General features: G+C 40.4%; 191 protein-coding genes and 2 tRNA genes (1 of these 193 cut by a window edge). 95 read left to right on the top strand and 98 right to left on the bottom strand.

Going from position 1 to position 230,686, the window contains the following annotated elements; translation table 11 throughout:
- The 3 genes in view from tgt to R2Q78_RS18440 are tightly spaced (at most 15 nt apart) and all read left to right on the top strand, a layout consistent with a single transcriptional unit that may run on beyond the window.
- Nucleotides 1-50, top strand: partial view of a tRNA guanosine(34) transglycosylase Tgt gene (gene tgt, locus R2Q78_RS18450; protein WP_316794024.1) — the final stretch only. It extends 1,081 nt beyond the left edge of the window; 50 of the gene's 1,131 nt are visible here — the last part of the coding sequence; its start codon lies beyond the left edge, outside the window; it ends in the stop codon at nucleotides 48-50.
- Nucleotides 51-1,154 (top strand): LptF/LptG family permease, encoded by a 1,104-nt coding sequence (locus tag R2Q78_RS18445; RefSeq protein WP_316794023.1) that lies wholly within the window; start codon nucleotides 51-53, stop codon nucleotides 1,152-1,154.
- A 15-nt stretch (nucleotides 1,155-1,169) separates the two neighbouring features.
- Complete coding sequence (locus tag R2Q78_RS18440; protein ID WP_316794022.1) at nucleotides 1,170-2,057, top strand: DMT family transporter; 888 nt, start codon at nucleotides 1,170-1,172, stop codon at nucleotides 2,055-2,057.
- Between the two features lie 40 nt (nucleotides 2,058-2,097).
- Here the strand turns inward: R2Q78_RS18440 and R2Q78_RS18435 are convergent, their stop codons facing one another.
- A complete protein-coding gene (locus tag R2Q78_RS18435) occupies nucleotides 2,098-2,265 on the bottom strand; it encodes a hypothetical protein (protein ID WP_316794021.1) in 168 nt (55 codons plus the stop codon).
- A gap of 262 nt (nucleotides 2,266-2,527) precedes the next feature.
- On the opposite strand from R2Q78_RS18435, the gene R2Q78_RS18430 reads away from it, so the two are divergent.
- Nucleotides 2,528-5,338, top strand: a complete 2,811-nt coding sequence (locus R2Q78_RS18430; protein WP_316794020.1) for a hypothetical protein — start codon at nucleotides 2,528-2,530, stop codon at nucleotides 5,336-5,338.
- Between the two features lie 25 nt (nucleotides 5,339-5,363).
- Nucleotides 5,364-5,660, top strand: a complete 297-nt coding sequence (locus R2Q78_RS18425; protein ID WP_136836622.1) for a LapA family protein — start codon at nucleotides 5,364-5,366, stop codon at nucleotides 5,658-5,660.
- Here the strand turns inward: R2Q78_RS18425 and R2Q78_RS18420 are convergent.
- The 3 genes from R2Q78_RS18420 to ispE form a co-directional block, all read right to left on the bottom strand.
- On the bottom strand, nucleotides 5,657-6,820 hold the full coding sequence (locus R2Q78_RS18420; protein ID WP_316794019.1) for an O-succinylhomoserine sulfhydrylase: 1,164 nt from the start codon (nucleotides 6,818-6,820) through the stop codon (nucleotides 5,657-5,659). The two genes, R2Q78_RS18425 and R2Q78_RS18420, sit on opposite strands and share 4 nt — an antisense overlap.
- Before the next feature lie 5 nt (nucleotides 6,821-6,825).
- Nucleotides 6,826-7,242 (bottom strand): OsmC family protein, encoded by a 417-nt coding sequence (locus tag R2Q78_RS18415; RefSeq protein WP_136836624.1) that lies wholly within the window; start codon nucleotides 7,240-7,242, stop codon nucleotides 6,826-6,828.
- A 67-nt stretch (nucleotides 7,243-7,309) separates the two neighbouring features.
- Nucleotides 7,310-8,113 carry a 4-(cytidine 5'-diphospho)-2-C-methyl-D-erythritol kinase gene (gene ispE, locus R2Q78_RS18410; RefSeq protein WP_316794018.1) on the bottom strand — a complete coding sequence of 268 codons (804 nt, stop codon included), beginning with the start codon at nucleotides 8,111-8,113 and terminating at the stop codon, nucleotides 7,310-7,312.
- 282 nt (nucleotides 8,114-8,395) lie between these two features.
- Between ispE and R2Q78_RS18405 the strand changes: the two genes are divergently transcribed.
- On the top strand, nucleotides 8,396-8,707 hold the full coding sequence (locus R2Q78_RS18405; RefSeq protein WP_316794017.1) for a hypothetical protein: 312 nt from the start codon (nucleotides 8,396-8,398) through the stop codon (nucleotides 8,705-8,707).
- A 71-nt stretch (nucleotides 8,708-8,778) separates the two neighbouring features.
- Here R2Q78_RS18405 and R2Q78_RS18400 read toward each other — a convergent pair whose 3' ends face one another.
- Entirely contained in the window at nucleotides 8,779-8,943 is a 165-nt protein-coding gene (locus R2Q78_RS18400; RefSeq protein WP_316794016.1) for a hypothetical protein, read from the bottom strand.
- A gap of 474 nt (nucleotides 8,944-9,417) precedes the next feature.
- On the opposite strand from R2Q78_RS18400, the gene R2Q78_RS18395 reads away from it, so the two are divergent.
- The 6 genes from R2Q78_RS18395 (at nucleotide 9,418) to R2Q78_RS18370 (ending at nucleotide 16,901) form a co-directional block, all read left to right on the top strand.
- Nucleotides 9,418-10,254: a hypothetical protein gene (locus tag R2Q78_RS18395; RefSeq protein ID WP_316794015.1), complete on the top strand. Its 837-nt coding sequence runs from the start codon at nucleotides 9,418-9,420 to the stop codon at nucleotides 10,252-10,254.
- Nucleotides 10,255-10,287: 33 nt separating this feature from the next.
- Nucleotides 10,288-11,082 carry a thymidylate synthase gene (locus tag R2Q78_RS18390; protein WP_316794014.1) on the top strand — a complete coding sequence of 265 codons (795 nt, stop codon included), beginning with the start codon at nucleotides 10,288-10,290 and terminating at the stop codon, nucleotides 11,080-11,082.
- Entirely contained in the window at nucleotides 11,079-11,567 is a 489-nt protein-coding gene (locus R2Q78_RS18385; protein ID WP_316794013.1) for a dihydrofolate reductase, read from the top strand. The genes R2Q78_RS18390 and R2Q78_RS18385 overlap by 4 nt, the downstream gene beginning before the upstream one ends.
- Nucleotides 11,568-11,696: 129 nt before the next feature.
- Entirely contained in the window at nucleotides 11,697-14,669 is a 2,973-nt protein-coding gene (gene secDF, locus R2Q78_RS18380; RefSeq protein ID WP_316794012.1) for a protein translocase subunit SecDF, read from the top strand.
- An 83-nt stretch (nucleotides 14,670-14,752) separates the two neighbouring features.
- A complete protein-coding gene (locus tag R2Q78_RS18375) occupies nucleotides 14,753-16,054 on the top strand; it encodes an NAD(P)/FAD-dependent oxidoreductase (RefSeq protein WP_316794011.1) in 1,302 nt (433 codons plus the stop codon).
- The gene (locus R2Q78_RS18370; protein ID WP_316794010.1) at nucleotides 16,035-16,901 is read left to right on the top strand and encodes a hydroxymethylglutaryl-CoA lyase; all 867 of its coding nucleotides are present in this window, start codon (nucleotides 16,035-16,037) and stop codon (nucleotides 16,899-16,901) included. The genes R2Q78_RS18375 and R2Q78_RS18370 overlap by 20 nt, the downstream gene beginning before the upstream one ends.
- 29 nt (nucleotides 16,902-16,930) lie before the next feature.
- Here the strand turns inward: R2Q78_RS18370 and R2Q78_RS18365 are convergent, their stop codons facing one another.
- Nucleotides 16,931-17,356 (bottom strand): GNAT family N-acetyltransferase, encoded by a 426-nt coding sequence (locus tag R2Q78_RS18365; RefSeq protein WP_316794009.1) that lies wholly within the window; start codon nucleotides 17,354-17,356, stop codon nucleotides 16,931-16,933.
- A 98-nt stretch (nucleotides 17,357-17,454) separates the two neighbouring features.
- Nucleotides 17,455-18,534: a class II fructose-bisphosphate aldolase gene (gene fbaA / locus R2Q78_RS18360; protein WP_316794008.1), complete on the bottom strand. Its 1,080-nt coding sequence runs from the start codon at nucleotides 18,532-18,534 to the stop codon at nucleotides 17,455-17,457.
- 107 nt (nucleotides 18,535-18,641) lie between these two features.
- Between fbaA and accD the strand changes: the two genes are divergently transcribed.
- A complete protein-coding gene (gene accD / locus R2Q78_RS18355; RefSeq protein WP_316794007.1) occupies nucleotides 18,642-19,487 on the top strand; it encodes an acetyl-CoA carboxylase, carboxyltransferase subunit beta in 846 nt (281 codons plus the stop codon).
- A 289-nt stretch (nucleotides 19,488-19,776) separates the two neighbouring features.
- On the opposite strand, the gene R2Q78_RS18350 is transcribed toward accD, so the two are convergent.
- From R2Q78_RS18350 to glmM, 5 genes are all read right to left on the bottom strand, one after another.
- Nucleotides 19,777-22,065 carry a GH92 family glycosyl hydrolase gene (locus R2Q78_RS18350; RefSeq protein ID WP_316794006.1) on the bottom strand — a complete coding sequence of 763 codons (2,289 nt, stop codon included), beginning with the start codon at nucleotides 22,063-22,065 and terminating at the stop codon, nucleotides 19,777-19,779.
- A 20-nt stretch (nucleotides 22,066-22,085) separates the two neighbouring features.
- Entirely contained in the window at nucleotides 22,086-22,760 is a 675-nt protein-coding gene (locus tag R2Q78_RS18345) for a basic secretory protein-like protein (RefSeq protein ID WP_316794005.1), read from the bottom strand.
- Between the two features lie 124 nt (nucleotides 22,761-22,884).
- Nucleotides 22,885-23,088 carry a hypothetical protein gene (locus tag R2Q78_RS18340; RefSeq protein WP_316794004.1) on the bottom strand — a complete coding sequence of 68 codons (204 nt, stop codon included), beginning with the start codon at nucleotides 23,086-23,088 and terminating at the stop codon, nucleotides 22,885-22,887.
- A 78-nt stretch (nucleotides 23,089-23,166) separates the two neighbouring features.
- On the bottom strand, nucleotides 23,167-24,315 hold the full coding sequence (locus R2Q78_RS18335) for a cysteine desulfurase family protein (protein WP_316794003.1): 1,149 nt from the start codon (nucleotides 24,313-24,315) through the stop codon (nucleotides 23,167-23,169).
- 4 nt (nucleotides 24,316-24,319) lie between these two features.
- Nucleotides 24,320-25,708, bottom strand: a complete 1,389-nt coding sequence (gene glmM, locus R2Q78_RS18330) for a phosphoglucosamine mutase (protein ID WP_316794002.1) — start codon at nucleotides 25,706-25,708, stop codon at nucleotides 24,320-24,322.
- 172 nt (nucleotides 25,709-25,880) lie between these two features.
- On the opposite strand from glmM, the gene R2Q78_RS18325 reads away from it, so the two are divergent.
- Genes R2Q78_RS18325 through R2Q78_RS18315 form a run of 3 tightly spaced genes read left to right on the top strand, consistent with a single transcriptional unit; the run spans nucleotide 25,881 to nucleotide 27,897 of the window.
- Complete coding sequence (locus R2Q78_RS18325; protein WP_316794001.1) at nucleotides 25,881-26,612, top strand: class I SAM-dependent methyltransferase; 732 nt, start codon at nucleotides 25,881-25,883, stop codon at nucleotides 26,610-26,612.
- On the top strand, nucleotides 26,609-27,172 hold the full coding sequence (locus R2Q78_RS18320; RefSeq protein ID WP_316794000.1) for a phosphatase PAP2 family protein: 564 nt from the start codon (nucleotides 26,609-26,611) through the stop codon (nucleotides 27,170-27,172). The genes R2Q78_RS18325 and R2Q78_RS18320 overlap by 4 nt, the downstream gene beginning before the upstream one ends.
- The gene (locus R2Q78_RS18315) at nucleotides 27,172-27,897 is read left to right on the top strand and encodes a ZIP family metal transporter (protein WP_316793999.1); all 726 of its coding nucleotides are present in this window, start codon (nucleotides 27,172-27,174) and stop codon (nucleotides 27,895-27,897) included. The genes R2Q78_RS18320 and R2Q78_RS18315 overlap by 1 nt, the downstream gene beginning before the upstream one ends.
- Here the strand turns inward: R2Q78_RS18315 and R2Q78_RS18310 are convergent.
- The 9 genes from R2Q78_RS18310 to R2Q78_RS18270 all read right to left on the bottom strand — a co-directional run bounded on the left by R2Q78_RS18310 (nucleotide 27,894) and on the right by R2Q78_RS18270 (nucleotide 34,049).
- Nucleotides 27,894-28,343 carry a MarR family winged helix-turn-helix transcriptional regulator gene (locus R2Q78_RS18310; protein ID WP_316793998.1) on the bottom strand — a complete coding sequence of 150 codons (450 nt, stop codon included), beginning with the start codon at nucleotides 28,341-28,343 and terminating at the stop codon, nucleotides 27,894-27,896. The two genes, R2Q78_RS18315 and R2Q78_RS18310, sit on opposite strands and share 4 nt — an antisense overlap.
- Before the next feature lies 1 nt (nucleotide 28,344).
- The gene (locus R2Q78_RS18305; protein WP_316793997.1) at nucleotides 28,345-28,512 is read right to left on the bottom strand and encodes a DUF5522 domain-containing protein; all 168 of its coding nucleotides are present in this window, start codon (nucleotides 28,510-28,512) and stop codon (nucleotides 28,345-28,347) included.
- Nucleotides 28,512-29,453: an MBL fold metallo-hydrolase gene (locus R2Q78_RS18300; protein ID WP_316793996.1), complete on the bottom strand. Its 942-nt coding sequence runs from the start codon at nucleotides 29,451-29,453 to the stop codon at nucleotides 28,512-28,514. The genes R2Q78_RS18305 and R2Q78_RS18300 overlap by 1 nt, the downstream gene beginning before the upstream one ends.
- Complete coding sequence (coaE, locus tag R2Q78_RS18295; protein ID WP_316793995.1) at nucleotides 29,454-30,047, bottom strand: dephospho-CoA kinase; 594 nt, start codon at nucleotides 30,045-30,047, stop codon at nucleotides 29,454-29,456.
- Between the two features lie 84 nt (nucleotides 30,048-30,131).
- Nucleotides 30,132-31,079 (bottom strand): YbbR-like domain-containing protein, encoded by a 948-nt coding sequence (locus R2Q78_RS18290; protein ID WP_316793994.1) that lies wholly within the window; start codon nucleotides 31,077-31,079, stop codon nucleotides 30,132-30,134.
- 80 nt (nucleotides 31,080-31,159) lie between these two features.
- Entirely contained in the window at nucleotides 31,160-31,501 is a 342-nt protein-coding gene (yajC, locus tag R2Q78_RS18285) for a preprotein translocase subunit YajC (protein WP_316793993.1), read from the bottom strand.
- 13 nt (nucleotides 31,502-31,514) lie between these two features.
- Nucleotides 31,515-31,970: a DUF1573 domain-containing protein gene (locus R2Q78_RS18280; protein ID WP_316793992.1), complete on the bottom strand. Its 456-nt coding sequence runs from the start codon at nucleotides 31,968-31,970 to the stop codon at nucleotides 31,515-31,517.
- 5 nt (nucleotides 31,971-31,975) lie between these two features.
- A complete protein-coding gene (gene nusB, locus R2Q78_RS18275) occupies nucleotides 31,976-32,926 on the bottom strand; it encodes a transcription antitermination factor NusB (RefSeq protein WP_410478496.1) in 951 nt (316 codons plus the stop codon).
- Between the two features lie 34 nt (nucleotides 32,927-32,960).
- Nucleotides 32,961-34,049: a Glu/Leu/Phe/Val family dehydrogenase gene (locus tag R2Q78_RS18270; RefSeq protein WP_136837605.1), complete on the bottom strand. Its 1,089-nt coding sequence runs from the start codon at nucleotides 34,047-34,049 to the stop codon at nucleotides 32,961-32,963.
- 112 nt (nucleotides 34,050-34,161) lie between these two features.
- On the opposite strand from R2Q78_RS18270, the gene R2Q78_RS18265 reads away from it, so the two are divergent.
- Together R2Q78_RS18265 and R2Q78_RS18260 are read left to right on the top strand one after the other, a co-directional pair.
- Complete coding sequence (locus tag R2Q78_RS18265) at nucleotides 34,162-35,952, top strand: ABC transporter ATP-binding protein (RefSeq protein ID WP_316793990.1); 1,791 nt, start codon at nucleotides 34,162-34,164, stop codon at nucleotides 35,950-35,952.
- 69 nt (nucleotides 35,953-36,021) lie between these two features.
- Complete coding sequence (locus R2Q78_RS18260) at nucleotides 36,022-36,351, top strand: DUF3276 family protein (protein WP_316793989.1); 330 nt, start codon at nucleotides 36,022-36,024, stop codon at nucleotides 36,349-36,351.
- Between the two features lie 66 nt (nucleotides 36,352-36,417).
- On the opposite strand, the gene R2Q78_RS18255 is transcribed toward R2Q78_RS18260, so the two are convergent.
- The 5 genes from R2Q78_RS18255 to R2Q78_RS18235 all read right to left on the bottom strand — a co-directional run bounded on the left by R2Q78_RS18255 (nucleotide 36,418) and on the right by R2Q78_RS18235 (nucleotide 43,413).
- Complete coding sequence (locus R2Q78_RS18255; protein ID WP_316793988.1) at nucleotides 36,418-39,285, bottom strand: outer membrane beta-barrel protein; 2,868 nt, start codon at nucleotides 39,283-39,285, stop codon at nucleotides 36,418-36,420.
- A gap of 63 nt (nucleotides 39,286-39,348) precedes the next feature.
- On the bottom strand, nucleotides 39,349-40,254 hold the full coding sequence (locus R2Q78_RS18250) for a hypothetical protein (protein WP_316793987.1): 906 nt from the start codon (nucleotides 40,252-40,254) through the stop codon (nucleotides 39,349-39,351).
- Between the two features lie 315 nt (nucleotides 40,255-40,569).
- Nucleotides 40,570-40,983 (bottom strand): hypothetical protein, encoded by a 414-nt coding sequence (locus tag R2Q78_RS18245; protein ID WP_316793986.1) that lies wholly within the window; start codon nucleotides 40,981-40,983, stop codon nucleotides 40,570-40,572.
- Nucleotides 40,984-41,086: 103 nt separating this feature from the next.
- Entirely contained in the window at nucleotides 41,087-42,088 is a 1,002-nt protein-coding gene (locus R2Q78_RS18240) for a cytochrome d ubiquinol oxidase subunit II (protein ID WP_316793985.1), read from the bottom strand.
- The gene (locus tag R2Q78_RS18235; RefSeq protein ID WP_316793984.1) at nucleotides 42,085-43,413 is read right to left on the bottom strand and encodes a cytochrome ubiquinol oxidase subunit I; all 1,329 of its coding nucleotides are present in this window, start codon (nucleotides 43,411-43,413) and stop codon (nucleotides 42,085-42,087) included. Before R2Q78_RS18235 ends, R2Q78_RS18240 begins: the two co-directional genes overlap by 4 nt.
- Nucleotides 43,414-43,726: 313 nt before the next feature.
- Between R2Q78_RS18235 and R2Q78_RS18230 the strand changes: the two genes are divergently transcribed.
- Nucleotides 43,727-44,500 (top strand): hypothetical protein, encoded by a 774-nt coding sequence (locus tag R2Q78_RS18230; RefSeq protein ID WP_316793983.1) that lies wholly within the window; start codon nucleotides 43,727-43,729, stop codon nucleotides 44,498-44,500.
- 3 nt (nucleotides 44,501-44,503) lie between these two features.
- Here the strand turns inward: R2Q78_RS18230 and R2Q78_RS18225 are convergent, their stop codons facing one another.
- The gene (locus R2Q78_RS18225; protein ID WP_316793982.1) at nucleotides 44,504-47,074 is read right to left on the bottom strand and encodes a M1 family aminopeptidase; all 2,571 of its coding nucleotides are present in this window, start codon (nucleotides 47,072-47,074) and stop codon (nucleotides 44,504-44,506) included.
- A gap of 124 nt (nucleotides 47,075-47,198) precedes the next feature.
- On the opposite strand from R2Q78_RS18225, the gene R2Q78_RS18220 reads away from it, so the two are divergent.
- Nucleotides 47,199-48,047, top strand: coding sequence for a DUF2911 domain-containing protein (locus tag R2Q78_RS18220; RefSeq protein WP_316793981.1), 849 nt, complete (start codon nucleotides 47,199-47,201; stop codon nucleotides 48,045-48,047).
- A 17-nt stretch (nucleotides 48,048-48,064) separates the two neighbouring features.
- Here R2Q78_RS18220 and R2Q78_RS18215 read toward each other — a convergent pair whose 3' ends face one another.
- The 11 genes from R2Q78_RS18215 to R2Q78_RS18165 all read right to left on the bottom strand — a co-directional run bounded on the left by R2Q78_RS18215 (nucleotide 48,065) and on the right by R2Q78_RS18165 (nucleotide 63,073).
- Nucleotides 48,065-49,777: a sodium:solute symporter gene (locus R2Q78_RS18215; RefSeq protein WP_316793980.1), complete on the bottom strand. Its 1,713-nt coding sequence runs from the start codon at nucleotides 49,775-49,777 to the stop codon at nucleotides 48,065-48,067.
- A gap of 157 nt (nucleotides 49,778-49,934) precedes the next feature.
- Nucleotides 49,935-52,370, bottom strand: a complete 2,436-nt coding sequence (locus tag R2Q78_RS18210; protein WP_316793979.1) for a PIG-L family deacetylase — start codon at nucleotides 52,368-52,370, stop codon at nucleotides 49,935-49,937.
- 97 nt (nucleotides 52,371-52,467) lie between these two features.
- Nucleotides 52,468-53,067 (bottom strand): hypothetical protein, encoded by a 600-nt coding sequence (locus R2Q78_RS18205; protein WP_316793978.1) that lies wholly within the window; start codon nucleotides 53,065-53,067, stop codon nucleotides 52,468-52,470.
- A gap of 60 nt (nucleotides 53,068-53,127) precedes the next feature.
- Entirely contained in the window at nucleotides 53,128-53,556 is a 429-nt protein-coding gene (locus R2Q78_RS18200) for a DoxX family protein (RefSeq protein ID WP_316793977.1), read from the bottom strand.
- 68 nt (nucleotides 53,557-53,624) lie between these two features.
- Nucleotides 53,625-54,230 carry a TetR/AcrR family transcriptional regulator gene (locus tag R2Q78_RS18195; protein WP_316793976.1) on the bottom strand — a complete coding sequence of 202 codons (606 nt, stop codon included), beginning with the start codon at nucleotides 54,228-54,230 and terminating at the stop codon, nucleotides 53,625-53,627.
- Between the two features lie 101 nt (nucleotides 54,231-54,331).
- Entirely contained in the window at nucleotides 54,332-56,845 is a 2,514-nt protein-coding gene (gene ligD, locus R2Q78_RS18190) for a DNA ligase D (protein ID WP_316793975.1), read from the bottom strand.
- Between the two features lie 52 nt (nucleotides 56,846-56,897).
- Nucleotides 56,898-58,970, bottom strand: a complete 2,073-nt coding sequence (locus R2Q78_RS18185) for a hypothetical protein (RefSeq protein WP_316793974.1) — start codon at nucleotides 58,968-58,970, stop codon at nucleotides 56,898-56,900.
- Between the two features lie 41 nt (nucleotides 58,971-59,011).
- Nucleotides 59,012-59,854 (bottom strand): SMP-30/gluconolactonase/LRE family protein, encoded by an 843-nt coding sequence (locus R2Q78_RS18180; RefSeq protein WP_316793973.1) that lies wholly within the window; start codon nucleotides 59,852-59,854, stop codon nucleotides 59,012-59,014.
- Between the two features lie 59 nt (nucleotides 59,855-59,913).
- Entirely contained in the window at nucleotides 59,914-61,716 is a 1,803-nt protein-coding gene (locus tag R2Q78_RS18175) for a serine hydrolase (protein WP_316793972.1), read from the bottom strand.
- Nucleotides 61,717-61,918: 202 nt separating this feature from the next.
- Nucleotides 61,919-62,365 carry a KTSC domain-containing protein gene (locus R2Q78_RS18170; RefSeq protein WP_316793971.1) on the bottom strand — a complete coding sequence of 149 codons (447 nt, stop codon included), beginning with the start codon at nucleotides 62,363-62,365 and terminating at the stop codon, nucleotides 61,919-61,921.
- Nucleotides 62,366-62,476: 111 nt separating this feature from the next.
- Nucleotides 62,477-63,073: a GIN domain-containing protein gene (locus tag R2Q78_RS18165; RefSeq protein WP_316793970.1), complete on the bottom strand. Its 597-nt coding sequence runs from the start codon at nucleotides 63,071-63,073 to the stop codon at nucleotides 62,477-62,479.
- Between the two features lie 236 nt (nucleotides 63,074-63,309).
- On the opposite strand from R2Q78_RS18165, the gene R2Q78_RS18160 reads away from it, so the two are divergent.
- Complete coding sequence (locus tag R2Q78_RS18160; protein ID WP_316793969.1) at nucleotides 63,310-63,828, top strand: DinB family protein; 519 nt, start codon at nucleotides 63,310-63,312, stop codon at nucleotides 63,826-63,828.
- 154 nt (nucleotides 63,829-63,982) lie between these two features.
- Here the strand turns inward: R2Q78_RS18160 and R2Q78_RS18155 are convergent, their stop codons facing one another.
- A complete protein-coding gene (locus R2Q78_RS18155; protein ID WP_316793968.1) occupies nucleotides 63,983-65,410 on the bottom strand; it encodes an alpha-L-fucosidase in 1,428 nt (475 codons plus the stop codon).
- A 159-nt stretch (nucleotides 65,411-65,569) separates the two neighbouring features.
- On the opposite strand from R2Q78_RS18155, the gene R2Q78_RS18150 reads away from it, so the two are divergent.
- Nucleotides 65,570-66,292 carry an SRPBCC family protein gene (locus R2Q78_RS18150; RefSeq protein WP_316793967.1) on the top strand — a complete coding sequence of 241 codons (723 nt, stop codon included), beginning with the start codon at nucleotides 65,570-65,572 and terminating at the stop codon, nucleotides 66,290-66,292.
- Here R2Q78_RS18150 and R2Q78_RS18145 read toward each other — a convergent pair.
- Nucleotides 66,289-66,762 (bottom strand): DUF5362 family protein, encoded by a 474-nt coding sequence (locus tag R2Q78_RS18145; RefSeq protein WP_316793966.1) that lies wholly within the window; start codon nucleotides 66,760-66,762, stop codon nucleotides 66,289-66,291. The genes R2Q78_RS18150 and R2Q78_RS18145 overlap by 4 nt on opposite strands.
- A 101-nt stretch (nucleotides 66,763-66,863) precedes the next feature.
- Between R2Q78_RS18145 and ychF the strand changes: the two genes are divergently transcribed.
- Complete coding sequence (gene ychF, locus R2Q78_RS18140; protein ID WP_316793965.1) at nucleotides 66,864-67,958, top strand: redox-regulated ATPase YchF; 1,095 nt, start codon at nucleotides 66,864-66,866, stop codon at nucleotides 67,956-67,958.
- A 67-nt stretch (nucleotides 67,959-68,025) separates the two neighbouring features.
- Here ychF and R2Q78_RS18135 read toward each other — a convergent pair whose 3' ends face one another.
- The 3 genes from R2Q78_RS18135 to R2Q78_RS18125 are packed head-to-tail and all read right to left on the bottom strand — an operon-like array spanning nucleotide 68,026 to nucleotide 73,999.
- On the bottom strand, nucleotides 68,026-68,955 hold the full coding sequence (locus R2Q78_RS18135) for a metallophosphoesterase family protein (protein ID WP_316793964.1): 930 nt from the start codon (nucleotides 68,953-68,955) through the stop codon (nucleotides 68,026-68,028).
- 18 nt (nucleotides 68,956-68,973) lie between these two features.
- Nucleotides 68,974-70,764: a RagB/SusD family nutrient uptake outer membrane protein gene (locus R2Q78_RS18130; protein ID WP_316793963.1), complete on the bottom strand. Its 1,791-nt coding sequence runs from the start codon at nucleotides 70,762-70,764 to the stop codon at nucleotides 68,974-68,976.
- 31 nt (nucleotides 70,765-70,795) lie between these two features.
- Nucleotides 70,796-73,999, bottom strand: a complete 3,204-nt coding sequence (locus R2Q78_RS18125; RefSeq protein ID WP_316793962.1) for a TonB-dependent receptor — start codon at nucleotides 73,997-73,999, stop codon at nucleotides 70,796-70,798.
- 191 nt (nucleotides 74,000-74,190) lie between these two features.
- Between R2Q78_RS18125 and R2Q78_RS18120 the strand changes: the two genes are divergently transcribed.
- Nucleotides 74,191-74,817 carry a TetR family transcriptional regulator gene (locus tag R2Q78_RS18120; RefSeq protein ID WP_316793961.1) on the top strand — a complete coding sequence of 209 codons (627 nt, stop codon included), beginning with the start codon at nucleotides 74,191-74,193 and terminating at the stop codon, nucleotides 74,815-74,817.
- Here the strand turns inward: R2Q78_RS18120 and R2Q78_RS18115 are convergent.
- Together R2Q78_RS18115 and mgtE are read right to left on the bottom strand one after the other, a co-directional pair.
- Nucleotides 74,785-75,048 carry a CBU_0592 family membrane protein gene (locus tag R2Q78_RS18115; protein ID WP_316793960.1) on the bottom strand — a complete coding sequence of 88 codons (264 nt, stop codon included), beginning with the start codon at nucleotides 75,046-75,048 and terminating at the stop codon, nucleotides 74,785-74,787. The genes R2Q78_RS18120 and R2Q78_RS18115 overlap by 33 nt on opposite strands.
- Nucleotides 75,049-75,100: 52 nt before the next feature.
- Nucleotides 75,101-76,471 (bottom strand): magnesium transporter, encoded by a 1,371-nt coding sequence (gene mgtE, locus R2Q78_RS18110; protein WP_316793959.1) that lies wholly within the window; start codon nucleotides 76,469-76,471, stop codon nucleotides 75,101-75,103.
- Nucleotides 76,472-76,655: 184 nt separating this feature from the next.
- On the opposite strand from mgtE, the gene R2Q78_RS18105 reads away from it, so the two are divergent.
- The 3 genes from R2Q78_RS18105 (at nucleotide 76,656) to R2Q78_RS18095 (ending at nucleotide 80,126) form a co-directional block, all read left to right on the top strand.
- Nucleotides 76,656-76,727: transfer RNA gene (locus R2Q78_RS18105), tRNA-Arg, on the top strand.
- A 248-nt stretch (nucleotides 76,728-76,975) separates the two neighbouring features.
- A complete protein-coding gene (locus R2Q78_RS18100) occupies nucleotides 76,976-79,099 on the top strand; it encodes a hypothetical protein (protein WP_316793958.1) in 2,124 nt (707 codons plus the stop codon).
- 85 nt (nucleotides 79,100-79,184) lie between these two features.
- On the top strand, nucleotides 79,185-80,126 hold the full coding sequence (locus tag R2Q78_RS18095; RefSeq protein ID WP_316793957.1) for an EamA family transporter: 942 nt from the start codon (nucleotides 79,185-79,187) through the stop codon (nucleotides 80,124-80,126).
- A gap of 11 nt (nucleotides 80,127-80,137) precedes the next feature.
- Here R2Q78_RS18095 and R2Q78_RS18090 read toward each other — a convergent pair whose 3' ends face one another.
- From R2Q78_RS18090 to R2Q78_RS18045, 10 genes are all read right to left on the bottom strand, one after another.
- Nucleotides 80,138-80,587: a hypothetical protein gene (locus tag R2Q78_RS18090; protein WP_316793956.1), complete on the bottom strand. Its 450-nt coding sequence runs from the start codon at nucleotides 80,585-80,587 to the stop codon at nucleotides 80,138-80,140.
- 18 nt (nucleotides 80,588-80,605) lie between these two features.
- The gene (locus R2Q78_RS18085; RefSeq protein ID WP_316793955.1) at nucleotides 80,606-81,046 is read right to left on the bottom strand and encodes a hypothetical protein; all 441 of its coding nucleotides are present in this window, start codon (nucleotides 81,044-81,046) and stop codon (nucleotides 80,606-80,608) included.
- A 349-nt stretch (nucleotides 81,047-81,395) separates the two neighbouring features.
- Entirely contained in the window at nucleotides 81,396-82,742 is a 1,347-nt protein-coding gene (locus tag R2Q78_RS18080; RefSeq protein WP_316793954.1) for an FGGY-family carbohydrate kinase, read from the bottom strand.
- 3 nt (nucleotides 82,743-82,745) lie between these two features.
- Nucleotides 82,746-84,020: a TIM barrel protein gene (locus tag R2Q78_RS18075; RefSeq protein WP_316793953.1), complete on the bottom strand. Its 1,275-nt coding sequence runs from the start codon at nucleotides 84,018-84,020 to the stop codon at nucleotides 82,746-82,748.
- Between the two features lie 13 nt (nucleotides 84,021-84,033).
- Nucleotides 84,034-86,154 carry a bifunctional aldolase/short-chain dehydrogenase gene (locus tag R2Q78_RS18070; protein ID WP_316793952.1) on the bottom strand — a complete coding sequence of 707 codons (2,121 nt, stop codon included), beginning with the start codon at nucleotides 86,152-86,154 and terminating at the stop codon, nucleotides 84,034-84,036.
- A 23-nt stretch (nucleotides 86,155-86,177) separates the two neighbouring features.
- Nucleotides 86,178-87,257: an L-rhamnose/proton symporter RhaT gene (gene rhaT, locus R2Q78_RS18065; protein ID WP_316793951.1), complete on the bottom strand. Its 1,080-nt coding sequence runs from the start codon at nucleotides 87,255-87,257 to the stop codon at nucleotides 86,178-86,180.
- A 116-nt stretch (nucleotides 87,258-87,373) separates the two neighbouring features.
- Nucleotides 87,374-88,405, bottom strand: a complete 1,032-nt coding sequence (locus R2Q78_RS18060) for a GntR family transcriptional regulator (protein ID WP_316793950.1) — start codon at nucleotides 88,403-88,405, stop codon at nucleotides 87,374-87,376.
- 15 nt (nucleotides 88,406-88,420) lie between these two features.
- The gene (locus tag R2Q78_RS18055; RefSeq protein ID WP_316793949.1) at nucleotides 88,421-91,105 is read right to left on the bottom strand and encodes a glycoside hydrolase family 78 protein; all 2,685 of its coding nucleotides are present in this window, start codon (nucleotides 91,103-91,105) and stop codon (nucleotides 88,421-88,423) included.
- A gap of 23 nt (nucleotides 91,106-91,128) precedes the next feature.
- Complete coding sequence (locus R2Q78_RS18050) at nucleotides 91,129-93,783, bottom strand: glycoside hydrolase family 78 protein (RefSeq protein WP_316793948.1); 2,655 nt, start codon at nucleotides 93,781-93,783, stop codon at nucleotides 91,129-91,131.
- Between the two features lie 147 nt (nucleotides 93,784-93,930).
- On the bottom strand, nucleotides 93,931-94,350 hold the full coding sequence (locus R2Q78_RS18045; protein ID WP_316793947.1) for a hypothetical protein: 420 nt from the start codon (nucleotides 94,348-94,350) through the stop codon (nucleotides 93,931-93,933).
- 173 nt (nucleotides 94,351-94,523) lie between these two features.
- Here R2Q78_RS18045 and R2Q78_RS18040 point away from each other — a divergent pair, with 173 nt between their 5' ends.
- Nucleotides 94,524-94,757 carry a hypothetical protein gene (locus R2Q78_RS18040; RefSeq protein ID WP_316793946.1) on the top strand — a complete coding sequence of 78 codons (234 nt, stop codon included), beginning with the start codon at nucleotides 94,524-94,526 and terminating at the stop codon, nucleotides 94,755-94,757.
- 15 nt (nucleotides 94,758-94,772) lie between these two features.
- On the opposite strand, the gene R2Q78_RS18035 is transcribed toward R2Q78_RS18040, so the two are convergent.
- The 9 genes from R2Q78_RS18035 to R2Q78_RS17995 all read right to left on the bottom strand — a co-directional run bounded on the left by R2Q78_RS18035 (nucleotide 94,773) and on the right by R2Q78_RS17995 (nucleotide 107,278).
- Complete coding sequence (locus R2Q78_RS18035) at nucleotides 94,773-95,447, bottom strand: competence protein (RefSeq protein WP_316793945.1); 675 nt, start codon at nucleotides 95,445-95,447, stop codon at nucleotides 94,773-94,775.
- Nucleotides 95,448-95,603: 156 nt separating this feature from the next.
- Nucleotides 95,604-96,566, bottom strand: a complete 963-nt coding sequence (locus tag R2Q78_RS18030; RefSeq protein ID WP_316793944.1) for a DUF4302 domain-containing protein — start codon at nucleotides 96,564-96,566, stop codon at nucleotides 95,604-95,606.
- A gap of 26 nt (nucleotides 96,567-96,592) precedes the next feature.
- Nucleotides 96,593-97,465, bottom strand: a complete 873-nt coding sequence (locus tag R2Q78_RS18025) for a substrate import-associated zinc metallohydrolase lipoprotein (RefSeq protein WP_316793943.1) — start codon at nucleotides 97,463-97,465, stop codon at nucleotides 96,593-96,595.
- A gap of 33 nt (nucleotides 97,466-97,498) precedes the next feature.
- The gene (locus R2Q78_RS18020) at nucleotides 97,499-98,953 is read right to left on the bottom strand and encodes a RagB/SusD family nutrient uptake outer membrane protein (protein ID WP_316793942.1); all 1,455 of its coding nucleotides are present in this window, start codon (nucleotides 98,951-98,953) and stop codon (nucleotides 97,499-97,501) included.
- Nucleotides 98,954-98,964: 11 nt separating this feature from the next.
- Nucleotides 98,965-102,609, bottom strand: a complete 3,645-nt coding sequence (locus tag R2Q78_RS18015; RefSeq protein ID WP_316793941.1) for a SusC/RagA family TonB-linked outer membrane protein — start codon at nucleotides 102,607-102,609, stop codon at nucleotides 98,965-98,967.
- Between the two features lie 177 nt (nucleotides 102,610-102,786).
- The gene (locus R2Q78_RS18010) at nucleotides 102,787-103,998 is read right to left on the bottom strand and encodes a FecR family protein (RefSeq protein WP_316793940.1); all 1,212 of its coding nucleotides are present in this window, start codon (nucleotides 103,996-103,998) and stop codon (nucleotides 102,787-102,789) included.
- A gap of 44 nt (nucleotides 103,999-104,042) precedes the next feature.
- A complete protein-coding gene (locus R2Q78_RS18005) occupies nucleotides 104,043-104,636 on the bottom strand; it encodes an RNA polymerase sigma-70 factor (RefSeq protein WP_316793939.1) in 594 nt (197 codons plus the stop codon).
- Nucleotides 104,637-104,862: 226 nt separating this feature from the next.
- Complete coding sequence (locus R2Q78_RS18000) at nucleotides 104,863-105,558, bottom strand: FadR/GntR family transcriptional regulator (protein ID WP_316793938.1); 696 nt, start codon at nucleotides 105,556-105,558, stop codon at nucleotides 104,863-104,865.
- 106 nt (nucleotides 105,559-105,664) lie between these two features.
- The gene (locus R2Q78_RS17995; protein ID WP_316793937.1) at nucleotides 105,665-107,278 is read right to left on the bottom strand and encodes a Na+/H+ antiporter; all 1,614 of its coding nucleotides are present in this window, start codon (nucleotides 107,276-107,278) and stop codon (nucleotides 105,665-105,667) included.
- A 148-nt stretch (nucleotides 107,279-107,426) separates the two neighbouring features.
- On the opposite strand from R2Q78_RS17995, the gene R2Q78_RS17990 reads away from it, so the two are divergent.
- Both R2Q78_RS17990 and R2Q78_RS17985 read left to right on the top strand, forming a co-directional pair.
- Entirely contained in the window at nucleotides 107,427-110,408 is a 2,982-nt protein-coding gene (locus R2Q78_RS17990; RefSeq protein WP_316793936.1) for a glycoside hydrolase domain-containing protein, read from the top strand.
- Between the two features lies 1 nt (nucleotide 110,409).
- Nucleotides 110,410-110,886 (top strand): TspO/MBR family protein, encoded by a 477-nt coding sequence (locus R2Q78_RS17985; protein WP_316793935.1) that lies wholly within the window; start codon nucleotides 110,410-110,412, stop codon nucleotides 110,884-110,886.
- Between the two features lie 27 nt (nucleotides 110,887-110,913).
- Here the strand turns inward: R2Q78_RS17985 and R2Q78_RS17980 are convergent, their stop codons facing one another.
- From R2Q78_RS17980 to R2Q78_RS17970, 3 genes are read right to left on the bottom strand one after another with little or no spacing between them, the layout of a single operon-like run.
- Nucleotides 110,914-111,384, bottom strand: a complete 471-nt coding sequence (locus R2Q78_RS17980) for an SRPBCC domain-containing protein (RefSeq protein WP_316793934.1) — start codon at nucleotides 111,382-111,384, stop codon at nucleotides 110,914-110,916.
- A 23-nt stretch (nucleotides 111,385-111,407) separates the two neighbouring features.
- Nucleotides 111,408-111,743 (bottom strand): metalloregulator ArsR/SmtB family transcription factor, encoded by a 336-nt coding sequence (locus R2Q78_RS17975; RefSeq protein ID WP_316793933.1) that lies wholly within the window; start codon nucleotides 111,741-111,743, stop codon nucleotides 111,408-111,410.
- Nucleotides 111,724-112,176, bottom strand: a complete 453-nt coding sequence (locus R2Q78_RS17970; RefSeq protein ID WP_316793932.1) for an SRPBCC domain-containing protein — start codon at nucleotides 112,174-112,176, stop codon at nucleotides 111,724-111,726. Before R2Q78_RS17970 ends, R2Q78_RS17975 begins: the two co-directional genes overlap by 20 nt.
- 142 nt (nucleotides 112,177-112,318) lie before the next feature.
- Between R2Q78_RS17970 and R2Q78_RS17965 the strand changes: the two genes are divergently transcribed.
- Both R2Q78_RS17965 and R2Q78_RS17960 read left to right on the top strand, forming a co-directional pair.
- Nucleotides 112,319-114,634: a patatin-like phospholipase family protein gene (locus R2Q78_RS17965; protein ID WP_316793931.1), complete on the top strand. Its 2,316-nt coding sequence runs from the start codon at nucleotides 112,319-112,321 to the stop codon at nucleotides 114,632-114,634.
- The gene (locus R2Q78_RS17960) at nucleotides 114,631-115,167 is read left to right on the top strand and encodes a hypothetical protein (protein WP_316793930.1); all 537 of its coding nucleotides are present in this window, start codon (nucleotides 114,631-114,633) and stop codon (nucleotides 115,165-115,167) included. Before R2Q78_RS17965 ends, R2Q78_RS17960 begins: the two co-directional genes overlap by 4 nt.
- Here R2Q78_RS17960 and R2Q78_RS17955 read toward each other — a convergent pair.
- Nucleotides 115,164-117,554, bottom strand: coding sequence for a BamA/TamA family outer membrane protein (locus R2Q78_RS17955; protein WP_316793929.1), 2,391 nt, complete (start codon nucleotides 117,552-117,554; stop codon nucleotides 115,164-115,166). The genes R2Q78_RS17960 and R2Q78_RS17955 overlap by 4 nt on opposite strands.
- Between R2Q78_RS17955 and R2Q78_RS17950 the strand changes: the two genes are divergently transcribed.
- The 3 genes from R2Q78_RS17950 (at nucleotide 117,545) to R2Q78_RS17940 (ending at nucleotide 118,620) form a co-directional block, all read left to right on the top strand.
- Complete coding sequence (locus R2Q78_RS17950) at nucleotides 117,545-118,294, top strand: RNA methyltransferase (RefSeq protein WP_316793928.1); 750 nt, start codon at nucleotides 117,545-117,547, stop codon at nucleotides 118,292-118,294. The two genes, R2Q78_RS17955 and R2Q78_RS17950, sit on opposite strands and share 10 nt — an antisense overlap.
- Before the next feature lie 49 nt (nucleotides 118,295-118,343).
- Nucleotides 118,344-118,417 (top strand) — tRNA-Cys (locus R2Q78_RS17945).
- Nucleotides 118,418-118,443: 26 nt separating this feature from the next.
- Complete coding sequence (locus tag R2Q78_RS17940) at nucleotides 118,444-118,620, top strand: spore protein (RefSeq protein WP_136837555.1); 177 nt, start codon at nucleotides 118,444-118,446, stop codon at nucleotides 118,618-118,620.
- 293 nt (nucleotides 118,621-118,913) lie between these two features.
- On the opposite strand, the gene R2Q78_RS17935 is transcribed toward R2Q78_RS17940, so the two are convergent.
- Nucleotides 118,914-119,951, bottom strand: coding sequence for a quinone-dependent dihydroorotate dehydrogenase (locus tag R2Q78_RS17935; protein ID WP_316793927.1), 1,038 nt, complete (start codon nucleotides 119,949-119,951; stop codon nucleotides 118,914-118,916).
- 89 nt (nucleotides 119,952-120,040) lie between these two features.
- Between R2Q78_RS17935 and R2Q78_RS17930 the strand changes: the two genes are divergently transcribed.
- The 4 genes from R2Q78_RS17930 (at nucleotide 120,041) to R2Q78_RS17915 (ending at nucleotide 125,208) form a co-directional block, all read left to right on the top strand.
- On the top strand, nucleotides 120,041-121,960 hold the full coding sequence (locus R2Q78_RS17930; RefSeq protein ID WP_316793926.1) for an ABC-F family ATP-binding cassette domain-containing protein: 1,920 nt from the start codon (nucleotides 120,041-120,043) through the stop codon (nucleotides 121,958-121,960).
- Nucleotides 121,957-123,231, top strand: coding sequence for a type IX secretion system plug protein domain-containing protein (locus tag R2Q78_RS17925; RefSeq protein ID WP_316793925.1), 1,275 nt, complete (start codon nucleotides 121,957-121,959; stop codon nucleotides 123,229-123,231). The genes R2Q78_RS17930 and R2Q78_RS17925 overlap by 4 nt, the downstream gene beginning before the upstream one ends.
- Nucleotides 123,232-123,309: 78 nt before the next feature.
- Nucleotides 123,310-124,644, top strand: a complete 1,335-nt coding sequence (locus R2Q78_RS17920; protein ID WP_316793924.1) for a phosphatase PAP2 family protein — start codon at nucleotides 123,310-123,312, stop codon at nucleotides 124,642-124,644.
- Between the two features lie 42 nt (nucleotides 124,645-124,686).
- On the top strand, nucleotides 124,687-125,208 hold the full coding sequence (locus tag R2Q78_RS17915) for an acyl-CoA thioesterase (protein ID WP_316793923.1): 522 nt from the start codon (nucleotides 124,687-124,689) through the stop codon (nucleotides 125,206-125,208).
- Here R2Q78_RS17915 and R2Q78_RS17910 read toward each other — a convergent pair.
- Together R2Q78_RS17910 and R2Q78_RS17905 are read right to left on the bottom strand one after the other, a co-directional pair.
- Nucleotides 125,205-125,708 carry a hypothetical protein gene (locus R2Q78_RS17910; protein WP_316793922.1) on the bottom strand — a complete coding sequence of 168 codons (504 nt, stop codon included), beginning with the start codon at nucleotides 125,706-125,708 and terminating at the stop codon, nucleotides 125,205-125,207. The genes R2Q78_RS17915 and R2Q78_RS17910 overlap by 4 nt on opposite strands.
- A complete protein-coding gene (locus R2Q78_RS17905) occupies nucleotides 125,709-126,113 on the bottom strand; it encodes an EVE domain-containing protein (protein WP_316793921.1) in 405 nt (134 codons plus the stop codon). It abuts the gene before it with no gap.
- A gap of 159 nt (nucleotides 126,114-126,272) precedes the next feature.
- Between R2Q78_RS17905 and R2Q78_RS17900 the strand changes: the two genes are divergently transcribed.
- From R2Q78_RS17900 to R2Q78_RS17875, 6 genes are all read left to right on the top strand, one after another.
- Nucleotides 126,273-126,860, top strand: coding sequence for an RNA polymerase sigma-70 factor (locus R2Q78_RS17900; RefSeq protein ID WP_316793920.1), 588 nt, complete (start codon nucleotides 126,273-126,275; stop codon nucleotides 126,858-126,860).
- Between the two features lie 61 nt (nucleotides 126,861-126,921).
- The gene (locus tag R2Q78_RS17895) at nucleotides 126,922-128,118 is read left to right on the top strand and encodes a FecR family protein (RefSeq protein ID WP_316793919.1); all 1,197 of its coding nucleotides are present in this window, start codon (nucleotides 126,922-126,924) and stop codon (nucleotides 128,116-128,118) included.
- 174 nt (nucleotides 128,119-128,292) lie between these two features.
- Complete coding sequence (locus R2Q78_RS17890; protein ID WP_316793918.1) at nucleotides 128,293-131,715, top strand: TonB-dependent receptor; 3,423 nt, start codon at nucleotides 128,293-128,295, stop codon at nucleotides 131,713-131,715.
- Nucleotides 131,716-131,737: 22 nt separating this feature from the next.
- A complete protein-coding gene (locus tag R2Q78_RS17885; protein ID WP_316793917.1) occupies nucleotides 131,738-133,606 on the top strand; it encodes a RagB/SusD family nutrient uptake outer membrane protein in 1,869 nt (622 codons plus the stop codon).
- Nucleotides 133,607-133,640: 34 nt separating this feature from the next.
- Entirely contained in the window at nucleotides 133,641-134,942 is a 1,302-nt protein-coding gene (locus R2Q78_RS17880; protein WP_316793916.1) for an IPT/TIG domain-containing protein, read from the top strand.
- A 78-nt stretch (nucleotides 134,943-135,020) separates the two neighbouring features.
- The gene (locus R2Q78_RS17875; RefSeq protein ID WP_316793915.1) at nucleotides 135,021-136,589 is read left to right on the top strand and encodes a right-handed parallel beta-helix repeat-containing protein; all 1,569 of its coding nucleotides are present in this window, start codon (nucleotides 135,021-135,023) and stop codon (nucleotides 136,587-136,589) included.
- Nucleotides 136,590-136,601: 12 nt separating this feature from the next.
- Here R2Q78_RS17875 and R2Q78_RS17870 read toward each other — a convergent pair whose 3' ends face one another.
- The 3 genes from R2Q78_RS17870 to holA all read right to left on the bottom strand — a co-directional run bounded on the left by R2Q78_RS17870 (nucleotide 136,602) and on the right by holA (nucleotide 142,752).
- On the bottom strand, nucleotides 136,602-139,013 hold the full coding sequence (locus tag R2Q78_RS17870) for an outer membrane beta-barrel family protein (protein WP_316793914.1): 2,412 nt from the start codon (nucleotides 139,011-139,013) through the stop codon (nucleotides 136,602-136,604).
- A gap of 86 nt (nucleotides 139,014-139,099) precedes the next feature.
- On the bottom strand, nucleotides 139,100-141,646 hold the full coding sequence (locus R2Q78_RS17865) for a zinc-dependent metalloprotease (RefSeq protein WP_316793913.1): 2,547 nt from the start codon (nucleotides 141,644-141,646) through the stop codon (nucleotides 139,100-139,102).
- An 80-nt stretch (nucleotides 141,647-141,726) separates the two neighbouring features.
- A complete protein-coding gene (holA, locus tag R2Q78_RS17860) occupies nucleotides 141,727-142,752 on the bottom strand; it encodes a DNA polymerase III subunit delta (protein ID WP_316793912.1) in 1,026 nt (341 codons plus the stop codon).
- A gap of 78 nt (nucleotides 142,753-142,830) precedes the next feature.
- On the opposite strand from holA, the gene R2Q78_RS17855 reads away from it, so the two are divergent.
- Together R2Q78_RS17855 and R2Q78_RS17850 are read left to right on the top strand one after the other, a co-directional pair.
- A complete protein-coding gene (locus tag R2Q78_RS17855) occupies nucleotides 142,831-143,292 on the top strand; it encodes a type I restriction enzyme HsdR N-terminal domain-containing protein (protein WP_316793911.1) in 462 nt (153 codons plus the stop codon).
- Between the two features lie 46 nt (nucleotides 143,293-143,338).
- On the top strand, nucleotides 143,339-143,800 hold the full coding sequence (locus R2Q78_RS17850) for a DUF4268 domain-containing protein (protein WP_316793910.1): 462 nt from the start codon (nucleotides 143,339-143,341) through the stop codon (nucleotides 143,798-143,800).
- Nucleotides 143,801-143,968: 168 nt separating this feature from the next.
- Here R2Q78_RS17850 and R2Q78_RS17845 read toward each other — a convergent pair whose 3' ends face one another.
- Entirely contained in the window at nucleotides 143,969-146,665 is a 2,697-nt protein-coding gene (locus R2Q78_RS17845) for a valine--tRNA ligase (RefSeq protein WP_316793909.1), read from the bottom strand.
- 470 nt (nucleotides 146,666-147,135) lie between these two features.
- A complete protein-coding gene (locus tag R2Q78_RS17840) occupies nucleotides 147,136-149,301 on the bottom strand; it encodes a S9 family peptidase (RefSeq protein WP_316793908.1) in 2,166 nt (721 codons plus the stop codon).
- Between the two features lie 156 nt (nucleotides 149,302-149,457).
- On the opposite strand from R2Q78_RS17840, the gene R2Q78_RS17835 reads away from it, so the two are divergent.
- The gene (locus tag R2Q78_RS17835; protein WP_316793907.1) at nucleotides 149,458-150,339 is read left to right on the top strand and encodes a DMT family transporter; all 882 of its coding nucleotides are present in this window, start codon (nucleotides 149,458-149,460) and stop codon (nucleotides 150,337-150,339) included.
- Between the two features lie 452 nt (nucleotides 150,340-150,791).
- Here R2Q78_RS17835 and R2Q78_RS17830 read toward each other — a convergent pair whose 3' ends face one another.
- Nucleotides 150,792-151,490 (bottom strand): TetR/AcrR family transcriptional regulator, encoded by a 699-nt coding sequence (locus R2Q78_RS17830; protein ID WP_316793906.1) that lies wholly within the window; start codon nucleotides 151,488-151,490, stop codon nucleotides 150,792-150,794.
- Between the two features lie 101 nt (nucleotides 151,491-151,591).
- On the opposite strand from R2Q78_RS17830, the gene R2Q78_RS17825 reads away from it, so the two are divergent.
- The 7 genes from R2Q78_RS17825 to mazG all read left to right on the top strand — a co-directional run bounded on the left by R2Q78_RS17825 (nucleotide 151,592) and on the right by mazG (nucleotide 157,922).
- Nucleotides 151,592-151,798 (top strand): hypothetical protein, encoded by a 207-nt coding sequence (locus R2Q78_RS17825; RefSeq protein WP_316793905.1) that lies wholly within the window; start codon nucleotides 151,592-151,594, stop codon nucleotides 151,796-151,798.
- A gap of 89 nt (nucleotides 151,799-151,887) precedes the next feature.
- Nucleotides 151,888-153,915 (top strand): M13 family metallopeptidase, encoded by a 2,028-nt coding sequence (locus R2Q78_RS17820; RefSeq protein ID WP_316794075.1) that lies wholly within the window; start codon nucleotides 151,888-151,890, stop codon nucleotides 153,913-153,915.
- Nucleotides 153,916-153,954: 39 nt separating this feature from the next.
- Complete coding sequence (gene mnmD / locus R2Q78_RS17815) at nucleotides 153,955-154,629, top strand: tRNA (5-methylaminomethyl-2-thiouridine)(34)-methyltransferase MnmD (protein ID WP_316793904.1); 675 nt, start codon at nucleotides 153,955-153,957, stop codon at nucleotides 154,627-154,629.
- 34 nt (nucleotides 154,630-154,663) lie between these two features.
- Entirely contained in the window at nucleotides 154,664-155,617 is a 954-nt protein-coding gene (locus R2Q78_RS17810; RefSeq protein WP_316793903.1) for an aldo/keto reductase, read from the top strand.
- A gap of 75 nt (nucleotides 155,618-155,692) precedes the next feature.
- Complete coding sequence (locus R2Q78_RS17805; protein ID WP_316793902.1) at nucleotides 155,693-156,805, top strand: AI-2E family transporter; 1,113 nt, start codon at nucleotides 155,693-155,695, stop codon at nucleotides 156,803-156,805.
- A 7-nt stretch (nucleotides 156,806-156,812) separates the two neighbouring features.
- Nucleotides 156,813-157,112, top strand: a complete 300-nt coding sequence (locus R2Q78_RS17800; RefSeq protein WP_316793901.1) for a hypothetical protein — start codon at nucleotides 156,813-156,815, stop codon at nucleotides 157,110-157,112.
- A gap of 3 nt (nucleotides 157,113-157,115) precedes the next feature.
- Nucleotides 157,116-157,922, top strand: a complete 807-nt coding sequence (gene mazG, locus R2Q78_RS17795) for a nucleoside triphosphate pyrophosphohydrolase (protein WP_316793900.1) — start codon at nucleotides 157,116-157,118, stop codon at nucleotides 157,920-157,922.
- A gap of 10 nt (nucleotides 157,923-157,932) precedes the next feature.
- Here the strand turns inward: mazG and R2Q78_RS17790 are convergent, their stop codons facing one another.
- The 3 genes from R2Q78_RS17790 to R2Q78_RS17780 all read right to left on the bottom strand — a co-directional run bounded on the left by R2Q78_RS17790 (nucleotide 157,933) and on the right by R2Q78_RS17780 (nucleotide 160,734).
- Nucleotides 157,933-159,225 (bottom strand): DEAD/DEAH box helicase, encoded by a 1,293-nt coding sequence (locus tag R2Q78_RS17790; RefSeq protein ID WP_316793899.1) that lies wholly within the window; start codon nucleotides 159,223-159,225, stop codon nucleotides 157,933-157,935.
- Nucleotides 159,226-159,307: 82 nt separating this feature from the next.
- Complete coding sequence (locus tag R2Q78_RS17785; RefSeq protein ID WP_316793898.1) at nucleotides 159,308-159,997, bottom strand: DUF4377 domain-containing protein; 690 nt, start codon at nucleotides 159,995-159,997, stop codon at nucleotides 159,308-159,310.
- A 71-nt stretch (nucleotides 159,998-160,068) separates the two neighbouring features.
- Complete coding sequence (locus R2Q78_RS17780) at nucleotides 160,069-160,734, bottom strand: DUF6266 family protein (protein ID WP_316793897.1); 666 nt, start codon at nucleotides 160,732-160,734, stop codon at nucleotides 160,069-160,071.
- A 337-nt stretch (nucleotides 160,735-161,071) separates the two neighbouring features.
- Between R2Q78_RS17780 and R2Q78_RS17775 the strand changes: the two genes are divergently transcribed.
- The 4 genes from R2Q78_RS17775 to R2Q78_RS17760 all read left to right on the top strand — a co-directional run bounded on the left by R2Q78_RS17775 (nucleotide 161,072) and on the right by R2Q78_RS17760 (nucleotide 167,285).
- Nucleotides 161,072-162,022, top strand: a complete 951-nt coding sequence (locus R2Q78_RS17775; RefSeq protein WP_316793896.1) for a hypothetical protein — start codon at nucleotides 161,072-161,074, stop codon at nucleotides 162,020-162,022.
- Between the two features lie 96 nt (nucleotides 162,023-162,118).
- A complete protein-coding gene (locus R2Q78_RS17770; protein WP_316793895.1) occupies nucleotides 162,119-164,281 on the top strand; it encodes a GH92 family glycosyl hydrolase in 2,163 nt (720 codons plus the stop codon).
- 48 nt (nucleotides 164,282-164,329) lie between these two features.
- Complete coding sequence (locus R2Q78_RS17765) at nucleotides 164,330-164,791, top strand: GyrI-like domain-containing protein (protein WP_316793894.1); 462 nt, start codon at nucleotides 164,330-164,332, stop codon at nucleotides 164,789-164,791.
- Nucleotides 164,792-164,876: 85 nt separating this feature from the next.
- Complete coding sequence (locus tag R2Q78_RS17760) at nucleotides 164,877-167,285, top strand: alpha/beta hydrolase family protein (RefSeq protein ID WP_316793893.1); 2,409 nt, start codon at nucleotides 164,877-164,879, stop codon at nucleotides 167,283-167,285.
- On the opposite strand, the gene R2Q78_RS17755 is transcribed toward R2Q78_RS17760, so the two are convergent.
- A complete protein-coding gene (locus R2Q78_RS17755) occupies nucleotides 167,286-168,506 on the bottom strand; it encodes an ABC transporter permease (protein WP_316793892.1) in 1,221 nt (406 codons plus the stop codon).
- 80 nt (nucleotides 168,507-168,586) lie between these two features.
- On the opposite strand from R2Q78_RS17755, the gene R2Q78_RS17750 reads away from it, so the two are divergent.
- Together R2Q78_RS17750 and R2Q78_RS17745 are read left to right on the top strand one after the other, a co-directional pair.
- Nucleotides 168,587-169,861 (top strand): DUF1343 domain-containing protein, encoded by a 1,275-nt coding sequence (locus R2Q78_RS17750; RefSeq protein ID WP_316793891.1) that lies wholly within the window; start codon nucleotides 168,587-168,589, stop codon nucleotides 169,859-169,861.
- A 17-nt stretch (nucleotides 169,862-169,878) separates the two neighbouring features.
- Nucleotides 169,879-170,091: a hypothetical protein gene (locus R2Q78_RS17745; protein ID WP_316793890.1), complete on the top strand. Its 213-nt coding sequence runs from the start codon at nucleotides 169,879-169,881 to the stop codon at nucleotides 170,089-170,091.
- On the opposite strand, the gene R2Q78_RS17740 is transcribed toward R2Q78_RS17745, so the two are convergent.
- Nucleotides 170,081-171,184, bottom strand: a complete 1,104-nt coding sequence (locus R2Q78_RS17740; RefSeq protein ID WP_316793889.1) for a DNA topoisomerase IB — start codon at nucleotides 171,182-171,184, stop codon at nucleotides 170,081-170,083. The genes R2Q78_RS17745 and R2Q78_RS17740 overlap by 11 nt on opposite strands.
- Before the next feature lie 78 nt (nucleotides 171,185-171,262).
- On the opposite strand from R2Q78_RS17740, the gene fmt reads away from it, so the two are divergent.
- Nucleotides 171,263-172,171 carry a methionyl-tRNA formyltransferase gene (gene fmt / locus R2Q78_RS17735; RefSeq protein ID WP_316793888.1) on the top strand — a complete coding sequence of 303 codons (909 nt, stop codon included), beginning with the start codon at nucleotides 171,263-171,265 and terminating at the stop codon, nucleotides 172,169-172,171.
- 27 nt (nucleotides 172,172-172,198) lie between these two features.
- Here fmt and R2Q78_RS17730 read toward each other — a convergent pair whose 3' ends face one another.
- From R2Q78_RS17730 to R2Q78_RS17720, 3 genes are read right to left on the bottom strand one after another with little or no spacing between them, the layout of a single operon-like run.
- Nucleotides 172,199-173,182 (bottom strand): 2-hydroxyacid dehydrogenase, encoded by a 984-nt coding sequence (locus R2Q78_RS17730; RefSeq protein ID WP_316793887.1) that lies wholly within the window; start codon nucleotides 173,180-173,182, stop codon nucleotides 172,199-172,201.
- Nucleotides 173,183-173,223: 41 nt separating this feature from the next.
- Complete coding sequence (locus R2Q78_RS17725; protein WP_316793886.1) at nucleotides 173,224-174,063, bottom strand: aminotransferase class IV; 840 nt, start codon at nucleotides 174,061-174,063, stop codon at nucleotides 173,224-173,226.
- Nucleotides 174,064-175,095 (bottom strand): RluA family pseudouridine synthase, encoded by a 1,032-nt coding sequence (locus tag R2Q78_RS17720; RefSeq protein ID WP_316793885.1) that lies wholly within the window; start codon nucleotides 175,093-175,095, stop codon nucleotides 174,064-174,066.
- 320 nt (nucleotides 175,096-175,415) lie between these two features.
- On the opposite strand from R2Q78_RS17720, the gene R2Q78_RS17715 reads away from it, so the two are divergent.
- Genes R2Q78_RS17715 through R2Q78_RS17705 form a run of 3 tightly spaced genes read left to right on the top strand, consistent with a single transcriptional unit; the run spans nucleotide 175,416 to nucleotide 178,052 of the window.
- Nucleotides 175,416-176,285: a 1-aminocyclopropane-1-carboxylate deaminase/D-cysteine desulfhydrase gene (locus tag R2Q78_RS17715; RefSeq protein ID WP_316793884.1), complete on the top strand. Its 870-nt coding sequence runs from the start codon at nucleotides 175,416-175,418 to the stop codon at nucleotides 176,283-176,285.
- A gap of 31 nt (nucleotides 176,286-176,316) precedes the next feature.
- A complete protein-coding gene (gene lat / locus R2Q78_RS17710; RefSeq protein WP_316793883.1) occupies nucleotides 176,317-177,648 on the top strand; it encodes an L-lysine 6-transaminase in 1,332 nt (443 codons plus the stop codon).
- On the top strand, nucleotides 177,648-178,052 hold the full coding sequence (locus R2Q78_RS17705) for a hypothetical protein (RefSeq protein WP_316793882.1): 405 nt from the start codon (nucleotides 177,648-177,650) through the stop codon (nucleotides 178,050-178,052). Before lat ends, R2Q78_RS17705 begins: the two co-directional genes overlap by 1 nt.
- Before the next feature lie 7 nt (nucleotides 178,053-178,059).
- On the opposite strand, the gene R2Q78_RS17700 is transcribed toward R2Q78_RS17705, so the two are convergent.
- The 4 genes from R2Q78_RS17700 to R2Q78_RS17685 form a co-directional block, all read right to left on the bottom strand.
- Nucleotides 178,060-179,421: an acyl-CoA dehydrogenase family protein gene (locus tag R2Q78_RS17700; protein ID WP_316793881.1), complete on the bottom strand. Its 1,362-nt coding sequence runs from the start codon at nucleotides 179,419-179,421 to the stop codon at nucleotides 178,060-178,062.
- Between the two features lie 67 nt (nucleotides 179,422-179,488).
- On the bottom strand, nucleotides 179,489-180,205 hold the full coding sequence (gene bshB1 / locus R2Q78_RS17695; RefSeq protein ID WP_316793880.1) for a bacillithiol biosynthesis deacetylase BshB1: 717 nt from the start codon (nucleotides 180,203-180,205) through the stop codon (nucleotides 179,489-179,491).
- A 30-nt stretch (nucleotides 180,206-180,235) separates the two neighbouring features.
- Entirely contained in the window at nucleotides 180,236-180,709 is a 474-nt protein-coding gene (locus R2Q78_RS17690; RefSeq protein WP_316793879.1) for a glutathione peroxidase, read from the bottom strand.
- A gap of 4 nt (nucleotides 180,710-180,713) precedes the next feature.
- Nucleotides 180,714-181,346: a DUF4294 domain-containing protein gene (locus tag R2Q78_RS17685; protein ID WP_316793878.1), complete on the bottom strand. Its 633-nt coding sequence runs from the start codon at nucleotides 181,344-181,346 to the stop codon at nucleotides 180,714-180,716.
- Nucleotides 181,347-181,574: 228 nt separating this feature from the next.
- On the opposite strand from R2Q78_RS17685, the gene R2Q78_RS17680 reads away from it, so the two are divergent.
- From R2Q78_RS17680 to R2Q78_RS17665, 4 genes are all read left to right on the top strand, one after another.
- Nucleotides 181,575-183,782, top strand: coding sequence for a bifunctional (p)ppGpp synthetase/guanosine-3',5'-bis(diphosphate) 3'-pyrophosphohydrolase (locus R2Q78_RS17680; protein WP_316793877.1), 2,208 nt, complete (start codon nucleotides 181,575-181,577; stop codon nucleotides 183,780-183,782).
- 64 nt (nucleotides 183,783-183,846) lie between these two features.
- The gene (locus tag R2Q78_RS17675; protein WP_316793876.1) at nucleotides 183,847-184,338 is read left to right on the top strand and encodes a transcriptional repressor; all 492 of its coding nucleotides are present in this window, start codon (nucleotides 183,847-183,849) and stop codon (nucleotides 184,336-184,338) included.
- A gap of 40 nt (nucleotides 184,339-184,378) precedes the next feature.
- Nucleotides 184,379-185,656, top strand: a complete 1,278-nt coding sequence (locus R2Q78_RS17670; RefSeq protein ID WP_316793875.1) for an adenylosuccinate synthase — start codon at nucleotides 184,379-184,381, stop codon at nucleotides 185,654-185,656.
- A gap of 99 nt (nucleotides 185,657-185,755) precedes the next feature.
- Nucleotides 185,756-187,012 (top strand): anthranilate synthase component I family protein, encoded by a 1,257-nt coding sequence (locus R2Q78_RS17665; protein ID WP_316793874.1) that lies wholly within the window; start codon nucleotides 185,756-185,758, stop codon nucleotides 187,010-187,012.
- A 47-nt stretch (nucleotides 187,013-187,059) separates the two neighbouring features.
- Here the strand turns inward: R2Q78_RS17665 and R2Q78_RS17660 are convergent, their stop codons facing one another.
- The 4 genes from R2Q78_RS17660 to R2Q78_RS17645 are packed head-to-tail and all read right to left on the bottom strand — an operon-like array spanning nucleotide 187,060 to nucleotide 189,826.
- Complete coding sequence (locus R2Q78_RS17660; protein ID WP_316793873.1) at nucleotides 187,060-187,866, bottom strand: M48 family metallopeptidase; 807 nt, start codon at nucleotides 187,864-187,866, stop codon at nucleotides 187,060-187,062.
- Nucleotides 187,867-187,903: 37 nt separating this feature from the next.
- A complete protein-coding gene (gene plsY / locus R2Q78_RS17655; protein WP_136837505.1) occupies nucleotides 187,904-188,548 on the bottom strand; it encodes a glycerol-3-phosphate 1-O-acyltransferase PlsY in 645 nt (214 codons plus the stop codon).
- Between the two features lie 4 nt (nucleotides 188,549-188,552).
- A complete protein-coding gene (nadC, locus tag R2Q78_RS17650) occupies nucleotides 188,553-189,395 on the bottom strand; it encodes a carboxylating nicotinate-nucleotide diphosphorylase (protein ID WP_316793872.1) in 843 nt (280 codons plus the stop codon).
- 35 nt (nucleotides 189,396-189,430) lie between these two features.
- Nucleotides 189,431-189,826: a DUF4783 domain-containing protein gene (locus R2Q78_RS17645; RefSeq protein WP_316793871.1), complete on the bottom strand. Its 396-nt coding sequence runs from the start codon at nucleotides 189,824-189,826 to the stop codon at nucleotides 189,431-189,433.
- 143 nt (nucleotides 189,827-189,969) lie between these two features.
- Between R2Q78_RS17645 and gpmI the strand changes: the two genes are divergently transcribed.
- Nucleotides 189,970-191,490 carry a 2,3-bisphosphoglycerate-independent phosphoglycerate mutase gene (gpmI, locus tag R2Q78_RS17640; protein ID WP_316793870.1) on the top strand — a complete coding sequence of 507 codons (1,521 nt, stop codon included), beginning with the start codon at nucleotides 189,970-189,972 and terminating at the stop codon, nucleotides 191,488-191,490.
- On the top strand, nucleotides 191,491-192,024 hold the full coding sequence (locus R2Q78_RS17635) for a hypothetical protein (protein ID WP_316793869.1): 534 nt from the start codon (nucleotides 191,491-191,493) through the stop codon (nucleotides 192,022-192,024).
- Here the strand turns inward: R2Q78_RS17635 and R2Q78_RS17630 are convergent, their stop codons facing one another.
- A complete protein-coding gene (locus R2Q78_RS17630) occupies nucleotides 192,025-192,645 on the bottom strand; it encodes a tetratricopeptide repeat protein (RefSeq protein ID WP_316793868.1) in 621 nt (206 codons plus the stop codon).
- 313 nt (nucleotides 192,646-192,958) lie between these two features.
- On the opposite strand from R2Q78_RS17630, the gene lon reads away from it, so the two are divergent.
- Genes lon through R2Q78_RS17615 form a run of 3 tightly spaced genes read left to right on the top strand, consistent with a single transcriptional unit; the run spans nucleotide 192,959 to nucleotide 196,986 of the window.
- Nucleotides 192,959-195,430, top strand: a complete 2,472-nt coding sequence (gene lon, locus R2Q78_RS17625; protein ID WP_316793867.1) for an endopeptidase La — start codon at nucleotides 192,959-192,961, stop codon at nucleotides 195,428-195,430.
- A gap of 46 nt (nucleotides 195,431-195,476) precedes the next feature.
- Nucleotides 195,477-195,983, top strand: coding sequence for a hypothetical protein (locus tag R2Q78_RS17620; RefSeq protein ID WP_316793866.1), 507 nt, complete (start codon nucleotides 195,477-195,479; stop codon nucleotides 195,981-195,983).
- A 49-nt stretch (nucleotides 195,984-196,032) separates the two neighbouring features.
- Complete coding sequence (locus R2Q78_RS17615) at nucleotides 196,033-196,986, top strand: lipid A deacylase LpxR family protein (protein WP_316793865.1); 954 nt, start codon at nucleotides 196,033-196,035, stop codon at nucleotides 196,984-196,986.
- Here R2Q78_RS17615 and arfB read toward each other — a convergent pair.
- On the bottom strand, nucleotides 196,983-197,393 hold the full coding sequence (arfB, locus tag R2Q78_RS17610) for an alternative ribosome rescue aminoacyl-tRNA hydrolase ArfB (protein WP_316793864.1): 411 nt from the start codon (nucleotides 197,391-197,393) through the stop codon (nucleotides 196,983-196,985). The genes R2Q78_RS17615 and arfB overlap by 4 nt on opposite strands.
- A gap of 81 nt (nucleotides 197,394-197,474) precedes the next feature.
- Here arfB and cmk point away from each other — a divergent pair, with 81 nt between their 5' ends.
- The 8 genes from cmk to R2Q78_RS17570 all read left to right on the top strand — a co-directional run bounded on the left by cmk (nucleotide 197,475) and on the right by R2Q78_RS17570 (nucleotide 207,023).
- A complete protein-coding gene (gene cmk, locus R2Q78_RS17605) occupies nucleotides 197,475-198,155 on the top strand; it encodes a (d)CMP kinase (RefSeq protein WP_316793863.1) in 681 nt (226 codons plus the stop codon).
- Nucleotides 198,156-198,307: 152 nt separating this feature from the next.
- Complete coding sequence (locus R2Q78_RS17600) at nucleotides 198,308-198,895, top strand: TetR/AcrR family transcriptional regulator (protein ID WP_316793862.1); 588 nt, start codon at nucleotides 198,308-198,310, stop codon at nucleotides 198,893-198,895.
- 23 nt (nucleotides 198,896-198,918) lie between these two features.
- Nucleotides 198,919-200,091 carry an efflux RND transporter periplasmic adaptor subunit gene (locus tag R2Q78_RS17595; RefSeq protein WP_316793861.1) on the top strand — a complete coding sequence of 391 codons (1,173 nt, stop codon included), beginning with the start codon at nucleotides 198,919-198,921 and terminating at the stop codon, nucleotides 200,089-200,091.
- A 45-nt stretch (nucleotides 200,092-200,136) separates the two neighbouring features.
- Nucleotides 200,137-203,313, top strand: coding sequence for an efflux RND transporter permease subunit (locus R2Q78_RS17590; RefSeq protein ID WP_316793860.1), 3,177 nt, complete (start codon nucleotides 200,137-200,139; stop codon nucleotides 203,311-203,313).
- A 12-nt stretch (nucleotides 203,314-203,325) separates the two neighbouring features.
- Entirely contained in the window at nucleotides 203,326-204,735 is a 1,410-nt protein-coding gene (locus R2Q78_RS17585; protein ID WP_316793859.1) for an efflux transporter outer membrane subunit, read from the top strand.
- A 5-nt stretch (nucleotides 204,736-204,740) separates the two neighbouring features.
- Nucleotides 204,741-205,418 carry a response regulator transcription factor gene (locus R2Q78_RS17580; RefSeq protein ID WP_316793858.1) on the top strand — a complete coding sequence of 226 codons (678 nt, stop codon included), beginning with the start codon at nucleotides 204,741-204,743 and terminating at the stop codon, nucleotides 205,416-205,418.
- Between the two features lie 25 nt (nucleotides 205,419-205,443).
- On the top strand, nucleotides 205,444-206,763 hold the full coding sequence (locus tag R2Q78_RS17575; protein WP_316793857.1) for a HAMP domain-containing sensor histidine kinase: 1,320 nt from the start codon (nucleotides 205,444-205,446) through the stop codon (nucleotides 206,761-206,763).
- Between the two features lie 80 nt (nucleotides 206,764-206,843).
- Nucleotides 206,844-207,023, top strand: a complete 180-nt coding sequence (locus R2Q78_RS17570; RefSeq protein WP_316793855.1) for a hypothetical protein — start codon at nucleotides 206,844-206,846, stop codon at nucleotides 207,021-207,023.
- A 72-nt stretch (nucleotides 207,024-207,095) separates the two neighbouring features.
- On the opposite strand, the gene R2Q78_RS17565 is transcribed toward R2Q78_RS17570, so the two are convergent.
- Nucleotides 207,096-207,947 carry an RNA polymerase sigma factor RpoD/SigA gene (locus tag R2Q78_RS17565; RefSeq protein WP_316793854.1) on the bottom strand — a complete coding sequence of 284 codons (852 nt, stop codon included), beginning with the start codon at nucleotides 207,945-207,947 and terminating at the stop codon, nucleotides 207,096-207,098.
- Between the two features lie 189 nt (nucleotides 207,948-208,136).
- The gene (locus R2Q78_RS17560; RefSeq protein ID WP_316793853.1) at nucleotides 208,137-209,168 is read right to left on the bottom strand and encodes a LacI family DNA-binding transcriptional regulator; all 1,032 of its coding nucleotides are present in this window, start codon (nucleotides 209,166-209,168) and stop codon (nucleotides 208,137-208,139) included.
- Between the two features lie 316 nt (nucleotides 209,169-209,484).
- Between R2Q78_RS17560 and rpsA the strand changes: the two genes are divergently transcribed.
- The 13 genes from rpsA (at nucleotide 209,485) to R2Q78_RS17495 (ending at nucleotide 229,471) form a co-directional block, all read left to right on the top strand.
- Nucleotides 209,485-211,416, top strand: a complete 1,932-nt coding sequence (gene rpsA, locus R2Q78_RS17555) for a 30S ribosomal protein S1 (RefSeq protein WP_316793852.1) — start codon at nucleotides 209,485-209,487, stop codon at nucleotides 211,414-211,416.
- Nucleotides 211,417-211,487: 71 nt separating this feature from the next.
- Nucleotides 211,488-213,107, top strand: coding sequence for a beta-N-acetylhexosaminidase (locus tag R2Q78_RS17550; protein ID WP_316793851.1), 1,620 nt, complete (start codon nucleotides 211,488-211,490; stop codon nucleotides 213,105-213,107).
- A 120-nt stretch (nucleotides 213,108-213,227) separates the two neighbouring features.
- Nucleotides 213,228-213,776 carry a bifunctional pyr operon transcriptional regulator/uracil phosphoribosyltransferase PyrR gene (gene pyrR, locus R2Q78_RS17545; RefSeq protein WP_316793850.1) on the top strand — a complete coding sequence of 183 codons (549 nt, stop codon included), beginning with the start codon at nucleotides 213,228-213,230 and terminating at the stop codon, nucleotides 213,774-213,776.
- Between the two features lies 1 nt (nucleotide 213,777).
- Complete coding sequence (locus tag R2Q78_RS17540) at nucleotides 213,778-214,710, top strand: aspartate carbamoyltransferase catalytic subunit (protein WP_316793849.1); 933 nt, start codon at nucleotides 213,778-213,780, stop codon at nucleotides 214,708-214,710.
- Between the two features lie 130 nt (nucleotides 214,711-214,840).
- The gene (locus R2Q78_RS17535) at nucleotides 214,841-217,858 is read left to right on the top strand and encodes a tetratricopeptide repeat protein (protein WP_316793848.1); all 3,018 of its coding nucleotides are present in this window, start codon (nucleotides 214,841-214,843) and stop codon (nucleotides 217,856-217,858) included.
- 11 nt (nucleotides 217,859-217,869) lie between these two features.
- Nucleotides 217,870-219,573: a TonB-dependent receptor gene (locus tag R2Q78_RS17530; protein ID WP_316793847.1), complete on the top strand. Its 1,704-nt coding sequence runs from the start codon at nucleotides 217,870-217,872 to the stop codon at nucleotides 219,571-219,573.
- 54 nt (nucleotides 219,574-219,627) lie between these two features.
- Nucleotides 219,628-220,923: an SPOR domain-containing protein gene (locus R2Q78_RS17525; RefSeq protein WP_316793846.1), complete on the top strand. Its 1,296-nt coding sequence runs from the start codon at nucleotides 219,628-219,630 to the stop codon at nucleotides 220,921-220,923.
- A 5-nt stretch (nucleotides 220,924-220,928) separates the two neighbouring features.
- On the top strand, nucleotides 220,929-221,639 hold the full coding sequence (locus tag R2Q78_RS17520; protein ID WP_136837481.1) for a MotA/TolQ/ExbB proton channel family protein: 711 nt from the start codon (nucleotides 220,929-220,931) through the stop codon (nucleotides 221,637-221,639).
- Nucleotides 221,639-222,040 carry a biopolymer transporter ExbD gene (locus tag R2Q78_RS17515; protein ID WP_316793845.1) on the top strand — a complete coding sequence of 134 codons (402 nt, stop codon included), beginning with the start codon at nucleotides 221,639-221,641 and terminating at the stop codon, nucleotides 222,038-222,040. The genes R2Q78_RS17520 and R2Q78_RS17515 overlap by 1 nt, the downstream gene beginning before the upstream one ends.
- Nucleotides 222,040-222,855, top strand: a complete 816-nt coding sequence (locus tag R2Q78_RS17510) for an energy transducer TonB (protein ID WP_316793844.1) — start codon at nucleotides 222,040-222,042, stop codon at nucleotides 222,853-222,855. Before R2Q78_RS17515 ends, R2Q78_RS17510 begins: the two co-directional genes overlap by 1 nt.
- A gap of 40 nt (nucleotides 222,856-222,895) precedes the next feature.
- Nucleotides 222,896-224,182 carry a folylpolyglutamate synthase/dihydrofolate synthase family protein gene (locus R2Q78_RS17505; RefSeq protein WP_316793843.1) on the top strand — a complete coding sequence of 429 codons (1,287 nt, stop codon included), beginning with the start codon at nucleotides 222,896-222,898 and terminating at the stop codon, nucleotides 224,180-224,182.
- A gap of 73 nt (nucleotides 224,183-224,255) precedes the next feature.
- Entirely contained in the window at nucleotides 224,256-225,926 is a 1,671-nt protein-coding gene (pafA, locus tag R2Q78_RS17500) for an alkaline phosphatase PafA (protein ID WP_316793842.1), read from the top strand.
- 155 nt (nucleotides 225,927-226,081) lie between these two features.
- A complete protein-coding gene (locus R2Q78_RS17495) occupies nucleotides 226,082-229,471 on the top strand; it encodes a methylmalonyl-CoA mutase family protein (RefSeq protein WP_316793841.1) in 3,390 nt (1,129 codons plus the stop codon).
- Between the two features lie 78 nt (nucleotides 229,472-229,549).
- On the opposite strand, the gene R2Q78_RS17490 is transcribed toward R2Q78_RS17495, so the two are convergent.
- The gene (locus tag R2Q78_RS17490) at nucleotides 229,550-230,530 is read right to left on the bottom strand and encodes an acyl-ACP desaturase (RefSeq protein ID WP_316793840.1); all 981 of its coding nucleotides are present in this window, start codon (nucleotides 230,528-230,530) and stop codon (nucleotides 229,550-229,552) included.
- Nucleotides 230,531-230,686: the final 156 nt, after the last annotated feature.

The raw sequence follows: 230,686 nt of genomic DNA, 5'->3' as shown, positions 1-230,686 counted from the left end.
TTTATGCATGGAAAAACAAAATGGTCACTATCTTAGGGAATAAATTATAAATGAGCTTCTTCAAAGACAGGATCAAAATCATTGATTGGTACATCATCAGCAAATACCTGGGTACGTTTTTGTATACCCTAACGCTGTTTGTAATCATCATCGTGATCTTTGACTTGTCGGAAAAGCTGGATGATTTCCTGAGTGCAAACCTCACTTTCTGGCAGGTAATCACCTTATATTACGCGGGATCTATCCCGTTCTACGTGAACATGCTCTCGCCCCTGATCAACTTTATAGCGGTGATATTTTTTACCGCAAAGATGGCTGATCAGACTGAAATTGTCCCTATTTTAAGCGGTGGAGTGAGCTTCAACCGCTTTCTGATGCCCTATTTTGTATCGGCATTCATCATATTTGCGGTCAATCTTGCCTCAAATCTCTATATTTTACCTTACACCAATCGCATCAAGAACAGCTTTGAAAACAGCTATGTAAAGAGAAATGCCCCGACGAGCAAGAACAACATCCACATGAAGCTGGACGACAAGACCTACATTTACATCGATAATTTCGACAACAGAAGCAAAACCGGAACACGCTTCTCCCTGGACAATTTCAAAGGTGATGTATTGACAAAAAAGCTCGTTGCCGATGAGATCAAATGGGACTCTGTAAAGAGATCCTGGAAACTGACCAACTACTCTATAAGGCTCATAGATGGCTTTAAGGAGACGATGATCACCGGAACAAGCATGAGCAAAGACACTGTTCTGGATATGCGTCCTGATGATTTCTCAGCCTTCGACAATATCTATAGTAACCTTTCTAATAAAGAGCTGGCATACAAGATCAAAAAAGAAAAAATAAGGGGCACAGGCATATGGAATAACTTGCTTTTCGAGCAGTACAGGCGCTTTTTAGATCCTTTGTCGGCTTTTGTCCTTACGCTTATTGGGGTTGCACTGTCATCACGCAAAGTCCGCGGTGGTGTGGGCTTGCCTCTTGGAATTGGGATATTGCTCAGTTTTGGCTATATAGTTATGCAACGTTTCGCCGAAATGTTCTCTTTAAAAGGAGGCTTCCCGCCTCTGTTTGCCGTATTGGCTCCTACACTATTTTTTGGATTGCTTGGTTACTATTTGCTTAGAAAAGCACCAAAATAAACCTTCAATTTCACAATGAACAACCTTTCTTCCATAACGAAAAGCTTACTGGTACTGCATTTTACTGTCTTCATATGGGGCTTCACAGGCATTCTTGGCGCCCTTATATCTATTGATGCAGTGCAAATGGTGTGGTATAGGGTGCTTATTGCCAGCATTACCTTATTTGTTTATTTTAAACTGAGCAAAACCAGCATAAAAGTGACCAGAAAACAGTTTCTGCAGTTCTTTTTCACTGGAAGTATAGTAGCCATACACTGGATCTTATTCTTTCATGCCATTAAGGTATCTACTGTATCAGTGGTACTTGTATGCATGTCGTCCATCACCCTTTTTACGGCAGTATTAGAGCCTTTAGTAAAGAAACAGCCGATATTCAAGCCCGATATCTTCGTTGGACTCATCATTATTCTGGGCATATACCTCATATTTAAGTTTGAATCACAGTACACATTAGGGATAGTTTTGGGCCTTTTAGCCACCGTCGCATCGAGTATTTTTGCCATCATCAACTCCAATCTGGTTCAGAAAAGCGATGCAAAAATCATAGGATTCTACGAAATATCCGGCGCCTTTTTCTGGATTACATTATACCGTTTGTTCACCGGAGAACTCCAAAATGAGTCCTTCAACCTGGGAGTTCATGACTGGATTTACCTGATCATATTGGGCACTATATGCACCGCTCTGGCATACGTTGCAGGAGTCTCAGTGATGCGAAATCTATCTGCATTCCGGGTCGCCCTAATCACGAATTTAGAGCCCGTATACGGCATCATTTTAGCCTTCCTTTTCTTCGGTTCAAAGGAGTCTATGTCGGTCGGATTTTACCTCGGAGCCACGCTGATTTTAGGTTCAGTTTTCCTGTATCCGGTCTACAAAAAACGCAAGAATTTACAGTAGTTTTTCTTCCTTGAAAACGCAGAGTAGGGGAGTGTTTTCCTTACGTGTCCAGGCATGATACCCTTACCCTTAAACTATCCCAAAACAGACCTAAACAGCGCTCTAAAAAGCAGTTGTAAATGCTTGATTTTCCTTCAAAATCCATCCAATAATCAGCGCATTTTACTTTAGTTATTTTGCCCAATCTGTATACATTCTTAATTTTCATCAAAAAAAATTTGTTGGATTTACAGCCTAAATAGTGTACCTTAACAGCAGATTCAGACAATTACAAAGCTATGTCTAAATTTATAAAACCATCACAGAAAAAAGCTTAAAAATCACAAAAAAAACCAACAATACCTATTTTATATAGGTTATTTTATTTCATTGAATATCAATAAAATAAATACTTATAATTAAATAAAAAAATAAGACAAAATACGCTTTCAGGAAATACAAAAACTAATAATTTTAGCATACACCATATAATGATTAATAAATACAGCATAAAACAATTGATAATCAATACAATAAATGTATTTATATTAACTGTTATTTCACATACTGCTTTTGCTCAAATTTTCGGAGGTGAGCAAAACCCACTTAGTGTAAAATGGAGGCAAATAAACACCTCGGGCTTCAAACTCATTTATCCCGACGAACTCGAAAAAGAGGCACAAAGAATGGCCGGCACAATCAGCTTCATCTACCCTTATGTAGGGAGCTCCCTGAACAGGCAAAAAACGAGCATCCCGATCGTCCTTCAAAACCGTGGAGTAATCGCAAATGGCTTCGTCCAACTAGCCCCAAAAAAGTCAGAATTTTACACTACCCCACCGCAGCAATTCGACAGTCAGGATTGGCTGAACAACCTGGCTGTACATGAGCTTCGTCACGTCGCCCAGTTCGACAAACTGACCAACGGAAAAGCTTCCCCTTTTCCCGAAGATATTTACTTCGCATGGTTCGGTGTAAGCATCCCGCTTTGGTTCTTTGAAGGCGACGCCGTAACCATCGAAACTGCACTTACAAATTCCGGCAGAGGACGACAACCATCATGGGTGATGCCTTACCGGACAGCACTGCTCGAAGGCAGAAGATTTTCCTACAGCAAAGCCAATTTTGGATCCAACAAAGACATCACCCCCGGCTACTATCAGCTCGGCTATCTGATGGCCTCAAACATCAGAAAAGATTTTGGCAGAAATATTTTCGACAGCGTACTTACGGACATCCGTAAAAGACCCGCACGACTTTACCCTTTCTCGAACAGCCTGAAAAAATTCACAGGAAAAGGAACAAGACAATCTTACCTCCGGACTTCAGCCCTGCTCAAGAAAGAATGGGAGACTCAGGATAAAAACCTGAAGACACAAACTTATCCTACACTGAACAAAGCAGCTGGTTATGCTACCAACTATTTCATGCCGGTAAAACTGAAGAACGAAAAAATACTCGCACTAAAGGACAGCAAAAGTGAAGCCGCTCATTTTGTGCTGATCGACAGCAACAAAAAAGAACACAGGCTCTTTGGCATTGGCCCTCAGGAGCAACCCTGGTTCAGTTACGCCGCCAACATGATCGTGTGGGATGAGATCCGGTATGACCCCAGATATCGTCAAAGGAGCTACAGTGTGATCTGCAGCTACAACATGAGCACAAAAAAATTCAAAAAGCTCAGTTCGCGCAGCAGGCTCTTCTCTCCTGCTGTCTCGGCTGACGGGAAAAAGATCGTGGCGGTGAGATTTGACCTGAGCAACAAATGCAATCTCGTGGAGCTTGATGCAGAAAGCGGAAAGATCATCAACACCTTCGCCAATCCGGAAAACCTGATCCTTCAAACCCCCAGCTATGACAGCAGCGGAAACCTGGTCGCCTACATCAGCGTGAGCGAAAAAGGGAAAGCCCTGAGAATTGCCGGAACACAAGACAAAAACGAGGTTTTAATCAAAGAATCACAACAGCAGCTGAGCAGACCGGTCTATATTAATCAGGGAATAGCTTTTAACGCCCACTACAATGGAATTGATAACATTTACTACATAGACACCATCAGCAGAAAGATAAGCGCTCTGAGCGCCTCTAAATACGGCGCTTTTAATCCGTCCAAAATAGAGGGAACTGAAAAGATCATATTCAACAACTACGATGTGTCAGGATATGAGGTCTCAGAAACGGACATCAACCCAACACCCTCGGGCAGGAATAGCTTTGTTTATTTCGGCGCTCCAACCCAACACCAGGAAAACACCGGAAACGTATTTTTAAACGTTCCTGACAGCAGTTTCACCTCCCAACCATACAAAACCCTCAGTCACCTGTTCAACGTCCACAGCGTCATCCCTGTGATCGAAGACGAATATCAGTTTGGATTGCAGCTGAACTCGAATAACCTCCTCAATACTTTCGATTTTTTTGCAGGGGCAGACTACCACCGCGACCTCAACAGATTTGAGTACAGCACGGGCTTTAGCCTGAAAACATTCTACCCGATCATCCGGGCCACCTACAGAAACCGTCCGAGGAGAGGTTTTTACAATACCAAAGCAGGAGTACTTCAGGGTGACTGGAGAGAGAACTATGTTCAGCTTCAGGCCTCGCTCCCGCTAAGCATCAATGCCCGCAACCACAATTACAACTTTTCTGTAAACACCTCGACCAGCTACACGAGCAGATACATGCCGGAAAACCTTCCTTCAAACTTCATTACAGAGCTGGCTTTTCCAATGCAGTACAATTTCACTTTCACACATACGGTCAGACAAGCAGAGAGAGACATTGCGCCAAAATGGGCGCAAACCTTAAGATTTACCTACATACACCAGCCGTTTGACGGCCAGTTGGCCGGACGCCTGTTTGCTGCTGAAGGATTTCTGTATTTCCCAGGACTGGCAAAAAACCACAGCTTCCTTGCCAACTTCAACTACCAGACCGCAACAGGAATACGCAGGTACGATCAGGAGATCGCAACCGTTTACGGCTACAACAACATCAAGGCGACAAGCACATTAAACAACACGCTGTTATTCAACTACCGCTTTCCTATTGCATTCCCTGATGCTGAGATCGGTCCGCTGGCCTACATCAGGAACCTAAGAGGCACGCTGTTTTGTCACTATGAGAACATCGGTACAGAAACCAATATGACGGAACCTAAAACCTATGGCTTTGAACTGCGCAGCAGTCTGAATGTACTCAGATACCAGCCGATCGTAGATTTAGGCGCGAGATTTGTGTTTGTAAACAAAAAGTACAATCAAAACCCTATATTAGAATTGATTTTCAACTACAGCTTTTAACGAAAGAAAACAAAACCCTATCCTGATGAAAACCAAAACCATTTTTATTATCGCCTTTACTGCACTAATCACTATATTTTTGATGATCAATACCGATGCAGTTGAATTCAACTTTATTTTTGTCAAAAGGGACATTTCTAAGCTTCTGGTAGTAGGCATATGTACTTTTGTAGGATTTATCCTCGGCTACTGGGCAGCCAAACCAAAAACAACTGTGAGCAGCTACGACATGAACGATCCCCAGGTGTCACCTGAGGATCGGAGAAATGATTTGAAAAGAAAAAACGACCTCAGTGATGAGGATCGTGATTATATCAGTTAGGCTAAAGCCTGTTTAATATCAGCCAGGATATCATCAATATGTTCCAAACCTATTGACAGGCGAATTGTTCCCTGCTCAATACCTACCTGCAAACGCTCTTCTTCTGTAAGTTTAGAGTGCGTACTTGTAGCCGGATGCGTAGCGATAGACCTCGTATCACCAAGATTCGCAGAAATAGAGAACATTTTCAGTCCATCCATAAACTTACCAGCCGCAGCTACTCCGCCATCGATCACGAAGGTCACGATACCACCACCCTGTCTCATTTGTTTCTTCGCGATGTCATACTGCGGGTGCGAAGGCAAAAAAGGATACATCACTTTTTTAATCACCGCATTGCCCTCCAAAAACTGAGCAACCTTTAAGGCACTTTCACAATGCCTGTCCATACGCACAGCTAAGGTTTCTAAGCTTTTCGAAAGCAACCAGGCATTAAACGGCGACATAGCCGGTCCGCTGTGCCTTGCAAAACCTTCAATTTCCTTGATCAGTTTAGCGGAACCTAAGATGATTCCACCAAGCGTACGGCCTTGTCCGTCGATGAATTTAGTTGCCGAGTGAATAGAAATATCCGCACCCAATTTGATTGGCTGCTGCAGGTAAGGCGTAGCAAAACAATTGTCGACCACCAGCATAATTCCATTTTTCTTAGCCAGTTGTGCCAGCCACTCCAGGTCGATGATGTCAATACCAGGATTTGAAGGCGTCTCTACAAAGATCATTTTGGTGTTAGGCTTGATGCCATTTTCCCATTGATCCAGTTTATCCAGGTCAGCATAAGTATAACTTACGCCCCATTTAGGAAAAATATTATTGAGCAACTGATGTGTAGAACCAAAAACCGAACGGCTGGACAACACATGATCGCCAGACTGCAGGAACGACGCAAAAGTTGTAAAAATCGCAGCCATTCCGCTAGCTGTAGCCCATCCTGCCTCTGCACCTTCCAGAACCGCCATTTTATTGATCAGTTCGTCTGTATTAGGATTGGCATAACGGCTGTATACGTTACCTTCCTTTTCGTTTGCAAAAAGTGCACGCATTTCCTCAGCATCATCAAATTTATAACTTGAAGTGAGGTACAAAGGCACTGAGTGCTCTTTAAACTGTGTTCTTTCCGCTTGTAAACGAATGGCTAAGGTTTCGAAATTGTCTTGCATTTTTATTATTGATGAATGGTGTATGTAAAATTAATTTGTGCAGAGCGTCCCAGAATATTGGATACCGAGCAATACTTGTCAAAAGTCATATCCAGCGCACGCTCTACTTTTTGTACGCTTAATGTACCGTAAAGATCAAAATGAATATTGATGACATCAAATATCGGTGGCATCTCCTGATCCTTTCTTGTAGCCTTGATACTGATTTTTACATCATTCAGCGGCTCCTTTTGCTTGGTCAGCACATTGACCATATCTATGCCGCTGCAGCCACCAAGGCCAATCAGCAACATTTCCATTGGTCTGAAACCTTTACCCTCTCCTCCGATTTCCTGTTTTGCATCCAGCTCAACCTTAAAGCCGCTTGAATTTTCAGCTTCAAAATTAAACTTGCCACTTTTACGTACTAAGTTGATCTCCATATATTCCTTTTGTTGTCAATTATGCCGATTTTCCCAATGATGATTAAGAGATCTTTCATTAGGATTTTCAGACATCGTAAAATACTTTATTGTCCTTTTCCAGACCGGACAATTTTGTCTCTTCCTCAAAAATACCAAATACACACGAACCGCTACCACTCATGGCTGCATAAATTGCACCAGCGTGATACAACTCCGTTTTTACCCGCTCTATTTCAGGATATTTTGAGAACACAGTGGCCTCAAAATCATTCTTCAGATTCAATTTCCAATCTTTGAGGGGCAAAGGTATTAAATCTTTTACCGAACTACTAGGAATTATAGGCTTTATTCCGCTGTAAGCATCAGCTGTAGATACGTGAACCTGAGGCTTCATCAGCACCATAAAATAGTTGGAGAGATCGAGATCAACCGGACTGAACTGGTCGCCGATCCCCTCAGCAAATACTGGTTCATTGCGAATAAAGAAAGGGCAATCTGCACCAAGCTGTCCGGCATAGGTCTCCATTTGCCTGTCGGTTAGGCCCAATTCAAACTTCTGGTTTAGCAGCTTAATCAGAAACGCAGCATCAGAAGAACCACCCCCTAGTCCGGCACCCACAGGAATGTTCTTCAGCAAAGTAATTTGCTGTGGAGGCAGGTTGAAATCTTTTTTCAGCAGTTGATACGCTTTGAGACAGATGTTGTCTGTGGCGTCGCCAGGCACATCAATACCCTTGATCACACAGCTCGTCTCTGCTGCATCTGTGATCTCTATGACATCATAAAGCTTAACAGGGTAAAACACCGTTTCCAGATTATGGTATCCGTCGGGTCTTTTCTCTATGATGTTGAGGCCAAGGTTGATCTTGGCATTTGCAAATGCGAGCATCGGTCGTCCGGTTAATATTGTGCCGGCAAACTTACAAATAATCGATTCAGAATTACAACTGGCATTTAGGCATGCTTTTATTTCTTGCCGTCATCTAACCCTGCGTTTTCGCTTATAAACTCAACAAAGTGTGGAGAAACTCTACAACTAATCTTTACACCAAAAAACATAAACTACTAATAATCAATCAAGTGCCAAAAACCACAATGTTTGGTATCATTATGAAGCATACACTAAACACAATTAACATGAATTTTTAACTGAAACATTAAAATAAGTATTATGAAAAAGATCATCTTATCAGCAGCATTTTTAGCAGTAGCAGGATTAACAACAGTAAAAGCGAGCGACATCAAAAACCCAATTATAGTTGCTGTACAACAAGATAGTACTACAAAAGCTCCGGTTGAGTTGAAAGACCTTCCAGAGGCAGTTACTAAGACCCTACAATCTGACCCTGTTAAAGCCTGGACACCAACTGCAGCATTTTTAGTGACTAATGCAGACAAAACTTCTTACTATCTGATCAACGTGAAGAAAGAACAAGAAACCGGTTCTTTGAAAATCGACAAAGACGGTAAAATCATTGAATAATTAAAATTCAATATACTAATAGCTAATACTACAAAAGCCGGAGGATTCCGGCTTTTGTAGTATTTAGAAAATTACTTACTGATAAATGGTTTATGGGATATGGAAGCCTGTTTCATGGTCTGTTGTATTTTATACAAACGGGTTGCCATTTCAAAACGCTCCTTATAGCTTCTTTTTAGCCCTTCTTTTAAACGCTCCGATTCAGCCTGATCAAATGATTGCTTCTGTTTTCCCATTAAATACTGGTTTAAAAACTATACCAAATTTAAACAAATGTCTCTATTTAACAAGTCTTATCTTAGTAGAGATAGAAGCTAAAATATAAAAAAACCAAAGTAATAACCCTCTATCGGGAATCCACTAATTGAAAAAAAATCGATGCCTAATCTCCATAACTCCAAAAATTAATGACAATTAACCCTGAACAAAGCATCATTAGTTAAATCAACAAATATCAAAAATTTGACACTGAAACAGCCTAAACAAAGCGCTAAATCTTGAAAAAATTCGTATCTTGCAGTTAATTAAAATAACTAAATACTAACCAAAACTACACGAGGGTTAAAGACAAGTAGAAGTATGGCAGGTAGCTAGCCCACCTCTAAGCCACATCTACCCCACCTCTACCCCACGTTTTATTGGAAAAAAGGTGGGGTAAACCTTTGTTAAGTATTGGTTAATCATGGCTTAGACTAATTTTATGTATTACGATGGCAATATTTAATGGCAAACACTTCAAGGGAATAATCGGCAAAATAGTCCTAAAGGTGCAAAAAAACGGCAAACTAACAGCACAATCAATTCCTGCACAGGTCCCTCAAACAGAGGCCTCTCAAAAAACCGCAGGCATTATGGGAAATGCCAGTACTTTATCTAAAAGTATAAGAACCTCTATGAGCTCACTTTATGGAGACAATTATCCCGGTACAATGATCAATAATCTGTCAACTGCAAACCGTTCTATTTTGGATCATTGCTGTGATAAGGAAACTATGACTTACGCCTTCCAGGAAGATAGTTTTGAAAACCTTGCCGGCTTCCAGTTCAATGACAAATCTCCATTATCTAATTTTCTTTGGGTGAAACCTTACTTAACAATCAATGATAGTAAGAATCAAATCACCCTCACCATACCTGCCTTTGAAGTTGTGGAGCAACTAAAAATGCCAAACCATGCAAACTCTTGTGAATTCTACATCAAAATGGGGCAATTTGCGCTTTTCGGCAGTACCGAAAAAAGTACTCAATTACAAACGCTCGAAATCCTGCCAGAGCAAACTCATATCCCTGAAACTCAATTTCAGTTCGATATTATGCCGGGGTGTTTGGGTGTAGTTGGCTTAGGCATCAAATATTACAAATTGCAAAATCAGGTAAAGACGCCGCTAAATAACAAGGAATTGAATCCGGCAGCAATTGTTGGCGCCATATTTACACCGGGAGAGTTTATCATACCAAAGCCTGTAACTGTAAACGGAAAGAGTAAAGCGACAGGATGGTCAAACATGAGCAAATTAAAACTTAATTTTGCTGAACCTGAAGGGTAAATCCCTTACTTTTGTATACTGTCTTAGAAAATTATGAAGCAATATTTAGATTTGATGCAGCATGTGCTCGATAATGGCACGCAAAAACACGACCGTACCGGCACGGGAACCATTAGCGTATTCGGCTACCAAATGCGGTTCGACCTGCAAAAGGGTTTCCCTATGGTAACGACTAAAAAACTGCACTTAAAATCTATTATCCATGAACTGATCTGGTTTTTGAGCGGCGACACCAATATAAAATATCTAAAAGATAATGGTGTGAGGATCTGGGACGAATGGGCAGATGAAAATGGCGACCTTGGCCCTGTTTACGGTTCGCAATGGCGTTCATGGCCTAAACCTGATGGCGGTCATATTGATCAGATCTCAAAAATCATAGATACCATCAAAAATAACCCAGATTCCCGCAGGATCATCGTATCAGCGTGGAACGTGGCTGAGGTAGACAATATGGCTTTACCACCATGCCATGCCTTTTTTCAGTTTTATGTGGCCGACGGAAAATTGAGTTGCCAGCTTTATCAGCGCAGCGCAGATATCTTTTTAGGTGTGCCTTTTAATATTGCGTCTTATGCTTTGCTGACCATGATGGTGGCACAAGTATGCGGCTTGCAGTATGGCGATTTTATCCATACGTTGGGCGATGCACATTTATACAACAACCATATTGAACAGGCCAGACTGCAGTTGAGCCGCGACACGAAAGATTTGCCGGTAATGGAGATCAATCCTGATGTGAAAGATATATTCAGCTTCAAATACGAAGATTTTACACTGAAGGGTTATGAACCCCATCCACACATTAAAGGAGTGGTAGCAGTATGATTTTATCTATCGTAGTAGCTATAGCAGAGAACAATGCTATCGGCAAGGATAATCAGTTGTTGTGGCACCTTCCGGCCGACTTAAAACATTTCAAACAGATCACCAGCGGCCATACGATCATCATGGGCCGTAAGACGTATGATTCTATCGGCAGGCCCTTGCCAAACAGACGTAACATCGTCATCACACGCAATACAGGTTTGGAGATTGAAGGAGTAGAGGTTATAAATGATATTGCTGCAGCCCTTGAGCTTTGCCAGGATGAGGAAGAAGTATTTGTGATAGGCGGCGCAGAGATTTACAAACATGCGCTAAACGATACCGACCGCATATACCTAACCAGGGTTCATCAGCGTTATGATGCAGATACCTTTTTTCCTGAAATCAATAGTCAGGATTGGAAAGAGCGTGATCTGGAACACCATGAGCCTGATGAGAAAAATAAGGAAGCTTATACATTTTCGACCTTATCGCGCCTGGCATGACGACCGGCTTAGTGAACTCATAATAAAAAATTCAGAAGGTAGCCTAATAATTAAAAAAATAATTAGATTTGCCGACTTGTTAAAAAAATATATTGCATATAGACTAATTATTACAAACACAAACAAATAATGCAGGGTAAAGGTTTTATTAAATTTATGGCAATACTTTTAGGTATTGTCTGTGTGTATTCTCTCTCATTCAACTTTGTTACTTCAAAGGTTGAAAAAGACGCAAAAGCTTATGCTAAAGGAGATCCGGAAAAAGAAAAAGCTTATCTGGATTCAATGGCTACAGTCCCGGTTTATCCTGTATTTGGATTTAACTACCAGTTCTGTAAAGGAAAAGAAATTAACCTTGGGCTAGACCTTAAAGGTGGTATGAACGTAACGATGGAAATATCGTTGGCTGAATTGGTTAAATCTTTAGCTGACAATACTTCTGATGCCAACTTTAACCAGGCATTGTCTACTGCACAGCAACAATTAAATGCCGGTGGTAAAGATTACATCGATTTGTTTGTAACTGAGTTTGAAAAATTATCTCCAAATGTAAAATTGGTAGACTTCTTCTCTAACCAGGATAACGCTAAGGAATTGAAACCTGATGCAAGCAATTCTGAGGTTAAGAAATTTCTTTCTAAAGAAGCTACAAGTGCTATCGACCGTTCATTCATCATCATCAGAAGCCGTATCGATGGTTTTGGTGTGGTGAGTCCAAACATGCAGAAACAAGAAGGTACTAACCGTATCCTGATTGAGATGCCAGGTGTTCAGGATAAAGAAAGGGTACATAAATTATTACAAGGTTCTGCTGAACTTCAGTTCTGGCATGTATACCAAAATAAGGAAGTATACCCTGTCTTGGAAAACATCAACAAAACATTGGCTTCTTCTTTAAAAGAAACTAAAGCTATTGACACTACTAAAGCTGCAGGTACTGATACTACTGTTAAATCTGAAAGTAAACTTGCTGGCTTAGCTAAAAAAACTACCGCTACTGATTCTGCAAGTGTAAAAACTCAGGAAGCAGCAAAATCAAATCCTTTGTTTGCAGTGTTGACTATCCCTTCTTACATGGGAGAAAATGGTCAGCAACAATTGCGCCCGGGTGCTGCTGTGGGTTGGGTTGCTCAAAAAGATACTGCAAAAGTTAACGCATTCCTTAAGAGACCAGAAATTGCTTCTATCATTCCTCAGAGCTACAAATTCATGTGGAGTGTAAAACCTGCTGATCTTGGATCTCCTGTAGGTGGTGCTAAAATATTCGAATTGTACGCCATTAAAGTGACTTCATTGGATGGCCGACCTGATTTAGGTGGTGAAGCAATCAGTGATGCACGTGCGGATTACGATCAGAATGGTAAACCGGAAGTGTCTATGACAATGACTGGTGACGGTTCTGCAATCTGGAAAAAAATGACTGGTGAGGCTGCTGCTGATCCTAACGACAAAAGATCTATTGCAATTGTACTGGATAATCAGGTGTACTCTGCTCCTACTGTAAATGATGAGATTTCAGGTGGAAGATCTTCAATCACAGGTAACTTTACTGTAAATGATACACAGGATTTGGCTAACATCTTAAAAGCTGGTAAATTACCTGCTCCTGCAAGAATCGTTGGTGAGTTCGTAGTAGGTCCTACTTTGGGTGAGACTGCAATCCACAATGGTTTATTGTCATTCGTACTTGCATTTATCGTGATCCTGATCTTCATGGCCATGTATTACAATAAAGCAGGTTGGGTAGCTAACCTTGCATTGGTGATCAACTTGTTCTTCATCATGGGAATATTGGTATCGCTTGGTGCTGTATTGACATTGCCTGGTATCGCTGGTATCGTGTTGGTAATCGGTTTATCTGTGGATGCGAATATCCTGATCTTTGAGCGTGTAAGGGAAGAGCTTACTTTAGGAAAGCCTACTCCTGTAGCGATCAAAGAAGGTTTCAAACATGCAATGTCTTCGATCATTGACTCAAACGTAACAGTATTTGTATTGGGTGCTATCCTTTATGTATTTGGAACAGGACCTGTTCAGGGTTTTGCGACTACATTATGTATCGGTATCCTTTCATCTCTGTTCTGTGCTGTATTGATCTCTCGCCTGGTATTTGAGTGGTTATTAGAGAAAAAATCAAACATTACTTTCGGTAACAAATACACGATCCACGCATTTAAAAACATTGCCTTCAACTTCGTTGGACACAGAAAATTATATTATACTATTTCTTCTGTAATCATTGTTCTTGGTTTCATCTTCTACTTTAAAAACGGAGGTTTAAACCTTGGTATCGACTTTAAGGGTGGTAGAACTTACATCGTTCACTTCGATAAAGGAATGGACACTGAGGATGTTAAAGCTAAACTGAACAATGTTTTCACTGAGTCTGAAACTATTGTAAAAACTGCCGGTGCAGACAATGAATTAAAAATTACTACTACTTACCACATCACTGACACTGATACTCAGGCTGATAAAATAGTAGAAACTGCCTTGAATAAAGGTTTAACTGAAACTGGTGTTAAATACACTATTGAAAGTAATGAGAAAGTAGGCCCAATCATCGCAAGTGACATCGTTTACGGTGCTTACGGTGCAATCCTGTTCTCTTGCTTAGTGATGTTTATCTACATCGTAGTCAGGTTCAAAAAACTAAACTATGGTTTAGGTGCGGTAATCGCATTGTTCCATGATGTGTTACTTGTACTTTCATTCTACACGATACTTGATGGTGTACTTCCTTTCTCTCTGGAGATTGGTCAGGATTTTATCGCTGCGATATTGACGGTAATGGGTTATACCATGACTGAAACAGTTGTTGTGTTTGACCGTATCCGTGAGAAACTTGCTGAGTCTGGTAAACAAGACCTATATGGTGAAGAAAGAAACAAACTGATCAACTTTGCACTAAACAGTACATTGAGTCGTACCATCTTAACTTCGTTAACGGTATTCTTCGTATTGGTTGTGATCTTTATTTTCGGTGGAGCCAGTATCCGCGGATTTATCTTCGCATTGCTGATTGGTCGTATCATCGGTACTTACTCATCACTATGTATCTCTACCCCTATCGTAATTGATCTGGGCGACAAGAAAAAATAAGAAATTACTTCTTTGTGATAATTAAAGGCATCCTTTTTGGATGCCTTTTTGTTTGTTACGTATATTTACCAAAATTGATATTTATGGATCAGCATTTTCCTAAAGGCAGTAAAACAAGGATTGTAATTGTAGGAGGTGGATTTGGCGGGATTGAATTGGCTAAGAAGCTTAAAAACAAGGACGTTGATGTGATGATGCTCGACAAACATAATTATCATACTTTTCAGCCATTGCTTTACCAGGTAGCGACAGGAGGCCTGGAGGCTGATTCCATTGCTTTTCCATTAAGAAAAATATTTAAAGGCCAGAAAAACCTGACCTTCCGGGTTACAGAGGCAAAAAAGGTTTTACCTGCTCAAAATATATTGGAGACCAGCATTGGCTCCATCGAATACGATCATTTGGTGATTGCAACAGGCTCTACCAGTAACTTCTTCGGGCAGGCTGAAATAGAAAGCAATGCCATGCCTATGAAATCAATTCCGGAAGCGCTGAACTTAAGGAGTCTGATCCTTCAGAACCTGGAGGCGGCGCAGATTGCAGAGGATCCGGTTTTAAAGGCAGAGCTATTGAATTTTGTAGTGGTTGGTGGCGGACCAACGGGTGTGGAAACTGCGGGGGCAATTGCTGAGCTGAAGAAACATGTACTTAAGAATGATTACCCAGAACTTGATCTGGGGCAGGTAAACATTTACCTGATTGAGGGTTCTCCCGAGCTATTGGGTGCTATGTCTGTACAGGCACAGAAAAAATCAGAAGACTTTTTGAAGGAACTTGGCGTGACTGTCATGACCAATTCGAGGGTACAGGCTTACAACGGAAAAGTTTTAAGCCTTGTCGACGGTAGAAATATCCCTACTTCTACTGTAATCTGGTCGGCCGGTGTAAAGGGCGTGGTCTTAGATGGCTTAAATACGGAAAGCATTGTAAGGGGCAACCGTTTAAAGGTAAATGAGATCAACAGAATCGACGGGCATGAGAATATTTATGCGATTGGCGATGTATCTGCCATGATTACTCCTGAATTTCCTAACGGGCATCCCGGAGTAGCACCTACTGCCATACAACAGGGAAAACTTCTTGCAAAGAACCTGTTAAATATCATTAATAAAAGACCTACAGAACCTTTTAAATATTTCGACAAGGGCGCTATGGCTACGGTCGGGCGAAACCGTGCGGTGGTAGATCTTCATAAAATCAGGTTCCAGGGTGTATTTGCCTGGTTTACCTGGATGTTTGTCCACCTCATGACCCTGGTAGGGTTTAGAAATAAACTCGTAGTATTTGTGAACTGGGTATGGAGCTATTTTAGTTACGACAGAGGCACAAGATTAATTATACGTCCATTTTTCAAAAAAACTAGTGATGAGTCAAAGCTCAATTAAGCTGATAGAGTGTCCGCGTGATGCAATGCAGGGTATCCATGATTTCATTGATACTGATTTAAAAGCCGAATACATTAACCTCTTACTGCAGGTTGGATTTGATACCATAGATTTTGGAAGTTTTGTTTCGCCAAAAGCGATTCCGCAATTGAGAGATACTGCGGAAGTATTGAGCAAACTTAATCTGAGTGACACACATTCGAAGCTGCTTGCTATTGTAGCCAATTTAAGAGGTGTACAGGAAGCTATCCTACATCCGGAGATTAGTTACCTTGGTTTTCCTTTTTCGATCTCTGAGACCTTCCAGCAACGCAATACCAATTCTAGCATTGCTGAATCAATGGAAACGGTAAAGCAGATGCTGGAACTGTGCGACAAGAACAATAAAACAGCGGTTATTTATTTGTCTATGGGTTTTGGAAATCCCTATGGGGATGAATGGAACGAGGAGATTGTAGAAAACTGGGCATCACAATTGGTGAGTAACGGTGCCAAGATCTTGTCTTTATCAGACACTACGGGTGTTTCCTCTCCTGAAAAGATCAGGCGAATATTGCCTGCGTTAGTACAGCGTTTTGAAGGTATTGAAATCGGATTACATTTGCACAGCACACCTGCAACACGCTTAGAAAAGATTGAAGCAGCCTATGAAAGTGGCTGTAAACGCTTTGACAGTGCGCTGATGGGATTTGGGGGTTGTCCGATGGCAACTGATGACCTAACGGGTAACCTAGCTACTGAAGACCTTATCAGTTACCTGCACAGCAAAGGAGAAAATCTGGGATTAAATATGAGCAAATGGCAGGAAGCCCTGCAGTTTTCATCCAGGGTATTTACGTCATCCTGACCTCGAAGAAGCTGCGAAGCAAATTAATTTCAGGCCTTTTTTACCATTTTCATGTGTTGGATACCAGCTTCTTCAAACTGTTCTCCTTCTGCAATAAAGCCAAACCTGGCATAAGTACGCATGGCCTGCAACTGGGCATTGAGGTATATGTATCCGGCATCGCTCGGCAAGTCTGACAAAGCAGCGGCTACCAATGCCTGCCCTATCCTTTTGCCCCGATGTTCTTTTAATACCGCAAAACGCTCGAGTTTATATCCATTGTCTGTTTTGCGCCATCGGCATGCACCACAAGGTTCGTTGTTTAACAGGGCAAGAAAGTGCGTAGATTCATCCTCATGTTCCCACTCTAGTTCAGGCGGACAGTTTTGTTCGTCAACGAATACAGTTTTTCTAACTGCAAATACTTTTTCTAAGTCCTCTTTGCTATTTACCTTATTTACCTGTAGCGCTTCCATGATTTTGAATAATTTATATTAAATAACCGGTGATTTTGAAACAAAAAAAGCGCCACAAAATGTTGTTTGTGACGCTTTCGTATAATTTGAATCCAGGATTACAATTTATCGCTGGCGTCTTTGCAATTTAAGTCTTCGAAAGCTTGTTTTAAACGTTCAACAAACTTTTCTTCACCCTTGCGCAACCAAACGCGTGGATCATAGTATTTTTTGTTTGGTTTGTCTTCTCCATCCGGATTACCGATCTGGCCCTGAAGATAAGCTTCATTAGCTTTATAATAATCTAAAATACCTTCCCAGAATGCCCATTGCATATCTGTATCGATATTCATTTTGATTGCACCATAAGAAATTGCTTCCCTGATCTCTTCCTGAGTAGAACCAGAACCACCGTGGAATACAAAGTTGATAGGCTTCTCAGCAGTCAATGAAAACTTCTCTTTGATATAATCCTGAGAGTTTTTAAGGATAACAGGCTGTAATTTTACGTTTCCTGGCTTGTATACACCGTGTACGTTACCAAAAGCAGCTGCTACTGTAAATTTATCACTTACTTTACTCAGTTCTTCATAAGCATATGCTACTTCAGAAGGCTGTGTATATAATTTAGAACTGTCTACATCACTATTGTCTACACCATCTTCTTCCCCACCGGTTACACCAAGTTCGATTTCAATGGTCATACCTAATTTAGCCATACGCTCCAGGTATTTTGCAGAGATCTCCATGTTCTCTTCGATCGACTCTTCTGAAAGGTCAAGCATGTGCGATGAGAACAATGGTTTTCCATGTTCAGCAAAGAATTTCTCGCCGTGGTCCAATAATCCGTCAATCCATGGCAATAACTTTTTAGCAGCATGATCCGTGTGTAAAACCACTGCCACACCATAGTGTTCAGCTAATAAATGAACATGCTTAGCTGCAGACACTGCACCTAGTACGCAAGCGTTTAAGTTGTCATTGTTTAATGTTTTACCTGCATAAAACTGGGCACCACCATTTGACAATTGAATAATCACGGGTGAATTAACCGCTTTAGCAGTTTCCATTACTGCATTAATCGTATTTGTACCGGTAACATTTACTGCTGGTAATGCAAATTGATGTTTTTTTGCCTGTTCAAATAATTCCTGAACGGCATCTCCGTAAATTACGCCTTTGTAGCCTTTTAAACTCATTCTTTATAATTTTATATATGCCGAAGTTATGAAAAATATCACTTTGGGCAAATGAATAAGGGATTTATTTCGTTTCTTTGTGGTCGCAATTTTTCAAGATATAACACATGGCTTGGTTTAAGAGAGAAAAAAAAGGTATCAGTACGCTGACAGAAGAAAAGAAAGAAGCACCGGATGGTTTGTGGAACAAATGTCCGAATTGCAAAAAAGCCCTTCACAGTGCTGATCTTATTGAAAATAAATATGTTTGCCAATATTGTGATTACCATTTAAGGGTAGGATCTAAAGAATATTTCCAGGTATTATTTGACGATAATAATTTTAAAGAACTTTTTGCAGACCTGACTTCAGGAGATCCGCTTAAGTTTACCGATAGCAAACCATATACAGAAAGACTGGTGGAAAGCATGGCTAAAACAGGTCTCAAAGACGCCATCAGAGCAGGTGTTGGTAAGATAGAAGGCCAAGATCTAGTAATTGCCTGTATGGACTTCAATTTTATTGGCGGTTCAATGGGTTCTGTAGTGGGTGAAAAGATTGCAAGATCTATCGATTATTCTATCAAACATAAAATTCCATTCCTGATGATTTCAAAATCAGGTGGTGCGAGGATGATGGAAGCTGCGTTTTCATTGATGCAAATGGCAAAAACATCTGCCAAATTAGCCCTTCTAAGCGAAGCAAAAATTCCGTACATCTCTTTACTAACAGACCCTACTACAGGGGGTGTAACGGCTTCTTATGCGATGCTGGGGGATATTAATATTGCCGAACCAGGTTCATTGATTGGCTTCGCTGGCCCGAGGGTAATTAAAGAGACCATCAAAAAGGATTTGCCTAAAGGTTTTCAGACAGCAGAGTTCGTGCTAGAGCATGGCTTCCTTGACTTTATTGTAGACAGAAGAGCAATGAAAGCGAAACTAGCTTCATTCCTGAAGATGATGAAGAACTAAGTATTTAAAATACTGATCATAATAAAGGCCCGTTCAAATTGAACGGGCCTTTATTGTGATATGATTATGCTTATTGCTTTATTTAGAATTCAAGAGATCTCTCCTATCGTCGAGATGACGGTTAAAGCTCTTTACTAACCTCCCTGCTTTCCATAGCTCTAGATGATTAAGGCTCTTTACTAACCTCCCTGATTTCCATAAAATTCAGTGTCTTTGAACCGGCATAGCGTTATTTTTGCGAAGCTTAAATCATGCAGCCGGAGAAAAGATCATTGAATTTTACCCTTTACTACTTATTATCTGTCGATAAAGAATAAGGGAAATCCGCTTCCTTAGCTCCCCTTGTCTTATTTGGAGTTGCAGTCATCTCGAAATCCAACACCGCGCCTTTTAACAAATCAGAATGGCTCAACCAGTTTTTCGGATACGCTCCGCCATTATATTTCAAACTCTGAACATACCTGTTCTCGTCGCTGTTTTTAGGCGCATTGATGACTATGGTTTTTCCGTTATCCAATTTTAGTGTTACTTTCTTAAACAATGGTGCTCCAAGTACATACTGATCAACAGCAGGCGTAACCGGATAAAATCCCAATGCGGAGAACACATACCAGGTTGAAGTCTGACCATTATCTTCATCTCCGCAATATCCATCAGGAGTAGGTTTATACATCCTGTTCATGGTTTCCCTCACCCAGTATTGAGTTTTCCATGGCGCACCCGCATAATTGTATAGGTAGATCATGTGTTGAATAGGCTGATTTCCATGTGCATATTGTCCCATATTGGCAATCTGCATTTCGCGAATTTCGTGGATCACTCCACCGTAATAACTATCGTCAAAAATTGGAGGTAAAGTGAATACAGAGTCAAGTTTGGTTACGAATTTTTCTTTTCCGCCCATTAGTTTGGCCAATCCATCAATATCCTGAAATACAGACCATGAGTAGTGCCAGCTGTTTCCTTCCGTAAAAGCGTCACCCCATTTAAAAGGATTAAAAGGAGATTGGAATTTACCATCTTTATTCTTTCCGCGCATTAAGCCGCTGGCAGGATCAAACAGGTTCTTGTAGTTCATACTGCGCTTTTTATAAATGTCAATTTCTGAGGCAGGTTTTCCTAGAGCTTTACCCAATTGATAAATTGCAAAATCGTCGTATGCATATTCTAAGGTTCTGGCCGCATTTTCATTGATCTTTACATCGTAAGGTACGTATCCAAGATCATTGTAATAATTCACACCACGACGTCCGGTAGCTCTTGGACCTTCATTATTAGCACCATGTTTTACGGCATCCCATAGTGTATTGATGTCATAACCACGCAAGCCTTTGATGTAAGCATCCGCAACAACAGAAGCAGAATTGTTTCCGATCATACAATCTGAATAACCCGGACTAGACCATTCAGGTAGCCATCCCCCTTCTTTATAATCATTTGCCAGACCTTCCTGCATCTCTTTATTAATGGATGGATACATCAGGTTTAAGAATGGATACAGTGCCCTGAATGTATCCCAGAACCCTGTACCTGCAAATTTATACCCCGGAGAAGTTTTTCCTGTAAATGGACTCCAATGAACAATCTTATTGTCTTTATCCACTTCATACATCTTGTGAGGGAAGAAAAGTGCACGATAAAGGCTTGAATAAAATGTTCGTGTCTGATCTATGGTACCGCCTTCTACAGAAATCTTATCCAGGATTTTGTTCCACACAGCCTTAGCTTTTGATTTCGTAGTTTCAAAATTATCGTTGGCAAGCTCTCTCTTCAAGTTGACATCAGCCTGTTCGATGCTGATAAAAGAAGAAGCGATTCTCATATGTACCTGTTCGCCTTTTGCTGTTTTGAAACCAACAATAGCTCCAGAGTGATCGGCTTTTACTTCAAGCTCACCCTTCAGCAATTCTTTTCCTTTCCATCCGTTTGCAGATGCGAAAGGCTTATCAAAATAAGCGACAAAATAGTTTTTAAAACTATCATCTACCTGGTGAGAGTGCCGGGTACTATAGCCTATGATCTTCCTTTCCGCAGGGATGATCTTGATGTAAGACCCCTTATCAAAAGCATCTACAACTATGTAAGATTCATCAGATTTAGGGAAAGTAAAACGAAACTGGGCCGCTCGTTCTGTAGGTGTAATTTCAGTAGTCACATCAGCATCAGCCAGGTATACGCTATAATAATAGGGTTTTACGGTTTCTGCTTTATGCGAGAACCAGCTCGCACGTTCATCTTCAGCAAACTTTAGCTTTCCCGTCACCGGCATCACAGAAAATTGCCCGTAGTCATTCATCCACGGAGAAGGCTGGTGAGTTTGTTTAAATCCACGGATTTTGTCGGCATCATAGGTATATGCCCAACCATTTCCCATATTGCCGGTTTGGGGCGTCCAGAAGTTCATTCCCCAAGGTAATGCGATGGTAGGATATGTATTTCCATTGGACAATGAGGGCTTACTTGCCGTTCCCATAAGCGGATTGATCCACTCCACGGGGTCAGTGACTTTTCCTACAGTTTGGGCAAAAGTACCAAGGGATGCCAAAACAAGGGAGGCTGTGAAAAATTGCTTGATCATTATATTTAGTTTTGTGTGATTTAAATAGTTGGGTTTTCTGAATAGCTTTTCCAAAGCTCATCTAGTGTTTTACCAGTTTCCTTTTGCCAGATGTCTTTTGAATAAGTATGAGAACGCATGCTGTTGTCTAGCTTTTTTACAATTCCATTATTGCCATTGCTCTCGAGCCAGGCAAGAAATCTAGCTGTAATTCGGTAACTATTGGTATAGCTTTGATTGGTATTATACTCAGGAAGCGACCATCCGGCACCTTTGTTATCAACACCAAATTTGTACCTTACATAATCTGCAATGCCTTCGGTAAGCCACCCTGGACCGGAACGCCCTTTATATGCTTGCACGACGTGCATGGCTTCATGAGTTACCACATCAACATCACCGGGATTCTGCTTGAAGTAAGCGGGGCTGTAAACTATCCTGCCCCCTCCAGTTGCAGCTACACCTTTATAAGCGGTGTCAATTAAAAAATTCACTTCTTTATCAGCTTCTTTATTGTATTCTTTTACCAGTTTAGGATAAATAACGAAAAAGGTTTCTATCATCCTGGTTTTTAATGCGGGATCAAAATCTTTATCTAGGCTGGTGAAATTTAGAGTAAAGCCGTGTTTTTTAAATGTTTCTTTTTCCTGGGCTTTTAATTGTGCTATTGCCAATAATGGAATGATAAAAGATAATAGCGTAATTGTTCTATTCATATGTGGTTCAAATTTTAAAACGTTTTAGCAAAAACAAATAAACATAATAAAAAACAAATTACAAAGCAAAAAAAAGCAGTATGGTATACATACTGCTTTTCAATTATTCCTTTTTAATCTAAGATTACTCTGTTCCCGGTATCACTCCTGGCTCGTGACTGGAACCTAAAGGTTTATGATTACGCGCCGGTTTTTTAGTGAATGCCGACCTGTCGAGGTTGGCTACTGAGGATGTCTCTCCACTCGTCTCGTTTTCTTTGTTGAATTCAGTTTCTTTATAAACTGTTTTGTTATGCTTGTCCTGATTTGCTTTCTCTGAAATGCTCATAATCTATAGGGTTAAGTTAAAAAATGATGAGTTATCATATTATTAACACGCTATAAATCAATATTGTTTAAAAAAGCTTTAGGCAGTTACATTCTGATTAACAATCTGTTTTACTTTATCTACTACAAAGTCAAGCTCTTCTTTTGTATTGTACTTGCTGAATGAAAACCTTACCGACGGTCGATTAGGATCAGCAGAAATACCACTTAATACATGCGAACCAATATTGGAGCCCGAAGAGCAGGCACTACCGCCAGATGCAGCCACACCATTGATATCCAGATTAAACAATAGCATATCAGCCATATCCATTGCCGGAAAAGAAACATTGAGCACTGTATATAAACTTTTTTCTGGAGCGGTTTCTCCATTAAAATAAAGATCAGGGATTTCAGCGGTCAGTTTTTCTTTCAAATAAGATTTTAATTCTTGAATATGGTCCTGATGCTGCTGCATTTCAGCATAAGCAATCTCAAGTGCTTTTGCCATGCCGACAATTCCATATACATTTTCAGTACCTCCGCGCATATTACGCTCCTGTGCACCTCCAAAGATCATCGGGCTGATCTTTATAGAATGGTTCACAAATAAGAACCCTACGCCTTTAGGCCCGTGTAATTTGTGCGCAGCACAAACAATAAAATGTGCTTTAAGTTTTCTAACATCATGTGCATAATGCCCCATGGTCTGCACGGTATCACAGTGATATATAGCATCATATTGTTCACAAATATCTCCAACCCTTTCTATATCGGTTAATGTACCCAATTCATTATTGGCGTGCATTAAGGATACGAATGAACGTTCATTGGTCTTTAATAATTCTTCCAGATGATCATAATCGATATTGCCCTTGTTATCTACATTGACAAAACTCAACTTATCAATTACACCTTGCTTCAGTAGCATGTTTAGCGTATGCTCAACAGCATGATGTTCTATTTTAGAGGTAATTGCATGTTTAATATTATAGGCAGCGATACCACAGCGAATGGCCGTATTATCGGCTTCCGTTCCTCCTGAGGTAAAAAAAATTTCGGCAGGAGTAGCATTTAAAAGTCCGGCAACTGTTTTTCTTGCTTTCTCTATAAGGGTCCGCACCTCTCTGCCCTGCGCATGAATAGAAGATGGATTCCCATAATGTGTATTCATTACATTGACCATTTCTGTTATTACAACCGGATCAAGAGGAGTAGTTGCAGCGTTATCTAAATAAATCCTGTTCATTTTATTAACTCAGTTTTAATATTTCTTTAATATCTGATATAATTTTTGAGGCCAGATTTTCAGCTACTGTTTCTGTACTAGCCTCGCTATATATACGAATAATAGGTTCTGTGTTTGACCTGCGTAAATGTACCCATTGTTTATCAAATTCTATCTTCAAACCATCAATTGTGGTATTCGGCTGATCTTTGTAGCGCTCCTGAACTTTAACCATAAGGGCGTCGATATCCATTTCCGGTGTTAAAGTGATCTTATTTTTAGAAATATGATATTCAGGATAGCTTTTACGCAATACAGAAATAGGCTTTCCAAATTTAGCCAGATGTGTTAAAAACAATGCAATACCTACTAATGCGTCGCGACCGTAATGTAATTCAGGATAAATAATACCTCCATTACCTTCACCTCCAATGATGGCATTAGTTGCTTTCATCTTATTTACCACATTCACCTCTCCTACCGCAGATGCATGGTATTCACCTCCCGATTTTTCGGTAACATCTCTCAATGCTCTTGTAGAAGAAAGGTTTGAAACAGAGTTTCCAGGAGTATTTTTCAAAATATAGTCCGCAACAGCAACCAGGGTATATTCTTCTCCAAACATACTTCCGTCTTCATTTACAAAACACAGACGGTCTACGTCCGGATCAACTACAATACCGAGGTCTGCATTTTTACTTTGTACAACTTTGGCTATTTCTGTTAAGTTTTCAGGAAGCGGTTCAGGATTATGAGGGAAATGCCCGTTTGGCTCACAATACAATTCATAAACTGTTTCAACGCCAAGCGCTTTCAATAAAGCGGGAACAAATATCCCTCCGGTAGAGTTTACACAATCAATTGCGATTTTAAAGTTGGCTGCTTTAATAGCGGCAACATCGACTAAAGGAAGATCCAATATGATGTCAATGTGCTTCTGCAGATAGGTATCATTACTGATCACTTTACCTAAGGCATCTACATCAGCAAATTCAAATTCAGATTTTTCAGCAATATCTAATACCTCTTTTCCATCAGCATCACTAATGAACTCACCTTTTTCATTCAAAAGTTTTAAAGCATTCCATTGCTTTGGATTGTGACTGGCAGTTAAAATGATACCACCTCCTGCTTTTTCCATTGGAACAGCAATTTCTACTGTCGGTGTAGTAGACAACCCTAAATCGATTACTTCAATTCCGAGTCCCTGCAATGTACCAATAACCAGGTTATTGACCATTTCACCTGAAATTCTTGCATCACGGCCTAAAACAATCTTTTTATTATTTGTTTTATTAACCACCCATGAGCCATAGGCTGCTGTAAATTTAACAATATCAATAGGAGTTAAACCATTACCAGCTATACCGCCGATAGTTCCCCTTATACCAGAGATAGATTTTATTAGTGTCAAAGTTTTAAGATTTTTTTCAAACTTAGATAAAAGTGCGCATGAGTTACGAACATTTTTTTAAAAAAATCAATATTGAATGGAATTAAACAAATGCAACAAAGTAAATAATACTTAAGGATGCAGTTCAAAATACTATCTTTGTCTTTTTCTAAAACATCAAAATACTGGCTCTATGCAGCGTAAATGGTTTCAATATTGGTTTAATTCTCCGTTTTATCATATTCTATATAGTCAAAGAAATGATGCAGAAGCAGAATTTTTAATTGATAATTTATCTGCCTATCTGAAACCGGCCGCAGCGTCAAGAATACTTGATATCGCCTGTGGCAGAGGCAGACACGCCATATACCTTAATAAAAAAGGCTATGATGTAACCGGCATCGACCTATCAGAACAAAGCATCAAATATGCTCAGCAATTTGAGCAGAAAAACCTGCATTTCTTTGTCCACGATATGCGTAAGTTGTCTTTCATCAATTATTTTGACATTGCTTTAAATCTTTTTACCAGTTTTGGCTATTTCGAAACCGAGAAAGATCATGTAAATGCACTTAAAGCTTTCAGAAAAGGGTTAAAAGAAAATGGCACTTTAGTAATCGATTATTTCAACACTGAAAAAATCGTTAAAAATCTGACGCATCAGGAAACTAAAACACTGGAAGGAATAGAGTTTCATCTGCATAAGTTTGTCTCAGAAGGCAAAATCATTAAACATATCAATTTTGAACACAGAGGTAAAACATACGCTTTCGAAGAGCGTGTACAAGCTTTCAAATTGAGTGATTTTGAACGTATGTTTGAGAAAAGTGGATTAGCGATTACTGCTACTTTCGGCAGTTACGCACTTGACCCGTATGACGAAATCAAATCTGACCGTTTAATCTTAGTTTGTAAAAAAGCATGATAGAGAGTTTACAGCAATTTGATGCCGAACTCTTTCTGAAGATTCACCGGGGACTTTCCAATCCTTTTTTTGATTGGCTATTGCCCCTGATGAGGAATCGTTTTTTTTGGGCACCACTTTACCTGTTTATTCTTGTCTTCTGTTTTATTGAATATAAAAAAAAGGGATGGTATATCATAGGTATGCTGCTTTTTACGTTTGCAATGGGCGACATGCTTGCTTCCAGGTTAATTAAGCCTTTTATAGCACGTCTAAGACCATGCAATGAGCTTACTCTTGCAAATGACATCATTCACAGGGTACCTTGTGGGAGTGGCTATAGCTTCCCTTCTGCACATGCCACCAATCATTTTGCTATTGCTGTATTTCTGATATTTGTTTTCTATGATAAATGGAAACCGATTTTACCTATTGGACTTGCCTGGGCTTTTATTATTGCCTTCTCTCAAATTTATGTTGGGGTACACTACCCGATAGATGTCATGGTTGGATCAGTACTAGGTATCATCATTGGTTTATGTACAGCAAAACTTTATAAAACACTACAACCGCAACTATAATGGAAATCTGGAAGATACTTATTTTATTCTTAAGTGCATTTTTAGGAGGCATGGGCATATTTCTGGTTAAAAGTGATAAGTCACAGCTGCTAAAACTGATCTTATCTTTTAGCGGGGCCTACCTGTTTGCAATCACTGTGTTGCACCTGATACCTGACGCTTATCATGGGGCTGACCATGAAGACATAGGTATTTTTATACTGATAGGTTTCTTGTTGCAGGTCTTTTTAGAGCAATTCTCCGAAGGTGTAGAACATGGCCATATCCACAAGCATAATGACGCTAAAATATTTCCCTATGGAATAATGATCAGTTTATGTCTGCATGCTTTTCTTGAAGGTATGCCTTTGGCAAAAGACCAGCATAATGCTTTAATATTTGGAATTTCACTTCACCACATTCCAGCTGCTTTTGCACTTGGAAGTATTTTGATGCAAAACCATTTTAAAAGAGGGAATATAGTCGTATATATTGCAATATTTGCAATAATGGCACCTTTGGGCTTTTACGTGAGCTATGGCATCAGCAATGGAAGCATTGGTGGTATTGAAAATTACTTTAGCCGAATTATGGGTATAGTAATAGGTATATTCCTGCATATATCAACCACCATTTTATTTGAATCCAGTGTTGACCATAAAGTAACTAAAAGAAAAATGATTGCAGTGCTTTGTGGAATAGGTATAGCTTTAATTGGATACTTTACTTCTGGTCACTCCCATTAGCCTCTCATTTTATCCAACAAATAATTAAGCTGTCCAGCCTCTTCATCGGTTAAATTTGATGAAATAGGAGCGGAAAGATCTACTTCCTGATCCATTTGCTTCAAAAGTTCCAGTCCTTTTTCACTAATGAGTATATCTACTGCCCGTTTATCGACCGGATTGGATTTTTTCACTACGAGTTCTTTCTGAACAAGCCTGTCCACGATCCTCGAGGCATCGCACATCTTATCCAGAATTCTCGCTTTTAAAAGATTAATTGTACTGGGCTTAGGGTATTGCCCCCGCAAGATCCTCAACACGTTAAATTGCTGAGTAGTGACGTTATAAGGCATCATAGCCTGTTTAAATTTATCATTGCACCAGTTACATGTAAATATCACATTTACAACTGCCTGCTGATGTGCACTTTCAAATCGCGACGCCTGAATTTCTTTCTGCAACTGCATATTATATCTTCTTATCTTTTTGAGATGCACTTTTTACTTTTGGCTTTCCATAACCCCAGGGACAATGTTTACATTTATTCTTACAGCAATGTCCTCTTTTTAAATGATAGGCTTCGGTAAAAACCATCAAGCCTTGTTCATTAAAGTAATAGTCTACATCCTTTTCCATCAGTTAAGCAATTTAACTACCAAACTTTTTTCATAATGCATTTTTAAGTGATTGCCGTTGCCATGATTGGTCCAAACTTGTGATGGTTTAACTTTCTCAATGGTTAAAATGATGTCATTCCAGTCGGCATGATCTGAAATATAAAGTTGTATTTCATGGCCGCTCTGCAGGTGCTTCCAGCCCGTTGCAAATACGCGGACGACATTTATTGCCTTAAAATAACTCTTAAAAACCATTGGCGGGACGATGTAAACCATATGTTCAGGATTATTTTTCATGACCTTCCTGTCATATATTTCATACTTGCCCATATTGATACCCATCTGCTCATATATCTTTACAAAAGGCATCATACTATGATGTACCAATATCCTTTTTTCCGTACAATGATCATTCATTAAACTAATCAGTCTCTGGCATTTACCAAGTGCATAAGCCCCTAGCATAATGTTGTTTTTCGTTGAATTTAACTTTAGAATCTCCTCTTCAGCAGAAGGATGCTGCGTCTTGGGGTCTGCAAAGGTTGTTTCTGTAATCAACACATCTGCTTCCACAAAAGATATTGGTTCACAGGTTTTATCAGGCTGTAATTTATAATCTCCCGTATATAGGTATCTAACTCCTTCATACTCCATTAAAACCATCGCAGAGCCTAAAATATGTCCGGCAGGGATAAAGGTGACCTTCACTCCGTTTACGTCAAAAACAGCATTAAAATTGTGGATATGAAATTCCCCTCCTGCAAACTTCCTGTACCTGTGTTTCATAAATAGGGATGTGGCTTCAGTACAATACACATTGAGGTTTCCTCCTACGGCATGGTCGCCGTGGGCATGCGAAATCACAGCCTGTTTTACGGGTTCTTTTGGATCCAGGTAAAAATCGCCATAACGGCAAAACAGACCGATTTTATCGATCATTATAAAATCGTCAAGTATCATTTAGTGTTTTATATTTAAGAATAAGTGATGTAATTCCAATACCTGTTGTATTAAAGAATTACTTTCATCATTGTGAATGAGGTAGTCAGCCAGTTTGATTTTTTGCTCATCAGTCAACTGTTTATCCATTCTGGCTTTAACCTGTTCTGCGGTTACCTGATCGCGTTTTATGACACGATCCAATTTCAACTCCAAAGGAGCCGTTACCAATATATTTTTGTCACACATTTTATAGGAGCCACTTTCAAATAACAAAGCAGCCTCTTTCAGAACATAAGGCACTTCAGTTTTCAGGTTTGCAACCCATGTATCAAAAGCTCTAAAAACAGCTGGATGTACCAATTGATTAAGTTTTAATAATTCTGCTTCGTTATTAAAGACAATATTCGCGATGTGCTTATTATTTAATCCTCCATCAGGGAGATAACTTTCCTGACCAAAAGTATCTTTTACTCCTTTAATCAGGATCTCATCATCCACCATAATTTGCTTTGCCACCGTGTCAGCATAAAAGACAGGAATCCCGAGTGTTTCAAATATCCTGCAAATTGTGGTCTTTCCACTCCCGATACCACCTGTAATCCCTATTTTCATTAGTCTATAATTTTTTGAATGATGATAAAGCCATTATCCGCTTTATCATCTTAGTTGCAAATGTAGATCATAACGACTTAAACATCATCTTTCAATAATAAAATCAATTTTTGCCGGTGCTATCTTTACTAACTTACAATAATCCGGGAAACGGGTTATTTTTACCCTTAGCTGATTGTGGTTAAGATTCCTCCATTCACTTAAATCGACAACTGCATCAATAAAGTTTTCATCGATCTGCTGATATCTTGACAACGCTACCTGAAACGTAACTTTTATCTTTTTTGGATAAAGCTTAACATTATAATACTCCTTGTTATTGATTATGGTAAGAGGAAGCTCAACTGTCTTTTCAGTAAACTCATCTACAGGAACTTTCACCTCTGCACTGGTAGGAAAAATACTGACGTTCTTTAATTTATTTTGAGCCATAGCAACCCTTGCACCTGTTGAAGCCTGAATGTTTTTTAGCGCCAGCGTATCCGTAGGCCACTCCTTAATTTTTTCAAGTTCCTGTTCGGGCCCTGACAAAGTAACATATTCCGGAATAATTTCTATATCATTAGAAATTCCAAACTGGTTTACAAAATTGAAGTTGGAAACCAGTTTAACAGGTACTCTTTTCACTGTACGTTCAGAAAAATCGAAGTAAAGTGTGTCAGGCTTGACAGAAATGATCTTTTGTGATGTTTCGAGTTGCCTGTTTACGTTATATAATTGTTCTGAGAAAAGTATAAAATTTCTATTATTCAGTTTATCAAGGCTTATACTTATGGATTGAGGTTTTACCCTAAGCCTGGCAAAAAGCAATTGCCATCCTGTTCCTTCGACCTGCAGGTCAACAGTATCCGACTGTAGTGCATGAAAAGCTCTCTTTTGAGGAAAATTCTTGTAAACAAGTACTGTCTTTGCCGTATAAACATACTTATTATTTAGTGCAAGAAATAGCCATGCTCCAATTGCCATCAGTAAACAGGTAATTAAAACAATGATACGCTTGCGTTCTATTTTTGTGAGTTTTATAAACGGCATAAGTATAAGGTAGACAAACTTACTAAAACAAAAAAGCCGCTCCAAATACTGAAGCGGCTTTTAAAAGTTAATTGTGAGGCTTAGGCCTTTGCAGTATCAATTTTTGGAGTTTCTGCCTTAGGTGCCGCGGCTTTAGTAGCATCTAAAGAAACCGCAGTTTTATCAAAACGGATTTTTGCACCGCTCTCTACTTCAATCAAAAAGGTTGTTTCATTCATATCCACAATTCTGCCGTGAATACCTGCAGTTGTCACTATTTTATCTCCTTTTTTTAGTTCTGAGACTAGTTTTTTATGATCTTTTGCTTTTTTAACCTGAGGTCTGATCATGAAAAAATAAAACACGACCATGATTAGCACCATAGGAACCAGGGTACCCAACATATCTGGTGATCCTGCTCTTAAAATTATTGTTGATATCATATTATTGTTAAAATTATTGACGTTCTTTTATTTCCCCTGTTAAGTGTAATGCAGTCACAGCAGGAACAGCATTAGAAGTAACCGTGATTACCTTATCCTGAAGACCAATTTTACCATCGCTGTTAAAAACAACTTTGATCTCACCATCCTCACCTGGCTTAATGGGCTCCTTTGGAACCTCAGGAACAGTACATCCGCAACTTGCTTCTGCATTGGTGATGATGAGCGGTCCTTTTCCAGTGTTTTTAAACTTATAACTGTAAGACACTTTTTCACCTTGGGTGATCTTCCCAAAATTATAATTAGCCGTTTCAAAAGCAATTACTGCATCTCCGGCACCTGCAACAGCAGCTACATTCGATGATGAGTCTGAAACTACTGTTGTCGCAGCCTCAGTTTCAGATGATTTGTTTTGTTGGCAGGATGCGAATGTTAAAGCAGCCAATGCCAGTAACAAGGTTTTTTTCATAATTATTATTCTTCTATAAGTCCGCGACCAATTTTAGTAATGCTATTGGTTCTCTTAAGGTCGCCCATAATCTTGTCCAAGATACCGTTAATAAACGAATTACTTTTCGGAGTACTGTAATCTTTTGACAGATCCAAGTATTCATTAATGGTTACTTTAACAGGTATTGAAGGGAAATTTAAAAGTTCACAAATAGCCATCTTCATCAGTATTGTATCCATCAAAGCGATACGCTCTGATTCCCAGTTTTTGGTACGCTCACCGATCATCACCTGATAATCTTTATCGTTTTTAAGTGTGTAAGCAAACAAATCTTCCACAAACTTGCTGTCTTCTTCCCAATCCTGACTAATTGGCGTCAGTTTATTAGCGAAAGGATCCTCAGATGTGAAATTTTTCAATGTCTTAGCAACCATACCCTGCATTACCTCTTTATCTACAGACCAGTTGATGAACTTGTCTTCAAATGCCTGAATGATGTTATGGCTTTTAAGTATAATTTTCCTAAAAATGTACTTAATGATGGTCTTCGACTCTTCCAGACTATTGTCTTCGTCAGCCAGATAAGCTGCGTACTCAGGAGTCACTTTCAGCGTATTAAAAATACCCTTAACAAATTCCGGATCTGCCATCCAGTTGATTTTGTACTTATGTACGGCAGCATTGAAATCCGGGTTTGCTTTTAATGTAACTGTGAACTTGTTGTTCAGCAATTTCATATTAGGACTAAGGTCTTCTGCAGTAGGCAAATGTTTATTTGCTCTTTCAATAGCGTCAATCCCGGTGTATTCTGTAACCTCAACTAAAAGAGACAGCATCCATATGTACATTTCATATACATTGTCAATACTTTGCATTAGCGCCTTCTTCGAGGAAGCTAAATCTCTTTTGTCTGTCATGTGCCAAGCAAATATGTTTTGCAAAGCTTTAATTCTTAAGTGCCTTCTGTTTAACATGAATGTAAGAACGAGTGGTAAATTACCTGTTTATTTAAAATGATGATTTTATTTTTTTGATATCGATGATTCTTTGTTCCGCAATGCGATTTGCTGCCCATACTGTCGGAATATTATCCTTCTTAGACATTTTAATCACATCACGTGTTGCATTGTATATATTTTCCGTCAGCTGCATCGTACGTTTTTTTCCAAAGCCGGTCAATTCTGAATAGCAACTAATCAGTCCGCCTGCGTTGATCAGGTAGTCTGGTGCAAACAGGATACCTTTATCCAGCAGCATTTTTCCATGAATCTGCTCATCCGCTAATTGGTTGTTAGCCGAACCAGCTATGATGGCAAACTTCATTTTCTCAATTGTTTTAGAGTTTACTGTGGCTCCTAATGCACATGGTGCATAGATGTCAGCATTCACTCCAAAAATCTTATCTGCCGCAATCGGCTTAGCTTTGTATGTTCTGGCTACATGCTGTAAACGTTCTTCATTGATGTCACTGATATAGACTTCAACATTTTCAGCCCTCAGCAACTCTACAAGATGCTCTCCTACATTGCCTATCCCCTGTACTACGACAGACCTGCCCGCCAGCATATCTGTGCCAAATACTTCTTTTACACAAGCTTTAATACCTAAAAAAACACCCTTTGCAGTGGTTGGTGATGGATCTCCCGCTCCACCCAGTGATTCAGGAACACCAGTAACATGTTGAGTTTCCATGCGGATATACTCCATGTCTTTAGTGTTGGTACCCACATCTTCGGCTGTAATAAATTCTCCGTTTAAGTTTTTGATAAAGCGGCCATAACTCCTCATCATAGCTTCCGATTTACCTTTTCTTGAATCTCCGATAATTACTGCATTTCCACCGCCAAGGTTAAGGCCTGTTATCGCAGCTTTGTAAGTCATCGCCCTGGATAATCTCAGTACGTCTTCCAGCGCCTCGGCTTCTCCAGAATAACTCCACATCCTTGTTCCTCCTATTGCAGGTCCGAGAGTTGTGTCATGAATGGCTATAATTGCTTTTAAACCGGTATCGGGGTCGTTACAAAAAACAACCTTTTTATGCCCGGAGGCACCAATTTGATCTAAGACGGAATTCACGGGAGAACTATTACCAGACATATAACTTTTGTTTATCAGATAAGCCGCAAAACTAGTTAAAAAAACATTATTTTACCTAGTAATAACCAATTCTTTGAAAAAATTATCGGCATTTGGCTAACTTTACCACTTCATGAAACATCTCCGCTACCTAAACAAATACTTCTATAAATATAAATGGCGGATTATTCCAGGAATTTTCTTTGTAATCATATCGAATATATTCGGTGTGATTCCCGCACAGGTCATCGGTCACGCCTTTAATTTAATTACCGAGAATATCCAGGTATACAGCCTTTTTTCAGGTTTTGAACGCAAAGAAATTGTATATGACATCTTTAGTTACAGTCTCCTATACTTTGGAATCTTAGTATTGATATTATATCTGCTAAGAGGCCTGTTTTTGTTTTTCATGAGGCAAACGATCATTTTGATGTCCAGGCACATTGAATTTGACATCAAAAATGAAATCTATGCCCATTATCAAAAACTCAGTCTTGGCTTCTACAGGAGAAACAATACCGGAGACTTGATGAACAGAGCTACTGAGGACGTAAACAGGGTAAGGATGTACGTTGGTCCGGCAATTATGTATGCTATAAATACCGGCGTCTTGTTTCTACTGGTTATTTACGCTATGTTTTCTGTAAATACCACATTAGCGATTTTTTGTTTACTCCCGTTACCCGCCCTTGTTGTGATTATTTACTTTGTAAATACTAAAATCAATAAAAAAAGCGAGTTGATACAAGAGCAGCTTTCAAAGCTATCCAGTTTTGTTCAGGAAAGATTTTCAGGAATACGTGTGATTAAGTCTTATGTTCGTGAAGGGCATACTGAAAAGGTATTTGCAGCAGAAAGTCAGGGCTATAAAAACAATGCTATGGGCCTGGTCAAGGTTCAGGCTTTGTTCTACCCAACGATGCTGCTCCTTGTCGGACTTAGTACGATATTGACTATTTATGTAGGTGGCAAGCAAGTAATTAATGGCTCTATCACGCCTGGAAACATTGCAGAGTTTATTGTTTATGTGAATCAACTTACCTTCCCTGTTTCAATGCTGGGATGGGTAACAACATTAATTCAAAGAGCTTCGGCCTCCCAAAAACGCATAAATGAATTTCTGGAGCTTCAACCTGACATCACCTCAGAAACCAATGATAAAATTGAGATTTCCGGCAATATTAAGTTTCAAAACGTGAGCTTTATTTATCCTGACACGGGAATAGAAGCCATTAAAAATGTAAGTTTTGAAATTAAAGAAGGTCAATTTGTCGCCATTATCGGCAGAACTGGCTCAGGAAAGTCTACCCTTGCCAATTTGATCATGCGAATGTATGATGTGGATAAAGGAGAAATTAAAATTGATGGCACACCGCTGAAATCTCTGAATCTTCAGGATTACAGAAACCAGGTTGGCTTTGTTCCTCAGGAAGTTTTCCTGTTTTCAGATACCATTAAAAATAATATCAGCTTTGGGCTTGATACAGCTACTACAGACCAGGTTGAAGCCGCAGCAAAAAATGCTGCTGTGTACCACAATATCGTAGGATTTGAACATCAGTTTGAAACCATGCTGGGAGAACGCGGCATCACACTTTCTGGTGGTCAAAAACAACGTGTATCTATCGCAAGGGCTTTAATTAAGGAACCGAAGATCCTGATTTTCGACGATTGCCTTTCTGCCGTAGACACCAGAACAGAAGAGGAGATTTTAAACAATCTTGGCCGGCTAATGAATGGAAAAACCAGTATTCTGATTGCACATAGAATATCAACAATAAAAAATGCAGATAAGATACTGGTTCTCGACAATGGAAAGATCACTGAACAAGGCACCCATGAAGAATTACTGCTACTTTCAGGTGCATATGCAGAAATGTATCAAAATCAATTGCTGGAAGAGGAAAGTAAATCTATATGATTTCTATTTTGAAGTTTAATAATTATTCCTTTATATTTACCCGAACCAAAACCAAGAGCTATAGCAACCATGGGAGAATTTGACAACAAAGAGAGAGAAGAGGTTTTTTCAAAGAAAGTAAGAGCTGGCAAAAGAACTTATTTTTTCGACGTTAAAGCAACAAGATCAGGAGATTATTATCTAACCCTAACTGAAAGTAAAAAACGACTTGAAGACGGAGTATTTGTAAAACACAAAATCTTTTTATACAAAGAGGATTTTGAAAAATTTGCAGAAGGATTGAATGAAACTGTTGATTACATTAAAAATCATCAGGAAGTAGTGGAAAAACGCTACGAATATTCTGAAAACCACGATGGTGTACCTAGCAGAATACAAAACGACGATTTTTCATTCTAAAGAAATAAATCAAAAAAGCCCTGTTCATTATATGAACAGGGCTTTTTTATTGAGGTTAAACTGGTCTTACATAAAGCTGCCATCTCCGCGGCGTCGGATTCCTCTTCCATCACGGCCGCCTCTGGCACCACTCCATTTTTGCAAGCGCATGCTCAATCCTACCATGAAGTAACGACTTACTGCGTTTGATTTGGTATCTGTATAACCACCGGTATCGTTAAAATCACGGTTTATAAAATTGTTTTGATTCAAAACATCAAATGCCTGAAATGTGACTCTACCCCTCCTATTGAATAATTCCTTTTCAACGGTTGCATTAATTACGAATGGATTATTATTGACATTTGCATTGATCCCGCTTATATAATTTTTACTTGCATTATACTTAAAGATCCAGCTTTCCAGGAAATAAATCGTTCCATCGACATTAAACGCCAGTGTATTTGTTTCAGATTGATTTTTTAAAACCGTATTGTCAGAGGTCTGGTGGTTATATGAAACATACGGATTGATCTCAAACCAGTCTGTAGGATTTATTCTCGGACCAAAACTTTCTCTAAAACTCTTCACAATATTGATGTTTTTTTCACCATTTGTCATGGTAATCCTGTGATTATAATTCGCTGATCCGCTTAGTGCCAAATTGTACTTTCTATTGCTCAACTGTTTGCTGATATTGTAGTTTCCGCCAACCCTATAAACACCGTTCATATTAATATACCTTGTTTCTCTAATTCTCACAGGAGTCTGTCCAGGCAAAACTGGAACATTTGGATCAATGATATCAATAGAACTTGATATTACATCGTTCTGATTAAATGAGGCATTCACACCAATTGAATAATTCAATTTCGAATTAGCGATGTAGTTATTGTAATCGGATCTTATCGTATGAACAAATCTTGCTTTAAGATTTGGATTACCTATAACTGGATTATTAGGGTTGGTTACGTCACGTACTGGTTGAATCTGGTCGAAGGTCGGCTCTGAAGCATTCCCTGAGTAGTTCAATGCAACTTTATGCTGCCTTGACCACAAATATTCCATCCGGGCTATAGGGATCAAATTAAAACTTGCTCTTCGGGTTGTTGTACCCAAACTCACCTTAGTACCGGATAACAATGCTGGCACCGCAGTAAGTCCGGCAGAAAACCTGATCCGCGATGTATTACTCATCCCATACCTGAAGTTCAAAGCAAATCTGGCTTGCGTAAATGAATAATTAAAAATATTACTCAATGAGTCAATGACCTGGGAAACCCCGCCATTCACCCTATTTCTTGTAGTGGCATTGTTGTCGTAGCCATTGTAGTTTATTTGCGCATTTGCTTCAATTTGTGTATTCGTACCTAACGGTTCCACGTAGGTCATGCTACCTCTGTAACTTGTGTTCAGATTCTTGTTTAATCTTAGTCTATAGACCAGGGAATCTCTTGACTCTGACTCTTCATCATTTAAGAAATACCTGATAAACATGTCCTGATCTGAATCGCTATTTCGATTATTTGTTCTTACCTCTCCCTCAACAAAGAAATTCCTTCTTAACTTATCAAAACGATGTTGATATCCAACCACTAATCCCAATTGCGGACTTTTACTACCGGAAGAGTTCGCATTAACCTGATATTGATGTCTGTAACCTGTTTGATAAGAAGTATCCGCAGACATGGAAGACGATGATGAATAATTGATGGAAGGTCTTATACTCATATAATCATTGCTATCCAGATTGATTTCTATTTCTGCTCTAAAATTATGACTTCTGGAATCGTTAGTCCTTTCGCTACCTCTGGTGGTAAAGGTATTTACGAGCGAATCCGTTTGAAGTTTAAGTATATTTCTCAGGTTTGTCACTGATTTAGAGAAACTGCTGCTTAAATTAAGTACATCATCTCCGTCATACTTATAGTTAACATTGAAATTAACATTTTTGCCAATTTTGTCACGAATACTGAATGAAGCTTCTCCTGCTTTGGTTGTACCACCAGTCCCACCTCCTCCGACACCATTTACTGTATTTCTATACTTTGAATCTATAGCAATCGTTTGATTTTGATTAATCCTCGTTCCGTTAATATCAGCATTATAACGATCATTACTTCCTGCGGCTGCACTCAGTCTGACTATATTTCCAACCGATTTATCGGTTCTCGTTGTGATATTTAATATCTTTTGAGGATCTCCATCTTTTACACCGGTTCTCGCGGCCTGATCACCATAGTCATCTACAATCTGTATTTTGTCTACAATTTCGGCAGGAAGATTCTTAATTGCATTGGCAACATCGCCACCAAGAAATTCTTTTCCGTTTAGTTTCGCTTTTAGAACAGCTTCTCCATTATGCACAAGCGAGCCGTCGCTGCCAACTTCCATCCCCTCCATCTTCTTCAATAGCTCATCGATCATAGAGTTTGCCCTAACCACATAGTCACTTGCCTTGTATTCAACAGTATCAGTTTTATACGTGATAGACGGGGTACCATTAATCACTACAGTATTTAAGGTGTTTTTTTCCTCCTTCATGATGATGGGATCCATAACAATCCGCGGAGTCAAGTCGTTTTGTTTAAAACGCATGGGTGAAGTTTTAAGATACCCTAAACTTTGTACCACAATGGTATAAGTAGCTGATTTTACATCTTTAAACACGAAGATACCATCATTGTTAGTTGAAGTTTTTAGAGTATCCTTATCCGATGTTAAACTTACTGTAGCGCCCGGAAGACCGAGATCAAGTGTATCTTTTACGATTCCGCTGATCTCTCGCGAAGGTAGAGGAGGTGGTGTCTCCCGTTTTGCCGGCTGTTGTGCTGATACTCTTACTGTGCTGGTGATCAACAAAAAGAGCACAACGGCCAATTTAAAAAGCCTGGCGTAATTCACGCCCATAGAATGGCCGGGCCCTCGAGCCGTGACCTGATTAAAATGATTCATTTGTGTGTTGTATGGTTTGGTTGTGTGTGTGTTGTGCTGTATGTGGGTACTAAAGATCAGTACCTATTTTTTGGATAGTGTATATTTTCCCCAAAAATCCGTAGGACTCATTAGGGCTTGAAAATCTATTCCCCCGCCTCGTTGACCGCCGAATCCACCGCCACCGCCAAATCCGCCACCGCCACCAAATCCTCCGCGACCGCCACCGCCACCACCACCGCCGAATCCTCCACGACCGCCGCCGCCGCCACCATCAAACCCTGGCATTTGCAAACCGTTCAACTTGATGTTATACGCGAATTCCTTTGAAGCATCAGCAGAAATTCCCAATTCCTCAAGAGGGATAGCTGCTTCATAAAAATATACGTTGGCTGTATCAATAGAAGCAAAAGCCTTAATTCCCGACTGATTATAAATCGAAATTAAGGTATCTGTGGTCTTTTTAAATCCTCTTATCTTTATTTCTTTAGCAGCAGCCAGTTGCGTCCGTTGCATTGCTGCCATTGCAGAATCTCTTTGTTTTGTAGATTGAGCTCCTCCTGCTCCCGGCATCGACATTCCCATCACTCTTCCCTGCGTCCTTCCGCCTCCTTGGCCTCCACCTCTCTGTCCGCGAACTATATTTGGATAAGTCATTGTTATACTTTCCTTTTCCTTCTTTTTACCATCAGGATTGATTGAGAATGTGATTCCACCGGCCAGTATCTTAGCATTGCTAGTATTATCTGTTGATCTAACTACCAGATACAGGTTTTTATCATCATTACTGATCATGTATGAAATGTTGGTGCGCTTATTAGCTGAAAAATCAGTAGCAGCCCACTCAAAATTCTTACCGTCAATTTTTAGACTGTGCGGAGCTACTATACTCACTTCCTGTAATTCATTAACTTTCTGTGCTGAAGCTGTTAATCCAAAACCAACCAGTAGTAATGTATTTAACATATTTTTTGAGAATCCTGATTTCATAACTAGTGAAAAGTTGATATTTAATTTGTGTTTTGAGATTATGACTAAACAAATTGCTTTAGGTTTAATTAAAACGTTAAGTTTAATTCAATAATAATCCGCGAATTACGCACAAAATTTAAATCTTTGAAGGTTACTCACCTATTTGTTACAGGAAGAAAAGGCAAGTGATAAATGTCTTTAAAGGGGCCTACGCAGGAATAACGAATTCGGCCCATTACAATTTCAAACCCAAATCCAAACAAACCAGGTAAAGATTATAGCTTAGTTTAAAAGCGCAAGAAAGTTAAGTCATACTAAATTGTTACAAAGCAACTACGACGTAGTTTCACAATCTTTAATATTTATCGATGTTAAAGGTATCCAGTTTTCCGACGGGCTAACGTTAAGACCTATTCTCATTGCGATTTTCTTAATAATTTCATCTTCAATAGCACCCAGAGTCTCGTTCGTTATGGCTTTATTATTAATCCTTACTGGCTCGTCAAGACCGCTTGTTTTGAGTTCGATGTCATAAATACCAGCGTTCATGGTTTTACAAATTATAAGTTCAAAAGAATGCTGCGCCGCGATTTTCTTCAATGTTGAGAAAGCATGGATCACCTGATCCGTATTTACAATCTTAAACCCAAGCACCAATGTGGCATTTGGATCCAAAGCGTCATTGTTTTTCAACAAAGAAATTTCATTTACATCTTCAAATGTTGCCTCTATGATTAACCGATCCATATTCTTTCTTAATTAAGTGTCTGCTTAAAAAAGGATTTATACGTCAGTATTGTTTCAATTATTTTAAATCTTTATATCCAAAGCCTGATAAAACAACACAAACCTACCTTTTCTGCTGAAAAATATAGATCAGATAACCGAGTGCAGGTAAAATGAAAATACTCCCAATGAGGAGCGCATACCCTAATGACGCTATCGTTTTCGCCTGTCCCTGATGGGTAAGCAACGAAAGGTTAGCACCATCCTTAAGCAAAACAATATCTGGGAAATGGGTATAAGTAGCAGCAAACAGAATCATTGTCACCTGAAAACCGGCTAATAAACGCAATAATAAAGGTTGGTCTTTATTCAATGCATACCACATAAAAATCAAAGAAATACTGGCCGCAATGATGGCTATCAGACCAGGGGTATCACCAAATATCCAATCTACAATAGGTATCTGTTCTGCATGTGCAGCAATAAAAACCAAGATCCCACAAAACATAACAATAAAAATTGTTCGTTTTGCTTTACCTACGAAATGCTGTCTGTCACCATCATTATCTGTCTGACCAATAATAAAAATAGTTGCCAGGAAACCACATATACTAACTGTAAAAATCCCTACAGCAATAGAAAACCAGTTGAGCCAGCTAAACACGTAAGCAGACAAAAAATCATTTGCTTGAGGGTCAATCTGTCCTGAAACTGAGCTGGCGGCTATAATCCCCAGAAAAAAAGGCGTAATCAGACTTGAATAAACAAATATAGGTGTGTACACCTTCTGCATATCATCCTTTACAGCATCATAATTTCTAAACACAAAAGCAGTTCCCCGTGCTATAATCCCCAACAACATACATACAAGAGGTATATGAAGGTAGACGGATATTGTCGTATAAATTTTTGGAAAACCAACGAACAAGATTACAATTGCTATGATCAGCCACATATGATTGGCTTCCCATATCGGACCAATTGCTTTATACATCGTTTTACGCGTCTTAGGTTTATTGGTCTTGGAAGTAAGCAATTCGATTATTCCCGCACCAAAATCAGCGCCGCCCAACAATATATACAAAAGAATAGATGTCCAGAGGAAAACAATAACTACATATATCATAATTCAGAATCTTTAGCAGTTGAATCATATAATTTGCCCACCATTGTAATTTGTCTGTACAACAATAAACTCACAATGATGGATAGTGAGATATAAACTGCAGTAAACAAGTAAAAAGAATAGGCGATACCCGGCATCGGGGTAACTGCATCTGCAGTACGCATGATACCTCTAATGATCCAGGGCTGGCGACCTACTTCAGTCACAGTCCACCCCGCTTCCAATGCAATGAACCCCATGGGTATAGCAATGACAAACAACTTCATCAACCATCTACTTTCCATCCAGGATTTCTTTTTCCATAAAGCAATAAAATACAGTACCGAAATCAACACCATTGCCATGCCTAAGCCTACCATTATCTGAAACGCATAATGTGTAATCGCAACCGGAGGCCTGTCTTCCTTCGGCACCTGATCCAGTCCCTTTACTTCCCCATTAAAATCGCCTGTTGCCATAAAACTCAACAATCCAGGTATCTTAATCGCATAATCCACACGGCTATTAGCGGTATCTGGAATCCCTCCGATGATCAACGGCGCATTTCTTTCTGTATGAAAATGTGCTTCCATTGCTGCGAGTTTCTCAGGCTGTCGTTTAGCAATATCTTTTGCAGAAATATCTCCGCTTAAGGGCTGCAGACAAGCAGCTACCGTTCCAAATATTGCTGCAATCTTAAAAGCTTTATGATGAAACTGCACATTTCTACCCCTCAAAATCATCAAAGTATGTACACCGGCCACTGCAAAACCGGTCGACACAAAAGCCGCAACACACATATGTAATGCCTGTGAAAACCAGGCGTCGTTAAACATAGCCTTAATAGGATCTATATTTAGGTATTCCCCGTTGATATAATCAAAACCGGATGGACTGTTCATCCATGAGTTTGCCGCGACGACAAGTATCCCCGACAACAGTCCGCTAATCCCAACAACAACTCCCGTAGCCCAATGAAACCAGGCATTGATTTTATCCCATCCGTACAAATAAAATCCCAATGCGATCGCCTCTATAAAAAATGCCGTCCCCTCTAAAGAAAACGGCATTCCAAATATAGGTCCGGCATGCTCCATAAATTTGGGCCAGAGCAGACCAAGTTCAAATGACAGTACAGTCCCGGAAACAGCACCAGTTGCGAAAAAGATAGCCACACCCCTACTCCAGGCCTTGGTAACATCCCTGTAGACTACATTTTTGGTCTTAAGCCAATAAAAGTGTGCTACTGACATAAAAAAAGGCATTACCATACCAATACAAGCAAAAATAATGTGAAAGCCAAGTGAAAAGGCCATCTGGAGGCGGGCAGCTAAAAAATCGTCCATATTTTAATAAACGTTACGTGCTAAAGAATTTACTGTAAAAGTAAGGGTTTATTTGCACAGAATCGTCATTCTGAATCAAATTACAGGCTCTTTTCAGTAAAAAAAATGTCAGCAAAACCAAGTAGTAGTAATTGAAATATATTCCAAAAAATTGTATTCAATATTAACAATCCTGGATAACTATTCAATATTCATATATTACAATAAAGAAATTTAAATTTAATATCAAGAAACTATAGTTAATTAAAAATGAAATAAAAGTACACATAAAGATAAATACATATATATATTTGTTTTAATAAAACTCATAATCATGAAAGCTAAAGAAACAGTTATCATTTACCTTTTGTCACTACTGATCATTTCCTGTAAAAAAAGTAAATCGTTCAAAACAGACCCCATCCAGCCTCCTGCGGACCAGCCTGCGCAAAAAATATTTCTGCCCGTTAAACTTGAATCTGATAAACTGGCCATTTATTTAAAATATCAAGACAATAACCTCACTGAAATTGAAAACTCTGATGGCTATAAATCTCAAATCACCTATAAAAATGAACTGCCAATAAAACTGAGACGATTTAAATATGATAAGCCCATTAGCTTTAGTGAGTATAGTTTTTCAGACGCAATGAAAACTAAGATCAGCTCCTTTGACGAAGATGGCAATCTCCTAACACCCACAGGTCATCGATTGCTAACAAAAAATTCAGCAAATCAAATCGCGACGATCAGCTATTTTGGTGCAGATAAGAAATTGTTTAAAGAGCAAATACTTACGTATGCCGCATCTAACTTGTCGGACGTATCGACAAACGACGTCACATCCAGCCTCACGACTAATTTTAGTTACTCCTATGACAGCAAAAACGGGATTTTCAAAAGTATTAAACATGCTCAGCTGTTATTCTTAGAAACCGGCTACGATTTTTTCACTCACGCTATCAATAACCCACTCAGCTATAATTCCAATACCGAAAAAACAACTTATACCTATAAATATAATTCTGAAAACTATCCCTCTGAGCTTACCATTACTAAAAACAATAAAAGTCAGACCTACAAAATAACCTATAAGGAAATCAAGTGATCGTTATTTTTTTAAAAGCGATTCGGCCCTAAAAAGGTTATCTGCAGCCTGTAAGATCTTAGCCTTCAACTTTGGATTGTACTGGGGGTTTTGTTGTAGAAAGTCCCTGACAACTTTGCCTGCAAATGGACTTTGATAATAGCCAAAGATAGACTGCAGCCAGTTTTGTGGGAAAAAGATATCCCCTGTTGTCTGGATTTCCTGAAGCATATCCAAGCTTTTCTTTAAATACTTTTCAGATGTAGCCTGCCTAAGGGGATGGTGCAAATAAAACAAAGCAGTTCCTACATTCGACTCCTTTTCACGGTTAGATTTCAATTCCAGGCCTTTAAAAAATCTATCTCTATCTGCTGGATTCGAAGAAACTGCAGGAATAATAAATTCAAATCTTTTAATCCTGTCAGCATTTGTAATCCTCGACAATTGCTTTTTTAAAATTTCTGAATTTTGGTCATCTCTCAAAGCAAGGTTAAACGCGAGCGAAGTATAATCATCTTCGTTAAGTTTCAGACCTCCCGGAGCCTGTTTCTGTTGATCCCAAATGGCATACAACTCGTCCTTCGCACCTTTTGATAAAAACACATCCTGATAAGTCTTAAAAAGCAATCTCTTATTATTGATCAACGGCTGCTGTTCAAGCGCGTTCCATAAAGATTTCTCTATAGATGATGAAAGCTCAATCCTGTCTTCTGCAGTGATAAACTCCCAATAAATCGCGTTTAGGTAGTTACTTATTAATCTTAAATTGAGCTCTTCTTTCTCTCTTGTCAATCCATCCCTAAAAACTTCAAGTAATTCCTTCGGCTTTATAGTTCTGCCATTGAGCATATTTTCATAAAGCGAAATATAAGCTGATGCCCGGTTAAGTGGCAATTCCATATCATATATACGATTTAACATATTTTGATCAATAGGCCACACACCATAGCCCTGGCCAGTTGAGTTAAATAGTACGTATAGAGGCGTATCAAAACCTTCTACACTTTTCACCTCCACCTGAGCCGCATTTAAATCTACTGTAACTTCCTTACTATAGTTGGCATAAACAAACTTCAGTTCAAATAATTGAGGCCAGTACCGTTTAGCTCCGTACTCGGGCGACTGTACTACACTAAATTTCTTGATTTTGCCATTTTCTTGCTGAATATTGTAGTTGATAACAGGTCTCCCTGGCTCATCAACCCAAACTTTATTCCATTTCTGTAAATCAGCACTTGCATATTTATCAAGAATCGTAATCAAATCCGGCCAGGATGCATTCCCATTTGCAAATTTATTAAGGTAGTCCTTCACTCCCATTTGAAATTTCTCTTTTCCCATTAGTCGCTCCAGTTGCCTCATCATAATCGGGGCCTTGTGATAAATGATATTTCCATAGAGTGTACCGGCATCCTTTAGATTATCAAGGGGTTGTCTAATTGGATTCGCACCTGTTGTCCGGTCTATTCCGTAAGCTGCCGGAAAATGATCTATTAAAAACTTAAGATCAAACACATCGGTGCCTTCACTACCTTCTGTACTTTTATCAGCCATAAAATTGGCAAAAACTTCCTTCATCCATACATCAGTAAACCAATTCATGGTCACAAGATCTCCAAACCACATGTGCGCAGTTTCATGCGCTATGAGGTGAGTCCTCGAATTCAATTGATCCTTAGTCGCCGCTCCATCCAAAAAGAACGTAGATGCTTTATAATGTATCGTTCCAGGATGCTCCATACCACCGAATTGAAAATCCGGGATGGCAGAAAATCCAAACTTTTGAAATGGATAAGGAATGCCTGTCCATTTCTCAAAATAATCTAGGGATTCGGAATGAATTTCGAAGATTTCAGGCACACTCTGTCTGATTTTTACACTGTCTGTTTCCCTGTAAAGAAATTCCGACGTCATCCGGCCTATTTTCCCATATGCTGTTTTAAATTTACCTGCCACAAATGAAAACAAGTAGGTGCTTAACGTATCTGAAGTATTGAAAATATAGGTTCTTCTCTCCTGTGTTAGCAATGAATCTTTGAGCCTGGCATTTGCCAGTGCAATCCAGTCTTTTGGCACACTCAATGTCAGGTCATAAGTGGCTTTTAAATCCGGCTGATCAAAGCATGGAAATACAGTCCGTGCCCTATCCGGAACAAACAAAGCATATAAATAATCGGCATTGCGATTCAATGCCCCATTTCCGGCGATAAATTCGAGGTCAACAATATTCTTTCCTGACTTAAGGTATTTTGGCTCAATCACAATATGCTCATTACTGTGAACGATAGGTACAGCCTTTCCATTGACTACCGCAGTCTTAATGTTTTCAGACTTTTCCTTAAAATCCAGCTGAAGCGGATATCTGTTGGTTTTCAACTGAAAACTTAGCGTTGCCTTAGCAGGGATAGACGAGGCTTTATCAGCCGGAATATCCAAACTAAGTTTGTAATTCAATTGACTCAAAACCGACTTTCGGTAAGTTGCAAGTGCCTTGGAAACACCTGTCTCCAGCTTTGGATTTGGAAGGTCATCTATCCACGAGAAAGACAATAAACAAACGGAGAGCAGGACGAGTGTGTAACGAAAGTGAACCATCTGGCTAATTTAGTTAATGATTTTCTAATTCATAAGTCAAGTTTTGAATACAAAGAAAATTTTTCCGTTAACTAAGTCCAGGAAACGTAATTTAGCATAATCAAAACTTAATCAATTCATTGATATGAAAACGACACTAAAAACTCTATTTACACTGGCGCTGGCTGTTTCCATTAACTCCCAACTTCAGGCACAAGGACTCAGCATGCCACAAGCGAGTACTTCACAAACAATTACCCAAAGCTTCGGATTGGGAAAAATGACGTTAAATTATTCTCGCCCGAATGTGAAAGGCCGTCAGGTTTTTGGCGCATTGGCTCCTTATGGCGAAGTATGGCGTACGGGCGCCAACTCTGCAACCATAATCACTTTTAGTGAGGATGTAAAAATAGAAGGCCAAAACTTACCTGCAGGTGAGTATGGCTTATTTACAATTCCCGGCAAAACAGAGTGGATCATTATCTTCAACAAAGGTTCTAAGCAATGGGGATCTTACACTTATAAAGAGTCGGATGACGCGCTTAGGGTAAAAATAAAACCAACAGTTTTAAAAGATAAAGTAGAAACCTTCACTATTCAGCTTGCAAATGTGTACCCTACTTCAGCTCAATTACAATTATTGTGGGATAAAACGGGCATCAACATTAACCTTGGTACTGAAGTAGACAGCAAAGTAATGGCTAGCATAGATCAGGCAATGCAAGGCGAAAAAAAACCATATTTTCAGGCTGCTCAATATTACTATGAAAATGGCAAAGACATCAATAAAGCAATGGAATGGATGAATAAAGCTGATGAAGGAAACACTACAGCACCTTGGGTAAAACTTTGGAAAGGTCGCGTACAACTGAAAATGGGCGATAAAAAAGGTGCTGCTGCAACTGCTGAGCAGGGCTTAAAAATTGCTACAGAAATCAACAATGCGGAATATATCCGCCTGAATACAGCTTTGATTGCTGAAGCGAAGAAATAATCTAGCTGATAAAATTACTAACCGCTGGTCTTCAGGTCAGCGGTTTTTTTATTGCTCAGCAATCGTTGAAACATCAGGGAGAGTATAACCACCAGCATACACCCGATTACATTGAGCCATAAATAGGCAACAAGTTCTAACTGACCAATGACCAGAACCAATAGCTCTGCACCCAACGCTGCGAAAAACACTGCTCTTCCACCTACATGCCTCACATAAAAGGCGACCAGAAAAACCCCGAGAATTGTGCCGTATACATAAGAACCGAGTATGTTTACTGCCTCCAACAAATTGCCTATTTTACTCGCATATAAAGCCATCACAATACAAATCATGCCCCAAAATACCGTCGCCAGCCTTGAAGCCTGCAGGTATTCATGATCGGATCCATCTTTTCTAATCAGCCGTTTGTAAATATCGATCACTGTTGTTGAGGCCAGAGAATTCAATGCACTTGCTGTAGACCCCATGGAGGCAAGAAAAATAATAGCAATCAATAAACCAATCAACCCCTTTGGCAAATACTCAGTAACAAAACTCAGAAAAATGTAATTGTTATCTTTAGTATTGGCATGCTCATCATTCTTAACCATCAAGTCTGTGACCTTTGTTCTGATGGCCTTTTCATTTGCATCTGCAGCTTGCAATGCTTTACGTTGAACATCAATTACAGGCTTATTATCCTGATCGATGGCAACGTTCATCTTATTTATTTCTATCTGCTTTAATTCAAACGCCTGTTCATATTCTGCCTTAATTTGATTCAATTGAGGAGCATACTTACTATTTTCCAATTTATTCAACTCAAAACTATTGAAGAAAATTGGCGGACGATTATACTGATAGAACGTAAATACCAAAACTCCAATAAGCAGAATCAAAAACTGCATAGGTATTTTAACCAGCCCATTCATCAGCAGACCAAGGCGACTTTGACTCACCGAAGCTCCGGACAAATACCGGCCAACCTGACTCTGATCTGTTCCGAAATAAGACAATTGCAAGAAAAATCCGCCAATGAGCCCTGTCCAGACCGTATACTGATTATTGAGATCAAATTTGAAGTCGATAGCATTTGTTCTTCCCATTTTACCCGCTATATTGATCGCTTTACCAAAACCGATATCATTGGGAAGAAGTTGTACTACCATTATACCGGCAGCAAACAACCCGCAAAAAATAATGCTCATCTGCAGCATTTGTGTATAAGAAACCGCCTTTGTACCTCCATAAACAGTATAAAATATCACAAGACTGCCTATAAATAGGGTTGTATATGTGGTGTTAATATCCAATATCGTAGATAAAATAATAGAAGGGGCATAAATCGTAATCCCCGTAGAAAGCCCTCTTTGTATCAGGAATAAAAATGCAGTTAGGGCCCTTGTTTTCAAATCAAAGCGCTGCTCAAGATATTCATATGCTGTGTAGACCTTCAATCTGTGGAATATAGGCACAAACGTAATGCATAGCACAATCATAGCCAGGGGCAGTCCAAGGTAAAACTGTACAAAACTCATTCCTGAAGAATATGCCAAGCCTGGAGCAGATAAAAAAGTAATGGCGCTAGCCTGCGTTGCCATTACAGAAAGACAAACATGGTACCAGGGGAGTGACTGATTGCCCAGTAAATACCCCTGAATATTCTGGGCACCACGACTCTTGTAAATACCGTAAACAACGATCACGACAAGTGTAACAACCAATACTGACCAATCTATAATACTCATTCGAAATATTTAGTAAAAGCGTAAAAAATTAAGATCAGTAACACAAGCCAGCCAATAAGTAACCGGTAAAACTGTTTCCAGGTCTTTACAAAAGGAGGTAGATCCTGTTCTTCTGTCTCTTGTAATGGTTTACCGTGTTCCATATTTCGAATATTAACTATTTTTTTCCTGAAATTAGATTCACAAACAACCTGTATGCACCGGGTACACCTGCAGGTAACTGTCTGAAAAATGAAATACCCGTATATACAAATCTTCCTTTTCCATAATCAGCCACGATCAGCGATCCGTCTTTAGCAGACTCTCCCTGGTCATTCATACTCAATAATGAAGTATATTTTTGATCTGCATCAGTTACGAAGTACAATCCTCTTTCCTGTATCCAATCATCAAAATCTTTCTCTGTAATCTTATTTGGGTAAACCAGTGCCCTATCTGAAGGAGCAAGTATCTTAACTTTCGCATCCTCTTCTGTCACCCTGTCTCTCGATAATTTAAATGGATAAGGTCCTATATTGTCCAATCTAAGCGGACTATTTACGTTATACTGCACCATTAACACGCCCCCATTTTCCACATACTTCATCAGTTTGGGTTGCATACTTTTTACCTGTTCGTTTACATTGTAAAGCCTGACTCCCGTAACAATAGCGTCAAATCCCGATAGGTCTCCGTTAATCACCTGACTTTCTGTTAAATCCACCACATCATATCCGATTTGCTTTAAAGATTCAGGGACTAAATCCCCTGCTCCGGCCAGATAACCTATTCTTTTGCCTGCCAGCTTTAAATCAATTTTTTCCACTTTAGCTTCTGCAAAAGGAAATAAAGTCTGCACAGGAATATGCTCATAATCTATTACCCGCAATGATTTGTTATAAGTTTGTCCATCTACAGCAACATTTAACGCAATTTTTCCGCCCGTAACGTTACCTCCCGGTGTAACAGTAAATGAAACCACTTGTTCATCTCCCTTTTTATTCAATTTGAATTCCAGCTTTTCCGGCGAAACCTTCCAACCTGATGGAATCGCAGCATGGACTACACCTGACGCATTATCTTTAAAGCTTTTCATTCGCACGGAAATTAGCTTTGACTCATTTCCATTAAATACAAATGCCTTTTCACTCATTGTTGCAGTAACAGGCGGAGCGATCACCACAGGCTGATACAATTCACCTCTCACCTGATCGGTATATTTATAAATCAATGGAAGCCGTTTTACGATAACATCATCTCCAATTTTCACATTAAAGATTCCACTTAAATCGATTGGATTTTCTGCCAGTCCAATTTTCGAAAGGGAATCTACCACAAAGCTTCCCTGAGCATGTTCTTTCTCCAACCAATAAGGCTGTGTTAAATTCTTTCCTCCCTGAATTGAGCCTTCTTTCGAAACAAACTGGTTTGGGGGGAGGTTAAAAGTTACATTTGTATTTTTCTCTTCAATAGCAATTGTATATGGAAATCCCGATTTTATCCTTGCTATCCCCTGAACTTTTACATTGATCGGTGTACTTAATGCATATGTTGAATTTGTAGCCTGCATTTCAAGCCAGATACCAGCACTTGCCAGAATTAAATCATCCAGCAAGTCATGTTTAAATGGCTTTCCCTTTACCAGAGTCCGCAGTTTCAATAGCTTAGCTACGGATTTAGAAGGATCAGCCGCATCATATTCAGTACTGATTTCTGTTATTAATTGCTGGATAGTGGCACTTGCCGGAATTCTGTTTAAAGAAAAATCTATGCCATCAAATATATCTTTAGCAGCCTTTTCGCCCGCTACCGGAATAAAATATTCAACACTTCCTCCTCTTTGTCTGGCAGAACCAAAGCCCTGACTTCGATGATTGGATCTGCTTTCCGCAGCTATTTCACCATAGCTTTTCCCCAATAATGGATTATACGCTCCTATGTCTATTTTTAGCTGATCCTCCGAAGTAGTATTATTCCCTCCAAAGTTAAATGTGTTCCATAAGATTCGCTTGGCCTTCCAGGTCTTCACAAATGCAAGTTGCTCTGGAAATTGTTTAGGATCTGCTGCAGCAACAAAAGCTTCTCTCGCAAGTATTGCAGAGCCTGAATGATGACCATGCCCAGCCCTGGAATCTTCAGGAAAACGGGTGATGATTACGTCGGGCTGAAATTTACGGATCACCCAAACTACATCAGCAAGTATTTTTGACTTATCCCAGATCTTAAAGCTCTCCTCCGGATTCTTGGAAAAGCCAAAATCATTTGCTCTGGTAAAAAACTGTTCGGCACCATCCGTACGTCTTGCAGCCAGCAATTCCTGTGTACGTATCAACCCAAGAAGCTCGGCTTGTTCATTCCCGATCAGGTTCTGCCCTCCATCTCCCCTGGTCAGGGAAAGATAACCGGTTCTTACTTTTTTCTCTTTGGCAAGATAAGCCAGCAAGCGGGTATTTTCATCATCAGGATGAGCCGCAATGTACAACACACTACCTGTAACATTTAAAGCCTGTAGCCCCTGTTTGATTTCTGCGGCATTTAGCTGCTGCATCATTTGAGCTTTAGAAAAAAAAGGAAGGACTACTGATATTACCAGCAGATATAAACGAAATTTCATATACGGATCTTAATTTTCGAAATTAACCAAAAATCATTAATCTGTACTTTTAATACAAATTAAACTCCGTAACAATCCTGCAAAAGTACTACACGTTTTATAGGAGAATCTTACTGGAAACCTCTTTGTCTATAGTGATAAAACCAGGATACTTAACCAGGGAATTGCCTACTTTAATACTAGGTCTGATCTTTAAGGTTAAAATTCCTTTTTTCTCTGCTCCGCTTTTACCACTTTTGATAAAATCGCTGATTTCACCCATCACCTTACTGTTGGAAACAAAAGGATAGATATTTACTTCCATATCTACAGGCACAACGGTAGATTGTCCGGCAGCTACATTAACTTCCTGATTTACAAAACCATTAGCCAGTTCCTGCCTGTTGATCAAAATTTTATATTCAAACTGATTAATCGCCGCATCATCTCCCGTAGGGTTTTTAACTTCCAGATTTAGTCTCGCTTTAAGGGGTACATCTCTTCTCAATAAACCCAATGCCAGTCCTGGAAGGCTGGCGATATTGATATCCTGATCATTGATCATTTTCTTTACATCAGCTCCTGCAATAGTAATCTGATCCGCAGAAGTAATCCTGTATTTACATTTTTCAAGCGCTTTAATTTGCTGGGCCTGCCTGTTTATTCCGCAACTTGATATCGCTATAGCCGTAAGGCAAATCAATAAAATCTTTTTCATAGTACTTATAACGGGATAAACACATTAAATGATATAAACACGCCTCTCAATCGCAACAAATTAGCGTCTCCGGCTCAAATTGCTGCTGATGATATGATCTATGCTGTATTTTCCAGCTCCTGCAACAAGTATAAACAGGTACACGACCAGATAATGCAAACCCATTTCTTTTTTATCAAAACCATCAGGGGCATGTACGATAAACACTGCCACAAGCATTGTAATAATCAAAGGGATCACCGCTATTCTGGTGGCAAGTCCCAATAACAATAAAATGGAACAGAAAAACTCAGCGAATACGGCCAGATAAAGTGAGGCTACCGGACCAACTCCAATTGGGTCACCAAACTGTATCTCTCCGCCAGCAGTGATCCAGCCCAGCTTCTGATACCCATGAACGATCATAAATGCTGCAAATGCCACCCGTAAAACAAGTAACATAAAGTGTACACCCTCATTGCTAAAATTGGTATTAAATAGCTTCTTCATTCTTAAATTCTGTTTTTGATTGATGATTAAATAGTGAATAGATTAACGTAAATATAGATAATTAATACCTAACCGGCGGTCAGCGCAGTAATAAATCCCGAAATCGCATCCTGAAGGATCAGCTTTTTGTTATCATCCGGCCTTCCTTCTTTTTGTATCATTTGAATAGATACCAAACCATGAAGAATAGAAAGATAGGTATGGTATTTTAAGAAATAGTCTACATCCTTGTTACTACTCAAAGCGATGGTATCCTGTATTGTAGAAATCATGATTGTCGCCATATGTTTCATTTCACCAATCTGATTTACCCGATCACATGCAGGTATCCCCAGTCCAAACATCAGCTGGTAGTATTCTTTATGATCAAACGCAAAATCCCAGTAAGCATGAGCTATAGCTTCCAATTGAGCAGCAGGATCATCATATTTGTTTTTCACCTCCTGTAGCGCATCCGCAAGTTTCTGAAAACCTTCTTTAGTGAACTCCAAAAGTATGGCTTCCTTATTTTCAAAATGATTATAGATCACGGGAATACTGTATTCAATCGCATCAGCGATTTTGCGGATCGACAAAGACTGCCAGCCATCAGAAAGTACCTGCAACCAGGCTGCCTCCAATATACTAGCCCTGAACTCTTCTTTTTGTCTTATTTTACGTTCTGCAATTCCCATACGCATTCAATTTAGCTAACAGTGTTAACAAAAGTAATGGGTATGAGGACATATTGAAAGAATATCTTACTTTCTGACTTAATTACAACAAAATTAACGAATCAGTCTTTAAGCCTTTTCAAGCCAGATAAGAGGTCATTTTTTACTGTTAAAGCTCCTTTCCATAGCTCACCCTTTTTTTTCACCCTTTTTTCCATGTTGAAAATCGTAAAGTCTTTCAGGTCTAGTTGTTCATTCACTTCGGTCCATTCAAGGGGTGCAGAAACAGTAGCTCCAGGTTTTGGTCTGGCCGAATAGGGCGCGGCAATGGTTTGCCCGCGTCTGTTCTGAAGAAAATCAAGATAGATCTTGTTTTTACGCTTCGATGGACTTCGCTCCAAACTGGTTGTATCAGGATGCAAATCAAACAGCATTTGCCCGAGGTACTTGATGAAATCTTTGGAAACATCGTAGTCATATTTCTCACCTATCGGAATAAAAATATGCAACCCCTTAGAACCCGATGTCTTTATGAAAGACTTCAGCTTCATTTTATCCAGCAATTCTTTAGCAGACAATGCAACCTTCACCGCTTCTTTAAAATCTATATCATGAGGATCTAAATCGAGTACCGCAAACAAAGGATGATCCGGAGTTTTATATTTACTCAACCAGGGATTGATTTCTATACAACCCAAATTCACCATCCACAATAACGTAGCTTCATCATTGCAAACTAAATAATCTATATGTTTATCGTTGCTTTCAGAATATAATGGTGCCGATTTGATCCATTTGGGGATCTTGTCGGTATCCAGATCCTTTTGGAAGAATCCTGGCTCATCTATTCCATTGGGATGCCTGTTTAATGACAACGCTTTATCTTTTAAATGGGGCAAAATATAAGCCGACATCTTTTCATAATAAGACAACAACTCGCCTTTTGTAATGCCCTCCTTTGGCCAATACAGCTTATCCAGATTGGTCAACTTCACTTTTTTACGGCCAAACAGCAGTTCCTTATCACCCACCTCTTCTTTTGGTGATTCCTTGATAACATTATCCTTTTCCTTATCCATACGAAGTCCTTTAAAAACAGGGTGTCTCAAATGCTGGTCTTCAGTCCACTCACTATAAGTAACTTCCGCAACCAGCTCTGGCTTAACCCAGGTGAAATTATATTCTTTATGTACTTTTTCCTTTACAGGCTTATTTTTAATGACCAATGCCCTCATTTTATGGTGAAGATCTTTTAAGGTTTCTTCATTAAATCCAGTTCCGCAATTACCAATATATGTCAGTGCTGTACCTTCATACATGGCCAGCGCAATTGAGCCAAAATATTGCCTGCTTCCCTCTGGCTTGGAAAATCCTATGATAATTACTTCCTGACTATTCTGCAGTTTAAATTTTAGCCATTGATCTGACCGCTTATCACTCGAATAAACACTAGTTGCATTCTTTCCAATAATGCCTTCCCATCCATGTTTTTCTGCTGCTTTAAATAATTCTTTGCCATTTTCATGCACATGATCGTTATATATAACCGCAGGTTCATCCAAACCGTCAATCAGCTTCTTCAACAACTCTTTACGCTTTACCAGCTCCATACCCCTCATGTCGTGCCCATTTAAAGCCAACAAATCAAATACGTAAAACTTAAGGGTCATGTCTTCTGTCTCAGCATCATAATTCTGCAGCTTTTGAAAATAGCTTTTCCCTTTTTTATCTTCCACCACCAGTTCACCATCTATTACAGCATCCAAGCCCAAATCTTTGAGTGCCTCGGAAACAGCTTTGTACTTTTCTTTGAAGTCGATCCCATTTCGTGACATGATCTTTACGCCTCCTTTTGCTTCGGTGAAGGCAAGGGCTCTGTAACCATCCAGTTTCTTTTCATAAATCCAATCCGGATCATCAAAGACATGATCTGCAAGTTTTGCCAGCATTGGTTTGTAGGAAATCTCCCTGGTCTCTATCGGCGGCTCTTCTTCTGCATCTGTTTCAAGCTCAGCAACAGCCTGCTGTTTACCTGCATTTTTTTTGAAGGCAATGCCTTTCTTCTTTATAGTCGATGGCACCAGGTCTTCACTATCAAATGATCCCTTGACGGCATATTCATCGTTATGTTTAATCAGTAACCAGGTATTATCTTCCGCGCTTTTTATTTTCACCAAAGCAAACTCGCCTTTCAGGATCTTACCATTGAGCTTAAATTTTAGGTTACCGGCATGCAGACCTTTTAATAAGTCTTCCTCACTGCCCTTTTCCAAAGCCTGGTAGGTGCCCTTATCGAATATGTGTACGGTTCCGCCACCATAATTTCCGGCAGGAATTTCTCCTTCAAAAGTCCGGTACTCATAAGGATGATCTTCTACCATCATTGCCAAACGCTTGTCCTTAGGGTTCAATGAAGGTCCCTTAGGAACAGCCCAGCTTTTTAGGACGCCCTGCATTTCCAGACGAAAATCATAATGAAGGTGTGAGGCATGGTGACGTTGCACCACAAAACTTAGCTTTTTACCTGCAGTGGCTTTAGGTTTTTTTTTAGCTTTTGTTTCAAGCTCGGCTTTCTTTAAACCAGGTTCTTTAGTCTTGCTGAAATCCCGCTTTTTAACATATTTCTCCAAACTCATAACCTCATTTTTAAAGAAATAACAGTTAGGAGAGTTTATAGTTTCACAGTACTTATTTGTCTATGTAGAAAGTCTGACTAAATGCACCATTTACTGCGGTATCCCAGGCTTCTACGCGCAACCATTTACGGCCTTTTAGTTTCTTTTTGAAGTCAAAAACCTGATCTCCAAAAGCCCTGGTATTGGTCAGGTCCACTCTATCCCGGTACACCTTACTACCATCTCCGGAGATCACTTCAATAAAATTCATTGGAAATGTCCATTTCAACTGCATTTTTATATTTACGTTGCCCGCAGCATCCAGCTTTATCGTTTCACCGGATGTTTTTCCGTTGGCAGTCAGCATCGGTATCAATACTTCACCAGTCGAGGTAAAAAACTTCCCCTTCTGCATCGCCTCAACTATTGGATTCCAGCCTTCCTCATACTTCGGCAGCTTGTCCAGCATCATGTAATTCACATTCAGGTGAGCATACATTTCGTTTTCAGGAGTAATGGTAAATAAATCTGCTTCTGCAATGATGGTTTTCTTCTCACCCCAGTTGTTCATATCGTCCAGCAGATCAAGCACCCTTTTGCCCAATCTAGGCTCCGAAAGATCGGCCGGCATGGCCTTCCATGCAGCGCCCATAAACCGGTCTGATTTAAAAAATGTCTCATCCTTGTATACATCAGGGGCATTTACCGAGCCTTTGGTACGGGCATGAGCAGTCCAGGCCAAACCACCCTCCATCTCCAGCAGTTTTAGCATATCGTCTTTGTCACCGATGTGATATATCCTTCCATACACAGGGTGTTCCTCATACAATGGCTGTCCTTTTTTACGCTGCATGATCCAGTAAACCTGCTTAGGGAAAAACTGCAGCCAATGCCCGCCAAAAAATTCATTTGGCTCTTCACCAGGCAGTAATAGAAACCCGTCATCCGAGTATTGCTTACACATATCAAAAAGTGTCTTCAGTTCCAGTAACCTTAGTTCATCTGGTCCTTTAGGATGAGCGGTGTAGTGAAATTCAGCTAAATGTACAATATCAATGCCCGTACTCTTGAATACCTTCATGAAATCCGGAACTTCAGGCAATTCCCTGTTGGCCATCAAAACCTTCATCACTATTTCATTGTGGAAGTGGCTCGACATGGTTTTGAATCCCGGCAACTTTGCATAGGAGTCATTATTGGTAAATTTCTTTACCTCAGTAAAAGCAGCTTCACCCAGCTGATCACTCAACAGGCAAAAGAAATTCATCCTTTGCTTCGTTTGTGGCGGCGCATTGAACCAGGGCACAAACCGGTTATCCCCCTTCAAATCCTGTCTGATACCAATTCCATACCCATCAAGCATTTTTCTATATTGAGTACCATGCCATGTAAATTTCAGGTTGAAGGCCTCATCCAGCGGGTAGAAATACTGGTGCGGAGCAGGGAAAATCGCCAGCGTACCAGAGCCATTGCTGGCTGCAATTGTGCGGTATTTCACAGCAAGGTTCACCGCAGTGTCCGTTTTATTTACAGGAGCATCAATTAATTTTCCTTCTGTGGTTATGGACGAAATCGTTTTCCAGGCATTCTTAGTATCCATCAAACCCGCATCGTAAACAATTGCAGTTGCATCTTCCTTCGTGCTCATCACAGCAGCCACATTGAACAGCGGACTACCGTTATAAAAAGTAATTTCCAAATCACCGGCGAAACGATCTGCGCTCAGGGATGATACCGTTAATACCGTTCTGCTCCCGATACTGGTTACCGAGAAATTATTCTTTTGCAACTCAATGGGGTAAGTTTTGTAAGGCTTCAAGGGAACCTTATCAAAAAAGATCATCCATCCATTTTGCGACATTAAATCTCTTTTTCCAATACTCAATAAAAATGCTGGATCTAAATCTGTTGCAACGACCTTTGAGTTCAGTTGAATGCGCTTAAATAAGGGCTCACCTTTTCGCATATTGAACTCGATTTTACCCTTACTATTCGCACCTGTAGGCCAGGTGATTTCCAGAATATCCTTGTCAACTTTTACAGAAGCTTCATTCTTTTTGCTGAATTTTTCAGTATTTACTTTAGTCTGCGCAGCTACTAAACCAGCTTGTAGAAAAAAAATAAAAAGTATCAGTTTAGGATTCATACATATTTGGTTTGATCCCCTAACATACAATTTTTTTCTTGTCATTCAACCCCACGAACCTGCATTGGGACTATATAAATCGTTTTACCTGAGGTTATGAAAAGTTGTTTCCGGTCTTTACCAACAAAACAAACATTGCCTGTCCAGCCCTTCAGCGGAACATGAGCGAGCTGCAACCCCTCTTTATTGAACACCGTCACGCCATTCCCTGTAATATAAATGTTACCGTCTTCATCTAGCGTCATCCCATCCGATCCTTTTTCAAACATCAGCTTTTTATCACCCAGTTTACCGTCTCCGATGATCTCGTACCGGTATGTTTTCTGGGCGCCCAAATCCGATACATATAAATACTTTCCATCAGGGGTACCCACAATGCCATTAGGCTGTTTCAGATCATCCAGTGCAAGCGTCAACTGCTGCTTTTTACCTGCTGGCAGATAGTATACGTTCTGCTTTTCTAGTTCAGGCTGGTTTCTGGTCCAGTAATCACGTTGATAATAGGGATCAGTAAAATAAATGCCTCCCTTTTTATCTACCCACAGGTCATTTGGCCCATTCAGCTTCTTGCCATCAAGATCTGTTATTAATACCTTGATTTTACCATTTTTGCCAATGGACCACAACTGGTTTTGCTCATCAGCACACACCAGCAGATTACCCGAACGGTCAAAATGCAAGCCATTGGCTCTGCCTGATTTTTCCATAAAGACCGACAGTTTACCATCAATTCCGTATTTCCATATCTTATCGTTGGGCTGATCAGTAAAAAATACCTCGCCTTTTTTATTCACAGCGGGTCCCTCGGTAAAAGCAAACTGATCTGAGATTAACCTGATACTATCGGGATTAAATAATTGCGCATTACTAATGGTACTACTCATATTTAATAACAGCGGGATTATAAAAAAACATCTGAACATCATATCATTAAATATATGATTTATTTCTTTCTACTCGCCTTAAATGTTCCATTAGGCTGGATGAACACAACAGTCTCTGCTTTTCCACTATTTTTTAGTTCAAATTTCACCTGATATCCATCTAATATTTTTATTTTAAAATCATGTTCATCAGATGCTATTAATTCATATTCTGGTTGCCCAGGCATATAAACATACAATGCCTTTTCCTTAACGTAAACTTTCACCTCTATGGTTCCAAGCATATATTCCCCGGTATATCTTGATAAGGTGTTCACATCAACTTCTCTTGGCTTGCGGGTAAAAACGGTATGTTTCATTCCATATTCAAAAGGCACTGCAATGTTGGCTATTTTACCGTCCATACCTGTAGAAAAATTAAAGCGAAGCGTACTTGAAGACGTGTCAGGCTTTCCGTTTATGTTGACGTTTCTCCACTCAAAAATATCATAATGATAGTGCTTCAGCCATACTTTACTCTTACCTACTTTTGCAAACAGTGAATCATTTCTAAGCGTGATGTCTATGACTCCATATGCAGGATTATCAAATAAGCCGGTATAATCCTTAAATGGATGAGATGGACTTGTATTTAAAACACGATGACCATCAGCTTCCTTCTTTACACTTTTATCTTTTTCCTTCGCTTCTCTACCCTCCCGCAGCGCTTTGCCATTCCAGTCAATAGGATTTAACTTGAGCAGTTTATCCGCAATGCTATTGAGTACAATTCCCGGAACCTGCGAAACATTTTGATTGGTCAATATGACAACTCCAAGTCTGTCTACAGGAAAGAATGAAACACTTGCTGAAAACCCATCAATATTTCCCCCATGCTGTACTTTATAATGTCCCCGGTAGGAGCTGATCATCCAGCCCAAACCGTAATTCATCATATAAATATCTTTTTCATCACTAGGTAGCCCTCCTGCCATCACCATTTGCGAACTAGCAGCTTCGCCAATATATTCAGATGCCAAAACTTGCTTTCCTTTATAATATCCCCCCGATATCCATAGTTTTAACCAATTTGCCATATCATTAGCACTGCTATTTATACTTCCAGCCGGACCCATACCGTCAATATTATAATAGTCCATCTTCTTTATAACCTCCCCGTCTAGCCCATATGGCAGCGAGGCATCAATATCCTTTTTAAACACTTCCATTTCAGTATTGGAACGCATCATGTCCAAAGGAACAAAAAACCGTTCTTTTATATTCTGCTCCCAGGTTTTGCCAGTTAGCTTCTCTGCAATCATACCCTGAGCCAAAAACATATAATTATTATACTGCCACTTCTCCCGGACACCGGCAGTCGGCTCCATATACCTCACTCTGCTGATCAGACTGTCGCGGTTACTGGTATTAAACCTATACCAGGAAAAATCATAGCGTGACAATCCTGTACGATGGGTCATCATGTCGCGCACAGTGATCTGATTATTCATATTGTCGTTAAAAAAGCGCAATTGGGGAAGATAGGATATCGCATTTCCATCAAAGGATAATTTTCCTTCTTTTTGCAACAATCCTAGCAAAGCGGAAGTAAAAGCTTTCGTACTGGATCCTATCGCAAAAAGTGTATTTGGGGTCACCGGCTTTTTATTATCCAGATCTCTATAACCAAACCCTTTACTGTAGATGACCTGATCACCTTCTACTATTGCTACAGAAAAACCTGCGATGTGCTGATCTTTTAAGACTTTATTGAGTAGAGTATCCAGACCTTCTAAACGCGGATCAATTGGCTTGACATTTTCTTGTGCGACAGAAAGGAAACTAATAGCTGAAAATAAAATAGAAGTGATGAAGTTTTTCATTTGTGTAAAAAAATGAGTTAAAGTGTCATGTTGATATATCTATTGACGTCAGAACACGAACAATAGTTACACCGATATTGGACTATTTTCTTGTACGCTATTTTTTATGATTGTTAAAAGAAAGCTTTCGACATACAACATAACGAAAAGCCCCTTTCAACTTTGTTGAACGGGGCCTCGTATATATATTCTTATTCTGTTCTTAGGCTGTTGCCAGCTTGGCTATATTTCTATATGGGAATTCGCTGAAGATGTGACGACGTGCAAATCTTCCTGGCGAATCAGCATTTACCAATTTTACGTAAACTGCTTTTGGTACACCGAAGTATTCATAAGCACTTCCGTCAAGGAAATGGACAGTTAACACCAATCCGGCCCAGTTGTAATCTGCAATACCACAAGTTGCTGTGGTTTGATCATACTCTTCTTTGGAAATCGCAAGTGTTTCAGGGGCAATGCTTACCAAAAAGTGGTAGGCTTCTATGATCTCTTTACTTTTAGTCTCTGCTTCCAACTTTGCTTCTTCGCTATCCTGAAACTTATCAGGGTGCCAGTCTTTCATTAAATTCCTGTAAATGGTCTTCAATTCTTTTAATTCGGCATCCTTCTGTACACCCAATAACTTTCTGTAATCTACTATCTTCTTCATAAAATTTGCGCAAAGGTACGGCAAATCTTTATGTAATCATATTATTTTCAATTAATTATAAAAGCGGCAGGTTTTCACCCGCCGCTTTATCCCTAACCCATCCAATCTATCTTATTTTGCTATACCAGCCAGTTGATCTGCCGGTAAAGACGGAGAATCTTGACGATTTGTTTTTAGACTTACGAAATCTCCGAACTTAACATTCTTCATATTACTGGCCAGCAGTGTATGTTCATTTGCCGAACCGCTCATTTTCAACTTCGCATCATCATTCACCACCGTATATAAGCTACCTGTAATTGCACTTACTTTTGCCTTTGCGCTCTGGCTCAGAAAAACCTGAAGGTATTTTACATCAAAGTTATTGCTGGTTACTACTACTGAGCTTCCCGCAGCTTCTATCCTTTGCAGGTCTTTTACCGAAACCTTAATGGTTACTTGTCCGTCAGCCATAGAGTTGACATATAAAGTTTGCCCTTTACTGGTCACAAATGTTTTATCTGAGTTAAAATTCTCATCTACAAACACGCCCTCATTTTCACTCTGCGTCAGGATGATCTTTACATTTCCGCCAACCCAGATTTTGTTAAAGCCATTTTTTACTGTTTCAATTTTTATGGTGTTGGCAGCTAAAGATGTCATTGCTGAAGAAGTTAAAAGTACTGCTGCGAATACTGTGTAGAATAATGTTTTTGTTAAAGTTTTCATGATATAATATTTTAAAGTTTTTCTTATTGTTTGTTATTAAGACGACCTCGGGCGACAAACGTTTCAGCGATTTTCGTCGTATTATACCAGCTTTGGAGACTTCACGACCAACGCCTGAAATTATTCGACCAACTCCCTGTAATTTTTTTTCATTTGTAAAAACAGACTGCCATAGGGTTGTCAGTGGCGGTAGTTTTCTTTGTATAAGAAATCATAGTTAACCTTAAAAACATATCATGGAAACTCAAAACAACCACACAGCAACACTTTCAGCGCCTTTATTCATTTCTCCTTCTGATCTCTTAAGTTCATGGCTGGGACATCGCCGACTAACAAAACGTGTTATAGAAGCTTTTCCAGAAGACAAATTCTTTGATTACAGCATCGGAGGAATGCGAACTTTTGCCGACATGATGAAGGAAATCCTGGATATCTCGGGACCTGGTGTAAAAGGAATCGCTACAGACGAGTGGCCGGCGGGCAGTAATTGGGACCACAACGCAAAAGCTGTAGCATCCACCAAGGCAGAATTCCTCGCATTATGGGATGATGCAACTGAACAGATCAGCGCTTATTGGCCACAGATCAGCGAAGAACGCTTTCAGGAAAATGTACTGGCGTTTGGCATGTACGATGGTCAGGCTTTTTCTACGATCCTTTATTTTATAGACAATGAAATCCACCACCGTGCCCAAGGGACTGTGTATTTGAGAAGTTTAGGTATAGAGCCACCTGCATTCTGGAACAGGGATTAGGTGTTTGTTTATCGTTTTCGTCATCCTGAATTATTCAGTAGTACTTATTGATTTTGGTCTTTATGAGCACTACGTGGTTTATTTCAGAATCCCGCGCATGCTATTTACACCTGCTCAAACGGGATCCTGAAATAAATTCAGGATGACGTAGTGCTTATTCTGGCGCGTTATAAAGCTGAATGGCAGAAAGCACCGGACAAGCATTTGCCTCCAGTATCTTCACACGGATTTTACTTGTTTTAATAGTCGGGAATGATAATATGCGTTTATGACCAATGGTAGTCTGTTTATCAATCTGCTCGAAATCTTTTCCATTCCAGTATTCCACCGAAAAAGATTTAACACGTTGTCCTAACGCAATATATTCTTGTAAAACAATGCGATTTAGATCTGTTTGCTTACCGAGATCAATAACCAATGACGCACTTTTAACACCATCTTTAGCCGCCCAATAAGTATTGGCATTACCGTCAGTAAGATTTTGAGCTGAAAACTGTTTGGAAGCACCTCTTAAATCAGAAGCAGTAACTTTTTTACCTTTAGCCAAATCTGTTTTAAAAGCCGCATCGATTACTCTTTTGAATTCCATTAAACGGGTCGAGTCATTTGGATGAATCAATCCGTCACGGTTTACCGGCACATTTAAAAGCAGGTTGCCATTACGTCCTATTGAAGTGTTATAGATAGATACCAATTGCTCTACAGATTTAACTTTATCATCAGTAGCTGCACTATAAAACCAGCCCGGTCTGATCGAAACGTCTACTTCCGCAGGAATCCAGTGTTCGCCATTTTCATTACCTGTATTCAATACGTCCGTGGACGGAGCCTCAGCACCTACACCAAAACCAGTTGTATTTAAAGTAGACCAATTCGTTTCTCCTGCAACACCTCTTTCATTGCCCATCCACCTTGCACCCGGACCGATGTCACTAAATATGACAGCCTGAGGCTGATTTTTATACACTGCTGCATAGAATTTCTTCCAGTCATAAGGCTGCTTCTTATCACCGCCATTTGCTCCGTCAAACCATTGTTCGAAAACCGGACCATAGCTGCTCAAAACTTCATTCAGGGTACTGGCAAATACGTCATTGTATTTTGGAGTACCATAATCAGGATGGTTACGATCCCAAGGCGAAAGGTATACGCCAAACTTCAAACCATACTCCTTGCAGGCAGCAGAAAGCTCTTTTAAAACATCTCCTTTACCATCCTTCCATGCGCTTTCTCTTACGGTATGCGTGCTGAATTTACTTGGCCATAAGCAAAATCCGTCATGGTGTTTCGCTGTGATAATAATAGCTTTCATCCCGGCAGCTTTTGCTGTACGTGCCCACTGTCTGGCATCCAGTTTCTTAGGATTAAAAATCTTAGGATCTTCATCGCCATGCCCCCATTCTTTATCGGTAAATGTATTTGGGCCAAAATGGATAAACATATAATATTCCATGTCTTGCCATGCCAGCTGATGCTTAGTTGGCAATGCGCCATAAGGAGCAGGCGCCTGCTGTGCAAAGGTCGCAGTTGTGCCCAGCAAAGAGAGCATGATTGTAGTCGTAATTTTTTGTATTGGCTTCATAACGTTTGGTTGATCATACTAATAACTAAAAATGCAACATAACGGGTATTAATAATTGTATGAATTTGCCATTAAATTAAATGATTTTGGCATGATTTCAAACAAAAGCCGGAATAGCTAAAACTTATCAATCCACAAAGTGTTTTTAAACATAAAAATATGGCAACAGTCATGGATCACTATAAACAAACCGACACGATGGAATTACATGAAACTAATCTGAAATTGAGATCTGGTAAATTTTCAATAGAAAAACATCACTATGAAAATATAGGACTAACAGAACGAATGGTATCCATGTTTCTAAGTGGTATTTTGATCAGCAGGGGTATTAAAAGGCCTTTCAAAGGACAGTTTCTATACGGTACTTACCTCGCCTATAGAGCTTTTACAGGTCGGTGCCTGTTATACGAAAGGCTTGGAATTGATGCCAGTAAACCAAGAGCTATCAATGTACGCGGGGAATTTGAAATAGACAAACCCGCAGCAGAGGTATATGCCTACTGGCGAAACCTGAATAATCTACCGGGAAGTATTAAACATCTTTTGAACGTTAAAATCAAAGACAACCAGCTTTCACACTGGAAAGCAAATGTAATTGGAAACTTATTTTCTATTGATTGGGACGCTGAGATTGTAAAGGACGAACCAGGGCGCCTAATTGGATGGAAATCTATTCAAGGCTCATTAATTCATCATGTGGGCAGGGTACAATTTGAAGAAACAACCGACGGAAGAGGTACCAATCTTAAAATTGTGCTGTCTTATCACCCACCTATCGGAGGTATTGGTATTGGACTGGCCCAGTTGTTAAACCCCTTCTTTGAAAGTCTGCTAAAAAAAGAAATCAAAAGCTTCAAACATAGTATCGAGGCGACTTAAGCCATCCCCATTTTAGCAAAAATTACCAGGATAAATGCCAGCGCATAAAAGGCAATAATTGCAATGGTTAAAATACCCCAGAATTTGAAAAAGGACTTCATTTTGCTCATGGCAATCGCCAGGCTCTCCTGCTCTGCATAAAGCACGGCATTTTTTGCGGCGGTTGAATATTTAAAAAGCATCAAACTCGGATAAAAATAAAGCAGGGCACTAAGCAAGCAAAATACCGTTAATACTGTACTGCCCAAAGCCGCAAACTGTGCGCCTCCTGGCGTCTGGTTTAAGGCGGTTTCAAACGCAGATGCACTAAATGCAAGCATAATTAACCATCCGGCCACAACAAAACCTACGACCGATAGAAACTTTGCCCACTTTGCAGTTTCGTAAATGTAACTGCGAATATCTTCTGTAACGATTAGTTCATCAACTTCCTTGTTCTTGTCCGATACTGTTTCATTAAAATCATTCATATTTCTGTTGTATTACATTTAGGGGCTTTTCGCTCTGCTAAACATAAAGAATATTTTTAAAAAATTGATACCTTTGCGCCAAATCAAGAAAAAAATCATACATGGCATTACAATGTGGTATAGTAGGTTTACCAAATGTTGGAAAATCTACCTTATTTAACTGTTTATCAAACGCAAAAGCTCAGGCAGCTAACTTTCCTTTCTGTACAATAGAACCAAATATTGGTGTAATAACCGTTCCGGACGACAGACTGACTAAACTGGAAGAGCTAGTTAAACCAAACCGTGTAGTGCCTAATACTATTGAGATTGTAGACATTGCAGGTCTGGTTAAAGGCGCATCTAAAGGCGAGGGTCTGGGGAATCAATTCCTTGGAAACATCAGGGCTACCAACGCAATTATCCATGTTTTACGTTGTTTCGATGACGGAAATGTTATTCACGTGGATGGTTCTGTTGACCCGATCCGTGACAAAGAAATCATCGATACAGAACTGCAGCTTAAAGATTTGGATACTGTTACAAAACGTATTCAGAAAGTTGAAAAAATGGCTAAAACCGATAAGGATGCCAAAAGAACTTTTGATGTCTTGAGTGTGATCAAAACTCATATAGAATCAGGCAAATCAGTACGTTCAGCAGCAGTTGAAGCCGATGACTTTGAATTCATTCAGGATTTAGGCTTACTTACCCAGAAACCGGTAATGTACGTATGTAACGTAGATGAAGGTTCTGTAATCGATGGAAATGCGTATGTAGAACGTGTTAAGGAAGCTGTTAAAGACGAGAATGCTGAAGTATTGGTGATCTCTGCTAAAATAGAATCAGAAATTGCTGAGATGGATAGCTATGAAGACCGCCAGGAATTCCTTGCTGATCTGGGATTGACTGAATCTGGTGTAAATAAACTGATTCGTGCAGCTTACAGGTTACTAGACCTATATACCTATTTCACTGCAGGTGTGCAGGAAGTAAGGGCATGGACGATTACCAAAGGATTTACTGCTCCTCAGGCTGCCGGCGTAATTCATACGGACTTTGAAAAAGGTTTTATCCGTGCAGAGGTAATTAAATATACTGACTTTGTAACGCTTGGATCTGAGGCCGCATGTAAAGATGCCGGTAAACTTGGTGTAGAAGGAAAAACTTATGTCGTGGAAGATGGTGACATCATGCACTTCCGTTTTAATGTTTAACTACTGATAAGAATATATAAAAAAAGCTCCCGGTTGTTTGACCGGGAGCTTTTTATTTAAGAACATATTAGTAAGTATGGGCAATATACTCGTTATCTACTGTTCCGTCTTCATATAAAGTGAGCATTGCATATCCAGGGGGCGTTTCTAAATAATAACCCCGTCCGGCAGATTCTGCATCCCCCTTACCCCACCAGAAACCACTCATTGCGCCATTACAACAATATAAAACATCATTATAATGGGTGTTATCAGATAAGTGGTTATGACCGCTCAGACAAACCCTCACCTTGTCTTTATGTTTATAAAACAGATCTTTTAGTTTCTTACAATCAGAGTGGCCGCCACCGACAAGAGCCTGAGTAGTTCCTAAAATTGGATAATGCGACATCAATAAGGTTGGTGTAGAAGCCGGTAGTTTATCCAGTTCTTTCTCCAGCCATTCGTATTGCTCTTTATCTAGCGAGATGTTGCCATTATTCCCGTCTAGTACAATAAAATGCCAGTTCTTCTTTGTAAAACTGTAGTATCTGTTAGGAATTTTCAAACGTTTAACCACATAGCTTTTTCCATACATTTCGTGGTCTTTTGAGGGAGCTTTCCACCAGGAATCATGGTTACCAATACAACTATGTACTTCGTATTTGTCCAGTACTTTTAAGCAATCGTCCCAAATACTCCATTGTTTGATTACCTGATCATACACAACATTGTCATACGATGCATCACCAATAGAGTCACCACCATTCAAAAAGAAATCAGGTTTATGTTTATCAATGATATGCTTTAAGCATTTTTTAAACCGTTCAGGGGCATGCTCACCTTCTCCAATGTGGACATCGGTGATATGCGCCACTGTAAGCGCCACTTTTTTCTTTTTAGCAACCTGATTTTCCGGTACTGCGGCCACAGAAGGCCGGGCACCGCACACCATTGCACCTGCAGCCAATCCCACCGCTTTAAGTAAAGATCTTCTTTTGATGTTTTTCTGTTCCATATAAATAAGTGCTTTAACCTACCAGCCAAATATTTGTTTAAGTGCTGGATTCAATACCGTTTGTTGCTGAGGAATTGGACGATAATAATACTTAGGCTCCTCAAACTTACGGGTAACAGACTCTGTTACTATTGCTCCTCCGGCAGTTCCGTTTTTCAAGAATACTGTCGCATCCGATCCTATTGTACCCGTACGGTAATAAACAAGAGTTACTCCCAATGAATTTTTCTCTTTTTGTGCTTCCGATGGAATCGTTAGCGATCTGTCTATCAGGATAATGTCCTCAATCCCATCACCGGTTATATCATATTTACCAAGGCCTGCGAAATACATCCCTTCCGGACTCTTAGTCAGTAATTTCCCGGCTTTCCAGCGCATTAGATCGTCATATCTTGAATTTTCAAATGCAAACTCAACCCTGCGCTCTCTCCTGATCTCGATGATCACGCCTTTATTTGATTCGATATTGTCAAACTGCTGTTGCAACACAGGATCAGGATTTGCATTTGCCAGAGCCAGATTAAGGTCTGGTAGGCCCGCCCTCTTTCTCAGCAGATTAACAGACGCATCTAATTGTGTCTGGTTTAAGGTCCCAAGTTCAGCGAGGGCTTCTGCATAGCTCAACAACACCTCAGCATAGCGATATACCGGGAAATCTACACTGTTCAGAATGATATTATCAGTACTATTCACATATCCCTTTAATTGGTGATAACCGGTAAAGTTTTTATTGAGCCTTTGCAAATAAGGCTTTGCATCAGGAACCCTGATCCATCCCGGATAAACCAAAGTTTGTGACAAACGGGGGTCTCGGTTTTCAAATTCCTTTACGAAGTCAAATTTATCATAACCCGGAAGATCTGTAAAGCGGGTACCATCTTTCATCAGATAAGTTTGAACCAAGTCTCTGGCCGGTGCCTGCTCATAATCACCAAATACAACGCCATTTACATTCTGCGATCTGTTCTTAGCCTGATCAAAGATATTGTTTAAGATGACTTCATTATTACCACTTAAATCCTGACTCGAGAACAACGTCGCATAATCCTGTAGTGGCTTACCTGTGTTGTAAATAGAGAATTTTTTTGCCGTAATTACTTCTCCGCTTACCCTGGCAGCAGTCTCCAGAAATGCATTTGCTGTAGCCTTTGAGTTAAGTTCATTATGGTATCTACGAAAAGTCCCTTCATAAAGCGCTGCGCGGATGTATAAAACAGCTGCAGACCATTTGCCTGGAGTTCCGACAGGTACACTTTCCCTCACATTCTTATAGGCAAAATCCAGATCAGCCATGATGCTATCCATCACCAATGCACGCGAATCACGTGGTTTAAACAACTCCTTATCATCCGGGTTTAATGTCCCGGAATACCATGGAACGTCAGAAAAGCGCTTCACTTTATCCAAATAAAACTCTGCACGGTAATACCTCGCTAAGCCCACGTAATGCCTTTTTACATCAGAACTGATGTTTGCCTTATTGTAATTTTCCAGAAAGTAATTGATGTTACGAAGCCTTGTCCAGCTCCATCCCGACGTGATGTTCTGCGCGCTGGTATTGCCCCCCATTACATTTTTTACCTCAACTGATGCAGTAGTGGCGACGTTATCACTACTTTGATCGTTCAGGTAGCTATTTCTGTCGGGCAGCGACAACAGGCCATTTACGTACAACGCAAGATCTTCTTCCGTTTTAAAGAAAAGGTCTGGGGAAATAGAAGTTTGCGGGAAACGACTCAATTCACCTTTTTTACAGGCCCCGATTGCGATTGCAGCTATCGTGAGCAGTATATATATATTCTTCTTCATGACTATTTTTTAAATTGTAAAACTCAGATGATTAAAAGTCCAGATTTAAACCCACTGCATATTTTCTTTGGAAAGGATACGCCCAGGCACTGGAACCCTGATTTACTGCTTCGGGATCTATGTATTTCTTGATGGTCGAAAATTCATAAAGATTTTCTCCTGACACGAATACGCGCAAACGGCTGATATTAATACGTTTCGTCAATTTAGCCGGAAGAGTATAACCCAAGGCGATGTTCTTAACTCTTAGATAAGCACCGTTTAGCAGGTATTGCGTTTGTGGAATATCCAACCCTGCACCATAATTTGCATCTGCCAGCCATGATTGTAACACAGGATAATAAGAATCAGGATTTGCATCAGCTAAGCCCGCAGCAATATAGGAAGCAGAGTGTTTTGCCCTTTGCTCGGGAGAGTCAGCAGCGGCTCTGTAGTAGTCCAGATTCCATGGATACACATTGGCATAAGGCTGCTGATACGGCCCCCAGAATAAATAATGGTGAGGATAAAAATCTCTTTTTAACACACCCTGAAGGAATACCGAAAGGTCAAAACCATTCCAGTCCATGTTCAGATTAGCACCAATGCTATATCGGTCAGTACTGTTACCAATAACCTTAAGGTCCTTCGGATCATCTGAACTTAGTCCCCGCTCGATCTTTTTATTTCCATCAAGATCTTTGTATTTAGGCCAACCGTTAATGATATCCAGCGCGCCCCACGGTATGAGACTGGTTTCATCTAAGGCATCTATTTCTGCCTTACTTTGGAACAACCCATCATTTTCAAGTCCCCAGATTTCTCCAATCGTTTGGCCTATGCGGTAAGACGAAAACAGGTTTTGATCATTTTTAAATTTGGTGATCTTTGAGCGGGAATCAGATAGGAATATTTTAGTCTGAAAATTAAATGGTTTAGAGCCAATATCAAATCTGTCTTTATACGTTACCGACAATTCCCATCCCCTGGTTCTAAGGTCTGCAGCATTTTGAGCAGGAACAGAGGTACCCAACACTCCCGGTAATTCTTGTCCGGCAACCAGCATACCTTTGGTATCACGAATAAAATAATCGAAAGCGATCTGGAATTTATCATTTAACAAACCAATATCAGTCCCCATATTGAGGGTTGACACTTTTTCCCAGGTATAGGTTTCCGGATTGATGAACAATTGTGGCGCACCGGTAATAATCTGACGCTGAGCTCCATCTATTAAATAACTTGAAGGACCAGCTGGTAATGTTTGAATATAGGCGAAATTCCCTACGTTCTGATTACCCAGATCACCATAAGAAGCTCTTAACTTGAAGGTTGAAAGCACGGGTGCAAGTGGTTTAAAGAACTCCTCTGAACTTGCTATCCAGGCCAATGACGCCGACGGGAAAAAGCCCCATCTGCTTTGCGTTGGAAAACGGGATGAGCCATCATAACGTCCTGTACCTTCTAAAATATAACGATTTTTATAGGTGTAGTTTAACCTGCTGAATACACTATTAGTGGCGTATGATTGATAAGATGTACCTATTGTTGCTGCGCCTGTAGTTAGCCCCAGATATGGCAATGAAGATGAGATCAATACATCCCTTTGCGCATTTACAGTTGAATAATTATAGTTTTCACTATTAAATCCGACCATCGCGCTTAAAGAATGATCTCCCAACGTCTTTTTATAAGTGGTGTACAAGTTGAAAGCATTGTTATATAGATAACCATTGCTTTCACTCACATAACCATTGCCTCCCTCTTCTCTGATGTCTCCAGGGCCATAGCCGATTTTATATTTCTTAGAGTCGTTATGGTATTTCCATAGTTCTCTTTTAAAAGAAGCATCACCATTTACCTGCAGGTCTCCATTCAGAAAAGTAGCTACCGCACCTGTAATATTTTGAAAACCGAACATATTCTGAAGATTGCCACCTCCATCTACCAATCTGGCTGCAAGCCTGCCTGCATCCGTGTTTGCCCAGGATCCATCCGGATTCTTAGCAACGTCAGTTGGTCTCAGGTAGTAAAGATCTGTGATACTGGTGTTGGGCAATGCCCTTTTTGTTTCATAAATATTTAGGTTGTTGTCTACCTTAAGCCAGCTCAAAGGAGAAAAACCCACTCTTGATCTCAATCCATACCGATCCCAGAAATCAGGGGCAAGCTTATTCAGTCCATTTTCCTTTGCGTAATCAGCGGAAAGATAATAGGTAAGCGGCGTATTATTTAACAAAGCACCCCCTGATAAAGACAATGTATGGTTTTGAGACACACTTGCATCATTAAAAAAGTAGCCATACCAGTCGTTACTGCCCATGTAAGCCCATCTTTTTGGGTCTGCAGGATCAAGCCGGGTATCCGCAATGGATGGATTGTCTGATCTTTCCTTAGCCCATTTATAGTACTCATCGGAATAATTCACATAATCCCATGGGGTGTTATCGGTAGAAGTTTCCAAAACCCTGGAGAATATATAAGGATCTGTAACAGGCTTTGGCAATACCGTAGGTTTACCCCAGGAGGTAAAAGCATTGTAACTAATGGTCTGTCTGCCGGAGGCTCCTTGTTTGGTGGTGATCAGGATTACCCCGAAAGCAGCTCTTGCTCCATAAATAGCAGCAGAGGCAGCATCACGCAAGACCGTAAAAGATGAAATATCGGAAGGATTTAACCTCAGCATGTCATCATTACTGGTCGCCGGGATCCCATCGATAACCACCAGTGGCGCTCCACCATTAATAGAAGTAAAGCCGCGTATATTGATTACGGGTACTGAGCCCGGAGATCCGCCACCATACCTGATATTTAATCCCGGACTGATCCCCTGCAATCCCTGCATCACATTGGCAACCGGCCTGGATTCCAGTTCCTTTCCGGAAATCTGATCTATTGCTCCTGCAATATTAATTTTCTTTTTCGTTCCGAAACCCACTACAACAACTTCGTTAAGATCACCAAAGTCAGGGGTTAAGGTTACGTTTAATTGTGTTTTACCATCCAGGTTAATTTCCTGTGGTTTATAACCGATGTAGGAAAAAACAAGAATAGCCTTTGGGCTAACATTTGCCAGGGTGTAAATACCATTTGAATTTGTTGCCGTGTGTAGGGTCGTACCCTTAACACTCACATTGACTGACGGAATTGGCCCCTTGGTATCAGCATCCGAAACTTCACCCTTTACGGTGATGTTCTGAGCAAAACCCTTTGCCGCAAAAAGCATGAGACAAATCATTAGTAGCTTTTTTTTCATAATTGAATTAAGATTAGGTTTTATTTGGTTTAGTATACAATACTGTTTAGACGGTGCTAAGGTCTGGGTACAATATTAATATTAGGTTAGAACTAAATTAATAAATTAATTGAACATACATTCAATCTATAAAAATAAATTTGTATAATAACATTACTTTTGAGTAGTTTGGATGATTCAGAAATTTTAACATGGGTAGAAAAAGCCTTAAGGGGGCAAGACAGCTAGAAATTATAAAGATATTTTATAAGGTTGCTAAAAAAGAGGGCTATGAGAACACCTCAATAGCCAAAATAGCCAAAGTAATGGACATCAATCCGAGTCTGATTATACATTACTTTGAAACAAAAGAAGACCTAACCTATGGCTTAATCGATTACATCCTCGAACGGTATTTATTAATCTATACTATTAAAGACAAAGAGGGTGTTACGCTTTCAGATTTACAGAAAACCATTGAAATGCTTTTCTCTAAAAAATGGAATCTTCTTTTTGACGATGGTTTATTTTACACCTTTTATGCTTTAGCATTCAGGGAAAAAAAGATCAAAGAAAAATACAAGTCGATATTAGACTCTCTCCGCTTTGCACTCGCTTCAATGATAGAACGTTGTAACGAGAAAGAGTTTACGAAAGTAGAAGACCCTAAAACCGCAGCCGATCTGATCTTCGTATTAGTAGATGGTGCGTATTTTTATCTTTCGCTGGAAAGCGATAAAAAAGCCTATGCAGAAAGGTTGCACTATTATAAGAATAAGGCTTACCAGATTTTAGGAATAGACCCGCTATTGCTTGCTGACCTTATCCCTGCTCCTTAGGTGACGGGCAAGTGAATAAACACCAATAAACATCCAAAGCAGGTTCGCTGCAGCGTTGGGGAGATCACGTGTCTCCAGTGCTGTGGCTACCAGGCACAATCCGCCAACAATATTCAACAGCTGAAAACTAAGTGATTCTGCCTGGATCACTTTCATGCTCAACAATAAATAACCTAGAGTACACAAAATTACTCCCAGCCATCCTATGGTGTTAATTAAAATACTAAACATATGGTCGACTTAATAAGCGTAAAACTACGACTTTAAATATCAGGAAATATGACTAAAGCAATACGCCTTTTAAAAACAGCATTGCCATAGAAAAATAGATGATCAAGCCGGTTACATCTACGAGGGTAGCTACAAACGGCGTTGATGATACAGCAGGGTCAGCCCCCAGTTTCTTCAGCAGCAAGGGCAGCATCGATCCCATCAGTGTACCCCAAAGTACCACACCCACCAGTGAGCAGCCTACTACAAGGCCTATCCGCGTTGGCTCTTCCAGCGACCCGGAAATGAGTTGCCAGCAAATGATCACAGAAAAGCTCAGCAGGCACAATGTCGTTCCAAGAAAAATACCGGAAAAAATCTCCCTCCGCATTACCCGCCACCAGTCTTTAATCGTGATTTCACCGAGTGCCATGGCCTGAATGATCAGGGTCGCGGCCTGAGAACCACTATTTCCCCCACTCGAAATGATCAATGGGATAAACGTCGCCAGGATTACCACTTTTTCTATCTGGCTTTCAAAATTGGACATGGCAAAAATCGTCAGTAGCTCTCCAAAGAAAAGCACGATCAGCCATACCACACGTTTTTTATACAGTTCAAAAACCGGCACATCCAGATAGGGCTCATCCAGTGCCTGGGTACCCCCTATCTTATGAATATCTTCTGTATATTCTTCATTCGCAATCCACAGGATGTCATCTACCGTAACTATGCCTAACAATACATTGTTGTCATCCACGACGGGCAGGGCCACTCTATTGTTCATCCTGAACACATTGATGGCCTCTTCCTGCGGGTCGGTTACCTTAAGTGAGATCAGACGGTGATCGGTCAGCTCTCCAATCTTCGCATCGGGGTCTGCCAGGAGGATTTCCCTGATCCTGATGTCATCCAGCAATACTCCTTCTTTATCAATCACATAGATCACATCAATGGTCTCAGAGTTTTTCCCATACCTTCTGATGTGAGAAAGTACTCGTGTTACCGTCCAGTCTTTTTTTACGGCGACGTAATCAGGTGTCATCAACCTGCCCACACTGTCTTCCTGATAACCCAATAACGACAATGCTTCTACCCTGTCTTTGGCCGGCAAAAGAATGATCAGCTTTTTAACGGCATCTCCCTTCAGTTCACTGAACAATGAAGTACGGTCGTCGGGAGGAAGCAGGTTGATCAGTTCGGCAAGTTTATTTCCTGAAAGTTTCTTGATAATTCGCTCCTGGGTAGGGAAATCCAAAATCCTGAATACGTTAACGGCACGCTTAACTGAAAGTGTATCTATAAATTTAACGGCATGTTGGGGAAGTTCGTCTATCAGATGCTCTACGTCTGAGATATTCAGATCGTCGAGATAAGCTTTTAATTGCGCATCATCTTCAAGCTCTAATAGCTTTTCGATTTCTTCAACAACCATTTCTTCCATACACCAGGGATTTTCTTTACATGACCTTATTGCCTTATTGCTGCAAAAATGCCTTTTTATTTTTAAAAAACTGGGCAATTAAACAGAATATTATCGTTTTTTTTAACTGTTCTACTTTATAAATTCCATACGGTTTTATTATCCAGATTTGTTTTCTATTTTTGCATGCGCTCGAAAAGCAATTGTCTCCGTAGTTCAATGGATAGAATTTTGGTTTCCGGTACCAACGATATGAGTTCGAATCTCGTCGGGGACACATAAAACAGTCAGGTCTTTATTAGATCTGACTGTTTTTTTGCTCCTGCTATCTGATTTATCCAGTGATAGTATAGTATTACTGAATGATCACCGATTGATAGCCGCATACAACCGCTTGTTTCCTACACTAAAAGACAAATCAGTTTAAACTCAGGTTACTGAAAACCTCAGGTCAGTACAGGATGCTAATTCAGATCGTTATGCCTATTTTTAAAATTCGAATTAACCAGATACGACATCCCAGCTATGAACAAATTCCAGATATTGGCAGCAACCCTGATTTTGGCCTTTTCAATTTTCAGTATACAAAGTGTCCGGGCCACCCAGCCGGCGCCTTCAAAAATCGACCGCAAAGCGGTAGTAACCAGACACAACATCACCATCACCAACAGATACCTGAAAGGGCCGGGTCAGGTAGGGAACGGTGAGTTTGCTTATGGCTTTGACATTACGGGTATGCAAACCTTTACCGAATCGGGCAATACGATGTCCAACTGGGGCTGGCACAAATTCCCTTTACCCACTTCGGAAACTCCTGCTGACTTTAAAGGGCAAGAATGGAATGCACAGGGTCGTATGATCAGGTACGATATCGAAAACAAGGAACAGGAAAAGTTATCCGATTGGATGAGAGGGAATCCGCAACGCATTAACCTTGGAAGACTTGGCCTCATTCTGAAAAGAAAAGATGGTAGCATGGCTGTATTAAAAGATCTGCAAAATCCCGTTCAGAAAACAGACCTCTGGACAGGAATTGTTAGCAGTACATTTGAACTGGAAGGCCGAAAGATAAAGGTGACTACCGTAGGACATCCTACACAAGACGCCATCTCCATCAAAATTGAAGCAGACAATCTAAACGACGGGCTGATCGGGGCATTCCTTGAATTTCCTTACGCTTCCATGGCTGAATTTGGAAATGGTGCAGACTGGAACAATCCAAATAAGCATATAACGAAGTCCGTATTTTCCAACGGCCACACCAATTTTCATAGAAAGCTTGATGATACTGAATATGATGTCAGGCTACAATGGAAAAACGGAGGTGCTATAAAAGAAACAAAAAAACACCGATATGAACTTCAGTTCGCAGGTAAAAACGAAGCTGAAATCAGTCTTTCTTTTTCTAAAAACCCCATAAAATCTGAGCTGTCAGGTTTCGCACAGACCAGTACAGAAAGCATCAGGAAGTGGGAGAAATTCTGGAAAAGTGGCGGGGCTATAGACCTCTCTGAAAGCAAGGATGCAAGATGGAAAGAGCTAGAAAGGCGTATCGTGCTCTCTCAGTACGTCATGGCCATCAACGAAGCCGGCTCCCTTCCTCCTCAAGAGAGTGGACTGGTCAACAATGGCTGGTACGGAAAATACCATTACGAAATGATCTGGTGGCATGGCACACATTACGCCCTTTGGGACAGGTGGCCGCTGCTAAACCCAAGCATGAAGGCTTATGGAGATCATCTGGGATCATCTATAGCAAGGGCAAAAAAGCAAGGCTATGAAGGCGCAAGATGGCCAAAAACCATTGGCGATCATGAACGCTGGGAATGGCCGTTAGACATTACGGCCTTATTGATCTGGCAGCAGCCGCATCCTATATTCTTTGCCGAACTGGACTACCGGGCGCATCCCAATGCCCAAACCCTCAGCAAATGGAAAGATGTGGTGTTGCAATCTGCCGATTTTATGGCTTCATATGCGCATTATAATAAGAATGAAGACCGCTACATTCTGGGCTATCCTCTACAGGTAGTTTCTGAAAATGCAGATCCCCGTACGACCATCAATCCAGTATTTGAACTCAGCTATTGGCGCACAGGTCTGAAAATTGCACAGGAATGGCGCAGGAGATTAAAAATGCCGGCGAATCCAAAATACACTGATGTACTGAATAAACTCTCTCCGCTTCCGGTAAAGGACGGACTGTATGTTTCCTGGGAAAACATCAATGACATGTGGAAGAATTATACTTTTGAGCATCCCGCGCTGATCGGTGCTTACGGTATGCTGCCTGGAGATGGTGTAGATGTACCGACAATGGAAAGGACACTCAAAAAAGTGGGTGAAACCTGGAAATTCAGTCATACCTGGGGATGGGATTTTCCGATGCTGGCAATGTGTGCTGCCAAACTTGGACAAGGCGATAAAGCAGTAGATTATTTACTCAACTACCCGGGATTTCGTTTGGAAGACCACGGCCTTGTAGATGGTGGCGGCCCCTTCCCTTATTTCCCCGGCAACGGGGGCTTACTCTATGCCGTAGCTATGATGAGCGCAGGATGGGATGGAGCACCAACTGGCAATGCCCCTGGTTTTCCTAAAGACGGTTCATGGGTTGTAAAATGGGAAGGATTAAAAAAAGCATTATAGCACCTGGAATAATAATTTAATTGTTAGATTATTCGTTAATTATCCCGATTCTCTTTTATAAATGTTCTATTTGTAAAAAAACGTCATGCCCTCAATTCAGAAAAAAACACCTTCGATCCTATTGGTCATTCTGGCCTTCTTTATCGTCTATACGGTCTGGGGTTCCACTTACTTTTTCATTGCAAAAGCACTGGAAGGATTTCCACCATTCTTCCTGGGAACTTTCAGGTTCATCATTGCGGGGTTGCTGTTGCTTGCCTGGTGTAAACTCAGCGGACTTGCCATATTTGACAGGAAAAGTATTTTCAACTCCGGTATAAGTGGTTTGCTAATGCTTGGTGTAGGTAATGGGATTGTGATCTGGGTTGAACAGTTTATGACCAGTGGACTAGTAGCCATAATGGTATCGTCAGCAGCAATCTGGTTTGTTATACTGGATAAAAAACTCTGGAAACAGAATTTCAGCAATAAATTTACTGCAGCCGGATTGATCATTGGTTTTCTGGGTGTAATCCTGCTTTTTTGGGAGCAGCTTTCAGGTTTTGAAGTGGGACAAGACAAAAGAACTGTGCTTGGAATGGTACTGCTAATCATTGGTCCTATTGGATGGGCTGGCGGCTCACTATATTCTAAATACCATCCTGGAAACAATACCAACCCTGCGGTTTCCACTGCCTGGCAAATGCTTATTGCAGGAGTATTTTTTCTACCAGCCAGTATTGTATCAGGAGAAATTGAGCAATTCCATTTCCAGGATGTTCCTGCATCAGCATGGTGGTCTATAGGCTACCTAATTATTTTTGGGTCAATATTAGCCTTCAGCGCTTATGTATGGTTATTACAGGTCCGCTCAGCTACACAGGTGAGCACTTACGCCTATGTGAATCCGGTTGTCGCAGTATTGTTGGCCGTATTTTTTGCTGATGAAATGATCAGTGGTATTCAAGTGATCGGGCTGATCGTAATCCTGGGAAGTGTTTTACTCATCAATCTCTCCAAGTACAAGAAATCTGTTGCGACGCAATAACATCAACAGCTTTACTCTTCTTTATCCCTGACCACCATAAAATATCTCCTGTTCCTCTTTTCCATTTTTACAACATACTCAGGAAACTCTTTACCTAAACTTCTTTGCATCAGCACGTAAAAATTGTCCTGATGCTGATAAGGAACTACCAATTTATAACAATATTTCATTTTTAGTTTCTCAGGTTCGTGCACATCAATGATGATTCGCTTCTGATTTTCCAATCTTAAAGCAAGAGCGAAAAGCTGAGCGACCGTATAATTACGAACGGTAATGATTCTTCCCCTCAAAAGTTCATTCTTATTGAAGTGATGCCCCGTCTTGTAACCTGAATTATAACCCTTAAAAGAATAAACGTAAGTTCGGGTAGCCGGGGGCTGGGGACAACCTTTCGTAGCGTAGCTGAAGCAAAAATTCAGGCAAAGCATAACCATCACGACCAATTGTATCGTTTTAATCATATTCAAAATAGTTTGTTGTCAATCATTAACAAGCCTGTTCAGGTTGAATTCCTCCGTCCGGAATTCCTCTCCTGTGTACTTACCATAGGCCTTGTAATGTGCTATTCCATTCCTGGTAATGAATAGCTGGTGTACATCCAGTTTGTTGATCGGTTTAGCCAGTGTTATCTCTTCTCCGGGTTCCAGCGTGATGAAAATATAATCCTCATGACGCCGAAGGATTTTATCGAGCAGATTGGTTGGCATAGTACCTGTATAATAGCCCAACGGTGCATCCCAATAAACATGACAATAAAAATCCCGGTTTGTTTTAAATTGACTGATCGCTTCCAAGCGCTGGTTCATTAGTGCCTTCCAATGATCTGAGGTACAGATGATGGCAAATGTAACTTCATCCCATTTACTTGTTGTACTGGCTTTTATTAGAATATATGGTGTTGGCACCTTAGATCTTTTCATACAGACTCAATTTGACTTGATAGCAAACCAATACGATACAAACATCTAAAATAAGAACGCGGTTAATTCCACACGAGCACTTATTCACCCATTTTCCCATTCATACTAAAATTCCCAGGTTCAACAGCGGGATTCTTAAGCGCTAAATACTAGATTTTGCAATGTATACTATTGGTTTATCACATACTTTTAATTTTATCAAATATACTTATAAGATAAAACACAAACCAAACATTTCCTATAAATTAATATTTTGTATGTTAATAATATATTTTGGTGAAAATGTCAATATTTTTAGGATTTTGACATTCCATGTCCGGGGGGACTTTCAGGTATCTATATCTTAAACTCAGCGGCTGACAGCATAGTATTTAAGATCGATAATATCGTTAGGCATGGGCTTTGTATTCCATGATTTGTGAATAGCAAGGGCCGCACCTACAGCAGTAGCTTGCGCCATATGTGCAGCAAACACCTCGAGTTCGGGAAATGCCCGCGCCAGAAGATTCATAAATATGGTATTTTTACTAAATCCCCCATCTACAAATATGCGTTTCACATCGGTGTCCTTCAATACCATTGTGGTAGAAATGTATTGCTGGCTTACCAGATCAAGCATTAACCGGTGGTATGCAATTAAATCTGAAGGATAACTTTGAAGGTCTCTTTCGGCGAAATCCATCATCGCCTCTCCATCCAACCCAGCCACAATTGCAGGATCATAAGCAAATGTCCGATAGCTGATCACATCACGGCCAAAATGCGAAGCAATACGTTTTACCTGCTGCTCGTGAACATACCCGGCAAATAAACGTGATGCCTTCACTGGTTTACCTTCATACTGGAGGTAGCACAGGCAATCATTTTTTAACTCTTCAGCTGTAAGTGCCGCTGAATTAAAAGGATTCAGACTGATACACCAGGTTCCTGTAGAAAGCAGGATAAAGGGCTCATTAAAACTTACAAGGTAAGGCACCAGGGCTGAGGAACTGTCGTGAAGACCAGCTCCTACGCCATAGTTGTTCCCAGGGAAATTAGCTGGCATTACGGTATCTGAAGGCACAATAGGGGCCAGTTTTTCGGTTATCCCCTCTTTAAAAACCCAATCATGGTATTCGTTTTTTGTAAAATCCCATAAATTGGTATGACAGCCAATGCTGGTGATGTCAGAATAAGCTTTTCCTGAAATGAGGTAACTCAGGTATTGTGGCAGATGGAGTGCATACCTGATCCGCCTGAACAATTCGGGCTTTTCATATTTGATTCGGTACAACTGCATTCCTGAATTCAAGCTTCCTAAAACAGGGGAAGCAGTAAGATTAGAAAAAGCTTCTTCCCCACCGTAGGTGTCGTAAAATCGCCTTTTTAGTACTTCAGGATATTCTTTTAAGTAATTATATAGAGGCGCCAAGGCTTTCCCTTCTTCATCTATGTAGACAAAACTAGCGCCATAGGTAGCAAAGTTAATGGCCCTGACTTCAAACTCCTGATTTCTGAATACTTCGCGCAGGGAATCAAAGATTGAAAGCCTCAAACTTTCCAGGTTTTCACATGGATCTCCGTCTTCATCGACCGTTTCGGTAAACCTTGCTGTCCTTTCAAAAACGATCTTATAGCGTTCATCAAACAGAAACAGCTTTTTATTGGTCTTACCCACATCAAATACCGCTACTACAGGAGTTTTTTTGTTTTCCATCCTTTATAATCCGGTAGCTACTGTTTTGTCACCGCGATTTTTGATCAGTTCTGATCTGATCTGATATTTTCTGAATGCCTCTATTGGAGCCAAAGCAGCACCAGCACGCAAACGTGCTTCCGCTACCAATGCTCTAAGGTCAGTTCTGAAAGCTTGTTGCAAAATTTCCTGACACCGCACCACATCGTTTACAGCCTGAGCCTCCTGTAGGGTTTTACGGTCTACAGAGAGTGCCTGTGCATAGGCAATCGTAATGGCTTCAACAGATTGAAGCAGGTCTTCCAGGGGATCTTTCACATTGTGTGATGCATCAATCATCCAACCCAGATCATCCTTATGATTCATTCCACGGGCATCCATCCCCTCCACCAGTTCATTAAAAATGAGGAACAACTGATAAGGCTTCATGCTTCCTGCCGTCAGGTCATCATCTCCATATTTTGAGTCATTGAAATGGAAACCTCCCAGTTTTCCTTCCATAAGCAACAGCGCCACGATCTGTTCAATATTTGCATTGGGCAGGTGGTGACCGAGGTCGACCAGCGTAAAGGCTTTAGGGCCAAGCTTGGAGGCGTATAGCAGCGACTGCCCCCAATCACCAACTGTAGTGGAATAGAAATTAGGTTCAAAGGCCTTATACTCCACAAAAACTTTCCAGTCGGCAGGCAATGCTGCATAAATTTCAGTCAGGCTGTCCAGCGTATTTTGAAAGGCTTTCCTGAAATTGAGCTGACCAGGAAAACAAGAACCATCAGCCAGCCACACCGTAAGTGCTTTGGAGCCTAGCTCTATACCCTGCCTGATGACTTCAATATTATGATCAATCGCCTGTTGCCTCACTGCTTTATCTACATGCTGCAGCGAGCCAAATTTATAGCTTAGTGCCTGTCCCTGCTGATCCTGAAAGGTATTGGAGTTCATGGCGTCAAATTTTAAGCCGTTTTGTGCAGCCAATGCTTTGATACCAGCTGTATTTTCAACGGTATCCCAGGGAATGTGTAATGATATTGCTCCGCTGGAGCCATTCAGCTTGTGGAGCAAACCTATATCTTCTATCTTTTCTTCAATATTTCTGGGTTCACCCCCTGATGAGAAGCGTCCGAATCTGGTTCCTCCGGTACCCAAAGCCCAGCTTGGAATCGCAATCTGAAAATCTACCAGCTTTTGTATGATGGATTCAGCATTGCCTACTTCTGATTTCACAAAGGAAAGCCTTTGCTCATGTTTAGCGAGTAGCTCACTGTTATGCGATTCTATGTGATAATTCTCAAGTTTCATATCTATTTATTTTCTAACGAACAAAAGCATTGGCAACACCCCCGTCCACATTCAATACATTACCGGTTGATTTATTCAACAGACCTCCTGTAAAAGCAAAACAAGCATTTGCAATGTCTTCCGGCAGGATCATTTCATTTAGCAAGGTACGCTTTGCATAGAAAGCGGGCAACTCTTCTACAGTAATTCCATATGCCTTGGCCCTTCCTTCTGCCCATGCCCCTTCCCATATCTTGCTATCAGAGATCACTGCATCTGGATTTACGGTGTTCACACGGATGTGATCCGCCCCCAGTTCTGCTGCATTTAACCTGCTCAAATGAAGCTGTGCCGCCTTGGCTGATCCATAACCAGCATTGTTCGGGCCGGATACCAGGGCGTTTTTACTGACAATATTCAATACGTCTCCACCTATATCTTGCTTGCGCATCACTTCAACCCCGGCCTGTGTCACCAAAAACTGCCCTTTCACTAAAATGTCATACAGTAAATCCCAATCTTTCTCTGTATGTTCTTCGATCGGTTTCGAAATAGAAATTCCGGCACAGTTTACCACGATGTCTACTCCTCCAAAGGTAAGACTAGCGGCATCAAAGGCACTATGAATTTTTTCAGCGCTGGTCACATCCAGCAGCACCGAGGTATGGGCGTCTCTCCCAAATTCTGTTCTAAAATCCACATCTGCTTTCTCTAATCTGCCGGCATCATTGTCATTGATTACCGCACAGGCTCCTTCCTGGATAAACTTCCTTGCTATCGCTTTACCAATTCCACCTGCGCTACCGGTTACCAAAGCAATTTTACCCGTCAATGGTTTCGGTTTGGGCATTCTTTGCAGCTTTGCCTCTTCCAGCAGCCAGTATTCTATATTAAACGCCTCCTGCCTGGGTAAAGAAGTATACTCAGATATGGCTTCTGCCCCTTTCATGACATTGATGGCATTGGTATAAAATTCGGCAGCTACACGGGCAGTCTGCTTGTCCTTGGAGAAAGAAAACATACCTATGCCAGGATACAAAATGATCACCGGATTGGCATCTCTTATTGCCGGACTATCGGCATGTTTACAGGTATTATAGTATGCAGTGTACATTTTCCGATAGGCCTCAAATTCGGGAGCTAATCTTTCCTTCAGGGATTTGACATCACTCAGATCTTCATCGGGTTTGAGATCCAGCACCAGCGGACTGATCTTAGTCCTTAAAAAATGGTCGGGACAGCTTGTCCCCAAAGGCGCCAATCTGGCCAGATCATAAGAATTGATAAATTCAAGCACCCTGCCATCATCAGTAAAGTGTCCTACCATATGCTTTTCACTCGAACAGAACCCCCTCAATACCGGAGCAATGGCTGCTGCCTGCTGCTGTCTCAAATCCTGTGAAACGTCACCTATACGTTGCCCACCAAATACCGGGCCTTTCTTAGCATAATTTTCCTCCAGGTACTCTGCACAGCATTCTATAACTTCAAGGGTATTTATATAGCTCTCATATGCGGTATCACCCCATGTAAACAAGCCGTGAGAACCCAGCATAATCCCACGTATTCCGGGATTTTCATCCAGGCACCTGCGCAGCATTAACCCCAGTTCAAACCCTGGTTTTTGCCATGGTACCCAGCCAATGCTTCCACCAAACAATTCCCGCGTAATCCTTTCACCATCTTTAGCCGCAGCAATAGCAATGGCCGCATCAGGATGGAGGTGATCTATGTGTTTAAAAGGCAACAAACCATGTAATGGTGTGTCTATTGATGGAGCCTTAGATTGAAGGTCATAAATACAATGGTTAAAAAGCGCCACCATTTCATCTTCATGTGCCAATCCGCGGTACACATTTTTAAGGTCCCTTAGTCTGTCCACATACAAGGCAGCAAGTCCGTCTTTGGTCAGCGTACCAATATCTCCTCCCGAGCCTTTTACCCACATCACCTCTGTATCTTCACCCGTCAGGGGATGTTTCGCCATCGCCTTGCAGGAAGTATTTCCTCCGCCATAATTGGTCAGGCGCAAATCTGCACCAAGTAAATTCGAACGGTAGATCAGCAATGCAACCTCATCGCCAGCCAATGCCGCAGCCCGTTCATCATCCCACAAATAGCTTACATGTTTAAAATCGGTTGTTCTAGCAGTCATAAAATATTATTAATTGATGTGTTTTATTTAATCGAATTTCCATACCCTACTATAAGTACCGACAGGATAATAATCCCGATACCTGCAAGTATAGTAACCAGTGTTTTTCTTTTTACCCCACTCCATTCCTTTAACACCAATCCCCAGGCATTAGCGATCAGTATGATAAATGCCATGTGCAGTATCCAGGAGCTGGCCCCATTGCCCAGTTTACTCTCTCCCATTCCATAAAAGAAAAATTGTAAAAACCAGGTAATTCCTGCCATCGCAGAGAAGATATAATTGGCCAGCAAAGGCGTCTTTTTATTGGTATAATCCCCGAATGTCTTGTTGCGGAAATTGAGCAGCATGCACCAGATCAGGTTTGTGGTCAGACCTCCCCACAAGATCACCACATAGGTCACATTATTCTGGAACAGGAACTCACCCGCTCCGGGATGGCTGCTTTTCCATATGTCATTGGCCTGATGTGCCATATCTTTACCTGCATCTATACCGAAAGCAAAGCAGGCACTCAGGATACCGGATATGATCGATACAATTAGTCCCAGCCCCAGTTTATATTCTTTATTGGATGGATCGCCTTTTCCCTCAGCAATCAGGTCTTTTTCCTTCATTCCTCCTGCTTTGCCACATATAACGATCCCAATTATGCAAACCAGCAATCCTATGAGCACCATTTGTCCCCATGAACTGCCGACCATATCTGAAAAACTATCCTTGCCTGGCCTAGGATTAAAATTGTAATAAATTGAAGGGATCAGGGCCCCGAATACCGAGCACAGCCCAAGGATGATGGAACTCCCCAGTGAAACCCCGAGATAGCGCACTCCCAGTCCATAAGTTAGTCCACCTATGCCCCATAAAACGCCAAAGAAATAAGTAAGCAGAATGATCTTGCCATTGGTAGCGGCAATGATATCCCCAAAACCAGGAATGGTCAGATACGCCGCAAGCGGTGGTACAATCAGCCAGGAAAAAACTCCGCCCACAATCCAGTAACTCTCCCAGGACCAACCCTTTACTTTTTTATAAGGAATATAGAAACTACCGGAAGCGAAGCCGCCAATGAAATGAAAAATGACACCCAGAATTACCTGCATTTGATTAAGCTTTTATATTTGGTTAGAATAATGATTCCTAATTTATGCAAGTTGGAGCGATCAACTGTCATGTACTATCATGATGCAGCAATGTTATTCTGCTTAAACAGTGTGGATCAGACTGAAGCTCTTTTCGTATAATAAAAAGGCACTTCAATATGCCTCCTAGAATTGTCCAGGATCAGCTGTGCAGCAACCGTTCCCATAAATTTAAAGTCTGTCGATATGGTGGTGATGCCATTCAGGATGATCTTTTTTAAAGGGGTTTCGTTGTAGGAGATCACACCTACATCTTTACCAATCTTTAGCTTCATACCCACAATCCGCTCGACAAGGGTCACGAGGTCATCTTCCATCAGATTGATGAATACTTCTCCCTCCTGGATCGGCTCTGCAGCGATGTCATTCACTACTTTATGGGAAAATGCGTATTGCTGACAAAAGCGATGAAAGCCTTCCAATATTTCCTTAGGGAAGTAGCTCCGTTTTGGAAAAATGATCTTTAATGTATGGTATTTGCCGAGGTGGGTACGCGCCTGCTCCAAAGCATCATAAATGTTCTTCTCAAAGTTTTCGTAAGCAGCGGCATATTCTCCCTCAATACCCGGTATCTTTTTATCAAGGAGAATTAACTTGTCCTTGGGAATAGTATTGATGATGTCCTTCGCATATTCCTCACCTTCTATAAAATGAGGGATGATCACATAGTGAGAATAATCTTCTTTTCTGTTTGTCAAAAAACGCTTAAACAGGGTAAAGTCATTGTTATAGATGTAAAAATCTACTGCAACATCATCTCCCAGTGCAGCAATAAATGCATCATAAACAATCTTCTTGTGTGCACTCAGCTTGTTAAATAACAGAAATACCTTCAGCTTCCGCTTGATTTCATTTTTTGAGATGTAATAACCTTTACCGGGCACAGAATTGATGACCCCGATTTTTTTCAGGTACTTATAGCCCTTCTCGGCTGTATCTCGTGAAATCTCAAGTTTAAAGCTCAGTTCATTAATTGACGGCAACAGACTTTCCTTTTTCAGCTGGCCCTGTTCTACGGCTTTGATAATTGCATTGGAAAGCTGCAAATATTTGGGCGTAGCGGAGTATTCATCCACATGAATAAAATCAAAGAAATCTGGCAGCTTCATGATTAAAAGTACAGATTATTTAATTTCAAACTCGTATTTACCGGCCTTCAATTCCATTTTTCCTGAAATCATCTTTCCATGCTGGTAAACTTTCTTTCCATTTTCTAATGGGAGCATTAGGGTCGCCGTCGAGTTTGCAGGGATAGTTACTGTGTAAATCACTGCATTTCCTTCTCTTTTCCAGGAAGATAAAATCTCTCCGTAAGGGCCGTCATGACTAGCTTCAAAATGGTTTAGACCGGACACAAAGTTTGGCTGCAGCAAAACATTTTTAAATCCCGGTTGTGATTCATCAACTCTAATTCCGCCTAAGCCTTTAAAAAACCAACCGCCGATTTCCCCAAACATGATATGGTTTAAAGAAATGTCACTTTTGGCATCAATTCTCCAGTTTTCATAAAGCGTGGTAGCGCCGTTTACAATCCACCATCCCCATGATGGGTAGGTTTCCTGAACCGCAACCTGATAGGCCAGGTCCGCATAACCATTTTCGCTGAGTGCGTTCAGAATGGCTTTCGTCCCCAACAAACCAACATCTATGTGATGGTTACTGTCGGCTACTTTTTTTGCCAGATTGGCCGCTACTTTGGATTTAAGCGCATCGGGTACCAGCCCCCAGTACAACGGCATGCTCAGTTCTGTTTGCAGCCCTGTACCATATATTCCCGTACCTGCATTTAAATATTTTTTATTGAAAGCACCCCTTATCTTCTCAGCGAGTGCCAGGTACTTCTTCGCATCTTCCGGTTTATTCAGCACCACAGCGATCTTTGCCAGTATCGTAGCGTCCACAAAATAGTAGACCGATGAGGTGAATTCAACCGGAGGTTTGGTGCTGACCGGTACCCAGTCGCCAAGCCCCCATTCTGTTAATCCGGAAGGAGCTATATCCTGTATATGATCCACATAGCGTTTGATGTTTTGGTAATTGCTGGCCAATATGCCGGCGTCACCATAATATTGATAAATATTCCATGGAATGATAGCAATTGTGCTCGTCCAGTCCGGCCCGTTACCCCATTCGTAGCCCCAACCACCGGTAGGAATAATAGATGGCAATACTCCATTTGGTTGTTGCTCATCCCTATGGTCGGCAAGCCATTTTTCATAAATGGTGATACCATCAAAATTGTACAATCCGGTTTCTACAGCAATATGCGCATCCCCAGTCCATCCGTTCTTTTCCCTTTGCGGGCAATCTGTCGGGTATCCGAAGAGATTGGACAGGTATGAATTATTGGCCGCGTACCAAATCTTATCCAGCGTAGGATTAGAAGATTTGATATTCCCCGCTACAGGCACATCGCTGTGCATAAAATATCCGGTTATGGATGATTGATCTAACTTTATAGGTTTATCAGCGGTTACTTCCACGTACTGAAATCCTTTGTAATTGAAATGAGGCATAAAAGATTCCTCGCCGGTGCCATTCAGAATAAAAATATCGGTCTGAAAAGGATCTTGATCTCCAATTGGCCTATAATGCTGATCGATGTTAGACATATCAGCACGCCCATTTGGATACAGGCGTTCTGTATGTTTCAACCTGATTACAGTACCCGCCTCACCCCTAACTTTAATCTGGCTCACACCAGATATATTTCTTCCAAGGTCGAAAACATAGGCCGTATCATTGATCCTGTTTACCGTCTTTGCCGGAATTGTCTCTACATTTCTTATCGGATGCAATACCTGCGCAACGATCTGATCAGATGGCGCACTTCTTGGAACGGATGTTCTCCACTTAGTATCATCAAAGTTAACGGCATTCCAGCCGCTCTGCTCCAATCTTGCGTCATAGTGCTCCGCAGTATAAATACTGTTAAAAATGATTGGGCTCAGCGCTGTTTTCCATTCTCTTCCTGAGGTTACAGTTTCCACAGAACCATCGGCATAGGTAATCCTCAAATCAAGACAAAATGCAGGGCGGTTCCTCCATGGCGCTTTGTGAAAATCCCAGACTGCTGTCGATTGGTGGTTATACCAGCCATTACCCAGCAGCACACCTATTGCATTCTTACCATTCTGCAGCTGACCGGTTATATCATAGCTCACATATAAAGTACGTCTGTCAAAACGGGTATACATCGGATCCATTCTATGGTTGCCTACTTTCCTGCCATTAAGATACAATTCGTATAATCCTCCACAGGCAATGTACGCCCTGGCGGATTTGATTTTTTTCTCTGCGCTGAACATTTTTCTGAAGTAGGGTGCAGGCTTGGTATTGACATCCTGACTGTCACTGATCCAGCTGCCCTTCCAATTGCTCATTTCCATCATTCCAGTCTCAAAGCTGGAAACTTCCGCATTTAATGCCGGCTTACCGTCCTTGTCCCACACCTCCACCAGCCAGTAGTATTTGGTAAAAGGAGCTAAAGGCTTGCCATTATAAGTAACCAGACTATTTGAAGAAAGCAACTTACCTGAGTCCCAGGCAGTGCCTTTGTTTTTAGCTACCGTTGCCGAATCTGTTCCGATGATTAACCTGTAAGCTGTTTGTCTTGCTCCCTGCCGGTCATCCATTAGTTTCCAGGACAGCCGCGGTTGTCTGACATCTATACCTATCGGTGTAGATAAATGTTCACACTGGAGGTCAACAGGTTTCGCTCCAGCTAAAGAATAAGCCTTTTCAGGTAAGGGAAAGGCAACCAGCATCAGCACGGAAAATCGAAATAGTTTCGGTAAATTAAATTTCATCAGTATCTTTTTTGTAAGGTAAGTTAGCGTTTTGTTTCCAGGTGATAAGTACCGGAACCAAGCTCCTGTGCCTGCTTTCCTGGCAAAATCACCGAAGCAGTAGTATTTGGCGGAATCACCACATCCAGTTTAAACAAGTCGCCCTCAATTTTCCATGCAGATTTCACCAATCCATAGCTGGTCATCAATTCGGCACTGACACTTTCAATTTTACCGCCTGGTTGTGGTTTTATGGTAATCTTTTTATAACCCGGTGCTGCTTCTTCAGAATTGATACCGGCCATAGTCCGGTACATCCAGTCGCCAATAGCGCCATATGCATAATGGTTATAAGAGTTCATGCCTGCGTTCTGGAAACTACCATCGGGTTTAATCCCATCCCATCTTTCCCATATGGTTGTGGCACCCATTTTTACCGGGTATAACCAGGAAGGATAACTCTCCTGCATCAGCAAATCATAGGCGACATCGGTATAACCAAACCTGCTCAGCACATGACATAAGTAAGGTGTCCCCAAAAATCCCGTTGTCAGGTGATTACCGTAATCTTTTACATTTTTCGCCAGTCGTTCTGCTGCCTGTGCCCTTAATGCTTCCGGCAGCATATCGAATTGCAATGCCAATACATAAGCCGTCTGAGTACCTGAAACCATTCTGCCGTTTGGCGTAAGGTATTCACTTACAAAAGCGGCCTTTACATCTGCCAGCAATTTGGTGTATTTCGCTATATCGTCCTGTTTACCTAATACCGTTGCTGCATTGAGCAATAGCTGTGTAGAGTGTGCATAAAAAGTTTGTGCAATCAAGTGTTTATCTGTCACCGCCGACCTGCCATCTACATCGTCATCTGGTGTGTAAAACAGCCAGTCGCCAAAATGCCACGTAGTATTCCATAAATTATTTTTTGATTTTCCCTGGATGAAATTCACCCAGCTTTTCATGCTTTCGTACTGTTCTTCAAGAATGCGTTTATCGCCATAAGCCACATACATATCCCATGGAATGATGGTAGAAACATCTGCCCAGCCTGCAGATCCCCCATCTCCTGCACCAAGCACGTTAGGAATGACATGCGGCACGCTTCCATTGGGTTGCTGGTCTGCTTTGAGGTCTTTCAGCCATTTCGTAAAAAAGCCTGCTACATCCATATTGTAAGCAGCAGTACGGTAAAAAGCCTGTGCATCGCCTGTCCAGCCGAGGCGTTCATCCCGCTGCGGACAATCCGTAGGTACATCAACAAAATTGCCTTTTTGCCCCCATTGGATATTGTGCTGCAATTGGTTTAGCAGTTTATTGGAGGTAACAAAAGAGCCGGTTTGCTGCATATTTGAATATACTGCCACAGCTGTTAAACCCGCTGTATCTATCTGGCCCGGGTAACCTTCAATCTTTACATACCTAAAGCCCTGAAAGCTAAAATGCGGCTCGAACGTCTGTTCGCTTCCATTCAGGATATAGGTATTTTGCTGTTTTGCCCTCCTTAAATTCTCTGTATAAAAATTCCCGGCCTTATCCAGTACCTCTGCATGACTAAGCGTAATGTTTGTACCTTCAGCACCTTTAATTTTGAGCTTCACCCAACCTACGAGGTTCTGTCCAAAGTCAACCACTGTTTCACCCTTCGGCGTCCTGATCAGTTTTAGGACTTTAAATTCTTCATGTTTTTTCACCGTTGGACCCACCATCCCTACTAATTCATTCTTTCCATCATTCAGCACTTTTACCGGCTTCCATGAAGTATCTTCAACATATCCTGTACTATTCCAGCCATTCTTTTCTAACCTGGAATCATAATATTCACCATTGTAAATATCAGAAGATAAAATAGGCCCGTAACTGGTTTTCCAACTGTCGTCAGTTTGGATGGTTTGTTTTGTACCATCTGTATAAGTCAGTTCAATCTGCAAAAGCAAAGCTCTGGTACTTCCGTAAAAATTCCGTTGATTGCCAAAGCCAATGTACCCACGGTACCACCCATCGCCTAAGGCGACACCTATAGCGTTATCGCCCTTTTTGAATAACCCTGTTACGTCATACGTCTGATATTGCAAGCGTTTGGCATAGCTGGTCCAGCCTGGCGTAAAATAGCTGTCACCAACCTTTTTACCATTGATCTGTGCTTCATACAAGCCCTTTGCTGTAATGTAAGCTACGGCATGTTTCAGGGTTTTGCCCAGATTGAACTGCTTTCTGAATAAGGGGCTTTTTCTCGATGTATCCTGATCAGCAGAGATCCATTTTGCAGTCCATTCTGCACTATTCAAACCCATCTGCCAGAACTTAGGTTCGCTCCAGGCAGAAGTATTCCCATGGTTGTCTTTTACCCGTACCTGCCAATAGTAGCGTGTTCTGGGCTGCAATGCAGCTCCTTCATAAAGCACATGCACCGACTGATCGCTTGTCTTTGCAGTTTTCCAGCTGGAACCTATATTTTTCAAGTCAGTACCTACCCTGATCTCATAAAAAGCCTGCATCGTACTTTTGATTTCGGTTCGAAGTTTCCAGCTAAATCGGGGCTGAGGTGTTTCTATATTAAGTGGATTGTCCTGATATTCGACCTTCAGGTCGTACAATGCCAGTTTTTGGGCAAAGACAGGAAGATGAGCTGCAAATAACAATACTAATACTGTGGATTGCACTAACCTTTTAAGGGGTGTTTGAGTAGCCAGTTTCATCATGATTTAAATATATTCGGATTCTACTAGTATCCGCAATATTTTTCAAACAGGTGTCATGTACTGTCCTGTGCTGCTGCCATAATATAGGCAGACTGAACGTTTTGATTCAGTCTGCATTAGGAATAAATATGTAATTAAAGGGGTATACTAATCGAAGGCAATCTGATCAGGCCCGGAAATCTTGCTGATGTGGCATGCGCATTTACCTCCGCTTATTTTAAGCACCGCGGATTTGGTCTGTTTGGTCTCTACGGAAGTACCGGTAACTTTCAAATTATCTCCTGCTTCGGACAGGCTATATAGGTTTCCATCGTCAACCACTAAAAAGCTTCCTTTTATCATGTTGATCGCCGCTGCGGAACTGGCATATATTTTTTCTCCGGTCCTCTGATTAACTACACTAAAGTCTGTGACTTCAGCAGGCGCGCCGTTCTTGTCGACGAATCTTATGCTCACTGAACGATATTCATAGGTACACATCTTGTCTTCACAACCAGATCTTCCTCTGTCTTTTTGACAAGAGAGCATGGCTGTACCCATCAATAATAAAAGCGCTATTTTTTTCATATGTTTAAATTTTGGTTTTAAACCATAACGCCAAAATTAGCTAAAACGCTACAGTCTGACTTCTCTTTTATCACTTATATTTAATTGTGAATGTTAAGCATACATTCGCATCTGGCGACATGTTAACATAATGATAATTCATTGTTATCTCAATGTTATTTTAGTTTTGCACAATGGAAATAGCAACCTATGTGATTTACGAACTGCTAATCAGACTTCAGGAATTGAACCCGGGAGTTGGTGAATATGTGTTCTCCAAAAGGAACGATTCCGGAGTATTATTGAGAACCTCAACCGGGAGTATTGATATATCTGAAGAACTCCTGAACAAACAGTTCCATCATCCTTCGTCAATTGATCAGGATGATATTTCAACACTACTCAAAAACTTTAAATTTACCTTATAAAGCTAATAACCGCAATCAAACACTAATATATCTACCTATGAAGTCTTTTCTGGGTATCATATGCAGATAGGCATAGTCTCCGGACAACTGGCTCCGTTGCTTGAGCTGATAAAGAAAATGGCCACCAAGATCAACAATGATAGGACATTTAGCCTGATACCACACCCTGTGGGGATGTTTCCAACAAAAAGAATAATAATGGGAAGTAAGGGGAATATCCCTCAATTCGGGATGGTGAAAATTCAATACCTTAGCCCTGCCAGCTCCATTTAGCAGATCTGTTCTCCGGATCACAGACAAGTGATCGGTATGACAGAATTCATATCCCGCAAGCTTAGGATCATCTACATCCGGCAGATGCTTCAGAATCCTAAAGCCTTTAAATTTCTTTCCGTTCAGTACCCACACGAGTTTTGGATAAAATGCTTCCCTGCTTTCCAGCTCTTCTATACAAATAGGCGAATTCTGAAATTCTATAGTTGTACCACATGGTGTGTATATATCTGCTCTATGTAAATCTCCCAAGCCTTTATCCACAAAACTTACTTCCTGAAAAGTACGTGGAAAAACTTTTTTCCAGTTGCGGTGCCATGGTGTTTCTCCAAAAGATCGCAAAGCCTGCTTTTCTCTTTGTTCGGAAACAACCTGCAATGCATCAGTAGAAGAAAATAAGGAAGAATTGAAATCCATAACAGCATGCTGATAATTTTAGCACTCAGACAAAATTATACTAATCTGTTTAGCAGTCCAAAATATTTTATAAAATCTCAGATTTTTGATATTAAAAAACCTCCTGCTATTCTACTAAAAGAATTGCAGGAGGCTAAACTGGAGCGTATTTCCTAATTAAAGACTGATTTTTCCGGTAATAATTTCTTTACCGTCTTTGTCCAATGCAAACACATCAATAGATGAAGCATTGATTTTTCTGATCAGGAAATAGTTGGTTTTAAACAGCTTCATAAGCGCTTGAGGGCCTGTGCTAAATAATGAAGCAGGTGTAAATGCCAATGTAGACTCATAAAAGATAGAGTTGTAACCCATCATAGCCAGAGGAGTCTGGGCAGCACCCACAGGTGGTGCATATCCGAATGTTACTGCATCTACTGTCTTATTATTAGAGATGGTCGGATAGTTAGCCTTTAAGAAAGTAACGTTTCCTGCCGACTGGTTTAAAAAGTAAACTCTGGCGGGCGCAAATACATCTCCGGCGGCATAGGTCATTTCTGCGTTTAGATAAAACCCAAAGAAACGAGTCTGCGCAAATAGTTTAGCAGTCTCCTGCTCCCAGTCTTTTACCCATGGTAAATTCTCGTTTTTAACCATTTTAAAAATCGCACCGCCTTCACTTGCAGAAGCAGTCCCTTTTCTGTAAGACTGTAATTCAATGACATCTTTAGACACGCTCAACACCTTAAAGAAATAGTCTGTTACGTTTGTACCGCCTATTTCATAGATATCTGAAATAATAGATCCGGTAGCAAAGCTAAACAACGGCATTCCCGTAGCCGCTGATATGTTGAAGTAAGTTGTCCTGTCCTCATTCCCATAAATAGATTTAACACTTACCTTATTTAAGGCGGTATCAAATTTCAAAATCAGGGGCACAGCTGTTCTGATGTCAGGATTGGTAGTGGTTATAAATAATACCCACCCGTCTTTTGAATTGTGCAATTGCGTTTTAAATTCTTTTTCTAAAGCATTTGCGCGACTTTTTGCCTGGCTCCCATCCAATAACTCATCCTTTTTACAGGAGGCAAGCACAGCCATAATGGCGATAAAAAAAGTGATTTTATATATTGTTTTCATCTTTAGTTCTTTTAAAGTTTAACTCATTACAATGGCAAAGTGCTCGCTACCTGATCCAGAATATCGTGCATCTGATGCAGGTCTATTCCTTTATCCAGGTAAAACTTATACACCATCTGATACTTGGTCGCCAGTTTTGGGTTCTTAGCAACTATGGTTTGTATCTGCGCTTTTGAATAACGGATCATAGACTCCACTGAAGTAGCAAAATCTTCTTCCGGTGCAAAACCTCCGTAAGGGGTGAAAAATCCATCCAGCTGTGCATCATTATCTGTTCTGGCTGTATTATCTGGTTTCCTAAGGTAATTCAACTGATAATAAGTACCCTGAGAAACCCTGTCATACAGGTAGCCCCGGCCAAATTTCTGATCCAGCTGGTGCGCGTGTTCATGAAAAAGTGTATTCATGTGATCTCTAAGTCCTGCTTTTGTATACGCGATCTTATCAGCTCCACCCATACCCAGACGATAAAACTGACCATTTAAGCCCGCTCCGGCTGCTGTACCTGAACTAATGGAGTTAAAGTGCACATAGGTACCGAGGATTAAAAATTCAATTGGTTTCTGATTGTTGAAGAACATAGGAAAGTTCTTTTTCAACGGTTCCAACCATAGTTTCTCAACTACATATTTGGTATAAAGTTTAGCCTTATCATACTGAGGTGGCACATAAAAAGTAGTCGGGTCTATTACACGCGGGTTAAATTCATAATACACCCTTACGCCGTAGGTTTTGAAAATCGTATCAGTAAGACTATCTAATCCGTTCCAGGGTCCCTTTTTTACTGCGGTATAATCTATTGGCTCTTCGATGACAATATCATCTTCTTTTTTACAGCCGGTAATAAAGGTACTGGCAATAAACATCACCGCAAGCACCATTAAATATATATTTTTCATTTTCATGTTTTTAAATGTCAACACTAAATTGGTCTATCTTGGGTTCAACTGGATGCCCGGATTTCCTTGTTGTTCTTTCAAAGGAATCTGTAATGCTGTTCGTAAATCATTCGGCATCAGTGTAGCAGCAGGTGCTTCGCCGCGGCCAAGCAGGTGTTCCACTTTTATCCCCATACGTTTAACATCAAACCAGCGCAGTCCTTCTCCGATAAACTCTTTTCTTCGCTCCAGCAATACTGTAGTCAAAAGTGTTTCATTAGTGAAGGAAGCAGGATTAAGTGCTGCATATGGGTTGTACCTCGCTTTACGCAATACTTCCAGATCTTTTAGGGCTTCATCGATAGTCCCGTTACTTCTCAACACGGCCTCAGCTCTGTTAAGAAGCACTTCTTCCATAGAGAAATAAGATGCCCTGAATGTACTGTTCGGATTGTTGGGCTGTGTTTCATACTTTGCCACCATTACCCTCTTATCGATAACAGTCCCAACCGGGTAGGTCAGTTTATTTCGTAAATCTGTAGCTGGTAATAATGTAGTCAGGAAATCTGACACATAAAATCCGGAACGGGTAAATCCTGTCGGGGCAAGAAAACTCAGGTTAGTAGTTGAATAATAATTCATCAGGATACTTGGATGCGTAGTAGGATCCATGTATTTTACGGTAAAGGCCTGAATACCATTGGCAGTGATTACCGTCAAATCTGTCGCCAGATCTCTTACAATACGTCCTTTCTGAGCGATTACAGCATCACTATATTTAATAGCTTCCGTCCATTCTCCTTTATACAATTTTAAACGGCTCATGAATGCACTGGCACTGATTAATGAAAAATGATATGGATTCTTAGGTGCAAAAGCAGCACCTTTCTCCAATAATGCAATTCCTTCCGTAGCATCCTTTTCTATCTGGGCATATACTTCTTTTACTGTAGATCTTGGGTATTTCTTAACATTTTCCTCGTTTACCTCAGTAATAATGGGCACGCCAAGATCAGTCGCGGCCGTAGATGCGTTATAATGCTTAGAGAATAGATTGACCAGCATAAAATGACAATAAGCCCTTAGCACCAGTGCTTCTCCCATTACCGCTGCTTTAAACTCATCAGATCCGCGGGTAGATGAGCCTACACCATGGATCGCTATATTAGTGCGGTATATTTTTGCGTAAAACTCACGGTACGCCACGTCGGGATTGGTAAAACCATTATCCGGATACTCATCTTTATAAAGATAGATCGGCAGAAAATAGCTTGTCATAGATGCCTGTGCAAGATTAGCATGATACTCGAAATCATCAGTCAGGATATCTGTAAACATTTCCTGTCTGGCCGGATAAGCATCAGCTAATATTTGCTGATAATGTTCAGTAAATCGCAGATCTATTCTATTGTCGTAAGGTTTTTCTGTGAATTTTTTGCAGCCTGATGAACACAATGCAAGCACGGTTAGCAATGAGGCTATAATATTTTTTGTATTCAATAGTTTCATCTTAATATATTTTAAAACTGTGCCATTAATCTTAATGTATAACTTCTTGGATTTGGTAAGCTCACCCCGGTAATTAAGCTCTGAGGGTCTACACCACGCAGTTTTCCGCTTGCCCAGAAATGGACATTATTTGCTGAAAACATCAATCTTGCACTTTTCACCCAAGGTGTTTTCTGCAAAATTTTATTCCCTAAATTGTAAGAAAGCATCACCTCACTTAAGCGCAATACATTGGCACTCGTTACCATCGCATCACTGCGGTTATAGGCAAATTCATTCTGTATAAATGCAGAAGTAAAATATGCGTTCTGAATGTTTGATACTAAACCCGGGATATTGGTCAGCTTTTCATCACCGGCAGTACGCCAGCGGGCATCAATATCCTGAGATGCTGCAAGGTTATCATTATAAACACGGTTGACCATTGGCGACCTGAACACCTTGTTTCCTAAACTATAAGTAAGAAACACCCTTAATTCCAATGATTTACAGCTAAACGTATTCGTCAATGACCCTGTTGTGGTAGGCTGTCTTGACCCCATATAGATAATCAATGAATCGTTGGTGCTGGAAAGCTGTATGTTATCGGTCGTTTTACCGGTATTGCCATCATAGAACAAAGGTTGTCCATTGGCATCTAGTCCGGCCAGGCGATAAGCATACAGACCGTATAATGGTTTGCCTATAGTTCCATAACCTTCTGGCTTGGTTTTCTCAGTGAGCAACGGAGAGAAAACATCCCCCTCTGTCATTGTATTTTTTACATATCCGTAAATCACATTGGCATTCCATTTAAAATCTTTGGTCGCTACAATGTCTCTTATACCCAAAGTAACATCAACCCCTCTGTTGCGCATAGACGCCCAGTTGATGGTCTTGGTCGGAAATCCATCCTCATAACCAACTGTACTTTCCTTGATCAGCTGATTGTTGTTTCTCGAATAGTATTCCGCAGCGATGGTCAGTTTATTAAACAACCCTGCTTCTAAACCGATATTGGCGATATAATCCTTCTCCCAGCTTAAGCTATATAGTTCAGGTGCAAATATCCTGATCCCGATCTCACTGTTGATCGCATCCGGACGGTTTAAATTCACAAAATTGGAATTGATATTTGGCGACGACTGGTATGCATTACCACGTAAAGCATAACTGGCACGCAGTTTCAAAAAGTCTACTTTTCCAGAGGTATTTATACTGCGGAAGAAGTTTTCGCGGTCAATATTCCAGGATACACCTGCACTGTAGTTAGGCAGGAAGCGCGTCTGAGTTCTTCTTCCAAACATGTTATTACCATCTACCCTGCCTGCAAGTTCTACGTTATACTTGTTGTCAAAGCTATATTGAGTAGATAAAAACAAAGCAGTTCTGTTTTCCTGAGTAAAGCCTTCTGTATAAAGTCTCTCATCACGTTCTATAGCTCTCTTAAGTGCCAGAACACTTGGTGAAACAATCTTACCGCCATAATACAGGTAACCGTACCCACGGGTAAAATTACTATTGGTCCTGTCTGAACTAATTTCAAAACCTCCGAAAACGTTGAGATTGTGTTTATCATTCCAGCTTTCTTTCAGACTTAATGTATTTCTCATGTAAAGAAAGTTCCCGTCGTTATTACGCGCATCAAGTATACCACCGCGTGGTAGAATGGTTTCCGGAATTGAATTCGGATCTGAAGGATCTTTGTATAATAATGTATTGGCCTCTCTCAATTTATCATTGGTTGCCACACGATAGGCATTTGCCACGTTTGAATACTCCGTAATTACGTGATCGTATTTTGCCATCGTTTTTCTGGCAGACAAAAGTGTTTCAAATGTCAGTGTGTTACTGATCTTGTAAGTTGGTTTTAAGGAGAACCTGATGTCCTGTGATTTTAGCGTATTGAAATTTTCCTTCAGCTCTTCGAGAATATTAAAAGGAGCATAGCTGCGCAGGTAATACTGTGGATTGCCATTTTCATCATATGGCGACATAGCCCTGCTGGTGGTAGATGCATATGTTGCAGGGTTTAGTTCAAAAGAACGGGTAGTCTCAAAGTTGGTCTGTGTGCTATTGAATGTTCCTGGTGACAATTGGTTACGCAATGAGGCATTCACATTAAAATCAATATCAAAATTCCTGGTAATGTTCAGATTTAACCGAAAGTCTGTTGTATACCTTTTCATGTTATAACCTATAGCCGATCCGTTATCCCCGGCATAACTACCCGATAAATAATAAGTGGCCTTATCACCTCCACCTGAGAATGACAAACTGTGTTCCTGCAGCAGGTTGTTTTTAAACAACACATCAAACCAGTCTGTATTCACAGAACGGGCCCTGTTTAGCGTTGCATTGTACTGGTCTTTGGTGATCAGGTTCGACGCGTATTTCATATAAGCATCAGTAAAAGCCCCTGTTGTAGATGGATAGTTCAATACTGAAAGATATCCGTAGTTATATAAATCATAGGAAAGATCCATAGATTGCTCCGAATTCATTACGTTATACTCATTGATATTTGGTTTAACCCCAATGGTATATGCCGTACTGAAATTGATCATACTGGAATTCTTTTTTCCTTTCCTGGTGGTAATGGAAATTACGCCGTTAGCCGCTCTTGTACCATACAATGCTGTTGCAGATCCATCTTTCAAAATAGAAATGTCTTCAATGTCGGCAGCACTAAGTCCGGCAATGGCAGAACCAAGTAATGATGCAGGATCTCCAGAATACAGCTGGCTTACGTTGATGTTTGCCGGTGATGCAATAGGAACCCCGTTGATTACATATAATGGTTCCTGATTGGCACTGATAGATGCATTACCTCTGATCCTGATTTTTGGAGTAGCTCCAAAAGTACCGGATACATTCTCCACGCTTACACCTGCCGCAGCACCTTGCAGCATTCTGGAAACATCGGTATAACCTGAGCGGTTGACAATTTCTTTGTCAACCTGACTTATAGATCCTGTAAATGTCTTTTTATCTACTTTCTGATAACCGGTAACAACTACCTCTCCGAGGTTTAAATCACCACCATCTAAAACGATATTCATAAAAGTAGTGGTAGCGGGAATCTCGCGTTTGTTAAAGCCAATATAGCTGACTACCAACGTAGCGCCTGCCTTATCTATTTTCAAAGAAAACTGACCCTCCGCATTAGTTTTGGTCACGTTTGTTGTATTTTTCTCACTAATCGTAGCACCTGCCAGAGGATTTTTACCGTCAGTGACCTTACCCGTGATCACTACCTGTTGCACAGTCTTCACGGAGGTACTTACTTTAGGGATCAGGGGATTGATTAAAATGGTTTCTCCTTCGATCTCAAATAAAAACGGCTGGTTTGTCATCGCTTTATCGAGCGTCTCATTTAAAGATGCTTCCTGCACAGACATGCTTACTGGTCGGGCCTGACTCAGTAAATCGGTATTGTAAACAAGTTTATAGCCACTTTGCTTTCTGATTTCCTGCAATACTTCTTTCAGTGGACTATTCTTTACCGAAATAGTAATCTTCTGAGAGAATGACTTAGCCGAGATCTGCAAACTTGCTATAACTATTAAAAGAGCAGTTAATTTCATGGCTAGTGAAAATTTGGTGGTGAAGTCTTTAACAAGTAAAAAATGCTTCCATAGGCGGAGCAATAGCTTGCGCTGAACAATTAAATTCATATGTTTGTTTAGTTGTAAGGTAATTGGTTAACTCTTCGTTGATTGATGATCGGTTGCCTTCATCATAACCGGTTGCGTTGCCGCGCAATCGGTTTAGTTTTTTAAGGGAAGTACATTTCGTATTACATAAGCATTTGGTTTAGTTGGTTAGGTTAGTTAATTGATTTAAAATTATATTTAGCTGGAAGTTTTTATCACATTGTTGACCAATTGAAATTTAATATTTCCCGTTTTTCTCAGCATATTTAATACACTTTGCAGGGTCTCTTTTCTCGAGATCATCATATTGTAACGGGTTTGAGGAACCTGTGTATAATCTACGTCTACATCATACCATCTTGACAATTGCTTCAGGATGTCTTTTAAATACATGTCCTCATATACAAAATTGCCATTCTTCCAGGCCCTGGCATTTTCAGCATTGGTTTTCACTACCTGAAGGTTGTTGTTCCGTGAAAGAATAGATTGTTCACCCGGACTAAGAATTTTATTACTTTTCCCCGCACGTTCCTGCACATTAACTTTCCCGGAGATCAGGGTTGTCCGTACCAATTCATCATCTTCATATGCGCTGATGTTAAATTCTGTACCTAAAACCTGTACAATCTGAGTTGGGGTTTCTACAAAAAAAGGAATATGATTTCCATTCCTTGTTACTTTCTCTACCTCAAAATATCCTTCTCCCGTAAGCTGAACTCTTCGTTCCGTACCATTAAAAGCTAGTGGATATCGCAGTGATGAAGAAGCATTAAGCCATGCTCTTGTCCCATCGGGTAATATGATTTCATATTGCGCGCCTTTAGGTGTAGTCAATTGGTTATATTTAAGTTCACCGGCATTTACAGCGGTGCCTGCTTCATACACAAGTGTACCGTCTTTTGTACGCTTTATTTTTATACCAGCATCATTCAGTACTGTGCTATCATTTGCGCCGAGTGCTACGGAAGTTCCATCTGCTAGAGTCAGAACAGCCTTATTGGTTCCCGGCTGCACATCATTTACACTGCTCAGCTGATTTACGATGTTTTTAGGCTTGTTATATTGAGTATAAAAATAAACAGAAAAGAAAACTATTCCTGCAAGGCAGGCTGCGGCCGCATACTTTACAAATAGCGGGAGAACACGTGATGGTTTTTCTGCAAAAAGCTGATCTTTCAGATAAGCATCAGTCTGGTTAAAAACGGCTATTACTTCTGGCCGTTGCTCAAAATCTTCAGGCACTCCTGCTTTTAACTCTTCAAGAATCAGCAGTTTCAATTCCTCATTATCTTGATGCCCCCCAAAGTGTGCAATTAGCGCACTTACTTCCTCAGGAGTACATTCATTGTTAAGATAGCGATTAAATAATTGAGTGCTTTGTTCCATTTTGTCCTTCTCTCTTTTAAGCATATACGCTTGTTAGAGAAAAAGCAACTACTCCAATATCATTTTTTTTATTTGGACATGGTCAGTAAAAACAAAATAACCATTAAATCTATACTGGAAAGGTTTTTCTTTAAGATCCTTGTGGCTTTTACGATGTGGTTATTAACTGTGGCAGTAGAGATATTCAACAATTCTGCTACTTCATTATAACTTTTGCCCTCTACTTTGCACAGTTTAAAGACTTCACGGCATTTTGGGGGTAATAATTCGATCTCCTTTTCCAAAAGACTTAAATTCTCTTTTAAATGCAGCCCCTCTTCTATTGGATTATATTCATCTCCTGCAGATAACGCAATAAGTTTTTCTTCCAGCTTTTTATCCCTTGATGCTTTCCTGAAAAAATCATATACCTTATTTTGTGCAATGCGAAGAATATAATTATCAAATGATTGCTCAGGATCTATGGAGCTCTTATTGTTCCATAGGCTCACAAATACCTCCTGCAAAACATCAGAAGCAAGCTCAGGAGATTTAATCATTTTGAGGATGTTTGAATAAATCCGGCCTCTGTATTGCTTATAAAAAAAATCAAAGGCAGTATTGTCTCCGGCCTTTAGTTTCATAAGCATTTCAAAATCTGCAGCCGGAATATTTTTATCCATATAAGAGTTATTTCTTAAGCTTCTCTATCAAATTCACTATTATCAGGAACATCAATTCCACAAGATCAGTACAGACTAATGAAACAGAGCTAACTATATGACGAGGTGATAGATGTAAATCTATTTCACACTGTCAAATATAACTTATTTTTCAAGATGAGAAAATTCAAAACTCATACCACAGCCAGGACAGGATAAACCATCCCCGGCTTACCGGAAAACGAGGTTAAAGGATTCGTTGAAAATGATTTTCAAGATGGTTACGCATGGCGTTCCTGAAAAGCTCAGGAGAACCATTCTCTAAAATATCTACCAAACCTTTATGGGATACAAATTTATTGAGGGTTACGTTTTTCTTCAGCAGTCCGCTGTTGTTTACAAAATCAAAAACAGGCAGCAACATCCGCTGAAATTTCTTTAATGTCTGATTACCTGTGATCTCGTAAAGTTTGCCATGGAAAGCGATTTCGTGGTCAATATCAAAAATATAGTCTTTAGAAGTCTCAGGCTCATTCTCCACAATTTCCTTTAGTTCCTTAATGTCTTCGGGAGTAATGTGGCTAAACAGGAAATCGGCCATACCTATTTCAAGTACCAATCTGATCTCAAAAATCTCTTTTAAGGTTTCCTGATCCAGGATATGCGGATTCATGCTTTTGCCTAGAATTGCAAATAAATCAGGACTGGTAATTACCGTTCCTTTTTTCTTTTTAGTCTCTATCAGCCCCATCATCCTCAGACGCAATAATGCTTCCCTAACCACTGTACGGCTCACACCAAGTGAAGTACTGAGCTCTAATTCTGTCGGTATGCTATCCCCCACCTTCAGCTTCCTAACCTGCAGCAACTCTACAAGATTTGCCTCAACACGATCCACCAAAGAACTTGTGTCAACCTGCCTGATAGATTCTAGTAACTCCATTTTGTATAAAAATTTAATCGCCAACGAGCTGACGCACATTTCAAATATAACGCAATGCAAATATCGAACAAAATCCCGACTCTATTATGTATCACATAAAAAAATATCAATGAGAAGCACCTGTAATCTTTGCCTCATCAAAATCAAGCTGATATTCCTGCCTGCGAATTTCCTCATCACTGAATGTCCGCTCACGGCGAATGGCAAAAAGCTCTTTCTTCTGTACTTCATAAAGATCCAGTAATACATGGTTATAAAGTTCAATCTCCTCTTTCTCCGTATCCACACACTCCAGTGATTCCAGTCTTTCATTGATGAGTATAGCGTCACTTTCCAGTTGCCTCTTTAGAAAACCGACCAGCTCATTCTCCTTCATCTCAACCGAATACTTTTCATGTAGTCGTTCCAGCGCAACTTTCATTAAACGAACTTTAATCGCAGCTTCCTGTTCTTCAGAGGGAGGGAAATCCTCGATGTCCTTTATTTTGATCCATTTAATGATCAACGGTAATGTCAGCCCCTGAAACACGAGGGTAACTAAAATCACAATAAATGTGATGAATAAGATCAGGTTACGATGTGGGAATGCTTCTCCATTTTTAAGCAAAAGAGGAACGGACAATGCCGATGCAAGGGAAACAACCCCTCGCATGCCAGCCCAGCCCACAATCAAAGGCCCTTTCCAAAGCGGATTCGCCGGATCCATGCGCTTCGTATTTCCCAACCATTTCGGGACATAAGCTATGGGCAACACATAAACCAGCCTTACCACTATGGTAATCAAACTGATGATCAACCCGTATTTGATCGCTTCTGCCATAGAATAGTCACCCAGGTTTTTCATGACTACCGGCAGTTCCAATCCAATAAGAATAAATACAAGACCATTCAATACAAAACCTACAGTTGCCCATACACTTACTGCCTGGATCCTGGAATTGCTATGCGAAAATATTTCATGTGACCGGTAGGACAAAAACAACCCTCCAGCTACTACTGCCATAACTCCCGAGTAATGAAAATGTTCTGCGGCTATGTACATAAAATACGGCGACATTAGCGTCAATGAGGTATCTATGCTTGGTGTAGTTGGCAAAAACCGATGCACTACATACATGACATGGGCTATAGCCAGACCTATAATCACGCCCATAATTGCAGCGATAAAAAACTGTCCTACGGCTTCGCCCATTGAAAACTGTCCGGAGATGACTGCCACTACCGCAAATCTGAAAACAATTAAACTGGAAGCATCATTGATCAGGCTTTCTCCTTCCAGTACAGTGGTAAGCCGTCCGGGTATTTTCACATTTTTCAATACCGAAGTAGCTGCTACCGCATCGGGTGGCGAAATGATCCCACCTAATAAAAAGCCCAATGCGAGGGTAAAGCCAGGTATCATAGAAGATGAAACATAAGCAACAATAACCGAAGTAAAAAATACCAGTCCAAATGCCAGCATGGCTATCGGCCTCCTCCATTTCCAAAAATCATTCCATGAGGTATACCATGCAGCTTCATACAGCAAGGGAGGCAGAAAGATCACAAAGATCAACTCAGGTTCAATTTCAATCACCGGCACGCCCGGAATGAAGCTGATGGCCAAACCTGCAAGCACTAAAAATATCGGATAGGATATTTTGAGCTTTTGCGCAAGCATGATCAGCATAAAAGTTGCAAAAAGCAGCACGAGTATAAAAAGTATATTCTCCTGAAACATAGTGGGTAGATGCGTTGTAACGTTTTTAATATAGCTTACAATTAAAGCGATTGTAATTTAGAAAAGATTATTGATTTATTACATTTGTTACGCATCATTTAACCATGAGGCAACAACCCATTTCAACCCCTTTTCTAAACCCACACAAATGAAACGATTTATTGCATTAACCTTTACCTTATTCCTGATGAAGGGCGCTTTCTCTCAACAAATAAAATACACCAATGGAAATGATTCCTGGAATCCGGATTCACTCGGAAACCATCGCGCCGTACTCCAGGTAACTAATGCCGGGAAAGTAGCGAAAGCCACCATAAACTGGAGAAGAAGGGATGCGAAACCTGAACTCAAAGCCATATGGGTGGTAGACGCCAGGACCAACAAAATCATTAAAAACACCAATGCCACAGATGTTAACCGTGAACATGGAACTGTTTATTTCGAGCCTACCTCTGGCCCAGGCACCTACTATGTCTACTACATGCCTTACCAGGTAGAAGGCCGGTCCAATTATCCAAATGCGCAATACGTAAAGAACCAACCGAATACGCAATGGTCGGGTGCGACCCAAAATGCTGTTCCTGCACTGGTAAAAGAAATACAGTCGGTAAATGCAATGAATAGCTTTTACCCAATGGAGGTGATTGCAACAGCAAAAGAAACACAGGCCATAATCTCACAGCATCCTCAAAGTGATTATCTTGTATTTACGGAAAACAGGACCAACCCCATCAAAATGACAGATGATCTCCCTCAAAGGTGGATCACAAAAGGATTAACAAACTCTTTCAGTGGAACCGCATCCAAAGGAGAGAATTATGCATTTCAACTGGGCATATACCCTGTCAAAAAAGATCTGAATGATGTTAAAGTGAGTTTCAGCAACTTAAAAAACAAAGCCGGAAACACCATTCCTGCCGGCGTTTTATCTTGCCTGAACACTGAGGGAACAAACTGGGACGGATCAAAACTGCACAAAGTGGTTGATGTGCCCAAATTAAAAGTACAGGCGCTATGGATACTGGCAAATCTGCCTGCTACTACAGCGGCCGGAACCTATACCGGTACAGCTACTGTTACAGCTAAAGGTACTGCCAGTACTATAATTAAAATTAACATCACAGTTGGCAATACACCAATTAAAGACGGCGGCATCAATGAACCGTGGAAGCAAACCAGACTTACCTGGCTCAACTCTACACTGGCCCAGAAAAATGAAGTTATAGCTCCTTACATACCATTAGCAGTAACCGATAAGACCATTGCATTATTAGGAAGAAAACTAACGATAAATAAAGATGGACTACCTGCTCAGATCCAGACCTTCTTTACGCCTGAAATGACTGAGATTTCCAGTACACCTAAAAACATCTTAACTGAACCTATTCATTTTCATGTTGTAAAATCAAACAACAAAGACATAGTATGGAAAAATGACGGGGTAAACTTTACAGAAACCAAGCCCGGAATAGTAAAATGGACTACAAAGAATACTTCTGATAGTCTGGACATGGATATCAATGCATCTTTAGAGTCAGATGGCTTTATGTCTTATACGGTCAGGTTTCTGGCTAAAAATGAGATTAAATTAAACGACATCAGACTGCACATACCTATCCAGCCTGCGGCAGCAAAATACTTAATGGGGCTTGGACAAAAAGGGGGCACCAGACCTGATACACTAAACTGGAAATGGGATGTTGCCAATAAAAATCAGGATGGTGCGTGGATCGGAGATGTAAATGCTGGTATCCAATACTCACTGAGGGATCAGCACTATATACGTCCGCTAAACACAAACTTCTACCTTCAAAAACCATTGTTGCTGCCTACTTCATGGGGCAATGCAGGTAAGGGTGGTATCCAGATCTTTAAAAAAGGCGCGGCAGTTCTTGCCGATAACTACAGCGGTGAACACTTCATGAAAAAGGGAGATACCCTTTATTATAACTTCACCTTATTGATCACTCCTTTCCATCCAATCAATACTGATTTCCAGTGGAGCAACCGCTTTTACCACAAATACAATAACCTGGACACCATAAAAGCAACTGGCGCAACATTAATCAATATACACCATGCCACCCCTATCAATCCATTTATCAACTACCCTTTCATCGCACATAAGGAAATGAAAAGCTATATTGATGAAGCGCATAGTAAAGGGTTGAAAGTTAAAATTTACAATACAGTTCGTGAACTTTCCAACAGTGCCTACGAAACCTTCCCATTGCGTAGCTTAGGCCATGAGATCTACTCTACCGGAAAAGGTGGCGGTTATTCCTGGCTACAGGAACATGTGGGCAATGACTACATCGCCGCATGGTACGTACCTGAAATTAAAGATGCAGCGATTGTAAACAGCGGAATGAGCCGCTGGCACAATTACTACGTTGAAGGAATGAACTGGCTGGTTAAAAATGTAGGTATAGATGGCATTTATCTTGATGATGTGGCCTTTGACCGTACCACGATGAAGCGCATCAAAACTGTACTTACCCAAAACGGGCATCCTGGAATCATAGACCTGCATTCTGCAAATCAATACAACAAAAGCGACGGCTTTAACAACAGTGCGAATCTTTACATGGAACATTTCCCATACCTTAATCGTTTATGGTTTGGCGAGTACTTTGACTATGAGAAAAGCGGACCGGATTTCTTCATGACTGAAGTATCTGGTATTCCATTCGGACTAATGGGCGAAATGCTGCAGGATGGTGGAAATGCATGGAGAGGGATGGTTTATGGAATGACGAACCGTATGCCATGGAGTGATGGTGCAGATCCTCGTCCGATATGGAAAGAGTGGGACAAATTTGGAATGCAGGGAAGCAGGATGATTGGTTACTGGGTAGAAAACAACCCGGTTAAAACCAGCAACCCTGAAGTACTGGCCACCATTTATAAAAAAGAAAAGAGTACATTGATTGCACTGGCAAGCTGGGCAAAGGAAGATGTAAAGATAAAGCTAAACATCGACTGGAAATCACTGGGCATAGATCCGGCAAAAGCGACCATCAGTGCTCCAGATATTAAAAACTTTCAGCCGGCAAAAGTGTTTAATGCCAATGATGAAATTACAGTTGTGCCGCGCAAAGGCTGGATGATTGTGATCAAAGAAAATTAAGATGATGAAATTTAAACCACTTGCCTTTATAATCAACATAGCCATTCCACTTGGAATTGGCTATGTTGGTTCTATATTTACCGCAGAATCAGTAAAAACCTGGTATAAAACACTGAACAAACCTTCTTTTAATCCTCCAGATAGTTTATTTGCACCCGTCTGGACCACACTTTTTGTCCTGATCGGAATCTCTGCCTATCTGGTATGGCAAAAGCGTGCTCAGATTAAGAATTTTCCACGTACAGTAGCCATTTACCTGATCCAGCTGATACTAAACCTGATGTGGTCCTTTATATTTTTCTACGCAAAGCAGATTGATCTTGCACTGTTCGAAATCATTATATTCCTCATCATGATCATCATCAATGCAAGGATTTTCTATAAGATAGATAAGGTGGCCGGCCTTCTTTTTATACCCTATATCCTCTGGGTGAGTTTTGCCACCTTACTTACCTATAACATCTTTATATTGAACTAGCAGGTTTATATTGAACTAGCAGGATGATTAAATATCGGTCTTAACTTCCGCATCCGTCAGGCGGTGCGGTTGTCCTTCACCTGTGGTGATCAGGTTAAACAAACTATGCTGCAGGAAATAGTTCCAGCCTTTAAAACAATCCTGGTAACATTCGCTTTCCGGAACTAAACCTATGTGGGTGAAGTTCAATAGAGTCTGGCCTTCTGTTTGAGAAATTTCGAAGCAAATCTGCGTACCTGTCCACTCCTCTTTATCTTCGAGAAAGCTTAAATGGCTCTCTGTAACCAGCCACAATATTTTTTGATTAGGAATAACTACAGTTAATTTTTGTTTGGAATAATGCATATCGGCAAAGCGGACCTCGAATTCATCGTCCAGTTTTTCGGATTGGCCTTTGAAATCTTCCGACCACCAGGCGCGGATATCATTGATGGCCCCAAACACTTGTTCCGGGCTTTGGTCTACCAATAAAGTAGTGTTAAAATCTGTTGTTTTCATATTTATAGTTTTTGGTTGATTAATTAGCATTTATGCTCAGATTGCTGGTTTTTATTCAACAAGGTGTCCAATTTTTTCAGTTTAGAGGTCCAGAACTCATCAAAATAGTTTAACCAGTTTTGCAGTTCCTCGAATCCGTCCTTTTTCAGTGTACAGTAACGTTCCCTACCCATGTCCTGGATGGAAATAAACCCGGAGGCTTCCAATATTTTCACATGCTTGGAAACGGCGGGCCGGCTCATATCGAAATGATCAGCCAGGCCATTGATGGTCAGGCTGTCTTCAGAAAGTAGCATGATCATCTTTCGTCTGCTGGGATCTCCGATCACCTGGAAGGCATCAAGCGTTGGTACGGCCATGGTCTGCAGCTTTTAAAAGTTTATCAATATTCTGGAATTTTTCCAACCAGCCGTGTAACAGTGCATGGTACATTTCAAGATTCTCTTCCTGATTAAAACCACGATGTTCTAAAAAAACCTCCGTGCCATTTTCTCTTACCTCCAGTTGCCAGGTCACCACCGACTCCAGGTTGATCTCTCCTCCACCCGGACCACAATTCCAGGAGTAAACTAATTTTTTTAACGGTTCAATGTCCAATACTTTGCAATGAAAGATGCCGTCAAAATTCAGATTTGCTTTTGCACCGGTCCGGAACTGAAACTCATGACCTATTATAGGTTGAAAATCATTTTTCATGAGCCATTGTGCCATCAGTTCAGAATTGGTCAGGTATTCCCAAACCGTCTCAACGGGATGGGCGAAGAAATACTGGTGTTTAATAAGTTTTGCCATAATACGTAACCCTTAAGTTACTCAAATATATAAGTAACTTGTGAGTTACGCAAATTTATTTGAAAAAAGTGTTTGGGATTGCAATCAGAGTCTCTGCTCCGCAGGATAGCGCGGCTATGAAAAAAAACCTTAATTTTAAGGTATGAAACTCCTTAAAATACTGATCCTATTTCTCTTTGCCAGCCCTGCCGCCGAGGGATATGCGCAAAAAGTAGGTTTGGTACTGAGTGGTGGTGGAGCTAAAGGCCTGGCTCATATAGGAATTCTAAAGGCCCTGGAAGAAAATAACATTCCGATAGATTATATAACGGGAACTTCCATGGGGGGAATAGTGGGCGCCATGTATGCCGCCGGATATTCACCGGCCCAAATTGAAAAGGTTGCGCTAAGCATAGATTTTCAGGATTGGGTAAGTGGCAGATATAAGAGCGACTATAGTTTCTTCTTCCAGAAAAAAAGCATCAACTCATCAATCCTGACCGCCAAACTGTCTGTAGATACAAATTTAAGGCTCAATTTCCGTTCAAATCTTGTCAATGATATCCCTTTGAACTTTGCGCTGCTGGAGCTCTTTTCTCAGGCCTCAGCCATTTCTAAAGATAATTTTGACAATCTTTTTGTCCCCTATCGCTGTATGGTTTCAGACGTCTTATCTCAAACTAGCATTACCGTAAGTAAAGGCAGTCTCGCAGAAGCCGTTAGGGCAACCATGACCGTTCCCCTGGTTTACCGACCCATCAAACTGGATGAAAAATATGTCTTCGACGGCGGGCTCTACAATAATTTCCCGGCTGACGTAATGAAGAAAAATTTTAATCCTGATATCATCATCGGATCAAACGTCTCTTCCAAGAACTATAACGAATATCCAAAAAACGATGAACGGTTAATGAATCGCCTGATGGTCTTCATGTTCCTCTCAAAATCAGATTCCACACTTATCGGCGAAAATGGAATTTATATACAGCCTGATCTCCGTGGTTATTCTTCTACTAATTTTAATCCTGTAGCGGCACTCATCAAGCAAGGATATGATGCGACCATTGCTGAAATGTCTCAAATCAAACAAAAAATCCATAAGCGGGTCAGCATCTCTGAAGTAATGCTGCGAAGGAATAGCTTCAACAACAAAAAACCGGATCTTGTATTTAGCAGTGTAACGGTAACCGGAGTAAACGCACAGCAAAAAAGATACATTGAACGTCTTTTTAAAAGCGATCAGGCCACCTTTAATCTCAATGACATCAAACAAGGTTACTATAAGCTTGTGGCAGATGAAACGTTTGAAACCGTCTATCCTAAAATCTCTTATAATCCTTTAAGTGACAGCTATAATTTTGAAATTGTAGCAAAGCCTCAGAAAAGCTTTAAAATAGATTTTGGTGGAAATATTGCAACAAGGCCGATCAGCAATGTATTTCTGGGCGTCCAATACAATTACCTAAACCGAAAATCCTACACCTTTGGCACTAACTTATACTCCGGACGTTTTTATGAGTCACTGCAGCTTAGCGGCCGTATAGACTACCCTTCGCGCCTGCCTTTATTCCTTGCGGCCGAAATGACTTATAACCACTTCGATTATTACAAAACCAGCTCCATATTTATAGAAAATCCACATCCAACTTATATTGAGCAGGCCGATAGAAAAATAGATTTAAAAATAGGATTTCCCCTCAATCGAAATACCCGGGTAACACTCAACACTTCATTTATCAACAACAATGACCGATATAGTCCGAATAACCAGTTTACCATAGGTGATATATTGGACAAAACAGTTTTTAACGGTTCCAGATCTACCTTTGCCTTTGAGCAATATACTTTTAACCGCAAGCAATATGCCAGCAGAGGCCGAAACTTTCTCTTGAGCTTCAATTACTTTTCAGGCCGGGAAAACTATACTGCAGGCAATATTATGGGAAACCAACTCTTATTGAATAAAGTTCAAACTACAAAAACATACCGGCAATGGATCAATCTCAAAGTTAGCGACGAAAACTATTTCTTTACAACTCCAAAATATTCATTAGGGTACCTGGCAGAAGGCGTATATTCCAACCAGCCTTTGTTTTCAAATTATTACTCAACTTTACTGGTTGCTCCTGCATTTTATCCTTTGCAGGACAGCAGATCTGTATTCCTTGAAAATTTCAGGGCAATCAGTTACCTGGCCGGCGGTATTAAGAATGTATACACCATTAAAAGAAATCTGGATCTGAGAGCTGAAGGGTACATATTTTTACCTTATCAGAAATATGAAAGAGAAGGTTTTCAGGGAATAGGTACCATGAAACCACTTACCAAATGGCAGTATGCCGCGACAGCAGGCTTAGTGTACCACAGCCCGGTTGGCCCTGTAAGCCTCAGCTATAATATATACGATGACCCGATAAAAAGAAACGGCGTTTTACTACATTTGGGGTATCTGATTTACAATAAACGATCTATAGAATGAAACAAATATATCTGCTGACTTTCCTTTCCATTTGGTGTATTTCTTCACATGCGCAAAATTCCAAGACCAACATCAATAATTTTCTTGTCAAAGAAAGTCTGCTTAAGAACAGTAAATTAGCAATCATAGCGGCAGATTCAGCAGAAAACCCGATTGAACAGATCAATGGTATCTACACCTTTACGGTAAGTGGATTTTCTCAAACACTCACATTTAATGACGGGGTAGCCGTGCTTCCAATGAAACTCGATAAATCGGCATTTGTATACATTAAACATGAAAATGACCAGGGGACACACAGTAAGCTGCTCTATGTATATAAAAAAGATGGCACTTTAAGTCCTTATGCCATCAGCAGCATGTGGCTGGTACTATTTCCTGCAGCAATCATACTGCTGGCATTTACCTTCCGGAAATTTATTATAGCGGCTGTAGTGATTATGCTGGTGTTCATTTATTTCAATCATAGCAACGGATTAAACCTGTCTACCTTTTTTGAAACTATATTCGACGGTCTAAAAAATCTGTTTTAGAAAGGCATTCCTATACCAAAATTGTACTGTACAAAGCGATACCTGTCAGGACTGTTTTTAAGGTAATATTCATCCTTAAATGCTCTTCCCCCGCCCAGGAATTTACTGATCACCCATTGGTCTGAGCCTTGAAACTGAGGGTCTTTAAGTTTCAACCCAATGTCGAACCTAAACACAAAATACTGAACATCGTACCTGAACCCCATTCCAGTTCCTAAAGCGATCTGACTACCGAGCTTATCCAGCTTAAAATAGGTTTCCTCAAATCCATCACTGCTGGCTATATTCCAGACGTTACCGGCATCCAAAAAAAACGCACCTTTTAATTTCGCTCCAAAGAACTTATTGAGAAGTTTATAACGGTATTCCAAATTACTTTCGATATGTATATCAGCCAATTGATCTAGGCCATATAATGCTTTACGTACCGCCTCATCAGGAAGCCTCTCTCCTCTACTGTAATTTCCTGGTCCTAGTGTTCTTGCCTGCCATGCCCTTACCCCGCTTGATCCGCCTGCGGCAAACAGTTTCTCAAATTGGATATACCTAGAATTCCCATATGCATAACCGACACCAGCATTTATCCTCGCTACGAATTGCTTTTCACCACCTAAATTCTTATACCATCTGAGATCAACTTCCGGCCTGACGTATTGATTAAATGGCAATCCAAGTACCTTCGCGTCTTTACCATTTTCATCGCCTTTACTCCCTCCCAGTTTTGAAACAAGCTGTAAAAGATTTCCCGCCATATCCAGACTTCCTCTGAAATAAATGAAATCGCTATTCCCCACTAGCTTGTCAGCATTAAGGGAATAAGAATATTTAATACCAAGAGTCAGGTCTTTTCTAATTAACTGAGACAAGGTATATACATCAAGCAGTCCACTCGGTACGTTGGTTGAATTACTATCAATCAGTAATCCGCCAAAACGATATTCAAAATTCAAAGGCGTAACGGTATGGAATTTCGATTTAGACTCTACAAACTCATAAGTAAGGGAGGTCTGAAACAGACGTCGTTCAAAAATATCTTTTTGCAGGGCAAAGGTATAACTACTAGAGAAAATCGTGTGTGGCATGCCCCCTTTTCTGCTCGGTCTTGCGGTGATCAATGGCAACATCAGCCTCGGAACTGTGAGGTTGGCACTAACAGAAAAGTCACGCTGGTAAATGTCGTTAAAAAGACCCCGGCCCTGACCGATCCTCGATTGTAAGCCTCCTTTCACCTGAAATTCAAATCGCTCCGCACCTCTGAAAAGATTGTTATTCGTATAGGTATTGCTCAAGGTAAATCCAACGGTTCCCGCATTAAACGGCACCTCTCCCTCCACCCTGTTGCTCATGATCTTCTGAGGAATCAACTGGATCACGGGCAATACCTTATTGGAGCTATCCTGTGCCTTATTGTAATCTATCTTAACGTTTTTAAATACATTGAGTTCATACATCCGATCGTAAGTAAGGTTTTCATTCCAGATATTATACATTTCAGATTCACGAAGAAAGTTATACCTCACGATTGGATTACGCCTAAACTTTTTTGAAAGATCCGTATACCTCAAACCCCGAAATACTTTATCATTCATATTCAGTGTATCCGGAAAACCATCTGCATCGGGTGCAATGATCAGATTAGTCTCTCCAAGTGTAAACTGCTGATGGGCCGACTTATTCAACGGATTATCAATAAATAAAGTAACATTCGCTTTGCTGGCGTTTAGGTTAGAATCGACATCATATTTCACATACGGACGTGCGAACTCAAAATAACCATTTTCTTTCATCACCTGGTAGATTTGATCCCTTTCATAGCCCAGCGAATCATCATCATACCTCATCCCTTCTTTTAAATGCGTGAAAGCTTCCTTTTTAGACAAATACAGATCCTTTACTTTAGGATCAGCTATTTCATATTTGATTTTATTGACAGAGAACACCGGCCCCGGATCTACTTTAAAGTGAAGATCAGCCCTTTGGTTCTTTACCTTGATATCTGATTTTACTTTTGCCTTAAAATATCCTTTACTGTTTAAGAATTTTTCAATCTGAGTTCTTGAAATCTCTACGAGCGCACTATCCAGAATTGGAGGAGGTGTACCCAAAGGTTTAATATCACTGGTTTTATATTTGCCGTTCTTAGTATTAAACACATTATATATCAACACATTAATACCTATTGTAGACGTAGGCCTGATGTCTTTCTGGATGTAGTTGTATGCTTCCTCTTCAAAAGCTTTATCTATGCTGTCTATATCGACATGTTTAACGATCGACTGATAATCTTCAATATATTTTGTTGACGAACATCCTGTGACAAAAACAATAATAAATAGTAATATTGCACCGAACTGGACACTGCTTTTATAATTATAGTATGCTTTCAAAATCTCAGATAAGTTTTATAAAATCGTTACATCAAAAAAAGTACCGTAAAGAAAATGGGATATTTATCATTGAAGGTATAAAATCTATTGTAGAATTTATTCAGTCATCCTATCAAATCCACAGCATTTATTACCTGGCCCAATACCAGTCTTTACTACCAAGTCTACCTGCAAATATAAAGTTATTTGAAGTAAACAACGCTGAACTGGATAAGATTAGTACATTGCAAACGCCGCAGGGAATTATTGCGCTGGTACATATCCCGAAAAGCCCTGTATTGGATTTAAAAACACTGAAAGGTTCTTTTTCATTGGTTCTGGATGGCATCCAGGACCCCGGAAATCTGGGTACCATCATCCGCACGGCCGACTGGTTTGGATTTAAAAATGTAATTTGCTCAAATAATACCGTTGAGGTTTATAACCCAAAAACAGTACAGGCTACTATGGGTTCACTAAGCAGGGTAAATACTTTTTACCTGGATCTGCCGGAATTTTTAAGTCAGGCAAAGATGCCCGTATTTGGCGCTGTACTTGATGGTAACAGCATGTATAAAACCAATTGGGGCAATGAAGGATTGGTGATTCTGGGCAACGAAGGTCAGGGAATCAGCAATGAAGTAACGAATTTAATTACCAATCCTGTAACCATTCCACGAGTTGGAGGCGCTGAGTCATTGAACGTTGCCATATCAGCAGCGATATTATGTGCAGATATTAATAGAAATTTGCAGAAATAAATTGGATCATAATATATAATTGTTATTTTTGCAGCCTGAATTTTAACAGGGTCGAGTGGCCGAGTGGCTAGGCAGAGGTCTGCAAAACCTCCTACAGCGGTTCGAATCCGCTCTCGACCTCCAGATTTTTATAAATTAAAGAAATAGACATGGCAGTTACCAGATTAAAAAGAAAAGACAGAAGAAATAAAACTTTCGCAAAGTTAGATGTGAAAAACTTGAAACTTGCTACTAACATTGAACTAGGTAGCCGTTCAAGACAGTCTACTAAAGATCAATTGGCTAAAAACAATGCAATTTTAGCTCAACTTACTGCAAAAGCATAAGTTAAAATCTTTTAAAAAAATTAAACACCTCTGATCACAGAGGTGTTTTTTTATGCCTTAAATTTGCCTGTATCGAACCGTCCCAGATTCACTCCTGGCTCTAAATCATTTCGGAGCTTCTTTATACTGAGTGCACCATGACTGCACTATGAGTGCACGATGAGTGCACGTTTCACCTGGAAAAAGGTGCACTCATGGCACATTCATGCTACAAGCAATGTGCTGTCAACACAAATGCGTTCAGAAGCAGACCACACCTGATGGCGAGCTCTTTAATAATCAGAAAATTAAAACTAAGCTGTTTTTACCAGCTCTTTGCAGATCCTCTTAATAATGCCAGGCCCCTCGTAGATGAAGCCCGTATACAACTGAACCAGTGAAGCACCGGCTTCCATTTTATCGATTGCATCCTGAGGAGAATGAATACCCCCAACTCCTATAATAGGGAACGCTTTGCCTGATTTCTCTGAGAGGTAACGGATCACTTCGGTAGAACGTACAGTCAGTGGCTTACCACTTAGACCACCTGCCTCGTTTTTTACAACTTCCGTAGCAGAAAGGCTGCTCCTATCAATAGTGGTATTTGTAGCGATAACACCTGCAATACCCGTTTCAAGTACAATTTCAACAATATCATCCAATTGTTCATCGGTTAGATCGGGTGCAATTTTTAAAAGAATCGGCCTTGAAATGCTGTTTTTAGAATTGCGCTGCTGCAAAGTATTTAAAAGTTCCATCAGAGGTTCTTTTTCCTGCAACGCCCTTAAACCCGGTGTATTCGGAGAACTTACATTGACCACAAAATAATCTACTACATCAAAAAGTCTGTCAAAACATTTGATGTAGTCACTCACCGCATCTTCATTTGGAGTATTCTTGTTCTTACCTATATTTCCACCGATTACAATATCTGAGTTTTTAGATTTTAGCAAACGTAATCTTTCCGCAAGCGTGTCCACACCTTTATTGTTAAAACCCATCCTGTTGATGATGGCACTATCTTCTTCCAGGCGGAACATTCTGGGTTTATCATTTCCCGGCTGGGGTAATGGTGTAACCGTCCCAACCTCTATGAAGCCAAACCCAAGATCACTCAAGGCCTCTATGTACTCTCCATTCTTATCAAATCCGGCAGCCAGACCTACAGGATTCTTAAATTTAACCCCAAATACCTCCCGTTCTAATCCCTTGATATTTATATCAAAACTTCCGCGAAGGAGAGTTTGTCCCAATGGAAAGTGATCATGAAACCATTTCAACCTTTTCACTACGAAATAGTGCACTTTTTCCGGGTCGAATTTGAAGAATATAGGCTTAATTAGACGGTACATGATGCAAATATATATATAACAAAATAATTTCAAGATGCTCAAATGGTTAATAATAAAAATAGCCCTTAAAGTTGTATTTTTGCAGCCAAATGATTTCAATAAACGACTTAACTTTCTTAATAGGTGCCAGAGCGCTGTATGATGAAGCAAACTGGCATATAAAACCAGGTGACAGGGTTGGACTGATTGGTGCCAACGGAACCGGAAAATCCACTTTATTAAAAATAATTGTTGGGGAATACGCCCCTTCGTCAGGAACTATTTCTATGTCTAAGGACTTAAAAATTGGTTACCTGAACCAGGATTTATTATCTTATGATTCTCACCATAGTATTTTACATGTGGCAATGGAGGCTTTTGAGCGCCAAAACCAGTTACATGATGAGATTGAGGACTTATTAAAGAAAATTGAAACTGATTATTCTGAAGAGGTTTTAAATAAGCTGAGCGACAAGCAACAGGAATTTGAAGCTTTAGATGGCTATAATATTGAATATAGAGCTAACGAGATTCTTGCAGGTCTTGGGTTCAGCACAGAAGACCAGTTAAGACCACTGAACACTTTTTCAGGGGGATGGCGTATGCGTGTAATGCTGGCCAAGATCCTACTGCAAACACCTGATATCCTTTTACTGGATGAGCCTACCAACCACATGGATTTACCTTCCATCAAATGGCTGGAATCTTATCTTGTAGGCTTTGAAGGTGCTATTGTGATCGTTTCCCATGATAGGTATTTCCTGGATAAAGTAGTAAATAAAACTGTAGAATCGCGCAAAGGAAAGCTGACTTCTTATGCAGGTAATTATTCTTTTTACCTGGAAGAGAAAGCGCTGCGCGGAGAAATACAGAAAGGCGAATTTAAAAATCAGCAGGCCAAGATCAAGCAGGAAGAACGTCTTATCGAACGTTTTAAAGCCAAAGCATCAAAAGCCAAAATGGCTCAGTCCAGAATGAAAGCGCTGGATAAAATGGAGCGTGTGGAAGATGTGGATGATGACAACCCTACTGTAAATTTCCAGTTTAAATTTTCTAAGCCATCCGGTCGTCATGTAATAAGAATTGAAGGGGCTTCAAAAAGCTATCCGAATATAGACATACTTCACAATGCTGAAGGTGTAATTGAAAAAGGTGATAAAATCGCCCTGATCGGTGCCAATGGTAAGGGTAAATCTACTTTGTTAAGAATCATTGCCGGCACTGAGGGTTTCCAGGGCAAATGTGAGACCGGACATAATGTAACTACGACATTCTTTGCTCAGCACCAGCTGGAATCTCTGCACCTGGACAATACCATCCTGGAAGAATTACAGGCTTTTGCACCTAAACATACAGACACAGAAATACGTGGTATATTGGGCTGCTTCCTCTTTACGGGAGATGATGTATTTAAAAAGATCCGCGTACTCTCAGGGGGTGAAAAATCGCGGGTTGCACTGGCAAAATCCCTGACTACAGACTCAAACTTCCTGATTCTCGATGAGCCTACGAATCACCTGGACATCCAGTCGGTGAACATTCTGATCCAGGCGTTGCAGCAATATGAGGGAACTTTCATTTCCGTGTCTCACGACAGGTATTTCCTGGATAATGTAGCCAATAAGATCTGGTTCATTGAAGACCAAAACATCAAGGAATATCCCGGAACCTATGCTGAATACGAAGAGTGGAACAGCAAAAGACCGCCTGCAAAGCCATCCAGCATTCCTGTAAGGCCAGACAAAGAAGTAAAACCAAAGGTTGAAGAAAAAGAGAAAGCTGCACCTAATACCCAGCAGCAACTCAAAAAGTTAAATGATCAGCTAAAGAAGATTGAAGCTGATATTACTGCATTGGAAACAAATGTTAAAACCATAGAAGCAGAAATTGCGGATGAATCCGTATATTCAGATGCCGGTAAATTGGCAGATGCCAATAAAAAGTACCTGACAGCCAAACACGAACTTGATGCTGCTCAGAATACTTGGGAGGATCTGGCATCAGATATTATGGAATTAGAAGGTAAATGACAAAAATAAAAGGGCTATTCTTTTTATTGTTTTTAAGCACACAAATTGCTGCTGCCCAAACACAGCAGCAATTTGTGTATGACAACGTGGTGTATCAGCCTCAGATAAAAACAGTCCAATGCTACAATTCACAAAAAGAACAGTCCATTCCTGTCATCACATTAAAATCAGCTGAACAGCTTATATTTTCTTTTGATGACCTCAATGCGGGAAGCAAAGTTTACTGGTATACGATCGAACATTGTACTTCCGATTGGAAATCTTCCCGTCTATCTCAGCTGGATTATCTCGAAAGCATGCCGGAAGACAGGATCACAGATTACAAGTATTCATTCGGAACCATTCAGAAATACACCCATTACGGACTTACAATACCAAATAATCAGATCAGGCCGAAGATCTCGGGCAATTACCTGCTAAAGGTTTATGAGGATGGCAATCAGCAAAAGCCGGTGATCTCACAGCGTTTTTATGTTGTAGAAAACATGGTCAATATCGGTATTGAAGTGGTCGCAAGTAACCAGGTAACATCCAGGTTCAGCAATCAGAAGATCAACTTTACGGTCAATCATAAAATTAACATTCAGAATCCTTACAATGACCTGAAAGCGGTAGTGATGCAAAACGGCAACCCACAGACTGCAATAACGAATACAAAGCCTACCTTCATCCGCCCAACTTCATTGGTTTACAATGAGCTGAACAGTAATGATTTTCCCGCCGGAAATGAATTCAGGAAGTTCGATATCCGCAGCTTACGCTATAAGGGAGAGAATATACAGGATATCTTGAAACAGGATACCGCTACAAACGTGATCCTTTTCCAGGATGTGAATACGAGTAAAGCAAAATACAGCAACCTGGTAGATGAGAATGGTAGTTTTTATATCCGAAATCAGGAAGGGCGTGACGACCGTACAGAAAGTGACTATGCAAATATCGCGTTTACGCTTAATGCCGTTCCCCCTACCGCCAGCGGTGATGTTTATATAACGGGCCGATTTAACAACTATACTTTAAACCCATCGAGCAAACTCACTTTTGATTCTTCCAGAAAGCGCTTCTATGGCAATATAAAACTGAAACAGGGTCTATACGACTATAAATATGTATGGCTGAATAAGGAAACGGGAAAAATTGATCAAACAATTTTCGAAGGGTCTTTCTTTGAAACGGCCAATACTTATCAGGTTTTTGCTTATTACAAAAAACCTGGTTCCAGATGGGAGGAACTGATCGGATATGGTCAGATGAATACATTAAAGCGATAATCTTTTAAAGTTCTCATATTGATGCGCTCAACCGGAAATACAAAAAAAATAGTTCATCACTTTTTAATCTTACTTCTGGTGCTAATCAGCCCCGGCCTGTATGCTCAGATCGCAGATTCCATTCAGCCACTACCTGTAAAGAGTTTCTGGAAAAGCGATCTTGTCAAAAAGTCTACCGTCCCTGCTATTCTTTTTGGCTCGACGGCACTTGTATGGTCAAAACGGGAGGACATTAGAGAAGTAAGGAACCGGTATATACCAACCTTCCGTTACCATTATGACGATTACCTGCAGTACGCACCCGCAGCTACTGTAATTGCCTTGAATTCATTTGGCATAAAAGGCAGGCACAGCCCTGCCCGTACATTTGTTTCTTATGCTTTTTCGCTGGGCATTATGGGAGCTATGGTAAATGGAATAAAATATACTTCCAAAGTACAGCGGCCTGATGCATCATCAAAAAACTCTTTCCCTTCTGGACATACTGCCTCTGCGTTCATGAATGCGACAGTACTGCATAAGGAGTATGGTCAGTACAGACATGAGCTTTATAGTGTAGCCGGTTACGGTATGGCTACAGCAACTGCACTTGGGCGTGGATTAAACAACAGGCACTGGGTAACAGACGTACTTGCCGGCGCCGGGGTCGGCATCATCTCAACCGAACTGGGATACTTGCTGGCGGAGCAGATTTTCAGAGGTCATGAAATCAATGCTCCTTTAAGAAACAATCCGATTCCAATAGGAAATAACCCAAGTTTCATGGAAATCCACCTGGGATATGCCATGACCACCAGTAAACATCCGGCTTCAGAAGCAAAAGGATTGTTTACCACCAGGGGTTTTAACCTCGGACTTGAGGGAGCCTGGTTTATGAATAAGAATTTTGGCATCGGCGGCGAATTTGCATTTAGTGGCTTCCCTGTAAATTCAGACAATATTGTGCTTGATCCTGAACTTTCGGAGATCAGTACAGGAAATTACACACAGGCTTTCGGAGTAAGATACCTGCACGGGGGGCCTTATTTTAGTTTACCCTTGTCCCATAATTGGTTCGTGACCGGAAAAATAACCGGAGGTGTCTCTACAGGGAGTACCGGAAATGTGGTTTTACTTTTAGATGAACAACATGAAGCCGAGTTTCGCGTATCGGAATTGCCCTATATCAAGTACAAGCCACAGCCGACTCCAAGTTTTTCTGTCGGTGGTGGAATCCAAAAAAGGATTGGCAGGAATACAGCTATTAAAGCCTACTCTACGTATTTTCTATCTTCTCATAACTTTAAGATCAGTAAACTTCAGGATATTGACAACGATGGTCATTTCACCTACGAAGCCATGCCTGATAATTATTTTAAACTTAAACTCAACCACATTACGTTTGGCTTAGGCTTAACCGCGTTCATCTGGTAGGCCTGTGCTTTTCTGTTCGATTTTACTTACTTTTGCAGCAAGATGAGTATAAAAGTAAAAAGCCCTAAAGAGTCCTTTACCATTATGAATGAATTGGTATTACCAAACGATACCAACACTTTGAACAACTTAATGGGAGGCAGGCTGCTGCACTGGATGGATATTGCTGCGGCAATATCAGCGCAGAAACACTGCAACAGGATCGTCGTTACAGCTTCTGTAGACAACGTATCTTTTAAGCAGCCTATAAAACTCGGGGATGTAATTACCATTGAAGCTAAAGTAACGCGTGCCTTCAACACTTCTGTTGAAGTAAGACTGGACGTGTGGGCAGAAAATATTCCTTCAGGTAGCAGGGTAAAATCCAATGAGGCTTATTATACTTTCGTAGCGGTTGACCAAAGCGGCAGGACAATTCCTGTTCCGGAATTGAAAGCGGAGACTGCTGACGAAGTTGAGTTGTATGAAGGTGCATTACGCAGAAGGCAGTTGCGTTTGATATTAGGTGGAAAAATGGAGCCTAATGATGCGATTGAGCTCAAGGCTTTATTTTTCAAGGATTAAAAGTGCTCCACTTTTATTGTCTTGATGTACTTTTCAAGAAGCAAATATTTCTTTTCAAATTTTTCCGGATCCTGATTGATATAGAAATTGTGTTTTGTATTGACAACCTCAGATATAAAACCAATTAAAGCACCACTTGCTGTAGTGCATGCGGTTATGATTGCAGCAATTTTAAAAGTTTCAGTCGAGGCCTCGTCTTCGGGTTCAAGAGATACGAGTGCGGCGCCTATCACTACTCCTGTCAATGCCCCCGTACCAGCACCTTTTAATGTTGTCAGGCCTCTCTTTTTCACTTTTACCCTAACAATATCGTTCGCTTTAAAGATCAGGTAATTCCCTTTGTAATCCTGAATTGCCAATCCATCTTTACTTACTTTCTGAAGGATACCCTTTACAGTTTGCATGTGAGCAGATACTACTTTTACTTCGTAATCCTTGTCCTGAGCTTTTACCGCAACACCGGTAAAAACAATGATGAGCGCTAATACTATCCTTTTCATTTAGCTCCCCATTTCCAGAATTTTATCGAATTCTTCAGCTTTTAAAGGCATCACAGATAAACGCCCTTGTCTGACAAGAGAAATATCCTTTAAGCTCTCTTCTGCCTTGATTTGCTCCAGACTGACCGGATTTTTCAGAGATTCTACAGGAGCAATATCTACGACAACCCAGTTCGCATCATCTGTAGTTGGGTCCTGATAAAACTCTTTTACAACTTTAGCGATCCCTACTACGTTCTTTCCTTCATTGCTATGGTAAAAAAGAACCAGGTCACCTTCTTTCATTTCTTTCAGGTTATTACGTGCCTGATAATTGCGTACCCCATCCCAGAATGTTCTGCCATCTTTATTGAATTTTTCCCAGCTGTATTTAAAAGGTTCTGATTTTACTAACCAATGGTTCATGTTCTTTCTATATTAATTTTTAAGGTCGGGTTTAAGTTCAATCTTCGCAGCCCTTTCTTTATAACTGCATCAAATCTAAGAAATCAGGGAGAATTAGAAAGTATATAATTGTATATTGGTGCTGCCAAATAGATCCAAAGGAACGGTCAACCAAACAAGATGAACATTTACAATAACTACAGTGAAAAACAATTGCTGGGTCTTCTTATTGAGGGTGATGCAAATGCGTTGAGTGATCTGTATTATTTACATGTTAAACAGTTGAAATATTTTGTACAAAGAACAGCCAAATCTGCTGCACTTACCGAGGATGTTGTACATGATACCTTTATTAAGGTTTGGGAAAGCAGACACAAGATAGATTGCGAACAACCCTTTAAACCTTATTTATACACGATTGCCAGGAGACATCTCCTTAATCTTCTAAAAAGGGCACAACACGAAGTCAGCATACTTGAAGAGATTAAACAAAATGTGGTACATGAGGAAAACTCAACTGAACTCCTCATCGACTATACAGAAAGCAGCGCCATATTTATCGAGGCCATTAACCGGCTCCCTGAACAAAGGAAAGAAGTATTTATCCGTTGCCGGATACAGGGATTGACCTACAAACAAGCCGCAGCAGAACTCGGCATTTCGGAAAGCACTGTCAACAACCAGATGGTTAAAGCATTTAAAAGTATCAGGAGCTTTATTGCCTTTCGAACGGCCGTTCTGATACTATTAGCCACAGTAGTAAAATAATTTTATTTCAGGATAGATGTATTGTCGCTCCCATTTGTATTAGTTACAAAAGGAGGGAAAATTGGACAACGAAATCATAAAACTGATTATAAAATATTTAAATAATCAATGCAGTAAAGATGAACTTGAGAAAGTACTCGGAATCATTGAAACCGGGATTCATCAGGACGAATGGGAATTCGTACTCACTGAAGAAGCCTCCACCCTGGCAAATAGTAACCGGGGATCAGAAATGCCTGTCCATGAAACTACGGCATGGTATAAAAAGATACAAGATACTATTGCAGAAAGAAGCAGCAAAACGGTTTCATTACCGAGAAGAAATTCTTACTGGAAAAAAATCGCTGCTGCAGCAATTATACTGATCACTTTAAGTGTAGGATCATTTTATTACTTTTCCAGACCATCTATATCTCCGACTTTAGCGAATGATATTGCACCTGGAGGAAACCGCGCCATACTTACCCTGGCTAATGGAAAGAAAGTGATCCTTACCGATGCTAAAAATGGCGAACTGGCAACCCAATCAGATGTGGTCATCACCAAGCTGGCCGATGGAAAAATTGTCTATTCAGTAAAATCAGGCAAACCAACTGATTCAAAACCCAATACTGTGGAAACACCAAAAGGTGGGCAGTATGAGGTGATTTTACCAGACGGCACAAGCGTATTGCTGAATGCTGCTTCCGAGCTGACCTTCCCAACCTCTTTTGCTCATGCTAAAGAGAGAAGGGTAAAGCTGAAAGGAGAAGCCTATTTTATGGTTTCGAAAGTAACGGTCAAGGGAAAAACAGCGAAAACGAGGATGCCCTTTATTGTTGTAACCGACAGGGCTGAAATCGAAGTTCTGGGAACGCATTTTAACATCAACAGCTATGCAGACGAGCCTGTCAGCAAAACCACGCTTGTAGAAGGATCTGTCGCTGTTAGAGGATCTGGATTTACCAAAATCCTAACTCCCGGGAATCAGGCAACAATTGGAACTGGAGGCCTGACAGTTACGGAAGCAAATATTGATGAAGTACTGGCCTGGAAAAACGGGTATTTTATTTTCGACAGTGAAGATATAGAATCAGTAATGCGGAGGATTTCGAGGTGGTACGATGTAGATGTTATTTATGAAGGCAAAATCCCGAACGACCGGTTCGGAGGTACTGTGAGCCGTTTCAGCAATGTCTCGAAGGTCTTGAGCAAATTAGAATTAACCAATAAGGTGCACTTTAGAATTGAAGAAAGGAGGATTATAGTTACGAGATAAGTACTTATTTATCTGATGTAATCCTGAAAAACAAAAAGCCAGAAGTGCTTGCAACACAACTGGCCAATGCCATGATTACTCAGTCAACAAAACTTGCGATTCAATCAACTTTAACTCGCGGGCGACCACTGATCCTTGAGGACCAGGATTACCTGCAAATAACCAGACTAACAAATGTATAAAAATTATGCTAATGAACTTGGCGTGCCCAAAAGGTATGTCGATAAACTACTGCTGATTATGCGATTAACCACCGTAATATTAATAGCAACCATAATGCAGGTCAGTGCAGCGGGTTTCGCACAAAGGATTACCCTTTCCAAAAAGAAGGCGACCCTGAAAAGTATTTTTAAAGAAATACGAAAACAAAGTAATTACGATTTTATCTATACTGATGAGCTGTTACAAAATGCAAAAACGGTAGATATCAATGTAAACCAGGCGCTACTGGATGATGTACTGAACAAGATATTTATAGGGCAGCCTCTGTCTTATACCATCGAAGACCGTACTGTTGTGCTGAGGGAGAAATCGGATGTTCCGCTGAAGGTAAGAGTAGCAGAGCGTGCAGCAGACATACGCGGTCGCGTAGTTGATGCTCAGGGAAAGGGAATACCTGGTGTAACCATAAGAATAAAAGGAGAAACTGGAGGTGCTACAACAAATAGTAATGGCGACTTCAGCATCGCAGCTACCTCTACAAATGCCGTTTTGGTCTTTTCTTATACCGGTTTTATCACACAGGAGATCCCGGTAAACGGACAAACTACTTTGAATGTCACACTTCAGGAGGCTGTAGATGAACTATCCGAAGTGCTCGTAGTCGGCTATGGAACCCAAAAGAAAATCACGGTAACAGGATCTATCAGCTCTGTAAATATGGCAGATATGAGAACGCCTGTAGCCAGTCTTTCCAACGCACTGGCAGGAAAAGTGGCGGGTATCATTTCTATGCAATCGAGCGGCGAACCGGGATACGATAACTCTCAGTTCACCATTCGCGGATTGGGAACTTTTACCGGAAATACTTCTCCCCTGATCATTGTCGACGGTGTACAGCGCGATGATGTAAATAGTGCATTCGGCGGATCTTTCAACAATATAGACCCTGAGGATGTTTCCAGCATTTCCCTACTTAAAGATGCTTCATCAACTGCAATGTATGGTGCAAAAGGCGCTAATGGGGTACTCATCATTACCACAAAAAGAGGAACGGCAGGAAAACCTAAAGTCTCTCTAAAGGCAGAAACCGGATTAACAGGTTTTACAGAAAAGCCTGAAATGCTGAACGGCATTCAATATATGCAATTGTTAAATGAGGCCAGAACCAATATGGGACTGCTGCCTAATTTTTCTGATGAACAGATACAAAAAACAGCCAGCGGTCTGGATCCTTACATGTATCCGAATGTAAACTGGATCGACGAGATTTATAAAGACCAGTCGACCATAACCAATGCGAACTTAAATATCAACGGCGGTACAGAAACCGTACGTTATTATATTTCAAGCTCTTTTTACAACCAAACGGGACCTTACAAAGTGGAGAAGTTAAATGGTTACAATCCCAATCTTAACTTTAAACGCTATGATTTTAGAAGTAATATTGATGTCAATGTAACCAGAAGTACACTTTTACAACTGAACATTGGTGCCATGCTCGTAAATGCACGTTATCCCGGCATCGGAGCAGGTAGTCTATGGTACCAGGCCTATGCAACAACACCTGTTGCTTTTCCAACAAAATATCCGGATGGTAAATGGGCAGGACCAATCCCCAGCGGAGGAAGCAACCCTTTAAATGCGGTACAAAACAATGGCTATTCTGATGAATTCAGACCTGCCGTACAATCTGTTTTTACGGTGACCCAAAGGCTGGATGCATTGACACCCGGACTATCTTCTTATGCGAGGTTCTCTTTTGACAGTTATGGCGATTTCAACAACAGAAGAACTGGCCTTAACGATAACTGGCAAGCAATAGGCCGTGATGGTAATGGACAATTGCTGTTTACACAAACCAGGATTGGCCAGCAGTTTTTAGGTTATCAGCAGGGCTCAGATGGTGAAAGGATCATGTATCTGGAAGGAAATGTCAATTATGACCGTACTTTCAGCAACCATCGTGTAGGTGGTATGTTTTTATACAACATGCGAAACAGGCTAAAAAGCACTGCTGGTGACGTGATCAATGCCATACCATTCCGTAATCAGAGTCTGGCAGGAAGGATTACCTACGGTTATATGGACAAATACCTCCTGGAAGTGAATGCCGGTTATACGGGTTCTGAGAATTTTCAAAAAGGAAGTAAATTTGGATTTTTCCCTTCTATTTCAGCGGGTTGGGTAATTTCCAATGAACAATTCTTTAAGCCACTGACAAATACATTCAGTTTATTAAAACTGAGAGGCTCTTACGGCGTTGTCGGTAACGATAATATTGGTCAAAATTATAGATTCCCTTATCTGACACAGATAGGAAATGGTTCAAGTACCGGATTTGGTTTAAATGGAACCTGGTACCCCGGCTTAACCGAAAACTTGCTGGGCATAGAAAACCTGACCTGGGAAAAATCATTCAAAGGCGGCATAGGTCTGGAAATAGGCCTGTTCAACAAATTGAACCTTATTTTTGATGCATTTGATGAAAGACGTAAGAACATTCTGATCTTGCGTGAGTCTATTTCTTCCATCGTCGGACTGGGCTCAACTTTAGTGTTTGCCAATCTTGGTGAGATGAATAACCGGGGTATGGATGCCAGCATTGAATACAATGATCAGATTGGTAAAGTAGGCCTGAGGGTATTTGGAAATGTGACCTACAGCAAAAATAAAATCATTTTTGCAGATGAGCCGGTAAGAAAGTACGCCTATCAAAATCAGGCTGGCTTTGCCTCTAATGAGTTTTTTGGCTATATAGCCGACGGTTATTATACAGATCAGAATGACATCGATTCTCGTCCGGAGCAAAAATTTGGCGTAGTCAGGCCTGGCGACATCCGCTATCTGGATCAGAATGGCGACAACGTAATTGACGCCTATGATGCGAGAAGGTTGGGAAAATCCCCTTTTCCTTCGTGGTTATATGGTGCAGGATTTTCCGTAGCCTTTAAAAAATTCGACTTATCACTTTTCTTTCAGGGAGTTGCTGATGTCGGTATTATGGCAAATGGCTCACTCATTCGCGGGAATGGTGCGGGTGTAGACGGAGTTGGTGTAGTACCGTTCTCTGGCCTTGGACAATACCAGAACAATACCATGGCACAGGTACTGGACAGGTGGACAATAGAAAATCCTCGTCAGGATGCCTATTATCCCCGCCTATCAGTGGCAGGCCTGGCAGATAACAATTACCTGAACAGTACACACTGGCTTAAAGACGGTTCGTATGTGCGCTTAAAACAGGCTTCTCTTGGTTATACACTTAGCTCGGACAAGTTGAAAAAAGCACGCATTCCTGTACTGTATTTCTATGCATCAGGACAAAACCTGCTGACCTTCAGCAAATTCAAATTATGGGATCCTGAACTGGGATCCAATGGTGCAAAATATCCCATAACCAGGATGATGACTTTTGGAATGAGGGCTCAGTTTTAATTACCATTTAATAATGACTAAGATGAATAACATATTTAAAAATATTCTTGCAGGCGGCATGGCATTGTGCTTACTAATGTCTGTACCAGGTTGTAAATATTTGGATGTAGCACCTGATAACCTGTTGACCTCCGACATGCTTTGGGACACCAGGGCAAATGCAGAGGGCTACCTGAATCAGGTATATGCACGCGTGAGTATCCCTGCTGATGACTATACGATGCTGGGCGGAAGCGATGAAACTTCATGTAGTATTCAGGGGGTGGCCGTGAGACAAATGGCCTCAGGCAACTGGAATGCACAAAGCGACCATTGGTATTATTGGGCACAAAACTATGCGGGCATTAGACAAAGTATAGTATTTGAGCAAAACATAGACAAGATGTCTGATGCTATAATCGGTCCGGATCTTAAAAAACAATATAAGGCCGAAGCCCTCTTTTTAAGGGGCTGGTTTTACTGGAAGCTGCTCCGACAATACGGTCCATTTGTTAAGGTTATATCGCAGCTAAGCCTCAATGAAGATTACAACAAATACCCTCGTGCATCTTTTGACGAATGTGTGGATCACATCAATGAGCTACTGGATGCGGCGGCAACTGATTTACCGCCAAGCTGGGCTTCATCATCTAATTACGGCAGAGCAAACAAGGCTTCCTGCCTGGCCGTAAAATCCCAGTTGGCTTTATGGGCCGCCAGTCCCTTATGGAATGGAAATCCAAAATTTGCAGGCTTTAAAAATAATGATGGAAAAGCGCTGGCTCCGTTACAATATGATGTAAATAAGTGGAGGGCTGCTGCCAATGCAGCCAAAGCTGTGATAGATTTGCCAGGATATAGACTATTTACGAATCTGGATGAGGGTGACAGCCAGTTTGACCCTTACCTGTCGTTCCGTAATTTATTCCTGACCAACTGGAACACTGAAATCCTGTTTTCTACCAACATGGCGGGTTCATGGCAATGGGGACATGAGGTTCGTTGTGCTCCAAAACCAGCAGGATATGACATGCAGAATGCGACACAAAATGTAGTGGATGCATTTTACATGCGCAATGGCAGAACCATAGATGACCCACAGGCACAATATGTCGAATCCGGATTTGTACAAACCGATGATCCGGCAAACTGGGGTAAATCGAAAGATGGTGTAAACAGGGGCTATGTTAAAGGAAATGCCAATATGTACGCCAATCGTGAAGCCCGCTTTTACGTAAGTATCCAGTACAATGGCAAGCCTGTTTTACCGGCGCCAACACAGGACGATCGGAATTACTTTTCTTCTGATGCGAATAAAGACGGAACAGGAAGAGCTGAGTTCTACTATTCAGGAAAATCCGGAGTTGGTGTAAACAACAATAGTGACATTACGGGTTATGATGTACTTAAGAATGTAAGTCCGAATTCAAATATCAGAACAAGTGCCGTGGTTTACCGCCCTTTCATTCATCTTCGTCTGGCTGAAATGTACTTAAATTATGCTGAAGCCTTAAATGAAATTGAACCCAACCATCCGGATATTCTTAAGTATGTAAACCTCGTTAGACAACGCGCAGGAGTTCCGGATTTACAAACTGTTTATCCTTCTGCCATAGGAGATCAGGCTGAAATGAGAAAACGCATTCTTCACGAAAGACAGGTAGAGCTGGCATTTGAAGGCGATCGTTATTTTACATTGATCCGTAGGCTGATGATGAATGATCCTAAAATACAGACCATTTACCGCATGAACACCATCACCAATGATGGCAGCCAGGGATTTGCTTTTGCCGATTTTAACAAGCGTACACTGCTGCAAAATAGAGTCTGGGCTGATAAAATGTACCTGTTTCCCATCGCACAAAGTGATAGAGATAAGAATACCTCATTGGTACAAAATCCTGGCTGGTAAATAAAATCCACTATTTATTAATACGTATAAGATTATGAAAAGATATATACATGCCTGCATGTTCATCGTCCTGGTGTTTGTTGCAGGTTGCAAAAAGAATGAAGAAGGATTTAAACATGATGCTTCCTCTCCCATTACCATTGACCAGTTCATTCCTGAAAAAGGTAGTGGTGGTACTGAAATCCTGATCAACGGAAGTAATTTCACTACAGATACTTCCCAGATTAAGGTTACCCTTAATGGAAAGCCTCTAAAAATAATTGGTGTAAAAGGCAATCAACTGATGGCTGTAGTACCTAAGAGGGCCGGATCTGGCACCATTACCATAACGATTGGCGACAAAAGCGTAACCAGTAAGACTACCTTTTTCTACGAGTTCATGAGGACTGTAACGACGCTGGCTGGCTCTGGCGTGGCAGGGTTTGCAAATGGACAGGGTACCGACGCCAGTTTTAATTTTAGTGGGGAGTCCTGGTACCGTTGCAGTGGGATTGCCGTTGACGATAACCTGAATGTATACGTTACTGATGTCGGCAACCATTGCATCCGGAAAATTGACAAGGATGGAAATGTAACTACTTTTGCCGGCAACCCAAGTAGCGGAGGTTATGCCGATGGCAAGGGAACGGCAGCTAAATTCAGTATACCTTATGGCCTTACGATAGATCATCTCGGTAACTTGTATACTGCTGATCCTGGCAACTGGGACATCAGGAAAATAACACCGGATGGAACGGCTTCGATATATGCCTGGGCCAATGCAGAGCCATGGAATCTCGCATTCGACAGAAAGACAGGCAACATATTCTATTTCGCCTGCACCTCTCCTGCTACTGTTTACCAGGTTACACCTGAAGGGATAACCACCCAGTCTGTTACCGGGCTCAACTATCCTTCCGCAATAGCCTTCGACAACGCCGGCAATATGTTTGTAACCGTACATGGCGACCAGGTAGTTAAAAAGTTTCTTGCAGGCAGCTGGACAGGTGGTACTATTGCAGGTTCGGGTGCTCAGGGCTATCTGGACGGTCCGGCATCTACCGCTAAATTCTCATTGCCCTGGGGCATGTCTATCGATGCCTCCAATAATTTATATATAGCTGGAAATGGAGCAGCCGGTGGTGGTTATGGAAATGCTGATCAAAGTGTCCGCTATATAGATGGTACGAGTTACGAAGTGAGCACTTTTGCAGGGTCTGCTAATTCCGGCAATGTAAATGGTATTGGAAAAGCGGCTGCATTTAACGCTCCGGCAGGGGTTGCTGTCGACAAAAACGGAACTGTTTACGTGCTCGACAGGAACAATAACAGCATCCGAAAAATAGTATCCGAATAGTTATTTAGTTCATACACACAAATACAGCAGCAGATTGGGTGAATGTCTCCCTGGTCTGCTGCTTTAATACTGCCAAATATGAGTATATCAAAATTAGGCTACTTTAAACGTATCTTCCTATCCGGAATTTTCTTGTTCTCTTTTAGTATTCTGCATGCCTGCAGCAAAAAGAACAATTTGGCAGATGTGGATAGCGGACAGTCAGCTGCAGCTAAAGATATTTACGTCGCAATTGATGGATCCGATGCTAACAGCGGAATGATTGGATCTCCGGTAAATACAATTCAAAAAGCACTGGAAATGGTTATTCCAGGATTTACAGTGTATGTCAGGGCTGGCACTTACAAAGAGAAAGTAACGTTTCCTAAATCAGGAAGAAAGGATAAACTGATTACTTTAAAGCCCTACCAGGGAGAAAAAGCTATCATCAGTGGAGAAGGACTTTCTGTATCCGGAAGTGAGGCCCTCGTTACGCTGAACGGAGTAAGCTTTGTAGTGGTTGAAGGTCTTGATGTCTGCAATTTTAAAACAACTGCCGGACAGGTAAATGTAGATGGAATCGTAGTCAAAGGAGGTTCTACCAATATCACATTGCGAAAAAACCGTGTATATAACATTGAAAACAATGCCTCTGCTGAACAAGGCAGAAGCGGACATGGCATCCATGTTATTGGGAATACAGCAGTCGTGATGACCAAAATTCTGGTAGAAGAAAATGAGATATTTGACTGCAATACCGGCTACAGTGAGAACTTAACAATTAACGGTTACGTAGATGGTTTTGAGGTGAGGAAAAACAAGGTTTACAATGGTGAAAATATTGGCATTGTCGCTGCCGGTGGCTATGCAGCTAATGCAGATCCTGCTTTAAATTTTGTACGCAATGGTGTCATTGCCGATAATGAAGTGTTTAACCTGGACGGGAGAACCGGACCGATACCAGCTTTTAAAGATCACAATGGGGCAATAGGCATTTATGTCGACGGTGCCAGAAATATCATCGTAGAAAGAAATCTGGTAAAGGACTGTGGTCGTGGTATTGGAATCGTCAGCGAGACCAATAACTTCCCTACACAGGAATGCACCGTAAGGAATAACCTGGTATATAACTCCTCACTTGCCGGAATATACCTTGGTGGTTACATTGGCTATACCGGAGGTGGCACCAACAATTGCTATGTTGTGAACAATACCATTTTCCGCAACAATAAGGATCTTGGCTATTCAAACGAAGTAGAAGGAGAAATCAGGCTAACAGAAAACTGCAATAATAATGTGATCAATAACAACATCATTTATCCCAGAGCAGAAAGAGGTGTTTTCGTCAATAAACAAGTCACCGGAGGAACAAATAATACCATTGCGAATAACCTATACTATTCTGAAGGGTTAAACATCTGGCGTTGGGACAATGTCGCTTACACCGATTTTAATTTATGGAAAACGGCTTGTGGTGGAGATGCTGGCTCCACAGCAGGAACAGACCCGATGTTTGTAAATCCCGGCCTTTATGACCTGCATTTAAAACCCACATCCGTTGCAAAGCAGACAGGTAAAGTGATTTCCACAATAGTAAATGGTACAACGGATAAGGATGGCCAAACACGTATCGTAAATAATCTGATTAGCAAGGGCGCATATCAATAACAAAAGAGGCAGTTAATTTCTGCCTCTTTCATCTTCGTTTCCGGTTTGATGTCCTTTTGCCGTTTCTTTTTTAGAACCAAATCTATAATTAAGGCTCAGCTGTGCAAACCTGTTGATCTGAAAGTTTGTAAATTTCTGCCTCACTCCGTTTACGATGGTTGTTTTTGCCATGGCGCTGCTCCTAAATACATCATTGACATTAAATGTAATGCTAAGCTCCTTTTTAAAAGCACTAGCCGTTATACCCAGATCTAATTTATAATACGCATCTGTCCTGCTGATGTGGTCAATTTCCGGAAACTGATACCAGAAGTTGGCAGCAACACCGAATGTTTTATTTGTATTGAAGTACAGGGTATTACTGGAAGACATATATAAACCATAACCTTTTATACCCTTGAAACTGTTATTTTCTGTCTGTGCATTCGTGTAATAAAAGGTAACCTGATTGTTGTTGTCCAACAATTTAAATGTCTTTAACGAATAGCTCTCAGAGATTCCGTACCTGAAAGTTTTTAAAAAATTTATCGGTGTCGTATACACAAGATTTGTATCGGCGGAAGCAATCGTCACATAATTAAAGCCATTGCTGGTAATATTCAAAAACAGGGATGAGTTCAGGTTGCCTTTAAAAATATGTGAAAACTCCAGGTTATTATTGTATTCGGGCTGCAGATAAGGATTGCCCTGTCCGTAACTGTATTCAGTATATATAGATTTATAAGGATTCAGATTCCAAAATGACGGTCTGTTTATACGTTTTCCATAAGTAATGGAAAAACTATTGTCATCACCAGGCTGATAAGTAACCACTAGTGACGGGAAAAGCTTTAAATAATTAACATCTGTATTTTGACGGTTACTGAACGAATACCCACTTGTTTGTGTGAACTCTGCTCTAAGTCCGGCCTGGTATTTCCATTTGCCATAAGACCGGCTCAATGATCCATACAACGACTGTGTATTTTCTTTATAATCAAACTCATTGCTCAGGTTTGTATTATAGGCAAGACCACCGTCATTAGCTTTATCATAATAAAATGCGTTACTGTAATTGTCAATAAAGCTGAGTTTACCACCAAAAGCAAGAGAACCTATCGCCGTAGGTATTTCCATATCTGCTTTAAATGTATAAATATTGATATTCTGCTTATTCGTATCATAATAACGTTTTCTGCTCGACGGGTTTATTACGCCATCTGACCTATACACATTACTCTCAAAATCAGAAACGTCCGTCCTGTAGTAGTTATAATAATCGGCATTGAGCAGCAGTTTTTTTCCGGTTGTATCAAAACTGATAACGGAATGCATGTTAATTGAGTTACTTAAAGCTACCGGGTAGTAGGTTGCATAGGCTTTTAACGTAGAATCCAAACCGCCGTTATAATTGTAAACTGGGTTGTTTACGTGATCCGATCCGTCGTAGACATTTCTTCCTCCCAGATAGGTGATTCCGATGGTGGCTTTAGGACTAATGAGGTAATCTGCTCCGGCAATAAGATTAATATTATGATACTTATAATCACCTGTATCGCTTTGTTTCCAGATTTGACCAGGATAATAAATGTCTGTACGAAACCCTTCAAGGTGATGGTCTTCATCGAAATTAAGATTACCATAAACCGACAGCTTTTCTGAACTGTAATTGAGACTGGTATTGCCATTTAAGGCAAAGAAATTACTTGTACCATAAATGGTAGCTTTATCATGAATCCATCTCTTCGCATTAAACTGAACCGTTCCGGAATATCCCCTGGTCTTATTTTGTTTGGTAATGATATTTATAATCCCGGCATTTCCATCAGCTTCAAAACTTGCAGATGGATTCTTTATCAGCTCAATTTTTGAAATCTGGCTGGCTGACATGGATTTCAAATATCTGGTCAGGTCGATACCTGTAAGCTGTAAGAGTCTGCCATTCACCATGACCTTCAACTGCCCCCTGCCCGCACTGGTAATTTCATTATCTGACACCTTTATCCCCGGCACCTGTCCAACAGCCTGTAGCCCATCAGCACCCGTCGCCGTAATACTATTTGAAACATTGTACACTAATTTCTCGCCATTATTTACTACAGTAGTCGGATCAGCGCTGATGATCACTTCATTTAATTGGGTACTGCTTGTTTTCAGCGTAATTAGCAACGTAGTATCTTTTGAAAGGATGAGATCAGTCGTTTCACTTTGATAGCCGGCATAAGAAACCGTAAGGCTATATTTCCCTTTTTTAAGCTGGGAAACGGTAAAAGCACCATTTTGATCTGCTGCTACCGACACATTGCGCCCATCACCGCGCAATAGTAGTCCGGCTCCTGCAAGAGGAACCTGATTTTCTTTGTGTACTGTTCCGGTAAGTATGAGTTGGGCAAATAAACCTATGGGAATAAAGAAGGATAGAATAAGGAACGATAAGAATTTCAAAATGAATGTTTTTAAGGAATGGCTATTGTAAAAAGAGCACCATAAAAATTATTTATGGTGCTCCGCTTTAAAAGAATTAAATGTAATTAATCTTTAGATTTCAAGGCATTGTCAATGCGCTCAGATAAATCTTCAAGATGGTATTTGCTCAAACCAGATGCCGAAGGCGTTGCTGATTTTACAGATGCTAAAATTTCGCGTAATTGTCCTTTCACAACTGATACTACATCACTTTGTGATGATCCGCCACCAGATTGGCCCATCGAAAACCCTCCGCCTGTTGCTGCAGGTGCTGCTGCAGGTTTAACGATATTGATCAGTTTATCTACATAGTTTTTCTGCAGGTTACGACGGTATACATCGATCTGGACATTTGATTTCAATTCCGTAAAAATAGAATTATTCAGATCAGCAAAAAGATCCGTGATTTTATAGGCTGTTGCACCGTCAGCTGCCTCAGCTGAAATCAGTTTGTTCAATGTGGACATACTGGTCATTCGGGCAATTGTTGGCCCTTGAACTCTGCCAATCACGGTTACCGGATCCTCACCTATCACATCCATTAATGGCTGATCTAACAACCATGTAGGCGTGGTAAATAGGTTTTTACTTAAAAAGTCCATCGCTTCTTTCTGTGTTGCAGCCGCAGTACGTACATAAACAGGTCCTTTTTCTTCAATAGTTTTTGGTGAAGTGTAGATACCGCCTACATTTTTGCCGACATGCCCCATATAACGGCCAAATTGTCCAACAACTTCATTATATAAAGTTTTTGCATTTGAATAATCCTCATTGTCCTCTTTAGTATATACTAGAACGTTAGGAATCAATCGTTTTAAGTTTTTGATGCCGTATTCTGAAGCAAGCATCGCATTATCACCCAAATCTTCATTCTGGTTACGTGGATCATTCGGATCTGATTCTGTACCAAAAGTCAATCTTTTGTTCTCACCTATCCTTTTGATAATTGTTTTATTAGAATATGCTTCTTCCTCTGCTGCTGTTTTATACTGAGGAAGCCATTTATATGCCCATTCAATAGCCCACAAATCATAATCTCCTATTCTTGGGAATATGCCTTTTTCGGTAACTTTATCTTCTGGTTGTGCGACATAATTGAAACGTGCATAATCCATGATAGATGGTGTATGGCCATTTTTCTCTACCCATTGTTTGTCTCTCAGTTTTTCAACCGGAACTGTTGCAGACGACCCGAAATTGTGACGCAGACCTAAAGTATGACCTACTTCGTGTGAAGACACGAATCTGATCAATTCTCCCATTAGCTTGTCATCAAATTTCAGTTTCCTTGCTTTAGGATCAATTGCAGCAGCCTGAACCATATACCAGTTTCTAACCAGCTGCATGATATTGTGATACCAGTTTACGTGTGTCTCCAAAATCTCACCAGTTCTCGGATCGTGTACGTGTGGTCCACTTGCATTAGGAATATCCGAAGGTTTATATACAATCACATTGTGTCTCGCATCATCAATGCTCCAATCCGGATCATTCGGCGCCAGCTTGGCAACTATCGCATTTTTAAAACCGGCTTTTTCAAAAGCCACCTGCCAGTCATTCACACCTGCAATCAGATATGGTATCCATTTCTTAGGTGTCGCAGGATCGATATAATAAACAATTTGTTTTTGAGGCTCTACCAATTCACCTCTTTTGTATTTTTCTACATCTTCAGGTTTAGGCTCTAATCTCCATTTGGTGATCACAGCCTGGTTTTTTATACCTTGTGGATTTGCATCAAAGTCAACATAACCTGTTGCAAAGTATCCCACTCTCGGATCATAAAACCTTGGCTTCATAGGTTTGGCAGGAAGCAAAATCATCGAACTGTTCAACTCATAGGTAACAGGTGTAGAAGCCGGAGGAGCACCGCCGCCTCCCATTGCACCAGCACCCTGGCTTGGAGCCTTCATATAAGTTTTCAAAGTTCTGATTTCTATATTCAAAGGATAAGCTTTGATCTCTTTGACATACGAGCGATCACTCATTATACTTCCAATAGAAAGCGCTCTTTTAGCGCCCGCTTCAAAAAAGAAAATATCGTTATCACCATTCATATAATCTGTTACATCGATAACAGAACATTTTACCTTTGATGCTGAATCCTGGTAAGCTTTAACTTCAAATGAAGCTACCAGTGGCTGAATATTTGAATTTTTCAGTGATTTATACATTCCCTGATCGGTACTGTCTACAGAACGCTCACTGAAAGAAATTGCTTTAAGGAAAATTTTGTTTGCAGGCCCTTTCTCGAAACTGATTACGTTATCTCCGATATGGTCTCCACCGTATCCCATCATGGATGCACGGTTACCTGCAGCAGCTTTACTGATCCTGTTTACAGTTAAGATCTCCCTACCCAAAAGAGAATCAGGAATTTCAAAGAAATAGCGGTCTTCTACATTGTGAACTTTAAACAAACCATTGTCTGTCTTTGCTTTATTTGTGATCACCTGCTTATACGGCTTTGGTCCCGTTGCAGGTGCACCCGGACGGTTCATCGCATTGGGATTTGCAGGAGCGTTACCTGCAGGATTAGTAGGTCTGACCTGGGCGTCTGCATAAGATGCGGCAGCTACTCCAAGCATAGCTAAAAGTATAGTTTTCTTCATTATTGAATAATAGTTTAGGCACCAAAGATAAGTTACTATGATTCAAATAAAAACGGAGGAATTATAACTTTACAGTTACACTAATGGAGCATTTTAAACAGCAATTCTTTGAGCAGTTCTCCATCTGTTATGTTCCCCGTACTGTCCACCCCCTTACTTTTGAGGTCATATTCACGAAGTAAACTAATGATATCGAATGTTTTATTTAAGCCGTAACTCCTTGCAGCGGTTTCATAATCCTTAACAAAATAAGGATTTACGCCTAATTCTTTTGCAGCATCTCCTTTATTTGGCAAATAATGATACTTTAAAATCTTTGAAAAATAAGCATTCAGGTTGGCCATCACCATTACCATCGGATTTGCCTTTGGATTATCTGCAAAGTAATTCACGATCTGGTTACACTTCAGCACATTCTTTACTGCAAGTGCCTTTTGCAGCTCAAAAACATTGTATTCTTTACTGATGCCTATATTTTTCTGTACAAGATCTGTATCAATGGTAATGTCTTTTGTGATGTTGAGCATCAGCTTTTCAACCTCATTGGCAATCTTTGAAAGATCTGTCCCCAGGTATTCAGCCATCAATGCCGAAGCCTGCGGTGCGATCTTATACCCTTTCTCCTTAACCAGCTCATCTATCCATGCCGCAAGCTTATAATCCCTGACAAGGTCCGACTGAAAAACCACTCCGCCTTTATCTATCGCCTTGTAGATCTTTTTACGCTTATCAAAATTTGCATACTTATAGGCAAGCACAAGTATTGTCGTAGGCATCGGCTTCTCAAAATAATTGAGCACAAATTCTGCCTGTTTGTTACTGCCTTCTGTCTCCTTAGCCCATTTGAGGTCCTGCGCTTCCTTCACCACGATGAGTTGATAATCAGACATCATCGGATAACGTTTAGCCGCATTCATGATCGTCGACATGTCGGTATCCTTGCCATATAAGACGGTCTGATTGAACCCTTTTTCCATATCATTCAAGATATGCTCTTCCATATAATGAACAATCTGATCAATATAATAGGGTTCTTCGCCATGTAATAAATAAACAGGCTTAAACTTTCTGGCTTTTATGTCTTTGATGATATCGGAGGCACTCATATGAATGTTCAAACTTAGATAAAAACAATAGATACTAAGAGAAAACTTAGATAAAAATTTTTGTCTATTTTTACAGAAATGTCATTTACACCAACACCATTAAACCTTCCGCAATATCCTTTTAAGATCACATTAAAGGATAAGCAACATTACATTTTTGATGAAGTTAGAAAAAAACACCTGGTGCTGACACCTGAAGAATGGGTAAGACAACATTTCATCCAATACCTGATTCTGGAAAAGAAATTCCCACGCGCACTGATACAGATAGAGGGAGGACTGAGCCTGAACAAACTCCAGAAAAGGACTGACATCGTCATTTTTAATACAGCCGGCGAGCGGATCATGGTCATAGAATGTAAAGCACCTTCAGTCAAAATTACTCAGGCTACTTTTGATCAGGCTGCACGTTACAACTCTGTACACAAAACGAGGTGGCTGGTGGTCACAAATGGCTTAAAACATTGCTATGCACAAATAGACCACCTCGCAGAAAAGTTTTTATTTATTGAAACTTTACCGGAATATCAATTGCTTTAAATCTGATTCCAATTCATATTATTTCACACCTTCAATATCCATCACATTGTATTCAAAAGATCAGGCTTCGCAACTCAAACAGACCTTCTGGACGACATTCGGACAATATATAGCTCCGCAGCTTTCCGCAGAGGGTTTAAAGATCAACTGGATTAACTATAAAACCGGCTTAAAACATGTGTTCTTCAAAATGCAGGCTGACAATAAATCTGCATTTATCGCCATAGAAATTACCCATAGCGATCCGGGTATCCAGGAGTTGATATTTGAACAGTTCCGGGAGTTTAAAAGATTACTTGAAGATCAATTGGGAGAAGAATGGGACTGGGACCTCCACATACAAGATGAATACGGCAAGATAGTTACCAGGATCAGTAAAACATTGTCAGACGTCAGCATCTTCAAAAAAGAAGACTGGCCATCGCTCATCTCCTTTTTCAAACCCAGGATTATCGCTCTCGATGAATTCTGGAGCGATGCGCAATATAGCTTTGAAGTATTCAAATAAAAAAGAGGCTGTATCATTAATCTAAATCATGCCATTTTTCTGCACATCGTCATCCTTAATTTATTTCAGGATCCCGTTTGAGCAGGTTTTGAATAGCATGTCCGGGATCCTGAAATAAATTCAGGATGACGACCGTATTAATGATACAACCTCTTTTTTATGCATTTATTAGGAACCCAATGCCGCTAAGCTTTCCTCAATGATCTTAATCTTTGATTCTGCATCAGCCTTCTTATTGCGCTCATTTTGAATAATCTCAGGCTTTGCATTTTGTACAAATCTCTCATTACTCAATTTTGCATCTACGGATTTTAAGAAGCCCTGCAGATAAATAAGATCCGCATTCAGACGCTCACGTTCGGCATCTACATCAATGGTCTCATTTAATTGTATGAAGAACTCATCGTTACCCACCATGAAGCTTGCTGCACCTGCTAGTTTATCATTCACAAACTCCACCTCATTGATATTCGCCAGTTTGAAAACAATATTTAACCACTTCTCATAGTCTAAAGCAGAGTTTACTTTAATGGCAAGTGGCAGTCCTTCTTTTGGCGAAATCTGCTTCGTATTTCTCACGTTTCTGATTTCCGCAACCAGTCCTTTGATTACCTCCACCTCTTTAAGCAAAGCTGCATCAGCTGAACCTACTACAGGATAAGCGGCCACTATACAACAATCCAGTTCTCCTTTTTCTCCAAACAACTCATCGTGCCACAATTCCTCTGTCAGGAATGGCATAAACGGATGTAGTAAAGTCAGTATCTTCTCAAAGAAACCGATAGTTACTTTTAATGTATCCGCGTCGATAGGATGCTGATATGCCGGCTTAACCATCTCCAGGTACCAGGCACAGAAATCATCCCATACCAGCTTGTAACAAGCCATTAATGCTTCTGATAAACGGTATTGTTTAAAGTTATCTTCGATTTCTGAAAGTGCTTCATTGAACCTGTTTTCAAACCACAAGATGGCTTGCTGATTAGGGTTCTCCAGGCTTTCATCTACTTCCCAGCCCTTAACCAACCTGAATGCATTCCAGATTTTATTGGCAAAATTCCTTCCCTGCTCACAGTAACTTTCATCAAACATCAGGTCATTACCTGCCGGAGAACATAACAACATACCTACCCTTACGCCATCAGCACCATATTTTTCAATCAGGCCTATCGGGTCTGGAGAGTTGCCAAGTGATTTGGACATTTTACGGCCCAGCTTATCCCTTACAATACCTGTTAAATAAACATTAGTGAATGGTTTCTGACCTCTGAATTCATGTCCCGCCATAATCATACGCGCTACCCAGAAGAATAGAATTTCCGGAGCTGTTACCAGATCATTTGTCGGATAATAGTAATTGATGTCTTTATTGTCAGGGTTTTTGAAACCATCGAAAACAGATATAGGCCACAACCATGAGGAGAACCAGGTATCCATTACATCCGGATCCTGCGAAACAAATGGCGCAAGCTGGTGCTTAAATCCATTGGCTTCATCTGCGGTAAATACCCCGTCTATATCTTTAAGCTTTAAAAATTCATTCAAAGCCTCTTCTTTTGTTTTAGCTACTACCCAGTTTCCTTTGTCGTCATACCAGGCAGGAATTTGTTGGCCCCACCAAAGCTGGCGGCTGATATTCCAGTCGCGCACATTTTCCATCCAGTGACGGTAAGTGTTCACAAACTTTTCAGGGATCAGTTTAATGTCTCCGTTAAGTACATCTTCCAAAGCTGGTTTCGCCATTTCATCCATTTTGCAAAACCATTGCATGGACAATTTAGGTTCTATCGCTGCATTGGTACGTTCAGAAAAACCTACCTGCGATTTATAATCCTCAACTTTTTCAAGATGTCCGGCTTCTTCCAAAAGAACAGCAATCTTCTTTCTTGCTGTAAAACGGTCTTCACCTACCAATACTACTGCCAGTTCATTCAGTGTACCGTCATCATTTAAGATGTCTATAATAGGCAGTTTATGTTTTATTCCCAGCTCATAATCGTTCAGGTCATGCGCAGGTGTTACCTTCAAACAGCCTGTTCCAAAATCCATGGTTACATACTCATCTTCAATAACAGGAATCTCACGATTGATTAGCGGTACAAAAACTTTCTTACCTTTCAGATGGGTATATCTTTCATCATTAGGGTTTATACAGATCGCAGCATCTGCCATGATGGTCTCAGGACGGGTAGTTGCAATGGTAAGGGAATTACTGCCATCCAGTTCTGCACCATCTACCAAAGCTTTCTCACAGATAGAATATTTAATGTAATAAAGCTTCTGATTTACCTCCTTACGAATTACCTCTTCATCAGACACAGCAGTTTTACCTGCCGGATCCCAGTTTACCATCCTTACCCCACGGTAAATACGTCCTTTTTTATACAAGTGAATAAAACTGTCGATTACTGCTTCTGACAGATCATCCTCCATTGTAAAACGGGTACGCTCCCAGTCACAGCTGGCGCCAAGCTTTTTCAGTTGTTCTAAAATGATACCGCCATATTTCTCTTTCCATTCCCAGGCATACTTCAAAAACTCTTCCCTGCTCAGGTCCTTTTTATCGATACCCATATCTTTAAGCATGGCGACCACCTTAGCTTCTGTAGCAATAGATGCATGATCAGTACCAGGTACCCAGCAGGCATTTTTGCCTTGCATACGTGCCCTGCGGATCAATACATCCTGAATGGTATTATTTAGCATGTGCCCCATGTGCAGCACCCCGGTCACATTAGGTGGCGGAATTACAATGGTATATGGCTCACGCTCATCAGGCTCAGAATGAAAAAAGTTTTTCGACATCCAGTAGCTGTACCATTTATCTTCGGTTGCTGCCGGATCGTATTTTGTAGAAATGCTCATTATTTTGAAAAGTATCAGATTTTGAGGCGTAAAAATAAGGAAAAAAAAACAGATGCTGCTCGCCTCGCCAAATCTTTTGCTGAAGGGCAAAACATTTGCATGTCGGCTCCCAACACTGATTTTTTTTGGGAAAAGAAAAAAAGAAAGGGCAGTACTCCAGTACCACCCTTTACTTCATATTCCGAAAGATCACCTTCTTAAGACGGTACTTCCAGCCTAACACCTTTGTCTTCCCAAAAAATCACCTTCTTTGAAACGGTACTGCCAGCCTAGCGCCTTACTTCCAGTCTAATACCCCTCAGCCTAACACCCTCGCTTTTCCCAGAAAAATCACCTTCTCTGAAACGGCAATTCCAGCCTATTACCCCTCAGCCTAACACTCTCGCTTTTCCAGAAAAATCACTTTCTCTGAAACGGCATAGCGTCTTTGCGCTTCTTCAGCGCAATTATGCAGCCGTAGAAGAGAACGGTTATTTTTCCTTTTTCAAATACAACTCAAAGTAATCCGTTACTTTCTGATACAAATGTGCCCTATCCTTTCCAATAACATTATGTTCATGGCCAGGATAAATCATATAATCTACCTGCACACCCTTATCTACAGCCTTTTTCACGAAATCCACAGAATGCTGTTGCACAACTACAGGATCCTGCTGACCGTGGATCAATAACAATTTACCCTTCAGCTGATCTACTTTCGAAGAAAGGTAAGTCGCTGCATATCCTTCAGGATTTTCCTGAGGGGTATCCATATAACGCTCAGTATACATAATTTCATAAAAAGCCCAGTTGATCACCGGACCACCAGCTACCGCAGCTTTAAATACACCGGGGTGGGTTAGCATGAAGTCTGTTGTGGCAAAACCGCCGAAACTCCAGCCAAATAGTCCCATATTGGCCGCATCAACATAAGGCAGGCCTTTCAGGTAATCCACCGCGCTCATCATATCCTCCATCTGTACCTCTCCCGCTTTGCGGAACATAGATTGTTCAAAAGCACGGCCTCTGTTGTCACTTCCCCTTACATCCACAGTTAGCACCACATAACCACGTTCAGCCATATATCTAAACCAATAATCGCCAGCTCCTGCGTTCCAGCTGTTGGTGATCAGTTGGGCATGAGGACCTCCATACCAATACACAACAACAGGATATTTTTTTGAGGCGTCATAGCCAACAGGTTTATATAAACTTGCAAAAAGATCATCTCCGGATTTTCCTTTGATGGTAAACACGGTAGAGCTTTCTGTGGCATAGGCCGACAAAGGATTTGCAGCTGTTAATAGCACTTTAGGTTTTGCAGGAGCTGCTGTTTCAAATACCTGAATCACCCTTGGTACCTGCGGGCTGCTATAATTATCCACTACCGTATTTCCTGATGTACTGATCTGCACATTATGAACCGCATAGTCCTGGGTAATTCTCCTGGACTTGCCTGTCTTAATACCCAAAGCGTAAAGATTTCTGGTAACCGGAGATTCTTCAGTAGAAATATAGAACAATTGATCGCCCTTAGCGTCAAAACCTTTCACTTCCAGTACTTCCCAGGGACCCCTAGTCAGTTGCTTAACCAATTTTCCATTGATATTATATAAATAAAGATGATTCCAGCCATCACGGTTACTTTGCCAGATGAATTTCGAAGGATCATTTTTAAGAAATAACATAGGCACCAATGGCTCTACATATTTATCGTCTTTTTCTTCAAATAGCGTTTTAATGAACGCTCCTGTAACTGCATCGAACTGGTTTAGGCGCATATGATTTTGTTCCCTGTTGAGCACTGCGATGTACACATACTTATCATCAGGACTCCAGGCAATATTGGTCAGGTACTGCTCTACAGGAGTACCAGTTTTAAGATATATTGTTTTTTTGGTTTCAGGATTATAAAGCCCAACAGTTACCTGGTGACTTTTATCACCCGCCATAGGGTATTTGATATTCACGTTTTTTGCAGGTCTGCTGGTCCAGTCAATGATCGGGTAATCCGTAACCATACTTTGGTCCATCCTGTAAAAAGCAAGCAATTTACCTGCATTGCTCCAGAATATCCCTTTTGAAATCCCAAATTCATCTCTGTGTACAGATGATGCATATACAATATCTTTACTGCCATCATTGGTTACCTGCTGCTTATCTGTTCCCTTTGCTACAAAAAGGTTAAAATTATCCAGATAGGCCACATAACCTGCATTGCCTGCCTCAGCATTTTCTTTAGTCGCCAGCGACTGATCCATCAAAACTTCATAGGTATTCTTTACTGGATTTAAGGCGATCTTACTTCCATTTAAATATACAATCCATTCCGATTGCTGATTAAACTGGATCATCGGCATGGCTTTCAGTGTATCCAGCTGTGCAGATTTTAATTTTTGGTTCAATTGAGTTAAAGAAAGAAAATTCTTCTCCTCCTTATCCTTAAAATTCCCGCTCATCCAAACCGGACTGCCATTTACACGCTTAGCGTACACATAATTTTCAGTACCATAAATAAACTGGATCTGCGAAAGATTTTCAGGGGCTAAGGTCGTGCGGGCATTTAACATCGCATCCTGCATGGTCAATTGTTTGTTCTGAGCATTGCCCAAAAAAGCAAGAGCTACCAATTGAACTAATAAAATAAGTCTTTTCATTATTTTCTATTTGCCAGTCAAAGCTGGCCCAAAATTTATATGAATAATTCAGTTATGCGGCAAACTTAGATAAAATGTAGCAAATAACATCCTACCTTTGTTGGGTGAGGCTGTCCGAAAAGGTACGCTCGTCACAAATGAAACAATAAAATCCCGATGAAAAACATCTTTATAGGTTTACTTTTTGCGATGTTATGGGCTTCGGCATCAGTGGCTACCAAATTCGGAATATTATCAGCACCTCCATTGATATTGGGCAACATGCGTTTTTTTATCGCCGGCTTTGTGCTGCTCGTCTTTGGATATGTATTCAATAAAGACAAGTCTTACCGCTGGCCCAACACAGAGGAATGGAAACACCTCGCAATTTTCGGATTCTTAAATACAACCGTTTACCTCGGCATGTATGTATATGCAATGAAATACACTGCAGCCGGCATCGGTAGCCTTGCCACATCCACCAATCCGCTACTCATTGTCTTACTTTCTTCCTGGATGATAGGCAGAAAACCATCGAAAGAAGAAGTATTAAGCATCATTATTGGGATGATCGGAATTGGAATTGCCACCTACCCCCTTTTACAAAACGCCAGTACCACCTTATCCGGACTCACGATTTTAATGTTGAGCATGGTATCTGTTTCATTTGCCAGCGTTTATTACGCAAGGGTAAAATGGCAGCTTCCAAACATTTTGATCAACGGCTGGCAGGTGACCCTGGGCGGATTATTGTTAATTCCTTTTACACTTTCCATGAGCGATTTTTCAACGATAACATTAGACAACAGATTGGTGTCTTCAGTATTGTGGCTCAGTCTCGCCGTCTCTGTCATAGGATTGATCTGCTGGTTCTATCTTTTAAAAATTGACACCGTTAAAGCCTCGCTATGGCTCTTTTTATGTCCCCTATTTGGATTTTTCTATGCCTGGTGGTTATTGGATGAGCCCATCACCCTCTATACCATTGCAGGGACACTTCTTGTCGTATTCGGCTTGTATCTTGGTCAACGAAACAACTTCAAAAAGAAAGTTCAGTAAACATAATTTATTGCATCAACACAATAAATTATGTTAAAATATGTTAAATACATATAAAAAGACTGACTTATGAGAACTATAAGAATATTTTTCATTACGGGTAGCATCTTAAGAAAATTCAGCCTGAGCAGAATTTACTATTGGTTCAATAAGTAACTTCTTTGTTTCAATTCTCCTTGAATTTCCTTCACCCGCTACAATTAATTTATAAACAGGTGTAGATTAAGGCATTTCCCTAAATCGGATTTCTCAATTATACGTAATAGATTTTGTTAAAAAACAATATGTCACCACTTGGTAAAATACTATGTTTTACCTTTATACAATCGTAGTGTTAATTTACTCCTAACACGGTGATGACCAGCTGTCTTAGAGCAGTTGTAGTTTTTATTTGATTAATACGCTCAAACATAAGAAAGAGGGTGCTATAAACCTATTCAGCGCCCTCAATCTTAATACTCCGCCTTATCGAAATCTGCCTTTTCCTTAATTTTTAAATTGTTTTCTGCATCCTTATATATCAGATCAGTAATTTTATCTAAAGCTTTTAATACCCTTTCCATGCCATTCGGCTCATTGATATCTACCCCGCAAAAAGTATTTCCATTTGCTTTTGCCTGAAGTACCATATAATAGACACCAGCTACCTGCAGGGCCAGCAAAGACCGGATATCCGTATCCGCATTTTCGAAATAAGGTCCAATGAGCTTAAATATTTCCTCACCAAATTCTTCTCTTTTGAAAGAAACATCTTTGATCATCTTATTTTTTTCACTGATTTCCCAAATGATGATCTTCTGCATCTCCTCTGCAGAGTAAAAAAAAGTAAGCTGCCTGTTCAAAATAGACTTCAAAAGCTCTTTTCCATGATCTACATCGGCCTGCATTAATATATCCTCCATATTTTCAGACAGACCAATCCAATAATCTTTTGCTTTTACATAGGTTTCAATCAGATTATTTACATTATTGTCAAAATAACGGTAGATCAGTTTTTTATTTACTTCTGCTTTTTTGGCGATCTTATTAACTCCCAATGCTGTGTATCCCTCTGTCTTAATGATCTCTCCAACAGCATTTATCAATTTGAGCATGGTCTTTTCTTTGTCCCTTATTTCACCGGAAACTCGTTTTCTTGGTTTAGCGTTCATTTGTTGAAATTAGTAAATTTATTACATATGTCACCACTTTTTAAACTTTACCGAATTATCTTTAGCAAATGTTTTTGTAAAAAACCATCTTCCTAATTTTTATGACGCCATCAATTGAACCTTCAGAGCAGCTTACGACCCTACCCATTTCAGAACTAAGAGTTGGTGATCGACTTATAAATTTAGGTCCCGTTATCGAAATCACTGAGCTTGCAGATTCCTTTTCTCTTGTCATTGAAAGAATGCAGGAAAGGCAGGTATGGCGCTTCAATAAGGATGAGGAATTACTGATCAGTTCTGATCGGTAATAATTTCATGATATCATTGCTTTACGGAGTACATTTGATAATTTTATACCGATGATGTTCCTTTACATCGGCTAAACTATTTTTTTATGATGAATACAATATGCAAAGCCTGTTTTGCCGTTTTGGGCATAATGGCAGTAAGCTATTCAGCAAGCGCACAGCAAAAATTTATTGACCCTGCAAACATGGATCTTTCGGTCAGGCCGGGCGATGATTTTTATAAGTATGCCAGTGGAAAATGGGTAAAAAACAATCCCGTTCCTGCAAAAGAAACCCGATGGGGAAGCTTCAACGAGTTGAGAGACTTCAACATCAATGCGGTAAAGGGTCTGGTTGAAAATGCTGCCGCAGGCAAATCTGCACCGGCAGGATCTGTAAAAAGGCGGGTTGGTGATTTTTACAGAGCCGCGATGGACAGTATAGCCATCGAAAAACTAGGCTATACACCTATTAAAGCCGAACTCGAAAAGATTAAGCAACTTAAAAGCACAGCCGATGTCCTGAACCATACTGCTTACCTGAGAACCAATGGACTTGCCTCCCCGATGTTTAGCTTCGGTGTGTCGCAGGATAAGAAAAACGTCAACAAATACCTACCTCAGCTTGGTCAAGGGGGAACTACACTCCCCGATCGTGATTATTACCTGAAAGATGATAGCCGCAGTGTAAAAATACGCGAAGCTTATACGACATACATGACCACCCTGTTCAAGTTAACAGGCAGCACAGAAATCCAGGCAGTAAAAAAGGCTGGTATTGTAATGGCCATAGAAAAACAACTCGCTGACGCACAAATGACCCGCCTGGAAATGCGCGATCCCTATAAAACCTATAACAAATTCACCCTATCGGATTTTAATAAAAGTACCCCTGCTATGAGCTGGCCATCGCTGTTCAGCCAGTTATTGGTACGCCAGCAGGATACAGTTCTTGTTTCCTCTCCTAAATTCTTTGTCAGTCTAAATGGTTTGCTGGAAAGTGTTTCACTGGCCGACTGGAAAACCTACCTGGAATGGAACATCTTAAAGAGTGCAGCACCAAACCTGAGCAGTCCATTCGTAAACGCAACTTTCGCTTTCAATCAGGCGCAGACGGGACAGAAAGTTCAGACTCCACGCTGGCAAAGGATGTCACAATTGACTGACGGTACCATAGGTGACCTGCTTGGCCAGCTTTACGTGGCCAAATATTTTAAGCCTGACGCAAAAGTACGTATGGATGAATTGATTGAAAACCTAAGGAAAGCCTTCGCAATCAGGATCAAAAACCTGGACTGGATGAGTGACGTAACTAAGCAACAGGCACTCGACAAACTGAATGCCTTTGTGCCCAAAATAGGCTATCCTTCAAAATGGCGTAACTACGACGGCCTGACCATCCGTCCTGATACTTATCTGCAAAACCTGCGCAATGCAGGCACCTGGGCTTACCAGGAAATGGTGGCTCAATTGGGAAAACCGGTAGACCGTACCCGATTTGGCATGACACCCCCTACGGTTAATGCCTATTACAGCGCAACCATGAATGAAATCGTATTCCCTGCCGGGATATTACAATTCCCTTTCTTTGATCCTAATGCCGATGATGCCGTAAATTACGGAGGTATTGGTGCCGTGATCGGTCATGAAATGTCGCACGGATTCGACGACTCCGGAAGTCAGTATGATAAAGACGGTAACTTGCGTAACTGGTGGACTGCAGAAGACCGCGAGAAATTTGACGCAAAAACAAAATTACTTGGTGAGCAGTTTGACGGTTATAAAGTACTGGATACCATCTCTGTAAACGGCAAGTTCACGATGGGAGAAAACATAGGTGATCTCGGCGGACTAAATGCTGCTTATGAAGCCTTCAAAATGACCAAACAAGGTCAATCCGATGAAAAAATTGATGGATTTACTCCGGATCAGCGCTTCTTCCTTTCCTGGGCACAGGTCTGGAGAGGCAATGTACTGCCTGAAAGTGCAGCGCAACTGGTGAAAACAGATCCGCATTCACCGGGCCAGTTCAGAACTATCGGTGCTCCTGTAAATATGGATGCATGGTATAAAGCCTTTGACGTGAAACCGGGAGATAAACTATACAAGAAACCGGAAGACCGGATCAGGCTTTGGTAAAGAGATTAAAGTTAATGAGTTTTAGCTAATTTTACGGCAATGAATAAAATCACATTAACTGCCGACGGTTCGAATACACTGTATAACGAAAGTATCGGCGAGCATTACCATTCTAAACATGGGGCTTTGCAGGAGAGTAAGCATGTATTTGTAGATGCGGGATTAAAACATGTCATTGCTCTTTTTCCAGATCAGGATATAAGTGTGCTGGAAGTCGGTTTTGGTACAGGTCTGAATTTTTTACTCAGTGCCGCTTACTGTTCAGTCCACAATATCCCGCTTAAATACACCTCGCTGGAGGCCTTTCCATTAAGGAGTGAAGAACTTGAGTCAACGGGCTATGACCAATATGTGCCACATGAAATCTGGGAGGGGCTAGTCAACAATTATGGCAAAGCCATGCAGCAGGCAGTCGATATTATCCCTGAACAACAATTGAGGATACAGCATACCTACCTTCATCGTTATGAAAGTGCCTCGCAATTCGACCTGGTTTATTATGATGCTTTTTCAGTACAGCACCAGCCTGAGATGTGGACAGATGAAATCATTGCACACACTTGCAAATTTCTAAAACCAGGCGGCATATTCGTAACCTATGCCATCACGGGAAAATTAAAACGTGCATTAAAAAGTGTAGGTTTTACCATAGAAAAGCTTCCGGGTGCACCGGGTAAAAGAGAGATGCTGAGGGCCAGAAAAGATCATGCATAGGCAAACTCCGATAGCTTAAATTTGTTAAACAATAATGAAAAAGAGAAAATTAGGCAATACAGACTTACTCGTATACCCCATCACATTTGGGGGCAACGTGTTTGGATGGACTATAGACGAACAAACTTCATTCGAAATATTAGACGGATTTACCGATGCGGGATTTAATTTCATAGATACCGCAGATTCTTACTCTCATTGGGCGCCCGGAAATAAAGGCGGTGAATCTGAAACGATCATCGGCAACTGGATGCAGGAAAGAAAAAACAGGGATCAGGTCATTATTGCAACCAAAGTAGGCTCCATCCCGGGGTCTGATAAAAAATCTTTAGCGCCCAAATACATCAGACAATGTGTAGAGAACTCTCTTAAGCGACTAAAAACAGATTATATAGACCTGTACCAGTCGCACTACGACGACCTTGAAACCCCAATAGAAGACACCCTGGCAGTTTATGACCAGCTCATTAAAGAAGGAAAAGTGCGGTGGATAGGTGCTTCTAATTTCTCTGCAACAAGACTAAAAGAGGCACTGGAAATCGCAGAAACGGCTAATCTTCCCAGATACCAGACCTTTCAACCCGAATATAACCTTTATAAAAGGGAAAAATACGAAACAGAATTCGAACAGCTGGTACTCGACAATAACCTTGGCGTCATCAACTACTATGCACTTGCCAGTGGTTTTTTAACTGGAAAATACCGTTCAGAGGCAGATTTCACCAAAAGCAAGCGCGGCGCGGGAATTAAGAATTATCTAAATGAGCGGGGTTTCAAAATATTGAAAGCGCTTGACGATGTTTCAGAGCAATACAATGCCAATCCCGCAAGTGTATCTCTTGCCTGGCTGATCGCAAAACCTTCCATTACCGCACCCATTGCCAGCGTAACGAGTTTAGCACAATTAGACGACCTGATTAAGGCTGCTGCTTTAAAACTCGACAATGAAGAGATCGCCATACTTGATGATGCAAGTGCCTGGAAATAATTATTTCACCTAAGTTTGGCAGGGCATTTGTTTTTAAGGTAACTTACCATATAAATTAACTTACAGGCCTACCTGATGAAAAACATTTCTCTTCCCTTTTACACCAAACTTGCGATGGTGCTGTTTGCGATCATCTGCCTCGGATATCTTGCCATTTTAGGACAAACCATCTTAGCGCCTTTACTTACTTCTTTTTTACTGGCCCTGCTGCTGCTACCCCTGGCCAATTTCCTGGAGCGTAAATGGCGGTTCAAAAGAAGTATGGCATCGATTGTTTCAGTCGTATTAATGATTGCATTCATATGCGGTATCATGTACTTCCTGGCCAACCAGCTCAGTGACCTGTGGCAAGACTGGCCCTTACTAAAAAAACAGGCAGAAACTTCTTTCCACGATGTACAAAACTGGATTTCAGGCACTTTCCATGTAAACGCGCATAAACAGATAGATTATTTAAAGGATAGCGCTACCAGTGCGCTGGCCACAAGCGCCACGGTACTAGGCGCTACTTTGCTTACATTATCTTCTACCCTTTTATTCCTTTCATTCCTATTGCTGTTTACTTTCTTCATCTTAAACTACCGACGGGTATTGTTCACTTTTCTAACCTCTGTTTTCGAAGAAAAACATACCCAAAAGGTTAGTGAAATCGTACAGCATATTCAGTACATCATAAAAAAATACATTACAGGCCTGTTTATACAGATGCTGATCGTCACGCTTTTGATGGTCTTTGTGCTATGGGCATTGAATGTCAAATACGCTATGCTGCTGGGCCTCATCGCAGGAATGTTTAACATTATTCCCTATATCGGTATCTTTACAGCATTGCTGATCAGCGTACTGATCACCTTCGCTACAGCAGGCGCAGCCAAGATGCTATTGGTAATTGTTGCTTTTGTCGCCGTGCACGCCGTCGATGGAAATGTTTTAATGCCTCTGGTAGTCGGTTCCAAAGTGAAGATCAATGCACTATTTGCATTTATAGGTATTGTCGTAGGCGAAATGATCTGGGGCATCTCAGGCATGTTTTTATGCATTCCCTACCTGGCGATGCTAAAAATCATTTTTGATCGCATAGACCAGTTAAAACCATGGGGAATTTTGCTTGGAGGAGAGGAAAAACCAAATAAGAAGCGCAGGGTATACCGCATCACAAAAAACATTAAACTGGAGGAACAGGAATAATCAAAAAATGGCAGATAACAAGTCCCCGCACATCCTGAACACCTCCGCCAACCTATTGGGGTTATGCTTTATCGTACTCACTTCCATTAAGGTATCAAAGATGGAAGACAGCACGCTGATCGATGAAACTACGGCATTGGCGATCATTCTTTTTATGGCCAGCTGCATCATATCGTTCATCTCGATGCGAAAAACATCCGGTCCGAATGAAAAGCTTGAAAAAGTAGCCGACTTTGTTTTCCTTTCAGGACTCATTGTTCTTTTTTTAACGACAATGATGATTACCTTTAACTTCGTAAAACAATAAACAATGCCCAACAATATACCTCCCGTTACCGCAGCAGATCCATCTTCGGCCTTTCTAAGATTACTTACTGTTTTAGATACTTTACGTACCGAATGTCCTTGGGATAAAAAACAGACCATGGAGACCCTACGTCACCTGACCATAGAAGAAACCTATGAATTGTCTGACGCAATTCTGGAAGGAGATCTCGATGAGGTTAAAAAGGAACTGGGGGATGTCATGATGCACCTTGTCTTTTATGCACGGATTGCATCCGAAACAAATGATTTCACCATAATAGATGTACTAAACAGCGTATGTGATAAGCTCATCAGCAGACACCCGCACATTTACGGCGATGTAGAAGTACAGGATGAAAATGATGTAAAGCGCAACTGGGAAAAGCTGAAGCTGAAAGAAGGAAACAAATCTGTGCTTGCCGGAGTTCCCGCCGGTTTACCCTCCCTGGTAAAAGCCAGCCGCATACAGGAAAAGGCTCGTGGAGTTGGGTTCGACTGGGAGGATAAAACCCAGGTATGGGAAAAAGTAGAAGAAGAACTTCAGGAATTCAAGGATGAGTTCAACGTAACAGACGCCGCCAATATAGATATTGAAAAAGCTGAAGGTGAATTTGGCGACCTGCTCTTCTCTCTGATCAACTATGCCCGTTTCATCAATATCAATCCCGAGAATGCTTTAGAAAAGACCAATAAGAAATTCATTAAGCGCTTTCAGTATCTGGAAGAGAAGGCCAAAGAGAATGGCAAAGCCCTTCAGGACATGACGCTGGCTGAGATGGATGTGTATTGGAACGAAGCTAAAAAATTATAAAGCACTTCAGTTAACCGTGCTTCTTCTTCATGGTCATTTTGGCTTTCTGCCCAATACCATAGTTATGGGTTTTAGAGTTACTTTCTTTCTTATCGTGGAATGCACCACCACCTTTCGGAGCACCAGCATCTTCCTTAACGGTCTTAATTTTCGGGGCCTTAACAGGCTTATCAACCACTACATCTTCAGGCAAATCCATAACAGGAATTTTGAATCCTAACGACTGCTCAATTTTACGGAGATCAACCAGCTCCATATCTGTGGCAAAAGTAATTGCTATGACCTCTTCTTCTCCCGATTTTACTACGCGGCTCAGGAATACTTCTTTCTTTTCAGGTATTTCGAAGTGAAAGATAAATGGCACACCTGAAAGATCCAATGGTGCAGTCAATCCTTCATTGGCTACAATCAGCACTCGTGCTTCAGGGGTATCTTTAAAATCTTCAATATGGTCAAATCCCTCTTCATCAAAAAACAAGGGGTTCAATACGGACACTTCACCAGGTTTATAGGAAACGAGGCTTTTTCCAAGTTTTTGTGCAGTCAGACGGCTGTTTACAAATACCACAACCTTTTCGAACACTTCATCATCACGCAACAAAGAATTCAGCAGGCTGATCTTACTTTTGAAATTAGGAACCTGGTACAAGAGCAATTCATGCGTTATCGCCTGACTTTCGCTCAGCTCTTCCACCTCAATGGTGACTGGAAAGTTCATAAACTGATCGATCATATGGCTCAGCTTATCGTGTACTACCGTAGTAAAAATCAAGTGTTGTACTTTACCGGCACTTCTTGCCAGTTCACATACCGGCAATTGCATTCCTTGTTTTACAATCACTTCTGCGTCATCAACAATCAGGATCTGTAACCTGTTCAGGTTCAAGCCTAGCTTAAGATATACAGCACGCGCCCTTGTTGGCGTAGCCACTACGATATCTATCCCGTCCAGCAAGTCCTGAATCACTTCATCCATCCCCCCTGTCCCGTAAAGACCTATGATCCGAAGGCTTCTGTTGCCGCTCAGCATCTTAAACTGGGCGATAATAGCCTCTACGCGTTCAGCATCAGGCACCAGAATGAGCACCTTAGGAGCTTCATCTGTGCTATATTTTAATTTCATCAAAACCCCCAGCACATAGGTTGTGGTCTTTCCGCTACCTTCCGGACCTACCGCAATGATATCCTGACCACCAATGATCCTTGACATGGTTTTAGCCTGAATTTCTTTTGCTGAAATATATCCGGCATCATTCATAGCGGATACCAATGGCTTGCTGAGTTTTAATTTATCTAACGACACTTTTCTTCTGTTAAAATATAATTTGCAAACTTAATTAAAACTCAGCTAGCATTCATGAACTGCCTTAAAATAATCTGGCAGCTTATTTATCCAGCGGAGCCATTCCAAACATCAGGACAAGTTTATCACCCTCATACAGGTTCAATACCTGATCTGCCACATCATACCTGAATGTTTTATTACCAATAAGTGTTAAAAACTGATGTTCCAGCTTATTTAATTCCTCACTGCAGGCCATCATTGTACCAGCCATTTGTGCGAATTTAAGTTGGCCTGCCTTGTTTTCGTATCCGCCAAAGAATGAGTTGCAGCCAGACTTACCACCCACACGTTTTTTAGTCCCATCGAAAGTCATGTATACAGGAGATTGCTCCTGCGTTATCCCATTCATCTGAATCAGTTTCCACTTGTGCCTCAGTACAAAGCCCCATTCTGTATTGGCAGCAGGCATTTTAGTCTTCTTAACGATTCTTTTCAATTTGTAAGTATAAGCCGAAGCATCTGCCGGAACATTGGCTCTTTTAGTACGGCTTACCAGCAATTCATAACGATAACCCGGCTGATATTTGAAGCCTGAGATCTCGCTGTAGAATAATTCCCAATCTGTGCTATTCGTATACTTTACCTGGAAGCAGGTCTGCGGTGCTACCCCGGTACAACTTGCCAGTTCTTCTTTTACAATAAGTCTGAATACACTGGCTTTTCCAGCAGTAGAAATTCCGAAAATTAATGAGAGTGTTAAAGTCAGGCTGGTAATTAAATTTTTAATCATTTTGTTTTTTCATTTGATATATAGATAACAAACAGATGCCTGCAATGTTCTTTTTCCATAATCGGAATGGCCTAAAATTCTATACGGCCCATATATACTGTGTTAGAAATTGCCTCCCCGTCATTAGAAATAAACGCAAGGTAAGTCTCCGCACAGGTCTCCCTGACCCTAGCGTAGGGCTTCGTACCATCAGCAGGTACAAACGAAAGAAAATCTTCTCCTGCAAGCTTCCTGGCTCCCATAATGCAGCAGTATTCTGTCTTTGTATCCGGCAAATAAGCTACCATCATCACATGCAGACGATAGTTATTATACGTATCATCTGCATCTTTGTCCCAGGTAAAGGTCAGTTTCCCATCCGCATAGGTCACAGTGGTATCTGTTGGAGGATTTAGTTTTCCATCTGCCAGCCTCACTTTAGAATAATCAATACTTAGATCAGGATATACGCCTTGCAGGGCATTATTCAGCTGATAAGATACCGCTTTGTTCTGAGCTGTTTTGTTGGTACCCCTTGCAGCTAGTCTAAATCCTACATTGGTAAACATGTTTAGCGGACTGATCAGTTCCATCACAACCCGCATCCTGTCGGAAGCTGCAATCTGAGCCGTTGATCTCGGTTTATTTGATTTTGCAGGAGCCATCTTGATAATCGGCTGTCCTAGTCGTATGTAAGCAATTTTATTGCCCAGTTTTCCTATTATGGGACCGAAGGGTCCGTTCTTCATTCTTGCCATATCATATTTGGTTAAAAAGCTATGTAACAGCTTAGATACAAAGATAGCGATCCGGTCGGACTCCGTCAATATTTAAGGCCAATTCTGAGCAGATTTCAAGCGGTTGCTAAACGGGTTTGGAGCGGGTTTTAGCCGTACCAAACCCGCTCCAAACCCGTAGCAAATCCGCTGCAAACCCGTAACAAACTAAAGCAAGGTATAAACGGACCCTCAACGCTGCTTTATTACGCTCTTTCCTGAAAAAATCTAGGTACGAAGCGCAGTAATTTTAATTAGACTTTAAAAAATAAATGTGTTAAAAACTATTAAATTTGAAGACACCATCTAATGACAAACTATGAAAAAAACGATCTTCCCCGCACTATTGCTTTTGTTAGCCATGGCCACTGCATCCTATGCACAATTTGGCAAATTGAAAGATGCCCTTAACAATGGCGCCTCATCATTATTGAACAACAAACAGTTAAAATTGCTGCAAAATCAGCCGATTACGACCAACTTTGACGACTGCAACAAAACAGAGCTCATGCCTCCGGGCTTTGGTGCAGATTCTGTAAAAAAGAAATTATGTGACCTTAAGTCTGGCTATTCAGCAACAGAAGGTTTCAGTTTAAAACCTGGTTTCTATACCGGAACCTTTAAAAGTTTTTGCTTGCAGGCGGGTACACACGGACCCGATAAAGGAAACGGATATTTGTTTGCTCCGCTTGCCGGACCAAAAGAAAAAATAGCCAGGACCCTTATTGCAAATTGGGAGCAGCATCCTGAAATTGAGCAGCGCAAAGTCCAGCTGCTGCTGTGGGCCATTGTTGCGAAAACTAACTTCAGCAAGTTGTCGGCCGATCTGCAACTCACGGCAGGTGTGCTTTTAAACAAGAATGACATTTCTGCATTAGGAAGCACCATTGTAGATTACCTTTCGGCCGAAGCGATGACCAAACTCACCAGCAACCTGCCTGAACCGGCAAAAACCATAATCGAAATAGAAAATAAAATCAGGGGACTGATGTACCAGGCCAATGCGTCTTACGATCAGATAGAAAGTCTGGCGATGCTTGGTGGCATAGCACCTGCCGATCCTGATTTTCCAAGCGGAGTCTGGGGATTGCATCCCGATGGTTATTACATCAAATACCTGCCCCACTCTTATTCCAAAACTGAAGTTGTCATTTATGTACCCAAATCTGCCGGCACAATTAAGTTCCTCCCGGTTGGGGATGTAGCTGTCCCTGCCAGCAGAGGCTGTCAGCGATTGGGACAATCCAACTTGCTGGTTTGCTCGGAATAACCGACGGAAAAAAGCAACAAATTTGTGTATCCAAAAGAGACTGGTGCTTACTTGGCCGAATTTTATATATTTGGGTACACACAACTTAATTGACCAATGACAAACCTATTTAAGACGATTTTAAGCTCGGCCTTTCTTCTTGCCCTTACTATGGTAAGCCAGCAGGGTCAGGCGCAGCAAGTAAAAGGCAATGCCGGCTATGTCAACACTTTTGTCGGCACCTCAGGGCTTACCGACCCTAAGATCCTCGGCTATGAACTACCAAAAGGCTGGCGTGCCTGGTCGGGCCTAACCTTTCCCGGAAGCTCACTGCCCAATGCCATGGTGCAGCTGAGTCCAATGACTAAATACCAGCCTGCTGGCGCCGGATATGAATATGAAGACGACAGGATTGTGAGTTTCACCCATACGAATAAAGGCCACTGGAACCTGGGCAATGTCCCCATTCTTCCGATGTCCAGCCCAGGCGCTACATTCGGATCACATTTTTCCCATAAAAACGAAAGCTCAGCTCCCGGATTTTACCAGGTATATCTTGATGACTACCAGATTAACGTGAGCCTGACCTCCACCTTAAGAGCGGGATATCACAGGTATGAATATAAAAACAACAAGGACAGACAGATTCTGTTCGACCTGTCCAAAGCCTTGAGCGGGGTATCAAGATGGAACATTGAGCAGATCGACAAAAACACACTGAAAGGGTTTCAGGGAGGTGAGAACATACATTTCTATGTGATCCTGAACACGGATATCGACAGTATTGAACAAAAAAATCCAGGACAAAAAGACGGCTATGCCATCCTGCATCTTGCCAATGGAAGCACCGGACCGGTAGAACTGAAAATCGGGTTGTCTTTTGTAAGTGCTGATAATGCCCGGGAAAATCTTATTAAGGAAATTGGTGCTAAATCGTTTAAAGAGATTAAAAACGCTGCAAATCAGGCCTGGGAGAACATCCTTTCAACCATACAGCTAAAAGGTGGAAATGAAAAACAAAAAACCATGCTTTACTCTTCCCTTTACCGTTCGCTGCTTTGGCCCGCACTGCGAAGTGATGTAAATGGGGAATACAGGGATGCAAAGAGAAATACTTCAAAAGCTGATTTCAATTACTATACAGAACCATCGCTATGGGACACCTACCGCAATAAGGATGTACTGCTGGGGCTGATGAGTCCTAAGGTTGCGCTTGACGTCATCAAATCCATGAAAGATGTGGGTGATAAAACAGGAGCTATCCCGACGTTCTTCCACGGAGACCATGGGGCATCTTCTATCACAGGAGCATACCTTAGGGGGATTGATGATTTCGATGTTCAGGCTACCTACCAGCTGCTACTGAAAAACGCCAATGTACCGGGACGGGCACGCCCTTTCCTTGAAGAGTACCTGGCAAAGGGCTATATTTCGGATCCTGATGTGGACAAACCTCATGTGGAAACCAAGGCCAGAGCAGGTGTTTCCAAGACCCTGGAATATGCTTATGACGATTATTCTGTAGCTCAGCTAGCTAAAAACCTGGGTGATACAGCCAATTACCGGATGCTGATGGCGAGATCTAAAAATTATAAAAACATGTTTGATCCTTCGACAAGATTCATGCGGGGGAGATTGGAAGATGGCAGCTGGGTGAAAAATTTTAATCCGCAGTACCCTTATTATGAGTACATGTACAGGGAAGCCAATGCATGGCAGGTATCTTTCTTTGCGCCGCATGACATGCCCGGTCTAATTGAACTTTACGGAGGAGCGGATAAATTTGAAGCTAAACTAGACTCCCTTTTTACTGTTCCCTGGAACCCTAAATACATTGCACGGAATGTGGAAACGTTTATCGGTCAGTATTGTCATGGCAACCAACCGGATCATGAGGCCCCTTTTGCCTATACCCTGATTGGAAAACCGGAAAAGACACAAAAGATATTGGATCATATATTGAATAACCTTTACGGTATGGACAATGGGATCACGCTTGCCGGAATGGACGATGCCGGCGAGATGTCGGCCTGGTACGTATTGAGTGCCCTTGGTCTTTATACTTTTTCCGCTACAGATCCGGAATACCTCGTTACTGCACCTTTATTTGATGAGATAAAATGGACCACAAATACCGGTAAGCTGCTTACGATTAAAAAACCCGGCAAAGGCAGAAAAATTACAGGCATCAAAATGAACGGCAAGGCAGTAAAAGGTTACTTCGTTCCTCACGATCTTTTTAAAAATGGAGGTCTGCTGGAAATTACCACACTGCCATAGGGTTGTCAGTGACATCCTTATTTTTGCAGGCGTATTAAAAAAAACTGTATGAACACAATAACCATTAAACCGATTAACATTATCGGAATTGCTGTGCGGACAACCAATGAAAATGGACAATCTGCCGCGGATATCCCTTTGCTATGGAACCGGTTTTTTACTGAAAACATTGCTGCCCGCATTCCCGGGAAAATTAGTGAGGAGGTTTATTCCATCTATACGGACTATGAGCTGGATTATACCAAGCCTTACACAACCATTATTGGCTGCAGAGTAGAACAGCTGACCGATATTCCTGAGGGCCTTATCGGCAAGGTTATTGGCGGTGGCAGCTACACAACATTTGTGGCAAAGGGCAAACTGAGCGATCAGATTGTTTTTACCGAATGGCAGAAAATCTGGAATACAGATTTACCGAGGGCTTATACTTCTGATTTTGAAATCTACGGAGCAGGTGCTCAAAATCCTGATCAGGCAGAAGTTGAGATCTTTGTGGGTGTAAAAGAGTAATCCATTGTATCAATATTTTGATACAATGGTACGATGTTATGGTATAAACTATCCTTAATATTGTATCATCAAAATATTGACTGATATGAAAAAACTGATACTTAATCTATTCCTGCTTACGGGATCTATAGGAGTTTATGCTCAGGATGCTGTGGACTACCAGACACCGCCGCAGGCGATGGCGGATCTGCTGCTGGCCAAACCTACACCTGGTGTGAGCATCGACGGAAAAGCAGAATGGATGCTACTCAGCAACCGCAATTCTTATGCTTCTGTAGAAGAGCTGGCGATGCCGGAATACCGCATAGCAGGACTGCGCATTAATCCCAATAATTACTCTCCGAGCAGACAGGTATTCATCAACAGTTTTAGCATAAAGAACATCAAATCGGGAAAAACGACTGTGGTAACCGGCGTACCTTCTCCCCTATATGCGGGCAACATCAGCTGGAGTCCCGATGAGAAAAAGATTGCATTTACCAATACCACGCAAAAAGGTGTAGACCTGTATACCATTGATGTAGCTACACAGAAGGCAGTAAAAATCAATAAAGGTGCTTTAAATGTGGTGTTGGGCGGAGGCATCAGCTGGCTAAATAACACCACATTGTTGTATAGGATCGCAACAAAACCGGCAAGCTCGGCTCCCGCAAAGCCCTTGATGCCAAAAGGCCCTACGGTTCAGCAAAACCTGGGTAAGGCAGCGCCAAGCGTAACTTACCAGGATCTGATCAAATCGCCATATGACGAGCAGCTGTTTGAGTTTTACGCGACTTCGCAACTGGTAAAAAACACCGATGGCATAGAAACGCCGGTAGGAAAACCAGCCATCTATGCCGGAGTCAGCATTTCTCCGGATAAGAATTATTTAATGGTGAGGACCATCAGAAAACCATTCTCTTATCTGGTAGCAGCGGGAGGTTTTCCTTCTACCATTTCCATTACCGACCTGAATGGCAAACTGGTTAAAGAAATCGTTAAATTGCCGTCTTCAGAAGGCACTCCTTCGGGCTATGACAATACGCAGAATGTAGCGCGCGGATATGACTGGCGTGATGACGAACCTGCAACCATTACCTGGGCAGAGCCACTTGACAGCGGACTGATCAAAAAACAGGTAGATTATCATGATGCCGTTTATGCGCTAAGCGCACCTTTTACTGGTAAGCATAAGGAATTGTTTAAAACACAAACACGTTTCAGGGGCATTTCCTGGGGTGATGCTACGCTTGCACTGGTACAGGAAGGTCTGCGCAGCAAACAAACGGTAAGAATTAACCGCTATAACCCATCGACCGGTGCTTTGGAGACATTGATCGAGCGGAACCAAACGGATGCTTACAATGACCCGGGGTCACCTGTGACGACCAAAAACAAATACGGAAGACAAGTGATCCAGGTATTGGAGAATGGCACTAAACTACTGATGAACAATACGACAGGTTCTTCTGCAAAAGGAGATTTACCTTTCCTCGCGAAATTTGACCTGAATACCAAAAAGAATGAGATCATCTGGCGCAGTGCAGAGGGCACTTATGAAGTAGTTTCTGATGTATTGGATGCCAATAAACTGGTATTACTGACCAGGAAAGAATCCCAGAAAGATGTACCGAATTATTACATCAAAAACCTGATGCTGAGGATTGCAGATCAGCCGATCACCAGCTTCACCAACCCTTATCCTTCCCTGGCAGGTGTATCCAAAGAAAAAATCTCTTACAAACGTGCAGATGGTGTAGACCTGACCGGTGACCTTTACCTGCCAAAAGGATACGATAAAGCTAAAGACGGTCCGCTGCCTGTTTTACTGTGGGCATATCCCCGTGAGTTTAACTCTGCCGCAGATGCAGCACAAATCAGGGGTTCTAAGGATCGTTTTACGACCATCAGCTGGGCCTCACCGATCTATTGGGTAACACAGGGTTATGCTGTGCTGGACAATGCGGAAATGCCAATTGTAGCCAAAGATGGTAAAAAACCAAACGATACTTTTGTAGAACAACTGAAGCTCAATGCAGAAGCTGCCATCAATAAACTTTCTGAAATGGGTGTAGGCGATAAGAACCGTATGGCTGTAGGCGGACACAGTTATGGTGCATTCATGACTGCCAATCTACTGGCGCATACCGGATTGTTTAAGGCCGGAATTGCACGCAGCGGTGCATACAACAGAACACTTACTCCTTTTGGCTTCCAGAACGAAGAACGCACTTATTGGGAAGCTCCCCAATTGTATTATGAAATGAGTCCATTCAGCTATGCTGATAAGATAAAAACCCCGCTGCTGTTGATACACGGTGATTCCGACAATAACCCGGGTACGTTTCCTATCAACAGTGAAAGGCTGTTTGCTGCGATAAAAGGCTTTGGAGGAACTACACGCTTTGTATTCCTGCCTTATGAGTCACACAGTTATGCCGGGAAAGAAAACTTATTACACATGCTATGGGAAATGAATGCATGGCTGGATAAGTACGTGAAAAACGCGAAATAGTTATTTGAACCGGATTGCTTTTAACGGGCTGATCTTGCTGACCAACAGAGAAGGCAGGATCAGCACGATTAAGCAGATGACCACAGTTGCTACGTTAAGCAGCAATACGTCTGCAAAATGAACTTCCAACGGTACGTAAGACAAATAATAGGAAGTCTGATCAAGCTTAAAGATTTGCGTACTCTGCTGCAAGAAGGCTAAGCCTAATCCGAGGATATTGCCAAGTATGAGTCCGATACCCACGAGGTAAAGCGCATTGTAAAGAAAGATCTTCATGACACTATAATCAGTCATACCGAATGCTTTCAGCATACCGATCATATTGGTGCGTTCCAGTATCATGATCAGCAAGGCCGTAATCATGTTGATGACACCTACGACCATCATCAGGATCAGCAATACTTTGGTGTTGACATCAAGCAAAGAAAGCCAGGTGAAAATCGCAGGAAAATACTCCTGCACAGATTCTGATTTGAGCTTCATTTCCAGTCCTTCATAGATTTTTCGCGACACCTGCTGTAGTTTTGTAAAGTCTTTGACCCTGATTTCCAGTCCGCCAATTTCATTGGGTTTCCAGTTGTTGAGCCTTCGGATGACGTTAATATCACCGATGACAAATCCTTTATCTATCTCCTCTACTCCGATGCTGTAAATGCCTGCTATGGTGAATTTACGCGGACGTGGAGGATCTTGCACGAAATGCATGATGAAACTATCGCCTGTTTTCAGTTTGAGGCGGTCGGCGGTGAACTGCGAGATCATGATCTGCTTCATTGCCGCTGCGCTATCCGTAAAGTTGATCACATTGCCGCTGACCAGGTGCTTGCGGATATAGTCCCAGTTGAAAGTCTTGTCAATTCCCTTATAAACTATCCCCTCTACCTCATCATTGACTGATATGATAGCAGGCTTGGTCGCATAAGGCTGAAAGTATTCGACATCCGGATTGTTTTTAAGGTCTTTGATGGTTTCGGCAGCGGGGGTAAAGGGAGAAAGCTCAAAAGAGTTGTTGAGGTCGAATTTAAAGACCCTTACATCTCCGATGTAACCCCTTACTTTTTCCTGGATTTCGCTTTTAAAGCCTTTAATAATTGCTACAGAAAGCATCATCACAGCAAGACTGAGCATTACGCCGGCGATGGCTATGCGAACGATCAGTTTTGAAAATGTACGCTCAGATTTAACGGCTATCCGTCCTGCTATGAAATATTCTGTATTCAACCTCTTGCAATAAATTGTAACTTAGCAAAAATGCTTAATTGATTTTGATTTAAACGTATTTTAATAAAAAAAGGTTCTTAATGGCTTCATCTCTTATACATATTCTAAATGCAGCACTGCTCTCCATTTCACTACAAGCCTGCGGTTCGCCCGGTAAAATAGTTTTTAATCCCGGAGTACCAAAACCAGATCAGGTAAAAGCAGAGAACTTCGACAAACCTGTCAGAGAAAAATTGCGTACCGGTGCAGAGCAAACAGAATTATACGTGCCTTATCTGAAGGGGAAACGTGTGGGAATGGTGGTAAATCCGACTTCAATTATTGGGAAAGAAACTACAGTAGACAGTCTGTTAAGTTTAGGTGTGAAGATTGTAAAGATTTTTGGCCCTGAGCATGGTTTCAGGGGTAATGCCAGTAATGGCGTGCATGTAAACGATGAGATTGACACTAAAACAGGAATTAAGGTGGTTTCATTATACGGAAAACATTCCAAGCCTACTGCAGAAGACCTTTCCGATATAGATGTTGTCGTTTTTGACATCCAGGATGTTGGTGTACGCTTTTATACCTATATCAATACCTTGCAACATGTGATGGAAGCCTGTGCTGAGCGTAAAAAGGAAGTCCTGATACTGGACAGGCCCAACCCAAATGGATTCTATATTGACGGTCCGATATTGGACCCACAGTTTAAATCAGGTATAGGTCTGAAGCCGATTCCTGCAGTGCACGGCCTTACCGTCGCTGAGTATGCGCAAATGCTGAATGGTGAGAATTGGCTGGACAACAAGCTGCAGTGTAAGATCAAGATCATCAAAGTAGCCAACTACACCCATGATACACCTTATGAACTTCCGGTGAACCCATCGCCAAACCTGAATACTCCACAGTCGATTTTATTGTATCCAAGTATGTGCCTTTTTGAAGGGACTTATTTGAACTATGGCAGAGGCACACAATTTCCCTTTACGATAGTAGGTGCTCCGGCACTAAAAGGTAAATACAGTTTTTCTTTTACCCCGGTAAGCATAAAGGGTATGTCTGAAACCCCTATTTTCATGAATCAGGTATGTTATGGACTGGACCTGAGGAATTATGACACTTCGGAATTCCGGAATACAAAGCAGCTTAACTTGAGCTGGATGATTGAGCTTTATAAAAACTCACCGAATAAGGCAGACTTTTTCAACTCGAAACTCAGTAACCAGATGGGTGTGATAGAAAGACTAATTGGTGTAGCTGATTTCAGAAAACAGATCATAGCAGGCAAGTCTGAGAAAGAAATCAGGGCCAGCTGGGAACCGGGGCTGAGTAAGTATAAAACAATGCGCAAGAAGTATTTGTTGTATCCTTAAATAGGAACCGACATACGATGAACAGCGAACCAAAAAAGAAAAACGAAAAGCCGAGCAGCAACTATAGGGAAGAAATTCCGAAAGACAAAGTTCCTGCCGGAGATAAGGCTGTAAAAAAGGCTGAGGATAAAGACTATAAAGGAGAAGAAGCACACTTCAAAAACCCTGCAAAACAAAGGGAGCAAAGTGAACAGCCAGTACATCCAATAAAAAAAGCGCCTAAAGATTAGGCGCTTTTTTTGTTTTAGGTTTATCAATAACTGTTGCGGGTTTTACAACTGCCTTCTGTGCGGCTCTTAAAAATTGCATTAACACTTTCTCATCATTTTCAACCGCTTTGATGCTATCGCTATGGTCTTTATTGACCTTTTTAAGGTATTTTGCCAACTGATCATTTTCAAAAGCTTCCAGCAACAACGGGTATACATATGAGCTTTTACAAACAGCACGTGTATTGCCCAACTTCCCAGCCACACAGTCCAGCACTTCTACAATGACCTTCTTCTTCGGTTTATCCTGATCATCAGTAGCGCAACAGATGGCCAATTGTCTTAAAGCCTCAAGCGTACCTCCCCAGGTACGAAAATCCTTTGCAGTAAAATCGCTACCGGTAATCTCCCTGATGTAATTGTTGATCCGCCCTGAATCTATCGGTCGGTGTTCGTTACCTTCAGTATAATATTGGAAGAGATCCTGACCAGGTATTTCTTTACATTGTCTGATGAGCTTAGCCAGTGTCTTGTCATTCAGCTGCACGTTCTGCTGCACCCCTTTTTTACCTTTGAAGGTCAATTGCAACTGATTACCTTGGATCTTGACATGTTTATTTCTCAAGGTGGTCAGTCCATAGCTGCCATATAATTCTTTATAGGCGTCATTGCCTACTCGGATCAGGGTTTTGAGCATAACCTGCATACAAATGGCCAGGACCTTCTGCTCGTCGAAATCTTTTCTCCTCAGGTCTTTTGCGATACGCCTTCTGGCTTGCGGGAGTACCTTTCCAAATTCCTGCAACCTGAAATATTTGCTATCCGATCTTCTGGAAGTCCAGTCCGGATGATAACGGTATTGCTTTCTTCCTGCCGCATCAATTCCCGTAGCCTGCAGATAGGCATTTTTCTTTGGTGCGATCCATACCTTTTGCCAGGCTGGCGGTAGCACAAGCGACTTGATGCGGCTGAGCTGGGCCTCATCATCGATGCGCTTTCCATCTTTGTCCGTGTAATAAAACTTTCCGGGCGTCCCGTTCCTGTATATCCCTGGCTGGCTATCGGTTACATAAGATAAGCCACTGGATTTGATCTCTTCTAAGGTTTGTACCATAAGGATATGCTGAAAAATGCGTTTAATTTTTAGTTATTTTGCAGTAGCGTCATAACCGTTAATCACAAACAAAAACATATGAAAATAGTTTTCATGGGCACCCCGGACTTTGCAGTTGCTTCCCTAAATGCATTGGTAGCAGCAGGATTTGATATTGTGGCTGTAGTTACTGCAGCAGACAAACCTGCCGGCCGCGGACAAAAACTTCAGGAAAGTGCAGTAAAGCAGTATGCGGTATCAAAGGGCATCAAAGTATTGCAGCCCCTGAAACTGAAAGACCCTTTGTTTATTGATGAGCTACGGTCATTGCAGGCAGATCTGCAAGTTGTGGTAGCCTTTAGAATGCTCCCTGAAGTGGTATGGGATATGCCTCGCATGGGCACCATCAATCTTCATGGTTCGCTCCTGCCTCAGTACAGGGGTGCTGCGCCTATTAACCATGCGATCATCAACGGAGAAAAAGAAAGTGGGGTAACGACGTTTTTCCTAAAGCATGAGATCGATACAGGAGATATTATTTTCTCCGAAAGTGTGGTTATTGCTGAAGATGAGACTGCAGGTGAGTTGCACGACAAGCTGATGAATGTAGGTGCCGGTTTACTGACGCGTACGGTTCAGGCTATCGCTGCGGGGGAATACACTGAGCAGCCACAACCTCAGAGTGATGACCTTAAACATGCACCCAAAATCTTTAAGGAGTATTGTCAGATCGACTGGAACCAACCCGCAGCAAAAATATACAACCTGATCCGCGGGCTAAGTCCGTATCCAACGGCTTTTACAAAGCTGAATGAGAAGACACTTAAAGTTTTTAGAGCAGAACTGGAAGATAAGGAACCGGGCATATCACCCGGAGCTTTTTTATCTGACGGTAAAACTTATCTGAAATTTGCAGCCAAAGATGGCTTTATCAAGCTTACAGACTTACAATATGAAGGCAAGAAAAGAATGTCGGTTGAAGAGTTTTTAAGAGGCATGCGTTTATAGCGCAGGTTCCAGCTGGTGTTTATAAAATTACTTTACACGGTTGACCAGCTCTTCTCCTTTGACAAAAGCATCCAGGTTTCCAAAGGTAGTTTTGGCAATTTCCTCCATGGCTTCTTTGGTAAAAAAGCCCTGGTGTGAAGTGATCAGTACATTTGGAAAAGAAATGAGTCTTGTAATCAAATCATCCTGTATTACATCTTCCGAACGGTCGTGGAAAAAGAGCTTTCCTTCCTGCTCATAGACGTCAAGTCCAAGTGATCCCAGTTGCCCTGTTTTCAAGGCTTCAATGACTGCTTTAGTTTCAATGAGACCACCCCTGCTGGTGTTGATCAGCATCGCCCCATGTTTAAACAACTTTAAACTTTCCGCATTGATCAGATGATTCGTCTGTTCCGTTAAAGGACAGTGCAGGGCCACGACATCAGCATCGGCCAGTGTATCTTCCAGCGTACCATAATGGATACCGATTTTTTTAAGTGCTTCAGAGGGATAAGGATCATAGGCGCTGATCCGGCAGCCAAATCCGGTTAAAATTCTGCAAAAGGCGGCACCGATATTTCCGGTACCCAGCACCGCTACTTTACGTCCGTGAAGGTTAAACCCCATTAGTCGTTCTAAAGAAAAATTACCTTCCCTTACGCGGTTATAAGCCTTATGGGTTTTCCTGTTTAGTGTCAGTATTAATGCCATCGCATGCTCAGCTACTGCCTCCGGTGAATAAGCGGGCACCCTGAGCACTGGAATATCCAATTGAGTTGCAGTGGTAATATCCACATTATTGAACCCTGCACAGCGCAAGACAATTAATTTTAAGCCATTTTTATGCAGCTGATTTAAAACCACCGCATTGATGCTGTCATTTACAAAAACGCAGATCGCATCAAATCCATCAGCCAGTTTAACGGTATCTTCGCTTAAGGCAACGGTAAAGAAAGACAATTGATGCCCGGTATTGAAACGGCTTAAAAACTCTTCATCATACTGACAGGTACTAAATACTGCGATCTTCATAAGTCTAAATATAATACAAATAGTACGAAGACGAATACAAATTACAATACATTCAGTTTAGCACTGAGCAGCTTGGTCACCTCATTGAAGTAACGCTTTCTACCGTATCCCATCACCCATCGGATTCCTCCTATGGCATTGGTGATGAATACTTCTTCTGCTTCTTTTAAGACCTCGGGATTGATCTGTGCTTCTACAATTTGAATGTTGTTGGTTTTGGCGATATTCATGACTACTCCGCGCATCACACCCGAAATACATCCTTCAGATAAAGCTGGAGTATAGATTTGTTTGTTGTACACTACAAATACATTTGAACTGATGCTTTCGCATAAAAAACCATTGTGGTTCAGTATAAATACTTCATCCAGGCTGTGTTGCTTTTTATAGAGTCCCGCCATGACATAGACCAGGGAATTGCAGGTCTTATAATTGGCCAGCTTATCCACAGATTTTGTAAGTTCATCATAGACATCTACGATCAGTCCCTTTTTATTGAGTTCGTAAGTACTTTCCGTCAGCGGACTTGCCTCCAGCACATAACCGGATTTATTGGTCGCGGGTGTATAGAGGCCTTCCCCCTCCCGATACACGGACAAACGGAACCGTACATTGTCTTTAAGTTTATTCTTCTTGCACAGCTCTGCGGTCTTCTGTTTCAGGAAATATTCGTCCAGCAAATTTGCCCCTTCCATTTTCAATGCCTTCATTCCGGCTTTTAACCTGTCGGCATGCTGCTCGGCAAATTTAAGCTTTCCATTGACCATGCGCATCGACTCAAACAGGCCATCGCCATACCTGAATCCCCGGTTGTGGGCAGTAAGGATGGGTTGATTTACAGGTATAAACTCGTCGTTATGTATTATGTATTCCTGGTGCATTTATTGGGGCTGTACGATGTAATTTCTCCATTTATTCAGAGCGGAGTCGAAATCTGAAGGCAAAGGTGCTTCAAATTCCATATATTTTTTAGTGGTAGGATGAATAAATCCTAAAGTTTGTGCGTGAAGTGCCTGACGCGGCAAAAGCTCAAAAGTATTTTGAACAAATTGCTTGTATTTATTGAAGGTAGTACCTTTTAAAATTTTATCGCCTCCGTAGTTGGCATCATTGAATAAAGGATGTCCGATATGCTGCATATGTGCCCTGATCTGATGTGTACGGCCGGTTTCTAACTGACAACTGATTAAAGTTACATATCCTAAACGCTCAAGAACGGCATAATGTGTTACGGACCACTTCCCTTTTTCTTCATCATCATATACATCCATCACGATACGGTTCTTTAAGCTACGGCCTATATAACCCGTAACAGTACCATTGTTCTCGATATCTCCCCACGCAAGTGCTACATATTTGCGGGTGATGGTGTGATCAAAGAACTGTTTGGCCAGCTTGGTCATCGTGATCTCGTTTTTGCTGATGAGCAATAAACCCGATGTATCTTTATCAATCCGGTGCACCAATCCAGGTCTGCCCTCATTACCAGGTAACTGAGGGAGTTGTTCGAAATGAAAGGCAAGCGCATTTACCAGTGTGCCCGTATAATTGTTGTAACCCGGGTGTACCACCATACCAGCAGGTTTATTTACCACGAGCAAATCATCATCTTCATATACGATGTCCAGTGGTATGTCTTCAGGATAAACCTCGGTGTCTCTGGGCGGATGCGGGAAGACAACGGAGATTTCATCGGCAGGCTTTACTTTATAGCTTGGTTTGACCGTCTTTTTATTGACCAGGACATTCCCAGCATCTATGGCATTCTGTATCCTGTTGCGCGAAGCATTTTCTACCCGGTGCATCAAAAACTTGTCAATTCGTAATAAAGACTGTCCTTTATCTACGACGATGTTCAGATGTTCGTACAGATCCTGATCTTCTAACTCCTGCCCGCTGGTGATATTTTCCATTAAAACTATATTTTTTTTATGTTAAAAAAACATACCGAGTTCCGCCTAGTTATACGTTTTGATAACATTAGGGTTCATTATGTATTTCAACTGCAAAACTAATCTTTTAACGGGAACATCCAGAAAAAGAAATTGGCCTATTGTTTGAGGAGTGCTTGTTCTACATATAAAAACTGCTTATGAAAAACTTTACTCAAAATGTTAAAATCATCCTTAACTTTTTCCCTTACCTGATCAGGAAAATCTATTTCAAGCCTTAACAGGGTTGCCTTATAATTAATAATAAGGTTTATCCGGCAAAGGCATTTATATTTGTATGAATGTTTACAGATATTTATAGCCCATTACAACAATTAAAGCATCCGTCAAGATACCAGGTCCAGGTTAAAAGAGATGATTTAATTGACCCATACATCTCGGGGAATAAATGGCGTAAACTCAAATACATACTTCAGAAAGTTCAGGAAGAATCTAAAAGTCACATTGTGACCTTTGGAGGTGCGTACTCCAGTCATTTGGTAGCTACCGCAGCAGCATGTTGCAGGGCCGGCTTGAAAAGTACCGCCTTTGTACGTGGTGAACAGGTGGACAATGAAATGCTTGCGCTATGTAAGCTATTCGGAATGAAGCTGATCTTTACCGACAGAACAAGCTATAAAGATAAAAACTCATTATTCAGCATTCACTATGGTGACGATCCCGATGCATTTTTTGTATACGAGGGTGGCGCCTGTACTGAAGCAGTGGAAGGCTGTGCTGAAATCATCAGGGAACTGCCCAATGACATAGACCATATATTTTGTGCTGCAGGTACCGGCACCACGGCCGCGGGCTTATTGAAAGGCATTCATCAGCGGGGCTTAAAAACGCAGCTCCATGTGATCCCTGTTTTAAAAGGCGGCGATTTTATAGCCGATGAAATTGCAGGCTATACCGGAAAATCTGATCAGCTAACCCTGCATACAGATTATCACTTTGGAGGTTATGCGAAAACACAACCAGAACTGATTCATTTTATGAAAAGTTTTATTGCCCAAGAAGGAATCCTCATAGATCCGGTTTATACCTCGAAGATGTTTTTTGCTATCGACGATCTGTTGGGAAAGGGTTACTTCAAAGCAAATGAAAAGATTCTGGCTATCCATACAGGAGGACTGCTGGGGATAATGGGTATGAAGGATAAATTTTAGTTACCTTTGATACATACCAAAAATAGAAGTTATGTATCAGCTAACTGTTACTCCGGACAAAGTAAACGAGACGTTAAGTAAGCACATTTTAGCCGATGGGTTTGACCTCACTTATGACATGGAAAAGAGCCGGGGAGTTTATATTTACGACTCTAAATACAGTCGCTCTCTATTGGATTTCTTTACCTGCTTTGCTTCTGTTCCGCTAGGTTATAATCATCCTAAAATGATCAATGATGAGGCCTTCAAAAACAGTCTGCTCCAGGCAGCATTGGCCAACCCTTCAAATTCTGATGTATATACACAACAGTATGCACAATTTGTTGATACCTTTTCGAGACACGGTATCCCACCCTATCTGCCCCATGCATTTTTTATCGCGGGCGGCGGACTCGCGGTTGAAAATGCCATTAAGGTAGCTATGGACTGGAAAGTTCAGAAGAATTTTGCAAAAGGCTACAAAGAAGAAAAAGGATTTAAGGTATTACACTTTGAAAAGGCATTTCACGGACGTACAGGATATACATTAAGCCTGACCAATACCCTTCCCGATAAGACCAAGTGGTTTGCAAAATTTGACTGGCCGAGAGTGGCTGTTCCTGTTGTAAAATTTCCTTTAGAGGATGAAAACTTAAGAGTAGCTATCGAAACCGAGCAAACTTCTATTACTCAGATTAAACAGGCTTTTGCCGATCATAAAGATGACATCTGTGCAATCATTGTAGAGCCTATCCAATCAGAAGGTGGTGACAATCATTTAAGAGAAGAGTTTCTGATCCAGCTGAAAACACTTGCCGATGAGAATGATGCGTTTTTGATTTATGATGAAGTGCAGACCGGTGTAGGACTGACCGGTAAATTCTGGTGCCACCAGCATTATAGCGAGAAAGCCAGGCCTGATATCATTGCCTTTGGCAAAAAGATGCAGGTATGCGGCATTTTAGTTGGCAATAAGGTAGATCAGGTAGAAAAAAATGTTTTTAAAGTTCCTTCACGCATCAACTCCACATGGGGAGGTAACCTGGTGGATATGGTAAGGTCTACGCAGATCCTGCAGATAGTAGCTGAAGACAATTTATGCGACAATGCTGCTGTGGTTGGGCAATATCTGAAAGAAAACCTTGAAAAGCTTGCCGGAAAATTTGATAAGATGAGTAATGTAAGAGGTAAAGGATTGCTTTGTGCATTTGATTTTCCTGAAAAAGCCATGCGTGATGCATTCATCAGTAAAGGAATGGAAAACAATGTGATGTTTCTAGGATGTGGTAATCAGACCATACGTTTCAGACCAGCACTTTGCATGGAAAAGAAACACATTGATGAGGGCATCTCTGTGATGGAACGTATTTTACCTGCGTTGTAATGGGAAATAAGAAAACCAACCTGATTTTAAGTGCCGGCATCATACTATTAGTAGGCTGGATGATTAAAGGGACTTTTAGTCAGCCCGGGATAGACGACCTGAAAGGAAGTTATACAGAGATTGCACACTATAGAAACGACAATAATACCGGACCGATTCAGCATATATATGCAGTTACGGTAAAGGATACGATTTGGACGGAGCTGGAAACTTATGGCAATTTTAAACCTCACCACAAAGGAGGCACAACCAAGGTATATTATTTTATGGAGGGAACCGCAGTTCCCGACAAGCTCTATGCGGGAAAGGTAAATTTTGATCCTTCATTTAATCATACCTGTATTGCCCTTTACGAAAAGACAGCAATGGGCAATACAAGTGTCACGAAAAATCCGTTTAACTAGTTCACCTTTATACGAAGGCCGAAAAACCGGTAATGGCGCGTCCTACGATCAGGGTGTTGATTTCTTTGGTGCCCTCATAAGAATAAATGGCTTCAGCATCAGCAACAAAACGGGCTACATCATATTCTAACAATATACCGTTACCTCCCATTACTTCCCTCGCCCGGCTAACCACGTCCCGGGTGCGCATAGAGCAAAATACCTTGGCCAGAGAAGCATGTTCATCTGTAAGCAGGTTTTGATCCTGTAGTTGCGATAAACGGAAGCAGAGTGTCTGCATAGCGGTCAAATTAGAAAGCATTTCTACCAGATGGTTTTGGATCAGCTGATAAGCCGCAATGGGTTTGCCAAATTGTTTACGTGTGCGGGTATAGTTGAGTGCGCTTTCATAAGCCCCTCTGGCACAACCTACAGCCTGCCATGCTACACCTGCCCTGGTCATTTTGAGTACTTTTGCAGTATCCTTAAATGAATTGGCATTTTGAAGCCTGTCTTCCTCATCCACTTCACAGTTGGTTAATGTAATCAAACCATTTTGCACAATCCGGAGCGCCATCTTATCCTGCATTTTCTCTACATTGAATCCTTTATTGCCTTTCCTGACCAGGAATCCTTTGACTTCGTTATCATCCAGATCACGTGCCCAGATGATGGTTATGTCTGAAAAAGTTGAGTTGCCGATCCACTTCTTCTGGCCATTAAGGATCCACTTATTGCCATTTCTTTTGGCCGTAGTGGTGAGTCCGCCAGCCGCTCCCGAGCCTACTTCCGGCTCGGTAAGACCGAATGCACCAATCGTCTTGAATTGCTGCATAGACGGCAGCCATTCCTGTTTTTGCTGCTCTGAACCCAGCAGATAGATAGAACCCATCGCCAGTCCGCTCTGTACACCGAAAAAAGTAGAAATAGAAGTATCAACCCTGGCCATCTCCATTGCGAGCATTCCTTCCATCAGATTTGATTTATTGGGACATCCATAGCCATTATAGGTAAGTCCGCATATATTGAGTTCTGCTATTTTGGGAATTAGCTCATGGGGGAATTCGGCTTTAAGCCAGTATTGATTTACAATTGGTTTTACTTCCTTTTCCAGGAAAGCCCTGACCTTTAGCTGAAGTGCCCTATCTTCATCTTTCAGTGCTTCATCACCAAGATGATAAAAGTCGCCTTCGATAGGCGGCAATTCCCTCTTTTTGGATGGAGTTTCCATCATTTTCATGAGTCCCTTTATTTGGGTTTCATCCAGATTAGAAACGGTATCGACGATTTTAGTAAGGTCAACCTTTTTTGAAAGTGCTTCGAGCTTTGCAAAATCAACACTTTTGAAGAGTGTATATGCATTTTTGAGGGAGGAAAAGATATTGGCCATATTCTGTTGTTTGTATAACAAAACAAAATATGGCCATTTTTGTTGGATTTACGAAATTTGATCCGTGCTACCTGAGGTTAAAAAGGTCATCTACTCCCAAAAGTTTACGCGAGGTAAATCCTTCTGCATAAGTAGCTCCTATTGATTTACCGAATTCGCGTGCCCTTCCGATTACGCTTTCGAAAAAGTCGGGAGAAGAAATGTAAGTGTCTGGCCCATCCAGTTCGGGATTAAAGAACTGCGTCTTGAAAGCTTTAATAGATGCTATTTTAGCATCCATATGATCAGTAATATCAACAATGATATCGGGCTTGATGTACCTGTCCTGAATATACTGAAGTACCATTAAGGGTCTCCACGGCTTTTGTTCGCTACCGTCCAGCTCTGTACTAATTTTGGCGAGGCCAGATAAAAAACAGGCGTCGTTAGCGAGATCTCCGGCTCTGCCATGATCAGGATGCCTGTCGTGCAAAGCATTGGTTAAGACAATTTCAGGCTGATACTTACGGATCATTCGGATGATTTCCAGCTGATGGTGTTCATCATTCTGGAAGAATCCATCCCTGAACCTTAAGTTTTCACGGGCATGTAGTCCCAGTATCTTAGCAGATTCAGCAGCTTCTAAATCGCGGGTTTCTGCCGTACCCCGGGTGCCCAGTTCGCCTCTGGTAAAATCTATGATTCCAACTTTTCTACCCTGTGTGATGTGCTTCACTATTGTTCCGGAACAGCCCAGCTCTGCATCGTCAGGATGAACGGCCAGTACAAGTATGTCTAACTTCATAATATTCAATTTGTGTATCTGTGGAGCGTTTTAAAACAGCTTTTGTATTTTCTTTTTTATTTTGGAGGACAAGGGCTTTGTAAAGGGGAAGAAATAATCGACAACTTCACCTTCCTTATTCACGAGATATTTGTGGAAATTCCATCTCGGGGTGGAGGTTTGAGTAAGTGTTTTAAATAATGGGTGAGCATGTTCACCACGAACGAATATCTTCTCAAAAACAGGAAACTGAACGCCATGTGTTACTTCGCAGTATTGATTAATGGCCTCACCTTCAAGAGGCTCCTGCCGGCCGAAATCATTTGAGGGGAATCCGAGCACTTCAAATCCCTGTCCGGCAAATTCTTCCCTTAATTGCTGCAGTTCCTTAAGCTGGGGTGCAAAACCGCAGCCAGATGCAATATTTACTATGAGTAATACTTTGTTCTTATAATCGGATAAACTTTTATCAGCACCATTCAATTTTAACTTGAACTGGTGTATGCTTTTTGTGTTTTCAGACATGATGTTATTGGTAATATCCTGAGGAAACAATGATGGATTCGATATCTCTATCTTCCTGGGGATTATATGTGCTCTTTAGGTTATGCCCCACAACCCTGGCTACGGACTGGTATACAAAGGCAGTGATTCCGCCTTTGGTCTCTTTTATGATGTCATAGGTTGTTCTTCCTACCTCACGATCGATTAGCTTCGTTAGAATCTGGCCCTGAGTTATGGTGAGTTCCTTTATTTCGCGGTTGAACATGTCTTTTATCTCTTTATCACATTGCTTGACCAGTTTCTTCTGTTCCTTTTTTACTGTAGTCTGCGCCAGATCCCTTTCCAGCTGTTCGTATCTTCGTTTTGCGAATAAAGCATAAGGCATTACTTTTAATACATTATACCTCAATCTGTCAAATGCGACACGGTCTGCCTGAGTTTTAAATATCCTGATTCCATAGATCGCAACTTCACGCAATGGGATCCACGCGATCATTTCTCCATTTTCATTAGTAGCAGCAACACGTATGGTATCATTTTTACCCAGCTGAGGCATTTTTACATCCATCTGTTTACTTGGTATTGCAGCAATTTGCCCTTTAACTGACGCACAGTTAATAATGACACTTAGCAGAAGAAATAACCTGTAAAATTTCATAAATTTATGCCCCTGTAAAGGTAAAGCTAATTTAAATTGCTGATTCCTATTTTAAACTCTAATATAATATTTTAACCTTTAAAGGCCATATTTTTTACGTAAATAATACAATACGTTAAATCCTAATGACAAACTTAATTTTGGATGAATTATTGTTTATAATTGGCATCATCTTTATAAAAAAAGATTAGATTTAAGGATACTACCACCACAAACATGCACATACCGATGAAGAACGCGCTAGTAATTGATTTAGAAGCAGAAAAGCAGGAGATATTAAAACGATACCGTGCACTTTTACGTGCCTGTAAACCAACACTTCAGAGAGGAGATAAAAAGGAGATCAGAAAAGCATTTGATATGGCACTGGAAAGCCATAAAAATATGCGCCGAAAATCAGGAGAACCATATATTTATCATCCGATTGCAGTAGCGCAGATTGCTGCTGAAGAAATTGGCTTAGGTACCACATCAATTGTATGTGCCCTACTTCATGATGTAGTGGAGGATACAGATATCACACTTGAAGACATTGAGCGTGAATTTGGGAAAAAGACAGCCAAGATCATTGACGGGCTAACCAAAATATCAGGGGTATTTGATTACAATAGCTCTTTACAGGCAGAAAATTTCAGGAAGATGCTGCTTACCCTGGCTGATGACGTTAGGGTGATCTTAATTAAACTGGCTGACAGGCTGCATAACATGCGGACTATGGATTTTATGCCCAGGCAGAAACAATTGAAAATAGCTTCGGAAACCATTTACCTTTATGCTCCGCTGGCGCACAGGCTTGGCTTATATGCCATTAAATCCGAGCTTGAAGATCTATCGATGAAATACCTTGAGCCCGACACTTACAAATACATTGCGACCCAGCTCAATGAAAAAAAAGCAGAAAGAACTTTATTCATCAAACGGTTTGTGGAGCCTATAAATGAAATTCTTGCTGAACAAGGTTTACATGCAAACATTTATGGCCGGCCAAAATCGATCCACTCCATCTGGAACAAAATGAAAAGCAAAAACATTCCTTTTGAGGAAGTTTATGACCTTTTTGCCATCAGAATTATATTGGACAGTCTGCCTGAGCATGAGAAAGCAGATTGCTGGAAAGCCTATTCGATAGTGACAGATCTATACAGACCAAATCCCGACAGACTAAGAGACTGGGTTTCATCGCCAAAAGGAAATGGCTACGAGTCGCTGCATACTACGGTAATGGGGCCAAAAGGCCAGTGGGTGGAGGTTCAAATCCGGACACAGCGGATGAATGAAATTGCAGAGAAGGGTTTTGCCGCACACTGGAAATATAAAGAGTCCAGCAATGACAATGGTCTGGATCAATGGATCATGAAGGTAAGGGAAATGCTGAATAATCCGGAAGCCAATGCACTGGACTTCCTGGACGATTTCAAGATGAACCTCTTCTCTGATGAGATTTTCATTTTTACACCTAAAGGAGCCCTGATACAACTGCCACTGGGTGCTACGGCGCTGGACTTTGCTTTTGAGATCCATACAGATGTAGGTGCCAAATGTATCGGTGCTAAGGTAAACCATAAGCTGGTTCCTTTGTCTTATAAGCTTCAGAATGGAGACCAGGTAGAGATCATTACCTCAGGCAAGCAGGCCCCAAAAGAAGACTGGCTGAACATAGTGGTTACGGCCAAGGCGAAGTCTAAGATCAAATCCTCACTAAAAGAAGAGAAGAGAAAAATTGCTGAGACCGGCAAGGAAACCCTTGAGCGTAAAATGAAGTCGCTAAAGATTACTTATAATACCGACAATCTGAATAAATTGAGTTATTTCTTTAAGCTACCCTCTACCCAGGAGCTGTTCGTTGCGGTGGCTAATGGCAAGATAGAACTCAAGGATCTGAAGGATTATCTGGCCAGTGAAAAAGAAATAGAAAACCGCGGAATGGAGCGGAGTGACCATCATCAGATTGAAACTTTACTAAACAAAGTAAAAGGGCCTGAATCCGATACCCTCTTGATTGGCGAAGATCTTCAGAAGATTGATTATACATTGGCAGCATGCTGCAACCCAATTCCAGGCGACGACGTATTTGGATTTGTAACAGTAAATGAAGGAATTAAGATTCATCGCACAAGTTGTCCGAATGCAGCACAATTGATGGCCAACTACGGATACCGGGTGGTAAAAGCGAAATGGAACAAACAACAGGAGCTGACTTTCCTAACAGGACTGCACATTATCGGAATTGACGATGTGGGATTAATCAACAATATCACGAAGGTAATATCCAATGATTTTAAAGTAAATATGCGTTCTATAACGGTAGATACTGATAATGGAATTTTTGACGGGTCAATCATGATCTTTGTAAATGACAAAGATCACCTGGACAACCTGATTAAAAATCTGTTGCAGGTAAAAGGCGTAACAGGAGTTACGAGGTTTGATGCCTAAAAATACTTCTAAATGATTAGCGTTTTATATAAAAATTGGTAACTTTGAAAGGAGTTTAAAAACTATGTCTACAAACCACAACAGCGAGCTGGTAAGAAAAATATTCGAAGCCTACCTCGAAAATAAAAGTCTGAGAAAAACGCCTGAGCGTTTTGCCATCTTAGAAGAGATTTATTCAAGAGATGATCATTTTGATGTAGAGACGCTTTACATCCATATGAAAAACCAAAAATACCGTGTGAGCAGGGCAACTGTATACAACACACTGGAATTACTGGTTTCATGTGACCTGGTTACAAAACATCAGTTTGGTAAAAACATGGCACAATTTGAGAAGTCTTATGGCTATCATCAGCATGACCATGTAATCTGCATAGACTGTGGAAAAGTGGTAGAATTCTGCGATCCCCGCATTCACCAGATTCAGAGTATGATTGGTGACCTGCTTAAATTCGAGATTAAACACCATTCACTTAACCTATACGGCAGTTGCTTTGATTGCACGGCAAAAGCAGCAATGAATACCCAAAGTGCTAACATTAAAAACGCTAGTTAATATATCCAATTATAAATATTTCTATTTTTAAATTTAAAGAATGACGCAAGTAGACGTGCTTCTGGGCCTGCAATGGGGCGATGAAGGCAAAGGTAAAATTGTTGATGTACTAAGTCCACAATATGATTTGATAGCTCGTTTTCAAGGCGGTCCGAATGCCGGACATACTTTAGAGTTTGATGGCAAAAAATTCGTTCTAAATACCATACCATCAGGTATTTTTAATGAAAAAACAATGAACTTAATCGGAAATGGTGTGGTAATTGATCCCATCATTTTAAAAAGAGAATTAGACAACCTGAAAACTGCAGGCCACGATCCTGTTGCTAAAGGAAAACTTGTTATCGCACGTAAAGCACACTTGATCTTACCTACACATCAGTTACTTGATGCTGCGAATGAGCAGAAAATGGGCAAGGATAAAATTGGCTCTACTTTAAAAGGTATAGGTCCGACTTATATGGATAAAACCGGCCGTAATGGGCTAAGAGTAGGTGACACCACCTTACCTGATTTCAAAGAACGTTATAACAGGCTTGTTGAGAAACACAAAGAAATCCTTTCTCACTATGAGTTTGAATACGATCTGACGGAGAAAGAAGCTGCTTTCTTTGAAGCGATAGAATTCATCAAAAACATTCCACATGTTGATAGTGAGCATTATGTAAACGGCTTTTTGAAAGAAGGAAAAACTGTACTGGCAGAAGGTGCTCAAGGCACTTTACTGGATGTAGATTTTGGTTCTTATCCGTTTGTTACTTCTTCCAATACAACAACTGCCGGTGCGTGTACCGGATTGGGCATTGCGCCTAATAAAGTTGGTCATGTATATGGCATCTTCAAAGCATATTGCACACGTGTTGGAGGCGGACCCTTCCCTACAGAACTTGACGATGAAGTTGGAGAAACACTTCGTAAAGTTGGTCATGAATTTGGTGCTACCACTGGACGTGCGCGTCGTTGTGGCTGGATCGATCTTCCTGCTTTAAAATATGCGATTATGCTGAATGGTGTAACAGAACTGATCATGATGAAAGCTGATGTTCTGGATGGTTTTGATACCATCTATGCTTGTACACATTATGAGCATAATGGCGAAACTATTGATTACATGCCGTATGATATCATTACTGTAAAACCTACTCCTGTGCTTAAAGAAATTCAGGGTTGGAAGACAGATGTAACTAAAATCACTAAAAACGATGAAATTCCAGCTAAACTGGCTGAATATATCGCTTTTCTGGAGCAAGAGCTTGACGTGCCTGTAAAATACCTTTCTGTAGGCCCGGACAGGACTCAAACACTGATCTTAGATTAAAATCTTAATCAAATATATTGTAAGGCGGCCAATGGCCGCCTTTTTCATTGGCTTTCATTTGCGAAATCCGCTGCTTATTATCTACATTTGCGCAACTAAATGAAGGTTGAGGATTTACATCTTTTTAAGCAAAAGGCATTGCAATGGGCCGGTAGTTTTGATAGCTGCTGCTGCCTCGATTCCAATGACTACCAGGATCCTTATGGGGCATTTGATTTTCTGATTGCAGCAGGGATCGACAAAAGCATTACGCATACCTCGGGCAATGCATTTGGATCGCTTAAGTCCTTTTACGATGAGCATCGGAACTGGATGTTTGGACTATTGGGTTATGATCTGAAAAATGAGACTGAGACCTTAAACTCTGCAAATACCGATGAATTAGGTTTTCCTGATTTGTTCTTTTTTATACCTCAATATCTTTTTGTCATAGCACATGGTGAGATTAAAGTACTGATTGGAAATGAAGAAGATATCTTAGATCAGATCAATAATTCAGCTCCTGAGGATAAGACCGCAGGGATGAGGCCAGAGATAATGAATAGAATAGCTAAAGATGCCTATATCAAAACGGTTAAACAACTACAGCAACACATTCTTAAGGGAGACCTTTATGAGGTCAATTTTTGTCAGGAATTCTTCGCACGTCATGCCAGTATTGATCCGCTTGGAATTTACAGGGAATTGAACAAGATCTCCCCTACTCCTTTCTCTGGTTTCTTTAAAATAAAGGATCGCTATATTCTATCTGCCAGTCCCGAGCGATTTATCTGCAAAAGACAAAACCGATTGATCTCCCAGCCGATAAAAGGCACGGCTAAACGAAGTGCAGACCCTGTTGAGGATGAATCTATCAAAGTTAGCTTGCAGCAAGACGAGAAGGAGCGCGCTGAAAATGTGATGATTGTAGACCTGGTGAGAAATGACCTTACAAAAAGTGCGGTGAAAGGCAGTGTAAAAGTTGAAGAGTTATTTGGGATCTATGGCTTCAGACAAGTTTATCAAATGATATCTACAGTGAGTGCGGAATTGGCTCCGGAAGTTCATATCGTCGACGTATTAAAAAATGCCTTTCCGATGGGTTCGATGACCGGAGCACCAAAGGTAAAAGCGATGGAATTGATAGAACAATATGAATCCAGCAAACGCGGGGCTTATTCAGGTTCATTTGGATACATCACACCTGATGGTGATTTTGACTTCAATGTAGTGATCAGAAGTATTCTTTATGACGCCGGATCAAAATATTTATCATTTCAGGTAGGCGGGGCCATTACTTATGCCGCAGATGCAGAACAGGAATATAAAGAGTGTCTGTTAAAAGCAGAAGCCATTATGCAAACTTTGGGGCATTAAAAAAGGCCGCCAATATTGGCAGCCTTTTATTAAAATCGCTTCTATACCTATGGCTTATAATATTTCTGAGCCTCAGGTAATGCATTTTGTATCCTTGCAATACGGGTGTTATCACTTGGGTGTGTACTCAAAAATTCAGGTGGTTTTTGACTACCGGAAGATGCCGATGCCATCCTTTGCCAAAATGCCGTTGCATTTTGAGGATTGTAGCCCGCCATAGCCATGAAAATAAGCCCTAGCCTATCTGCCTCAAGTTCCTGATTACGACCGTAGCTCAACATCATCAATGGAGTCCCTACACCATAAAGGGTATTAAAAATAGATTGTTGTTTCGCGTTATTAGAGGTTGCCACATTACCCAATACTCCGGCACCCTGAGCCACCATTTGCTGTGACATACGTTCGGCAGAATGACCTGCAATCGCATGAGCGATCTCATGTCCCATTACAGTTGCAAGCCCGGCATCATCTTTAGTAACCGGCAATATCCCGGTGTATACTACGATCTTACCACCCGGCATACACCATGCATTTAATTCTTTACTTTGCACAACATTTACTTCCCAGTTGTAGTTTTTAATTAGGTCTGCATGTCCATTGGCATTCATATAGCTTCTAACGGCTGCAATTAATTTATTGCCTACCATCTTGACTTTCGCTGCCTGGGCGTTGGACGCCGATAAAACAGCGCTTTTATTCTCTGTAAGGAACTCACTATAGGCCTGAAATGCCATTGGCAAAACCTGGTCATCACTAACGAGATTTAACCGGCTTCTTCCCGTTAGGGGAACAGTAGAGCAGGACGAGAAGGCTAACGCGACTACGGTTATGCCTGCAAATAATATACGTTTCATAAGTTTAATTTGTTTAATAGATTTTAGCTATTAGAAGCTAATTCCTTTTCTTAAACAGATATACTTTAGATTCTTTTCCTTTGAGTAGTCTTTCAAGATTTTTTTGATGGGTAACCAATATAAGTATACATACACACATCCCATATAACACCTCTGATTTCACTGAAGAATGTAATATAAATACTATACTCAGGGGAAACGTAAAGCCTGCACAAATGGAACTTAATGATACGTATTTGGTCGCCAATAGTACTACAACAAAGACAAGAACACAAAGCATCGCTGCCTGAAAGTTAACTGCCAAAATCATTCCAAAAAGAGTGGCAACTCCCTTACCTCCGCGAAAACCTGCGAATATCGGGAACAAATGGCCCATTACGGCAGTGACACCCAATGCAAGCTGGTAATTGATAAATTGCGACGAGTTGTGGGGACCGGTAACAGATAGACCTATATAATAGGCAAGTTGTGTAGCTGTAAATCCCTTGGCAATATCTATTGTCATTACTGCAATTCCAGCTTTCTTACCCAATACCCTGAAAGTATTCGTGGCACCTGCGTTACCACTTCCGTATTCACGTACGTCTACCCCATAAAAAGCTTGTCCCAACCAAACTGCGGTAGGTATAGATCCAAAAAGATAGGCTAAAATAACTGCAGATATAGAATAGATTGATATCATTATTCTAGAATGCTTTTAAACTTATATCTAAACTCTTTACTGAATGTGTCAATGCACCCATAGATATAAAATCCACTCCGCATTCAGCATATGCTGTGACATTCTCTTCTACAATACCGCCTGAAGCTTCTGTAATGTATTTGCCGTCGATTATTTTAACAGCCGCTTTAAGATCTTCAAAACTAAAATTATCGAGCATAATACGATCAATACCCTTAGTTTCTAAAACCTGATCCAATTCCTGAAGATTTCGCACCTCAATTTCTATCTGCAATGTTTTATTTTTATCTTTCAAATATTGATTAGCGGCGTTAATGGCATTTGCAATTCCACCTGCATAATCGACATGATTATCTTTAATCAAAATCATATCATACAAACCTATGCGATGATTCACTCCTCCCCCGATACGAACAGCCCATTTTTCGATATATCTCAATCCCGGCGTTGTCTTACGGGTATCCAATAATTTAGTATGGTAGGGTGCTAATAATTTAACGATATGATTGGTTTTAGTGGCTATTCCGCTCATACGCTGCATACAATTTAACACGAGCCTTTCAGCTAAAAGAATTGAATGCGTACTTCCAGTTACAGTTAATGCAATATCACCATATTTTACTGCTGTTCCGTCGTTTATAAAAACTTCTACTTGTAATTGGGAATCTATGTGATTGAAAATTTGCAAAGATAACTCTACACCGGCAAGTATTCCAGCCTCCTTAATTAGCAATTTAGCCTTACCCTGCGCCTTAGAAGGGATTGTGGAGAGTGATGTATGATCGCCGTCACCCTGATCTTCAGCAATTGCGTTCTTTATAAAACTATCTATGATTTGCTTATCCAAAACTTAAATTTAAACCCAAAAATAGCATTTTACTACTATTTATCAGCCTCAATTCTTAATTCAGTTATAAAAAAAGCAGTCCCTGTCTTTTTCATGGTAATAGAAACCCTGAAATTTCCACTTTTTGTAGCGAGTGAAAGCGCTCCATATCTATAGTTAGGGTTGTTGTTTAGCCTGTGAATTACAGTTGATTTTACCGGCACATATTTTGAAAAAAAACTTCTCAATATTTGTTCAGCCTGTGCTTTAGAGTACACATCTTCTTCGTCTATTATTATTAAATCTACAGACGAAGAGAAATTTACAGCAATTTCCTTTGAATTTCCATTCTTAAAATGAGTTGACAAAGTATCTATAATATCGCCTTGAAGCACAGATAAGGAAGGGAATTGAACAAAAAGTATAAGTAAAGAAAGTAAAGGCTTAATCATCTCTATAATAGCTAATGCTTTGTTCGCACATAAATTATGCCATTAATAGATCATAAAAAACAAATTGGTTCAAAAAAAAGAGCTAATAGGCTTATATTTGCTATGTGCGGTTGTCACATAAAACAATAAGATTTATACCACGAATGAATAGTAAGAAATTAGTACTGCTTATCCTTGACGGATGGGGATATGGAAAACAAGACAGCTCTGATGCTGCATATATGGCCAACACGCCTTTTTTTGATTCGATGCTGAAAAGGTATCCAAATTCGAAGCTTGAAGCGTCAGGTGAAGCTGTTGGTTTACCCGTTGGTCAAATGGGAAATTCAGAAGTTGGGCATATGAATCTTGGTGCAGGACGGGTAGTTTATCAGGAACTTGGAAGAATTAACAAGGCAATAAGTGATGGTACATTTCATAAAAATGAGGTATTACTAAAGGCTTTCGACTATGCAAAGGCCAATAATAAACGAGTGCACTTTATAGGTTTGGTTTCAGATGGAGGTGTTCACGCACACATCAACCACCTGAAAGCATTATGTGACGCGGCAGGTCAGCAAGGTCTGACTGACGTATTTATACACGCTTTTCTGGATGGAAGAGATACCGATCCGAATTCCGGTTTAAATTTCATTAAAGACCTGAATCACCATCTTGAAAGTTCAACAGGAAAAATAGCCAGCTTAATCGGAAGATATTATGCAATGGACAGGGACAGAAGATGGGAGCGTGTAAAATTAGCTTATGACTTGTTAACGAAAGGAATCGGACAACATGTAAGTGATCCGGTTATGGCTATAGAGCAATCTTATCGTGACGGGATTACAGATGAGTTTATAAAACCCATTGTAGTTACACAAACAGATGGCCAACCGGTTGCGACTATAGGCCCTGACGATGTGGTAATTTGTTTTAACTACAGAACAGACCGTGGCCGGGAAATCACGTCAGTATTGTGCCAGGAAGATTGTCCTGAGTTTGAGATGCATAAACTGCCTTTGTATTATGTAACGATGACTACTTACGACGAAAGTTTTAGCGGGGTAAATGTTGTATTTACTAAAGACGACCTTTCTCAAACCTTAGGTGAGGTACTTGAAAAAAATCATAAAAACCAGATTAGAATCGCAGAAACGGAAAAGTATCCGCATGTGACATTTTTCTTTTCAGGTGGCAGAGAGCAGGAGTTTGAGAATGAAAAGAGAATCCTCATTCCATCGCCTAAAGTAGCGACTTATGACCTCCAGCCTGAAATGAGTGCAGCAGGAATCACAGAAGCCATTTGCAAAGAATTGGAATCAGGCTGGCCTGATTTTGTTTGCCTGAATTTTGCAAATCCGGATATGGTGGGTCACACTGGAGTTTTCGACGCGGTAATTAAAGCCGTTGAAACAGCTGATAGCTGCGCAGAACTTGTTGTGAATAAAGGTATAGAAAACGGTTATTCTTTCATTATTCTTGCAGATCATGGAAATTCAGAATATATGGTAAATGCGGATGGTTCCGTAAATACCGCTCATACGACCAATCTGGTTCCATGCATACTAATTGATAATGATTTTAAAAATATTGCGAACGGAAAGCTGGGAGATGTTGCACCAACTATTTTAAAAATCATGGGTATCACCAAGCCAGATATCATGACTGGGAACGAGTTGGTATAGATGAAAAAAACAATACAATTATATCCGGTTCTTTTGCTTTTGTTCAGCTGTAGTTATACAGCTGAACAAAAGCAAAAAACTAATTTGAGCTATTTTGATGTAAAAGGCTATTTTGAGAAAGAAGTAGACAGATTAAAAAAGTCAAATTCTCTTGTTTATAAAACCGTTGAGGTGAATGGCTCTTCCGAAACAAAAAAAATAAAGATCGCAGACTGGAAAAAAGAACTGGCCGTATTTTCAGAAGCAGACATCAATAAAGATTCCTGGAGGGGATTATTCAAACTAAGCAGACAACAAGACAAGGAAACTTATATTTCAGACAATGAAAAAGTACCTGTCAAAGAAATAGAAATAAGCTACACGCTAAATAAGGTGAGTAAATTATTAGTCGTTATAAAAAACAACAATTCACTTTATACTTCTTCGGATAGTCTTTTCTATTATCCTGATACTCTTTATAAGATCGTTAAATCCCAGCAGATAAAATTATTATCTGATAAAAACTACAAGGTGACTGGAAGATTTCAACAATGATTATTTCAAGCTTACTACCTGGGCTTTTACATAATCAATCAGACCAATAATATCTTTACGTTGAGGTTGTACCAACAATATTTTTTTAAAATCTGCTGTTGAATTATTAAAGAGTGCTACACATGCGGCTTTTTCTGCAGATTTTTTTACTTTATAAGACTTATAGATTGCATAGTCTTTATAAGCAAGTCCCCTATTTTGTAACAATTGAGGATCTTCTTCCCCATTGATCTCTATTGCCTTGGTAAAGTCTTTGATGGCAGAAAGATAAAAACCTTCCCTCATTTGGTTCAACGATTCCTTGGGATCATTAGCCACATTTAGTCTTGCTTTGCCTCTGTAATAATATGCTGAATAGTCAGAAGGCTTTAAAGTAATGAACCTGCTGTATGTAGAAATAGCATTTTCAAAATCACCGCACTGAAAGTAAGAATATCCAAGCATTTTTAAGACAGATGCATTATTTGGATCTTTATTATCAGCCTTTTCCAGTTGCGCCACAGCTCCCTTATAATCTCCTTTCATCCAGGCTTGCATACCCAACTTATCGTAGTTTTGTGCGATACCCTTGTTAGCAGATATAACAAGTAATATTAAAATCGTTTGCTTGAAATAGTTCATCAATTATTATTTAATAAAAAAATGTATTTAGTTTTATCTAATCCCTAAACAAATGTATAATTATTTTTCAGGTATCAAATAAACCATAAAGCAGGCAACTACCGTACCATTAATAAATATCTTATAGATAAACGTCTATAAATTAAAAATATGATATTACTTACAATTATTGTTACATGTCTGACTTTTTAACATATAATACGCCTTATTGTGCTTTTGGCACAGGAGTTGAAAATACGATTATAGAATATAATTAATTATTTCGCAGGCGACATGCTGTCAGATTGTCGTTTTAATTTTTAAGAAAAATTTAATGAGTAAACAAGATCAGTTTGATTTTAGCAATGCACTACCTATCATAAATGAAGATACAGAGTTCTTTCCATTGATGTCTCAACAGGACGAAGATGAAATGAACAATGAAGAGACGCCCGAGATTTTACCAATATTACCTTTAAGAAATACCGTATTATTTCCCGGCGTTGTAATACCTATTACCGTAGGTAGAGATAAATCTATAAAACTAATAAAGGAAGCTTATAAGGGCAACCGGATCATCGGTGTCGTTTCTCAACGCGATGTTTCAATTGAAGACCCTACTTTTGAACAACTGAACGACGTTGGTACTGTAGCCCAAATTATTAAAATGCTTCAGATGCCTGACGGCAATACCACCGTGATTATACAAGGAAAGCAGCGTTTCCGTTTGATTGAGGAAGTGCAGTCTGAGCCTTACATTAAGGTGACCATTAGTAAATTTACAGAAGACAAACATAAAACAGACAAGGAATTTAAAGCTTTGGTAGCTTCAATAAAGGAAATGTCTTCTCAGATTATACAACTCTCTCCCAACATACCCAGTGAGGCCGGAATTGCTTTAAAAAATATTGAAAGCACTTCATTTTTGATCAATTTCATTTCCTCCAACATGAATGCTGATGTATCGGACAAGCAGAAAATGCTGGAGATGACCAATCTTCGTGAAAGGGCTACCATGGTTATGGAATTATTAACACTGGAACTGCAGATGCTGGAACTAAAAAACCAGATCCAATCTAAGGTGCGTACTGATCTTGACAAACAGCAGAGAGATTATTTCCTGAATCAGCAGTTGAAAACCATCCAGGAAGAACTGGGAGGCAACTCATCTGACATGGAATATGAAGCGCTGCAAGCCCGCGCTAAAAAGAAAAAGTGGAGCAAGCAAGTTCAGGATCATTTCAATAAGGAACTGGAGAAATTAGGGAGGATGAACCCTGCTGCTCCGGATTATTCTGTACAAATCAACTACCTGGAGCTTCTGCTTGACCTTCCATGGAATGATTTTACGAAAGACAATTTTGACCTGAAACGTGCACAGCGTATACTGGACAAAGATCATTTTGGTCTTGAAAAAGTTAAACGACGCATCATTGAATATCTGGCCGTTTTAAAGTTAAAGCGAGATATGAAAGCCCCTATTATTTGCCTGGTAGGCCCTCCGGGTGTTGGTAAAACTTCCTTGGGTAAGTCCATTGCAAAGGCATTAAACAGGAAATATGTTCGTATGGCGCTGGGTGGAATCAGGGATGAAGCGGAAATTCGCGGACATAGAAAGACCTATATTGGTGCAATGCCGGGCCGTATCATACAATCAATTAAAAAAGCAGGTGCAGCAAATCCGGTATTTGTATTAGATGAGATTGACAAAGTAGGAACAGATTTCAGAGGAGATCCTTCATCTGCACTTTTGGAAGTCCTGGACCCTGAGCAAAACAGTGCATTTAACGACCACTACGTAGAAGCAGATTACGATTTGTCTAACGTTCTTTTTATTGCTACGGCGAATTCATTGAGTTCTATACAGCCTGCTCTATTAGACCGAATGGAAATCATTGAGGTAAATGGGTATACTATTGAAGAAAAAATAGAAATCGCTAAAAAATACCTTTTGCCAAAACAGAAAGAGCAACACGGTATCAATTCAAAGGATATCACTTTAAAAACATCGTTAATAGAAAAGGTAATTGAGGACTATACCAGAGAATCCGGAGTTCGCGGACTGGAAAAGAAAATTGGTTCCCTGGTTCGTGGCGTGGCTACAAAAATAGCTATGGAAGAGACTTATGAGCCCAATTTAAGCGTTGATGATGTAGAAAAAATTCTTGGCCCTCCGATCTTCGACAAAGACCTGTATGAAGGCAATGAGGTAGCTGGAGTTGTAACGGGTCTGGCATGGACATCAGTAGGCGGTGACATTCTTTTTATTGAAGCCAGCTTAAGTCCAGGCAAAGGCAAACTTACCTTGACGGGTAATCTTGGTGAGGTTATGAAAGAATCTGCGATTATCGCTTTGGCTTACTTGAGGGCTCATGCTGATTTATTTGGAATTGACAACGTTCTTTTTGACCATTGGGATGTACATGTGCATGTACCTGCCGGTGCTACACCAAAAGACGGTCCATCTGCGGGGATTACCATGCTTACCGCGCTGACTTCTGCATTTACACAACGTAAAGTAAAATCGAACCTGGCGATGACAGGCGAAATAACTTTACGAGGCAAAGTTTTACCAGTTGGAGGAATTAAGGAGAAGATCCTTGCTGCAAAAAGAGCAAATATAAAGGACATCATCTTGTGCAAATCTAACCGCAAGGACATATTGGAAATTAAAGAAAGCTATATCAAGGACCTTAATTTTCATTATGTAACAGAAATGAAGGAGGTAATTGAGCTGGCACTCACTAAGGATAAGGTAAAAAACCCTCAAGACCTGAGTATGAAGCCTAAAACAATTGCAAACTAATTAGTTTTTAGCTATCATTGAACTCACAAATTAACAACTTATATAGATGAACAAACTAACATTAATACTTGGGATCCTATTCACCACACTCGGATTTCAGCAGGCACAGGCACAGGTAAAGGAAAGCATTGTGGAGACGAAGCGTGCTCAGAATATCTTCATTGAACTGGGCGGACAAGGTTTAACTTTTACTGCTAACTACGACTCACGTTTTACCAATAAAAGAGATGGACTGGGCGGACGCGCCGGTATCGGATATTTTTCCGTTGACGGTGACAAAGTGACTACAGTACCGCTTTCACTTAACTACCTACTTGGAAAAGGGAACAAATTCTTCGAAATAGGATTGGGCGCAACTTACATTAGTACAAGTGGCAACAGTGAAGTGCTTTTCAACGAAAACGAAAGCAATGTGATCGGAACTATGAGTTTCTTTTATAGAGTTCAGCCAGTTGATAGTGGCTTTTCTTTCAGAGCTGGATTAAGTCCTGTATTTAGTAAAGATTTCTTTATACCATATTATGGTGGACTTAGCTTAGGCTATACCTTCTAATTTAAAAAACTAAACTCCGGTAAGATACCGGAGTTTTTTTATATAGTTTATGAGCTGCAAACATACTTTAATATTCATTGGTTTTCTGTTGTCTTCATCAGTTGCTTTTTCACAGAGCTACAAGAATGAATTTGGTTTTAAGAGTGATAACGACTCTTATCTTGCTCAAGGATCTGACCGCTATTACACAAATGGCTTATTCATTTATTTCAGAAGGGCGGTAGATCAGGAAAAACTAAACACAGGTTTAGAAAAAAAAATCTATGAGTTATCTGCAGGGCAGAAAATGTATAATCCATATTCAGGCTATGCCCCTGATCCGGATAAGCAAGACCGTCCGTTCGCCGGATACCTTTATGCCGGAGGCAGTTTAAGTTGGTTCAAAAAAAATGAAAGCATTTTAAAGTTAAGTGGAGAACTTGGGACTACCGGCCCCAACTCACTTGCAGAAGATGGCCAGGAACTACTCCATAATACAGTTGGATTTTATGAACTGGATGGCTGGCAATATCAGATAAAAAATGAAGTAGCCATTAATTTATCAGCCCAGTATACGAAATTACTTCACCGCTCATCTAACAACGCCACGGACTTTTCTTTTGAAGGATATGCAAATGTGGGAACGACATTTAACGCTGCGGGTGCAGGGATCCTTTTTCGGGCCGGGGGACTTAACCAACTATTTAATTCAGCATATACCAATTCAGTAATAGGGAATAAAGCAAACACGAAAACTCTGGTAAAAAGAGAGGTCTTCTTTTATGCAAAGCCACAGTTGAATTTTATTGCTTATGATGCTACGGTTCAGGGCAGCCTTTTCAATGACAATAGCCCTGTGACTTTTGGTGTCAAACCGATTGTATTTGCGCAGCAAATAGGGTTTAACTATAGTTCGCAAAGGTTTACTTTTGACTTTGGAATGCTTTTTAAAACAAAAGAAATTAAAAGTGCAGCAAAAGCTCATCAGTACGGAACAATAAGCATGTTTTACAGGTTCAATTAATCCAGCTGGGGACGCTTTCGATTTTCTTTTTTAGCCGAAACAGACTGTTTATCGGCAAGCCTTTTGCGAATCACAGATTTAGGTGTCTTGGTTGGTTTGCGTTTTTTTTGAACATGAAGGCCTGATTTGAGTAAGGCAATAAGTTTAATTATTGTTCTTTCTTTGTTCATGAGCTGACTTCTATCTTCCTGAGACACAATATGCAGGTTACCCTCCTGATCTAATCGATTGGCTAATTTTTCATTCAGGAGTAAACGTTCTTCCGGTGTAAAAAAAGGTGCATTGGCGACATCAAATATGAGTTCTACCTTACTTGACACTTTATTTACGTTCTGTCCGCCCTTTCCTCCACTCCTTGACGTTTTGAAAACAGCAACCTTTAATATATCTTCCTTATTGGGTAACATCCGGCAAATGTAACATATGAATGTTTATGTTAATAAAAATTTCATTTAAAACGATCCCTTAAAATACTAACTTTGTTCTATATGAGAAAAAACCTGGTTGTTGCTATCGATGGTTATTCGTCTTGTGGAAAAAGTACGCTGGCCAAAGCTTTGGCTAAAAAATTAGGCTTTATCTATATAGACAGCGGGGCAATGTATAGAGCAGTAACGCTATATTTCATTAGAAATCATACTGAAATCAACAATGCCGATGCCGTAAGGGATGCTCTCGAACATATCGAGCTGAATTTCCATTCAAGAGATTATCAATCACATATTACATTGAATGGAGAAGAGGTATCGGAAGAAATCAGGCAAATGCCGGTTTCGGAGAATGTGAGTGAGGTGTCCGCAAATAAGCTTGTGCGAAAAGAAATGGTAAAACAGCAACAGCGCATGGGTAAGTCCAAAAACATCGTAATGGATGGCCGGGATATCGGAACCACGGTGTTCCCTGATGCCCAAGTTAAGTTTTTCATGACTGCAGATCCAAAAATAAGAGCAGAACGCCGTTTTAAAGAACTGCAAAGTAAGGGAGATACGTCTACGTCTCTCGAAGATGTTTTTGAAAACCTGGCTCATAGAGATTATGCAGATACTACGCGTGTAGAAAGCCCACTGACCAGGGCTGAAGATGCAATTATTCTGGACAATACTGAACTTAGCGAAGCAGAGCAACTTGATTTTGCACTTTCACAGGTGCATCAGCATATGCCTATTTAAGGTTCTTTTCTAAAAAACCAGGCTCTTCTATCCCCTTTTCTGCAAATCTTTAGTTACAAATCCATTTGTCGGATAAACATTACAATTCGATGTTTTAACTAAAATCTCCGTTTCATACTTTTGTTTAACATTTTTGTCAAACTCAAGAGATCATGACGGCGAGAGATACCGGAACAGAACAATTAATTAAAAATACGGCTAAGAATTTATTCTTTGCAGAAGGCAAACTTCATGCAACTACGCAAGAAATTGCAGATGCAGCTGGAGTTAACCGCACCCTTGTAAATTACTATTTCCGCTCAAGAGATGCGTTGTTTGACCAGGTATTTCATGATGCTCAAAAAGAATTACTAGATCTTTTAGATGATGTGATAGATTCAGACATGCCATTTAAAGAAAAAATGAAGAACCTGATAGATGTATTTATGAATCAGGCGATGCAATTTCCTTACCGTGAGCTTTTCATCATTACGGAAATGAACAGACATGATGTAATTGAATCAAAAATAGCCCGTGTGGAAAAAGTAAATGGCATGCTGCAAGAGATAGAGGCTGAGATGGAAAAAGGAACCATCAGAAAAATGAACCCAAGGCATTTCCTGATTAATCTTTTTTCTATGATGGCTTATCCGCTGGTTACTGCTCCCTTAAATAAAATAATATTTAACATGAACGACCAGGATTATACGGCGCTCATGGAAGAACGAAAAAAATTAATCTTTGAAACTATATTTCCCTAATAACGCACAATACCCCTTAGAATATGAAAACTAAAATTCAATCGCTCTACCTATTGTTACCTGCATTACTGATGATCAGTGCATGTGGAAATAATGATCAGAAAAAGGCTCCTGCCGGCGGACCTCCTCAAGTTCAGGCCTACCCAGTAGTTGCTGTCACCAATCAATCTACAAGTCTTGAAACTGATTACCCTGCTACCCTTGAGGGCATACAGAATGTTGATATCCGTCCGAAAGTAGATGGATTCATTGAGAAAATATATGTTGACGAAGGTGCGGCTGTTAAAAAAGGACAGTTACTTTTTACCATCAATGCTCCTCAATATGAACAATTGGTGAGAACTGCCAGCGCTGCGATTAGCAGCGCAGAAGCCAATGTAAACGCCGCTCAGCTTCAGGTAAATAAAACCAAGCCGCTTGTTGAGAAAGACATCATCAGTAAGTATGATCTTGATGCAGCCCAATTGACCTTGCAAAGCAGGCAAGCTGCGTTGGCTCAGGCCAAAGCCGAATTGGTGAATGCCCGTGTAAATCTAGGCTACACCAAAATAACCAGCCCCGTTGATGGTGTAATAGGAAGCATTCCTTTTAAAACCGGAAGTCTTGTGAGCGGATCAAGTGCACAACCGTTGACTACAGTCTCAAATATTTCGAAGATTTATGCCTATTTCTCTATGAACGAGAAACAGTTACTTGATTTTTCAAGAAATTATAAAGGGAACACGCTTAGTGCGAAAATGAAAAATATTCCTGCTGTTTCCTTGGTACTTTCAGACGGAACGAAATATGCGGAGAACGGTAAAATCGAATCTATTAATGGATTGATCAATACAAATACAGGTTCAGCAAGCTTGAGGGCTACGTTTAGTAATCCGCTAATGTTATTGAGAAGTGGTGCCAGCGCCTCTGTACGTATCCCGCAGCATCTTGACAATGCGTTATTAATCCCTCAAAAATCAACCATTGATCTGCAAGGCAAAAAATTTGTTTATGTAGTAGATGGCAAAGGCATAATTAAAAATACTGAAGTGGAAATTATGGAGCTTACAAAAGGAAACTTTTATGTAGTTACAAAAGGTCTTAAAGCTGGTGATAAGATAGTTCTTGAGGGATTTCAGTCTTTAAAAGATGGAGCTGAGATTAAACCTGAAGAGCAATCGGCAGATTCAGTATATGGGGAGCTTCAAAGTAAATAAACTGTTTATCACATTTAGGTTTTCAAGCCTGTTGAAATAGAATATATGTTTAAGAAATTTATAGAGAGACCGGTATTATCAACGGTTATATCGATTATAATAGTTATACTGGGTGTATTGGGACTGATCACTTTACCAGTATCGCAGTACCCGGAGATAGCCCCTCCTACAGTTCAGGTTTCTGCCTCTTATCAGGGAGCTAATGCGGATGTAGTTATGAGTAGTGTTGTAATTCCATTGGAAGAACAAATCAACGGTGTGGAGGACATGACTTACATGACTTCTTCTGCGAGCAATGACGGTACTGCGACCATCACCATCAATTTTAAACTGGGAACTAATGCAGATCTGGCAGCAGTTAACGTACAAAATCGTGTAGCGAGGGCGTCCAGCCTATTACCTGCTGAGGTAACCAGATCAGGAGTGATTACTGCAAAAAGACAAGCCAGTAATGTATTGATCTTTGGTATCTATAGCGACAGCGCTTCTTATGATCAGAGCTTTTTACAAAACTATGCAAATATCAATTTGATTCCCCAGATTAAAAGGATTAATGGTGTGGGTGATGCAAGTGCATTTGGTTTGATGGACTACACGATGCGTATCTGGTTAAAACCTGATGTTATGGCAACTTACGGTCTGGTTCCAAATGATGTGAGTGTTGCGCTTGCAGAACAAAATATTGAAGCTGCGCCAGGCCAGTTTGGAGAGCGTGGAGAACAATCATTTCAATATACACTAAAGTATTCTGGCAGGTTAAAAAATGAAACGGAGTTTAGCAACATCATTATCAGGACTGCTGCCAACGGTCAGGTTTTGAGATTAAAAGACATCGCCAGAATTGAACTTGGTGCACAAAGCTATGCAAGCTCCGTACGATTTAATGGTAAACCAGCTTTAGGTATCGCAATTAATCAAACAGCCGGATCAAATGCAAAAGACGTAATTGAAGGATCATTGAAGGTACTGGAAGATGCGTCTGTGAACTTCCCGAAAGGGGTTCATTACACTGCTCTGGTGAACGTAAATGATTTCCTGGATGCCTCTATTGAGAAAGTAATACATACGTTAATTGAAGCATTTATACTGGTGTTTATTGTGGTATTTGTTTTCCTTCAGGATTTCAGGTCTACTTTAATTCCGGCAATTAGTGTCCCTGTTGCTATTATAGGTACATTCTTTTTTCTTAGTTTATTTGGCTTTACCATCAACCTGCTCACATTATTTGCATTAGTACTTGCTATTGGTATTGTGGTGGATGATGCGATTGTGGTCGTCGAGGCCGTACACGCTAAACTAGACCATGGCTATAAATCTGCAAAAAAGGCAACAATAGATGCGATGGAAGATATTACAGGTGCAATCATTTCGATTACACTGGTCATGGCAGCGGTATTTATTCCCGTTAGTTTTATTCAAGGCTCATCTGGAGTATTCTACAAACAGTTTGGCCTGACCTTGGCAATTGCTATTATCCTTTCTGCGATAAACGCTTTAACATTGAGCCCGGCATTATGCGCTATGCTTTTAAAGCCTCATGAGGATGATCATGGACATAAGAAAAATTTCCTGGAAAGATTTTATACTGCGTTCAATACTTCCTTCGACTTAATGACCAATCGCTATAAAAGATCTGTCAGCTTTTTGGCAAGAAAACAATGGCTGGCCGGATTAGGCATTGCAGTTTTTGCGGTAGCGCTGGTATGGGCAATGAATACAACACCGAAAGGATTTGTACCAAATGAAGATTTGGGCACGATAATGTCGGACATCTCATTACCTCCTTCAACTTCATTAGAACGCACCAATGAGGTTATCAAGCAAATAGATAGTATCGTACACACGATTGACGAAGTAAAGTATTCGTTGACTGTTGTGGGCCGAAGTATGATCAGCGGCTCGGGAAGTTCATACGGAATGGTGATTTCCAAGTTAAAACCATGGGACGAACGTCAACGTGATGTAAAAGCTATTATCGGGGAGTTGTTTGCCAAAACGGCGAATGTTAAGGGTGCAAAGATCATCTTCTTCGCACCTCCTACTATCCAGGGTTTCGGTACCAGCGGTGGTTTTGAATTCCAGCTGCAGGACAAAACTGGTGGTGACATTAACAAGTTCAACACTGTAGGCAATGAATTTCTGGCTGCATTGAGCAAGAGACCAGAGATACAATATGCTTCGACCTCATTTAACCCTAATTTCCCACAATTTCAGATTGATGTGAATGTCGCCCGTGTAAAACAGGCCGGATTAAGTGTAAGTGATGTGCTTGGAGTACTACAAGGGTACTATGGAGGAGTATATGCTTCAAACTTCAATAAGTTTGGAAAACAATATCGTGTAATGTATCAGGCCGATGCGCAATACCGTGCCAATCAGCAAAGCCTGAATAGCATTTATGTTCGTAATTCCAGTGGTACTATGGCACCGATAAGTGAGTTCATCACCCTGAAAAAAGTATATGGACCACAAGCAATTTCACGCTTCAATCTATACACTTCTATAGCCGTAACTGGTAGCCCTAATCCGGGTTTTAGTTCTGGAGATGCGTTAAAAGCAGTTCAGGAAGAAGCCGCAATACATTTGCCTGTAGGTTATGGATATGAGTTTTCAGGATTGTCACGCGAGGAAATGTCCAGTGGAAGTCAGACTATATTTATATTCCTTCTCTGCGTAATTTTCGTGTACTTCCTACTGTGTGCGCAATATGAGAGTTATATTTTGCCTTTGGCTGTATTGATCTCTTTGCCGATTGGTTTAGCTGGGGTATTCATTTTCGATAAGATTTTTGGGGTAGACAATAACATTTATACTCAGATTACATTAATTATGCTTGTGGGTCTACTCGCAAAAAATGCCATTTTGATTGTAGAATATGCCGTTGACAGGAGAAGAAAAGGGATGAGTATCGTCAGTGCGGCAATAAGTGGAGCTACCGCACGTCTACGTCCTATCTTAATGACTTCTTTTGCATTTATTCTTGGTCTGTTGCCATTAATGCTTTCAACAGGTGTTGGTGCCGCAGGTAATAAATCAATTGGAACAGGTGCTGTCGGAGGCATGCTCATCGGTACAGTATTTGGAATATTTGTTATTCCGGCATTATTTATTGTCTTCCAGAGTTTACAAGAAAAAGTAAGCACTAAATCACCATTTGATGAAAGTGTTGATATCTCACAGAAAGCTATTGAATTCCCTGAGGTTGACACACGTGAACATTAATTTAAAAAGAACATGAACTCTAAATATTATAAATCATATTTAATCATAAGCATTACTGCTTTAAGTCTCGCTTCCTGCGTCACTAAGAAATACGAACGCCCGGCAGTAAACAGCAGTGATCTTTACCGGGAAAATACAAGCACTGATACTGCTACAATAGCAGATTTACCGTGGAAAACCTTATTTGCTGACACAAAGCTCCAAGCATTGATCCAGCAGGGATTGGTCGAAAATCTGGACCTTAAGCAAGCAGTAGAACGCATCAAAATTGCGGAGGCCACCTTACAGCAAAACCGTGCAGCACTCCTACCGAGTTTATCAGCAGATTTGTCCGTAACAGATTCAAAGCAATCCCGGGCAGCCTTAAATTTTCCTGCCGGAATTAACATCAATACAGAAACTCAAACCTATAAAGCCCAACTGAGCACCAGTTGGGAAGCAGATATATGGGGAAAACTCAGTAGTGCAAAAAGATCGGCATATGCTTCATTGTTACAAACCGATGCAGCTAAAAGAGCGGTACAGACTCAGCTTATTGCAAACATCGCTAACAATTACTATAGCTTACTTGCTCTGGATAAACAACTTGCCATTACGGAGCAAACTGTAAAGATCCGACAAACTGATGTGGAAACCATGAAATCTTTAAAAGAAGGCGCGGTTGTAAATGGAGCAGCTGTAGTTCAAAGTGAGGCTAATTTATATGCTGCACAGGTGACGATACCTGATTTGAAAAGAACAATCAGGGAAACAGAGAATGCGCTGAGTGTTTTGCTGGGGAAAGGCCCTGGCAGTATTGAACGTTCTTCTTTGGATCAGCAGATGGCTTACAATAATCTGCAAACCGGCGTATCTGCTCAACTGTTGCAAAATCGTCCTGATGTTCAGGCTGCTGAATTCACGTTCAGATCTGCGTTTGAGAATAAAAATGTAGCAAAAGCCTCCTTTTATCCTGCACTTACATTAACCGCAAACGGAGGTTTATCCAGCTTAACATTAAAGAACTTTTTTGACAATTCTATTTTCTATAATTTAATTGGGGGACTCACCCAGCCTATTTTTAACAGGGGACAAAATAAAGCCCGGTTAAAAACAGCTGAAGCCCAGCAACAACAAGCATTTTATAGCTTTCAGCAAAGTCTTTTAGTTGGCGGGCAAGAAGTTTCCAATGCCCTGTTTGCGTATCAAACTGCGGCTGAGAAAGAGACTACCAGAGCCAAACAAATCTCATCTCTGACAAAAGCTGTTGACTTCACTAAAGAATTGCTACGTTATAGTTCTGCAACAAATTATACGGATGTATTGACTTCTGAACAAAGTCTTCTTAATGCACAATTAAGCAGTACTAACGATCAGTTGCAAAAATTACAGGCTATAGTAAATCTCTATAAAGCCCTTGGTGGAGGCTGGAAAGCTAATTAAACCTTATGAATATCCTGATTGTTGAAGATGAAAAAACATTAGCACTTGAGATGGCCGCCTTTCTTGGGAAAGAAGGTTATACCATTGAACACGCATGGAAAAAATCTTCAGCCTCAGAGAAAATATTTGTAAGCTCCTACGATTTCATCTTACTAGACCTCGGTTTACCAGGTGGAGATGGATTTGAATTACTGCACCAGCTTAAAGAACTGCCTGGTCGCGATGATGCTGTGATTATACTAACAGCTCGTGGAGACCTTGATGACAGGATTAAAGGCCTTGAAGCTGGTGCAGATGATTACCTTGCAAAACCATTCTCTTTAACGGAACTCCTGGCTCGTATGCATGCCATTATCAGGCGAAAGCATAAGCTGCAAATGAATGAAGTTAATGTCCATAATTTTACGCTGGATATTAAAAATCGTAAGTTATGTTTTAACGGAGAACGGATAAACCTTACCAATAAGGAATACGAGATTTTCAATTACCTTGTACTGAATAAAAACAGAGTAATCTCCAGGATAAATTTGACAGAACATGTTTGGGGTGATATTCTCGAAATCAATTCTGATTCTAATTTTGTAGATGTACATGTTAAAAATCTGCGTAAAAAATTATCTGCCTATACCAAAATAGATTGGTTCGAAACAGTTAGAAGTATAGGATATAGAATCAATTTCTGATAAAAACCAGTGTAGCGCATGAATTATGAAACTTCAACTTAAGCTTGCCTTATACAATACGCTCACCAAAATTGCAATCATCACTATGCTCGGCATCCTGATATTGACAACCATCAATCACATATCAGTAAAGCATCTGCAGGATCGTCTCCTTCAAAAAAAATCCAAGCTTATTGCCAATCTATCTGTTTCAGAAATCAACGACCTGCTAACGAAACAAAGAACTTTCACAGATTACAATCTTTTAAAGGAAGAATATATAATTCTTAAAGAAGTAAACGCAGGTAACGAGATAGAAACAAAAGATCATTTCAGTCAGGAAATAAGAAGTATTGAAAATGATGATGAAGAATACCAGATCTTAACCTCAGAATTTATTTATGAAGGTAAAAAATACCGTTTAGAGGTTGGGGAAACGATGTCTGCAGTTTCACAGCTCGAGCATACCATTTCGGTATTCACCTTCTTTATATTACTTGTAGCTGTAGTATTGACTTTAATTTCAGATATGGCTTTTACTCAATTCCTACTTGCCCCATTTTATCAGATTATAGACCGCAAGTTGAACAAGGTCAATGATCCAATAAACTTTAATTATAATCCTGTAAAGACAAGTACAAAAGACTTTAAGATCCTTGACCAAAGTATCAGTATTTTAATGAAGAAGATAGCGAGCCTATTTCTTACGGAAAAGGAATTCATTGCTAATGTTTCACATGAACTCCTTACTCCTATTTCAGTACTGAATACTCGTCTGGAAAATCTTTTAAATGATGAAGCGCTAAGCGTTGAAGGAGAAAATAAAATTTTTGCATGCTTAAAGACGCTGAACAGACTAAAATCAATTATTAACAGTCTTCTTTTGATTTCAAAGATTGAAAACGACCAGTATGTTAAAGCTGACACCATTTCTCTAAAAGAAACAGTTCAGGAGGTTTGTGAGGACCTTGAACATCGCTTATTAATGATGGATTTAAGACTTGAAATTGAATTGGGTAACGATTATCATTTTAAAGGAAACCGTTCTTTGTTTCATATACTGATTACAAATCTTGTAAGTAATGCCATTAAATACAATGTAAGGTCAGGTTTTGTCAAAATATATGGTAACGATCTAGTTGATGGATTTCAGCTTATCATAGAAGATAGTGGCCGGGGCATGACTCCTGAAGAGGTTAATACAGCTTTCGTTCGGTTTGAAAAATTTCAATCCGATAAACAAGACAGCTATGGGCTTGGGCTTGCAATAGCATCCAGCATAGCAGATTTCCATCAAATTCAAATTGTACTTGATTCTGAAAAGGGAAAAGGAACGGTAGTTAAGTTATTTTTCAAATCGAGATAGCCTGCCTATTAATCTTCATGAAATCTTCATGTTCAGTATGCAACTTTGATCTAACAAAAAACACTAAACGATTTTACAACATGAAAAAAACAATCTTAGCGTTAGCATTAGTTGCAACAACTTTTGGCGCATTTGCTCAAACTCCAACAACAGCTCAAAAACCAGTTGCTCATAAAACAAAACACAAAAAAGCTGAAGTAAAAAAAGCTGAAGCAACAGCTACCCCAAAAACTGTTGCTCCAAAAAAATCTGGCAAATAATAGGTTCATTAGGTTTGTCTAAGCCGTCTGTATGCTAGCAGGCGGCTTTTTTATTTAAGGACCATACACTTTTTACGCTTGTTGCTTAACATTATAATATTTGCGTAATTTTCCAATTCCTTCATCCTTAATTTGACGGGTCCTTTCTTTACTCAAACTTACCTTATTTGCTATTTCTAATAAAATAGTTTGCTGATATCCGTTGATACCAAAATAAAGGTTTATGATTTTTTGTGTTCTTTTGGGCAAAATTTTCAGACTCATGATTACTTCAGAAGCAAAAGTGTTGTCGCATACCAAATGATCAGTCTTATCGCATTTCTCGTCAGCCAAAATATCCAATAAGGTAATGGTATCTTCTTTACCGGTCGTCATATCCAGAGCGTAAATATAACTTGAGTTATGAATATATTCGTTTACTTTCTCTACTGTCAAATGAAGCGTATCAGCGATCTCATTGCTTGTAGGTAACCGTTCAAATAGACTTTCGAAAACATCCCGAACTTTGTTGATCTGAGTCATCCAATGTATCTGATTATTCGGCAGCCTGATTACTCTTCCATTTTGCTGGATTAAGCGTATGATAAATTGTCTTATCCACCAAACAGAATAAGATACGAATCTAAATCCTCTCGTTTCATCAAAACGCATTGCAGCTTCAATTAATCCCAAATTCCCTTCATTAATCAGGTCATTCAATGTCATTACATACCCTTGATATTTTTTTGCTATGGAAATCACAAAACGAAGATTGGATATGATAAGCTTTTGCAGGGCTGCCTGATCACCCTTCTTTATTTTCCGGGTAAGAATTACCTCTTCTTCTATGTCGATTAACGGGATTTTGCTGACTTCTGCTAAATATATACTTAGAGAATTAGAGTCCCTGTTCATTATTGTCTGGTTGATTTTAATCTGCCTCATGAGTTTTATGGTTTATAAATTAAAAAATTAAGTAGTTCGGCATCAAGATGAGCTTCAGACTTAAATTTTGATATTAATTAGTTGACCACAAAATTCACTAAGAAAAGAACTACAACCACATTTAAATGAAAATCGACAAAAATTATTGTTTTGAATGAAGATGACTCTGTAATAAGATAAAATTTCCTGTTAAAGGTGTAAATTCATGTTAGGCAGGGATGAATTTCTAACATTTAATGTGGTTGGCAGAACAACCTGTTTATGCCCCTGTTCTGATCGGGGGCTGCTTAGTCTGCTAAGTAAGATTTGCATAATATTTTCAGCTATTTCCTCCAAAGGCTGTGCTATAGCAGTTATAGTCGGTGAAGAAAACTCTAACAATTCAAAATCATCAAAGGACACAACCGCCAAGTCTTCTGTAATTTTCAACCCCAAGCGTTGAATAGCTCTTAATCCATCCATACACAAATAGTTAGTGGCAAATATAACGGCATCGAGTTTTTTTTCCTCTTGCAGATAAGCAGCAATCTGTTCTATACCATTTGCCGATTTTGAATAGGATATTTTAATGATATTGGCATTTAGTCCTTTGGATGCAATTGCCTCTTCGTATCCCTTCAACCTATCAAGCATTTGTTGTTCTATTGTATCAATAGTTACAAAACCTATATTTTTATATCCATTGCCCACAAGATGTGCCGTCGCATTGAACGTACTTTCCTGGTTATTAATAATCACGTAATCTGTTTTTAATCCTGGAAAATACCGATCAAATAATACTACTGGTTTGCTGCTTTTCGTTAAAGTCTGAACCTCATCCTCAAGCCCTTCCGGAAGTGCTATAATATAACCATCAACATGCCTGTCCTGAAAAATCTGCAACAACTCAATGGCCTTTTTCTTATTATTTCTCGTACTGCTATATATTATTTTGTAGCCTTTTTGAGAAGCTTTTTCATCAATAAACCTGGCTATACCTGAAAAAAAGGGTTCGGAGATGTCGTCAACCAAGAAACCGATGATATTGGTTTTGCCGGTACGAAAACTTTTAGCTAATGCATCAGGCTTATAGTCAAGCTCTTCAACAAGTTGCAGTACCTTTTTGGTAAGTTCCTCACTAATTCTCTTCTCTTTAGCCTTTCCATTTACTACAAAAGAAACCGTACTGATAGAAATACCAAGACGTTTAGCTATATCTTTGATTGAAACCTTTTTTTCCATTAAAATTTTTCCCTTTTAGCAGTGCAATATAGCAAATCGAACTAAAATCATTACTATTTGGGCAAATACATAAAGAGGCTACTGATTTATCTGATAATAATTGAATCAACAGATAATCAATTGGGTATTATTATTTAGGAAATCTGGAATAAATTATGGTTTGCACTTTGACCAGAATTAAGGCATTTCATTTAAAAACATTCGATAACTTTACAACCGCTTCAAAATCAACAACATTTATAAAAAAAATCTTTTCTTTAAAAATATTAATTTCTATCTTTGCCGTCCCTAACGGGAAAAAGGAGATTTAATTTTAATGGCTAAAAAACAAGTAGCAGAAAAAGAACTAGAGGCTAAAACAGCCGAATTGCAAGGCGCAGACGCTCGCCTGGCAGAAAAAGAGACGATTGAGTCAGAAGCTGATTCAGTGTCTATCGAACAGATCAAGTCATCATTGGCTACACCAGATCAAGATTTTGACTGGGATGCAGATGACAAAGCTTTCGGTAATTACAGTGATGCAGACCGTAAAAAGTTTGAAGACATGTATACCGATACTTTCAATCAAATCACTCAGGGTGAGATCATCAGTGGAACTGTTGTTTCAATCAACAACAAAGACGTAGTATTAAACGTAGGATTTAAATCTGACGGTTTGGTATCTACTTCTGAATTCCGTGATACACCTGATTTGAAAGTTGGCGATAAAGTTGACGTTTTCGTGGAAGCTCCGGAAGACGCAAACGGCCAATTAATCTTATCTCGTAAAAGAGCTAAAACTCAAAGATCATGGGAAACCATCAATGAGGCCCTTGACAATGACAGAATCATCAACGGATTTGTTAAAAGCCGTACTAAAGGTGGTCTTATCGTTGACATCATGGGTGTTGAGGCTTTCTTACCTGGTTCTCAAATTGACATCAAACCTATCCGCGATTACGATGTATACGTGGGTAAAACAATGGAATTCAAAGTTGTTAAGATTAACCACGAATTTAAAAACGTAGTTGTATCTCATAAAATCTTGATCGAAGACGACTTGGAAAGCCAAAAAGTTGAAATCGTATCTAAACTTGAAAAAGGTCAGGTATTGGAAGGAACTGTTAAAAACATTACTGACTTCGGTGTATTCATCGATTTGGGTGGCGTTGACGGATTACTTCACATCACTGATATTTCTTGGGGCCGCATAGAGCATCCAAAAGAAGTATTGAGCTTAGATGAGAAAATCAATGTGGTTGTTCTTGACTTCGATGACGAGAAAAAACGTATTGCTTTAGGCTTAAAACAATTGACTCCACATCCTTGGGAATCTTTGGATACTAACTTAGCTGTTGGTTCTAAAGTAAAAGGTAAAATTGTTACTGTAGCTGATTATGGTGCTTTCTTAGAAATCATTCCTGGTGTTGAAGGGTTGATCCACGTTTCAGAAATGAGCTGGTCACAAAACCTGCGCAGCCCTCAAGAATTCTTGAAAGTTGGCGACGAGATCGAAGCTGAAGTTTTAACTTTAGACAGAGACGAGCGCAAAATGAGCTTAGGTATTAAACAATTGACTCAAGATCCTTGGCAAAATGTTGCTGAAAGATATCCAATCGGAAGCAAACATACTGCTGTAGTTAAAAACATGACTAACTTCGGTGTATTTGTTGAAATTGAAGAAGGTATCGACGGATTGATTCACATTTCTGATCTTTCATGGTCTAAAAAAGTTAACCACCCTAACGAATTCACTAAAGTTGGTGATACATTAGATGTAGTTGTTCTTGAATTAGATGTTGAAAGCCGCAAATTGAGCTTAGGTCACAAACAACTAGAAGAAAATCCTTGGGATACTTTTGAAACTATCTTTACTGTAGATTCAATCCACCAGGGAACAGTTGTTAAAGTAACTGATAAAGGTGCTGTTATTGCTTTACCTTATGGTGTAGAAGGTTTCGTACCTACTAAACACATGGCTAAAGAAGATGGCGGAACCATCAAAGCTGAAGAAACTAATGATTTCAAAATCATCGAGTTTAACAAAGATGCTAAACGTATCGTTGTTTCTCACGCCCGTATCTGGGAAGAGGCTAAAGCTGAAGCTGTTGCTGAAGAAAGAGCTACTAAGAAAAAAGAAGCTAAAGCATCTAGCAATGCAGTGAAAAAAGTTAAAGATTCAGTTGAAAAATCTACATTAGGTGATTTAGGTGTGCTTGCACAGTTGAAACAACAAATGGAAGGTGAAGAAAACAAGGCTAAAAAATAGTCTTTAATCTTTAAAACTTATATATTAAAGGCATCCCCTATCCGGGATGCCTTTTTTTTTAACTCATTATAATGAAATACTACGCGATACTTTTAACTATCCTACTTTCGTTCGGATTTTCTGCTAGAGCACAATTGCCAAATATCATTCCCCAACCAGTACAATTAAGAGCAGGGCTATATCCCAACCAAACCTTTAAACTGAGCAGCAATACAGTTATTTTCATTTCGGATGCCCAATTGATGCCTTCAGCAAAATTCCTGTCAGATCATATTTCGAAGCATTACGGGATCGAGCTCAGGATAAGTGAAAACTTTAATCAAGATAAAAGCAAGAATACAATTAATCTGATATTAAACAAAAAGCTTTACCCCAATCCTAACCAGTATTTTGTTTCAGTTCTTTCGACTGTACTGAATGCGGGCTCTCCTACGCAAGAAGGAATATTCTATGCTGTACAAACTATACTTCAGCTTTTACCAACCAGCAGAAGTCAATCAGGAACGATAACTCTGCCATCTGTTGATGTAACAGATTATCCCCGGTTTGCTTATCGCGGTATGCACCTCGATGTAAGCCGGCATTTTTTTGATGTAAGTTTCATCAAGAAATACATCGATTATCTCGCAATGCATAAGCTCAATTATTTCCATTGGCACTTAACTGATGACCATGGATGGAGAATTGAGATCAAAAAATATCCACGCCTAACAAGTATTGGAGCCTGGAGAAATGGCACAATAATCGGACTTTATCCTGGCACCGGAAATGATGGTTTACGGTACGGTGGATATTATACTCAGGAAGAAGTTAAAGAGCTCATTAAATACGCTGCAGAGCGATACATTACCATAATACCGGAAATTGAAATGCCGGGCCATAGCATGGCTGCTCTAGCGGCCTACCCGGAATTTGGTACCACTCCAACCAAATCTTATCAAGTCGCACAAACCTGGGGGATATTCAATAAATTTAACAATGTAGTTCAGCCGACAGAGAAAACTTTTAAGTTTCTAGAAGATGTCCTAACAGAGGTGATGACATTATTCCCTTCTCCATATATCCATATTGGTGGGGATGAATGTGCTAAAATCTGGTGGAAACAATCGGCTTTATCACAGCAATTAATTAAGGAAAAGAAGCTTAAAGATGAAAATGGATTACAAAGCTATCTCGTACACCGAATCGAAAAATTTGTAAACAGCAAAAACAAAACTATTATTGGCTGGGATGAAATCCTTGATGGCGGTCTGGCGCCAAACGCCATTGTAATGAGCTGGAGAGGTGAAAAAGGTGGTGTTGCTGCAGCTAAACAAAAACATAAAGTGATCATGACTCCCGAAAACTTCATGTACTTTAACCATTCGCAATTCCTAAAAGACGATTCATTAACGGCAGCAAGATATCTCCCATTAAAAGACGTTTATGATTATGAACCAATTCCCGCTATTCTTACTCCTGACGAGCATAAATATATCTGGGGTGCACAGGGTAATTTATGGTCTGAGTATATAACCAACCCTAAGAAAGTAGAATACATGCTTTTCCCAAGGCTTGATGCACTGAGCGAAGTACTTTGGAGCCCGAAGAGCAAACACGATTTTAAAGACTTCAACCGAAGATTGGAAACACAGTTTAAAAGATATGACATAATGGGTATCAACTATAGCAAACGCTACCTCAATAATTAATATTATTTAATCAATAACAAAAACCTGTAAACAAAGCAGATATCAACTAAACTGAGAAAATCCCGTTCACCGAGTTTGGGGTTACAACTTTTTGGCTATATTTGTGCAATTATTAAGTCAATGCAAAAGAGAACCCTGCTAGACGGTCAAAAATTCCAGATCACAATTAAGAGACTTTGTCATCAATTAATTGAGAACCACATCGATTTTTCGAATACTGTTTTAATCGGCATCCAACCAAGAGGAAGCTATTTCGCTGACAGAGTACAGCAAGAACTTTCACTGATCCTTAAAAAAACCAATATCAAAAAGGGAAATCTGGATATTACTTTTTTCAGAGATGATTTTAGGAGGAAAGATGGAATTGTTTCAGCAAACAGCAATACTATAGACTTCATTATAGAAGGGAAAAATGTAATCCTTATAGACGATGTTTTGTGGACAGGCCGTACGATCAGAGCGGCTATGGATGCTTTGCTAGCTTATGGAAGACCGGCAAAAGTAGAACTCATGGTTTTGATTGACAGGCGTTTTTCAAGGCAACTACCTATAGAGCCTGACTATATCGGTCAGCAGGTGGACAGCTTAAACTCTCAACAAGTTAAAGTGAGCTGGAAAGAGACAGAAGGAGAAGACAAAGTTATCTTATTATCAGAAAGCAATAAATAATATGGCAGTAGAAAAATTATCAACCAGACATCTTTTAGGTATCAAAGATATTAACCGAAATGATATTGAATTGATTTTTGAAACTGCCGATAATTTTAAAGATGTAATTAACCGCCCTATAAAAAAGGTTCCATCTTTAAGAGACATCACCATTGCAAATATTTTCTTTGAAAACTCTACCCGCACAAAATTATCTTTTGAACTGGCAGAAAAAAGGCTTTCTGCTGATGTTGTTAACTTCGCGGCATCATCATCATCTGTAAGTAAAGGCGAAACCTTAATAGATACCGTTAACAATATACTTGCTATGAAAGTAGATATGGTGGTAATGAGACATCCATACGCAGGAGCAGGTCAGTTTTTGAGCAGACATATTAAAGCACAAATTGTAAATGCAGGTGACGGTGCACATGAACATCCTACCCAGGCCTTGTTAGATGCTTTTTCTATTCGTCAAAAACTAGGAGATGTAGCCGGTAAAAAGGTAGTCATTGTTGGTGATATCCTACACTCAAGGGTGGCAATATCAAATATCCTTTGCTTACAAAAACTTGGCGCAGAAGTAATGGTATGCGGCCCTACTACCTTGATTCCTAAATACATTGAAGGCTTAGGAGTAAAGATAGAACACAACCTGATCAAAGCATTAAACTGGTGTGATGTTGCCAATATGCTTCGGATACAGCTGGAAAGACAAGACATCAAGTACTTTCCCTCTTTGAGAGAATACGCCATGATGTATGGCTTAAATAAGCAAATTCTTGACAGCCTGAACAAAGAGATTATCGTGATGCATCCAGGCCCCATTAATCGTGGCGTGGAGATCACGAGCGACGTAGCGGATAGCAAACAATCGATCATTTTGGAACAGGTGGAAAACGGCGTTGCGATAAGAATGGCTGTATTATATCTGCTTGCTTCGCAAAGAGATTAACTTCTTCTCCGAACTACATACCAATTCCTTTTTCTTTTCGTTAAACCAGTGTTATCAACACATGTTAATTTCTTGTGTTAATAAGACGTAATACTATTTTTATATTAGTAGCAACCATATTTGAAATCAGATGCAAAAAAAATACTTTTTTATACCGCTGCTATTAGCAGGTGGCTTTACCACTAGTTATGCGCAGTCAAGTACATTAGTTAATTTAAATAAGAATTACCAAACGGGTTTAGAACTGTTAGACAATGAAAAATTTGTAGCAGCAGCGCAACAGTTTAAATTGGTTGAACAAATCAGGCAGAAACCTGGAACGCAGCAGGAAAGTAATGCTGAACTATCATTAATCAAAGAGAATGCAAAATTCTATGCTGCTGTTTGTGCCCTTGAACTGGGCAATAGTGATGCAGAAAGCCTGTTCCAGGATTTCATCAGAGATTATCCATTAAACCCTAATACAAAGCTTGCTTACTTCCACGTTGGAAAATCATATTTTGCACAAAAGAACTATACAAAAGCTTTAGAATGGTTTGAAAAAACGGATCCTTCTACCCTATCGGGAAAACAACGATTGGAATACCAGTTCAAACAAGGTTATGCTTATTTTACAAAGAATGACAATGAAAAAGCTGAGCCTTTGTTCGAGGCTGTAAAAAAAGAAAAATCTCCATTTCAAGAGAGCGCTACTTACTATTTCGCATATATTAATTATCTGAATAAGGAATATAAAACTGCACTAAACAATTTTGAAAAGCTGAAGGGTTCTCCAACCTATGAGGCCAGCTACCCCTATTACATCACTTCCATGTACTACCTGGATGAGCGCTATGATGATGTAATAAACTATGCCATTCCCATTCTAAAAAACTCGAAGCAGCAATATGAAGCAGAAATGCTAAGCCTTATTGCAGCATCATACTTTGCCAAATCTGACTATATCAATGCCGAAAAATATTTCAAGGATTTCTATGCGGCAGATAAATCAGCAAATAAGAACAACCTTTTTATTTATCAATACGGATATTCTCTATTTGAATTGAAAAAATATTCGGAATCTGTTAGTGTACTGGAAAAACTAAATTCAGATGATATCTATCTGCAAAGTGGTATGTATACGCTTGGCCGGTCGTTTATTCAGCTAAAGAACAAAGAAAAAGCAAGAAGTGCATTCTTCAGGGCATCAAGATTAGATTTCGACAAGGTCATTCAGGAAGAATCATGGATTAATTACGCCCGTCTGAGTTATGAACTTGAATTTAATCAACAGGCACTTGAGGCCACTCAAAACTTCTTAAAGCAGTTTCCCAGTTCCCGCAAGGCAAATGACGCAAAGACCTTACTGGGAGAAATTCTGCTAACGAGTAAAAATTATCAGGCTGCAATCGATATTCTTGAACCAATACCGAACAAATCACCTGAGGCAAAGGAGGCTTATCAAAAAGTAACCTATTTCAGGGGGCTTGAGTTTTATAATGAACGTGCATTTCCTAATGCACTTTCTATGTTCCTTCGCTCGGAGAAATTTCCTCAGGATGAAGAAATCCTTGCACTAAGTACTTATTGGAAAGCAGAAGCTTCATATGAGCTGAGAAAATTTGGCGAGGCGGTTAAAAACTTTGAGCTTTTCCTAGATATGCCTGGAGCAGACAAAACAGGGGTGTACAACTTTGCAAATTATGCATTGGCATATGCTGCTTTTGAAGATGAACGCTATGGAAAAGCTGCCACCTATTTTGAGCGCTTTTTAAGGGGTGATGATAAAGATCAGAAAACAGTTAGTGATGCGATCATCAGGCTTGCAGACTCCTACTTCGTAAATAAAAGCTATGGTAATGCACTTGTAAATTACAATAAGATCATCAGCAGCAAGGCTACCGGTGAAGACTATGCATTATTTCAACGTGGAATGATTCAGGGTCTGGAAAATCAGAATGATGCGAAAATTGCGACCATGCAAAATTTATTGAAGCAGTTTCCAGGTTCTAATTATGCAGATGACGCAGGATTTGAAACTGCATATGCTTATTCTAATAAAGGAGACTTTGAAAAATCAAAATCAGATTTGATCGCCCTGGTGAGTCAATACCCGAACAGCAGTTATGTTCCTACTGCATTGGTAACCATTGGTCTGGCTCACTACAACCTGGATAAAGATGAAGAAGCTTTAGAATCTTTTAAAAAGGTAATCAGGGATTACCCAAGTAGTGAGGAAGCTAAGCAGGCTTTGGAATCTATTAAAAACATTTATGTAGACAGAGGTGATTCAGAAGGTTTCATTGCATATGCAGGAACTACTCCTCTGGGGAATTATTCAACTGCTGAGCAGGATAACATTGTTTTTCAGGCCGCTAGTAACCGCTACTTAAAAGGAGACGCCAAAGGAGCATTTGAGGCTATCAATGCTTATTTTGATAAATTCCCGAAAGCAATCCATGATAAAGAGGCGAAATTTATAAGAGCCGAGTCACTGGTTAAGTTAGGTCGCCCTATCGAAGCAGTCCCCGATTATGAATATATCCTCAACGATTGGACCAGTGATTATACAGAGCGTTCATTGGTGAGCATCTCTAAACTTTTCCTGGATCAGAAAAAGTATAATGAAGCAATTGTATATCTAAAAAGATTAGAAACTACAGCGGACTATAAAGTGCATTACACTTATGCCCTTAATAATCTATTAAAGGCTTATGACGCATTAAATATGCCTGATGATATTCTAAAATATGTACAGCTGATCAAAGAATCTGAAAAATCTTCCGAAGAAGAAAAAAATAGCTCAGATCTATACGCAGGTAAGGCTTATTTATTAAAAGCAGATACAACGCTTGCGGTAAAAGCATTTAATACAGTGGTGAGTAAAACAAAAACCCTGGCAGCCGCAGAAGCTAAATACAATGTAGCTGCTGTACAGTATGCCAAAGGTGATTATAAAACCTCAACAAAAACTTGTTTTGATCTGATCAACAATATGCCTTCTTATGACTATTGGGTAGCTAAATCATTTATATTATTAGCCGACAACTATGTGGCCCTAAAAGACAATTTGCAAGCAAAAAGTACCCTTCTTAGTTTGATAGACAACTACGAAGGAAATGATGACATTGTTTCAACTGCTAAGGCCAAACTTGAAAAAATTAAATAAGATTAAGAGACATGAGATTTACTAAAATAATATACAGTACCCTTTTCGTTATTACAGCAGGAGTTTTAAGTTTAAAAGCACAGGATCCAAAGACAGCAGAAAAGAAAACTGAAGAAAAGGCCGTAACGGAAGAAATTGAAGTTGTAAGGCCTTATAAACCTGTTCTGGCCGAAGCAGTAAAACTGCGTAGAAGTCCGGACTTAAATGATGTAAAAACATATAAAGCAAAGTTCAGTTATAACCTGACTGATAGAAAACTGGAATTAAACTCAGATATCAATAAGCTACAAGCACAAGAAGTTGCGGCTGAAAGAGAAGCGGAGTTAATTAATAACTATGTTAAGGGTGCTTTTGGATCTGCCAGGACGATATTGGGCGAAGCGTATGTAAACATCGGAAACGATCCGGCCCTGCAAGCGGGTGCATATTTTCAGCATTTCGGACAATCAGGAAAATTGAATAAACAACAATCTGATCAGCAAAAAATAAGTGTATTTGGGAGAAGCATAGGTGAAATGAGCACCATGAGCGGTAGAGTTAACTTCCAGAGAAACGGCCTGTTTTTTTATGGAATTGATAAAGCCAACCCTTCTTTGAACCCAAACCCTCAAAAGCAAGTATTGAACTTCTTCGAGGCAGAAGGTGAAATTGTAAATAAATATACTGAAGATCCAGACGCTTTAAGTTACGCGGCCAAGCTAAACGGGTACATTTGGAGTGATAAGTATAGTGCTAAAGAAAACTCCATCGTATTAAATGGTTATTTAAACAAACGCATCAGCAAATTCAATCTTGGACTGGCTGCCTCGGCGGAATTTGGAAGTACTAAAGATTCAATCACCAAAATTGGCAATAACCTGTTGAAATTAAACCCCTATATCAGATTACAGGCCAGTGGTGTAAAAATAACAGCGGGAATTAATTTCGTTCAGGAGTTTGGAGATGTTTCTTCAAGCAGGATATTCCCAGCAGTAACAGCAGATTTTACACTAATACCTGATTACCTTCAAATATTTGGAGAAGTCAAAGGTGATGTTAGCAGAAATTCTCTAAAGCTATTTACTGATGATAATCCTTTTCTAAACAGCAACATAAACATCAGGAACAGTGTTGAAAAACTTAGCATAAGTGGAGGTATTAAAGGGACAGGTGGACCTGGATTCGGATATAAAGCAAAGGTTTATCATAAAAGAATTGAAGACATGCCTCTATTTGTAAATAACTTTGGCAACTTTAATAAATTCGATGTTATTTATGATTTTGGTACCATGAAACTCGTTGGTCTGGAAGGAGAATTATCAGTACAGGTAAGCGACGAGTTAAAATGGACAGGCAAGTTAAATTTTGAAGACTACAAACCTGCTGCTGAAACACAGAGCTGGTTTAAACCGCAAATGCGCTTAAGCTCTAATTTAAGTTATGTAATCAATAAAAAACTAACATTGGATGCTTCTGTCGCAATTCAAGACGACAGTAAAGCTAAAATTTACACAGCAGCACCTGCTAATCCATACCTTATTCCAGATCCGGCAAATGAAAAAGTGGTTACAGTTAAAGGATTTGTTGACCTTGGAGCTGGCGTAAGTTATAAGATCAACAATAAGTTTTCTGCATTCGCAAGAGCCAATAATTTATTGAACACTTCATATAGCAGATACCTGCATTATGAAACAATTGGAATGAATATCTTTGGAGGAATCAGTTATTCATTCTAATGGCTTTTTAATTAATAATTGGTTGATACGGAATTAAAATTTATTTTTACCAGAATGGAGATCTTATCATACCTTACTGAACTTGTAAAAACCCGTAAAGAAGTGGGCATTCCTGGAGTAGGGACTTTTTATAAAAAAAAATCTCCCGGAAGATATGATGCTGATACTCATTCATTTCTTCCCCCAAGCTATACCCTTGATTTTACTCTCGAGGTGAGAGAACACGAATCGCTGGCCAGTTATGTTTCACTTCAAAAGAATATTTCTTTTGAATCAGCGAGTTATCATGTAGATCAGTTTTCGGAAACTATTCAAAAACATTTATCTGAGCATAAAACTGCTGATTTTGCTGAAATAGGCAAGCTATCTATCAAAGACAACCATTTGGTTTTTGATGCTAAAGGTGAATCAAATATTGGATTTGAATCCTATGGTTTACCAAGCTTTAAAGAGGAAATAAATGAACCTTTTGCAGATCATCAAACTGCTGATGACATACCACAGGTTACTGAAGAGCAGCTAATACTTGAAGACCACAATGCTGATCTTAGTGATGGTTCCGGAAATTTTGATGAAACACATCACGAAGAAAAGGATATTGATGAGCAGGAAACATATGAAGAGATTTCAGAGATTAAACCTGAGGTTCAATCTATTATACCAACACCGTCTGCCTTAATTGAAACACCGGAAGGATTAGATGATACTGAAGAGGAAAGTAAAAAACCTTTCTATACAACCTCTGCTGATCCCGGTAGTGTCTGGACGTTTAATCAAAACTCTACATCAAGTCCAAAAAAGGAAACTATTACCGAAGAACCTGTTGAAAATAACGATACTAAGCCAACATCTTATTTAAAAATAATTCTAGCTCTCGCCGGAGTTATTTTACTGGTATTGATTGCACTCTATTTCTTTAAACCAGAGGTTTTTAAAGGAGTAACAGAAAAAAAGCCTGATCATTCGGTTGATTCAACATCGAATAAAAAGATTGAAGGGTTAAAAAGAGATTCGTTGGCATCTGTTGACAGTCTCAAAAAAATAATTCCTCCTACTAATACATTAAAAGATTCTGTAAAAGCTATTTCAGTCCCGATAGATACAGCAATATCTTATGAAATTATTGCTGCTTCTTTGCTGAACAAAAAAGAGGCTGATAGATTTTTGCAGGACATGAAAAGAAAAGGAATCCCAGCTAAAGTCGCCGATATGCCAGGAAAGAGAGTTAAGATCAGCATAGGTACTTTTACAGATGAAGTAACTGCTAAAAATGAACTCGAGAGGCTAAGAGAGACAACAAAAATTCCTGGAATTTATATTTATCCAATTAAACACACACACAAACCATAATAAATATGATCGCATTATTACAAGGTGCCACTGATACCGCCAACCAACTTGTTGACACTGCTAACAATTTAACACAAGCCGTTACTACAGCACCCCCTGAACTTCACTTTATTGACTTGCTATTTAAGGGTGGATGGGTTATGCTTCCGCTTGCTTTCTTAGCCTTCCTTGGATTGGTAATTTTTGTTGAAAGATACTTAACCATAAGAAAGGCTTCTAAAACTGAATCCAATCTGATGCTTCAGATCAAACAATACATACATGACGGTCGTCTTGAGAACGCAATTGCGCTATGCCGCAATAACAATTCTCCTTTAGCAAGAATGCTTGAAAAAGGGCTAAAACGTATTGGAAGACCGATAAAAGATATCGAAGCGGCTATTGAGAACAATGGTAAACTCGAAGTATCTAAACTTGAAAAAAACATCGGCGTTCTGGGTATTATTGCTGGTATTGCACCTATGCTTGGTTTCGTGGGTACAATTATCGGAGTTATTACCATCTTTCATGATGTATCGATAAAAGGAGCGATAGAAATCGGAACAATTTCCGGTGGTCTTTATACAAAGATGATCACTTCTGCTACTGGTCTGATCATTGGTATTATAGCCTATGTATTGTATCATATTTTAAATATGATGGTTGAAAGAATCATCTTACGAATGGAAACTGATGCAATTGAATTTATTGATCTATTAGAGGAGCCAGGAAAATAATGAATCTACGCAAAAGAAATAAAGGAACGGTAGAGGTACATACTTCAGCGTTGAATGACATTATGTTCTTCCTGCTTTTGTTTTTTCTATTAGCATCTGCTGTAGTTAATCCGAAAGTAGTTAAGTTGCTATTGCCCCGTTCAGAATCTGGACAACAATCTAATGCTCAAAAAACCGTTACAGTATCTATAGACGAAAAGTTAAATTATTTTGTAGATAAGCAACCTACTACCCTTGAAAATCTCCAGACCGCTATTGAGACTTATCAAAAAGCAGCTCCGGATTTAACAATTGTACTCTATGTTGCAAGGGGTGTTTCAATTGAAAATACGATGCTTGTATTTGACGTGGCCAACAAGTTAAAATTAAAAGTTGTTTTAGCTGTAGAACCGAAGAAATAATGACTTATTCTAAAGAAGAAAACAATTATCCAAAGGCACTGGCAATATCTACCGGTATCATGGCTCTATTGCTTGCTTTGAGTTTTTTCATTGTGATCGGAAGCTTTGAGCCAGTAGAAGAAGCAGGTATGGGCGGTATTGTAGTCAACTACGGTACTTCGGTAGAAGGAATGGGTACAGATTACACAAGTATAGAAGAGCCTTCTGCAGATCCTAATGCCAATAACAAACCGCCAGATAAGGTAGTCCCTACAGAGCCAAAACCCGAAACCAATGTATCAGAAAACACTGCAAAGGAGATCGTAACACAGAATTCTGAAGAGGCGGTTAGCATCAATACCAAAACAACTACCAAAACATCTGCCCCTACCGCATCTACTGAAACGAAACCGGCTAAACCAGTGATCAATCAAAATGCACTTTATAAAGGCAAAGCAAATAAAGGTACAGGTGGTGGTGACGGTACAGGTGCCGTTCCCGGCAATCAAGGTTCAATAAATGGTGACCCATTGTCAAATAATTATGGCGAAGGAGGTTCAGGCTTTGGAGAAACACCAATTGCTTTACGAAAATTCACCAATCTGGTAACACCTCAGGATGATGGACAAAAAACGGGAAAAATTGCTGTTCGAATAAAGATTAATAAAAGCGGAATCGTAATTGATGCAACCCCTGGTGTAAAAGGAACAACGCTAAATGACAGAGAACTTTGGCAAAAATGTAAAGATGCAGTCATGGGAGCACGTCTTACTCAATCTGAATCGGCACCTGATGTCCAAATTGGTGTAGTTGTTTTCAATTTTAAAGTTAAATAATTCATAAGCTTTGATACTTTTGCCTTGCTAAGTCACGGTAATGAACTATACACAAACTCTTGATTATTTATACAGTAAACTACCTATGTTTACTCGTGTTGGCGTTTCTGCTTTTAAGAAAGACCTGCATAACACCATCGCCATGTGCGAAAAATTGGGCAACCCCCAAACTAAGTTTAAAAGTCTGCATGTAGGTGGTACTAATGGCAAAGGTTCTACTTCCCACATGCTCGCTGCTGTTTTCCAGAAAGCAGGCTATAAAACAGGTTTATATACTTCTCCACATTTAAAAGATTTTAGGGAACGTATCAGGATCAACGGTGAAATGGTATCCGAGGACTTCGTCACCAGCTTTGTTGATGAACAAAAGAAAATTATTGAAGAAATAAGTCCTTCGTTTTTTGAGGTGACTGTAGCAATGGCTTTCTCCTATTTTGCAAAAGAAGAAGTAGATATTGCGATCATCGAAGTAGGACTAGGCGGCCGCTTAGACTCCACAAATATCATTACTCCTGAATTATCTGTCATCACAAACATCAGTTTAGACCACACCAATATACTCGGAAATACCTATGCTGAAATAGCTGCAGAGAAAGCTGGTATTATTAAACCATCCGTTCCGGTAGTTATCGGAGAAAAAGATCCAAAAACAGATCAGATATTCATCAACAAAGCTATACTAGCTCATAGTGAAATTACCTTTGCCGACCAGGAGTTATCTCTTACCAAATCAGTTATTGAAAACGAGTTTCTAAATGTATCTATTGCTGAAAACAAGCAGCCTGTTTTTGAAGATTTAAAATTGGATCTTAACGGAACCTATCAATTAAAGAACATTTTAACAGTTATAAAATCTATTCAGATATTAAGATCCAGAGGATATAAGATAGACGACGAGGCAATTTATAGTGCTTTAAAAGCTGTGAAACAGCTTACTGGATTACAGGGCAGGTGGCAAACATTGGGAAAATCACCTTTAATCATTTGTGATACCGGACACAACATCGCCGGGATTACGGAAGTAATTCAAAACATCAACAATACTACATTTCAAAATCTTCACATCGTGATAGGGATGGTAAAAGATAAAGATATCAGTGGAGTACTGCAGCTGCTTCCAGATAGGGCCAGTTATTACTTTTGTCAGCCCCAACTGGAGAGAGCCTTGTCAGCTAATGAGCTAGCCGCCGAAGCCCTCAAATACGACCTAAAAGGAGAAGTATTCAACACGGTTTCCCAAGCTTTAACCCAGGCAAAGGCAAATGCAGGAAAAGAAGACCTTATATTTATTGGAGGAAGTACTTTTGTTGTAGCCGAAGTGCTATAAAATCTTTACACTTTAGTAATTTGTACTTAGTATTGAATTACTACCTTTAAAATCTTAACACATAATAGAATAGATGAAAAAATTTTACTTGTTCCTTACTGCGCTTGCCTTTATCAGCAGTATCTCAATCGCTCAAAAGAAAACAACAAAATCTATTGAGTCAAAACAATCCTCAGCTGATGTAAAAAGACCAAAATTAGTAATTGGAATGGTCATTGATCAAATGAGATGGGATTATTTATATCGCTTTAGCAATAGATATTCGAATGGTGGATTTAAGCGATTAATAAGAGAAGGTTTTTCTGCTGAAAATACATTTATACCCTACACTCCAACTTATACAGCCTGTGGGCACGCCAGTATCTATACTGGTTCTGTACCTGCCATTAATGGGATTATTGGAAATGATTGGTATGATTCCCAGCTGAAACGTAGTGTTTATTGCGCTGAAGATACTACAGTAACAACAGTGGGAAGTGACACAAGAGCTGGTCTGATGTCTCCAAAAAATATGTTGTCCTCTACCATTACAGATGAATTAAGATTAGCTACAAACTTCAAAAGTAAGGTAATAGGCATCTCACTTAAAGATCGAGGATCCATTTTACCCGCAGGACATACTGCAAACGCCGCTTATTGGTTTGACGGACAAAGTGGTAACTGGATTACAAGTACTTATTACACAGAGAGACTTCCGGCATGGGTAGAAGATTACAACAAACTAAAAATGGCCGATAAATTCCTGGAAAAAAACTGGAACACTTTATACCCTATAGGAACTTATAGCCTAAGTACTACTGACGACAAAGCTTATGAAGGAAAATCAAGAGGTGAGCAAGCGCCTGTATTTCCTCACCCTTTTAAGCTGTATGCCGGCAAAAACTACGAAATGATTAAAAGCATGCCATATGGAAATACCATGACTCTTGATCTGGCAAAACTTGCTATTAATTCGGAGAAATTGGGCGAAAATGGCAACACTGATTTTCTTGCTGTAAGTTGTTCATCTACCGACTACGTGGGCCACCAGTATGGTCCTAATTCTATAGAAATTGAAGATACCTACCTTAGATTAGATAAGGATCTGGAGGAATTCTTTAATTTCCTTGACAATAAATATGGAAAAGGCAACTATCTGTTCTTTATCTCGGCAGATCATGGTGCTGCACATGCTCCAGGGTTCTTGGAAGAGAATAAACTTCCGGGCGGTACATTTGGTGATTCACAAATGATCAAAAAATTAAACACATTATTTGAATCAAAATATAATATTAAAAAAACCATTGTAACCTCCACCAACAGCCAAATCGTGTTCAACCATGAAGCTATTGAAGAAGCTAAAGCTGATTACGATGCCATTAAAAGAACAACTATTGCTGAATTCAGAAAATTACCTGAAGTGGCAGACGCATTTGATCTGAGCAAACTCTCTGAAGCAACTTTAGTAGAACCTTTGAAAAAAGCTATCACCAATGGCTACAATGCACGCCGAAGCGGAGATATTTATGTCCTTTTAAGACCAGGAGTGCTTGCCGGATCTAAAACGGGCACCACTCATGGCAGTGGATATCCATATGATTACCATATTCCATGTGTTTTCATGGGCTGGAATGTAAAGCCAGGAAAAACGAATAAAACACATTATATGACTGACATTGCTGCAACTATAGCTGCAATGCTCCACATTCAAATGCCTAGCGGATGTGTAGGGGAACCTATCACAGAGTTAACGCATCAGTTTTAATAACTAGAATTTATAAAAAGGCCGCTCAGAGTTGATCTGAGCGGCCTTTTTTTATTCGCAGGATAAGCTTTATACTTAGTGTATTTTGCCCCTGCCAAAATAACCTCCCAAGGTTACTTTTTACTTAACTTTACCTACCGAATATAAAGTCTCCTATGGAAAACATTGAAATCTATAAACCTAAACATAAAATACGTTTTGTAACTGCTGCTGCACTTTTTGATGGCCATGACGCAACTATTAATATCATGCGTCGTATTCTTCAATCTTCTGGTGCTGAGGTCATACACTTAGGTCATAATCGCTCTGTTGATGAAGTGGTCAACTGTGCCATTCAGGAGGATGTACAAGGCATTGCAATGACTTCTTATCAGGGTGGACATATCGAATATTTCAAGTATATGTACGATTTGCTACAGGAACGTGGTGCACCACATATCAAAATATTCGGAGGAGGTGGTGGAGTAATATTACCTTCTGAAATTGCTGAATTACAGGATTATGGCATAACTAGAATTTATTCTCCTGATGACGGCAGAAAAATGGGACTTCAGGGCATGATCAACAATATGCTGGAACAAACCGATTTCATTACAACTAAATCTTTCAATGACGAACTCAAAACAATACCCGGGAAAAATATAAAAAGTATTGCTTCAGCGATAACAATTGCCGAAAATGACCCTGAAGCTGCTCAACCTTTTGTAGACAAACTTAAAGCACTATCTGTCAACAATAATGCTCCCGTTCTTGGCATCACTGGGACTGGAGGATCCGGAAAGTCTTCTTTGGTCGATGAACTGGTCAGACGTTTTTTGATCGAAGTCAAGGACAAAACACTGGCAATTATATCTGTAGACCCATCTAAACGGAAGACTGGTGGAGCATTGCTTGGCGACAGGATCCGAATGAATGCCATCAACAATTCAAGGATCTACATGCGCTCACTTGCTACCAGGCAGGCAAACCTTGCACTTTCCAAAAACGTACAGGAAAGCATTGATATCTGCAAAGCAGCAGGTTATGATCTGATTATAGTAGAAACATCCGGAATAGGTCAGTCAGACACTGAAATTACTGAGCATTGCGACGTTTCTTTATATGTGATGACACCTGAGTTTGGTGCTGCAACGCAGCTGGAAAAAATAGACATGCTCGACTTTGCAGATCTGGTCGCGATCAATAAGTTTGATAAACGAGGAGCATTAGACGCTTTACGCGATGTTCGTAAGCAATACAAGCGAAACCACAACCTCTTTGATGCCAAAGATGAAGCAATACCCGTTTATGGAACCATGGCATCTCAATTTAACGACCCTGGCATGAACAGTTTGTTCACATCTTTAATGCACAAAATCAAAGAGAAAACAGGGGTCGACTTCAATCCTCAAATGGAGTTAATCGCGGGAACATCAGAGAAAATCTATATCATTCCACCCGACCGCACACGCTATCTTGCTGAAATCGCAGAAGCCAGTCAGACCTATGATGAATGGGTAAATAAACAAAGTAACATCGCACGCAAATTATACCAGCTTCAAGGCGTGATGAGCTTATCAAAGGATGAAAAAATTATCGGTGTAAATAGTGGGCAGCATATTTATGATACCCTTCAAGATGCCTATCAACATCTGGAAGAACAGCTAGATGGTGAATGTAAACGTTTACTCCGACAGTGGCCAGATACGAAGATAAAGTACAAGCAAGAGTTTTTTGTATATAAGGTACGTGACAAAGAAATAAAGCAGCCATTATTTTATGAATCTTTATCAAAACTAAAAATCCCTAAAGTATCCCTACCCCGTTATGAAGACTGGGGAGATATACTCACATGGTTACTTACTGAAAATGTACCAGGTGAATTTCCTTATGCAGCAGGTGTATTCCCATTAAAGCGTGACGGAGAAGATCCTACTCGTATGTTTGCCGGTGAAGGTGGTCCTGAAAGAACCAATAAAAGATTCCACTATGTATCACTTGGACAACCTGCACACCGATTATCAACCGCTTTTGATTCTGTAACCTTATATGGTGAAGACCCGCATATCAGACCTGATATCTATGGTAAAATAGGCAATTCTGGAGTAAGCATCGCTACTCTGGATGATGCAAAAAAACTCTATTCCGGTTTTGATCTCTGCGCTGCATCTACCTCCGTATCTATGACCATAAATGGCCCGGCCCCTATGCTACTTGGCTTTTTCATGAATGCAGCCATTGATCAGCAGTGTGAAAAATACATTGTAGAAAACAAATTGGAGAAAGAAGTAATCGCCAAAATTGATGCAATATATAAAGCAAAAGGAATTACCAAACCAAGCTATAACGGCACATTACCAGAAGGAAATAATGGTTTAGGGTTGATGCTATTAGGTGTAACAGGAGACCAAGTATTACCTGCTGAAGTTTATAACAACATCAAAGCCTATGCAATCAGTACAGTGAGGGGTACTGTTCAGGCCGATATCCTGAAAGAAGATCAGGCACAGAATACCTGCATTTTCTCCACCGAATTCGCACTAAGAATGATGGGCGATATTCAAAATTATTTCATTACTGAAAAAGTACGTAATTTCTATTCAGTTTCAATTTCCGGATATCATATTGCAGAGGCCGGTGCCAACCCCATCTCACAACTTGCATTTACTTTAAGTAATGGCTTTACTTTTGTAGAATATTACCTGAGCAGAGAAATGAATATAGATGATTTTGCGCCAAATCTATCCTTCTTCTTCTCCAACGGAATTGACCCGGAGTATTCTGTAATTGGCCGTGTAGCCAGAAGAATTTGGGCAAAAGCGATTAAAAACAAGTACAAAGGTAATGACAGATCTCAAAAGCTAAAATACCATATCCAAACTTCCGGACGTTCATTACACGCCCAGGAAATAGACTTCAATGATATCCGTACTACACTCCAGGCGCTCTACGCTATCTACGACAATTGTAATTCTCTCCATACCAATGCATATGATGAGGCCATCACCACTCCTACTGAAGAATCTGTACGCAGGGCAATGGCTATACAACTGATCATAAATCGCGAGCTTGGGCTTGCTAAAAATGAAAACCCCTTACAGGGTGCCTTTATCATCGAGGATCTCACAGATCTCGTAGAAGAAGCTGTCCTCTTGGAATTCAAGCGCATCAACGACCGCGGTGGTGTACTTGGTGCCATGGAAACGATGTATCAAAGAGGAAAAATACAAGAAGAAAGTCTCTATTATGAAACCCTGAAACATACTGGTGAATATCCTATTGTTGGTGTCAATACTTTCCTAAATAAGAATGGATCACCAACTATAGTACCTGGAGAAGTTATCAGAGCAACTGAAGATGAAAAGCAATATCAGATAAGCGCTTTAAAGGCTTTTCAGGAACGTAATGCAGATCATACTGCTGAAGTACTCAGAAACCTTCAAAAAACAGCTGTAGCTGGAGGAAACATATTCTCAGAGCTGATGAAAGTATGTAAGATCTGTTCGCTAGGTCAAATTTCCAATGCGTTATACGAGGTTGGCGGACAATATAGACGAAATATGTAAATCGTAATCATTAGTTTATAAACAAAGAAGCCTGAATAATTATTCAGGCTTCTTTGTTTATATCTGATTACTTAAGTACTAAGCATGAATCCAGCTAAACTTATATTCCATTGTCGGATTTTTCATACGTTCAGCAACGCGCAATAACCTTGCAGGCAAAGCCATAATATAATCACGGGCCTTTTCGCCAGCGTCATTGAGGTCGCGCATACCTTCCAGTTTCCACTCTTCAATCAACTGCTGCATAATCTCTACGTAGTCAATAGCTGTGTACACACCAAGACGTTGAGCTGCATCGGTAAAGTGACCAAAAGTCTGACCTATTTTCATTCCCATTTCACGAAGGAAATGAGCAGGCATTACGATTTTCTGACGCATCATATCTTCAAAAGCAATCATCGCTTCGTTAGGATCAACTTCAAAAATCTTGCTCATAAAGTCTTTATAAGCTTTAGCATGTCTGGCTTCGTCTGACGCGATCACTCCACACATCTTAGACAATAAAGTGTCTCCGTCCTTTTTAGCCAGCGAGGCTACTCGTCTATGAGAAATATTAGTAGCTAACTCCTGAAAACTTGTATAGATAAAATTCCTGTAAGGGTCGTGACCTGTACCTATATCAAAACCATCAGCTATTAAATACTGGGTTGAGATTTCCATCTGACGCATATCTACCCTGCCGGAAAGATATAAGTATTTATTTAGCAAATCACCATGTCTGTTTTCTTCAGCAGTCCAATGACGATTCCATCGCATCCAACCACCATCTTCTTTGCGGCTTACACCGTCTACCATGGCTAACCATGATTCATAAGTAGGCAAAGCTTCTTCTGTGATGGTATCACCAATTAATACCGCTACCAAATCATAAGATAGGTCGTTGGCATTTTCACGTAGTACTTTTATATCCTGAAAAAAAGTTTCGCTTGTTGAATCAGGCAAAAAATCAGATGGCTGCCAATTTGTGTCAATTGGTTTTAGGTATGTATGCATCATTTCAAGCATATACTTCTCTATGTGCACCATTACTTCCCCTCTTTTCTCTGCGAAAAAACTCATTCGTTTTATATTTAATAAATTCAGTTCAAATATAACCAAAAAATATGGCATACTATTTATGTGAGCAGTAATTTATTTAGAGTAGTCAAACTTCTATATCATGCAAAAGCAAAATATCTAACATGAGTATACCAGTACGAAGAGGTGCTGAATAAG

The organism is Pedobacter frigoris (assembly GCF_032678645.1).
GTDB classification, from domain to species: domain Bacteria; phylum Bacteroidota; class Bacteroidia; order Sphingobacteriales; family Sphingobacteriaceae; genus Pedobacter; species Pedobacter frigoris_A.
This window is presented reverse-complemented; position numbering and strand designations above follow the sequence as displayed.

Coding starts and splice junctions, on each gene's coding strand:
- R2Q78_RS18445 (WP_316794023.1), top strand. CDS start 51: ATGAGCTTCTTCAAAGACAGGATCAAAATCATTGATTGGTACATCATC.
- R2Q78_RS18440 (WP_316794022.1), top strand. CDS start 1,170: ATGAACAACCTTTCTTCCATAACGAAAAGCTTACTGGTACTGCATTTT.
- R2Q78_RS18435 (WP_316794021.1), bottom strand. CDS start 2,265: ATGAAAATTAAGAATGTATACAGATTGGGCAAAATAACTAAAGTAAAA.
- R2Q78_RS18430 (WP_316794020.1), top strand. CDS start 2,528: ATGATTAATAAATACAGCATAAAACAATTGATAATCAATACAATAAAT.
- R2Q78_RS18425 (WP_136836622.1), top strand. CDS start 5,364: ATGAAAACCAAAACCATTTTTATTATCGCCTTTACTGCACTAATCACT.
- R2Q78_RS18420 (WP_316794019.1), bottom strand. CDS start 6,820: ATGCAAGACAATTTCGAAACCTTAGCCATTCGTTTACAAGCGGAAAGA.
- R2Q78_RS18415 (WP_136836624.1), bottom strand. CDS start 7,242: ATGGAGATCAACTTAGTACGTAAAAGTGGCAAGTTTAATTTTGAAGCT.
- ispE (WP_316794018.1), bottom strand. CDS start 8,113: ATGCTCGCATTTGCAAATGCCAAGATCAACCTTGGCCTCAACATCATA.
- R2Q78_RS18405 (WP_316794017.1), top strand. CDS start 8,396: ATGAAAAAGATCATCTTATCAGCAGCATTTTTAGCAGTAGCAGGATTA.
- R2Q78_RS18400 (WP_316794016.1), bottom strand. CDS start 8,943: ATGGGAAAACAGAAGCAATCATTTGATCAGGCTGAATCGGAGCGTTTA.
- R2Q78_RS18395 (WP_316794015.1), top strand. CDS start 9,418: ATGGCAATATTTAATGGCAAACACTTCAAGGGAATAATCGGCAAAATA.
- R2Q78_RS18390 (WP_316794014.1), top strand. CDS start 10,288: ATGAAGCAATATTTAGATTTGATGCAGCATGTGCTCGATAATGGCACG.
- R2Q78_RS18385 (WP_316794013.1), top strand. CDS start 11,079: ATGATTTTATCTATCGTAGTAGCTATAGCAGAGAACAATGCTATCGGC.
- secDF (WP_316794012.1), top strand. CDS start 11,697: ATGCAGGGTAAAGGTTTTATTAAATTTATGGCAATACTTTTAGGTATT.
- R2Q78_RS18375 (WP_316794011.1), top strand. CDS start 14,753: ATGGATCAGCATTTTCCTAAAGGCAGTAAAACAAGGATTGTAATTGTA.
- R2Q78_RS18370 (WP_316794010.1), top strand. CDS start 16,035: ATGAGTCAAAGCTCAATTAAGCTGATAGAGTGTCCGCGTGATGCAATG.
- R2Q78_RS18365 (WP_316794009.1), bottom strand. CDS start 17,356: ATGGAAGCGCTACAGGTAAATAAGGTAAATAGCAAAGAGGACTTAGAA.
- fbaA (WP_316794008.1), bottom strand. CDS start 18,534: ATGAGTTTAAAAGGCTACAAAGGCGTAATTTACGGAGATGCCGTTCAG.
- accD (WP_316794007.1), top strand. CDS start 18,642: ATGGCTTGGTTTAAGAGAGAAAAAAAAGGTATCAGTACGCTGACAGAA.
- R2Q78_RS18350 (WP_316794006.1), bottom strand. CDS start 22,065: ATGATCAAGCAATTTTTCACAGCCTCCCTTGTTTTGGCATCCCTTGGT.
- R2Q78_RS18345 (WP_316794005.1), bottom strand. CDS start 22,760: ATGAATAGAACAATTACGCTATTATCTTTTATCATTCCATTATTGGCA.
- R2Q78_RS18340 (WP_316794004.1), bottom strand. CDS start 23,088: ATGAGCATTTCAGAGAAAGCAAATCAGGACAAGCATAACAAAACAGTT.
- R2Q78_RS18335 (WP_316794003.1), bottom strand. CDS start 24,315: ATGAACAGGATTTATTTAGATAACGCTGCAACTACTCCTCTTGATCCG.
- R2Q78_RS18325 (WP_316794001.1), top strand. CDS start 25,881: ATGCAGCGTAAATGGTTTCAATATTGGTTTAATTCTCCGTTTTATCAT.
- R2Q78_RS18320 (WP_316794000.1), top strand. CDS start 26,609: ATGATAGAGAGTTTACAGCAATTTGATGCCGAACTCTTTCTGAAGATT.
- R2Q78_RS18315 (WP_316793999.1), top strand. CDS start 27,172: ATGGAAATCTGGAAGATACTTATTTTATTCTTAAGTGCATTTTTAGGA.
- R2Q78_RS18310 (WP_316793998.1), bottom strand. CDS start 28,343: ATGCAGTTGCAGAAAGAAATTCAGGCGTCGCGATTTGAAAGTGCACAT.
- R2Q78_RS18305 (WP_316793997.1), bottom strand. CDS start 28,512: ATGGAAAAGGATGTAGACTATTACTTTAATGAACAAGGCTTGATGGTT.
- R2Q78_RS18300 (WP_316793996.1), bottom strand. CDS start 29,453: ATGATACTTGACGATTTTATAATGATCGATAAAATCGGTCTGTTTTGC.
- coaE (WP_316793995.1), bottom strand. CDS start 30,047: ATGAAAATAGGGATTACAGGTGGTATCGGGAGTGGAAAGACCACAATT.
- R2Q78_RS18290 (WP_316793994.1), bottom strand. CDS start 31,079: ATGCCGTTTATAAAACTCACAAAAATAGAACGCAAGCGTATCATTGTT.
- yajC (WP_316793993.1), bottom strand. CDS start 31,501: ATGATATCAACAATAATTTTAAGAGCAGGATCACCAGATATGTTGGGT.
- R2Q78_RS18280 (WP_316793992.1), bottom strand. CDS start 31,970: ATGAAAAAAACCTTGTTACTGGCATTGGCTGCTTTAACATTCGCATCC.
- nusB (WP_410478496.1), bottom strand. CDS start 32,926: ATGTTAAACAGAAGGCACTTAAGAATTAAAGCTTTGCAAAACATATTT.
- R2Q78_RS18270 (WP_136837605.1), bottom strand. CDS start 34,049: ATGTCTGGTAATAGTTCTCCCGTGAATTCCGTCTTAGATCAAATTGGT.
- R2Q78_RS18265 (WP_316793990.1), top strand. CDS start 34,162: ATGAAACATCTCCGCTACCTAAACAAATACTTCTATAAATATAAATGG.
- R2Q78_RS18260 (WP_316793989.1), top strand. CDS start 36,022: ATGGGAGAATTTGACAACAAAGAGAGAGAAGAGGTTTTTTCAAAGAAA.
- R2Q78_RS18255 (WP_316793988.1), bottom strand. CDS start 39,285: ATGAATCATTTTAATCAGGTCACGGCTCGAGGGCCCGGCCATTCTATG.
- R2Q78_RS18250 (WP_316793987.1), bottom strand. CDS start 40,254: ATGAAATCAGGATTCTCAAAAAATATGTTAAATACATTACTACTGGTT.
- R2Q78_RS18245 (WP_316793986.1), bottom strand. CDS start 40,983: ATGGATCGGTTAATCATAGAGGCAACATTTGAAGATGTAAATGAAATT.
- R2Q78_RS18240 (WP_316793985.1), bottom strand. CDS start 42,088: ATGATATATGTAGTTATTGTTTTCCTCTGGACATCTATTCTTTTGTAT.
- R2Q78_RS18235 (WP_316793984.1), bottom strand. CDS start 43,413: ATGGACGATTTTTTAGCTGCCCGCCTCCAGATGGCCTTTTCACTTGGC.
- R2Q78_RS18230 (WP_316793983.1), top strand. CDS start 43,727: ATGAAAGCTAAAGAAACAGTTATCATTTACCTTTTGTCACTACTGATC.
- R2Q78_RS18225 (WP_316793982.1), bottom strand. CDS start 47,074: ATGGTTCACTTTCGTTACACACTCGTCCTGCTCTCCGTTTGTTTATTG.
- R2Q78_RS18220 (WP_316793981.1), top strand. CDS start 47,199: ATGAAAACGACACTAAAAACTCTATTTACACTGGCGCTGGCTGTTTCC.
- R2Q78_RS18215 (WP_316793980.1), bottom strand. CDS start 49,777: ATGAGTATTATAGATTGGTCAGTATTGGTTGTTACACTTGTCGTGATC.
- R2Q78_RS18210 (WP_316793979.1), bottom strand. CDS start 52,370: ATGAAATTTCGTTTATATCTGCTGGTAATATCAGTAGTCCTTCCTTTT.
- R2Q78_RS18205 (WP_316793978.1), bottom strand. CDS start 53,067: ATGAAAAAGATTTTATTGATTTGCCTTACGGCTATAGCGATATCAAGT.
- R2Q78_RS18200 (WP_316793977.1), bottom strand. CDS start 53,556: ATGAAGAAGCTATTTAATACCAATTTTAGCAATGAGGGTGTACACTTT.
- R2Q78_RS18195 (WP_316793976.1), bottom strand. CDS start 54,230: ATGGGAATTGCAGAACGTAAAATAAGACAAAAAGAAGAGTTCAGGGCT.
- ligD (WP_316793975.1), bottom strand. CDS start 56,845: ATGAGTTTGGAGAAATATGTTAAAAAGCGGGATTTCAGCAAGACTAAA.
- R2Q78_RS18185 (WP_316793974.1), bottom strand. CDS start 58,970: ATGAATCCTAAACTGATACTTTTTATTTTTTTTCTACAAGCTGGTTTA.
- R2Q78_RS18180 (WP_316793973.1), bottom strand. CDS start 59,854: ATGAGTAGTACCATTAGTAATGCGCAATTATTTAATCCCGATAGTATC.
- R2Q78_RS18175 (WP_316793972.1), bottom strand. CDS start 61,716: ATGAAAAACTTCATCACTTCTATTTTATTTTCAGCTATTAGTTTCCTT.
- R2Q78_RS18170 (WP_316793971.1), bottom strand. CDS start 62,365: ATGAAGAAGATAGTAGATTACAGAAAGTTATTGGGTGTACAGAAGGAT.
- R2Q78_RS18165 (WP_316793970.1), bottom strand. CDS start 63,073: ATGAAAACTTTAACAAAAACATTATTCTACACAGTATTCGCAGCAGTA.
- R2Q78_RS18160 (WP_316793969.1), top strand. CDS start 63,310: ATGGAAACTCAAAACAACCACACAGCAACACTTTCAGCGCCTTTATTC.
- R2Q78_RS18155 (WP_316793968.1), bottom strand. CDS start 65,410: ATGAAGCCAATACAAAAAATTACGACTACAATCATGCTCTCTTTGCTG.
- R2Q78_RS18150 (WP_316793967.1), top strand. CDS start 65,570: ATGGCAACAGTCATGGATCACTATAAACAAACCGACACGATGGAATTA.
- R2Q78_RS18145 (WP_316793966.1), bottom strand. CDS start 66,762: ATGAATGATTTTAATGAAACAGTATCGGACAAGAACAAGGAAGTTGAT.
- ychF (WP_316793965.1), top strand. CDS start 66,864: ATGGCATTACAATGTGGTATAGTAGGTTTACCAAATGTTGGAAAATCT.
- R2Q78_RS18135 (WP_316793964.1), bottom strand. CDS start 68,955: ATGGAACAGAAAAACATCAAAAGAAGATCTTTACTTAAAGCGGTGGGA.
- R2Q78_RS18130 (WP_316793963.1), bottom strand. CDS start 70,764: ATGAAGAAGAATATATATATACTGCTCACGATAGCTGCAATCGCAATC.
- R2Q78_RS18125 (WP_316793962.1), bottom strand. CDS start 73,999: ATGAAAAAAAAGCTACTAATGATTTGTCTCATGCTTTTTGCGGCAAAG.
- R2Q78_RS18120 (WP_316793961.1), top strand. CDS start 74,191: ATGGGTAGAAAAAGCCTTAAGGGGGCAAGACAGCTAGAAATTATAAAG.
- R2Q78_RS18115 (WP_316793960.1), bottom strand. CDS start 75,048: ATGTTTAGTATTTTAATTAACACCATAGGATGGCTGGGAGTAATTTTG.
- mgtE (WP_316793959.1), bottom strand. CDS start 76,471: ATGGAAGAAATGGTTGTTGAAGAAATCGAAAAGCTATTAGAGCTTGAA.
- R2Q78_RS18100 (WP_316793958.1), top strand. CDS start 76,976: ATGAACAAATTCCAGATATTGGCAGCAACCCTGATTTTGGCCTTTTCA.
- R2Q78_RS18095 (WP_316793957.1), top strand. CDS start 79,185: ATGCCCTCAATTCAGAAAAAAACACCTTCGATCCTATTGGTCATTCTG.
- R2Q78_RS18090 (WP_316793956.1), bottom strand. CDS start 80,587: ATGATTAAAACGATACAATTGGTCGTGATGGTTATGCTTTGCCTGAAT.
- R2Q78_RS18085 (WP_316793955.1), bottom strand. CDS start 81,046: ATGAAAAGATCTAAGGTGCCAACACCATATATTCTAATAAAAGCCAGT.
- R2Q78_RS18080 (WP_316793954.1), bottom strand. CDS start 82,742: ATGGAAAACAAAAAAACTCCTGTAGTAGCGGTATTTGATGTGGGTAAG.
- R2Q78_RS18075 (WP_316793953.1), bottom strand. CDS start 84,020: ATGAAACTTGAGAATTATCACATAGAATCGCATAACAGTGAGCTACTC.
- R2Q78_RS18070 (WP_316793952.1), bottom strand. CDS start 86,154: ATGACTGCTAGAACAACCGATTTTAAACATGTAAGCTATTTGTGGGAT.
- rhaT (WP_316793951.1), bottom strand. CDS start 87,257: ATGCAGGTAATTCTGGGTGTCATTTTTCATTTCATTGGCGGCTTCGCT.
- R2Q78_RS18060 (WP_316793950.1), bottom strand. CDS start 88,405: ATGAAGCTGCCAGATTTCTTTGATTTTATTCATGTGGATGAATACTCC.
- R2Q78_RS18055 (WP_316793949.1), bottom strand. CDS start 91,105: ATGAAATTTAATTTACCGAAACTATTTCGATTTTCCGTGCTGATGCTG.
- R2Q78_RS18050 (WP_316793948.1), bottom strand. CDS start 93,783: ATGATGAAACTGGCTACTCAAACACCCCTTAAAAGGTTAGTGCAATCC.
- R2Q78_RS18045 (WP_316793947.1), bottom strand. CDS start 94,350: ATGAAAAAAATAGCGCTTTTATTATTGATGGGTACAGCCATGCTCTCT.
- R2Q78_RS18040 (WP_316793946.1), top strand. CDS start 94,524: ATGGAAATAGCAACCTATGTGATTTACGAACTGCTAATCAGACTTCAG.
- R2Q78_RS18035 (WP_316793945.1), bottom strand. CDS start 95,447: ATGGATTTCAATTCTTCCTTATTTTCTTCTACTGATGCATTGCAGGTT.
- R2Q78_RS18030 (WP_316793944.1), bottom strand. CDS start 96,566: ATGAAAACAATATATAAAATCACTTTTTTTATCGCCATTATGGCTGTG.
- R2Q78_RS18025 (WP_316793943.1), bottom strand. CDS start 97,465: ATGAAAAATATATATTTAATGGTGCTTGCGGTGATGTTTATTGCCAGT.
- R2Q78_RS18020 (WP_316793942.1), bottom strand. CDS start 98,953: ATGAAACTATTGAATACAAAAAATATTATAGCCTCATTGCTAACCGTG.
- R2Q78_RS18015 (WP_316793941.1), bottom strand. CDS start 102,609: ATGAATTTAATTGTTCAGCGCAAGCTATTGCTCCGCCTATGGAAGCAT.
- R2Q78_RS18010 (WP_316793940.1), bottom strand. CDS start 103,998: ATGCTTAAAAGAGAGAAGGACAAAATGGAACAAAGCACTCAATTATTT.
- R2Q78_RS18005 (WP_316793939.1), bottom strand. CDS start 104,636: ATGGATAAAAATATTCCGGCTGCAGATTTTGAAATGCTTATGAAACTA.
- R2Q78_RS18000 (WP_316793938.1), bottom strand. CDS start 105,558: ATGGAGTTACTAGAATCTATCAGGCAGGTTGACACAAGTTCTTTGGTG.
- R2Q78_RS17995 (WP_316793937.1), bottom strand. CDS start 107,278: ATGTTTCAGGAGAATATACTTTTTATACTCGTGCTGCTTTTTGCAACT.
- R2Q78_RS17990 (WP_316793936.1), top strand. CDS start 107,427: ATGAAACGATTTATTGCATTAACCTTTACCTTATTCCTGATGAAGGGC.
- R2Q78_RS17985 (WP_316793935.1), top strand. CDS start 110,410: ATGATGAAATTTAAACCACTTGCCTTTATAATCAACATAGCCATTCCA.
- R2Q78_RS17980 (WP_316793934.1), bottom strand. CDS start 111,384: ATGAAAACAACAGATTTTAACACTACTTTATTGGTAGACCAAAGCCCG.
- R2Q78_RS17975 (WP_316793933.1), bottom strand. CDS start 111,743: ATGGCCGTACCAACGCTTGATGCCTTCCAGGTGATCGGAGATCCCAGC.
- R2Q78_RS17970 (WP_316793932.1), bottom strand. CDS start 112,176: ATGGCAAAACTTATTAAACACCAGTATTTCTTCGCCCATCCCGTTGAG.
- R2Q78_RS17965 (WP_316793931.1), top strand. CDS start 112,319: ATGAAACTCCTTAAAATACTGATCCTATTTCTCTTTGCCAGCCCTGCC.
- R2Q78_RS17960 (WP_316793930.1), top strand. CDS start 114,631: ATGAAACAAATATATCTGCTGACTTTCCTTTCCATTTGGTGTATTTCT.
- R2Q78_RS17950 (WP_316793928.1), top strand. CDS start 117,545: ATGCTTTCAAAATCTCAGATAAGTTTTATAAAATCGTTACATCAAAAA.
- R2Q78_RS17940 (WP_136837555.1), top strand. CDS start 118,444: ATGGCAGTTACCAGATTAAAAAGAAAAGACAGAAGAAATAAAACTTTC.
- R2Q78_RS17935 (WP_316793927.1), bottom strand. CDS start 119,951: ATGTACCGTCTAATTAAGCCTATATTCTTCAAATTCGACCCGGAAAAA.
- R2Q78_RS17930 (WP_316793926.1), top strand. CDS start 120,041: ATGATTTCAATAAACGACTTAACTTTCTTAATAGGTGCCAGAGCGCTG.
- R2Q78_RS17925 (WP_316793925.1), top strand. CDS start 121,957: ATGACAAAAATAAAAGGGCTATTCTTTTTATTGTTTTTAAGCACACAA.
- R2Q78_RS17915 (WP_316793923.1), top strand. CDS start 124,687: ATGAGTATAAAAGTAAAAAGCCCTAAAGAGTCCTTTACCATTATGAAT.
- R2Q78_RS17910 (WP_316793922.1), bottom strand. CDS start 125,708: ATGAAAAGGATAGTATTAGCGCTCATCATTGTTTTTACCGGTGTTGCG.
- R2Q78_RS17905 (WP_316793921.1), bottom strand. CDS start 126,113: ATGAACCATTGGTTAGTAAAATCAGAACCTTTTAAATACAGCTGGGAA.
- R2Q78_RS17900 (WP_316793920.1), top strand. CDS start 126,273: ATGAACATTTACAATAACTACAGTGAAAAACAATTGCTGGGTCTTCTT.
- R2Q78_RS17890 (WP_316793918.1), top strand. CDS start 128,293: ATGTATAAAAATTATGCTAATGAACTTGGCGTGCCCAAAAGGTATGTC.
- R2Q78_RS17885 (WP_316793917.1), top strand. CDS start 131,738: ATGAATAACATATTTAAAAATATTCTTGCAGGCGGCATGGCATTGTGC.
- R2Q78_RS17880 (WP_316793916.1), top strand. CDS start 133,641: ATGAAAAGATATATACATGCCTGCATGTTCATCGTCCTGGTGTTTGTT.
- R2Q78_RS17875 (WP_316793915.1), top strand. CDS start 135,021: ATGAGTATATCAAAATTAGGCTACTTTAAACGTATCTTCCTATCCGGA.
- R2Q78_RS17865 (WP_316793913.1), bottom strand. CDS start 141,646: ATGAAGAAAACTATACTTTTAGCTATGCTTGGAGTAGCTGCCGCATCT.
- holA (WP_316793912.1), bottom strand. CDS start 142,752: ATGAGTGCCTCCGATATCATCAAAGACATAAAAGCCAGAAAGTTTAAG.
- R2Q78_RS17855 (WP_316793911.1), top strand. CDS start 142,831: ATGTCATTTACACCAACACCATTAAACCTTCCGCAATATCCTTTTAAG.
- R2Q78_RS17845 (WP_316793909.1), bottom strand. CDS start 146,665: ATGAGCATTTCTACAAAATACGATCCGGCAGCAACCGAAGATAAATGG.
- R2Q78_RS17840 (WP_316793908.1), bottom strand. CDS start 149,301: ATGAAAAGACTTATTTTATTAGTTCAATTGGTAGCTCTTGCTTTTTTG.
- R2Q78_RS17835 (WP_316793907.1), top strand. CDS start 149,458: ATGAAAAACATCTTTATAGGTTTACTTTTTGCGATGTTATGGGCTTCG.
- R2Q78_RS17830 (WP_316793906.1), bottom strand. CDS start 151,490: ATGAACGCTAAACCAAGAAAACGAGTTTCCGGTGAAATAAGGGACAAA.
- R2Q78_RS17825 (WP_316793905.1), top strand. CDS start 151,592: ATGACGCCATCAATTGAACCTTCAGAGCAGCTTACGACCCTACCCATT.
- R2Q78_RS17820 (WP_316794075.1), top strand. CDS start 151,888: ATGAATACAATATGCAAAGCCTGTTTTGCCGTTTTGGGCATAATGGCA.
- mnmD (WP_316793904.1), top strand. CDS start 153,955: ATGAATAAAATCACATTAACTGCCGACGGTTCGAATACACTGTATAAC.
- R2Q78_RS17810 (WP_316793903.1), top strand. CDS start 154,664: ATGAAAAAGAGAAAATTAGGCAATACAGACTTACTCGTATACCCCATC.
- R2Q78_RS17805 (WP_316793902.1), top strand. CDS start 155,693: ATGAAAAACATTTCTCTTCCCTTTTACACCAAACTTGCGATGGTGCTG.
- R2Q78_RS17800 (WP_316793901.1), top strand. CDS start 156,813: ATGGCAGATAACAAGTCCCCGCACATCCTGAACACCTCCGCCAACCTA.
- mazG (WP_316793900.1), top strand. CDS start 157,116: ATGCCCAACAATATACCTCCCGTTACCGCAGCAGATCCATCTTCGGCC.
- R2Q78_RS17785 (WP_316793898.1), bottom strand. CDS start 159,997: ATGATTAAAAATTTAATTACCAGCCTGACTTTAACACTCTCATTAATT.
- R2Q78_RS17780 (WP_316793897.1), bottom strand. CDS start 160,734: ATGGCAAGAATGAAGAACGGACCCTTCGGTCCCATAATAGGAAAACTG.
- R2Q78_RS17775 (WP_316793896.1), top strand. CDS start 161,072: ATGAAAAAAACGATCTTCCCCGCACTATTGCTTTTGTTAGCCATGGCC.
- R2Q78_RS17770 (WP_316793895.1), top strand. CDS start 162,119: ATGACAAACCTATTTAAGACGATTTTAAGCTCGGCCTTTCTTCTTGCC.
- R2Q78_RS17765 (WP_316793894.1), top strand. CDS start 164,330: ATGAACACAATAACCATTAAACCGATTAACATTATCGGAATTGCTGTG.
- R2Q78_RS17760 (WP_316793893.1), top strand. CDS start 164,877: ATGAAAAAACTGATACTTAATCTATTCCTGCTTACGGGATCTATAGGA.
- R2Q78_RS17750 (WP_316793891.1), top strand. CDS start 168,587: ATGGCTTCATCTCTTATACATATTCTAAATGCAGCACTGCTCTCCATT.
- R2Q78_RS17745 (WP_316793890.1), top strand. CDS start 169,879: ATGAACAGCGAACCAAAAAAGAAAAACGAAAAGCCGAGCAGCAACTAT.
- R2Q78_RS17740 (WP_316793889.1), bottom strand. CDS start 171,184: ATGGTACAAACCTTAGAAGAGATCAAATCCAGTGGCTTATCTTATGTA.
- fmt (WP_316793888.1), top strand. CDS start 171,263: ATGAAAATAGTTTTCATGGGCACCCCGGACTTTGCAGTTGCTTCCCTA.
- R2Q78_RS17730 (WP_316793887.1), bottom strand. CDS start 173,182: ATGAAGATCGCAGTATTTAGTACCTGTCAGTATGATGAAGAGTTTTTA.
- R2Q78_RS17725 (WP_316793886.1), bottom strand. CDS start 174,063: ATGCACCAGGAATACATAATACATAACGACGAGTTTATACCTGTAAAT.
- R2Q78_RS17720 (WP_316793885.1), bottom strand. CDS start 175,095: ATGGAAAATATCACCAGCGGGCAGGAGTTAGAAGATCAGGATCTGTAC.
- R2Q78_RS17715 (WP_316793884.1), top strand. CDS start 175,416: ATGTTTACAGATATTTATAGCCCATTACAACAATTAAAGCATCCGTCA.
- lat (WP_316793883.1), top strand. CDS start 176,317: ATGTATCAGCTAACTGTTACTCCGGACAAAGTAAACGAGACGTTAAGT.
- R2Q78_RS17705 (WP_316793882.1), top strand. CDS start 177,648: ATGGGAAATAAGAAAACCAACCTGATTTTAAGTGCCGGCATCATACTA.
- R2Q78_RS17700 (WP_316793881.1), bottom strand. CDS start 179,421: ATGGCCAATATCTTTTCCTCCCTCAAAAATGCATATACACTCTTCAAA.
- bshB1 (WP_316793880.1), bottom strand. CDS start 180,205: ATGAAGTTAGACATACTTGTACTGGCCGTTCATCCTGACGATGCAGAG.
- R2Q78_RS17690 (WP_316793879.1), bottom strand. CDS start 180,709: ATGTCTGAAAACACAAAAAGCATACACCAGTTCAAGTTAAAATTGAAT.
- R2Q78_RS17685 (WP_316793878.1), bottom strand. CDS start 181,346: ATGAAATTTTACAGGTTATTTCTTCTGCTAAGTGTCATTATTAACTGT.
- R2Q78_RS17680 (WP_316793877.1), top strand. CDS start 181,575: ATGAAGAACGCGCTAGTAATTGATTTAGAAGCAGAAAAGCAGGAGATA.
- R2Q78_RS17675 (WP_316793876.1), top strand. CDS start 183,847: ATGTCTACAAACCACAACAGCGAGCTGGTAAGAAAAATATTCGAAGCC.
- R2Q78_RS17670 (WP_316793875.1), top strand. CDS start 184,379: ATGACGCAAGTAGACGTGCTTCTGGGCCTGCAATGGGGCGATGAAGGC.
- R2Q78_RS17665 (WP_316793874.1), top strand. CDS start 185,756: ATGAAGGTTGAGGATTTACATCTTTTTAAGCAAAAGGCATTGCAATGG.
- R2Q78_RS17660 (WP_316793873.1), bottom strand. CDS start 187,866: ATGAAACGTATATTATTTGCAGGCATAACCGTAGTCGCGTTAGCCTTC.
- plsY (WP_136837505.1), bottom strand. CDS start 188,548: ATGATATCAATCTATTCTATATCTGCAGTTATTTTAGCCTATCTTTTT.
- R2Q78_RS17645 (WP_316793871.1), bottom strand. CDS start 189,826: ATGATTAAGCCTTTACTTTCTTTACTTATACTTTTTGTTCAATTCCCT.
- gpmI (WP_316793870.1), top strand. CDS start 189,970: ATGAATAGTAAGAAATTAGTACTGCTTATCCTTGACGGATGGGGATAT.
- R2Q78_RS17635 (WP_316793869.1), top strand. CDS start 191,491: ATGAAAAAAACAATACAATTATATCCGGTTCTTTTGCTTTTGTTCAGC.
- R2Q78_RS17630 (WP_316793868.1), bottom strand. CDS start 192,645: ATGAACTATTTCAAGCAAACGATTTTAATATTACTTGTTATATCTGCT.
- lon (WP_316793867.1), top strand. CDS start 192,959: ATGAGTAAACAAGATCAGTTTGATTTTAGCAATGCACTACCTATCATA.
- R2Q78_RS17620 (WP_316793866.1), top strand. CDS start 195,477: ATGAACAAACTAACATTAATACTTGGGATCCTATTCACCACACTCGGA.
- R2Q78_RS17615 (WP_316793865.1), top strand. CDS start 196,033: ATGAGCTGCAAACATACTTTAATATTCATTGGTTTTCTGTTGTCTTCA.
- arfB (WP_316793864.1), bottom strand. CDS start 197,393: ATGTTACCCAATAAGGAAGATATATTAAAGGTTGCTGTTTTCAAAACG.
- cmk (WP_316793863.1), top strand. CDS start 197,475: ATGAGAAAAAACCTGGTTGTTGCTATCGATGGTTATTCGTCTTGTGGA.
- R2Q78_RS17600 (WP_316793862.1), top strand. CDS start 198,308: ATGACGGCGAGAGATACCGGAACAGAACAATTAATTAAAAATACGGCT.
- R2Q78_RS17595 (WP_316793861.1), top strand. CDS start 198,919: ATGAAAACTAAAATTCAATCGCTCTACCTATTGTTACCTGCATTACTG.
- R2Q78_RS17590 (WP_316793860.1), top strand. CDS start 200,137: ATGTTTAAGAAATTTATAGAGAGACCGGTATTATCAACGGTTATATCG.
- R2Q78_RS17585 (WP_316793859.1), top strand. CDS start 203,326: ATGAACTCTAAATATTATAAATCATATTTAATCATAAGCATTACTGCT.
- R2Q78_RS17580 (WP_316793858.1), top strand. CDS start 204,741: ATGAATATCCTGATTGTTGAAGATGAAAAAACATTAGCACTTGAGATG.
- R2Q78_RS17575 (WP_316793857.1), top strand. CDS start 205,444: ATGAAACTTCAACTTAAGCTTGCCTTATACAATACGCTCACCAAAATT.
- R2Q78_RS17570 (WP_316793855.1), top strand. CDS start 206,844: ATGAAAAAAACAATCTTAGCGTTAGCATTAGTTGCAACAACTTTTGGC.
- R2Q78_RS17565 (WP_316793854.1), bottom strand. CDS start 207,947: ATGAGGCAGATTAAAATCAACCAGACAATAATGAACAGGGACTCTAAT.
- R2Q78_RS17560 (WP_316793853.1), bottom strand. CDS start 209,168: ATGGAAAAAAAGGTTTCAATCAAAGATATAGCTAAACGTCTTGGTATT.
- rpsA (WP_316793852.1), top strand. CDS start 209,485: ATGGCTAAAAAACAAGTAGCAGAAAAAGAACTAGAGGCTAAAACAGCC.
- R2Q78_RS17550 (WP_316793851.1), top strand. CDS start 211,488: ATGAAATACTACGCGATACTTTTAACTATCCTACTTTCGTTCGGATTT.
- pyrR (WP_316793850.1), top strand. CDS start 213,228: ATGCAAAAGAGAACCCTGCTAGACGGTCAAAAATTCCAGATCACAATT.
- R2Q78_RS17540 (WP_316793849.1), top strand. CDS start 213,778: ATGGCAGTAGAAAAATTATCAACCAGACATCTTTTAGGTATCAAAGAT.
- R2Q78_RS17535 (WP_316793848.1), top strand. CDS start 214,841: ATGCAAAAAAAATACTTTTTTATACCGCTGCTATTAGCAGGTGGCTTT.
- R2Q78_RS17530 (WP_316793847.1), top strand. CDS start 217,870: ATGAGATTTACTAAAATAATATACAGTACCCTTTTCGTTATTACAGCA.
- R2Q78_RS17525 (WP_316793846.1), top strand. CDS start 219,628: ATGGAGATCTTATCATACCTTACTGAACTTGTAAAAACCCGTAAAGAA.
- R2Q78_RS17520 (WP_136837481.1), top strand. CDS start 220,929: ATGATCGCATTATTACAAGGTGCCACTGATACCGCCAACCAACTTGTT.
- R2Q78_RS17515 (WP_316793845.1), top strand. CDS start 221,639: ATGAATCTACGCAAAAGAAATAAAGGAACGGTAGAGGTACATACTTCA.
- R2Q78_RS17510 (WP_316793844.1), top strand. CDS start 222,040: ATGACTTATTCTAAAGAAGAAAACAATTATCCAAAGGCACTGGCAATA.
- R2Q78_RS17505 (WP_316793843.1), top strand. CDS start 222,896: ATGAACTATACACAAACTCTTGATTATTTATACAGTAAACTACCTATG.
- pafA (WP_316793842.1), top strand. CDS start 224,256: ATGAAAAAATTTTACTTGTTCCTTACTGCGCTTGCCTTTATCAGCAGT.
- R2Q78_RS17495 (WP_316793841.1), top strand. CDS start 226,082: ATGGAAAACATTGAAATCTATAAACCTAAACATAAAATACGTTTTGTA.
- R2Q78_RS17490 (WP_316793840.1), bottom strand. CDS start 230,530: ATGAGTTTTTTCGCAGAGAAAAGAGGGGAAGTAATGGTGCACATAGAG.